The organism is Pseudomonas sp. 8O, from assembly GCF_902506495.1.
GTDB classification, from domain to species: domain Bacteria; phylum Pseudomonadota; class Gammaproteobacteria; order Pseudomonadales; family Pseudomonadaceae; genus Aquipseudomonas; species Aquipseudomonas chaetocerotis.
Genome location: NZ_LR733267.1, coordinates 54,559 through 281,783, shown reverse-complemented (window position 1 = coordinate 281,783; position 227,225 = coordinate 54,559). Strand labels below are relative to the sequence as shown.

The window sequence follows — 227,225 nt, the reverse complement described above, 5'->3', positions numbered from 1 at the left end:
AACTCCAGATTGCCGACGCGACAGCCAGCACGCCAGGCCATGGCGATGCCGTCGCCACAGGCACCATCCGGGTTGCTGGTATAGAGGTAGACCTTGGCCGCGCCGCCGGTGGCGAGAATCACGAAGCGCGCGCTGAAGGTATCCACTTCACCGCGATCACGATCCAGTACGTAAGCGCCCAGGCAGCGCTCGCCAACCAGGCCGAGCTTGCGTTCGGTGATCAGGTCGACGGCGACGCGCTGCTCCAGCAGTTCGATGTTCGGGCGTTGCCGGGCCTGTTCCAGCAGGGTGTTGAAAATTGCAGCGCCAGTTGCGTCGGCAGCGTGGATGATGCGTCGATGGCTGTGGCCGCCCTCGCGGGTCAGGTGGAACTCGAAGCCGCCATCCTCTCGCGCGGTTTCATCGTCCCGGGTGAAGGGGACGCCCTGGTCGATCAGCCACTGGATGGCCTCGCGGCTGTGTTCTACGGTGAAGCGCACGGCGTCTTCGCTGCACAGGCCTGCACCGGCATTGAGGGTGTCGGCGACGTGGGATTCGACCGTGTCGGTATCGTCCAGAACGGCTGCCACGCCGCCTTGCGCCCAGTAGGTCGAGCCATTGGCCAGCTTGCCTTTGCTCAATACTGCGATGCGCAGATGGGAAGGCAGGGTGAGGGCGAGTGTCAGGCCAGCGGCGCCGCTGCCGATGACCAGAACATCGTGCTGCAAGTGTAGGCTCATGTCCGAGTTCCGCGTGAAAGCGAGCCCTAGTATATAGAGAGGGGCATCGGCACAATAGGTGGCTTATGACCGACCACGGTGCTCGGGAACTTTCTTAGTCATTAAGGTTCCATAGAGGGTCGCCCATATAAGGGAGAGCGCTTGCGCGTGCCTGCATCTGAAGTCAGCGGAGGATGTGGAAATGAGCGGCGATAAGATTATTTGCGCGAGCGGAAAGGTTTCGCTCGCGCCATTCCAGGCAGAGGGAAGAAAACTCTGCGGGAAGCTTGCTTGGAGGGGAGAACTTTTGCGTAAGACCCGAGTCTATCTTGGCAAGCTGATTCGCTTACGGGCGCAAACCTCCTCCGAGCGTTACGAGGAGAGTGCATGCTAACCCAGGAAGATGATCAGCAGCTGGTCGAGCGAGTGCAGCGTGGTGACAAGCGTGCCTTCGATCTGTTGGTGTTGAAGTATCAGCACAAGATCCTCGGTCTGATCGTGCGATTCGTGCACGACACCCACGAGGCTCAGGATGTCGCTCAGGAGGCTTTCGTAAAAGCCTACCGAGCGCTTGGAAACTTTCGCGGTGACAGCGCGTTCTATACATGGCTGTACCGCATCGCCATCAACACGGCGAAGAATTATCTGGTGTCCCGCGGTCGGCGGCCGCCGGATAGTGATGTCAGTAGCGATGACGCGGAGTTCTATGACGGCGACCACGGCCTCAAGGACATCGAGTCACCGGAACGGGCATTGCTGCGCGACGAGATCGAAGCCACCGTGCATCGAACCATCGCCCAGTTGCCGGATGATCTGCGCACGGCTTTGACCCTGCGTGAGTTCGAAGGCTTGAGTTACGAGGACATTGCCGGCGTCATGCAGTGTCCGGTAGGTACGGTGCGTTCGCGGATCTTCCGTGCGCGTGAGGCAATTGATAAGTCCCTGCAGCCTCTGTTGCAGGAAACCTAAGGCAGCGGCGACAGCCAAGAGAGGAACACCATGAGTCGTGAAACCCTGCAGGAATCGCTGTCCGCGGTGATGGATAACGAAGCGGACGAACTGGAACTGCGGCGTGTGCTCACAGCCAGCGAGAATGGCGAGCTGCGCGGCACCTGGTCGCGTTACCAGATCGCCCGTGCAGCCATGCATCGTGAGCTGTTGGTGCCGCAACTGGACATTGCATCTGCGGTTTCCGCGGCGCTGGCCGACGAAGCTGCCCCGGCACGCAAGACGCCGATCTGGCGTAGTGTCGGGCGTGTAGCCGTGGCAGCATCGGTGACCGTTGCAGTGCTGGCGGGTGTGCGCTTCTACAATCAGGATGACCTGAGTGGCGCTCAACTGGCCCAGCAGGAAGCTTCTCCGGTACTCTCGGTGCCGCAGGTGCAAGGTCCTGCGCTGCTCGCTGGCTACAACAGCAGCGAGGAAACCGGTGAGCCTGCCGAGGTGGGTACCGCCAGCTGGCATGAGCAGCGCTTGCCGAGCTACTTGCGTCAACATGCGCAAGAAGCTGTGATGGGTACCGGTGAAACCGCTCTGCCTTATGCTCGTGCTGCAAGTCTGGAAAACCGCTAAGCGCTAAGGAGTCACATGCGCGCGATTCCCCTCTATCTTCTCGGTGGTCTGCTGGCGTTGCCGGTTCAGGCCACCGAGGTGCAAGACTTGCTCGGGCGCCTCGCCGCGGCAGAGCGCCAGCAAAGCTTCCAGGGCACGTTCATCTATGAGCGCAATGGGAGTTTTTCCACTCATGCCGTGTGGCATCGGGTAGAGGAGGGGGGCGAAGTTCGCGAGCGCCTTCTGCAGCTCGATGGGCCTGCCCAGGAGGTGCTGAAAGTCGATGGTCAGGCTCAGTGCGTCAGTGGCTCGTTGGCCGACCAGGTCAGTGAGGGTCAGGCCTGGCCTGCTCGGCAGTTGGATGCCGAACAACTGAACAGTTGGTATGACATCCGTGTCGCTGGTCATTCGCGCATCGCCAATCGTCCGGCCGTCGTGCTGGTGTTGGCGCCCAAGGACCAGCATCGTTACGGCTTCGAGTTGCATCTGGATCGTGAGACCGGTCTGCCGTTGAAATCCTTGTTGTTGAACGAGCGCGGCCAGCTTCTGGAGCGTTTCCAGTTCGCTCAGCTGGATACGTCGGTACCTACTGAAAATGCCATGCAGCCGAGTTCGAGCTGCAGGCCGGTTCGTTTCCGCGCTGCCGACAGCATGGCCGAAGGTAGCTGGCGATCCGACTGGTTGCCGCCGGGCTTTACCCTGACCACTGCGCAGGTGCGCCGCGAGCCCACCGCCGATGACTCCGTCACCTACCTGATGTACGGCGATGGGCTGGCGCGATTCTCGGTTTTTCTCGAACCGCTGAAAGGTCGCGCCGTCGAGGACGCGCGCAGTCAGCTGGGCCCGACCGTCGCCGTTTCGCGGCGGATGAGTACCGATGCAGGTGACGTGATGGTGACCGTGGTCGGTGAGATTCCTCTGGGAACTGCCGAACGCATCGCCCTGTCCATGCGCGCCGGAGTGCCTGAACAGGCTAGCCAATGATCGAGGAGCAGGGGCGTGTAGTGGCGCTCGAGCCCGGCGCTGTCTGGGTCGAGACACTGCGCAAGAGCACCTGCTCCAGTTGTTCGGCCAATGCCGCCTGTGGTCAGGGCTTGATGGAACGTCTCGGTGTAGGCCGGCAGCGCGGCTATGTGCGTGCGCTCAGTCAAAAGCAACTGGCGATTGGCGATAGCGTGATCATCGGTGTGCGTGAGGATCTGCTGGTGCGCAGTTCTCTGCTGGTTTATCTGCTTCCACTCCTGGGGCTGTTCGCCGCTGCGCTGCTGGCGGATGGTCTGGGTCTTTCCGAACCTCTGGTGATCCTGGCTGGCCTCAGTGGCTTGTTCGCCAGTTGGCTGATAGTTCGTTGGCGCGCCGCTCGCGTCGCCGAGAACCCCTTATTGCAGCCCGTTGTCCTACGTACGTTGCTGGTCACTGTGCCAGCGGCCGGTTAAGAGTGTCCGAGTTTTACATGGGGAGTCGTAGTTCGATGAGAAAACTCAAGTCCATTGCGCCGTTGTTGGCGGTTGCCTTGCTCTGGGGGCAAAGTCTGCTGGCTCAGGCCAGCCTGCCTGATTTCACCGATTTGGTAGAAGAAGCCTCGCCTGCGGTGGTCAATATCAGTACCCGCCAGAAGATGCCCGAGCGCGCAGTTGCCGGGCAGCCGGGCTTGCCTGATCTGGAAGGTCTGCCGCCGATGTTCCGCGAGTTCTTCGAGCGCAGCATCCCACAGATTCCGCGTAATCCGGGCGGTCGCCAGCGCGAAGCGCAGTCGCTGGGTTCCGGTTTCATCATCTCGCCGGACGGCTACATCATGACCAATAATCATGTTGTTGCCGACGCTGACGAAATCATCGTGCGTCTGTCCGATCGCAGCGAGCTGGAAGCCAAATTGATTGGTGCCGACCCGCGCAGCGACGTCGCGCTGCTCAAGGTCGAGGGCAAGGACCTGCCTGTGGTGCGCCTGGGTAAGGCCGATGACCTGAAGGTTGGCGAGTGGGTGCTGGCTATCGGTTCGCCGTTTGGCTTCGATCACTCGGTGACTGCGGGGATCGTCAGTGCCAAGGGGCGTAACCTGCCGAGCGACAGCTACGTGCCGTTCATTCAGACCGATGTGGCAATCAACCCGGGTAACTCCGGCGGCCCGCTGTTCAACCTGCAGGGTGAGGTGGTGGGTATCAACTCTCAGATATTCACCCGTTCCGGCGGTTTCATGGGGCTGTCCTTTGCCATCCCGATGGAAGTGGCCATGCAGGTGGCCGACCAACTCAAGGCTGATGGCAAGGTGACCCGCGGTTGGCTCGGTGTGGTGATTCAGGAAGTGAACAAGGATCTGGCCGAGTCCTTCGGTCTGGACAAGCCGGCTGGCGCGCTGGTCGCGCAGGTGCTGGAAGATGGTCCGGCGGACAAGGGCGGCCTGCAGGTGGGGGACGTGATCCTCAGCCTCAATGGCAAGCCGATCATCATGTCGGCTGATCTGCCGCACCTGGTCGGCGGCCTGAAGCCGGGTGAGAAAGCCGAGATGGATGTCGTGCGTGATGGCTCGCGCAAGAAGCTCAACGTCACCGTCGGCACGTTGCCGGAGGAGGGCCAGGAACTGGCGTCGTCCGGTTCGGCGCAGGGTGGTGAGCGCAGCAACAACCGCCTGGGCGTCACGGTAGTGGAACTGACCGCCGAGCAGAAGAAAGGCCTCGACCTCAAGGGTGGGGTTGTGGTCAAGGAAGTGCTCAATGGTCCTGCGGCCATGATTGGTCTGCGGCCCGGTGACGTGATCACGCACCTGAACAATCAGGCCACTGACTCCACCAGCGCCTTCGCCCAGGTGGCGCAGGAGCTGCCGAAGAATCGTTCGGTGTCGATGAGGGTGCTTCGTCAGGGGCGTGCCAGCTTCATCACCTTCAAGCTGGCCGAGTAATCCAGGCACGTTGAGGAGGGCGCTTTCGGGCGCCCTTCTTCGTATCTGCACCAGCGCTGTGCAGGCGTGACGCGGTCGCGAGGGATCGGGTACAATCTGCGGCTATTTTCGGCAAGCGTCTTGCCCGTGCCTTCTTTGAGTGTTGATCTGTGAGTGACCTGAGTCATATCCGCAATTTTTCCATCATTGCCCACATTGACCACGGCAAGTCCACCTTGGCTGACCGTTTCATCCAGATGTGCGGTGGTCTCACCGCGCGTGAAATGGAGGCTCAGGTCCTGGACTCCATGGATCTGGAGCGTGAGCGCGGCATCACCATCAAGGCCCACAGCGTCACGCTGCACTACAAGGCGCAGGACGGCAAAACCTATCAGCTGAACTTCATCGATACCCCCGGTCACGTCGACTTCACCTACGAAGTCTCGCGTTCGCTGGCGGCGTGCGAAGGTGCGCTGCTGGTGGTCGATGCCGGGCAGGGCGTCGAGGCGCAGTCCGTTGCCAACTGCTACACCGCTATCGAGCAGGGCCTCGAGGTCATGCCGGTACTGAACAAGATGGACCTGCCGCAGGCCGACCCGGACCGCGTCAAGGACGAGATCGAGAAGATCATCGGCATCGACGCCACCGACGCCGTGGCCTGCAGCGCCAAGAGCGGCATGGGTGTGGACGAGGTGCTCGAGCGCCTGGTGCACACGATTCCGGCTCCGACTGGTGATATCGAAGCACCGCTGCAGGCGCTGATCATCGACTCCTGGTTCGACAACTACCTGGGCGTGGTCTCGCTGGTACGTGTGCGTCATGGCCGGGTGAAGAAGGGCGACAAGATTCTGGTCAAGTCCACCGGCAAGGTGCACTTGGTTGACAGCGTCGGTGTATTCACCCCGAAGCACACCGCCACCGCTGACCTCAAGGCCGGTGAAGTAGGTTTCATCATCGCCAGCATCAAGGACATTCACGGTGCGCCGGTGGGCGACACCCTGACCCTGTCCGCGACCCCCGAGGTCGAAGTGCTGCCGGGCTTCAAGAAAATCCAGCCGCAGGTCTATGCTGGCTTGTTCCCGGTCAGCTCCGAGGATTTCGAGGATTTCCGCGACGCCCTGCAGAAGCTGACGTTGAACGACTCTTCGCTGCAATACATGCCGGAAAGCTCCGATGCGCTGGGTTTTGGCTTCCGTTGCGGCTTCCTCGGCATGCTGCACATGGAGATCATCCAGGAGCGCCTGGAGCGCGAGTACGACCTGGACCTGATTACCACCGCACCAAGCGTGATCTACGAGCTGGAACTCAAGACCGGCGAAACCATCGTCGTCGACAACCCCTCCAAGCTACCGGATGTCTCGGCCGTCACCGATTTCCGCGAGCCGATCGTCAACGCGACCATCCTGGTACCGCAGGAGCACCTGGGTAACGTCATCACCCTGTGCATCGAAAAGCGCGGCGTACAACGCGATATGCAGTTCCTCGGCAGCCAGGTGCAAGTGCGCTATGACATGCCGATGAACGAAGTGGTGTTGGACTTCTTCGACAAGCTCAAGTCCACCAGCCGCGGTTACGCTTCGCTGGACTATCATTTCGATCGCTACCAGTCTGCCAACCTGGTCAAGCTGGACGTACTGATCAATGGCGACAAGGTCGATGCCCTGGCATTGATCGTGCACCGCGACAACGCGGCCTACAAGGGCCGTGCGTTGACTGAGAAGATGAAGGAACTGATTCCACGGCAGATGTTCGATGTGGCGATCCAGGCGGCCATTGGCGGCCAGATCATCGCGCGGACCACTGTCAAGGCGCTCAGAAAGAACGTACTGGCCAAGTGTTACGGTGGCGACGTGAGCCGTAAGAAAAAGCTGCTGGAGAAGCAGAAGGCCGGTAAGAAACGCATGAAGCAGGTCGGCAACGTGGAAATTCCACAAGAAGCCTTCCTTGCCGTGCTCAGGTTGGATAGCTAAGGCTCTATGTCGATCAATTTCCCGCTCCTGTTGGTTATCGCGGTTGCCGTTTGCGGCTTCCTGGCCCTGATCGATCTGATCCTGCTGGCTCCGCGCCGCCGTGCGGCGATTGCGGCGTACCAGGGGCGGGTCGACGACCCCGACGACAGGGTGCTGGAGCGCCTGAACAAGGAGCCCTTGCTCGTCGAGTACGGCAAATCCTTTTTCCCGGTGCTGGCTATCGTGCTGGTGCTGCGCTCGTTTCTGGTCGAGCCGTTCCAGATTCCTTCCGGGTCGATGAAGCCGACCCTGGAAGTGGGCGATTTCATCCTGGTCAACAAGTTCGCCTACGGCATTCGCCTGCCGGTGATCGACGAGAAGATCATCGAGGTGGATAACCCGCAGCGCGGTGACGTGATGGTGTTTCGCTACCCCAGCGATCCGAGCATCAACTACATCAAGCGCGTGGTTGGTCTTCCGGGTGATCGTATCGAGTACACCCAGGGCAAGCGCTTGTTGATCAATGGTGAGCCGGTGGCCGAGAAGCTGATCGGCGAAGAAGCGGGCAGCCTGGGCAGTGCGATGCTCTACCAGGAGCGCCTCGGTCAGGTCGAACACACCATTCGCAAGGAAATGACTCGCATGCGCCGCGAGCCTGGCGGCCAATGGGTGGTGCCTGAAGGGCATTACTTCATGATGGGCGACAACCGTGACAACTCCAACGACAGCCGTTACTGGCGTGATCGTCATATCCCTCAGGAGCTGTGGGGCATGGTCCCGGACGATCATATCGTCGGCAAGGCCTTCGCCATCTGGATGAGCTGGCCGGAGCCCAAGACCAGCAATCTGCCCAATTTCTCTCGGGTTGGCCTGATTCATTGAGCACTGGCGCGCTGTTCAATACAGCGCCACAGGCTATAAATAGTCTAGCCGCCAGGCTTTCCAACAAGATCGTTCATTGGGGATACACATGACTTTCGCGCGCTCGCAGCAGGGGCTTTCCATTCTGGGTTGGCTGATGGTTCTGGCCGTGGTGGCATTCTTCGCCAGCACAGCGTTCAAGATGTTGCCGCACTACATGGACTACATGTCCATGGAGAAGATCATCACTTCGGTGGAAACCGACAAGGCGTCGGATGTGCGCACCGTTGGTGAGTTTTACAACCATGTGAGCAAGGGCATGCAGGTCAACAACATTCGTGACCTGAATCTGCGTGATGTGCTCAAGGTGACGCAGGAGAACAATGAATTCCGCGCCCACCTCAAATATGAAAAACGCGAGCCACTGATCGAGAACCTCGATCTGGTGGTGAATTTCGACAAAGAATTTCGTGTACGGATGCCGTGAGTCCAAACCTGTCCCGCCTCGAGCGCAAGCTCGGCTATAGCTTCAAGGACCAGGACCTGATGGTCCTGGCCCTGACCCATCGCAGTTTCGCCGGCCGCAATAATGAGCGGCTGGAATTTCTCGGTGATGCCATCCTCAATTTCGTAGCCGGTGAGGCGCTGTTCGAGCGCTTCCCGCAGGCCCGCGAAGGCCAGCTATCGCGCCTGCGCGCACGCCTGGTCAAGGGCGAGACGCTGGCCGTGCTGGCCCGCGGTTTCGAGCTGGGCGAATACCTGCGCCTGGGCTCCGGTGAGCTGAAAAGCGGCGGGTTTCGTCGCGAATCGATCCTGGCCGATGCCCTGGAGGCGCTGATTGGCGCCATCTATCTGGACACCGGTATGGATGCAGCACGCGAGCGCGTGCTGGACTGGCTGACCGGCGAGCTGGACGGCCTGACCCTGGTCGACACCAACAAGGATCCGAAAACACGCCTGCAGGAGTTCCTGCAATCGCGTGCCTGCGAGCTGCCTCGTTACGAGGTGGTGGACGTACAGGGCGAGCCGCACTGCCGTACCTTCATGGTCGAGTGCCAGGTTTCCCTGCTCAATGAAAAGACCCTGGGCCAGGGCGGCAGCCGGCGTATCGCCGAGCAGGTCGCTGCGGCTGCGGCGCTGATCGCCCTCGGGGTGGAGAATGGCAATGACTGATACACCTATGACCCGCTGCGGCTACGTCGCCATCGTCGGCCGGCCCAACGTGGGCAAGTCGACGCTGCTCAACCACATCCTCGGGCAGAAGCTGGCGATCACCTCGCGCAAACCGCAGACCACCCGCCACAACATGCTCGGGATCAAGACCGAGGGCGAGATTCAGGCTGTCTACGTCGATACGCCTGGCCTGCACAAGCAAAACGACAAGGCGCTGAACCGCTACATGAACCGCAGCGCCTCCACCGCGCTGAAGGACGTCGATGTGGTGGTGTTCGTGGTCGACCGCATGCGCTGGACCGACGAAGACCAACTGGTGCTGGAGAAGGTGCAGCACGTCAAATGCCCGATCCTGCTGGCGGTGAACAAATCCGACCGCCTGGAAGACAAGAGCGAACTGCTGCCGCACCTGGGCTGGCTGGCCGAGCAATTGCCGCAGGCCGAGATCGTGCCGATCTCCGCGCTGCAGGGGCAGAACCTCGATACCCTGGAGAAGCTGGTGGGCGAGCGCCTGCCGGAGTCCGAGCATTTCTACCCGGAAGACCAGATCACCGACCGCTCCAGCCGTTTCCTGGCTGCCGAGCTGATCCGCGAGAAGATCATGCGCCAGCTCGGTGCCGAGCTGCCGTACCAGATCACCGTGGAGATCGAGGAGTTCAAACAGGAAGGCCGTATCCTGCATATCCACGGCCTGATCCTTGTGGAGCGTGACGGACAGAAGAAGATCATCATCGGCGACAAGGGCGAGCGCATCAAACGCATTGGCCAGGATGCGCGCAAGGACATGGAAACCATGTTCGACTCCAAGGTGATGCTCAACCTCTGGGTCAAGGTCAAAGGTGGTTGGTCCGACGACGAGCGCGCCCTGCGCTCGCTGGGTTACCTGGATTGATCGGGGCGCCATGCGCATCCTTGTCGTTGCTCATGGCGCATTCTGGCGGTTACCCACATGATTCCTGCCGCCTACGTTCTGCATAGCCGTCCGTACAAGGAAAGCAGCGCCCTGGTGGATTTCTTCACCGCTCAGGGGCGCGTGCGTGCCGTACTGCGCGCCGCTCGCGGCAAGATCGGCAGCATTGCCCGGCCTTTTGCGCCGCTGGAGCTGGAACTGCGTGGGCGCGGCGAGCTGAAGACTGTCGGCCGCCTGGAAAGCGCCGGTATTCCGCTGCTGTTGACGGGCGAGGCGCTGTTCTCAGGGCTCTATCTCAACGAACTGCTGATCCGCCTGCTGCCGGCCGAAGATCCGCACCCCGTGATGCTCGAACACTATGGTCTGACCTTGCAGGCACTGGCTGCCGGCAGGGCCCTGGAACCGCTGCTGCGTGCGTTCGAATGGCGCCTGCTGGACGAGCTGGGCTATGGTTTCGCTCTAGATCGTGACCAGCACGACCAACCCATCGATCCCACGGCACTTTACCGCTGGCAGCAGGACATCGGTCTGGTGCCGGTGGTACAACTGCAACCCGGTGTGTTCCAGGGCCGCGAACTGCTGGCCATGGCCGAAGCCGACTGGCAGACGCCAGGTGCGCTGGCCGCCGCCAAGCGTCTGATGCGTCAGGCGCTGGCACCCCATCTTGGCGGCAGGCCACTGGTCAGCCGCGAACTTTTCATGACGCTCAAGGAGTCCAAGCGTGACTGAGGCCAATCGTATTCTGCTCGGCGTGAACATCGACCACGTCGCCACCCTGCGCCAGGCTCGCGGTACACGTTACCCGGACCCGGTCAAGGCTGCGCTGGACGCCGAAGAGGCCGGTGCCGACGGCATCACCGTGCACCTGCGCGAAGACCGCAGGCACATCCAGGATCGTGATGTACGCGTGCTGGCCGACGTGCTGCAGACGCGGATGAACTTCGAAATGGGCGTCACCGATTTCATGCTCGGTTTCGCCGAGCAGATTCGCCCGTCGCACGTGTGTCTGGTGCCGGAGACCCGTCAGGAGCTGACCACCGAAGGTGGTCTGGACGTGGCCGGGCAGGAAGCGCGTATCGCCGCAGCGGTCGAGCGTCTGACCCTGGCGGGCTGCGAGGTGTCGTTGTTCATCGACGCCGAGGAGCGGCAGATCGAAGCGGCCATGCGTGTCGGTGCGCCGGTCATCGAACTGCACACCGGTCGTTACGCCGATGCCCATACGGCGGAAGAAGCTGCGCATGAGCTGTCGCGCATTCGTGATGGCGTCATCTGCGGTCTGAACCACGGGTTGATCGTAAACGCCGGCCACGGCCTGCATTACCACAATGCCGAAGCCGTGGCGGCGATTCCCGGCGTCAACGAACTGAACATCGGCCACGCCATCGTCGCTCATGCCCTGTTCGTCGGCTTCAAGCAGGCAGTCGCCGAGATGAAAGCGCTGATCGTCGCGGCTGCCTACCGCGGCTAGCGTACTTTGTGGGAGGGGCTTCAGCCGCGACTTTCGATGGTCTATCGCCGCTGAAGCGCCTCCCACTTCGTTCGTTCAGTCCTGGCTGAAAGCCTGAACCATCTGCCTGGCGAGCGCCTCGACGGCGTCGTTGCGTTGATGGCCGAGAATCAGCTTGATGTGGTACTCGCCAAGGGCGGGCAAGCCTTGTTCTGCGCCGAGTCGGCGTAGCGGCGGCCTGACCAGGCTGCGGGGGAAAGGCGCGATGGCCAGGTCGGCGGTCATCGCCGCTTCCTGGCCGGCGCACTGCTCGCAGGAGTAGGCGATGCGATAGGCCATACCCTGGCGATCCAGCGCATCGATCGCAGTTCTGCGCCAGGCGCAGCCCGGGTTGGCCAGCGCCAGCGGCAGGGGCGAGCGCTGTATGGCCAGGCCGCCATCGCGTCCGGCCCAGACCAGTTCCTCGGAATAGATCACTTCGCCGCGAGAGTCATCCAGGCCGTCGTTGCCGGCGTTGATCAGGGTCAGATCCAGCTCGCCGGCATCCAGCTTCGCCACCAGATCCACGCTGCGCCCGACGTTGACTTCGACCTCCACACCCGGGTGGCTGCGGGCGAACAGCATGAGTACGCCTGGTAGCACACGGTCGCCGATATCGTTTGGTGTGCCGAAGCGCACGCGGCCGGTCAGTGTGGGGGTGAGAAAGCGCGCCACCGCCTCCTCGTTGAGCTTGAGCAGACGCCTGGCATAGCCCAGTAGCAGCTCGCCTTCGGCGGTCAGGCGAACCTGCCGTGGCTCGCGGATGAACAGGCGCTTGCCGAGGGCTTCCTCCAGGCGCTTGATCTGCAAGCTGACGGCCGCCGTGCTGCGAAATATCTGTGCGGCGGTACGGGTAAAGCTGCCGCTATCGGCGATGGCGACGAAAGTGCGCAGCACGTCGCTTTCCAGAAGCGGTAGAGAGATGGGGGCTGTCGCATTCATGATCGTTAAATATTAATTAATTCAGTGTTTGATATTTGTAGTTTGATTGAACGATAGGCGCGTTTCATCCTGATCGCAACCCCGGCAAGAAGCCGGCCGCGATACGGAGGAAATGCCATGAACAGTTCGAGCAAGCACGACAAGTCGCGCCCAGCCATGCCCGAGTTCTACATGCCGGCCATGTGGCCGCTGGATCTGCAGAACGCCATCGTCGACTGGGTGGGGGCGTGGTTCTGGCGCCGGCGCATGCGTCGCCTGCTGGCGCAGGACATCGAGGGACGGATTCGTCTGGGCAGTGCTCGTGGCGTGGTGGAGCAGGGCGCAGGCGAGCCGCTGCGGCTGATCGCGCAGCGGCGGGCGCGTTGGCTGCGGCCGTAGGGCGGGTGCAACCCGCCAATTGCAGTCAGGCGGGTTTCACCTGCCCTACGAGAACGACTGTCCTCAGGGTTTGCGTGCGATCAGCACGGCGCGGGTCGGCGCCGGCAGGCCTTCGACGGTGCGACTGTGGTCGGCTGGATCGAGAAACTCCGGCAGCGACTGGAAGCGCATCCACTCGGTGGCGCGTTGCTCCTCCACCGAGGTGGTGCTGACGTCGACGCAGCGCACGTCCTCGAAACCGGCGCGGCGCAGCCAGCGCTCCAGCGCCGGTACCGAGGGCAGGAACCAGACGTTGCGCATTTGCGCGTAGCGATCCTCGGGCACCAGTACCTGCTCGGCGTCGCCTTCGACCACCAGGGTTTCCAGCACCAGCTCGCCGCCCTTGACCAGGGTATCCTTGAGGTCGAGCAGGTGATCGATGGGCGAGCGGCGGTGGTACAGCACACCCATGGAGAACACCGTGTCGAAGCCCTGCAGCCTGGCTGGCAGTTCCTCGAAGGCCAGCGGCAGATGCCACACCGGTTGATCCGGCAGGTAGCGCTTCATCGCCAGGAACTGGCAGAGGAACAGCCAGTTGGGGTCGATGCCGACCACGCTGTCGGCACCCGCACCGAGCATGCGCCACATGTAGTAGCCGTTGCCGCAACCAACATCGAGGATGCGTTTGCCGACCAGATCAAGATGCGGGGCAACGCGCCGCCATTTCCAGTCCGAGCGCCACTCGGTGTCGACATGTACGCCGAACAGTTCGAACGGGCCTTTGCGCCAGGGGATCAGCCCCCGCAGGGCGGTATCAAGCTGCGAGCGGCTCGCCTCGTTGCAGGCGCCGCCAAAGGCGAAGCGCTTAGTCAGCTCCACTTCGCTCACTGGCAGGTCTGGAAGTGCCTGTACGGCGCCGTACCAGCGCGCCAGGTCGCCATGACCGATGGCCAGCTTGGCGTCGAGCTGGCCGGGCAGGTCGGCCGCCCATTCCTGCAGCGGGGTGCCGGCCAGTTGCGCCTGCAGGGCATCGAGGTCCAGGTCGCGCATCATGGCAGGGCCACCAGCGAGGCGAAGTTCAGGCACTGGAACCAGGGCAGCACCTTGCTGAAGCCAGCGGCCAGCAGGCGCTCGCGGTGCTGCTGGAGGCTGTCGGGCAGCATCACTTTTTCGATGGCGCTGCGCTTCTGCGCGATTTCCAGCTCGCTGTAGCCGTTGGCGCGCTTGAAAGCCACGTGCAGTTCGGTAAGCAGGTCGTGCTCGGCTGCATCCTCGAAACGCAGCTTTTCCGAAAGGATCAGCGCGCCACCGGGCAGCAGTGCCTGGCGAATGCGTGTGAGCAGCTCCAGGCGCCGCTCCGGCGGGATGAACTGCAGGGTGAAGTTGAGCGTGACCAATGAGGTGGGCTGCAGGTCGAGGGCAAGAATGTCGGCCTCGATCACCTCCACCGGCAGCAGCTCCTGGAACATGGCGTCCTGGGCATGCAGGTATTCGCTGCAACGCGCGACCATGGCCGGGGAGTTGTCCACCGCGATCACCTTGCAGCCATCGACGCGCACGTGGCGGCGCAGCGCCTGGGTCACGGCACCAAGTGAGGCGCCGAGGTCATACAGCGTCGTCTGCGGCTGAGCGAACTGGCCGGCGAGCATGCCGATGTTCTCGACGATGGTCGGGTAGCCGGGCACCGAGCGCTTGATCATGTCGGGAAACACCCGCACCACGTCCTCGTTGAAGACGAAATCGGGCACCTCGGGCAGAGGCTGGGCGAATAGACGATCAGGTTCTTGGCTCACGGCAGTCGCAACGGGTAGCGGAAAAGGCCGGTATTTTAGCCAAGTGTGGCGCAACAGTCAGGCGCTGTTGCTGCGCTGAAAGGCCGAGGCAGTGATGCCCCACTGGCCGAGCCAGTAGGTGAGGATGATGGCGTACGGTGCGGCATCGAAGCTGGCGACGAAGCGGTCGATGCCGATCAGGCTGTCGGACAGCACGAAGAGTGTCGCGCCGCCAGCGGCGAGCCAGGTGGAGCGCGGCTGCAGCTGCGGCTGGCCGATACGAGCCAGGGCACGCCAGAGCATCAGGCTGATTGCCGTGGCATAGCAGGCCACCGGGATCAACAGCTCGCCCAGGCCGCTGCTGGCCAGTATGGCGAACATTGCGCCTCCGGCGATCAGCGCCAGCAGCAGGGCGGGCAGAGCCGGTTGCCGGCTGTCGGAGCAGTAGGCGCGCAGGTAGGCCAGATGGCCGAGCAGGAAGGCGCCGAGGCCGAACACGAACAGATCACCCGGCCAGTCCAGCAGGATGTCGCCGGCCAGGGAGAACACCAGGCCGATGCCGATCCAGCGACGGTAAGTGCCCACCGGCGCCAGGCGCAGCCAGAGCAGCAGGGCAATCACCGGGATGCCCTTGGTCAGCAGGCTGAGCTGCGCATCGCCGGTGATCCGGCCGTAGAGAAATACCGCAGCACCCACCAGACCGAGCAGCAACCAACGCATAGCAAGACTCCCGTCGTTATTGGAATGGCGCGACTATGCCCAGCGACCGAACGGATGCCAATGCGAGGGGTGCCAAATCGAGGGGCGGATCATGCCGCTACTCGACGTCACCGGCAGTATTGGGCAACGTATGCGTTCGTTCAGGAGAAGCGCATGTCGATAACGCCACCTGTCACCGAGCTGCTCGAGCGCCTTTACCGCGAAGAGTCGCGCCGCGTGCTCGCTACTCTGATCCGCCTGCTGGGTGACTTCGACCTGGCCGAGGAGGCGCTGCACGAGGCGTTTCGCAGCGCGGTCGAGCAATGGCCGCAGAGCGGAGTGCCGGACAACCCGCGTGCCTGGCTGGTGTCTGCCGGGCGCTTCAGGGCCATCGACAACCTGCGTCGGCAGCGTCGCTTCCAGCCGTTGGATGAACAGGTCGAGCTGCCAGATGAGAGCGACACCGAGGGGGGCGAGCTGCTCGAAGACGACCGCCTGCGCCTGATCTTCACCTGTTGCCACCCTGCGCTGGCCAGTGACGCCCAGGTGGCACTGACCCTGCGCGAGGTATGCGACCTGACCACCGAGGAGATCGCCCGCGCCTTTCTCTCCAGCCCGTCGACCCTGGCCCAGCGCATCGTGCGGGCCAAGGCGAAGATTCGCGACGCGCGCATCCCTTACGAGGTGCCGGGACGCAGCGAGCTGCCCGAGCGCCTGGAGGCGGTGTTGCGCGTTGTCTATCTGGTGTTCAACGAAGGCTACTTCGCCAGCTCCGGTGATTCGCTGACCCGCAGCCAGCTGTCCGACGAGGCGATTCGCCTGGGCCGTTTGCTCTTGGAATTGCTGCCCGAGCCGGAAGTACAGGGGTTGCTGGCGCTGATGCTGCTGCACGAGTCGCGTCGTCCTGCGCGCAGCGGCGTCGATGGTGAAGTGATCCTGCTGGAGGCTCAGGATCGAGGCCTGTGGAATCGCGAGCTGATCGCCGAAGGCGAGGCCCTGGTGTTGCAGGCGCTGCATTCGCGACGTTTCGGCCCTTACAGCCTTCAGGCGGCGATTGCTGCGGTGCATGCCGAGGCGGCCAGCCTGGAGCAAACCGATTGGGTGCAGATCGTCGGTCTGTATGACGAGTTGCTGCGGCTGCAGCCTTCGCCGGTGATCGAACTCAACCGCGCCGTGGCGCTGGCCATGCGTGACGGTGAGCAGGCAGGGTTGGAGGAAATCGACCGTCTGCTCGCCACCGGCGAGTTGGACGGTTACCACCTGGCCCATGCGGCGCGGGCCGACCTGCTGCGTAGGCTGGGCCGCCGTGAGCAGGCGATTGTTGCCTACCGCCAGGCCCTGGCGCTGGCGCAGCAGGGGCCTGATCGGCAGTTTCTGCAGAAGCGGCTGGAAGAGCTGGGCGGGTAACGCACCTGTTCGTAGCCCGGATGGAATCCGGGGATGGTCGGCACCATGCTCCCGGATTGCATCCGGGCTACTGCGCAGGTTAGGCAGCAGGTGGCGGGCATTGCACCCTCACCCCAACCCCTCTCCCAGGGGGAGAGGGGCTAGCAGCACTTAACCGGCCACCAGTACGCGAATCGCTTCCAGGCGCAGGGCGGCCTTGTCGAACATCGCCAGGCTCTGTTCGCGCTGCTCGCGCAGGGCGTCGATCTCGCTGTCACGCACGCTCGGGTTGACCGCACGCAGGGCGACCAGGCGCGCCAGTTCCTCGTCCAGTTCGGCGATCAGGCGACGCTTGGCTTCGGCTACACGCTCGACGTGACGCGGCGTAACCTTGGCTTCGGCGTCGTTGATCTGCTTGGCCAGAACGTCGCGCTGGGCCTGGACGAACTTGTTGGCGCTGGCGCGCGGCACGCTCTCCAACTGGTCGTTGAGGGTTTCGAAGCCGACCTTGACGGCCAGGTCGTTGCCGTTGGCGTCGAACAGGCAGCGCAGCGCCGCCGGTGGCAGGAAACGCCCCAGTTGCAGCTTGCGCGGGCCAACGACTTCGCTGACGTAGAGCAGCTCCAGCAGCACGGTGCCAGGCTTGAGCGCCTTGTTCTTGATCAGCGCGACGGCGGTGTTGCCCATCGAGCCGGACAGCACCAGATCCATGCCGCCCTGCACCATGGGGTGTTCCCAGGTGAGGAATTGCATGTCTTCGCGGGCCAGGGCCTGCTCGCGGTCGTAGGTGACGGTCACCGCCTCGTCGTCGCCGAGGGGGAAGCTGGCGTCCAGCATCTTCTCGCTGGGGCGCAGGATCAGGGCGTTGTCGGAGTGGTCTTCGCTGTCGATGCCGAAGGCGTTGAACAGCTCTTCCATGTAGATCGGCAGGGTGAACTGATCGTCCTGCTCGAGGATGGCTTCTACCAGCGCTTCGCCTTCACCGGCACCACCGGAGTTCAGTTCCAGCAGACGGTCACGGCCGCTGTGCAGCTCGCCCTCCAGACGGATGCGCTCGGCGGTGGCTTCGTCCACCAGTTGCTGCCACTCGCCGTCATCGCCGTTTTCCAGCAGCGGCAGCAGGCGCGGGCCGAACTGGTGCTGCAGGGCGTTGCCGGTGGGGCAGGTGGCGAGGAAGGCGTTCAGCGCCTGGTGGTACCACTGGAACAGGCGTTCCTGCGGGCTGTTCTCCAGGTAAGGCACATGCAACTGGATGCGGTGCTTCTGGCCGATGCGGTCGAGACGGCCGATGCGCTGCTCGAGCAGGTCCGGGTGGGCCGGCAGGTCGAACAGCACCAGGTGATGGGCGAACTGGAAGTTGCGGCCTTCAGAACCGATCTCCGAGCAGATCAGCACCTGTGCGCCGAATTCTTCGTCGGCGAAGTAGGCGGCGGCGCGGTCGCGCTCGAGGATGCTCATGCCTTCATGGAACACCGTGGCCGGGATGCCGGAACGCACGCGCAAGGCATCTTCCAGGTCCAGCGCGGTCTCGGCGTGGGCGCAGATCACCAGTACCTTGAATTTTTTGAGCATCTTCAGGGTGTCGATCAGCCACTCGACGCGCGGGTCGATGCGCCACCAGCGCTGTTCTTCGTCGACATTGTCCTGCGCCTGGAAGCTGACTTCCGGGTACAGCTCGGCGTGCTCGCCCAGCGGCAGCTCAAGGTATTCGTCGGGGCACGGCAGAGGGTAGGGGTGCAGTTCGCGCTCGGGAAAGCCCTGTACGGCGGCGCGGGTGTTGCGAAACAGCAGGCGGCCGGTGCCGTGGCGATCCAGCAACTCGCGTACCAGGCGCGCGCGTGCTTCGTTGTCGCCGGTATCGATGGCGTCGAGCAGCGCGCGGCCTTCATCGCCGAGGAAGCCGCCGATGGCATCGCGGGCCTGGGCGCTGAGCTTGCCCTGATCGAGCAGTTCCTGCACTGCTTCGGCGACCGGGCGGTACTGGCTGCTTTCGGCGCGGAAGGCTTGCAGATCATGGAAGCGGTTGGGGTCGAGCAGGCGCAGGCGGGCGAAGTGGCTGTCCTGGCCGAGCTGTTCCGGCGTGGCGGTGAGCAGCAGCACGCCTGGGATGACCTCGGCCAGTTGCTCGACCAGCGCGTACTCGGCGCTGGCCTGTTCCGGGTGCCAGACCAGGTGGTGGGCTTCGTCGACCACCAACAGGTCCCAGCCGGCGGCGAACAACGCGTCCTGGGCCTTCTCGTCGTCCTTCAGCCATTCCAGGGCGACCAGCGCCAGTTGGCAATCCTCGAAGGGGTTGCTGGCGTCGCTTTCCATGAAGCGCTCGGCGTCGAACAGGGCGACATCGAGGTTGAAACGACGGCGCATTTCCACCAGCCACTGGTGTTGCAGGTTTTCCGGCACCAGGATCAGCACGCGGCTGGCGCGACCGGAGAGCAGCTGGCGATGAATCACCAGGCCGGCTTCGATGGTCTTGCCCAGGCCCACTTCGTCAGCCAGCAGTACGCGCGGGGCGATGCGGTCAGCCACTTCACGGGCGATATGCAACTGGTGGGCGATCGGTTGCGCGCGTGCACCGCCGAGGCCCCAGAGGGACGACTGCAGCAGGCGGCTGTTGTGTTCGAGGCTGTGGTAGCGCAGCGCGAACCAGGCCAGCGGGTCGATCTGACCGGCGAACAGGCGGTCGCTGGCCAGGCGGAACTGGATGAAATTCGACAGCTGGGTTTCCGGCATGGTCACCGGCTGATGCTGGGCGTTGAGGCCGTGGTAGACCAGCAGGCCGTCGACGTCTTCGACTTCCTGCACGGTGAGCTTCCAGCCCTCGAAATGGGTGATCTCGTCACCCGGGGCGAAGCGCACACGGGTCAACGGGGCATTGCGCGTAGCGTACTGGCGGGTTTCGCCGGTGGCCGGGTAGAGCACGGTGAGCAGGCGGCCGTCCTCGGCGAGGATGGTTCCCAGACCCAATTCCGCTTCGCTGTCACTGATCCAGCGTTGCCCCGGTTGATATTGCGCCATGCCTGTCTGTCTCCCGCGTGAAAAAGCCGGCTATGTTAACGGATGCGGCGCCATGGCCAAAGCGGTCGTGGCACTATTGCCGTGCGGCTTAGTCAAAAGTGTAGCGAGCGCCGGCTAAAGTCGCGGCTCACGGGGCCGACAGCCTGACCAAAGGAGGTGCTGCAACGTGCTACCGCCTATCCCCCATAGCCTGGTGCCGGTCACTGCCTCGCAGGACGTGATCAAGCCCAAGCCCGAGATTCCTCCGGTGACCCCGGTCGAGGCGAGCGCCAAGGAAAGTGCGCTGAGCCTCGACAAGCGGCACCCGCAGGAAACCGAGGAGCTGCTGCGCGAAGAACAGCGCCGCCGCCAGCGGCGTGGCTACACCCCCGAACAGTTGGCCGAGGCCGAGCCGGAAGAGGTGGAGCAGGCGCTAGGCGATTTGCCCAGACAGGGGCTGTGGGTAGATGTGGAAGTCTGAGACACTTCTTCAATTCTCTGGCACGTAGATCACCATGCTGTTCGCCGACCCCTTGCCCGCACTTGCCGATGCCGAGCTGGACTATCTGCCCGGCTGGGTCGACGCCGATCTCGCCGACAGCTGGCTGCACGCGCTGGTCGAGCGAACGCCTTGGCAGCAGCCCGAGTTGTTCATCCACGGTCGCTATCACCGCACGCCACGGCTGACGGCCTGGTACGGCGACCCCGAGGCGCGTTATCGCTATTCAGGGAAGATCCACGAGCCCTTGCCCTGGACGCCGCTGCTGAACGAGATTCGCCAACGGGTCGAGAAAGAAGTCGGGCAGTCGCTCAATGCCGTGCTGCTCAATCATTACCGAGACGGCCAGGACTCCATGGGCTGGCACAGCGATGCCGAGCCGGAGCTGGGGCGTGATCCGCTGATTGCCTCACTCAACCTGGGCGGCAGCCGGCGCTTCGACTTGCGCCGCGTCGGCAGCACGCGCATCGAACACTCACTGACGCTGGAACACGCTTCGCTACTGGTCATGCGCGGGCCGACCCAGCATCATTGGCAACATCAAGTGGCGAAGACGCGCCAAGCCTGCGCGCCACGCCTGAACCTGACCTTTCGCCTGATTCGGTTTCCGCTATGAGCCATGACGACAAGCTGATCGATTTCGCCGCCGAGCGCGACAAGCGTATCCACGACCTCAACGACAAGCGCCTCAACGAAATGCGCCAGGTCTTCGAGCAGGTATTGCCGATTGGCAAGGCGAAAAAGAAGTCCAAGAGCAAACCCAAGAAACGCTGATCCCCTCCTTTAAATCGTTGTGCACGGCTGCCAGGCCGTGCTTCGCGCCTCGTACCTCCTCGATTTCTTGACCTGGGTCAGTATTCCCCCAGGCCCGGGCGCGCCTGCTCGTCAGCCATTGATCCAGGTCAATTTTCCTGCCGCCAGCGCTGATAACGTGAAGCCATCCCAGACAGACAGGCACAACAGGAGGCAGCCATGTTCGTCGATACAGTGGTTCTCGCCGGCATCGGCACCGTACTTCTGATGGTCGCTTTCTTCGGGGGTGTTGGTTACTTCATCTGGAAGGATGCGCACAAGCGCAAGCAGAGCTGATCCTTCCAGTTCAATGGGCACGCAAGGCAATTCGGGCGACTTCGGTCGCCCTTTTTTTATTTGCGCGCCGGTCACCTGAGATCGAGGCACCTTCTGGACATAAATGCTTAGCTAGCTAATAATTGAATTTCGCACGGAAGCGCAACTCAATCGCTACAGCTATGTTCAGAGCTGAGATTTCTTCAGGTAGCCACCGTGCGTGATTCCTTGCTGGCGTTTCTCGCGCCAAGCTCACAAGCCGTTCAATTCGCCATCAAGACCCTGCTCGGCGGTGGTCTGGCGTTGTGGTGCGCGCTGCGTTTCGGTCTGGAGCAACCACAGTGGGCGCTGATGACCGCATTCATCGTCGCCCAGCCGCTATCCGGCATGGTGGTGCAGAAGGGCCTGGCGCGGCTGCTCGGCACGCTGGTTGGTACCTTCATGGCGGTGGTGATGATGGGGCTGTTCGCCCAGGCGCCGTTGTTGTTCGTGCTGGCATTCGCCCTGTGGCTGGCGCTGTGCACGGCGTCCTCGACCATGCTGCGTAGCGCCTGGTCGTACGCTTTCGTGCTGGCCGGCTACACCGTGGCGATCATCGCCTTGCCGGCCATTGGCAAGCCGCATGTGGTGTTCGATGAGGCCATCGCCCGCTGCACGGAAATCTGCCTAGGTATCATCTGCGCCACCTTGAGCAGCGCCTTGCTCTGGCCGCAGCGCGTCGAACGGCAACTGGCGCAGCAGGCGCGCAACGCCTGGCAGGCCGGCGTTGCGGCGTCGCGCCAGGCGCTGGCTGGTGAGGCCGACTCGCGGCAAGGCTTGCTGGAAGTGCTGGCGCGCATCGTCGCCGTGGATGCCCAGCGCGAGCACGCCTGGTTCGAGGGTGCACGCGGTCGCCAGCGTGCCGTGGCGCTGCGGGTGCTGAGTCGTGATTTGCTCGGTATGTTGCGTCTGGCCCGCGGCGTGGCGCGGCAGTGGCGGCAACTGAGCAACGCCGAAGCGCAGGCCGTTGCGCCCTGGCTGCAAGTGGTGGATGAGCGCCTGCAGCAGGAGCAGCCAGAAGGCTTGCTGGAGTTGGTCGAGCAACTGCGCCAGGCGGCGCAAGACGAAGAATTGAGCAGTGGCCAGCAGCTGTGCCTGGAGCGCTTGATGGTGCTGCTGTTGCGTGTCGAGGATGCCAGCCGTGCCTTGCGCGCGGTCGAGGAGGGCAGGGCACCGGCCGATGCGCCGCGCGCCTTGTCCTGGCATTACGACTGGCAGGCCGCGCTGGTCTACGGCTCGCGCAGTGCGTTGACCTTCCTGACCCTGGCGGCGTTCTGGCTGGCCACTGGCTGGACCCACGCCACCGGCGCGCTGCTGCTGGCCTGCGTGGTGTGCAGCCTGTTCGCCCGCCTTGAAGCCGCGCCGCAGATCGGCATGATGTTTCTGCGCGGCATCTTCTACGCACTGCCAGTGGCGTTCTTCGTCGGACAGATTCTGATGCCGCAGATCGACGGCTTCGTGATGCTCTGTATGGTACTGGGCGTGCCGCTGTTCTTCGGTGTGCTGGGCATGGCCAAGCCGGCGACGGCGGCCACCTCTACCTCGTTCTGCCTGCACTTCATCGTGCTCTGCCTGCCGGCGCCGGGTGTCGGCTACAACGTCGAGTTCTTCCTCAACGAAGCGCCCGGCATGCTGATGGGCGTGGGCTGTGCGGTGATGGCCTTCAAACTGGTAGTGCTGCGCAATCCCGTGTGGCATGGCCGTCGCCTGATGCAGGCGATCCTGACGGACCTCGGGCGTCTGACCCGGCGCGACCTGGGCCGCGCCGAAAACTGGTTTGGCGGGCGTATGGCCGACCGTCTGCTGCAGCTGGCGCGGCATTATCCGGCGCGGCCGGATCAGGCGCGCAGTCGCTGGGACGATGGCGTGGCCGGCCTCGATCTGGGCGACGAGCTGCTGCATCTGCGCAAGTGCCTGACCCATGCCGATGCCGGCCTGGCACGGTCGCAGCGGCGCTTCCTGGAACGTCTCGATGACGCGCTGGAGCGTGGCCCCGCGCCCGGCCGTGAAGACGACCTCAACGCAGCGGTGACCGAGCTGCAGGAGGCCCTGCGCGCCTGCACGCCAAGCATCGACAAGCGCCTGGCCGAGGCGGCGCTGTTGCAGCTGAAAAACGGCTGGCGTCAATGGTGTCACGTGAAAGGGGAGGCCCATGGGCTTACATGAATGGTCGCTGGGCGGCGTATTGCTGAGCCCGATGGCGGCCTACGCGGTATTGGCGCTGCTGCTGACCGGCGTGTTGCGCCTGGGGTTGCAGCGCATCGGGCTGTCGCGCTGGATATGGCACGAAGCCCTGTTCGATTGTGCCTTGTATGTCTGCGTTCTGGCGGCTGTGATGGTCGTTCTGGCGCATTGAGGAGATTAAAGTATGCGTTCGACCATCCGAGTCGGCATCACCCTGACCATGGTGGCGGCGGCGATCTTCGCCGGCTCGTGGATCTGGCAGCACTATATGTACTCGCCCTGGACGCGCGACGCCCGGGTGCGCGCCGACGTGGTGACCATCGCCCCGGACGTGTCCGGCTGGGTGGTCGAGCTCAAGGTGCGCGACAACCAGCAGGTCAAGGCGGGCGACCTGCTGATGACCATAGATCGCGACCGCTATCAGGCAGCGGTGGAGAAAGCCAGGGCGGTGGTGGACATTCGCCGCCAGCAATTGAGTCTGCGTGAACACGAGGCTTCGCGCCGCTCCCGCCTGGGCGCCCAGGCGATCAGCGCCGAGCTGCTGGAGAACGCGCAGATCAATGCCGAGATGGCGCGCAGCGAATACCGCGAAGCGCAGGCCGACCTGCGCGTGGCCGAGCTGAATCTGGCACGCAGCGAAGTGCATGCCCCGCGCGATGGGCAGATCACCAACCTGGTGTTGGCGCAGGGCAACTACGTCAATGCCGGGCAGGCGGTGATGGCGCTGGTGGACACCCAATCGTTCTACGTGCAGGCGTATTTCGAGGAAACCAAGCTGCCACGCATACAGGTCGGTGCGCCGGTGGAGGTCTGGCTGATGGGCGGTGATCAGCAGCTTCGTGGCGAGGTGGACAGCATCAGTCGCGGTATCACCGACCGCAACGCCAGCCCGGACGGGCAGTTGCTGGCCGATGTCGAGCCGACCTTCAACTGGGTGCGCCTGGCGCAGCGTATTCCGGTGCGCATCAAGCTGGATCAGGTGCCCGAGGACACGCTGCTGAGCGCCGGCATGACCGCCAGCGTGCGGGTGGAGTAGCGCGCTTTCGCAGTTGTAGGAGCGGCTTCAGCCGCGAACTCATCAAGCGCAATCGCGGCTGAAGCGGATCGCCGCCCGGCCCCTCCCACGTTTCAGTTCGTAGGGTGGACAACGCGAAGCTTGTCCACCGCTTGGACTGACGCAATGGTGGATGAAAACAGCGTCATCCACCCTACGATTAAATGAGCGTGATCAGGCGCGCTCGATCTGTGCTGGCGTGCGGCGCATCAGCACCTTGCCGTGGCGCACCGATACCAGCGCATGGCCCTGGCTGCGCACCATCTCGTAATCATCAGGCGCCGAGAGGATCAGCAGGTTGGCCGGTCGACCCACTTCCAATCCATAACGCTCGCCGAGTGCCAGCGCCCGCGCCGAGTTGTCGGTGATCAGGTCCAGGCTGCGCTTGAGGTCTTCGTAGCCGAGCATATGGCAGATGTGCAGGCCGGCTTCGAGGATGCGCAGGATGTTGCCGTTGCCCAGCGGATACCAGGGGTCGACGATGGAGTCCTGGCCGAAGCAGACGTTCATCCCGGCGCGGTCGATCTCCGCCACGCGCGTCAGACCACGGCGTTTCGGGTAGGTGTCGAAGCGGCCCTGCAGGTGAATGCTCTCGGTGGGGCAGGAGATGAAGCTGATGCCGCTCATCTTCAGCAGGCGGAACAGCTTGGAGCAGTAAGCGTTGTCATAGGAACCCATGGCCGTGGTGTGGCTGGCGGTGACGCGCGCGCCCATGCCACGCACGCGGGCTTCCTCGGCCAGTACCTCGAGAAAGCGCGACTGCGGGTCGTCGGTTTCGTCGCAGTGCACGTCCACCAGGCAGCCGGTGCGTTCGGCCAGATCCATCAGAAACTTGATCGACGATACGCCCTGGTCGCGGGTGTTCTCGAAGTGCGGGATGCCGCCGACCACGTCGGCGCCCAGCTCGATGGCCTGCTCCATCAGCGCACGGCCACCAGCGTAGGACTCGATGCCCTCCTGCGGGAAGGCGACGATCTGCAGGTCGATCAGGTGGTGGGTTTCCTCGCGCACTTCGAGCATGGCCTTGAGCGCGGCCAGGGTCGGGTCGGTGACGTCTACATGGGTACGCACGTGCTGGATGCCGTGGTCGACCAGCATGTCGATGGTCTTGCGCGCGCGGGTCTTGGTGTCCTCGTGGGTGACCAGCGCCTTGCGCTCGGCCCAGCGCTCGATGCCCTCGAACAGCGTACCGCTCATGTTCCAGGCCGGCTCGCCAGCGGTGAGGGTGGCGTCGAGGTGAATGTGCGGTTCGACGAAGGGCGGCACGACGAGATTGCCGGCAGCGTCCAGATCGCCTTCGGCGATGGAGTGCAGCGTATGTTGGACGTCGATAGCGGCGATGCGCTCGCCGTCCAGAGTGATGCGGTGCAGGCCGTCGCGGCCGCGCAGGCGGGCATTGTGGATGATCATCAGGTTTCCTCTCAGGCAGGCGACGACAGGCGCCGGATCAACAGCGCAACGCTGATGTTCAGGCGGTCGTGCGGGTCTTCGAACGAGCAGCCGGTCAGCGCTTCAATGCGCTGTAGACGGTAGCTCAGGGTATTGCGGTGAACGTTCAGGCGCTGTGCGGCCAGGGCCAGGTTGCCGTTCTCGGCGAACCAGGCTTCCAGCGTCGGCATCAGCACGGGTTGGTGGCGTGAATCGTCGCCGACCAGCGGGCCGACCACGCGCTCGACGAAGCGATCGAGCAGGCTGCGGTCGCGAATCGCGCCGAGCAGCTCCAGTACGCCCAGCTCATTGAAACTGCACAGGCCCAGGCGCTCTGGGAAACGCTGCGCCACGGCCAGGGCCTGGCGTGCCTCACCCAGGCACTGGGCGAAACGCGGCGCCTCACAACCGGCGCTGCCCAGGCCGAGAAACAGGCGTAGCGGGCCGAGTTGCGGTCGCAGTTCGTCGAGCAGCGCGGTCATGGCCTGGCGGTTGTTTGCTTCGGCTTGGCTATCGGGGCTGGGCAGCAGGGCGATCCAGTGGCGGCCCTGGCTGACCAGTGGCAGCGCGTCACCGAGTTCGCCGAGGCTCTGTTCCAGGCGCCGTTGCAGCAGTTGCTGGCGGCTCTGCAGCTGGCGCTCGGCGTCTTCGTCGGGCAGGTCGCCGAACAGTTGCTCGCTGCCGTCGAGACGCAGCAGCGCCACCTGACGCGGTACGTGCAGCGCCAGGCCGAGGCTGTCGCCGCGTTGCAGCAATACGTCGAGCGATTGGTAATCGCCGTCGAGCACCTGTTCCAACACGTGCTGGCGCGAGCGGCCGAGCTGCTGCGCCTGTACCAGCGCGGTGCCGATGGCCTGGGTGACCACCACCATCTTCAGCGCGTAGGGTTGCTCGATCAGCGGCAGGCCCAGGCGTTCGGCTTCTTCGATGACGCTGGGTGGAATGGCCTGGATGAACTCGGCGCCGGTGAGGATGACCATCCCGGCGACCACACGCTCATGACCCTCACGCACCAGGCGCAGCAGGTTGGCCTCGTCGCGCGGGTGGTTGATGCCGGTGACGAAGATTAGCTCGCCGCCCATCACCCAGTCGGCGATGCCTTCGTTCTCGGCCACGTAGGGCCAGCGCACGGCATTGTCGCGCCCGGCCTGGCCAGCACGCAGATGCATGCTGCCCAAGCCGGGCAGGGCGAGCACGTCGGCGACGGTCAGGCTCACGCGCCAGCGACCTGCTGGCGGCCGACCAGTGCCTTGTTCGCCTCGAACAGCACGACATAGGCCAGGGCAGCCACGGCGATGCCTACCAGCGGCGCGACCCAGGGCGAGAAGTAGGCGCTCAGCGCACCGATCAGATAGGCGCCCAGGCCGACCCAGTTGAATGCGGGCAGGCGCACATCGGCCAGTTTCGGGTAGCGCGCGCGGTGGCCGTAGAAGAAGTCGGCCATGATCACGCCGCCAATCGGCGGGATGATCGAGCCGAGCAGGATCAGGAAGGGAATCAGCATCTCGTACATGCCGCCGATGGCCAGCAGCGTACCGATGGCCGCGCCGGCCAGGGTGACAGTCTTGCGCTTGCCGGTGCGCAGCAGGTTACAGCCGGCGGCGGCGAAGTTGTAGATGGTGTTGTCCTGGGTGGTCCACAGGTTGAGGAACAGCATGATCACGGCAGCCATGGACAGGCCCTGCAGCACCAGCACCTCGACCACGTCCGGTTGTTGATAGACGATGGCGCCATAGGCACCGGCGACGATCATCAGGCCGTTACCGATAAAGAAGCCGAACAGGCTGGCCAGCACCGCGACGCGGCCGCTCTTGGCGAAACGTGTCCAGTTGGTGGCCTGGGTGGCGCCGCTGACGAAGGTGCCGAACACCAGGGTGATGGCCACGCTCAGGCTCATGCTCTCGGACGGTTCCACCGCGAGCAGGCCGGCGAGGCCGCCGATATCACGGGTGGCGATCCACAGCGAAGCCACCAGCAGCACCAGCATGGCCGGCACGGCAACGCGCGAGAGCAGATCCAGGCCCTTGTAACCGACGAAGGCGGTGAGACAGAAACCGAAGCCGAATAGCACCATCAGTGGGATGGTCAGGCTTTCGGGCAGGCCAAGGATTTTCACCAGGACGATAGCGATGGTCGCCGTGCCCCAGGCGTACCAGCCGATCTGGGTGAAGCCGAGAAGCATGTCGGACAGCTTGCTGCCCACCTCGCCAAAGCAGAAGCGCCCCATCAGCACCGAATTCAGCCCGCTGCGGCAGGCGATCAGGCCCAGCACGGCGGCATACAGGCCGAGCAGCAGGTTACCGATCACCGCAGCCCAGAGCAGGGTGGTGAAGTCGAAGGCCATGCCGATCTTGCCGCCGGCGAACATGGTGGCGGTGAAGAAGGTGAAACCGAACAACAGGATGGCGGTGGAGAACAGCCCCTTGCGCGCGCCGTTGGGCACCTCGCTCAGGGGGTAATCGCTATCGGGGGTGACGTTGCTCATGGACCTGGCTCCGGTATGGATGGTGAAGCCTTGGTGAAAGCAGGGGACGTGCCAGAAATCAGCGCAGCAGGCCGCTTGGCAAGGTGGTCAAAGGATTTTGTGCGAAATGCACAAAGAAACGCACTAATAAAGCGAAGGATCGCTCAAGATTTGTGAGTGTAGAACAAAAGTGGTGCGCGACGCTGCTGTCGCGCACCAGCTTGCAGCGCATCAGTTGACGGTGACCTGCGGCATCGGCGGCATGGTCACGGTCTGCTCGCTGGCCGGGGCGAGCACTTCGGCTTCGCCGTCGACCACTTGCTTGCCGTCCTGGTTGTACACGCGGGTGGCGATGCGCACGCGGTTCTTCGGCAGTTTTTCCAGCACTTCCAGCTTCACGGTCAGGGTGTCGCCGAGCTTCACCGGGCGGGTGAACTTGAGCTGCTGGCCGAGGTAGATGGTGCCCGGGCCGGGCAGGCGGCAGGCGATGGCGGCGCTGATCAGTGCGCCGGTGAACATGCCATGGGCGATGCGCTCCTTGAACATCGTCTCGGCGGCGAAGGCGGCGTCCAGGTGTACCGGGTTGTTATCGCCGGAGACGGCGGCGAACAGCTGCACATCGCGCTCTTCCACGGTTTTCTCGAAGGCCGCTTGCTGGCCGACGCTGAGGGCTTCGTAAGGGATATTGGTGACCTGTGTCATGGGCACTCCTTGATTGGGCTTCGACCCTGGCTCAGCGCCTGCTGCAGCCAGTCGATCAGGTGGGCGGTGACCTCGTCGCGATTGCTCTCGTTGAGCAGCTCGTGACGGGCCTCGGGATAAATCTTCAGTTGCACGTCGCGCACGCCGGCCTCGCGCAGGGCGCCAGCCAGATCACCCAGGCGCTTGCCGTCGCTGACCGGGTCGCGCGAGCCGCCAATGACCAGCAGCGGCAGGTCGGCATCGATCTGCGCCAGGTTGCTGGTCGGGGTGATGCGCTGCAGGCCATCGAGCAGGTCGCACCACAACTGCGTGGTGCAGACGAAGCCGCACAGCGGGTCGGTCACGTATTTGTCCACTTCCGCCGGGTCGCGGCTGAGCCAGTCGAAGGCCGTGCGGTTGGGCTTGAAAGCCTTGTTGAACGAGCCGAAGGAGAGAAAATCGATGACCTTGCTGCGCCCCTTGGGGCCCAGGCGCCAGCGCTCGAAGCCGGCGATCAGCCTGGCGGTCTTGTACAGCGCCACGGGCTGGTAATTGGAGCCGGACAGCACGGCGCCCTGCAGGCTGCAGCTATGGCCCAGCAGATAGGCCATGCCGATGTAGCTGCCCATGCTGTGGCCGAAGAGGAAGATTGGCGTATGCGGGTGCTGCTGGCGAATGTGGTGGTTGAGGGTGGACAGGTCGCCGACCACCTTGCTCCAGCCGTCTTCATCAGCGTAGTGGCCAAGGGTGCCGCGTTCTGCGGTGGCACCATGGCCGCGCTGGTCCAGCGCGTAGAGCGCGAAGCCCGCCGCTACCAGGGCTTCGGCCAGGCGTACGTAGCGCAGGCTGTGCTCGGCCATGCCATGGGCGAGCATGACCGCCGCGCGTGGCGGCTGGTCGCCGTACCAGTGATTGACCTGCAATGGCGTGCCATCGCTGGCGTTGATAACGAAGGCGTCGTGGCGCATGGCGAATCCTTGTGCCGGAAGTTGGCGGCATTGTGCACCTTGGCCGTCCTCACGCAAAGCACAGCCGAATTTCCGGCGAGCCGCAAAGATCGGTTACGAATCACTGCATTTATTGCGAAATTCAGCCCATCAATGACGCCTTCGAGCTATTTGCGGCGCCGCTCTGAACTGCTACTTTCCGGGCAGTCCCGCACCGCGGGCCAGATCACTTCAGGGGAAGAGGACAAGAACAATGCAACCTGATTTCTGGAACGACAAGCGCGCGCCCGGCGTGCCCAACGATATCGACCTGTCCAGCTACAAGTCGGTGATCGAAGTATTCGAGCGCTCATGCAAACGTTTCGCCGACCGTCCGGCCTTCAGCAATCTCGGCGTCACGCTGACCTATGCCGAGCTGGATCGTCTCTCCGCGACCTTCGCCGCTTACCTGCAAAAGCACACCGACCTCAAGCCGGGTGATCGTATCGCGGTGCAGATGCCCAATGTGCTGCAGTATCCGATTGCCGTGTTCGGCGCCATGCGCGCCGGGCTGATCGTGGTCAACACCAACCCGCTGTACACCGCGCGTGAGATGCGCCACCAGTTCAAGGATGCCGGGGTGCGTGCACTGGTGTACCTGAACATGTTCGGCAAGCTGGTGCAGGAAGTGCTGCCCGATACCGAGATCGAGTACCTGATCGAAGCCAGGATGGGCGACATGTTGCCGAGCCTCAAGGGCTGGCTGGTCAACACCGTGGTGAAGAAGGTCAAGAAGATGGTGCCCGACTACCATCTGCCCCAGGCCATTGCCTTCAAGCAGGTGCTCAAGCAGGGCCACGGCCAGACGCTGACGCCGGTCAAGGTCGGTCATGACGACATCGCCGTGCTGCAATACACCGGCGGCACCACCGGCGTGGCCAAGGGCGCCATGCTCACCCACGGCAACCTGGTGGCCAACATGCTGCAGGTGGACGCCTGCCTGGCGCAGCTCGGTGAAGACGGCACGCCGCTGATGAAGCAGGGTCAGGAGATCATGATCGCGCCGCTGCCGCTGTACCATATCTATGCCTTCACCGCGAATTGCATGTGCATGATGGTCAACGGCAACCAGAACGTGCTGATCACCAATCCACGCGACATCCCCGGCTTCATCAAGGAGCTGGGCAAGTGGAAGTTCTCCGCGCTGCTGGGCCTCAACACCCTGTTCGTCGCGCTGATGGATCACCCCGAGTTCAAGAACCTCGACTTCTCCAACCTCAAGGTCACCAACTCCGGCGGTACCGCGCTGGTCAAGGCGACTGCCGAGCGCTGGCAGCAGATGACCGGCTGCACCGTGGTCGAAGGTTACGGCCTGACCGAAACCTCGCCGGTGGCCAGTACCAACCCCTATGGCGACAAGGCGCGTCTGGGTACTGTCGGCATTCCGGTGCCGGGCACAGCGTTCAAGGTGATCGACGACGACGGCAACGAGATGCCGCTGGGTGAGCGCGGCGAGTTGTGCATCAAGGGGCCGCAGGTGATGAAGGGCTACTGGCAGCGTGAGGAAGCGACCGCCGAAGTGCTCGACGCAGAAGGCTGGTTCAAGACCGGCGACATTGCCGTGATCGACGCCGACGGCTTCGTGCGTATCGTCGACCGCAAGAAGGACATGATCATCGTCTCCGGCTTCAACGTGTACCCCAACGAGATCGAGGACGTGGTCATGGCCCACCCGAAAGTCGCCAGTTGCGCGGCCATCGGCGTGCCGGACGACAAGTCGGGTGAGGTGGTCAAGCTGTTCGTGGTGCCGCGTGACGGCGGCGTTACCGTCGAGGAGCTCAAGGCCTACTGCAAGGAAAATTTCACCGGCTACAAGGTGCCCAAGCACATCGTGTTCAAGGACTCACTGCCGATGACCCCGGTCGGCAAGATCCTGCGTCGCGAGCTGCGCGACATCGCCTGACCCAAAGCCCCTCCCCACTGTTGGGGGAGGGGCTTTCCCGCCTCAACTGCCGTCGGGCAGTGCAATTGTTGTGATTTAGTAACTACCCTCGCGTGTTTCATGCCGCCCAGTGCTGCATCACCGGCAGAGACGAGCTAGGCTCTACGCGCTGCAAGATGCGAGCTAGAGGCTTTTCGCGGGTTTACGAAGATAAGGATCGTCTGTGACTGTGCGGTATTTTTCGGTCACTTTTGCGACTCTTGAGCCCATGTTTGGTGCTAGTCGGCCTCTGGCAAAGCTGCTACTCTCGGCGCGCTTCCGGGCCCCTGGGTCAGCGGGAAAGCGAGCTATACACACAACAAACAACCGCCCTCGCGCGGTGAAGATCAGCTGTTGCTTAGGAGTGGGCTTCCATGACCGAAAACTTCTGGAAGGACAAGTATCCCGTTGGGGTTGCTGCCGAAATCAATCCCGATCAGTACCCGAACATCCTCGCGGTACTGAAAGAGTCCTGCCAACGCTTCGCCGACAAGCCTGCTTTCAGCAACCTGGGCAAGACGCTCACCTACGGCGAGATCTACACGCTGTCCGGTGACTTCGCGGCCTACCTGCAGAAACACACCGATCTCAAGCCCGGCGACCGTATCGCCGTGCAACTGCCCAACGTGCTGCAGTACCCCATCGTGGTATTCGGTGCCATGCGCGCCGGCCTGGTGGTGGTCAACACCAACCCGCTGTACACCGCGCGGGAGCTGGAACACCAGTTCAACGACTCTGGCGCCAAGGCGCTGATCTGCCTGGCCAACATGGCCCACCTGGCCGAACAGGTCGTGCCCAAGACGGGCGTGAAGACGGTGATCGTCACCGAAGTCGGCGACATGTTGCCGACCTTCAAGCGTCTGCTGGTCAATGCCGTGATCAAGCACGTGAAGAAGATGGTGCCGGCCTACAACCTGCCCAAGGCCATCAAACTCAACGATGCCCTGGCCAAGGGCCGTGGCCAGAGCTTCAGCGAAGCCAATCCGAACAATGGCGATGTCGCCGTGCTGCAGTACACCGGCGGCACCACTGGCGTGGCCAAGGGCGCGATGCTCACCCATCGCAACCTGGTGGCCAACATGCTGCAGGTCAAGGCGCTGATGGGCGCCAACCTCGATGAAGGCTGCGAGGTGCTGATCGCGCCGCTGCCGCTTTACCACATCTACGCGTTCACCTTTCACTGCATGGCGATGATGCTGATCGGTGGCCACAACATCCTGCTGACCAACCCGCGCGATCTGCCAGCGGTGGTCAAGGACCTGGCCAAGTACCGCTTCACCGGTTTCGTCGGCCTCAACACCCTGTTCGTGGCCCTGTGCAACAACGAGGATTTCCGCAAGCTGGACTTCTCCAGCCTGAAGCTCACCGTTTCCGGCGGCATGGCCCTGCAACTGGCCACCGCGGAGCGTTGGAAGGACGTCACCGGCTGCGCCATCTGCGAAGGCTTCGGTATGACCGAGACCAGCCCGGTGGCCACGGTCAACCCGTTCAGCGCCATCCAGCTCGGCACCATTGGTATTCCGGTGCCCTCGACCCTGTGCAAGATCATCAACGACGATGGCCAGGAACTGGCCATCGGCGAGATCGGCGAGCTGTGCGTGAAGGGCCCGCAGGTGATGAAGGGCTACTGGCTGCGCCAGGACGCCACCGACGAAATCCTCGATGCCGAAGGCTGGTTGAAGACCGGCGACATCGGTCTGATCCAGGAAGATGGCTATCTGCGCATCGTCGACCGCAAGAAGGACATGATTCTGGTGTCCGGCTTCAACGTCTACCCGAACGAACTGGAAGACGTGCTGGCGACCCTGCCCGGTGTGCTGCAGTGCGCCGCCATCGGTATTCCGGACGAAAAATCCGGCGAAGCGATCAAGGTGTTCGTGGTGGTCAAGCCGGGCGAGAGCGTGACCAAAGAGCAGGTGATGGAGCACATGCGCGCCAACCTCACCGGCTACAAGGTGCCCAAGGCCGTCGAGTTCCGCGACGTGCTGCCGACCACCAACGTCGGCAAGATCCTGCGCCGCGAACTGCGCGACGAAGAGCTGAAGAAGCTGGGCAAGAAGTGATTCGAGCCCGCTGATGAAAACGCCACCTTCGGGTGGCGTTTTCGTTTCTGCGCCGTTATGTCAGGCGCTGCTCCAGCCAGTGGCAGAAGCTCTGCGCCAACGGGTCGTGCTCGCTGTCGCGGTGGACCAGCCAGGCCCAGCGCGGGCCACGTACCTGGCGTGAACTCAAGGGCACCAGTTGCTCCTGGCTGCGCAAGTCGCTGGCCAGCAGTTCGCTGACCAGGGCAATGCCCAATCCCTGGCTGGCGGCGTCCAGCAACAGCCCGGGGTCGGAGAAATTCAGTCCCTGATTGCGCTGGCCGATGTCCTCGCCGCCCTGTACCTGCCAGTGGCTCCAGTCCATTTCTCGCTCGCCATGCAGGGTGGTGCGCTCGCTTGCAGGTGCTGCCAGTAGTCGCGGGTGGCAGGCGGGGTAGAGGCGATCTTCCAGCAGGACGCGAAAACTGCACTCGGCCTGGGCACTGAGGTCATCGCGCACGGCGATGTCGATGGTTTGGGTGGTCATGTCCGGTACTTCGTCGCTGGTGAACAGCCACAGATCCACTTCCGGGTGCAGGCGGTGAAACTCGCCCAGGCGCGGCACCAACCAGTGCCTGGCAAAGGCCGGCGTGCTGTTGACCACCAACTGGTTGGGCTTGCGGTACTGCTCCAGGCGCCGTATGCCCACGGCCAGTTGCTGCAGCAGCGATTGCGTGGTGCTGAGCAGGTCGAAGCCGGCGTCGGTCAGTGCCACGCTACGGCCATTGCGGAAAAACAGCGGCTGTTCGAGAAAGCTTTCCAGGCTGCGAATCTGCTGGCTGATCGCCGACTGGGTGAGGTGCAGCTCCTCGGCGGCCTTGTGGAAACTGCCCAGGCGCGCAGCGGCTTCGAAGCCGCGCAGGGCGTTTAGGGGAGGCCAGTGTTTGAGCATGATTGATAAGCCTGTCTAATCAGGTTGACGGAAAATCTATCGTTTGTTACGCCATTTTTAAAGGCCTAGCATGCAAGTCATCACCGCATGGGCGGTTTTCAGTGATCACAAAGACTTAACTGAAAGGCACTTGTATGCAACAGCACGCAGCAACTTCGAATGCTTGGTTCATGCCCGCCGAATGGGTTCCTCACGCCGCCACCTGGATGGTCTGGCCGCACAACCAGGTACTGTGGGAGTCCGGTTGGGGCGTGACCCTGGCCGACGTACAACTCGACCTCGCGCGAGTGGCCAATGCCATCGCGCGTTTCGAGCCGGTGAAGATGGTGGTCGATCCCTCGGCGGTGTATCGCGCCCGTGAACTGTGCGGCGCCAATGTCGAGCTGATCGAACTGGCGGTGGACGACAGTTGGTGCCGCGATTCCGGGCCGAGCTTCATCTGCCATCCGCAGCTGGGGCTGGCGGGTGTCAGCTGGCGCTTCAACGCCTGGGGAGGCAAGTCCGAGCATGGGCTGGACGAGAGCCTGGCGCGCCGCATCCTCAATGGCCTCGGTCTGGATTGCTTTGGCACGCCACTGAGCAACGAAGGTGGCGCCATTCATGTGGACGGCGAGGGCACGCTGATCACCACCGAGTCGGTGCTGCTCAACCCCAACCGTAATCCCGGCATGAGCAAGAAGGAGATGGAGGACATCTTCGCTCGCCTGCTGGGTGTGAAGAAAACCATCTGGCTGCCGGGCGACCCGGACTACGTGACCGGCGATATGACCGACGGCCATGTCGATGGTGTCTGCGCATTCGCACGGCCCGGCGCGCTGCTGGTCGATGCCACGCGCGACCCGAGTTCGGTGTATGCCGAAGTGGTACGCGAGAACCGTCGTGCACTGCAGTTGGCCAGCGATGCCCAGGGGCGTCAGTTCGAGCTACTCGAATTGTTCGAAGCCAGCGAGGCCGTGGACAGCGAAGCAGAGGTGTTCTGCGCCTCGTACACCAATTTCTACATCTGCAACGGCGCCATCATCATGCCGGCCTACGGCATTGCGGCCGACGACGAGGCGGCCGCGACTCTGCGCCTGGCTTTCCCCGGTCGTGAAGTGGTGCCGGTGCGCATCAATCAGCTGGCCCACGGTGGCGGCGGCGTGCACTGCATCACCCAGCAGCAGCCGGCCTGGCCGCAGGGGGCGAAGTGATGAGCAAGCTGGTCGTCGCCACCACCCAGTTCGCCTGCAGCTGGGACCTGCGAGCCAACCTCGATCGTGCCGAGCGCCTGGTGCGCGAAGCGGCGTCCCGCGGCGCGCGGTTGATCCTCCTGCAGGAGCTGTTCGCCACGCCGTACTTCTGCATCGAGCAGGATCACAAGCACTTGGCGCTGGCCGAGGAGTATGCCAGCAGCCCGTTGCTCAAGCGGTTCGCCGCGCTGGCCAGGGAACTGGGTGTGGTGCTGCCACTGTCCTGGTTCGAGCGCGCCGGCAACGCCTACTTCAATTCCCTGGCGGTGGCCGATGCCGATGGCCGTCTGCTGGGCGTCTACCGCAAGACTCATATCCCCAACGCCATCGGCTACCAGGAGAAGGAGTACTTCAGCCCCGGCGATACCGGCTTCCGTGTCTGGGACACCGCCGTGGGGCGCATTGGCGTGGGTATCTGCTGGGATCAATGGTTTCCCGAGACGGCGCGCTGCCTGGCACTGCAGGGCGCCGAAGTGCTGCTCTATCCCACGGCCATCGGTTCCGAGCCGGGTGCAGCGTCACTCGACTCGCGTGATCACTGGCAACTGACCCAACGCGGCCACGCAGCGGCGAATATCGTCCCGGTACTCGCTGCCAACCGCATCGGTCGTGAGGTGGCGACCACCGATCCGGCCTTGCAGATGAGCTTCTATGGCTCGTCGTTCATCACCGATCACAAGGGCAAATTGCTGGCCGAGGCCGACCGCGATGGCAGCGGCGTATGGCTGGCCGAACTCGACCTTGCGGCGATGCGTGAGGAGCGCCTGACCTGGGGTATTTACCGCGACCGCCGCCCGGAAATGTACGGGCCGCTACTGGGGCTCGATGGCCGCCAAACCCATAGCCACTGGAACCCGTGAGGAGTCTGAAGATGAATATCAGAAGCACGTTGCTCATCAGCACTCTGCTGCTCTGCAGCATCCAGGTCCAGGCGGCCGAGAAGGTGTTGCGTCTGTACAACTGGGCCGACTACTTCGCCGAGGACACGATGGCCAACTTCACCAGAGAGACCGGCATCCGGGTGATCTACGACGTCATGGAAGGCAGCGAGACGCTGGAGGCCAAGATGATGGCCGGCAGCAGTGGCTATGACCTGATCTTTCCCGGTGACACCGTGGCCGAGCGGCTGATGCGCGCTGGGGCCTTGCAGAAGCTCGACTCGAGCAAGCTCGAGCACCTGGCCGACATCGAGCCGGGGCTGCTCGCACTGCAAACCCAGTACCCCTATTCGCGGCATGCGACGGTGCCCTACACCTGGGGCAGCATCGGCATCACCTACAACGCCGCGATGATCGAAAAACGCATGGGCGATGCGCCGGTCAACAGCCTGGATCTGCTGTTCAAGCCGGAGAACGCCGCGAAGTTCGCCGACTGCGGCATCTCCATGATCGACTCGCCGGATGAAGTCATGGCCGTGGTGCTCAACTACCTCGGTCGCTCGCCTCGCAGCGCCAAGCCGGACGACCTGAAAGCTGCCACCGAGCTGCTGCTGGCGATCAAACCTTACATCCGCAAATTCCAGTCGCAGCCAGTCACCGATCTGGTCAACGGCAACCTGTGCCTGTCGCTCGGCTACAGCGGCGACGTCACCCAGGCGCAGCGTGCCGCCAGCGGAGCCGGCAGCGCCGCGGACTTTCGCTTCCACGTCCCGCGCGAGGGCACCACGGTGTGGATGGACACCATGGCCATACCCGTGGATGCCCGCCACCCGGAGTACGCCTACGCGTTCATCAATTTCGTCATGCGCCCGGAAAACATGGCGGCGATCAGCAACTTCACCGGCTATCCCACCTCGAGTGCCAAAGCTCGGCCGATGGTCGCGGACGACATGCGCAACAACCCCGACATCTATGTCGACGAGGCCACCTATGCGCGGCTGATCCCCGGCAAGGACATCCCCCAACGCGACATGCGTGCACGGGTGCGTGCCTGGAACCACTTCAAGACCGCGCGCAGCCACTGAGCTGCATCACTCGCAGGAGAATAAAACCATGTCGAGCCGTCGAGATTTCATCAAGCAACTGACCGCCGCCGCCGGGCTGGGCGCCGTCGCTTCCCTGGGCCTTGGCCTGAACGCACCGCGCGTGCGTGCCGCCTTGGCAGGCAGCTGGTACATGCCGGACGAGCACGGCCCGCAGGAGCGCGTGTTCCTGGCCTTCGCCGCCTCCACGGCGATCTGGGAAGACTTCGCCGTGCCGGTCAACGATTGCATCGCCATGCTGGCCAAGACCATCGCCCGCTATCAGCCGGTGACCGTTCTGTGCCGCGCCAATCAGCTGAGTCAGGCCAGAAGTAAATGCGGCACCAGCAACATCGACTTTCTGACGTTGCCGCTGGACGACGTCTGGGTGCGTGACTATGGCGGCTGTTTCGTGGTCGATGGCCAGGGCGGTATCGGCCTGGTTGATTTTCACTTCAATGGCTGGGGCGGTAAGCAGCGCGCCAGCAACGACACCAGGGTGGCCGACACCCTGAGTTACGAGCTGGACGTGAACTACCTGGCCAGCCAACTGGTAGGCGAGGGCGGCGGTATCGAGGTGGATGGCCATGGCACGGCGATCATCACCGAGAGCTGCTGGGTCAATGGCAACCGCAATCCGGGCATGAGCCGGGGGCAGATCGAGGCCGAGCTGAAGGCCAACCTCGGCCTGCGCAAGATCATTTGGCTGCCCGGCATCAAGAACAAGGACATCACCGATGCACACGTCGATTTCTATGCACGCTTCGTCAGGCCGGGCGTGGTCATCGCCAACCTCGACAACGACCCCAAGTCCTATGACTACGCGGTGACGCGCACGCACCTGGAGATTCTCAAGACCGCCACCGATGCCGATGGCCGCCGCCTGACCGTGCACACCCTGCCGCCGCCGCTGAAGGTGCGCAGCAACGTCTACACCCGCAACAACCCGGATTTCGCGCCGGGCTATATCAACTACCTGCCGATCAACGGCGCCGTGATCGTCCCGCAGTTCGGCGACGCCGCTGCCGACAAGTACTGCAAGGATCTGCTGACCCAACTCTATCCGGGGCGCACCGTGGTGCAGGTCAACATCGACCCGATTGCGGCCGGAGGTGGAGGTATCCATTGCGTGACCAAGAACATGCCGCGCGTTTGAATCCTGTTGGTGCGCAATAGCTGCGCATGTTCAGGTTTAATGCCAGTCAGCTAAGCCGTTGCCCTCGATCTTTGTAGGAGCCGGCTTGCCGGCGATCCGCCATAAACAGTATCGCCAGCAAGCTGGCTCCTACAAAAACACCACCTCTACTGCAGGTATGAGGGGTAAAGAATTCATCTGATCAGCATTGACCTCTGGGTGACGTTTTGCGCGGCCGGTTTCAGTCTTTTGTGCCTTGTGCACTACCCCAGGCCGCCAGCAGCACGCCGCCGATGATGCACAGCGCCGCCAGCAGCATACTCAGACTGCCCTGTTCGCCGAGCAGGCCGATGGCGATGGCGGCGCCGGTGATTGCCGCCACCGAGCCAATCTGGCCGAGAAATACCGTGCCAGCCAGATTCTGCAGGACGAAGAACAGCGCATAGACGGTCGCGAACAGCAGCATCAGCTAGGCCAGCAGGCCCACTGCCGCAGGGCCGTAGAGCGTATTCGCGAAGCAGTACGCCGCTCTGGTTTCTAACGCTCGTGGTTGAAATGGATCGGTGGACTGTTCGCTTCGCTCCTGAGTCCGCCCTACATGCTGAGTCCGCCCTACATCCTAGGCAGGTGGAAGGGAGCGAGTATGGAAGCGGCCGCTGCCCGGCTTGAAGCGGGCGGCCATACTCATCAACACCAGGGTAGCAGCGGCCATTGCCAGCCAGCTCAGGCGCAGGTCGTCGGTGTACTGACGTAGTAGGCCGGCCAGGAATGGAGCCGTGGCGGCGATCAGGTAGCCGCCGCCCTGCACGAAGGCCAGCAGGTCGCCGGTCTGGCGCGGATCATCCAGATGATCCTGGGCCACCACCAACGACAGTGGGAACAGCGCGCCGATGCCGATGCCCAGCAACATGCAAATCGGCACCACCAGTTGCAGCGGTGCCATCATCAGGCCGAGCAGCCCGGCCAGCAGCGCCAGCAAGACCACCGCCAGCAACACGCGCCGATCCGGATAGCGTGGCAGCAGGCTCGATGCCAGCAGGCCGGCGACTACTTCGCAGAGCGTCAGCGCCGCCAGCAGCAGGCCGCTGGCCTGCTCGCTCCAACCCAGCGAGGTGTAGTAGGGCGGCAGCCATGCCAGCACCAGGGTGTAGCCGGCGGTGCCGATGCCGAAGAAGCTCATCAACAGCCAGGCCCTCGGCGAGCGCCAGACATCCAGGCATGGCAGCTCGCTCGAGGTTGCGCCTGCCTGCGCAGGTGCCGCGCGGCGCCAGAACGCAGCAGCGAGCAGAGCGGGCAGTGCCCAGCTCGTCAGCGCCCACGACCAGCCTATCGACTGCGCCAACCAGGGCGTCAGCGCTGCACCGAAGGCCGCGCCGCCCATGATCGCGCAGCTGTAGAAACCGATCAGGCGGCCACTGTCGGCGGCGAAGCGCGACTTGATCAAGCCCGGCAGCAGTGCCTGGACGAAGGCGATCCCGGCGCCAGCCAGCAAGGCGGTGGCGATCAAGGTGCTGGAATCCGGCAGCACGCCGCGCAGCAGACAGGCGAGGGCGATCAGCAGCACGCCGAAGAGAATCCCGTTGCGTTCACCCAAGCGTTTGCGCAGCAGGCCGGCGGCCAGAGCACCGAGCCCCATGATCACCACCGGCAGGCTGGTCAGCAGGCTGGCGCCGATATGATTCAGGCCGGTGTCGAGCTGGATACGGTCGAGCAACGGGCCGATGGCAGCCAGCACCGGACGCAGATTCAGGCCGAGCAGGACAATGGCGATGAGCAGCAAGGTCTGGCGCTTCATGCCTGTGCCTCCTTGGCGCCACGCCAGGCCACCAGCAGTACACCGCCGACGATGCACAGCGCCGCCAGCAGCATGCTCAAACTGCCCTGTTCGCCGAGCAGGCCGATGGCGATGGCGGCGCCAGTGATCGCTGCCACCGAGCCGATCTGGCTGAGAAACACCGTGCCGGCCAGGTTCTGCAGGACGAAGAACAGCGCATAGACCGCCGCGAACAGCAGCATCTGCAAGGCCAGTAGGCCGACTGCCGCAGGGCTTTCCAGGCGGGGTGCGAGGTCGACACCGAACAGGCCCAGCGGCACCAGCAGCAGTGCGCCGCCCAGCAGCATGCCGGGGGCCAGGGATAGTGGGCTGGCACCCGCCGGCCAATAGCGGGCGCGGTAGATGTTGCCGAGCGCCAGGAATACCGGCACGCAGAGCGCCGCCAGCACCCACAGCAGGGGGCTGTCGCCGGCGTTGAGCTTGCCCAGGGCCAGCAACAGGCTGCCGGCCAGGCCGATGCAGATGCCCAGCAGACGAATGCGGCTCAACCCTTCCATGCGCAAGGCCAGGGCCAGCAGGTAGGTGATCAGGGGCGGGAAGGCCAGGCACATCGAGGCGAAGCCGGCGCCGACATGGCCAATCGAGCTGAACAGCAAACCGTTCGGCACGGCGATGCTGAGCAGCCCTGAGGCCAGGTAATAACCCAGCAATCCGGGGCCGATGCCGGGGCGCTCGCCGCGTATCCAGGTGAACAGCAACAGCAGCAGGCCGCCGCCCAGCAAGCTCCAGAGCAGGTAGGCCATGGCCGGCCAGCCGACGTTGCCGGCCAGTTTCACCAGGATGCTGGTCAGCCCCATAAGGGCGCCGATGGTCAGCAATAATGACAAGGCGAGAACAGGACGAAAATTGGAGCCGGGCATGCAGCTGCCTCCTGAGGGTGAATGCGTTACGATGCAAACATTCTTTTTGAAAAGTATCTTGATAGCAAGATAAATCGAGGGCGATATGCAAGACCGTGCACAATTGGCTGCCGAACAGTGGCTTCGACAGCGGCCGGATCTGGATGGCTTTTCCATGGCGGTGATCGGCCGCCTGGGTGAGCTCAGCCAGGTGATCACGCGCGATCACCTGCTGCCGTTCTTCACCGCGCACGGCCTCCAGGCCGGTGAGTTCGACCTGCTCGCGACCTTGCGCCGCTCGGGCGAGCCCTATGCGCTGATGCCCACGGCGTTGTACGAGAGCGCGATGATTTCCTCGGGCGGCATGACCAGCCGCATCGACCGTCTGGAAAAGGCCGGGCTCATCGAGCGACGCAAGCATCCCAGCGACCGTCGTGGCGTACTGGTGGCGCTGACCCCGGCCGGCTTCGAGCTGATCGACGGCATCCTGGCGGCCCACGTGGCTAACCTGCAGCGCGTGCTCTCGGGATTGACCGCTGCCGAGCAGCGCACGTTGCATGAATTGAATGGCAAGTTGTTGGCGGGGCTGGCGCAGCAGGGCGCCGAGTGATCGACGTGTTCTATGGCTCCCGCCCTCGTGAGTGCGAGGCCATGACGCCCTGAGTGCTGCCCAGCGGGTGGACGCCGGATGGCATTGCCACGTAGCGCGTGGGAGCGCTCAAGATGTACTCAGCCGCCGCGAGGGTTGAAGCCCTGGAGTTGACGCCTCAACGTTTTGAGCCACGATCTCCTGGCGGTATAGCGAAAAGGCGCACATATGGAATCGGTCTGGATCGCAGCGGGTGTCTTCGTATGTCTCCTGTCGGCATCCCTGTTCATGATGCATGGGTACCCCAAACTCTCGGCTCGTCACCGAGATGAAGAAACCAACACGGTGGTGCGCCTGGTCGCCAATATCTTTGTGGTCATGACCTCACTGGTGTTCGGCCTGATGATCAATTCGGCCAAGAACACCTTCGAAGCGATCGACACCAACATGCACACCTATGCGACCAGCCTGATCATCTTCGATCGAACACTGAAGACCTACGGTGACAAGGCGCAGGACACGCGCGAGCAGTTGGCCGCCTACGTGGAGCACGCCATTGCCAATCCCTATCGCGGCGACGAAGCGCTGCAGCATCGAGTGAGTCCCGCCACTCAATATCTGGATGATATCGGTGCGGTCCTGGCTGCCATCAGCCCCGAAACTCGCTATCAAGAAACCATGCTCAGCGACCTTCGTCAGCAGTACCACTCACTGATAGAACAGCGCTGGCGAATCGTGGAGCAGTCCGAAGGGACGATACCGATGCCACTCATCGGCATGCTCGTCGCGTGGTTGACGTTGATCTACGCCAGCTTTGGCTATCGCGCGCCGAACAACCCAATGGTAATTGGCATGTTCACCTTGTCTGCACTGCTGATTGCCGCCTCCGTATACCTGGTTCTGGACATGGATATTCCCTTCCATGGGCCGATACAGATATCAGACGCACCATTGCGCAGAGCCCTGGCGGAAATGCAGATGTAGCGCGGTTTTTTCCCTGGGCAGCGGTCTTCCGTGAGGGCGGGGCAGAGTGCAACCGTCCAGTGCCAGCCACATGCTCGGCTCACATCCGATGATGTTCCAGCAGGAAATCCACGAACACCCGCACCCGCGCCGGCATCGCCGAGCCGCCCACGAACACCGCATGAATCGGCTCCCGATCACCGGGATTGAAGGTTTGCAGCAGCGGCACCAGATCACCGCGCAGCAGGTCCTCGGTCACGCTGAACTCGCCGATGCGTGCGATGCCGGCGCCGACCCGGGCGAACTGCGCCAGCGCCTCTCCGCTGCTGCATTCGATGTTGCCGCAAACCTTCAGGGAGAACCCCTGGCCGTCGCGGGTAAAAGGCCAGTTGGGTTCGGCGCGGCGGAAGTTGAAGCGCAGGCAGTTGTGTTGCAGCAGGTCTTCCGGCTGCTGCGGCGTGCCGTGGCGTTGCAGGTAGTCGGGGGAGGCCACCACCACCTGGCCGGTTTCGCCGACCTTGCGGGCGGTCAGCGGGCTGTCCGGCAGATGGCCGAAGCGCACGGCTACGTCAGCCTGGCCGCCGAGGATGTCGACCACCTCGTCGCCCAGGCTGAGGTCGACGGTGATGTTCGGGTAGCGCGCACTGAAGGCGGCCACCAGCGGCACGATGGCCAGCCGGCCGTGGCCGAGCGCTGCACTCACACGCAAGCGACCCCGTGGCACGCCCTGGTCGGTGATGGCTTCCTCGACTTCCGCCATGTCGGCGAGGATGCGCCGGGCGCCGCGCAGATACGCTTCGCCCTCGGCAGTGAAGGTGATCGCGCGGGTAGTGCGCAGCAGCAGGCGGGTGCCAAGGCGCTGCTCGGTGCGCGCGATGATCCGGCTGACGGCCGAGGGTGTCAGTCCTAACGCTCTCGCCGCAGCGGACAGGCTGCCTTCCTCCGCCACGGTGGCGAACACCGCCATCTCACCTGACCTGCCGTTGAAGTCCATTTGTGCTCCTTAAGCAAAGGTCTTTGCCAGAAATGCCATCTACCGCCGTCAAGGTTTGGATCCTAGCATTCGCGGCATAGATGAGGAGCCTTTCCATGCGTATCAATCCACCCCTAGTTGCACTCGCCATCGGTGCCTTCGGCATCGGCGTTACCGAGTTCGCCCCCATGGGCATGTTGCCGGGTATCGCCAGCGATCTCGGTGTCTCCATTCCGGCTGCCGGCCTGCTGGTCAGCGCCTACGCGCTGGGCGTACTGCTTGGCGCGCCACTGATGACCCTGACCACCGGCAAGATTCCCCGGCGCTACCTGCTGATCGGGCTGATGGCCATCTTCACCCTGGGCAACCTGATGTCCGCCCTGGCGACCGATTACACCAGCCTGCTGATCGCCCGCGTGGTGACTTCGCTGAACCACGGCGCCTTCTTCGGCGTCGGCTCCATCGTCGCCGCCAGCGTGGTCGCGCCAGACAAACGCGCAGGGGCGGTGGCCGCCATGTTCATGGGCCTGACCCTGGCGACCATCGGCGGCGTGCCGCTGGCGGCCTGGTTCGGTGAGGTGCTCGGTTGGCGCACGGCGTTCTGGGGCATCACTGGCCTGGGTGTAGTGGCCATGCTCGCGCTGTGGTTTGCGCTGCCCAACGTGGCGTTGCCGAAAAGCGACGGCGTGCTGGCGGAAATCCGCGTGCTCGGCCGTGGCCCGGTGCTGGCAGCCCTGGCCCTGACCGTGATCGGCTCCAGCGCGATGTTCACCGTGTTCACCTATATCGCGCCGATCCTCAGCAGCGAGACCCAGGCGTCAACCGCCTTCATCACCGCGATGCTGGTGCTGTACGGCATCGGCCTGACGCTGGGCAACGTATGGGGCGGCAAGGCGGCGGATCGCTCCGTCGACCGCACCCTGATCGTCTCGCTGAGCGCGCTGATCCTGGTCTTGCTGGCCTTCACCGTGCTGATGCGCTGGCCGCTGCCGGCTGCCGTGGCCATCCTGATCTGGGGCATCGCCAGCTTCGCCATCGTGCCGCCGCTGCAGATGCGTGTGATGGAAGCCGCCAAGGAAGCGCCCAACCTGGCCTCGGCAGTGAATATCGGCGCTTTCAACCTGGGCAATGCGATTGGTGCGGCGCTGGGCGGCGCGGTGATCAACGCGGGGTTGGGCTACCCGGCGATCTCCCTGGCCGGTGCTGCGATGGCGGGCTTGGGGCTGCTGATGGTGCTTGGGTTTGCCTGGCGTTCCAAGGTGGCAACTGCTGCGGTGGCGTAAGGATTGGAGCGGTAATGAAAAGGGGGGCGGATTAAATAAATCTGTCTCCTTTTTCTGCGAAGGGCAGGGCGTACCGAATGTTTGTTGATGGCTCCCACGCTCCGGCGTGGGAGCAAGCCTGTGACTCTCTGCGTCACAGCACAGCACGCAACTGCCCGTGGACGCTGGAGCGTCGAGGGCTGCATTCCCACGCAGAGCGTGGGAACGATCAATATGCCCTCGCCTGTGTCGTTACAGCCGCAACTCCGTGCGCAGTGCCTGATGCCCGCCGCCCAGCGGCGAGCACAGGCGCTGGTGGATGCGGCTGAGAAAGCCCGTCTCGAAGGCATGGCGCTGCGCACCTGGTGGATAGAGCTGGCGCTCCAGCAACAGATTGGCCCACAGCCAGCCGCTGTTGGCGTCGTCCAGCCAGGCCTGCGCGGTCTGCACGCCGTGGTCGAAGCTCGTCTGGCAATCGGCGTTCCAGCCGAATTCGGCAGGCGGTTGCCCGTCATGGCCGGGCAGGTGGGTGAAGTGTCGTTGCAGCTCATTCATGCTCGGCCCTCCAGGCTGCATGGGCAATGGCCCGGCGGTAGAGCACGATCAACTCGCTCAGCAGCGCGCTGGTGGCATTCGCCAGCTCCGCTTCCGGCAAGCCCCGCAACAGCATCGCCAGCAAGGCCGCGCGATATTCGGCGGCCGCCTGCAAGGGGTATTCGTTCGCGACGAAGCTGTGTAGCGGATTGCGTGGCGAAGGGAAGTGAATAACGACGGATTCAGACGTGGTCATGCAGCACCTCCAGAACGGAAGTCGACACGACAGCCAGCAGCCCAGGGCGGAGCCCTTGGGTAAAAGGGGGATAGTGCATTTTCCTTATGCTCCTTCGTGCGATTAAGGAGCCGCCAACCAAGCCTTCCTACGGGCGTGGGTGGCGGACCGTGCAAGGGTAGGAATACCGGCCACGAAGGACGCCGGCCAGGCCGAGGCCTGCCTCACACGGCCCGCCATAAATGCACGAGAAAACAACAGGCACAAAAAAAGCGCCTGCTCTCGGCTATGGCGCTACCGCGCCCTTCGTGAAAAATCGGGTTCCTACACCCGGTCACGGGATTGACCGTGACGGGCGGACTGTAGCGCGGGGTGAGGGGAGAGGGCAAGGTGTGGAGTGGCTGCTATCGGCCAAGAGCGGACGGTGATTCAGCTAGCCGCTGCGAGTAGAGCCTAGCCACCGGTTTGGCGGTGAAGCTATGCTCACGGAAGATCGAATAGAGGGTGTTGGAAAGTGTCTGCTGAGTACATTCTTGAACAATTCATTATTGGCCCACGCTTGCAGCTGAGCATCTCCGAGGAGCGCTACAAGGAGCTTGCATATGCACGAAACGTGTTGTCCGAGGCACTGGCTTTCGAGCAACGCTACGAATTATTGATTGGTAATTTTCTGGCCATGGAACTGGCTTTCACCGAAATTTGCCTGCGTACCAAAGTGGAGCCTCAACATCGGTATGTGGATTCAGCAGAAATCCTAGAGGAAGCAAATCGCCATGTCGTGAATATGCTTACGGCTATGCGAGCCTATGCCGACCAGGTAGTGCAGGACTTCAAATGCTTGGGGCTGGTTCCTAGCTTCAGCGAGGTGGCTAAGTCGGAGCTAAATGAGGCATTTGCCCGAAGCTCGGACTATCGATTTATGTGCAGTTTAAGGAACCACGTTCAGCATAAGGCTACTGCTGTTCACGGTTTTATAGCGAACGATGATGGGACGAGAGATGCCAACGGCTGGGTCGAGACAGTCAGTTTTTATGCAAACAAAGTGACTCTTAGGGCAGATAAGGACTTCAAGCTCCGAGTTCTAGATGAGCAACCGGAAAAGATCGATATTCGGCGGCGTGCGCGACGAAGTGTGCAAGCGGTAGGCGAGGTACATATGGCTCTACGCAACTTGTCCAAAGACCAGGTAGCGCGAGCTAGGTCAGCAATTGAGCTGGCAATCCGCGAATACAAGGAAGCTGGTGCAACGTCAGCCATCGGTCTTGGCGCTCGACGCGTCGGGGATACCAGCGCGGATGTCGCCCTATTGCTGGACTGGGATGACGTTCGACTTCGGCTTGTCGATAAGAACAGCAGCCTTCCACGGCTTTGGCCCCGCCGTAGTCATCGTGAACCGAAGATTGAGGAGATTATTGCTCTGCGTGAGGCAATGGAGCATACCCAAGCCCAAGCAGCAGCGCTGGTGTTCGTTACCGAAGATCGCTGGCGAGACTACGAAGATGGTCTGCCGATGCCGGAGGGCCTATTTCATCTTTACAAGCTTCAGGTAGGACGCCATCCGACACACACTCTCCAGCGATCGAATGCTGTCGCCGACTGAAGGAATAGCCACCACCCGATTGTAATCCGTGTCAGTGGCTTACGCGTGCCTTTTCAAGAGCTTATGTATGGGGCAGAAATGCTCGCCGGTCGAGGGGATAACCCGACCGATAGCAGCTGTTGGTGAGAGGAGCTATTGGCCGGCAGCAGCCCGTTGTGACCGGCAACATCTGAGCCATAAATACCTGTGGCGGGGTAGTGGCTACCTCTAAGTGCTTTCGCGGAAGAGCCATAACCGGCCAATTGATCTCCGCCACGTCGTGGACTGTTACTCATCGGCTGGTGCTAAGCTCTTCGAGCTGTGTGTGCAGCCAGTTCACAGCCGTAACGGATGGGGCGGAATGGAAACTAGTAAAAATTTAGGAGTATGGCTGTGGTTTTGACCGATGCATCTCTAGAATTTGCCCGCAATCATATAACAGCTTTTTACGATACTGATTTTTATCCGAAGCCTTTTGAGTTTTATGCATTATGGAATTCTTGGGCCGAGGTTAAAAGCTATCTTCTCGCTGCATCATTGGCTGGAGCGCACACTAGCAATCCGAGAGTTCTTCCCTGGGCTAAGGCACGTGGAGGCTACCGAATTGTTCATCAGCTTGAACCCTTAGACTCACTAATATATACAGCCCTGACTTATCTGGTGGCCGAAAAAATAGAAAGTTCGCGGATGCTACCATCCATTGCATGCTCCTACCGAATTGAAGTTGATGAAAATAGTTATTTCTCGAAGGGGTCTGGCTTTCCTGCGTATAGAGAAAGCTGTGAGAGGCTGGGAGGGGTTTATGAATATGTGCTTTCTACAGATATTAGTGATTTCTATAATCAAATATATCTCCATCGAGTAGGCAACGTAATTGACTCGGTCGGAGCGCCTGCTGGCGCTGGCAGGGAGATCGAGAGTTTCTTGTCTCGACTAAATAACAAAGCATCTCAAGGCATACCGGTAGGGCCTGCAGCCTCAATAATTTTGGCCGAAGCAATTCTTCTTGATGTTGACCAATTCATATCCAATCACCACGTCGAACATGTTCGTTATGTAGACGATATACGTATATTTTCGGATTCGGAGGAGCAGCTTTCAGAGATTCTTGAAAATCTTGTGGTTTATCTCCACGACCAACACAGGCTGGGTCTGGTTTCAGAGAAAACCTCCATTAGATCGTCCGCTCAGTTTTTACAAGAAGAGCTTCAAAATCAGTATCAAATGGATAAGCTTGATATCCTGAATGAAATTGAGGCTGGAAACCAATATGGCACATATGAATCAGAACAGGATAATGAGTACGAAGACCACCAGGAATATGACGAATACGGGCAGTATTGCGAGGGAAACGACGACGAAGACGATGATAGCGAAGATCTAGGAGCATCATTGTTGGATGCCCTTTTAAGGGTTCGGAATTTTGGCTATGTAGATCTCGCTGTCTTGAGAGCCATCATTAGAAGGGCTAAGCATGGACAAGTATCTGAGATAGCGAAACCTATACTAGAGGACATAGAGTTTTACAAGCCCGTGATCAATGACGTTTGCCTGTACTTGGCTTCCTTGCCAGCAGCAGAAATTAAAGAGATTTTGCCGCTACTATCAACCCTGTGCCAAACCAACAGAATAAGCAATCGAAGCATGAGGGTTTGGATGGAGTGGCTTTTCACCCGTGATGCACAGTTTCTATCCGATCAAAACATTCGACGTTATGTCTATCAAGGCACACCTACCAGCGCGGCCGCAGCTGCCTTACTGGAAGGAAACATTGCATGGGCAAAAGAGGCGAAGCAGAAAGTTTTGACTTCAGCATCGTGGGATAGGAGAGCCTACATCCATGCGCTCAATATATTGTCAAAGGATGAAGCTGAAAAATATTTAAAATTTATTAAGCAAAATCCATCCTTAACTCATACGGATAAATGGGTGTGTACTTGGGTCTTGGCCGGATGTCCAACTTAGTCGGCTTATTGGATATTAGAGGCGCTGCTCATCCATGATCCTGGCCGCTCCGATAGGCAGCTTCTGGCCGATAGCTGCCGCCCCTCAAGCTCTTCCGCTGCGGTATAGCCTGCCCGCCTCACACCGTAATCTGCGACAATCCCGCCTTTGCCCTGATTGCCTCGATCCAGATGACTGACCTCGCCACGCTGCAGCACAACCTCGACCACGTCATGATCGCCGAGCGTCATCGCTTGCGTCGGCAGTTGCATGAGCTGCAGAAGCAGCCCGATGAGGCCAAGCTGGCGCAGTGGCTGGCGCGTTTTCAGGCGTCCAGCGACAAGGTGGCTGCGCGGCGTAGCAGCATTCCGGCGATGCGTTACGACGATGCGCTGCCGATTGCTGCCAAGCGCGACGAGATCAAGGCCGCGCTGGAGAAGAGCCAGGTGGTGGTGATTGCCGGTGAGACCGGTTCGGGCAAGACCACGCAGTTGCCGAAGATCTGCCTGGAGATTGGCCGGGGCGTGCATGGCCTGATCGGTCACACGCAGCCGCGCCGCCTGGCGGCGCGCAGTGTGGCGACGAGGGTGGCCGAGGAAATCGGTACGCCGCTGGGCGAGCTGGTCGGCTATCAGGTGCGTTTCGAGGATCAGAGCAAGGACGGCACGCTGATCAAGCTGATGACCGACGGCATCCTGCTCGCCGAAACCCAGCACGACCGCTTTCTGGAAAAGTACGACACCATCATCGTCGACGAGGCGCACGAGCGTTCGCTGAACATCGACTTCCTGCTTGGCTACCTGAAGACCCTGCTGCCGCGCCGCCCCGATCTGAAGCTGATCATCACCTCGGCGACCATCGATCTGGAGCGGTTCAGCAAACACTTCAGCGGGGCCGGCCTCCCGGGAGCGCCGATCATCGAGGTGTCCGGTCGCACCTATCCGGTGGAGACCTGGTACCGCCCGCTGGCGGCCGAGGTGGACGAGGAGGGCGAGCGTCTGCTCGATGACCTGTCCATCGACCAGGGCATTCTCGCTGCGCTGGACGAAATCACCGAGCACGAGCGCAGCGTGGGCCAGCGGCCCGGCGACGTGCTGGTGTTCCTGCCCGGCGAGCGCGAGATTCGCGAAGCGGCGGAGGTGCTGCGCAAGGCCAACCTGCGTTTTACCGAGGTGCTGCCACTGTATGCACGGCTGACGCCGGCCGAGCAGCAGAAGATTTTCGCGCCCATGCCGGGGCGCAAGATCGTGCTGGCCACCAACGTGGCGGAAACTTCGCTGACGGTGCCGGGCATCCGTTACGTGATCGACTCTGGCACCGCGCGCATCAGCCGCTACAGCTACCGCGCCAAGGTGCAGCGCCTGCCCATCGAGCCGGTGTCGCAGGCCAGCGCCAACCAGCGCAAGGGCCGCTGCGGGCGGGTCGAGCCGGGCATCTGCATTCGCCTGTACAGCGAGGAGGATTTTCTCGGTCGGCCGACGTTCACCGACCCGGAGATTCTGCGTACCAACCTGGCGGCGGTGATCCTGCAGATGCTGCACCTGCGCCTGGGCAGCATCGAGGACTTCCCCTTCATCGAGCCGCCAGATGGCAAGGCGATCAGCGACGGCTTCAACCTGTTGCAGGAGCTGTCGGCGGTCAACCGCGAAAGCCAGCTCACACCACTGGGCCGCCAGCTGGCACGCCTGCCCATCGACCCGCGCCTGGGGCGCATGGTGCTCGAAGGTGCCAAGCAGGGCAGCCTGGAGGAGATCCTGATCGTTGCCGCCGCGCTGTCGGTGCAGGACCCGCGCGAGCGACCGATGGATCGCCAGCAGGCCGCCGACCAGGCGCACGCGCAGTGGAAGGATGTGGATTCCGACTTCGCCGCGCTGATCAACCTGTGGCGCGGCTTCGAGGAAAAGCGCCAGGAGCTCGGCAGCAACCCGCTGCGTACCTGGTGCAAGAAGAACTTCCTCAACTATATGCGCCTGCGCGAATGGCGCGATGCGCACCGGCAACTGGTGCTGATCGCCCGTGATCTGCAGTTGAGCGGCAATGCTTCCCGTAGGAGCCCGCTTGCGGGCGATGATGGTCATGCGGATCGCCGGCAAGCCGGCTCCTACAACGAACCCGTCGCGCCGACCAAGGACACCCGCGTCAACGCCATCGCCCGTCAGCAGGCCGAGGCCAGCGAGGCGGCGGTGCGGGCAAAGAACTACGCCGCCGTGCACAAGGCGATTCTCGCCGGCCTGCTCAGCCAGATTGGCCAGAAGACCGAGGAGGGCGACTACCTCGGCGCGCGCCAGCGGCGCTTCTGGATTCACCCCTCCAGCGTGATCGGACGCAAGAAGCCCAACTGGGTGATGGCCGCCGAGCTGGTGGAAACCACCAAGCTGTTCGCGCGCATGGTGGCGAAGATCGAGCCGGACTGGATCGAGCCGCTGGCGGCGCATCTGGTGAAGAAGAACCATCTGGAACCGCACTGGGAAAAGAAGCGCGGCCAGGTCGTGGCGTTCGAGCAGATCACCCTGTACGGCATGATCATCGTCGGTCGGCGCCCGGTGCATTACGGCCCCATCGACCCGCAGGTTTCGCGCGAGATGTTCATTCGCGAGGGCCTGGTGCGGGGCGAGATCAACAGCCGTGTGCGCTGCCTGACCGCCAACCGCCAGTTGCTCGAACGCCTCGATGAGCTGGAGGCCAAGTCGCGCCGCCGCGACATTCTCGCCGACGAGGAAACCCTGTTCGGCTACTACGACGCGCGCATCCCGCAGGACATCTACCAGGCTGCGAGTTTCGAGAGCTGGTACAAGAAGGGCAGCGCTACCGACGCGCAGCTTCTGATCATGCGCGAGGAAGACGCCCTGGCCCGCGATGCCAAGGAAGTCACCGCTGCGCAGTACCCGGACACCTTGCACATCGGTGAGCTGCAACTGCCGCTGTCCTATCACTTCGAGCCCAACCACCCGCGTGACGGCGTGACCCTGCGCGTGCCGGCGCCACTGCTGCCGCAACTGCAGCCCGAGCGCCTCGAATGGCTTGTGCCGGGTCTGCTGGAGGCCAAGTGCATCGCCCTGGTGCGCGGCCTGCCCAAGGCGCTGCGCAAGAACTTCGTGCCGGTGCCGGACTTCGTCGGCGCAGCGCTGGACAAGCTGGTGTTCGGCCAGGGCTCGCTGCCGCAGGCGCTGGGGCATGAGCTACTGCGCATGACCGGCGCACGGGTGTCCGACGAGGCCTGGGCGGAAGCGGCTGAAAGCATCGAAAGCCACCTGAAGATGAACATCGAGGTGGTGGATGCGCGGGGCAAGTTCCTTGGCGAAGGCCGCGACCTGGCCGAGCTGACCGCGCGTTTCGCCGAAGCCAGCCAGGCTGCGCTGGCCATCCCGCAGCAGAGCGATAAGCCGAAAACGGTGGAGGCCAAGGCCTTCGCCGAGGTGGCGGAAAAGGCTCAGCAGAAGATCGCCGGCCTCTCCATGACGGTCTATCCGGCGCTGGTGGAGGAGGCCGGTGTGGTCAAGGAAGGGCGCTTCCCGACCCAGGCCGAAGCCGACTTCCAGCACCGCCGCGCCCTGCAACGCCTGCTGCTGCAGCAACTGGCCGAACAGGCGAAATTCCTGCGTGGCAAGTTGCCGGGGCTGACCGAGCTGGGCCTGCTGTACCGCGACATCGGCCGCGTCGACGCGCTGGTCGAGGACATTCTGCTGGCCAGCCTGGATGCCTGCATTCTCGACGGCGAAGCCACGTTGCCGCGTGATGGCGCGGCCCTGGCGCAACTGGCCGAGCGCAAGCGCGGCGACTGGACGGCGCACGCCGAGCGCATCGCCCGGCTGGTGTTGGAGATTCTCAAGCTCAACCACAGCCTGCAGAAGCGCTTCAAGGGCAAGATCGACCTGGCCCAGGCCATGGCGCTCAACGACATCAAGCAGCAGTTGGCCAATCTGGTCTATGCCGGCTTTGTGCGTGAAACGCCGGGCGAGTGGCTCAAGGAAATCCCGCGTTACCTCAAGGCCATCGAGCAGCGCCTGGACAAGGTGGGCGCGCAGGTGCAGCGCGACCGTGTATGGACGGGCGAGCTGAGCGGCTATTGGGAGCAGTACCAGGCGCGCACCGGCAAGCATGCCCAGGAAGGCAAGCGCGACCCGCAGCTCATGTTGTATCGCTGGATGCTGGAGGAGTACCGCGTGTCGCTGTTCGCCCAGCAACTGGGCACGAAGATGGCGGTTTCGGACAAGCGCCTGAGCAAGCAGTGGACGCTGGTTGAAGGTTGATGATCGGCGCTCGCCCCGGCGTTGGGGCGCGCCATCCACTGATGAATGCGGAAACTGAAGAACGATGAGTGTGAATGATGAAAACGCCGGGCTGGGGCGCCGTGGCTGCCTGGGCCTGTTTGTGGCTGGCGTGATGTTCGTGGTGCTGATTTTTGCCGGCCTCATCTACATCATGACCCGCCCCCAGGATGGCGAGATCGAGGCGGCCGAGCGCGCGGCCATCGACGCCTGCTGGCAAAGCGCGCAGGCCACCGAGCGCAGTTTCACCGAGGAAAGTTGCCGGGAAATGGAGAAGCAGTTCCTGCGCAAGTTCGGCCATCAGCCATGAACCTGCTTAGGCGCTTGAGCTTCAAGCATCTGGTGGTGGGGTTCTGCGTGTTGGCGCTTGGCCTGGTGGTGCTGATCTGGTGGCTCAGCGGCGCGGCCTATCTGCGGCCTTATGCCGAGCAGACGGTGATCTTCGGTCAGGGCGAGTTGCAGCTGCCGGCTGAACTGGCCGGCCCCGGCCCGATCCGGGTGGTGCACTTCTGGGACCCGGACTGCCCCTGCAACGCGGAAACCGACGCGCACCTGCGCTACCTGATCGGCCTGCACCGCAATGCCGATGTCGCGTTCTACAGCGTGCAGAAGCCGGGCAGCACGGGCGAGATTGCGCCGTTCCTGCGTGGGCGGATGACGCCCTTGCCGGGGATCGAGGGCATGGAATCGCTGCCGGCCAGCCCGGCCCTGGCGATCTGGGATCGCGACGGCAAGCTGGCCTATGCCGGCCCTTACAGCGAGGGGCTGGTGTGCAACTCCAGCAACAGCTTCGTCGAGCCGGTGCTCGAAGCACTGACCCAGGGGCGCCATGTGTCCCTGGCCAGCGGCCTGGCAGTGGGGTGTTATTGCGCTTGGAAGTATTGAGGTGGGGTGGTTGTCGGGTTGGGAGCAGGGTAGGGGTGCCTGTGCCTGTGCCTGTGCCTGTGGGAGGGGCTTTAGCCGCGATGCTTGTCGCGGCTGAAGCCCCTCCCACAAAAGCCGTTGTCGGCTGCAATTGCGTAGCCCGGATGCAATCCGGGGCACATCGAATCGTTCCGGGTTGTATGTGGGTTAGGTGAAGCTATCGCGGCTGAAGCCGCTCCTACGAGATAGGTGAATGTCTGTAGGAGCGGCGGGGAGGCTTCCGCTTCAGCCGCGATGCTTGTCGCGGCTAAAGCCCCTCCCACAAAAGCCGTTGTCGGCTGCAATTGCGTAGCCCGGATGCATTCCGGGGTACATCGAATCGTTCCGGGTTGTATGTGGGTTAGGTGAAGCTATCGCGGCTGAAGCCGCTCCTACGAGATAGGTGAATGTCTGTAGGAGCGGCGGGGAGGCTTCCGCTTCAGCCGCGATGCTTGTCGCGGCTAAAGCCCCTCCCACAAAAGCCGTTGTCGGCTGCAATTGCGTAGCCCGGATGCAATCCGGGGCACATCGAATCGTTCCGGGTTGTATGTGGGTTGGGTGAAGCTATCGCGGCTGAAGCCGCTCCTGCAGGTGCATGGCGCCTGCAGACGTTCAGCAGGCCCGTGGGAGGGGCTTCAGCCGCGATGCTTTTGGCCGCTCTCAATTGCCCCGGATTACATCCGGGCTACAACACCAGCCGTCCCCGTCGTCTACCTGGCGCTGCTTTGCGCTCAGCCTTTCGCAGGGCTGACGCTCCTCACCTACGCATTCAAGACCCTCGAAATATCCTAAATGTCAAGATCTGGCGAGCTGCCGGCGAACAGCATCTTTCGTGTCATTGATTCCTGTCAATTCGCTGACAAATAGCTCTAAAACGGGGCTGTGATCATTTGTCGCACCCCTTCGATTCTTTGCCGACTTCTTGCTGCAAAGTGTTTCAAATCTTTGCGTAAATGTTGCGAAATATGTCGCAGAGAGGCCGTCAGTTTGCTCATAAGTAGGCTGCTAATGAATTGTGCGAGGCCTCGATAGCCTGCAACATCGTCGATTCCCACGGTTTTACCGCTTCGCTTGCACGGATGCTCAAGCTCTGAGTTTTCGCTGCCGGCCTTTTGCTCGATGGGCCGCACGGCAACCGAAGCCGACTGTGGGCATCACTCAGTTGAAGGTCGTGACATGAAAGAAGAGAAATACCATCGTTGTGCGCGCTGGTTGCTGATGGCGATTGCCTTCTCAGCGCTCGGTGGATGTGACTGGGCACTGTTCAACTCGAAAGGGCAGATCGGTGTCGAGCAGGGCAACCTCATCCTGATCTCCATTGGTCTCATGCTGATCGTGGTGGTACCCGTGATCGTCATGACTTTCTGGTTTGGCTGGCGCTACCGCGAGTCGAACGAGAAGGCCACCTACATGCCCGACTGGGCACATTCGCACAAGATCGAACTGGTCGTCTGGGGTGTCCCGCTGATCATCGTCGCGGTGCTGGCGGTCATCATCTGGGAAACCTCGCATTCGCTCGACCCCTATCGCCCGATCGAATCGGACAAGCCGGCGCTGAACATCGAAGTCGTCTCACTCGACTGGAAATGGCTGTTCATCTACCCGGATCAGGGCGTGGCCGTGGTCAATGAGCTGGTGATTCCAGAGAAGACCCCGGTGACCTTCCACATCACCTCCGACACGGTGATGAACGCGCTGTCGATCCCGCAACTCGGCGGGATGATCTACGCCATGGGCGGCCAGCGCACCCAGCTCAACCTCATCGCCAACGAGCAGGGCGAGTTCTTCGGTCAGTCCGGCAACTTCAGCGGCGAAGGCTTCTCGGCCATGCGCTTCAGCACTCACTCGGTCAGCGACGACGCGTTCGCGCAGTGGGTCGACAAGGTCAAGCAGTCGCCCGAGGTCATGGACTTCGCCACCTTCAAAGAGGTGGGCGAGCCCGGCGAGATGGTCAACCACCGCTATCCGATCTACCCGGTCCGCTACTTCGGCCAGGTCGAACCGAACCTGTTCAACACGGTGATCGGGCAGTACGTGACCCTGAAAGATTCCCACAGCACGGCCATGCACGAAGCAGCGCAGGTGCAGGAGTGAATATGTTTGGAAAACTGACTCTGGACGCGATTCCGTACCACGAGCCCATCATCATGATCACCCTCGCCATGGTGGCGCTGGGCGGTCTGGGACTGTTCGCGGCGGTGACCTACTTCAAGAAGTGGGGCTACCTGTGGAGCGAGTGGCTCACCTCGGTGGACCACAAGAAAATCGGCGTGATGTACATCCTCGTCGCGCTGGTCATGCTGGTGCGTGGCTTCGCCGACGCCATCATGATGCGCACCCACCTGGCGATGGCCCACGGTGACGGGCAGGGCTACCTGCCGCCGGAACACTACGACCAGATCTTCACCGCGCACGGCATCATCATGCTGATCTTCGTGGCCATGCCACTGGTCACCGGCCTGATGAACATCGTCGTGCCGCTGCAGATCGGCGCACGTGACGTGGCCTTCCCCTACTTGAACTCGCTGAGCTTCTGGCTGTTCGTCGGCGGCGCGCTGCTGATCAACCTGTCGCTGGGCCTGGGCGAGTTCGCCAAGACCGGCTGGGTGGCTTATCCGCCGTTGTCAGGCATCCAGTACAGCCCCGGCGTGGGTATGGACTACTACATCTGGAGCATGCAGCTGTCGGGCTTGGGGACGACGCTGACGGGGGTCAACTTCATCGCCACCATCCTCAAGATGCGTGCCCCGGGCATGAGCCTGATGAAGATGCCGATCTTCACCTGGACCATCCTCGTTACCTGCGTGCTGATCTGCGGTGCCTTCCCTCCGCTGACCGCGACCCTGGCGATGCTGTCGCTGGACCGCTACCTGGATTTCCACTTCTTCACCAATGAACTGGGCGGCAACCCGATGATGTACGCCAACCTGTTCTGGATCTGGGGACACCCGGAGGTGTACATCCTGATCCTGCCGGCGTTCGGCGTGTTTTCCGAAGTGGTGGCGACCTTCTCGCGCAAGACCCTGTTCGGTTATGCCTCGATGGTCTGGGCGACTGCGGCCATCGGCGTGCTGTCGTTCGTGGTGTGGCTGCACCACTTCTTCACCATGGGCTCGGGGGCCAGCGTCAACGCCTTCTTCGGCATCATGACCTCGATCATCGCCATCCCCACCGGGGTGAAGATCTTCACCTGGCTGTTCACCATCTTCCGTGGCCGTCTGCAACTCAACGCCATGACCTGGATGACCCTGGGCTTTCTGGTGACCTTCTCCATCGGCGGCATGACCGGCGTGCTGATGGCGGTACCTGCGGCGGACTTCGTGCTGCACAACAGCCTGTTTTTGATCGCCCACTTCCACAACGTGATCATCGGCGGTGCGGTGTTCGGCTACCTGGCCGGCATCATCTACTGGTTCCCGAAAGCCTTCGGCTTCAAGTTGCTCGACCGCTTCGGCCGTTACTCGTTCTGGTGCTGGCTGATCGGCTTCTACTTCGCCTTCATGCCGCTGTACGTGCTGGGCTTCATGGGCATGACTCGTCGCCTCAACCACTTCGACAACCCGGCCTGGGTGCCGTGGGTGCAGGTGGCCGTGGTCGGCGCTGTGCTGATCGGTATCGGCATCGTCTTTACCGTGGTGCAGTTCGTCACCAGCTACATCAAGCGCAAGGACAACCTCGACGTCACCGGCGACCCCTGGGATGGCCGCACCCTGGAGTGGGCGACGTCCTCGCCGCCACCGTTCTACAACTTCGCGGTCATCCCGACGGCGGACAAGATCGACGCCTTCCATGAGGCGAAGAAGAACGGTGTCGAGCTGATGCCCGCGCCGGAGCACTACGAGCCGATCCACATGCCGAAGAACACCGGTAACGGCCTGATCGTGTCGGCGTTCGTCATCGCCTTTGGCTTCGCCATGATCTGGCACATCTGGTGGCTCGCCATCGTGGGTCTGGTCGGCGCCGTGGTCAGCTTCATCGTGCGTTCCTACGACGAGGACATCGACTACTACGTGCAGCCCGAAGAGATCGCGCGGATCGAGCAGGCGCACCACCAAACCAAAGCCAACGCAGTCGTACAGGCCTGATCATGACCGCTTACGAACCCCACTATCCAAACGACGCTCATGGCCACGGCCATGAGCACCACCACGACAGCAGTGGCATCAAGCTGTTCGGCTTCTGGGTTTACCTGATGACCGACCTGCTGATCTTCGCCACGGTGTTCGCCACCTTCGCGGTACTCAGCAATTCCTTCGCCGGTGGCCCCACCGCCAAGGAAATGCTCAGGCCGGGCCTGCACCTGGTGCTGGTGGAAACCTTCGCCCTGCTGTTCTCCAGTATCACCTACGGCATGGCCATGCTCGCCACCTACCGTGGCGACAAGGGCGCGGTGCTGCGCTGGCTGGGCATCACCTTCCTGTTCGGTGCGGCTTTCATCAGCATCGAGCTGTACGAGTTCCGTCATCTGATCCATGAAGGTGCCGGGCCACAGGTCAGCGCCTACTGGTCGGCGTTCTTCACCCTGGTCGGCACCCACGGCCTGCACGTCAGTGCCGGTTTGCTGTGGATGCTGGTGCTGATGTTCCAGGTCGGCAGCCGTGGCCTGACCGACACCAACAAGACCCGCGTCGGGCTGCTCAGTCTGTTCTGGCACTTCCTCGACGTGGTGTGGATCTGCGTGTTTACCGTCGTCTACCTGATGGGGGTGCTGTAAATGGCTCACCAAGACAATCACGCCGCCCACGCCGTGGGCTTCAAGGATTACCTGAGCGGTTTCATCCTGTCGGTGATCCTTACCGTGATCCCCTTCATGCTGGTCATGCATCCTGACGTGCTGGGTCTGAGCCGTGGCGCGACGCTGATCACCGTGGTGCTCTTCGGCCTGGCGCAGGTGCTCGTCCACCTCGTGTACTTCCTGCACATGAAGACCGATGAGGAGGGGCGCTGGAACGTCGTTTCGATGATCTTCACCGTGCTGATCATCGCGTTCGTGGTCGGCCTGTCGGTCTGGATCATGTGGAGCATGCACTATCACATGATGATCAACTGATGCTGGCGCTCCTGAAGCAGTACCTCAACCTCGCCAAGCCGGGCATCGTCTTCGGCAATCTGATTTCCGTGACGGGCGGTTTCTTCCTGGCTTCGCGTGGCGATGCGAACCTGGCGCTTTACCTTGCGACAGCACTGGGTGTTTCGCTGGTGATCGCCTCAGGCTGCGTGTTCAACAACTACATCGATCGGGACATCGACCAGAAGATGGAGCGCACCCGTAACCGGGTGCTGGCGCAGGGGCTGGTATCGCCTGCGCACGCCATCGTCTATGCCTGCGTGCTCGGGGTGGTGGGGGTGGCCTTGCTGTACGTCGCCACCAACACCCTGGCCGTGATGCTGGTGCTGATGGGCTTTGTGGTCTACGTCGGCCTCTACAGCCTGTGGCTCAAGCGCGGCTCGGTGTACGGCACTCTGGTCGGCAGCCTGTCCGGGGCGGCACCGCCCGTGGTCGGCTACTGCGCAGTGAGCAACGAGTTCGATGCTGGCGCCGCCATCCTGTTGTTGATCTTCAGCCTGTGGCAGATGCCGCATTCCTATGCCATCGCCATCTTCCGTTTCAATGACTACCAGGCCGCGAACATCCCGGTGCTGCCGGTCATCAAGGGGATTTCGGCGGCCAAGCGGCAGATCGTGCTGTACATCGCTGCCTTCGTAGTCGCGACCCTGATGCTGACACTCAGCGGCTACGCCGGCTACAGCTACTTCGTGGTCGCCGCGCTGAGCGGTGCCTACTGGCTATGGATGGGCGTATCGGGCTACAAGGCGGTCGATGATCGGGTGTGGGCGCGCAAGCTGTTCACCTTCTCCATCGTCACCATCACCATGCTCAGCGTGATGATGTCGGTGGATTTCATCTCCTCGCCCGAGCAGGTACTGGTGACCTCCATCAATCACCTGTGCAGCCAGTTCGCCGCCAGCGCGCCGGGCTTCTGCGCGGTGGTCGCCGGCATCTGACCGGTGTTGTGGTAGGGGGCTTGAGCCGCGATTGTCGCCGCGCAAGCCCCTGCCACGGTGTTTCTATCTTAGGGTGGATGTCGCTCTTTAGATCCACTACAGGGTGGATCGATGAAGCGTGATCCACCCTACGGGAGCACCTTCAACTTCGGCCAGGTTGCCAGCCAGTTCTTGTCATGTAGCCGCTGCTGGTAGATCCGCCGTTTCTCGTTCTGAAAGCGTCCGGCCGGGCGCACGATAAGGCCGAACAGATCCTCCAGACCGAGTGGTGCGGCAACCTCGACCCTGTCGTTTTCATCGAGCCTTACGGCCAGCGCCGTCGCGGTTTCCGGCCAATGCCGCATCGCTTCGGTAGCCGAGGCGTAAGGCGCATCGCCATTGCGCAGATGCATGCGCGCCTGATTCTTCACCGACCACTGCAAGTCACCGTTGCCGCCGCGCAGAGTCGCTTCCAGTTCTGCATCGCGTTCCTGAGAGGTATGGGCGCAGTCGAACCAGATCACGTCGATGTCTTCCGGCAGCGGAGATGGCGTGCGTTGGTGCAAGTGATCCCACACCGCGCTGCGCACGAAACCTGCAGCGACCCAGCAGTCGGGCAGGTCGAGCTCGCGCACCTGCTGCAGGATACGCAGGCGCTGTAGGTCGGTGACAATGAGTATCTGTAGTTGAGCGGCGAAATTCATGCGCGCAGCCTAGCAGCGGTGCTCGTTGGCTGCCTGCTCAGTTGACATGGTGCATCTGAGCGGCTCCCAGATAACGCAGTCTGCTGATCGCACTGCACCAATACCGACTCGGATGGTCAGAAGCGCTGAGCGGCTCATGAGCGCCCGTTTGTGTACTCGTTCATGGCAAAGCAGGCCGTATTGATTCATGCTTTGCAGCTGATCCACCTATACATAGGGAACATGTAATGGAAATGAAGATCCTGGCCAGCGGCGTCGGCGCGGCCATCCCCAAGACCAGCATTGGTTTCAATCTGTTCAGTGGCGTCTACATACAACTCAGACGCTCGAGTGCCGAGAAGCCGCAGGTGTTCGGTATCGCTACCGGGCCTGAGATCGGCGGTAACAGCGGCACGCTGATCGCCGGTCATATCGAAACTGCCTGGATGAAAATCGACGTCAGCAAGCATGCCTGGTTGTGCAGTCGTTCATCGCTGGTCGGCAAGTTGGGGGAAATCGAGCTCAAGGGTACGTTGCTGTTCAGTGGCAGCGTGGACGTCGCCTTCACCATTTACGACGCCAACAACGAGGCCCATTTTTCCCTCAGCCGGGTGCAGGTCGAGTCGAACGGCGGACAGTTGGCCGATACCAAGGTACGCGGCGTGATCAAGGACATGATGGGGCAGACCCGGAGCGGGAGCATGCTCTGTGGCTAATCGCGATCCGGGTCGTTTCCCGCGTTTGAAGACCCTGTGCAATCTGCTTCTACTGCTGTTGCAACTGATCACCCTGGCTGCGTACTGGGGCATGGTCAGCGCCAGGCCAAGCTATATGGCGATCAGCCAGGAGCTCTACCCTGGCAGCGAGCGACTGATGAACAGCTGGCTTGCTGACACCTTGGTTTCCATGTCGGCAATGCTGGTGGTCGGGGTCGTCTTCGTGTTGAGTGTTGCCAAGGAGTTTGCCGGCCTTGGCAAGGTCCGGCGGATTCAACTCAACGCACTGACGCTGGTCGTTCTGCTGGCCATGCTGTACTTGGCCGCCTCGCCGCTCTACGTTGCGGCGGGCTGATCAGGCTGCTGCTCCACTCTGTGGGGCAGCTCTCGTCGCTCTACCTCCTGCATCCATACAGTCGCAGTCGCGATTTTCGCCGCGCAAGCGCCTACATCGCTTCAGATGTCGTGCTGGTTGGCTCGTTGCACAAAAGCAATCCCAGTGGTGGCCAGCAGCAGCTTTGCACTAAAGTCCCTGAGCCGGTCGCCGGGACGGATTTTCTCGGCCAGATATTTCGAGGGAGGCGCTTGATGCGTTTACCGCGCATGCGCAACGTGATGGCCTGGACGCTGGTGGTGGTGTTGTTGATCGTGGTGGTCTTGCTCGGCATTCGTATCGCCGGGCTGTCGGCTTTGCCCGAGCTGGAGCCCTGGCATCGCCTGGTGCCACAGGAGCTTGAGGTCGACGAGCTGGATGCGGGCGACTGGCAGGCCTACCTGGCTGCCGAGGCGGCCCTGTTCGAGCACCTGCAGCGTGAACTGATCGAGCCGGTCACGGCCGCCGGCAGCGCCGCATACAGCCGTTATTCCAGCGATAGCCCGGTCTACCCCGGCAATCTGCCGCGCGACTGGAACCGCTCCTTCATCCTGCAGCCGTCAGGCCCGGCGCGTGGCGTGGTGGTGTTGCTGCATGGTCTGACCGACTCGCCCTACAGCCTGCGCCATATCGCCCGGCACCTCAGTGAGCAGGGCCTGCTCGCCGTGGTGCCGCGCATGCCTGGCCACGGCACGGTGCCGGCGGCGCTCACCGCTGCGCACTGGGAGCAATGGCTGGCTGCCACGCGCTTGGCCGTTCGCGAAGCGCGGCGCCAGGTGCCTGATGGGCCGCTGTATCTGCTCGGCTATTCCAATGGCGGGGCGCTGGCGTTGCGCTACAGCCTGGCTGCGCTGGAGGACCAGAGCCTGGCCATGCCACAGCGTCTGGTGCTGATCTCGCCGATGATTGGCGTCACCAGCTACGCCCGTTACGCCGGGCTGGCGGCCCTGCCTGCGTTGCTGCCTGCTTTCGCCAAGTCGGCCTGGATGAATGTGCTGCCGGAGTTCAACCCGTTCAAGTACAACTCCTTTCCGGTGCATGCAGCGCGGCAGACCTATGAGCTGACCAGCGAGGTGCAAGACGCCTTCGATGCTGCCGAGGCCGATGGCCGTCTGTCACGATTGCCGCCGGTGCTGGCCTTCCAGTCGTTGGCCGACAGCACGGTGAGCACGCCGGCCGTGGTGCATGACCTGTTCGAGCGTCTGCCGGCTAACGGCAGCGAGCTGGTGATCTTCGACATCAACCGCTCGCAGGCCATCGGCTCGTTGCTGCGACCGGACATGAGTGGCTTGCTGGAGCAACTGCTGCCGCCGGCCGAGCGTGATTACGACCTGACCGTGGTCGGCGTTGCGCAGAACGGTGGTCGTCAGGTCGAGGCGCGGCGAATTGCTGCTGGCGAGCGTGAGGCGGTGGCGGCGCCATTGAATGTCGAGTACCCGAGCCAGCTGTTCTCGCTGTCGCACGTCGCATTGCCGTTCCCGCCTGACGATCCGCTGTATGGCAGCGAACCGACCGCCGAGGAGTTCTACGGCGTGGCCCTTGGCACGCTGGCACCGCGCGGTGAGCACGGCGTGTTGGTGGTGGGGCTCGATAGTTTGCAGCGTATGACGTCCAACCCCTTCTACGCCTATTTGCGCGAGCGCATCGACGAAGACTTGTAGATGGCTCGGTGTGCACGGCGTCCGACCGTAGGGTGCGCCGTGCGCACCGAGTGGTTTGAGGGGTTACAACCGGAAACGTCCGACCAGGCCATCGAGCTGGGTCGACAGCGCCTGCAAATCGCTGCTGGCCTGGTTGAGCTGATCGGCGATATGGGTGGTGCCGACGGTCAGCTCGTTGATGTCGACGATGTTGCGGTTGATGTCTTCCACCACGCTGGACTGTTCCTCGGTGGCGGTGGCGACCTGGATGTTCTGGTCGCTGATCTGGCCGATATGGCTGTTGATCTGCTCCAGCGCCACCGACGCCTTGCTCGCGTACTCCACCACCAGCGCGCTCTGCCGTTGCCCCTTGGCCATGGCCTCGACGGCCGAGCGTGATTCGTTCTGCAGGCGGTCGATGACTTGCTGGATTTCCTCGGTGGAGGCGCCGGAACGGCTGGCTAGGGTGCGTACCTCGTCGGCCACCACGGCGAAACCACGACCCTGTTCGCCGGCACGCGCCGCTTCGATGGCGGCGTTGAGGGCGAGCAGGTTGGTCTGCTCGGAAATGCTGCGAATGGTGTTGAGCGTGGTGCTGATGGCGTTGGTCTGCGCGGCCAGTGCCTCGATCACCTTGGCGGCCTGTTCCAGTTCGCCGTTGAGGGCGTCGACCTGACGATGCGCCTGACTGACCACCGCGCTGCCGTCGCTGGCATGCTGGGTGGCTTCGCGGGCAACTTCTGCGGCGTTCTCGGCGTTGCGCGCGATCTCGTTGACGGTCGAGCCCAGCTCGTTGATGGCGGTGGCCACCTGTACCGTGCGGTCGCTTTGTGCGGTGCAGTTGCTTTGCGTAAGGCGTGCGCGTTCGGCCACATCGCGCGCCATGCCCGAGAGCTGGCGCGAGTTGTCGGCGAGCTGGCGCATGGCGCCGTGCACCTTGTCGATGAACTGGTTGAAGCTGCGGGCGATCTCGCTCAGTTCGTCCTGGCCGTGCAATTCGATGCGGGTGTCCAGGGCCAGGTTGTCGGCGGCCTGGCCCAGGCTGCTCTGCAACACCGCCACACGGCGACGTAGCTGCACCACGATCAGCCAGGAAATGATGATCGACACCAGCAGGCCGGTGGCGATGATGGCGATCTGGCGGGTCAGGCCATCGTCATAGCTCTGCGCGCTGTGCAGGTTCTGCTGCTCGGCCTGCTTGAGCAGGGCGTCTAGCAGGTCGTTGGCGCCCTGGCGCATCACCCCGTAGGTCTTGGCGTACTGATCGCGATAGATTTGCTGCGCCTTGGCCATGTCGCCGGCATCGAAGGCGGCGAGCATCGGGTTCAGTTCGTTGCTGACCATGGCTTCGAACTGATCGAGCAATTGCTGCGCCTGCGCCTTGCGCTCCGGGTTGACCTGGGCGGCCACGGCCTGACGCATCGCCTCGCGCATGCCGGGCACGTCCTCGTTGCGGGCGTCTTGTACGCGGGATTTCACACCGCGCTCGTCGCGCAGCGGAGTGTCCTGCAGCAGCATCATGTCGAGCCCTACACGCATGCGCGGGATGCGTGAGGCGACCTCGGCCATGGCGCGCATCGGCGCGGCCGTATTGAGATAGAGCACCTCAGTGTCCCGATGCATGCTCGACATGCTGCTCAGGCTGGTCAGCGCCACCAGCAGCAGGGCGATGCAGGGAATCGCCACCGCGATGATCAGGCGGGTTTTCAAAGAGAGGGCGTCGAGACGCATGGGAATACTCCATTTCGAGATAGGGCGCAGGGCGACGCTCAGCCTATCGGGCCGATGTTGCCGCTCTTGTATCGGCAGCGATGGCCAGGTGCATGAGGGCAAAGACGAGCGCTTTGACGAAAAGGAGTAGGCCGGCACAGCTGTCGGCTCAGAAAGGGTGATGGCCGCCAGCAAGGTCGGCCATCAAGGTTCAGGCGTGCAGCAACGCATCCAGTTCGCCGCCACGTTCCAGTGCGGCGAGGTCATCGAAGCCGCCGACGTGGCGTTCGCCGATGAAGATCTGCGGCACGCTGCGGCGGTTGCTGCGCTGTAGCATTTCCGCCAGACGCTGCGGCGAACTGCCCACGTCGATTTCCTCGTAGGTCACGCCCTTGCGCGTCAGCAGGGTCTTGGCATTGACGCAGTAGGGGCAGTGGCCGGTGGTGTAAAGAGTGACGGCTTGCATGGCGCACCTCCTGTCTTGTCAGACGGCTACGGGTGGAAAGTCGACAGCGGTTTCGGCCAGGTTGTTGAGGTAGTTGGTCAGCGTCATCAAGGCGACGTTGGCCACCACCTCGACGATTGCCGCATCGGTCAGCCCAGCGTCGCGCGCGGCTTGCAGCTGTGCATCGCTCAGGCTGCCGCGGCTGTCGATGATCTGCCGGGTCAGGCGCGCCACGGCATCGAACTCGCCATCGCGGGCGCTACGGATATCCGCTGCGCTCAGGCCTGCCTTGTCGGCGAACAGGGTGTGCGCAGCCAGGCAGTATTCGCAACCGTTGACCTGCGAGCTGGCCAGTGCCACCACTTCGCGCGCCTTGGCGTTCAGTGTGCCTTTGCCGAGCGCCTGGGACAGTGCCAGGTAGCCGCTTAGCGCGGCCGGGGCGTGGGCCAGGGTGGCGAATGTGTTGGGGATGAAACCGAGGCCCTTGCGGATGCCTTCCAGTTGCGCCTGGGCGCTGGTAGCGGTTTGTTCGAAGGGCAGTGCGGTGATGCGCGTCATGGTGATTCTCCAGTCTTGGGTGAGGGCCTGTTGTTCAAGCCTGGAGCCATGCTAGTGAGTCGAGCTGGCTTTTCGGATTCAGATCGTCGATGTTATGCGACAGATCGTCCAAAAGTGCGAGATGACCATGGATCGTCTGTCCAACCTGCTGCATCACTTCAATCTGCACGCCAGCACCTTTCACCGGGGTGGGTTCTGCGGCACCAGCAGCCATGGCGAGCAGGAGCCGCATGGCTACATTCACCTGCTACGCGCCGGGCGCATCAACTTTCGCGAGGGCGATGGCCGCGAGCTGCGCCTGGAAGAGCCGAGCCTGATGCTGGTGGCCAGGCCGCGCCTGCACCAGATGAGCGCCAGCGAGGCCGATGGCGCCGAACTGGTCTGCGCCACCCTGGCCTTCGACGGGGGTATCGACAATCCGTTGTCGCGGTCGTTGCCGGGTGCCATCGTCAAACCGCTGCGCGAGTTGCCGAGTCTGAGCGGTTGCCTGGACTGGCTGTTCGCCGAAGCGACAGGGGAGGATTGTGGGCGTGAGCTGGTGCTCAACCGCTTGTTCGAGTTGATGGTGATTCAGCTGCTGCGCCATTTGATGAACAGCCGCGAGCTGGCCTCGGGGATGATGGCGGGTCTGGCCGAGCCACGCCTGGCGCGAGCGCTCAATCAACTGCACGAGAGGCCGCAGCATGGCTGGTCGGTGGCCGAGCTGGCGGCGCTGGCCGGCATGTCGCGCGCCAGTTTCGCTGCGCATTTCCACGACGTGGTCGGTGCTACGCCGGCCGATTACCTGGTGGGCTGGCGTGTAAGCCTGGCGCAGAAGCGTCTACGCGAGGGCCGGCCCATGGCGCTGATCGCCGACGAGGTCGGCTATGAAAGCCCCTCGGCCCTGGCCCGCGCCTTTCGCCGCAAGGTGGGGGCGAGTCCCAGCGAGTGGCTGCGTCAGGTCGCTCAATAGGCGAAATGGGCGATGGCATGCCTGACCTTGTCCAGCGCGTCTTCCAGTTGCGCCAGGGTAACCGAGCCAAGGGCCAGGCGCAGCGCATGAGGCACCTGCTCCGAGGTGCTGAACGGCTCAGCGGTGGAGACTGCCACCTGCTCGTGCAGCAGACGCGCCACGACCTGATCGGCGCGCACCTCGGCCGGTAACGGCAGCCAGAGGAAATAGCCGGCCTCATGGCCGATCGGTTGCAGGCCGGCCAGTACGCGCCGAGCCAGTGCTTGCCGACAGCGGGCGTCGTCGCGCTTCTGCGCTTGCAGGCGGGCCAGTGTGCCGTCTTCGATCCAGGCGCAGACCAGCGCCGTCATGATGCCCGGGGTGTTCCAGGTGCTGGCGCGGATGCTGCGCTCCAGTGCGGCGACCCAGACGGCAGGCGCTGTCAGGTAGCCGACCCGTAGGCCGGTGGCGATGTTCTTCGAGAAGCCGGACACATGCACCGTGCGTTCGGGCGCCAGGGCGGCCAGTGGCGCTGGTGCCGAGCTGGCCAGGAAGGCGTAGGCGGCATCCTCGATGATCAGCAGGTCGTGCTGGCGGGCGATGTCGATCAGGCGCTCGCGCTGTCGCTGGTCGAGTACCCAGCCCAGTGGGTTGTGCAGGGTCGGCATGCTGTAGATCGCCCGTACCCGGCGCGTTCTGCACAGCGCCGCCAGGGCATCGAAATCGGGGCCGCTGGCCTCGCAGGGCAGCGCCAGCAATTCCACGCCGCGCGCGGCGGCGGCCGCCTTGAAACCGGGGTAGGTGAGGGCGTCGACCGCGACCACGTCACCGGGTTTGAGCAGGGTCTGCAGGGTCAGCGCCAGGCCGTGCTGGGCGCCGTTGACGATCAGCACCTGTTGCGCCGTGACCGGGAGTCCCTGATCCGTCAGGTGCCTGGCCAGCAATGCCCGCTCATGGGGGCGCCCGGCATGCGGCTGATAGCGCAGCAGCGCTTCCAGATCACCGGACAATGCCAGCTGGCGCAGGGCCTGGCGCAGCAGGTCGGCCTGCCCCGGCAGCGTGGGGTAGTTGAAGTTGAGGTCGAGCATGCCGCCTTCGGTCGCTGGCTGGTCGATACCGTGACCGGGCGCCAGGCTGGTCTCGCGCACGAAGGTGCCGCGCCCGGTTTCGCCACTCACCAGGCCCATGGCGTGCAGCTCGGTGTAGACCCGTGACGCGGTGACCAGGGCGATGCCGTGCTGTGTGGCCAGTTCGCGGTGTGTGGGCAGGCGTGTGCCAGGCGCGAGCGCGCCACAGCGGATGTCGGCGGCCAACTGATCGACCAGTTGCTTGTAGCGCGCGCGGGGCATGGGTTGTATCCATGACAATTATTTGATTGTCATGATCATTGCCTCGAAGCTGCGTGGCAACCCGTTTCATGACAGGAGCCGCCATGCACATCGCCATTCTGACCTTCGAAGGGTTCAACGAACTCGACTCGCTGATCGCTTACGCCATTCTCAACCGCATACACAGGCCCGACTGGCGCGTCAGCATCGCCAGCCCTGCTGCGCGCGTGACGTCCATGAACGGGCTGGTGATCGATAGCCAGATCGACCTGCAGCAGGCCTGCGCGGCGGATGCGGTGATCGTCGGCAGTGGCATGCGCACCCGCGAGGTGGTGGCGGATAAAGCGCTGATGGCGCAACTGCGCCTCGACCCGGCGCGCCAACTGCTGGCGGCGCAGTGCTCCGGCACGTTGCTACTGGCCAAGCTCGGCTTGCTCGACGGCGTCGCCGCCTGCACCGACCTGACCAGCAAGCCCTGGGTGCAGGAAGCAGGTGTGCGGGTGCTCGATCAGCCGCTGTTCGCCCGTGGCAATGTCGCAACGGCGGGCGGCTGCCTGGCGTCGACCTATCTCGCCGCCTGGGTCATCGCCCGTCTGCTCGGCCTCGACGAGGCGCGCCAGGCGCTGCACTACGTGGCGCCGGTGGGTGAGAAGGCGCAGTACCTGGCGGGGGCGATGGCGGCGATCGGTCCTTATCTTCAGGATCGTACAGAGGCGTGACGGGTTCGTGCATCGTGGCAGGCTGTCGTACCATCGCCGACTGACCCCGCCACGAGCCTTCGCGCATGTTTGAAATCCAGCCCATCGACCCCGCCTACTACCGCCAGCAGACCCGCCGCAGCACTGCGGTGATCGCGCTCATCTTCTTGGCGCTGGCCATGCTCTGCGCCACGCTGAGCACGCAGGCGTTCGGCACGCCCGGTGGTGACAACTTCAAATGGAACCTGATCGGTGTGGTGGTGGGGCTTGGCCTGACCATTGCGCTGGTGCGTCAGCAACTCTGGTCGCGGCCGTTCATGGCGCCGGCCATCTACGGCTGGCGACTCAAGCGCAGCCTGATGCGCGTCACCAACGTCATGCATCACGTCAAGGCAGGCGTGGCACGGGGGGATGAAAGCGCGATGAAGCTGCTGCGCTTCTACCACCTGGGGGTGAGCCAGATGCATCAACTCGATGGCAACTCCAGCGAGCTGAGCCAGATGGTGGGCGAGATCGACAGCCATCGCGAGGCAATGGAGCAGCGGGCGCTGGACATCGAGCAGACGCGGCTCGACATGGCGTGGCTGGAGCGGGTCAAAACGTTTAGCTGAACACGTCCTGTCGATCCTGGGTTGGGGTCACAATGACTTTAAAGCTGTCATTGTGACTCGCTTTCCTTGTTGTCATTAGTACCTTTTTTTTCTTATCTATCTGTTTTTGATAGAGAAAATACATGGCACAGAATCTGACTCTGTCCGGGTGCAATGCCCATTACAGGAGAAATCAGATGAAATCCATTGCCTTGCTTGCCCTTTCCCTCGGCCTTGCGGCCGCCAATGTTCTGCAGGCTGCCGAAGTAGTGGCCGAACGTGAAGAAAACTCGGTGGGTGCCGGTTTCGGAGGTTTGTCCGGCCTGATGCTGGGCGCCGCCGCGGGTGGCCCTGTCGGTGCGTTGGTCGGTGGTGCCGCCGGGCTCTGGACAGGTGCGCAGGTTCAGGCTGCCACTGGCAATAGTGGAACCGCCTATGTGGTGCGCCACGAAGGCGGTCGTGAGCAGTGGGTGCGCTCGCCCAGGGAGCGCTTCGCGCTGGGTCAGCAGGTGGAGATGAATGGCATCCGCCTGCAGGCGCAGTAAGCCGATTTCAGCGCGGCTCGCGCGAGTCGCGGCACTCACTCTCTTTTCGCTTCGAGGAACTTCATGAATACGAATTTTCAGGGTCGTCTGGCTGTCGTCACCGGGGCCAGCTCGGGTATCGGCCTGGCGGTGTGTGATCTGTTGCTGCAGCGCGGCGCGCGCGTGCTGGCTTTCTCACGGCGTCTGGGCGCGCTGGAGGCGCTGCAGGCGTTACATCCCGAACAGCTGCATTGGTGTGCGGGCGACGTCACCGATATCGATGCGCTGCATGGGCTGGCCGAGCGGGCGGGGCGGCTCGGTGCCGTCGACTACCTGGTACCCAACGCCGGGATCGCACGCTTGGCATCGGGCTGCGACATGCAGGCGTTCGAGCAGCAGTGGCGGGTCAACGGCGCCGGTGCAATCAATACCTTTCAGGTGCTCAAGCCTCATCTGGCGCGGCCTGCATCGGTGGTATTCATCAGCACCTTCCTGCGTCAACTCGGCTTCGCCGGGCTTGGCGGTTACATCGCCAGCAAGGCCGCACTCTCGGCGCTGGTGCGCAGCCTGGCGCTGGAGCATGCCGCTGAAGGCTTGCGGCTCAATCTGGTTTCGCCAGGGCCGACGGCGACACCGATCTGGAGCAGCCTGGGCCTGGCCGAGGATGCCTTGGCGGGCGTCGCCAGTGAAGTCGGCAGGCGCCTGGTCGACGGCGAGTTCCTCGAGCCGCAGGCGATTGCCGAGGTGGTGCTGTTTCAGCTGAGCAACGGTGCGCGTGGTGTTCATGGCCAGGATTGGGTGGTGGACAAGGGCTACACCCTGCAATGAACCAAGCCGGGGCGGCAGGGCTGCCGCCCCGATTCTGCGACATATCCACTGACATTTGGTGTGACGCATGTTCGCCGCTTAAAGGTTGTTGAAAGGTTCGCCTCTTAGCCTCCGCACGCGCCTTTCGCGTGCCTTACAAGAACAAAGAGGAGAAAGCGGTTTGTTGACCTTGATTGGCCTGTTGACCATCTGCAGCCTGGTTGTGCTGTTGCTTATCGGGCGCATGTCGCCTGTTCTGCCATTGATTGTGGTGCCGTTGCTGGGCGCTCTGGCCGCAGGCTTTGGCCCGGAGGCGATTTCCGGTTTCTTCACCGATGGCATCGGCCGCGTGACGGCGATTGCCACCATGTTCGTTTTTGCCATCACCTTTTTCGGCGTGCTGCAGGACACAGGTCTGTTCAGGCCCCTGATCAATGGCATGGTGCGCCTGACCCGCGGCAACGTGATCGCGGTGACCGTCGCCACGGCGGTGATCGGCATGCTGGCGCACCTCGACGGCGCTGGTGCCACCACCTTCCTGCTCACCGTTCCCGCCTTGCTGCCGCTGTACAAGCAGTTGCGCATGAGCCCGTACCTGATGCTGCTGCTGTTGGCGATTGGTGCCGGCATCTTCAACATGCTGCCCTGGGCCGGGCCGCTGGGGCGTGCCTCGGCAGTGACCGGTATCGAGGTCACCGAGCTGTGGCGTCCGTTGATCGCGGTGCAGGGTATTGGCGTAGTGCTATTGGTTGCCCTGGCGGCGCTGCTGGGCTGGCGTGAACAGCGGCGTATCGCGGCCGGCACGACCGGGGACGAAGGTGTACTGGTGGAAACCAGCACTGACCTGCATGAGCCGAGCGCCGAGGAGCGCGAGCTGGAACGCCCGCGCCTGCTCTGGGCCAACTCCGCGTTGTTCCTGGTGGTGCTGGTCTCGCTGTTCTCTGGCGTGCTGCCGGCCGGCTATATCTTCATGATCGGCCTGTGCCTGGCGCTGCTGATCAACTACCCCGGCGGCAAGGCGCAGATGCAGCGTATCTCCGCGCACGCTCCGGCTGCGCTGAGCATGGGTATGATCATTCTGGCCGCTGGCTCGATGCTGGGTATCTTCACCGGCACCGGCATGCTCACGTCCATCGCCCAGGACCTGGCGCAGGTACTGCCGGCGCCGCTGGTGGGGCAGATGCACATCGTGCTGGGTCTGTTCGGCCTGCCGATGGAGCTGATGCTGAGCACCGACGCCTACTACTTTGGGCTGCTGCCGGTAACGCTGGAAGTGGTCGGCGCCCAGGGTGTCGAGCCAGCCAGCGTGGTTTATGCGCTGACCATCGGCAACATCATCGGCACCTTCATCAGTCCGTTCTCGCCGGCGCTGTGGCTGGCGCTGGGTCTGGCCGGGCTGGATCTGGGCCGGCACATCCGCTACTCGTTGTGGTGGATGTGGGGCTTCTCGCTGGTGCTGTTCGGTGCGGCCTGGGCGCTCGGGTTGTTCTAGACCGGGGACGTTCAGCAGTGCATCTAACGCCCGGGCTTGCCCGGGCGTTTTGCCGTCAGGACAACGGCCTGTTAGCTGATTTCCACCTGGTAACGGAAGTTCTCCGCCGCCGCGCGTGACAGGCGATATTCCAGCGGCGTGCGGTCGTAGCCCAATGCGGTGCGTTCGATGACCACGCTCGGGCTGGCCTCGGCTACATCCAGGGCGGCAGCAAGCTCGGCATCGGCCGCAGAGACGGTGAGGGTCTCCTGGGCCGAGGCAATGCGCTGGCCGCAGTGCTGCTCGTAGAAGGGGTAGAGCAACTGCGGGAAGTCGTCGGCGGCGATGTCCAGCAAAGCGCCGAAGCGCGACGCCGGCAGCCAGATACGTTCATGGAACAGCGGGCGACCGTCGATCAGGCGCAGGCGTTGGAGGAATATGCAGGGGGCGCCTTCGCTCAGCTTCAGCGCCTGGCTGGCGGCCGCGTCGGCCGGCACCTGGCGGCAGTCGAGGATACGGCTTTGCGGCACCTGAGACTGGCCGCTGGCGTTGACCTGACGGAAGAAGCGGAACAGCGAACCGTCGAAGTTCGGCCGCCGCACGAAGGTGCCGCGACCCTGGGCACGCAGCAGCAGGCCTTCGGCAACCAGGGTTTCCACCGCCTTGCGCACCGTTCCCACGGCCACACCGTACTGTCGGGTCAACTCCGCTTCGGTAGGAATGGCCTCGCCGGGCAGCCATTCGCCAGCGGCGATCTTGCCCAGCATCTCGTCGCGTAACCGCTGATACAGCGGCAGGCGTTCGTCCTGTCCCAGAGCCGTGGTGCTCATAAACCTCAAATCCGAAAGTCGACCGGCCGTCACTTTACCACTGGCCTGCAGATTGACAGCACTTGATCTCTGTAGATACAGTCATCTAATCATATATATGAATATATGTTTTACAAGAAGGAGTCGCTCGTACCGGCGGCTCGTACAAAAAATGACAGAGGTATCGCTTCGTGACGCCCATGCCTTATGCCGCAATCACCGGCATCGACACCCACGCGCACATCTTTCGCCAGGACCTGCCCATGGTTTCCGGCCGCCGCTACAGCCCCAGTTATGACGCTTCCGTGGAGCAGTACCAGGCCCACCTGGACGCTTGCGGGCTGTCCCACGGGGTACTGATCCAGCCCAGCTTTCTCGGCACCGACAACCACTACATGGTCGAGGCGTTGCAGCGTTTCCCGGAGCGTTTGCGTGGCGTCGCGGTGGTCGACGCGCAGGTCAGCGATGCCGAGCTGGACGAATTGGCCGCCGCGGGTGTGGTGGGCATACGCCTGAACCTGATCGGCAAGGTGCTGGAGGACTACACGGGGCCGGCCTGGAACGGCCTGTTCCGCCGCCTGGCGCGACGCGGCTGGCAGGTGGAGATCCAGCGTGGTTTCGACGATCTGGCGCTGATCGTGCCGGCGATTCTCGAATCCGGCGTCACCCTGGTGATCGATCATTTCGGCCTGCCGGCGCCGAGCGTGCAATTGGATGCTGCGCAGCATCACGCCTTCTTCGATCTGCTCGGCCAGGCGCCGGTGTGGATCAAGCTGTCGGCAGCCTATCGCAGCCAGTCCGATCAGGCCCGCGCCCAGGCCATCGAAGCGCGCCTGCGTGAAGCCTGCGGTGGAGTCGGGCGATTCCTCTGGGGCAGTGACTGGCCCAACACCCAGTTCGAGTCGCAGACCCGCTACGATCAGCAGTTCGCGCTGCTCGAGGCCCTGCTGCCCAACCCCGAGGAGCGCCGTCGCGTTCTGGTGGACAACCCCGCAACCCTGTTCGGTTTCGCCTCGGCGTAACCGTCGCTCACATCAGAACAACAAAAGGAATCAAACCATCATGATGAGCCTGCTCGTCGTCGCCGCGATCGTCCTCGCCGTCGCGCTGGGGTACACCACCAAGATCAACATCGGCCTGTTCGCCATTGCCTTCGCCTACCTGCTGGGCTGCTTCGGCATGGGCATGAGCCCGGGCGACATCATCAACATGTGGCCGCTGAAGATCTTCTTCGTGATCTTCTCGGTCTGCCTGTTCTACAGCTTCGCCACCGTCAACGGCACCCTGGAAAAACTCGCCGGGCATCTGCTGTATCGCTGCCGTGGCGTGCCGCACCTGCTGCCCTATGCCATTTTGCTGACCTCGGGGGTGATCGCTGCCATGGGGGCCGGTTACTACACCGTGCTGGCCTTCATGGCACCGCTGACTCTGCTGCTGTGCCAGCGTACCGGCATGAGCCTGATTCTCGGCGGCATGGCGGTGAACTATGGGGCACTGGCCGGAGCCAACTTCGTTTCCAGTCAGAGTGGCATCATCTTCCGTGGCCTGATGACCGGCGCGGGCATGCCCGAGAGCGAAGCCTTCGTCAACGCCCTGGCGATCTTCGCCAGCACGGCGATTATCCCGGTGCTGGTGATTTCCGCCTTCGTCTTCCTCGGTGGTCATGGCCGCAACCTGAAGAATGCGGTGCTCGCCGCCGATCTGCCGGAGGCCTTCAATCGTGAACAGAAGCTGACCCTGCTGCTGACTCTGCTGATGATGGTGTTGGTGCTTGCCGCGCCCCTGGCACTGCTGGCCTTTCCGGACAACGCCACGGTCAGGTTCATCAACAGCAAGGTGGATATCGGCCTGATCGCCAGCGTGTTCTCGGTGATCGCACTGCTGCTCAAGCTGGGTGACGAGCGCAAGGCCATCGCCTCGGTACCCTGGGCCACGCTGATCATGATCTGCGGCGTCGGCATGTTGATTACCGTCGCGATCAAGGCTGGCACCATCGATGCCCTGGCGTCCTGGATCAGCGGCAACATCCCGCCACTGATGATTCCGGTGGCCTTTGGTGTGATCGCGGCGCTGATGTCGATCTTCGCCAGCACGCTCGGTGTGGTGACGCCGGCGCTGTTCCCGATGGTGCTGCCGCTGTCGGCGTCGATGTCGATCGATCCGATGATCATCTTCATCGCCATCGTGGTCGGCGCCCAGGCCACCTCAATCTCGCCGTTCTCCTCCGGCGGCAGCCTGTTGCTGGGCTCCTGCACGGACGACAAGGCGCGCTCGACTCTGTTCTCGCAATTGCTGCTGCGCGCCGCGCCCATCGGTTTCGTCGCAGCGATGCTGTTCAACCTGGCGCTGACCTTCCTGTTCTGATGAAAAAGGTTCTTCGCATAGTCTGGGGAAGGTGTGAGCCAATACTGGATTGGCAAGTTTGTGTGCGTATCGCTTACTGGCTTAGCACTATCCATTACCGAGTCCACTGAGCGTTTGGGTTGCGCCCCTTACGGGCGCCACACCTTGATTCGCTGCGCTCACCCTGCGGGCCAGCCTGCGGCTTTTACTGCGCTTCGCTACGTTTCTTTGCTTGCCCAAGAAAGGTGTGCCAAAGAAGGGCACCCCGACATCCGGGTTTCGCTGCGCGAAACTTGATTCGCTTTGCTCACCCTGCGGGCCAGCCTTTCGGCTGTTACTCCGCTTCGCTACGTTTCCTCGCTCCGGTGCCGCTCCGGGGGCCTGCGTAATCTTTGCGGAATTGGAATTGGCGGCGTCTGGCCTTTGTCTTTGCTCTTCAACTGCGATGGTGTAGACGACGCCCGAGTCCCCTTCAGGAGGCCGAGTGGAATCGCCACGTAAGGGGTTGAGCGACATGGATGTCGCGAGAGCCACGATGGGCCAGGGATGGCCCTTCGTGGCGGGCCCCTGGAGTGGTGATGGAACGAGGGAACCCCGGCGCAGCAGGGCGGGGGCGCCTAGCTCGTATGTAGGGGTGTGTTTCTTTGCTTACTTTCTTTGCACAAGCAAAGAAAGTGAGTCGCCCGTAAGGGGCGAAACCCATCAGGTCAGACGGCGTGCTAATGGATAGTGCCAAGTCATCGCCAGCTAACACTTAGTTGCCAGCCCGGTATCAAGCGTATCCCCCGCGAGAATGCGAAGAACCTGAAAAAAACCGGCATCGAGTGATGCAGGGGCTTTATCCCCGCAAGTCCGTATCGCTATTTCAACCGATAGCGCACCAGCTCATCCTTGCTCAGCAGACGCAAGCGCCCTGGCGCGACCTGATAGATGTCTTCCGCCAGGCTTACGTCGACACCCATGTCGCGAAAGTACCTGGCCGGGCTGAACGACTGGCTGCCATGGACGGCCTGCGCCAGTGCCGAGTCGCCAGCAGGGAAGGGCGGTCGGCGCAGGGCGACATGGCCATTGACGGTGCGCTTGCTGCCGGCAGCGAGCAGGTAGATGCAACTGCCCTGGCACAGGCCGCCGGAAGGCACCAGCGCCTCGAAGCCGGTTTCGCGCAGCAGGCGACCCATGCGGATGGCCTCCGGCGCGCTGCCGCCGATGCTGTCGAGCAGCACGACCTTGCGCGTGTGCTTGCCCGGGTTGGCGCGCAAGCCAGCCAGCAGCTTCTCGTAATCGCCCGGAACGATCTCTTCGGAAATCTTCGCCGCCAGCAGGCCGGCATTGGCCTCGACCTCCACCTGGGCGTGGGCAGTCAGGGCGGTGAACAGAGCTGTGCCGATCAGGGCGAATCGTAAACGCTGGGCAATCATCGGGCGGGTTACGCGATAGTGGCTCGGGACGTAGACGATACCTGCCGGCGCACGCTCTCGCACCTGTCAGATTGCTGCGTTCTCGCGCTGCACCTTCCACGCCCAGGCGAACAGCAGCAGGCCGCCGATGGCCGTGGCCGCGCCGATGTAGCCGGTCACGGTCCAGCCCATGCCGGCGCTGATGGCCAGGCCGCCGAGCCAGGGGCCGAGCGCGTTGGCGACGTTGAACGCGGCGTGATTGGACGCGGCAGCGAGTGTCTGCGCGCCAGTGGCAACGTCCATCAGGTGGGTCTGCAGGGCCGGGCCGAGGGCAATCATGGTGCCCAGGGCGAAGATCGCCGGCAGGAGGGTCCACAGGCTGTGTGCGGCGAACGGAAAGGCCAGCAACACCAGCGTGCTCCAGGCCAGAATCCAGGCCACGGCGCGCAGGCGCAGGCGGTCGAACAGCCAGCCGCCGGCACTGTTGCCGACGATGCAGCCGGCGCCGAACACGCCCATGGCCAGGGGAATCCAGCCGGGCCCGACCTGAGTGACATGAAGCAGGGTCGGCGCCATGTAGCTGAACACGCAGAACATCCCGGCAAAACCGATGGAGCCGATGCCCAGGGCCAGCCAGATCGGTGCGCGGTTGAAAGCACGCAGTTCGCCCGACGGGCTGCTGCGCTGCTCGTGCGGGTCGGCGGGGAGAAAGATCGCCACCATGGCGATGGTGGTGATGGCGATCACCCCGACCAGGGCGAAAGCGTAGCGCCAGCTCATGAACTGGCCGAGCCAGGTGGCCAGCGGGTTGCCGATCAGGATCGCCACGGTCAGGCCGGCCAATACCCGGCTCACCGCCTTGGCGCGCTTGTGCGGCGGCGCCATCGAGGCGGCCACCAGCATGGCGATGCCGAAGTAGGCGCCGTGCGGCAGACCGGCGATGAAGCGGAAGATCAGCAGTGGCTCGTAGCTCGGTGCCAGGGCGCTGGCGAAGTTGCCGAGGGCGAAGCAGCCCATCAGCAGCAGAAGCAGGATGCGCCTCGGCAGGCGTGCACCAAGCAAGGCCAGCACCGGTGCGCCGACCACCACGCCAAGGGCATAGGCGCTGATCACGTGGCCGACCTGCGGCTCGCTGACGCCGAGATCGGCAGCGACGTTGGGCATCAGGCCCATGATGGCGAATTCGCCGGTGCCGATGGCGAAGCCGCCGAGAGCGAGGGCGAGTTGAATGAGAAGGATCGCGCCCGGCGACAGACTCGTCGCGGCGTCGGATGCAGAACTGTTCATGAGTGACCTGGAAGGGGGGAGAAGCAAGCGCGCGATTATAATCTCCCAGCGCCTTGCTTGGGTATTGGCGGCCGCTCTATTTCGGGCCTGGAGACGAGTGGTCGGAGGCGTTGAGGGTCTTCACGTAGTCAACGAAGGCGCGCAGCGGCGCCGGTACGTGACGCCTGCTGTGGTAGTACAGGTAGGGGCCGTCGAAATGCTGCCACCAGTCATGCAGGAAGGGCTGCAGCTGACCGCTGGCGAGGTGCGTCGCGATGTATTCCTCGAAGGTGTAGAGAATGCCGTGGCCGGCGCAGGCCGCTGCGATCAGCAGGTCCTGCGACGAGCTCACCAGCCGGCCTTCGGGAGCGATGCGCAGGGTGCGTCCATCCTGCTCGAACTCCCACACGCCGAGCTTGCCGCTGGCGAACCGGTAGCCGAGCAGGCGATGTTCGCTCAGCTCGCTGGGGTGATGCGGCGTGCCATGGCGCTGCAGGTAGCTGGGCGCAGCGACCGCCATGAAACACTGGCGACGCGGCCCGATGGGGATGGCGATCATGTCCTTGGCCAGGCTTTCCTCGTAGCGAATGCCGGCGTCGTAACCGGCGCCGATCACGTCGATGAAAGTGTTGTCCATGTTCACCTCCAGCGCGATGCCGGGGTAGCGAGCGAGAAAGCCGTCCAGCAGTTGCGGCAGGATGTGCCTTGCGATCACGCCGGGCACATGCAGGCGCAGCGAACCGACCGGGTGTTGCGGATCTTCCTGCAGGTCATTGAGCGCCGCGTTGATCTCGTCCAGCGCGGGGCGCAGACGTTCAAGCAGGCGCGCGCCGATTTCCGTCGGCGTCAGGCCGCGTGTGGTGCGGTTCAGCAGGCGTACGCCCAGCTCCTTTTCCAGGCGGCGTACGCAATCGCTCAGCGACGAGGCCGACATGCCACGGCGTTGCGCCGCGACGCGAAAACCACCGGCCTCGACCACGGCAGCGAACAGGGCGATATCGGACAGGTTGGGTTGGCGCATGGGCGTCGGCTGTGTGATGACGAAGGGGCTGATAATGCGGCGCAGCGGCCGCTTTGCCAATCCTGAGGAGCGTCTGCAGGGATGTAGCCCGGATGAAATCCGGGAATGCATATCAACGGCCCCGGATTGCATCCGGACTACGGTTCGCGTTTGTGAAACATCGGGTAACTGTCCGCCTGGCCGTATGTGCTGTTCGGCTTTGGACGGCTTATCGTACGCGCCGTCTGCCCGCACCCTATGTCCTGTAACTGCGCCTGCTCTGGCGCATCGAGTCAACGGACACGAGGAATCAGTCGATGGACAAGAAGCATGCTGTGGGGCGAGGCCATTCGCGTCGTGATGCCCTGAAACTGTTCGGCATGGTAGGCGGCACCCTGGCCTTGCATGGGGTGTTGGGCGGCGTACCGACAATGGCCTGGGCCAACGTAGCACCGGGTTGGCAGGCGGCGGACATACCGTCGCTGATCGGCAAGCGCATGCTGGTCACCGGCGGCACCAGCGGCATGGGTTTCGAGGACGCCCTGGCCCTGAGCCGGGCCGGTGCGCAGGTGATCATCGCCGCGCGCAATGGACAGCGCGGCGCCGAGAGCATCGAGCGTATTCGTGCCCAGGTGCCGGATGCGCGCGTGCGTTTCGAGCAGTTGGATCTGGCCGACCTGGCTTCGGTGCGCAGCCTGGCCCAGCGCCTGAATGCCGAGGGCGAGGTGCTGGATGTGCTGATCAACAACGCCGCGATCATGGCGCCGCCTCAGCGCGGCGTATCCCGCGATGGCTTCGAGATGCAACTGGCGACCAACTTCCTTGGCCATTTCGCGCTCACTGGCTTGCTCCTGCCGTCGCTGCGCAAGTCGTCGGACCCACGCGTGGTGATGTTGGCGAGCATTGCCGTGAATCGTGGCCGTATCAACTTCGATGACCTGCAGTCCGAGCGCGACTACAACCCTTACGTCGCCTACGCCCAGTCGAAGCTGGCCTGCCTGATGATGGCCTTCGAGCTGCAGCGGCGCAGCCTGGCCAATGACTGGGGTATTCGCAGCGTCGCCGCGCACCCTGGTGTGGCCGTGACCGAACTGGTCGAGCGCGGGCCAGGGCTTGAAAGCGAGTTCGCTCAGCAGTGGGCGAAGGATCGCGATGTCTATCACTCGGCGGCGCAGGGCGCGCTGTCATCGCTGTTCGCGGCGACGGCTGCCGAGGCCGAGGGCGGTCGCTACTACGGGCCGACCGGCGCAGAGGAAAAACGCGGCCCACTGGGCCTGGCCAAGGTGCCGGAGGCTGCGGCGGACGCCGATGATGCGGCCCGCCTGTGGTCGGTAGCCGAGCGTCTGACGGGCGTCAGGTACGGCTGAGTCATGCCGGCGCGCTGTACCGGCGCGCCCTTTCGAGGAGTTTCGCATGTCATCGTCAACGATGGCGCAGCGTGTGGCCGTGGCCATCAACGCGCAGCGCAACGAGCTGTGGCCGGCGCTGGCCGGTTTCACCCTGTTTTTCTGCCTGTTCTCGGGCTACTTCATGCTGCGGCCGATCCGCGAGGCGATGGGCATCGTCTCGGGGGTGGAGAACCTGCAATGGCTGTTCACCGCCACCTTCGTGGTGATGCTGGTCGCGGTGCCGTTGTTCGCCTGGCTGAGTTCGCGGGTGCCGAGGATTCATTTCATCGACTGGGTGTATGGCTTCTTCACCCTGAACCTGGCGTTGTTCGCCCTGTTGTTCTTCAGTGCTGAGGAGAGCGTGTGGCTGGCGCGCAGCTTCTACGTGTGGATTTCGGTCTACAACCTGTTCGTCGTATCGGTGGCCTGGAGCCTGATGGCTGACGTGTTCGACAGCGAACAGGCCAAGCGACTGTTCGCCTTCATCGCCGCCGGTGCCAGCGTCGGCGGCCTGGTCGGCCCGGCGTTGAGTGCCTTGCTGGTGAGCACGCTCGGGCAGAGTGGGTTGATCCTGCTGGCCGCTGTGCTGCTGGCCGTGGCGCTGTCGCTCAAGCAGGTGCTGATGCGCTGGCGCGAGCAGGGTGGTGCGGGGCGTGCCGGTGCCGTGCGGGCCGAAAGCACGCGGCTACCGGTGCCGGGTAACCCGTTCAGTGGCCTGATGCGCGTGCTGTCCTCGCCCTACCTGTTTGGCATCGCCGGTTTCGTCATCCTGCTGGCCACGGCTAGTACCTTTCTCTATTTCGAACAGGCCCGCCTGGTGGCCGAGTTGTTCCCGCAGCGTGCCGATCAGGTGCGGGTGTTCGGGGCCATCGATTTCGTGGTGCAGGCTGGTGCGTTGCTTGCCCAGCTGTTCATCACCGGGCGTATCGCCAGGCGCATGGGGGTGCGGGTGTTGCTGGCCTGCGTGCCGCTGCTGGTGTGCGTCGGCTTCATCGGCCTGGCCTTGATGCCGACCTTCGCCATGCTGGCGGCGCTGATGATCGTGCGCCGTATCGGTGAATACGCCTTCGTGCGGCCAGGGCGGGAAATGCTCTTCGCGCCGCTGGATGCCGAGAGCAAGTACAAGGCGAAGAACTTCATCGACACCGTGGTCTATCGCGCGGGCGATGCCATGAGTGGCTGGCTCAAGAGCCTGCTCGACATGCTGGCTCAGGGCGCCTGGCTGGTGGCGTTGGTGGGCGCTGCCTGTGCGGCGCTGTGGGGATTGCTCGGCTGGTACCTGGGCGGGCAGGCCGATCAGCGCAGTGTCGAGCAGCAGTTGGCGACGACCCGCTAGCTCAGCGCAACGCTGTCGTTGCAGCGATACGGGAGTCGGCTGCCGACTCCCGCACTATCATCAGCCGCGCGCAGGAATGTTCAGGCCGCGCTGAACTGCCGGGCGGGCGAGGAAGGCATCGAGTACGCGGCGCACGTTGGCGAAACGTTCGAACTGCACCAGATCGTCGGCCTTGTAGAAGTCCACCAGGCAGCGTACCCAGGGCAGCACGGCGATATCAGCAATGCTGTACTCGCCCATGATCCAGTCGCGGCCTTGCAGGCGCTGATCGAGAACGCCGAGCAGGCGCGCGGATTCTGCCACGTAGCGGTCGCGCGGGCGTTTGTCCTCATACTCGGCACCCGCGAATTTATGGAAGAAGCCGAGCTGGCCGAACATCGGGCCGAGGCCGCCGATCTGCCACATCAGCCATTGAATCGTCTCGTAGCGGGCAGCGGCGTCCTGTGGCAGCAGCTTGCCGGTCTTCTCCGCCAGATAGATCAGAATCGCCCCGGACTCGAACAGCGGCAGCGGATGGCCATTGGGGCCGTTGGGGTCGAGGATGGCGGGAATCTTGTTGTTCGGCGCCAGCGAGAGAAACTCGGGGCTGAACTGGTCGTTGCTATCGAAGCTGACCAGGTGCGGTTCGTAGGGCAGGCCGATTTCTTCCAACATGATCGAGGCCTTGACCCCGTTGGGCGTGGGCAGCGAGTACAGCTGCAGGCGCTCGGGATGCTGGGCGGGCCATTTACGGGTGATGTGGAAGGGGCTGAGGTCGGTCATGTGGGTTCCATGTCGAATGGGCCGAAGAAGAGGCGATCAGAACACGAGTGGCCAGAGCGAAGGAAATCGATCCAGCTGCTAGTAGTCATCGACTCGAGCAATCCTGCCTGGTTCCCTGCACGCGAGCGAGGCGGTATGGTGGGTTTTTCATCCACCCGGCACGGAACCCATCGGCATGAGCCTGCACGGTACTTACGATTCCCAGAACATCTTCGCCCTGATCATTCGTGGCGACTTGCCCTGCTACAAACTCTACGAGGACGACGATGTACTGGCCTTCCTCGATCTATTCCCGCAATCCAAGGGCCACAGCCTGGTGATCCCCAAGCGCGCCGCCGCGCGTAATATCCTGGAAATCGACGACGCCAGCCTGGCCAAGGTCATGGCCGTGGTGAAGAAGGTCACCCAGGCGGTCGTCGACGAACTGCAACCGGCTGGTGTGCAGGTCGCGCAGTTCAACGGTGCGCCTGCCGGGCAGACGGTGTTCCATATCCACATGCACGTAATCCCGCGCTTCGAGGGCGAGGGGCTGGGTATTCATGCGGCCACCAAGGCCGACCCGGCCGAGCTGGAAGTGCTGCAGGCTCGTCTGGTCAAACGCCTGCAGGGCTGAAGCGCTATTGCCCCGGACGAGTGACTCGGCCGGGGCATCAGGCAACCTGTGGGTTAGCCGTTCTGGTTGCTCAGCCCGCCCCACTCCACGAAACGCACGGCGTGCACTTCGCCCTGGCTGTCGCGGTAGACCAGGACGCTGGGCACTACACCGCTCTTGCGGCTGTTGTCGGTGCGCTGCAGAACCTGGTCGATGTCCAGCTGCATGCCGTACTGGTATTCCTGCACATCCACTTGGGTGCTGGCAGGTGCTTTCTCGCTGGCGAAGGCCATGGGGGCGAAAGCGGCGAGGAGGGTGGCGTTGAGGGCTGCGAATTTCATCCGGGTAGTCTCCGATCAGTTGCGCCGACTCAGGTGGCGCTGGGTTCGGGAGCAATGAAAACACCGCGCCCTTCATTGCAGAAATCGATGCTTGTGCTAGCGAAAATCGCTGCCATCGATATCTTGCCCGCAGGCTCGCCAAGCCCAATACTCAGGCGGCATTCACCTGCCCATGGAGGGCTTCATGCGCTCGATCTTCATCGCTCTACCTCTGTTGCTGTTGGCCGGTTGTTCGTCGTTTCGGGGCGACCCCGAGCATGTAGAACCTGTGCCGGAAGATCGCCTGCTGGCATTTCAGGAGGCGCAGGCGAACAGTGCGCAGATCGTGGTCAATCGCGACTTCGGGATGATGGGAGGGGGCTGCTTCGTGGCCATCGAGGTGGATCGCAAGGTCGCAGCCCGCATCGGCGTCGGCGAAGTCGCGACCTTCCAGGTGCCGCCAGGCACGCGCGTGGTCGGCATCACGCCGGATCGCATGGACGACACCCTGTGCGGCATGGGCCGTCTGCTGCGCGAGGTAGCGGTGCCGGTGAAAAGCGGGGAAACCCAGCACTTGCGCATCGTCAGCCAGAACAAGGGTGGCTTCGATATCCGTCCTGACAAGCCTTGAGCACCTGTCTGGGCGCGGTTCTTTACCCGATCAGTGCACCTTGCCTATTCGCTGTGGATCCTGTGCCCACCAGATGCGCTCGACGCGACCGATCAGGTTGGCTCGCGGCACGCTGCCCCAGAGTCGACTGTCAGCGGAGTTCCGACGGTTGTCACCGAGCATGAATAACTCGCCATCGGCGATGCGCGTTTCCGTCAGGTCGCCGTAGTCCTGGTCCTGAACATCCATTGGTGGTGCCGGGAGCAGGTAAGGCTCGTCCAGCAACTTGCCGTTGATGTAGACGCGATGATCGTGCATCGCCAGACGGTCTCCAGGAAGACCGATGATGCGCTTGACGTAACTGATGTCATTCACCGGGCTTACGAAGACCACCACGTCACCGCGCGCGGGCTCGTTGCCGACATAGGCCCAGGCGCTGCCGAGGATGTGGTCGCCCGCCTGCACGGTGGGAGCCATCGAGTTTGCTGGCACCTGATAGGGCACATAACCCGTGATGCGCGCTCGCGGATCGAGGGTGGCCGTGCCTAGCGGATTAAGCAGGTAGAAGCCGAGCATCAGCAGGGCGAGCGTGATGAGGCCTGTCCAGAAATTCCAGCGCATGGTCGATCCTTGTACCAATGGGTGCGCCACCATAGTGGAGTACGCGACGCGTCTGCAAGCCGCTCAGGATCAAGCGAAGCGGGCGGCATCACGGTTAGAATTGTTTGATCGAACAGGGAGAGCAGCTGTGAACGGATTGCCAATTGCGATAGTCGGTGCGGGTACTGCTGGCCTGGCCAGCGCCATATTCCTTGCCCGTCAGGGCTACGCAGTGCGCCTGTTGGAGCGGGTCGAACGTCTGCAGCCGGTGGGCGCCGGCATCCTGCTGCAGCCTTCCGGCCTGGCCGTTCTGCAGCGTCTTGGTCTGCTGGCCGAATGCACCGCGTTGGGTGCGCCGGTCAGCCGCCTGTATGGCACCAGCTGCCAGGGTCGGGTGATCCTCGATACCCGTTATCACGACTGGCAGCCAGGCAGCTTCGGCCTTGGCATTCATCGCGGCGTGTTGATGACGGCATTGCTCAATGCTGCTCAGCGTGCGGGCGTGCAGGTGGAAACCGGCGTTACGGTGAGCCGCTTCGAGCAGGCGAGCGGCCATGTGCGCTTGCTGCGTGAGAGCGAAGCGGGCGATGAGCAGCCCCTGGGAGACTTCGCCGCACTAATCCTGGCCGATGGCACGCGTTCGACCTTGCGTACGCAGATGCAGGTACGGCAGTGGTCGCGGCCTTATCCCTGGGGCGCCCTGTGGAGCATGTTGCCGACTTTGCCTGCGACCGAGTCTGGCGAGTTGCGCCAGTGGTATCGCGGCTGCCGCGAGATGTTCGGGCTGATGCCGACCGGCTGCACCCACAAAGCCCGTGAGAAGTCGCTGACCAGCCTGTTCTGGAGCCTGCCACTGAACGAGCATGAGAGCTGGCGCAGCAGCGGGCTGGAGGCCTGGAAAACCCGCGTGCGCAGCCTCGCTGGCGAGGCTGCGGAGGCCTATCTGCAGCAGATCGATGATCCCGCGCAACTGACCCTGGCGGCCTATGCGGACGTGCGCATGCAACGCTGGAACGATGGTCGCGCCCTGGCCATCGGTGATTGCGCCCATGCCATGAGCCCGCAACTGGGGCAGGGCGCCAATATGGCGCTGGTCGATGCTGCTGCACTGGCCGATGCGCTCGGCAATGCCGGTGACCAGCACCTGCACGGGCTCGACTGGCAGGCCATCTTCACCCGCTACGGTGATGCCCGTCGTGATCACCTGCGCTACTACCGCCAGGCCAGCCGCCTGCTGACGCCGCTGTTCCAGTCCAACAGCAACACCCTGGCCGTGCTGCGCGATATCGCTCTGATGCTCGCTCGGCACAATCGCTTCGGCCGCCAGCATGCGGTCAGCACCCTGGTTGGTGCACGTGGCGGCTGGCTGTGGTCCGGGGCGCAGAAGCGCGAGTTGCATGCCTGGAAGGGTGAGCGCGAGGCCTGGGAGTAGCCTGCTGGCCGGCCGCTTAGTTGCGCTGCAGTTCGAGCAGCGCCTTCTGACTCAGATCCAGCCACTCCTTGTGTAGCACTCGATAGTGCCGGGCGGAGCGGCGGGCGTGGGTCTGGATCTGTTGCAGCAGTTCGATGGCCTCGCGCTGACGTCCCAGTCGCTGCAGCAGCAGGGCGTAGCGGTAGTTGGCTTCAGGGCTGGCGCTGTAGCTGCCGAGAGCGCGGTATTCCTCTTCGGCCTTGAGGTCGTTGCCCTGGCCTTCCAGAGCGCGGGCGTACAGCAGGTGGCCGTCGCTGGAGCGGAAGTCCGGATTGTTGGCGATCAGTTGATCGAGGCTCGCCTGACAGCCGGCGAAGTCGCCCAGAGCGAAACGTGCTCTGGCCAGGCCGAGGAGGATGTCGGGAGCATCGCTGTGAATACCGCGTAATGCCATCTGATAGTGCTGGGCCGCTTCCTCGGCCTGGCCCATGCGCAGCAGTTCATCGGCCAGGTTGACGCGGGTATCGCGGGTGTCGCGAATATCCAGTTCATCGCGCAGGGCGCGCAGATGGCGCTGCGGGTCGATGCTGTCGTGCAGGCGGTTGAGCGTTTGCCGGCCGCGGCGGCTGCCGAGCAGATCCGGCAGCATGATGCCGAGGAAGTAGATCAGGCAACCAAGCCCGGGCAGGGCGATGATCAGGTACAGCCAGTAGCGTTCCTGGCCACTGCGAACCACGTGAAGGCCGCAGGTGACTTGGCAGGCGATGACCAGCAGGGCGAGCAGAGGCATGGGGCGATCCAGTCCTTTGGAGTGCGAGGGGAGGCTTATCAGAGCATGGATCGGCCCTGTTGTCAGGTGACGCATGCACGGCTGTGGCCTACGTCACGTGCTAGGCTGCGCGGCTGATTCCATGTTCATAAGGATGCGTGCATGCCGTCGTCGCTGGAGATTTTCGCCAACCTCTTCTATCTGATCTCGGTCGTGCTGGCGGCGCGCAACTCGGTGCACACCTGGGCCGTTGGCCTGGTCGGTTGTGTGCTGTTCGGTTGGCTGTTCTTCAGCGTGCAGCTGTATGCCGATGTCACCTTGCAGGCGTTCTTCATCGCCACCAGCCTGCTGGGATGGTGGAGCTGGATGCGCGGGCGCCAGGGCGAGGCGCTGCCGATCAGTCGTTCGCGCGGAGCCGGGCTTGGCCTGGCACTGCTGCTCGCGTTGGCCGTGGCCAGCGCATACGGCGCCTTGCTGCATCATTTCACCGATGCCTACGCGCCCTTCATCGATTCGCTGGTGCTGACGTTGAGCGTGTTGGCGCAATTGCTGCTGATGCGCCGCAAGCTGGAAACCTGGTACGGCTGGCTGCTGGTGAACACCCTCGCGGTGCCGCTGTTCGCGTCGCGCGAGTTGTATCTGACGGCGTTCATCTACCTGCTGTTCTGGTGCAACGCCTGGTACGGCCTGTATCGCTGGCGCCGTGAACTGAACGCGCAGACGGTCTGAGATGAGCAAGCGATTTTCCATTGGGCTGGTGGTCGGCAAGTTCGCACCGCTGCACCTCGGACATGAATGGCTGATTCGCCAGGCGCAACAGCAATGCGAACAGCTGGTGCTGCTCAGCTGGGCCCGCCCGGAGCTTGCCGGTTGCGAGCCTGAACGGCGGGCGAACTGGTTGCAGGTGCGTTTTCCCGAACTGCACAGCTGGGTGGTGACGCCCGAGTGGGTTGCCCGGCAGCGCGCACGAGGCCTGTTGCTGCCGGACCTTCCCCACGAATCCGCAGCCGATGCCGCGCAGCGCCAGTTCGTTGCCGATTTCTGTCTGGTAGTGCTCGGTCACCCGGTCGACGCGGTATTCACCAGCGAGGCCTACGGCGACGGTTTTGCCGCGCACCTGAGCGGATGTTTCGGCTGGCCAGTGCAGCATGTCGAGATCGATCGTGCGCGCATTCAGGTACCGGTTTCGGGTACGCGTTTGCGCGCCGATATTCATGGCTTGCGCCACTATCTGGCGGCGCAGGTCTACGGAGATTTCGTCGAGCGCATCGCCTTGCTCGGTGGCGAGTCCAGCGGCAAGAGCAGCCTCGCCCAGGCGCTGGCCGAAGCCCTGGGTACGCGTCACGCCGCCGAGTACGGCCGTGAGTTGTGGGAAGAGCAGGGCGGTGTACTCGCCTATGACGATCTGCTGCGCATCGGCCGCACCCAGGTCGCCCGTGAGCAGGCGCTGGCCGGGCAATGCCAGCGCTACCTGGTGTGCGACACCACGCCGTTGACCACGCTGTTCTACTGCCGCGAACTGTTCGGTCGTGCCGAGGCCGAGCTGGAACAGTTGGCCGAGCGTCGTTATCAGCACCTGTTTCTGTGCGCCGATGACTTCCCCTTCGTGCAGGACGGCACGCGCCAGGGCGAGGCCTTTCGCCGCCGACAAAATCGGTGGTACGAGCAGGAGCTGGATCGGCGTGGCTGGGCGTTCACCTGTTTGAGCGGTTCGTTGTTGCAGCGAGTTGAGCAGGTGTTGCGACATCTGAGCGGCTAGCCACGCTCGCCGTACGCTATCAACGATAGCGGGAGAGAATGGCCTCGAATTCGCCATCCTCCTTCATCTTTACCAGCGCGCGCAGCAAGGCCTGGGTCGGTACGTCGGGGGCGTCACGGACGATGCAGCCGACCGGAGCGGCTCTGACCTCTGCTAGCGCATGCAGGCGTTTTTCTTGAGGCTGATGGCGGTTGAACCAGTTCAGGCTGAGGTCGTTGCTGATCGCGTAGTGGTAGCGACCGGCCTCGAGTTTCTCCAGCACCAGCGCCTGGGTGCGGGCATCTTCGCGATGGGTTTGGCCATTGGCCAATAGCGGCTCCAGATTGGGGTAGCTGAAGCCCAGGACCGTGCCCAGGCGCTCACCGCGCAGGTGTTCCAGCTTGAAGTCCGATTCGGCGTCACGCGCGACGATCATGTCGCGTTGCACCATAAATGGCAGGCTCCAGATGTACTGGTGGTGGGGTTCGTTGAGCCAGTCAGGGCTGACGTAACAGCGCACGTCGATTTCACCCGTGGTCAGCAGGCGTTGTACGCGCAGACGCGGCAGTACCAGCATCTGCGCACGGCGTCCGACCTTCTGCGCCAGGCGCATCTGCAGGTCGTAGAGGATCCCACCGGTGGCCTGGCCATCGACGATGTCGATCATCGGCATGGCCCAGCTCTCGCTCACCGAGAAACGCAACGGGCGTTGCTCCTGAGCCGAGGCCGTTAGGCACAGCAGAAACAGCAGAGCGGATAGCGAAAATCGCATGCAGGTACCGGTCAGGGAGCGTTGAGCGAAGCCGCGCTGAGCTTGGCCGTGCCGACCACTCAAGCCAGCGCCGGCTCGAAACTGTCGGCGCGCGCCATGCGCCACATGCGCTCGTAGAACTCCCCTGCGATCTGGCCGCTGAGCAACTCGCCCGGCGCGAGGAACACATGCTGCTGCGAGAACAGCTTGATCTCGGTGGCGGACATACGTTGCACCAGGTGCTTGGCATCGATCTGTGCCGGGTGATCGAGGCCGGCGGCGGCGAGCATCTCGGCCAGTGCCTTGAGCGTGTTGCGGTGGAAGTTGAAGACGCGCTGGGCCTTGTCCTCGACCACCAGGGCGCGCTGGCGCAGTGGGTCCTGGGTCGCCACGCCGGTCGGGCACTTGTTGGTGTGGCAGCTTTGGCTCTGGATGCAGCCGATGGCGAACATGAAGCCGCGCGCCGAGTTGGCCCAGTCGGCGCCGATGGCCAGCACGCGGGCAATGTCGAAGGCACTGACGATTTTGCCGCTGGCACCGAGCTTGATCTTGTCGCGCAGGTTGCTGCCGACCAGGGTGTTGTGCACGAACAGCAGCCCTTCGCGCAGCGGCACGCCCAGGTGATCGGTGAACTCCAGCGGCGCCGCGCCGGTGCCGCCTTCCTTGCCGTCGACGACGATGAAGTCGGGCAGGATGCCGGTCTCCAGCATCGCCTTGACGATACCCATGAACTCCCAGGGGTGGCCCAGGCAGAACTTGAAGCCGACCGGCTTGCCGCCGGACAGCTCGCGTAGCTGGGCGATGAACTGCAGCATCTCTGTCGGCGTGGAGAAGGCGCTATGGCGCGAGGGTGAGATGCAGTCCTCACCCATCGGTACACCGCGGGTGCTGGCGATTTCCTCGGTGACCTTGTGCTTGGGCAGGATGCCGCCATGGCCCGGTTTGGCGCCCTGGCTGAGCTTGATCTCGATCATCTTCACCTGCGGGCTGCTGGCCTGGGCGGCGAAACGCTCGGGGTCGAAGCGCCCGTCGGAAGCACGGCAACCGAAGTAGCCACTGCCCAGTTCCCAGACCAGATCGCCGCCGTGCTCGCGGTGGTAGGGGCTGATGCTGCCTTCACCAGTGTCGTGGTAGAACTCGCCGAGTTTCGCCCCTTCGTTGAGCGCGCGAATGGCGTTGGCGCTGAGCGAACCGAAGCTCATCGCCGAGATATTGAACAAGGAGGCCGAGTACGGTTGGCTGCATTGCGGCCCGCCGATCTCCACGCGAAAGCTGCACGGGTCGGTCAGCGGCGCCGGGCGCATGGAGTGGCTGATGAACTCGAAGCCGTTCTGGTACACATCGCTCAGCGTGCCGAAGGGTTTGTCGGCGCCTTCGTTCTTGGCGCGTGAATACACCAGCGAGCGCTGGGCGCGGGAGAAGGGCAGTTGCTCGGCGTCGCCTTCGAGCAGGTACTGGCGAATTTCCGGGCGGATGCCTTCGACCAGATAGCGGATATTGCCCAGGATCGGGTAGTTGCGCCGTACCGCATGGCGCGTCTGTAGCAGATCGCCGATGCCGATCAGGCTGAGTACGGCGCTGAGCAGGGTGAACGGCCACATCCACTCATGGCCAAGGAACGGCAGGCTTGCCAGGGTGAACAGCACGCAGAAGGCGAAAAATGCGTAGCGGCTGAGCAGGGAGAGGTTCATGCAAGCTCCAGATGAGTAGACCGATATAAGACTTTAGACCAAACGGCTATATTGGGTCATGTTCTGTCCACTTAGACACTCTCAAGGGCTGAGGACGAACCCCATCGCCCTGTGGCACACTCAGTGGCCCGGAGCCAACCGTCGCAAGAGCTTGGCCCAAGTCTCCCGATTTTCGGCCTGCGCCATTGTCGCCGGCCAACTGCCTGAGGCCGCCAGCGGCCGAGAAGAGGAATGAGCGTGCATAACGTCGTCATCAGTGGTACCGGCCTGTACACCCCGGCCAACAGCATTTCCAACGACGAGCTGGTGGCAACCTTCAATGCCTATGTGCAGCAGTTCAACGCCGACAACGCCGAGGCCATCGCCCGCGGTGAGGTGGAGGCGCTGAGCGAGTCCAGCAGCGGCTTCATCGAAAAGGCGTCGGGTATCAAGAGCCGCTTCGTCATCGACAAGAAAGGCATTCTCGATCCGCAGCGCATGGTGCCGAGCATTCCCGAGCGCTCCAACGACGACTGGGGCATTCTCTGCGAAATGGCCGTGGGCGCTGCCAAGGAGGCGCTGCAGCGTGCCGGCAAGGCCGTTGCAGACATCGACGGGGTGATAGTCGCCTGCTCGAATTTGCAGCGCGCCTACCCGGCGGTAGCCATCGAAGTGCAGGCCGCGCTGGGCATCCAAGGCTGGGGCTACGACATGAACGTGGCCTGCTCCTCGGCCACCTTCGGCATCCAGGCTGCGACCACTGCCATCCAGACCGGCCAGGCCCGCGCGATCCTCATGGTCAACCCGGAGATCTGCACCGGTCATCTGAACTTCCGCGACCGTGACAGCCACTTCATCTTCGGCGACGCCGCCACTGCAGTGATCATCGAGCGTGCCGACCTGGCGACCTCCAGGCACCAGTTCGATGTGGTCGGCACCAAGCTGCTGACCCAGTTCTCCAACAACATCCGCAACAACTTCGGTTTCCTCAACCGCGCGGCGGAAGAGGGCGTGGGCGCGCGCGACAAACTGTTCGTGCAGGAAGGCCGCAAGGTGTTCAAGGACGTCTGCCCGATGGTCGCCGAGCTGATTGCCGCGCACCTGGCGGAAAACCAGCTCAACGTCAGCGACGTCCAGCGCTTCTGGCTGCATCAGGCCAACCTCAACATGAACCTGCTGATCGCGCGCAAGCTGCTCGGTCGCGATGCCGAGCCGCACGAGGCGCCGGTGATTCTCGACACCTATGCCAACACCAGTTCGGCCGGCTCGGTGATTGCCTTGCACAAGAATCAGGACGATCTGCCTGCTGGTAGCCTGGGTGTTCTAAGCTCCTTCGGTGCCGGTTATTCGATCGGCAGTGTAATTTTGCGCAAGCGCTGAACTCTCTGTAGGAATGCCTGAGGTGCACGGGGCGTTCGGCCTCGTGCATACGTGCTACCTACGGGAGTTCCATGTCCGATACCGATCTGTTGGATCGTCTGCTCGCCGGTGAGCAGAAGGCCTACCGCGAGCTGGTCGCTCGCTATCAGGGGGCGATGCGCGCGGTGGCTTATGCCATCGTCGGCAGCCGCAACGCCGATGAGGTGGTGCAGGATGCCTGGCTCGCCGTGGTGCGCAGCCTCAGCGGCTTTCAGGGGCGCTCCAGCCTCAAGACCTGGCTGCTGACCATCACCGCCAATACCGCCAAGACTCGTCTCAAGCACAACCGTCGCGAGGTGCTGCTCGATGACTTGGCCGCGCCGCACGGCACGGTGGGTGACGAGCGCTTCTCCGATGACGGTCACTGGCTGCTGGCGCCGCATGCCTGGCACCAGGACAGCCCCGAAGCCCTGCTCACCGAGGACGAATTGCGCGAGTGCCTGGAGCACACATTGGCCAGCCTGTCGGAGTTGCAGGCCAGCGTATTGGTGCTGCGCGAGCGACAGGGCCTGGAACTGGAGGCGATCTGTAATCTTCTCGACATCTCGCTCTCCAATGCCCGTGTGCTGCTGCACCGAGCACGCCTGAAAGTCTTCGCCACCCTGGAACATTTCGAGGAGACAGGCCAATGCTGACCTGCAAGGAATTGGTCGCTCATTCCAGCGATTATCTCGACGGCCAAATGACGCTACGCCAGCGCCTGGCCGTGCGCGCCCACTTGGCCATGTGCGGCAACTGCCGGCGTTTCCTCCGGCAGATGAAGCTGACCCAGGCGGTGATCCGACAGATGCCGGATGAGGAGTTACCCGAACTCGACGCCCTGGCCGAGCGCCTGGCGCAGGCGCGCCGTCACAATGATTGAAAAAAAACCGGAGAGATCCGGGTTTTCTTTTTCCTTCTCGCATGTGCTCTTCCTCAAAACATCGCCGCTGAAGCGCCTCCCACGGTGCGGTGGAGGCTTCTGTGCCTGTGGGAGGGGCTTTCGGCTCTGGCATCCTGCTTCGCTCTACCTCCTGCATCCATGCAGGCGTAGCCGCGACTGGTAGCGGGCAAAGCACCCGGATTTCATCCGGGCTACGAAAAATTCCAGCCTCGCTGTAACGCCCGCATTCCTGCCTCGTCCATTGCTGCGAGAGGGCCAATCCGGCCCCGCATTCGAAACCGATGGAGAGATGCCATGAAACAACTCAATACCCTGACTGCCACCCTGGGCGCTGCGCTGCTGACTTCCATGGCGTTCACCGCCCATGCCGCGAGCAATCCGTTCGCCGCTCAGGAGCTGACCAGCGGCTACAGCCTGGTTGCTGCCGAGAAAGCACAGGAAGGCGCCTGTGGCGAAGGCAAATGCGGCGGTGAGATGAAAGGCGACGCAGAGGGCAAGTGCGGCGAGGGCAAGTGTGGTGGCGAGATGAAAGCCGACGCCGAGGGTAAGTGCGGCGAAGGCAAATGCGGCGGCGAGAAAAGCGAGTAAGGGCAAATGGGAGGACGGATCATGCAACTCGCAAACCTCACCGGCGCCGGTCTTGGCCTGCGTCGCGGGTTGCTCGCCGAGCTGACCGGTGATGACGCCAGCGGCGCCGACTTTCTCGAAGTGGCGCCGGAGAACTGGATCGGTGTCGGTGGCCGCCTGGGCAAGCAACTGCGTGCCCTGAGCGAGCGCCGGCCGCTGTTGTGCCATGGTCTGTCCCTCAACCTCGGCGGCTTCGCGCCGCTGAACCTGGAACTGCTGCACGCCATCAAGGGTTTTCTCGACGCGCATGGCGTGCTGGCCTACAGCGAGCATCTGTCGGCCTGTGCCGACGATGGGCAGCTGTATGACCTGATGCCGCTGCCGTTTTCCGAAGAATCGGTACTGCGTATCGCCGAGCGCGTGCGCATCGTTCAGGACGTGCTGGAGCGGCCGCTGATCATCGAGAATGTCTCGGCCTACGCTCGCCTGCCCGGCGAGCTGGACGAGGCAGGCTTCGTCCGCGCGGTGCTGGAACGTGCCGACTGCCAGCTGTTGCTGGACGTCAACAACGTCTACGTCAACAGCCTGAATTTCGGCTTCGATGCCGATGCCTACATCGCCGCGATGCCCAGCGAGCGCATCGCCTATCTGCACGTCGCCGGTCATTACGACCAGGCGGCAGACCTGAAGATCGACACCCACGGTGCGCCGGTGATCGATCCGGTGTGGACGCTGCTCAGCAGCGCTTATGCGCAGCATGGCGTACGCCCGACGCTGCTGGAGCGTGACTTCAACTTCCCGCCACTGGCCGAGCTGTATGCCGAGCTGGCGCATATCCGCAGCCTGCAGCAGGCCGCACAACCGCTGAGCAGGTATGGCACATGAGCGGTATCGAGCAGCAGCGCGACTTCGCTGCACGGATCCGCCAGCCTGAGGCGCAGTCTTTGTTGCCGGGCATCACGGCCGAGCGCATGGCGGTCTACGAAGAGCTGTTCTTCAACAACGTCGCCAGCCTGGTTGGAGGGGCCTTCCCGGTGCTACGCGGCATCCTCGGGGCTGAGCGCTGGCAGCGGCTGCTACGCACCTTTTTCGCCGAGCACCGGGCGAGCACGCCGTACTTTCTGGAGATCAGCCAGGAGTTCATCGCCTGGTTGCAGCAGGGCTATCGCCCAACGCTTGAAGATCCGCCGTTCATGCTGGAGCTGGCACATTACGAGTGGGTCGAACTGGCGCTGGATGTCAGCGACGCGCGGTTGCCCGAGCGAGGCTGGTCGCCACTGGCGTGGCCGCTGGCTTATCACTGGCCGGTGCAGAAGATCGGTGTCGATCATTGCCCCACGCAGCCGCCTGCCGAGCCGACCTGCCTGCTGGTCTGGCGTGATCGACAGGATCAGGTGCGCTTCATGCAACTGGCACCTTTCGCCTACCAGTTGGCGCTGCGCCTACAGGCTGGCGAACCGCCTGTGCAGGCGCAGCTGGAGTTGGCCACGGCTCATGGCCTGGCCGCTGATCGCGCCTATTTCGATAACGCCCGCGCGCTGCTGGATGACTGGCAGGCGCGCGATATCTGGTTTGCGTATTCCGAGGAGTCACCATCATGATCACGCTGCTCAATCGTCTTCAGGACGCGCTGGATGCCTGCCGGCGTCTGGATTTTCTCGGCCCGCTGTTGCTGCGCCTGTATCTGGTGCCGGTGTTCTGGATGGCCGGCACGCGGAAGCTTTCGGATATCGAGGCCACCGCTGCCTGGTTCGGCAACCCGGATTGGGGCCTTGGCCTGCCGTTTCCCGAGCTGCTTGCCTGGGCGGCAGCGCTGACCGAGGCTGGTGGTGCCATCCTGCTGCTGTTCGGCTTGGCCGTTCGCTGGGTGAGCATTCCACTGATCGTCACCATGCTGGTGGCAATCTTCGCCGTGCACTGGCCCTATGGCTGGCAGGCGATTGCCGACCCATCGGCACCCTTTGCCAACGAACGTGTGCTGGCTGCGGCGGAAAAACTCGAGCGGGCGCGCAGCATCCTGCGTGAGCACGGTAATTACGACTGGTTGACCGGCAGCGGCAAGTTCGTGGTGCTGAACAACGGCATCGAGTTCGCCGCCACCTACCTGGTGATGCTGGTGGCACTGTTCTTCAGTGGCGCGGGACGCTGGCTGAGCATCGATTACTGGCTCGCGCGACGTTTCCGAACTCCGCGCTAAGCAGGCCACTGAAAAACTACCTGCGTTGGCAATACTGCGTTAAAAACGACCTCGCGTGCGAGCCCAGTCAAAATGCTCATTTACAGCACGTAAACCCGAGTGCGGGCCCAGTGCTTTTTTCGGTCGTTTTTGCGGGGCCGCCATCGGTATTGTCTTGCCTGCCTCGGCTCGGGCTTCCTGCTTCGCTCTACCTCCTGCATCCATGCAGTCGTCGCCTACGTTTTTCAGCGGCCTGCTAGCCCAGCGGATTGTCCCGGCGCCGGCTCTCGCGAAACTCGCCCGGCGTCTGCCCGGTCCAGCTCTTGAAGCTGCGGTGGAAAGAGCGTGATTCGGTGAAGCCCAGGTAGCAGGCGATGTCCTGGATCGCCAGGTCGCTGCGCAGCAGGTAGTGCTCGGCCAGCTCCTGGCGCAGCTCGTCGAGGATCTGCTGGTAGCTGGTGCCGGCCTGCTGCAGGTGGCGCTGCAGGGTGCGTACGGTCATATTGAACTTCTCTGCCACCCGTTCCTTGCGCGGCAGGCCGTCCTTGAGCAGCAGGCGCAGCGCGTTTTTCACCCGGCGAGGCAGTGGCTCGTCGTCATCCAGCCCGGCCATCAGGGTCAGTGCATGTTCTTCCAGTGTGCGCAGCAGGTTGGCGTCGGCCTGGCGCAACGGCACACCGAGGTAGTCCAGCGGTACCAGCAGGGCATTGCAGGGCTGTTCGAATAGCACCGGACAGCCGAACAGCTGTTGGTACTCGGCCAGGTCGGTGGCGGCTGGTTGCGCGTGCTCGAACCAGACCTCGCGCGGCGAATGTTCGGAGTCGGCGATCCAGCGGGCGTACAGCAGCCAGGAGGCAAGCACGTTCTCCACCATGTGGCGACGCACGTCCGGCGCCTGATGACGGCAACTCCAGATCAGCCGCACGTGATCCTCGGCCGCCTCGATACGGCTGGTGCCCATGTCACCCACCAGCTTCTCGTAGGGCACGATGCGCCCCATGGCTTCGCCCAATGTGGCGCAGTTCATGGCGATGTAGCCGAGCACGCTCCACGAGCCGGGCTGCACGAAACGCGCCGCATGCAGGCCGAACAACCTGTCGCCGGACACCTCCAGCAGATGTGCCAGCAGGCGCTCATGCACCTCGCTGGGCATGCGCTTGCCATTGTCGGTCAAGTCCTGCGCGCCAATGCCGGCCGCGGCCAGGGCAAGGTCGATGTCCAGGCCGAGCTGTTCGGCCTGGCGCAGGTATTTGAGCAGGGCGGGAACCGAGGTATAGCCGAGGTTTTCCATGGATTCTTCTTGTTCTGGTGAAGTGACGTGGATCAGACAAGCCTTGGTGCCTGGCACGGATGCCTTTGCAGTGTCGCGGGGCCGCCCTGGTAGCGCGCACCGGTTGCGCCGGCGCGCGGCGCGCCTTGCGCAATGCCTGTCTTGATTGGCGATATCGCCTGTCACAATCCGACAGTGACGGCCGGCGGCGGCTGGCTAGTATAGGCAGCCATAAGTGCTGATCGGAATGGGGGATGCGATGCGACGCTGGAACGGATGGGGTGACGAGGAGACCGAAGTGGAGCTGCCGGCCCACGGCGAGGCCTTTCTCGCCGAGCTGATCGGGCCGGGCCAGCGTCTGGCCGATGCCAGCCTGCAGGATGTGCTGGCGCGTGTGCCGGCGTCGCGCCTGGCGCCGCATCCGCTGATCTGTGTTGATGCCGAGGTGCGCGTGCGTCACGCCCGTGGCCAGAGCCTGCCGGACTGGCTGGCGATGCGCTCCGGTGACTTTGGCCTGTTTCCCGATGGCGTCGCCTGCCCGGAAAGCACCGAGCAGATCCGCGAGCTGCTGGCCTGGGCGCAGAAGCATGACGTCACCCTGATTCCCTACGGCGGTGGCACCTCGGTGGCTGGGCACATCAACCCGCAGGCCGGCCAGCGACCAGTGCTGACCCTGTCGCTGGAGCGCATGACGCGCCTGCTGGATATCGACGAGGACAGCCTGATCGCTACCTTCGGCCCCGGTGCCAATGGCCCACAGGTGGAAAGCCAGCTGCGCGCACGCGGCTACACCCTGGGGCATTTCCCGCAGTCCTGGGAGCTGTCGACCCTCGGCGGCTGGGTCGCCAGCCGTTCCAGCGGCCAGCAGTCACTGCGCTACGGGCGAATTGAGCAACTGTTCGCTGGCGGCAAGCTGGAAACCTTCGCTGGCACCCTGGACATTCCAACCTTCCCGGCATCGGCAGCCGGGCCCGATCTGCGTGAGCTGGTGATGGGCTCGGAAGGGCGCTTCGGGGTGATCTCCGAGGTGCGTGTGCGCATCAGTCGCTTGGCCGAACAGGAGCGCTTCTATGCGGTGTTCCTGCCCGACTGGCAGCAGGCATTGAGCGCCATTCGCAGCCTGGCTCAGGCGCGGGTGCCGCTGTCCATGCTGCGCTTGTCCAATGCCATCGAAACTCGTACCCAACTGGCGTTGGCCGGTCATCCGCAGCAGATCGCCCTGCTGGAGAAGTACCTGGCCTTGCGCGGTGCCCGCGACGGCAAGTGCATGCTGACCTTCGGCGTCACCGGTAGCCGGGTGCAGAATGCTGCTTCGCTGAAACAGGCGCGGCGCCTGCTGAAAGGCTTCGGCGGCGTGTTCACCGGTACTCTGTTGGGCAAGAAATGGGAGCAGAACCGCTTCCGCTTCCCTTATCTGCGTCATGGTCTGTGGGAACGCGGTTACTTGGTCGACACCCTGGAAACCGCCACCGACTGGTCCAACGTCGACAACCTGCTGAACAAGGTCGAGGCCAGTCTGCGTGACGAGCTGGCCGATGAGGGCGAGCGTGTGCACGTCTTCACCCACCTGTCGCACGTTTATGGCGAAGGTTCGAGCATCTACACCACTTACGTGTTCCGCCCCGGCAGCGACTACGCCGCGGCCATGGCGCGCTGGCAGCGGCTCAAGGCGGCGGCCAGCTGCACCATCGCAGGCAACCGCGGCACCATCAGCCACCAGCATGGCGTCGGCCGCGATCACGCGCCCTATCTGGCAGCGGAGAAGGGCGAGCTGGGCATGGCCACGCTGCGCAGCCTGGCCACGCATTTCGACCCTGACCAGCGCCTGGTGCCTGGCGTGTTGCTGCAGGACTGAGCATGGAACCGTGGAACGCCACCTGGCGCACGCGCGCGCTGCCTGAACTGGCCGTGCGCGACTGGGATCTGCTGGTGGTCGGCGGCGGCATCTGCGGCGCCGGCATCCTGCGTGAGGCGGCGCGGCGTGGTTGGCGCTGTCTGCTGCTGGAGCAGCGCGACTTCGCCTGGGGCACCTCCAGCCGCTCGTCGAAGATGGTGCATGGTGGGCTGCGCTACGTCGCCAAGGGCCAGTTGGGGCTGACCCGCGACTCGGTACGCGAGCGCCAGCGCCTGCTCGGCGAGGCGCCGGGGCTGGTGGAACCTTTGAGTTTCGTCATGCCGCACTATCGCGGCGGCTTCCCTGGGCCCAAGGTCTTCGGCGGCCTGCTCAGCCTGTACGATGCCTTGGCTGGCAAGCGTAACCATCTGTTCTACCCGCTGCAGCAGCTGCGCTACCTGGCGCCAGGCATCCGTGAGGACGGCCTGCTCGGTGGCACGCGCTTCTTCGATGCGGTGACTGACGATGCCCGCCTGGTGCAACGCGTGCTGGGCGAGGCGCGTGCAGAAGGCGGCGAGGCGCTCAATGGCATGCGCGTGGTCGAGCTGCTGCGTGAGGCGGGGCGGGTTATCGGTGTGCTCGCCGAGGACGTAGAAACTGGCAACCGCTATCACCTGCGCAGCCGCGCTGTGGCACAGGCCACCGGTGCCTGGGCCGATCGCCTGCGCCAGCCTGGCAATGGTCGTATCCGCCCGCTGCGCGGCAGCCACCTGCTGCTGCCGGGCTGGCGGTTGCCGGTGGCGCATGCCTTCAGCTTCATGCACGAGAGTGATGGCCGGCCGGCCTTCGTCTTCCCCTGGGAAGGCGCGACGGTGATCGGCACCACCGATCTGGATCATGCGGGCGATCTGGACGCCGAGGCGGCGATCAGCGCCGAGGAGGTCGACTACCTGCTCGCCGCCTGCGCTCAGCAGTTTCCCAATGCGCAGGTGGGGCGTGCCGATGTGCTGTCTACCTGGGCAGGTGTGCGCCCTGTGGTGGGCGATGGCAGCGCAGGGCTGAAACCCTCGGATGAGAAACGTGAACATGCACTGTGGGTCGAGCCGGGTAGCGTGACCCTGGCTGGCGGCAAGCTGACCACCTTTCGCCTGCTGGCGCTGGAGGTGCTGCGCGCCTGCGCGGGTTTTGTCGGCAGACCGGTGGACGATCAGAGCGGCGCCGTGTTCCGCGACTGCCCGCAGGTGGCAATGGCCCATCTGAGCCCGGCGCAGCAGCGCCGTCTGGCGGGTCGCCACGGTCGCCAGCAGGGTGAGGTGCTGCGCCTGATCGACGAGGTTGGCGACGATTGCGTCGCGGGTACCGCCACCCTGTGGGCTGAACTGGCCTGGGCTGCTGAGGGTGAGCTGGTGCTGCATCTGGACGACCTGCTGCTACGACGCACGCGCCTGGGTCTACTGCTGGCCGAAGGCGGCCGCGCCGAGCTGCCACGTATCCGCACGCTGTGCCAGCCGCGTCTGGGCTGGAGCGATGCACGCTGGCAGCAGGAAGAGAGCGATTACCTGGCGCTGTGGCAACGCTGCTACAGCCTGCCCCGGACTTGCCACGAACCGTAGGGTGTCGCGGGGCCGCCTAGGCCATGCGCACCAGCAATCCATTGATAGTTAGGCCCACCGGTTGTAGCCCGGATGCAATCCGGGGGGAACGAAGATGCAGCTCCCGGATTTCATCCGGGCTACGTAACGGGGCCGTAGGGTGCGCCATGCGCACCGAGCATTCCCCGCTATAAAAGCCATGTGCGCAACCACAGGTATAACAAGAAGGACTACACCTTGAGCGAACCAAGCTACCTGCTGAGCATCGATAACGGCACCCAGAGCGTACGCGCGCTGCTGTTCGATACTCAGGGCAACCTGCTGGCCAAGGGCAAGGTGGAGCTCGACCCCTACTTCTCCAGCCAGCCCGGCTGGGCCGAGCAGGACCCGGAATACTACTGGGCCAGCCTCGGCGAGGCCTGCCGTCTGCTGTGGCAGCAGGTGGATATCGACCGCAGCCTGATCCGCGGCGTAGCGGTGACCACCCAGCGCGGCAGCATCATTCACGTCGATGAGCAGGGCGCGCCGCTGCGCCCGGCGATTCTCTGGCTCGACCAGCGACGTGCCGAGGTGGCGGGGCGTATCAAGGGACTGTGGGGCTGGCTGTTCAAGCTGGTGCGCGCCGAGGAGGCGGTCGATCATTTTCGTGGTCAGGCCGAGGTCAACTGGGTCGCCCAGCATCAGCCGGACATCGCCGATCGCGCGCACAAGGTGCTGTTGCTCTCGGGCTTTCTCACCCATCGCCTGTGTGGTCGCTTCGTCGATTCGACCAGCAGTTGCGTGGCCTACCTGCCGTTCGATTACAAGCGCCTGCGCTGGGCCGCGCCCGGTGACTGGAAGTGGCAGGCGCTTTCGGTGCGTCGTGAGCAATTGCCTGATTTGTTCAAGCCGGGTGAGCGCCTGGGCAGCATCACGGCCTCCGCGAGCCGCCATACCGGTATTCCAGAAGGCCTGCCACTGATTGCCGCCGGAGCCGACAAAGCCTGCGAAGTCCTTGGTTCGGGTGTGCTGGAGGCGACTACTGCCTGCCTCTCCTACGGCACCACGGCCACCATCAACACCACGCGTAGTCGCTATCTGGAAACCATCCCGCTGATACCACCGTATCCGGCAGCGCTGCCGGATCACTTCAACACCGAGGTGATGATCTATCGGGGGTTCTGGATGGTCAGTTGGTTCAAGCGCGAGTTCGGCCTGCGCGAGATGCAGCGCGCCGAGACGCTGGGTGTGTCACCCGAGGCGCTGTTCGATGAATTGGTCAACGCCGTGCCGCCGGGTTCCATGGGCCTGATGCTGCAACCTTACTGGACGCCCGGCATCCGCGAGCCGGGACTGGAAGCCAAGGGCTCGATCATAGGTTTTGGTGACGTACACACCCGCGCGCATTTGTACCGGGCGATTCTGGAGGGATTGGCCTACGCCCTGCGCCAGGGCAAAGAACGTATCGAAAAACGCTCCGGCACCCGTATCGAGCGCCTGCGAGTTTCTGGCGGTGGTTCGCAGAGCGATGCGGCAATGCAACTTACAGCCGACATTTTTGGCCTGCCAGCCGAACGGCCGCACCTTTATGAAACCAGTGGCCTGGGCGCGGCGATCAACTGCGCGGTGGGGCTGGGGTTGCACGCCGATTACCCGACCGCCATCGCCGCCATGACCCGCGTCGGCCAGGTTTTTCAGCCTGATCCGGCGGCGCAGCGCACCTACGAGCAGCTTTATGGGCAGGTCTATCAGCGCATGTATCGCCAGCTCAAGCCGCTGTACCAGCGCATTCGCAAGATCACCGGTTATCCGGCTTAGGGCACCAATTCGTAGCCCGGATGAAATCCGGGGCAGCGCATCCAAGCTCTCCCGGATTTCATCCGGGCTACTTCATACGGAAAAAGATCGCCCTCCTGAGTGGAGGGCGATTGGTTGCTTCAGGCGACGTCTACCAGCACGATCTCGCTGTCTTCCTGCGCTTCGATGCGGATCAGCGTTTCATCGTCTACGGCCACGCCATCACGTGCCTTGACGGCTACGCCGTTGACACTGAAAGCACCGGTGGCGCCTACCAGATAAGCCTTGCGGCCCGGCTGCAGGGCGTATTCGGCGCTTTCTCCGGCCTTGACCGTTGCGGCCACCAGGCGCGCGTCGGTACGGATGCGCAGTGCGTCGACATCCTCCTCGTAACCGCTGGCCAGGGTGACGAATGATCCCGAGCGGTCACCTTTGGGGAAAGGCTTGGCACCCCAGGATGGCGGCAGGCCGGCCTGGTTTGGTTGAATCCAGATCTGGAAGATCTTGGTGGTTTCGTCCTCCAGGTTGTACTCGCTGTGGGCGATACCGGTACCGGCGCTCATCACCTGTACATCGCCGGCCTCGGTACGGCCTTTGTTGCCCAGGTTGTCCTCGTGGCTGATCGCACCTTCGCGAACGTAGGTGATGATCTCCATGTCGCGATGCGGGTGCGGCGGGAAGCCCGAGTGAGGTGCGATCTCGTCGTCGTTCCAGACGCGCAGACGGCCCCAGTTCATCCGCTCGGCGTCATAGTATTCGGCGAAGGAAAAATGGTGACGGGCGTTGAGCCAGCCGTGGTGAGCACCACCGAGTTGTTCGAACGGACGTACATCGATCATGGTCAATCCTCCAGTCATGCACGAGTTCAGTCCCGTGCCGCGTTGATGGGCGAATGATCCATTTGGATTGATCGATTTAAAAGCGCAATTTTTACAGCATTGATATCGATTAATTTGATTAATTTTCGTGAGGGCCAGACACTAGGCTTTCGCTGATTCTTTCAAGGAGGACGCGCAATGCGCGAACGCAAGGCCTGGTTGATTCTGCATGGCAAGCAAGCGTTGAACGTGGAGGTGAGGGCGGCGGTGAACGACCTGCGCGAGCGTGGTTGGGATCTGGCCGTACGCCTGACCTGGGAAGGTGGCGACGCCGAGCGGCTGGTCGAGGAAGGATTGGCCGCTGGTTATTCAACGCTGATCGCCGGCGGTGGTGATGGCACCCTGCGTGATGTGGTCGAGGCGCTGGTCAAGGCGCGGAGCGAAGCGAGCCTGGCGCTGCTGCCGCTGGGCACGGCCAATGATTTTGCCCACGCAGCCGGTATTGCGCTGACGCCAGCTGCCGCGCTGGCACTGCTCGAGGTCGAGCCGGTCGCCGTGGACGTAGGCATGGCAGACGAGCGCGTTTTTTTGAACATGGCCACCGGTGGTTTCGGCTCCAACGTTACGGCCAATACGCCTGAAGAGCTCAAGAAAGTCCTGGGTGGCGCCGCCTATCTGCTCACCGGGCTAGGTCGCTTTTCCGAAGTGCGAGCGGCAGCCGGTCGCTTTCATGGGCCGGATTTCCAATGGCAGGGCGAGTTCCTGGCCCTGGGCATCGGTAACGGGCGACAGGCCGGTGGTGGGCACCTGCTTTGTCCGGAGGCGAGCATCAACGATGGCCTGCTTGATGTCTGCATCGTGCCGGCGGCACAGGATGTCGTCGGCACCTTGGGCACGCTGTTGTCCGGGGGCATTCTTGGCTTGCAGAGCGTTGCGGTCAGCGCGCGGCTGCCCTGGCTGGAGGTGGAAGCGCTGGAGGGGTTGGACCTGAATCTCGACGGCGAGCCGATGGAAAGTACAGGCCTGCGTTTTCGTGCCGAACCCGGCGCCCTGCGCCTGCATCTGCCGAAGCATTCGTCGCTGCTCGCTGGTCAGGTACATAGGGCTGAGGCATGATGGCTGCGCGCCAGCAATGCTTCAGTCTGCCGGCAGCCCGCCGATAACCCGAACGGCAGACTAGAATCACCTTATATACCTCGGAGCACATGATGGCCGGCATCCTCGATTCAGTAGATCAACGCACGCAACTGGTCGGCGAGAACCGTCTGGAGATTCTGATGTTCCGCCTGGCTGGCCGGCAGTTGTTCGCCATCAACGTGTTCAAGGTGCAGGAAGTCCTGCAGATGCCCAAACTGACGCTGATGCCACAGCGCCATCGCTTCGTCTGCGGCGTGGTCAACCTGCGTGGTCAGACCCTGCCGGTGATCGATCTGTCCCAGGCTATCGGCATGCGCCCACTGGTGCCGGATGAGCGCAGCACCATCATCGTCACCGAGTACAACCGCTCGGTGCAGGCTTTCCTGGTTGGTAGTGTGGATCGCATTCTCAACCTCAACTGGGAGTCGATTCTGCCGCCCCCGGGTGGCGCCGGACGTCAGCACTACCTGACCGCTATCACCAAGGTCGAGGACCAGATCGTCGAGGTCATCGATGTGGAGAAGGTGCTCGCCGAGATCGTACCGATGAGCACCAAGGTTTCCGCGGAAAAGCTCGCCGACCCGCTGCTGGAGAAGGCGCGCGGGCGCGAAGTGCTGCTGGTGGACGATTCCAGCGTGGCGCTGAGCCAGCTGCGCGATACCCTGACGCAGTTGGGGCTTCGCCTGCACATGGCCAGTGACGGCCTCAAGGCCCTCAACCTGCTCAAGAAGTGGGCCGACACCGGTGAGGTGATGACCGACAAGCTGCTGATGATCTTCACCGATGCCGAGATGCCGGAAATGGACGGCTATCGCCTCACCAGCGAAATTCGCAATGACCCGCGTCTCAAGGATCTCTACGTGGTGCTGCACACGTCGCTGTCGGGCAGCTTCAACGAGGCGATGGTGAAGAAGGTCGGCTGCGACAATTTCCTCTCCAAGTTCCAGCCGGACAAACTGGTGGATGTAATTCGTCAACGTCTCGAGCTGGACGAACCTCGCTAAGTCCTTGATGCCTCGCAGTGCTTGTGAGCATCGCTGTCAGCTCGTATAACGGCATTTTGCCAACTAGGAAGCCGACCCATGCCGAGTCTTTCGGGGCTGTACCGTTATCCGCTCAAGTCCGGCCGCGGCGAAGTGCTGCAGCGCAGCGCGGTCGACGGTCTCGGCCTGCAGGGTGATCGGCGCTGGATGCTGGTCGACGCCGACAACGGCCGCTTCATCACCCAGCGCCTGCTGCCGCAGATGAGCCAGTTGAGCGCCCTGTGCGACGCGCGCGGTGGCCTGACCCTGAGTGCGCCGGGTCGTGACGATCTGTCCGTGGCGCTGCCCGACCCTGAGCAGGATCTGCGTGGCGTCATCGTCTGGCGTGACAGCCTTCGCGTGCCGGATGCCGGTGATGAAGCGGCCGCCTGGCTCAGCGGCTTGCTGGGCAAGCCTTGCCGCCTGGTGCAGGTGCCGGAAGAACGTACCCGCCAGGTCGATACTGCCTATGCGCAGCCGGGGGATCGCGTGGCCTTCGCCGATGGTTTCCCGCTGCTGCTGATTGGCCAGGCCTCGTTGGACGATCTCTCCCAGCGAGTCGGGCAGCCACTGTCGATGCTGCGTTTTCGCCCCAATCTGGTCGTCACCGGCAGCGAACCCTACGCGGAAGACAGCTGGAAGCGCATCCGCATCGGCGAGGTGGAGTTCGAGGTAGCCAAGGGCTGCTCGCGCTGCATCCTCACCACCGTCGACCCGCAGACCGGCGAGCGCAACGCCCAGCGTGAGCCACTGGCCACGCTCAAGACCTATCGGGAACGCGATGGCGACGTGTATTTCGGGCAGAACCTGCTGCCGCGTGGCATCGGTGAGCTGCAGGTAGGAATGCCGGTCGAAGTCCTGGAGTAGGGTGCGCCGTGCGCACCGGGTGATCCGTTAGCTGCCGGAGCATCCGATGGACGCGGCAACTTTTGTCGCGGCGGTGGTCTGAGGCCCATGCGGTATTGGAGTGGAACGCCCTCTGGGCCCTGAGTGGCGTATGGAATAGCATGCCCCGATCAGACACCTGCCTGATCGGGGCCTTTGCTTCACTAATCGTCGAAGAAACGCTCGTTCCATGCCACCAGCGGGTGGGGGGCGCCCAGCTTCTGGCCGTAGATTACCGAGTAGGACAGCACGTTCTGCACGTACTGGCGGGTTTCGTCGAAGGGAATGTTCTCGACCCAGACGTCGTAACTGAGGTGATCGGCGCCACGCAGCCACTGGCGCACGCGACCAGGCCCTGCGTTGTAGGCAGCCGAGGCGAGTACGCGGTTGCCATTGAACTGACCGTATACCTGGCTGAGATAAGCCGCGCCCAGCTGGATGTTGGTGTCCGGGTTGAGTGCCAGTTGCGGCGAAGCCAGGGGGATGCCGAACTTGCGTGCGGTTTCCTTGGCGGTGGCCGGCATCAGCTGCATCAGGCCCATGGCGCCTGCGTGGGAGCGGGCGTCGGCCATGAAGGCACTTTCCTGGCGGGTGATGGCGAACACCCAGCTCGAATGCAGGTCACGGCGTTTGGCTTCGCGTACCAGCTCGTTACGATGGGCCATGGGGAAGCGTACTTCCAGGTCGTCCCAGTACTGGGCCTGGCTGATGGTGCGGATGGCCGGGAAATACCACTCCATTTCGTAGGCCAGGCGCGCCTGGGCCACCAGTTCATCGCGGCTGAACAGGCGGCTGACGTGATACCACTCGCGGCGGCCATCGACGATCTGCCCGCGTTCATGGAATTCCATCGCGCGCTTGATGCCGGCAGTGTTGCGCACTTTCTGCACCACCTTGGGATCGAGGGCCAGTGGCTGGTTGTTCAACGCGTAAGGCGCCTTGACCTGATCCGCCGCCATGAAGCCATAGAAGTCGCGTTCCTTGGCCAGCGCCTGGAACAGCACAGCCGGCTGCTGGCTGTTGGGTTGCGCCAGTTGCAGGCTGCGCGCATTCCAGTAACGCCAGCGGTTGCTGCTGGCCAGATCGGACGGCATGTTCTGGGTCAGCTGATAGGCCTCTTCCCAGCGGCCGTGACGCAGCAGTAGGCGCGCACGCCATTCGCTGACGGTGTTGTCACGCAGTTGCGGGTCGTACTTGGCCATTACCTGCAGGCCGCGCAGGTCGAAGCGTTGCGCCAGGCGCAGGCCGATCTGCCGGGCGATGGCGACCTGTTCGTCGGCGGAGAACTTCATGCGTTGGGCGTAGCCGTCGAGCAGGGCCAGGGCATCTTCCGGGCTCTGCCGAGCCAGGCGACGCAAGCCGAGGCCGACCACGTCGCTCATGGCGTCATCAGCGGGGGCGAAGCGCGCGGTGTTCTTCAGCAGTTGTGGCTTTTGCGCCACTTCGACCATCAGCTTGCCGCGCTCACCGAGCGTTGGCATGCCCTTGATCAGGAAGTTGGCCAGGCCGTAGTTGCCGCTTTCCACCGCCAGCTTGGTGCGCTGCCAGCGGCGTTGCTCGGTGAGCTGGCCATTGGCGGCCCAGCGTTCGAACAGCGGGTCACAGGCGTTGGGCTGGGATTTTCCCACCAGCCAGAGCTTCTCGGCAGTGGCGTTGCCTTCGGCGGTCAGACCGTGGCTGAGCTGGTACTGGCCGTAGAGGCAGTCCAGCTCGGTGAAGTTGAGTTTGGCGTCGTAGTGATCGAGGAAGGGCTTCCAGTCGCCACGCTCGGCCAGCCAGCGCAACCAGCGCAGTTTCATCCAGCTGGCCTGGGGCAGGTCGCCATGTTCGGCGAGAAATTTCTCGATCTCGGCATTGCTGGCCGACTTGAGCCGGTTGGTCAGCTCGTCATAGGCCAGATAAGGCGTCAGTGGGTAATCGCGTAGCGCGCTGGCGTACTGGCGATAAGGGCCACTGTCGCCCTTGGCCAGGGCCCGCTTGGCCTCATCATAGTACTGGCGCTGCTGGGTGAGGCTGGCAGCTTCGACACTGGCGACAGCGGTGGCGGTAATAATCAGACAGGAAACTACAGAGAGAAAGCGACTGCGCATGGCATTTCCAGGAGAAGCAGAGGTATGGGGCAACACGATCCGTGTCGTTGCATAGCTCTAGCTTAGCGCTTCATCGGGGTGCGGTGAATGCTGTCGGGCCAGATGGACACATGTAGCAAAGATGCGCTTTGCCTGCGCCAGATGATGAGCAGGGGCGACATCTGTTGCGTCTGTGGAAACGGCAACAGCCGGCTGGCAACTCGGGTAGAATGCGCCGCCTGTTTCTGGAGATGCCCATGACCCTGCTCAAGTTTGCCGACGTATCCCTCGCCTATGGCGCCATGCCCCTGCTCGACGGAGTGTCCTGGCAGATTGCGCGGGGTGAGCGGGTGTGCATCATCGGCCGCAACGGCACCGGTAAATCGAGCATGCTGCGCTTGGTCAAGGGCGACCAGATGCCCGATGACGGCGAGATCTGGCGCGCCCCGGGGCTGAAGATCGGCGAGCTGCCGCAGGAGCTGCCGCGCGCCGACGAGCGCACGGTGTTCGACGTGGTCGCCGAAGGCCTGGCTGGCGTTGGCGAGCTGTTGGCGCGTTATCACCACCTGGCGCAGAACATCCACGGGGATGACGACCTCGAGCAATTGATGCACGTGCAGCAGGAGCTGGAAGCCAAAGACGGCTGGCGTCTGCAGCAACTGGTCGACAGCACCCTGAGCCGCCTGCAGTTGCCGGCCGACAAGACGCTGGCCGAGCTCTCCGGGGGCTGGCGCCGTCGTGTGCTGTTGGCGCAGGCATTGGTGTCCGAGCCGGATCTGCTGCTGCTCGATGAGCCGACCAACCACCTGGACATCGGCGCCATCGCCTGGCTGGAAGAGGCGCTGAAAGACTTCGGTGGCGCCGTGCTGTTCATTACCCACGACCGCTCCTTCCTGCAGAACCTGGCTACGCGCATCCTCGAACTGGATCGTGGCGGCCTGATCGACTGGAACGGTGACTACGCCAGCTTCCTGGTACACAAAGAGCAGCAACTGGCTGCCGAGGAAACCGCCAATGCGCTGTTCGACAAGCGCCTGGCTCAGGAGGAAGTGTGGATTCGTCAGGGCATCAAGGCCCGTCGCACCCGTAACGAAGGGCGTGTACGTGCGCTCAAGGCAATGCGTGCGGAGCGTAGCGAGCGGCGCGAGCGCCAGGGCAAGGCGAATATCCAGCTCGATACCGCGGACAAGTCCGGCAAACAGGTGATGGTGGCAGAGAACGTCAGTTTCGCTCACGCCGGCGGCCCGTTCCTGGTCAAGGATTTCTCCATGGTCCTGCAGCGCGGCGACCGCATCGGCCTGCTTGGCGCCAACGGTACCGGCAAGACCACCCTGCTCAAGCTTTTGCTCAGCGACCTGCAACCGAGCAGCGGCAAGATCGAGGTCGGCACCAAACTGGAAGTGGCGTATTTCGACCAATTACGTCACCAGCTCGAGCCGGAGAAGACGGTAATCGACAACGTCGCCGAAGGCCGCGATTTCATCACTATCGACGGCCAGAACCGCCATGTACTGAGCTACCTGGGCGACTTCCTGTTCAGCCCGCAACGCGCCCGTACGCCCGTCAAAGCGCTGTCGGGTGGCGAACGGGCACGACTGTTGCTCGCCAAGTTGTTCAGCAAGCCGGCCAACCTGCTGGTGCTCGACGAACCGACCAACGACCTGGACGTAGAAACCCTGGAACTGCTCGAAGAAGTACTGCTCAATTTCCCTGGCACCGTGCTGATGGTCAGCCACGACCGTGCCTTCCTTGACAACGTCGTGACCAGCACCCTGGTTTTCGAGGGGGAAGGCAAGGTGCGCGAGTACGTCGGCGGCTATCAGGATTGGCTGCGCCAGGGCGGTTCGCCGCGCCTGCTCGGAGTGGGTGAAAGCAAGTCCGGCAAGGCCGAACTGGCCACGGCCATCGTCGAAGCGCCGGCCGCGGCCGCAGTGACTCCCGTGCAAGAGAGCGTCGAGCCGGCGAAGAAGAAACTAAGCTACAAGCTACAGCGCGAGCTGGAAGCGATTCCTGGGCAGATCGATGCCCTGGAGCAGGAAATGGCCGCGGTACAGGAGCAGGTATCCGATCCTGCCTTCTACCAGCAGCCGGTGCAGGTCACCACGGAAGTATTGGCGCGTTTCGAGGGCTTGCAGAAGGAAATGGACGAGTTGCTCGAGCGCTGGGCAGAGCTGGAAGGCTGACGAAGGAACGAACGGGCAATGGCCATCGAGTACCGCATTACTCTCGACGACAATCATCAGTTCAGCTATCGGATCGAGCTGAATCGCGAATATGACCCCGTCCAGGTGCAACAGGCGCCCGCCTGGACGCGCCTTGAGCATCAGCAATGCAGCAATTGTCCGCTGAGTCGCGAGCAGTTCAGCCATTGTCCGGCAGCGGTCGATCTGCATCGGGTGATCGAGGATTTTCGTGGCCTGCCAGCTTTCAAGAAGGCCAGCGTCTGGGTGCGCACACCGGAGCGTGAGTACACCAAGCATGTCGGCCTGGAGGAGGGCCTGCGTGCGCTGCTCGGGGTCATCATGGCCACCAGCGCCTGTCCGGTGCTGGCGCGCCTGAAACCCATGGCGCAGCACCATCTGCCCTTTGCCAACAATCAGGAATTCATCCTGCGCGCGGTATCGCTGTACCTGACGCGGCAATATTTCAACATGCGCGAGGGGCGTCTGGCCGATTGGGAGCTGAAAGGGCTGGTGCGCCTGTTCCAGCAACTGAAGCTGGTCAATCAGGCTTTCTGGCAGCGCATTCACGACACCTGTGAAGGCGACTCCAACCTCAAGGCCTTCCTCACCTTCTTCTCGATGTCATCGAGCATGACGGTGTCGCTGGAAACCCAGCTGCAGAAGATTCGCCCGCTGGTCATGAGCGCGGGCGATTCGTTCGAGTAGGGCCGAAGCTAAAAGCTCGCCGCTGAAGCGCTTCCCACGGGCAGAGCCAATGCGGCTACTGTGGGAGGGGCTTCAGCCGCGACGCGATCTCAAGCGCCTTTTTCGCCTTTCTTCAGGCGCACTGCGAGCACATCGCAGGGCGCGCCATGCAGTACGTCATTGGCGGTCGAGCCCAGCAACAGCGCCAGGCCGTGGCGGCCATGGCTGCCGACCACGATCAGGTCGCAACCCTGCTCTTCGGCCAGGCGGTGGATCTCCTGGCGTGGTTGGCCATAAGCCAGATGACGCTGATCCGCGGTCAGCTCGGGATATTTGCCAGTGAAGCTGTCCAGGCGCTCGCGGGCCTGTTCGAACTGCTGTTGTTGCAGCATGGACAGATCCATCGGCACGTCACCACCGAAGGCCATGGCCATCGGTTCGACGATATGCACCAGAGACATCTTGGCGCCACTGGCCTTCGCCAGCTTCTGCGCACGTGTCACGACAGGGTCGCATTCCTCGGTCAGGTCGACGGCGACCAGAATGTGCTGGTAGGGCATGGTGAACTCCTCCTCAAGGGGGCAAATGGCTCTGTCTCAAGTATGGCCCCATTGTGTGGGATAGGGCGACTGGTCGTGAAAGAGGCAAAGAAAAGCCCGGTGCTAGCACCGGGCAAGAGTTGGGCCAGGCAGGCCGGAAACATGGAGCATCAGTGTTGGCTGGTGGCGTACTGGGCGGCAACGGCTTCCAGGCCTTCGATGATGCTGTCGGAATACTTGCTGATCAGGAAAGGTACGGTGTTTTCGTTGTAGTTGCGCAGGGATTTCTCGATGTAACGCCATTTGGTGCCGATGGAGTTCAGGGCCGCATTGATCTCCGGGGTGTTCTGCTGGGCGGCGCTGAGGCTGTCCAGCTTGCTGGCGAATTCGCCGGCAAGCTCGTCAATGGCGCGTTCTTCGCCGCCGCCGAAGAAGCTGGCGCCGACCGAGGCACTGCGTGAAGCATAGTCCAGGGCGATGTTCTGCATCAGCAGGCTCTGCTCACGGCTCTTCTGAGTCAGTTGCGGTACGCTGAAACCGCTTTCCTGCTGAATCTTCTGATACAGCTCCTGACTGATGGCCATGATGCGTTGGTTGTTCTCGGCCAGATCGGCGACGGGTTGCAGGTCGGTGAAACCCTGGGCGCGCATGGCGTCCATCAGTGCCTGGAGCCCGCTGCGATAACTTTGCCAATTGGTTTGCAGCTGCGCGCGTAGCGCCTTGCTCGCATCGCCGGGCATTTCGCCCAGATCGTTCAAGTGAGATTGGCCTTCCTGCAGGGACTCGCCAATCATCCGTGCGTAGCGCTGGTCGCCTTCCATGCCGTTATACATGTAGAAGTCGCCCAGGCTTTTCTGGGTTGCCAGGCGCAGCTGGTGCAGGCGCAGCAGATCGTTGGCTGGCGCGGCGCTGAGCAAGGTAGAGGAGAGCGACGTGAAGACGAAAAGAAGCAGGGCGCTCAGGGGAAATGCAAGCGAACGGCGGCTCGACATTGGCGACTCCGTGTGGCCCATCGTGGGGCTCGATTTGTTTTTGTGTTGCCCTCAGGTGGCGCTGTGCCAGCTGAAAGTGAGACGACTGTACCCGCAGCGGGGCGATTTGGCTAGGCGCCTCGGCGTGTCTATACCAAGCAGGAAAACTCTCGCAATGGTGCGTTATTGACGCTGTTTATCGGAACCGGCTGGAAGCCACGAATGACCAGGCCTGCAGAAATCGTCGGGAAATCGACGAAAAGAGGCCAATTGACAAGTGCAGGCTTTTCCCTGAAGGTGTGCACACCCAAATCAAACGGGCGTATGAATTGAGCGTTTGCCTTGTTAGGCGCGCCATATGCAGCCCGAATATCGCGTCGGTGGGTGTGTCGTACCGATTGGGGCTATGCTCGTGCGGCGCTGCCGCGGGCTGGCCTGCCGGTTGGCTCCGATGTGTACTGTTCAGCTTCCATACCGTGGAGATCAGTTGATGATTTACGAAGGTAAAGCCATCACGGTTAAGGCTCTTGAGAGCGGCATCGTCGAATTGAAGTTCGACCTCAAGGGTGAGTCCGTCAACAAATTCAACCGTCTTACCCTCAACGAGCTGCGCGCCTCCGTCGACGCGATCAAGGCTGACGGTTCGATCAAGGGCGTGATTGTCACCAGTGGCAAGGACGTGTTCATCGTCGGCGCCGATATCACCGAGTTCGTCGACAACTTCAAACTGCCCGACGCAGAGCTGGTGGCTGGCAACCTGGAAGCCAACAAGATCTTCAGTGATTTCGAAGACCTCGCCGTGCCGACCGTCGTCGCCATTAACGGCATCGCCCTGGGTGGCGGTTTCGAGATGTGCCTGGCCGCTGACTATCGCGTAATGAGCGCCAGTGCCAAGATCGGCCTGCCGGAAGTCAAACTGGGCATCTACCCGGGCTTCGGCGGCACCGTGCGCCTGCCGCGCGTGATCGGTACCGATAACGCCGTGGAGTGGATCGCTTCGGGCAAGGAAAACCGTGCCGAAGACGCCCTGAAAGTGGGCGCCGTCGATGCCGTGGTCAGTGCAGACAAGCTGCAGGCCGCCGCTCTCGATCTGGTCAAGCGCGCCATCTCCGGCGAGCTGGACTACAAGGCCAAGCGTCAGCCCAAGCTGGAAAAGCTCAAGCTCAACGCCATCGAGCAGATGATGTGCTTCGAGACCGCCAAGGGCTTCGTTGCTGGCCAGGCCGGCCCGAACTACCCGGCTCCGGTCGAGGCGATCAAGACCATTCAGAAAGCGGCCAACTTCGGTCGTGACAAGGCGCTGGAAGTCGAGGCCACCGGCTTCGTCAAGCTGGCCAAGACCTCGGTTGCCGAGAGCCTGATCGGTCTGTTCCTCAACGATCAGGAACTGAAGAAGAAAGCCAAGCACCACGACGAGATCGCTCGCGACGTGAAACTGGCCGCTGTACTCGGCGCCGGCATCATGGGTGGCGGCATCGCCTATCAGTCGGCCTCCAAGGGTACCCCGATCCTGATGAAGGATATCCGTGAAGAGGGTATCCAGATGGGCTTGAACGAGGCTTCCAAGCTGCTCGGCAAGCGCGTCGAGAAAGGCCGCATGACCCCGGCGAAGATGGCCGAAGCCCTCAACGCCATCCGTCCGACCATGTCCTACGGTGATTTCGGCAACGTCGACATCGTCGTCGAAGCCGTTGTCGAGAACCCCAAGGTCAAGCAGATCGTGCTGGCCGAAGTGGAAGGCGTGGTGCGTGAAGACGCCATCCTGGCCTCCAACACCTCGACCATCTCCATCTCCCTGCTGGCCCAGGCACTCAAGCGTCCTGAAAACTTCGTCGGTATGCACTTCTTCAACCCGGTGCACATGATGCCGCTGGTGGAAGTCATCCGTGGCGAGAAGTCCAGCGAAGTGGCCGTGGCCACCACCGTTGCCTACGCCAAGAAAATGGGTAAGAACCCGATCGTGGTCAACGACTGCCCGGGCTTTTTGGTCAACCGCGTGCTGTTCCCGTACTTCGGCGGCTTCTCCAAGCTGCTGGGCTTCGGCGTCGACTTCGTGCGTATCGACAAGGTGATGGAGAAGTTCGGCTGGCCCATGGGCCCGGCTTACCTCTCTGACGTGGTCGGCATCGACACCGGCCACCACGGCCGTGACGTCATGGCTGAAGGCTTCCCGGACCGTATGGCTGTCGAAGGCAAGACTGCCGTCGACGTGATGTACGACGCCAATCGCCTGGGTCAGAAGAACGGCAAGGGCTTCTATGCCTACGAGACCGACAAGCGCGGCAAGCCGAAGAAGGTCACCGACCCGGCTGCTTACGAGCTGCTCAAGTCCATCGTGGTCGAAGAGCGTGAAGTCACCGACGAGGACATCATCAACTTCATGATGATCCCGTTGTGCATGGAAACCGTTCGTTGCCTGGAAGACGGTATCGTCGACACCGCAGCTGAGGCCGACATGGGCCTGATCTACGGTATCGGCTTCCCTCCCTTCCGTGGCGGTGCGCTGCGCTACATCGATTCCATCGGTGTTGCTGAATTCGTCGCCCTGGCTGACAAGTATGCCGAGCTGGGCGCCCTGTACCACCCGACCGCAAAACTTCGCGAAATGGCCGCCAACGGCCAGAAGTTCTTCGGTTAATCGTGCAGCGAACAGAGCGAGAGTAGAAATATGAGCCTGAATCCTAGAGATGCAGTGATCGTCGACTTCGGTCGTACCCCGATGGGTCGTTCCAAGGGCGGCATGCACCGTAACACCCGCGCCGAGACCATGTCCGCGCACCTGATCAGCAAGCTGCTGGAGCGTAACGCCAAGGTCGACCCGGCTGAAGTCGAGGATGTGATCTGGGGCTGCGTCAACCAGACCCTGGAGCAGGGCTGGAACATCGCACGCATGGCATCGCTGATGACCCAGATCCCGCACACCAGTGCCGGCCAGACCGTCAGCCGCCTGTGCGGTTCGTCCATGAGCGCCCTGCACACTGCCGTGCAGGCGATCCAGACCGGCAACGGCGACGTGTTTGTCGTCGGCGGTGTGGAGCACATGGGCCACGTTGGCATGATGCATGGCGTCGACCCGAACCCGCACCTGTCGCTGTACGCCGCCAAGGCGTCCGGCATGATGGGCCTGACCGCAGAAATGCTGGGCAAGATGCATGGCATCAGCCGTGAGGCGCAGGACGCCTTCGGTGAGCGCTCGCACCGTCTCGCGCACAAGGCCACCGTCGAAGGCAAGTTCAAGGATGAAATCATCCCGATGCAAGGCTACGACGAGAACGGTTTCCTGAAGGTGTACGACTTCGACGAAACCATTCGTCCGGAAACCACCCTCGAGAGCCTGGCTGCCCTGAAACCTGCCTTCAACCCGAAAGGCGGTACCGTGACTGCAGGTACTTCCTCGCAGATCACCGACGGTGCTTCCTGCATGATCGTCATGAGCGCCCAGCGCGCCCAGGATCTGGGCATCCAGCCGATGGCCGTGGTTCGTGCAATGGCCGTTGCCGGTGTCGATCCTGCGATCATGGGTTATGGTCCGGTGCCGTCCACCCAGAAGGCGCTCAAGCGCGCCGGTCTGAGCATGGCTGACATCGATTTCGTCGAGCTCAACGAAGCCTTCGCCGCCCAGGCCCTGCCTGTGCTGAAGGACCTGAAGCTGCTCGACAAGATGGAAGAGAAGGTCAACCTGCACGGCGGCGCGATCGCCCTGGGTCACCCCTTCGGTTGTTCCGGTGCCCGTATCTCCGGTACCCTGCTCAACGTCATGAAACAGAACGGCGGCACCTTGGGTGTCTCCACCATGTGCGTGGGCCTTGGCCAAGGCATCACCACCGTCTTCGAGCGCGTTTAAGCGTCAGCGGACAGAAACCGGGGCCCAGTGCCCCGGTTTTGCTTTTTACGGCTTTTTATATTGGGAACCGCTCATGCAGTTGCAGCCAGGACTCTATCGCCACTACAAAGGTCCGCAGTACCGCGTATTCGGGGTGGCCCGCCATTCCGAGAACGAGGAAGAGGTGGTGGTCTACCAAGCGCTGTATGGCGAGTTTGGTTTGTGGGTAAGGCCGCTGAGCATGTTCTGTGAAGAGATCGAAGTGGACGGCGAGCGCGTTCCACGCTTTGCTTTGATTCAGGCCGAAGTCAGCCCCATCGGCGCTTCGCAAGTCTGACTGCGCAGCCCCTGCGCTTGACCTTCGCTTGGTCACCACTATATATAGCGGGGCCTTAGAGGGCGTCTACAAATTGCTGCTCTCGGCCATGCTGCGTTGAAACCAGCCTCAAAATGCCCATGTACAGCTCGTACACTGCGCTTTTTCGACTGTTTTCGCCTTGCCTGACCTTCGCTTGCTGCTTTGTAAACACCCTCGGCTTCGTGCCTTCTATATTTCGCAATTCAGGAATCTTCTGATCCATGGGCAAATCGCTGGTCATCGTGGAATCCCCGGCCAAGGCCAAGACCATCAACAAGTACCTGGGCAGCCAGTACGTGGTGAAGTCGAGCATCGGCCACATCCGTGACCTGCCTACCAGCGGCTCGGCAAGCGCCACCAAGGAGCCTGCCAAGCGCGGCAAGGCTGCTGCTGGTGAAGCGCCTGCGCTGTCGCCCAAGGAAAAGGCCAAACGCCAGCTGTTCAGCCGTATGGGGGTTGACCCCGAGCACGGCTGGAAGGCCAAGTACGAGATCCTGCCCGGCAAGGAAAAGGTGATCGAAGAACTGCGCCGCCTGGCCAAGGATGCCGACACCATCTATCTCGCAACCGACTTGGATCGCGAAGGGGAAGCCATTGCCTGGCACCTGCGCGAATCCATTGGTGGCGATGACAGCCGCTACAAGCGTGTGGTGTTCAACGAGATCACCAAGAAGGCGATTCAGGAAGCCTTCTCCAAACCGGGCGAGCTGGACATCAACCGCGTCAATGCACAGCAGGCGCGGCGCTTCCTCGACCGAGTGGTGGGCTACATGGTCTCGCCGCTGCTGTGGGCCAAGATCGCACGTGGCCTGTCTGCCGGTCGTGTGCAGTCGGTGGCCGTGAAGCTGGTCGTTGCGCGCGAGAAAGAGATTCGCGCCTTCGTCCCGGAAGAGTACTGGGAAGTGCATGCCGACCTCGGCACCGCGAAGAACGCCAAGGTGCGTTTCGAGGTGGTGCGCGAAAGTGGCGCAGCCTTCAAGCCGGTCAATGAAGCGCAGGCCATGGCCGCGCTGGAGAAGCTCAAGGCTTCCAGCTATAGCGTGGTCAAGCGCGAAGACCGCCCGACCAGCAGCAAGCCGTCGGCACCCTTCATTACCTCCACCCTGCAGCAGGCTGCGAGCAACCGCCTGGGCTTCGGGGTGAAGAAGACCATGATGATGGCTCAGCGTTTGTACGAAGCTGGCTACATCACCTATATGCGTACCGACTCGACCAACCTGTCGAACGACGCCGTGGAGATGGTGCGTGGCTTCATCGGTAGCGAGTACGGCGACAAGTACCTGCCGGGCAAGCCGATCCTGTACTCGAGCAAGGAGGGCGCTCAGGAGGCGCACGAAGCGATTCGTCCGTCCGACGTCAACCTGCGCCCGACCCAGCTGTCTGGCATGGAGCGTGATGCCGAGCGTCTGTATGACCTGATCTGGCGTCAGTTCGTCGCCTGCCAGATGCCGCCGGCCGAGTACTTGTCCACCAGCGTCACAGTTGCTGCTGGCAATTTCGAGCTGCGCGCCAAGGGTCGCATCCTCAAGTTCGACGGTTACACACGCGTGCTGCCGCAGCAGAGCAAACCGGGCGAGGACGACGTCCTGCCGGAAATGAAGGAAGGCGAGGGTCTCAAGCTGATCCAGCTTGACCCCAGCCAGCACTTCACCAAGCCGCCTGCGCGTTATTCCGAAGCGAGCCTGGTCAAGGAGCTGGAAAAGCGAGGCATCGGCCGCCCGTCCACCTACGCGGCGATCATTTCCACCATCCAGGATCGCGGCTACGTCACGGTGCACAACCGTCGCTTCTATGCCGAGAAGATGGGCGACATCGTCACCGAGCGTCTCGACGAAAGCTTCGCCAACCTGATGGATTACAGCTTTACCGCCACCATGGAAGAACATCTCGACGATGTGGCCCAGGGCGAGCGCGAGTGGAAGCACCTGCTCGACGAGTTCTACGGTGATTTCAAGAAGAAGCTCGAAGTGGCCGAGGCGGGTGAGGGCGGCATGCGTGCCAACCAGCCGACGCTGACCGATATTCCCTGCCGCGAGTGCGGCCGGCCGATGATGATCCGCACCGCCTCCACTGGCGTGTTCCTCGGTTGCTCGGGCTATGCGCTGCCACCGAAGGAGCGCTGCAAGGCCACCATCAACCTGGTACCGGGCGATGAGATCGCTGCCGATGATGAGGGCGAGTCCGAGTCCCTGGTTCTGCTCGGCAAGCATCGCTGCCCGATCTGCGCCACGGCCATGGATGCCTATCTGCTGGATGAAACCCGCAAGCTGCACATCTGCGGCAACAATCCCGATTGCAGCGGCTACGAGATCGAGCAGGGCCAATACCGCATCAAAGGCTACGAAGGTCCGAGTCTGGAGTGCGACAAGTGCGGTAGCCAGATGCAGCTCAAGACCGGCCGTTTCGGCAAGTTCTTCGGTTGCACCAATGCCAGCTGCAAGAACACCCGCAAGTTGCTCAAGAACGGTGAAGCGGCGCCGCCGAAGATGGACAAGGTGGATATGCCGGAGCTCAAGTGCGAGAAGGTGGACGACACCTACGTGCTGCGCGACGGCGCATCGGGCCTGTTCCTCGCAGCCAGCCAGTTCCCCAAGAACCGCGAGACGCGTGCGCCGCTGGTGCTTGAGATCGTCCCGCACAAGCACGAGATCGACCCCAAGTACCACTTCCTCTGCGATGCCCCGCAGAAGGACCCGGATGGCCGCCCGGCGGTGATTCGCTACAGCCGCAAGACCAAGGAGCAGTACGTGCAGTCCGAGGTCGATGGCAAGCCGACCGGCTGGCGTGCGTTCTTCGATGGTGGCAAATGGAAGGTCGAGGACAAGCGCTAGCGTTTGGTCACGATCTGCCGCGCGTCGGCCTGGCGTCGTAACAGCGACGCCCTGAGTGCCTGATGAGATGCGCGTCAGGCAGGGCAGACGCGCGTATCATGACCCGATCTGCTGTGGAGGTCGCCGTAATGGCCAAAGAAATCTATACCCGTACCAACCAGAAGATTTTCTTCGCCGGTATTGCCCTGGATAACTGGCGCAAGGCTGAAGCCTCCTCCGCATTCAATGTGCAGGCGTTGGCGCAAGCCGAGCGCGAGGCGGCGCTGTTTCACCTCTATGGCGGGCTGCTCGGGCTGTGTCATGAGATTGCCGGCTATTACCGCATGAGCGACGCGACGCCTTCGCGTGTCGAGGCCTTCGTGCAGCAGGCGGTACTCGAGGATTCGCCCAGCCCAGAACTGGCTGAGTTGGTCGAATTGGCGCAGCAGCGCGAAACCTGGCTGGCCGAGTTGCTGGCTGCCTACGCTGCGCTGTTCCAGCCGCCGCGTGAGGAGCGCAAGGCCAAGGTCGATCCGTCCCTGCCCTTGATCACAGCCATCAGCGTTGGAGAAGAGCCGGCTGAGCTGAGCATTGATGATGTCGATGCCTGGCGTCAGCAGCTCAAGGCTCTGGTGCTGCGCTTTCGCGAAGGCCTCAGCGAGTGCTGATTGGGTTTAACTGGACCAGTGGGCTGGGGATGACCCCGGCTGACTGTTACAATGTCGTGTTTTTGCACAGAGACTGAGCCATGCCTACATCCTTCCTGGAAATCGTCGAACTGCCCGATGGGCGTATTGCCCTGCGTCGCGCAGAGGATGAAGAGGCTCTGGTGACTCTGGACTTCTCTGCTGATGCCAAGGCTTTCCTGCAGGGTCAGCACATCGAGGTGGCCAAGGCCATGCTCAATGTTGGCGTGCAGATGGCCGGTCGAATGGCTGAGGGTGATTTCAGTGGTGAAGAAGAAGGCGCACGTGTTCTCCACTGAGTCGCCACGGTTCGACGAAAACGGGGCTTCAATGGAGCCCCGTTTTCATTTACGCAGATGAAATTGTAGCGAGTTCAACCCAGGCTGATATTCAGGCTCTGCGCGCCACCTGCATTGGCGGCCCGTGCAAGGCGCTGGCGAGTGCTGCTCTCGACAGGATGCAGCCAACTGATCACGGTATGGCTGCGGCCGAGTTTCAGGGCTTCTTCCGCCAGTGCCAGGGCATTCTGCCCCTGCCGTGGATGCAGCAGGAGAATACGCTCACGGTTCAGGCCAGCTTCGCGTAGCCAGCTTTGCGTAAGGCTGGCTGGCGGTGCCACCAGGGTCAGCCAGCGCGCATCCTGGTTCTCGCTCAGCTCGCGCAGAATCGGGGCCAGCAAGTGCAGGCAGTGACCGGCAGCGCCACGCAGGGCCAGTTCGCTGAACGCCTGATCATCCTCGCTACGAGAGATGTCATTGGTCGCTAACCGTTGCTCACTCGACGTTCCGGCAAGAAAGGCGTCGAAAAGGGGAAGTTGTGGGCGCTCGAACGACTGCTGCACGTACATGGTGTCTCCTCAGCGGCGGATTACACCGACGCTCAAACCTTCGATGACCAGATCCTGGTGTTCCAGGTCCACTTCGATCGGGGCAAACTCAGGGTTCTCGGCAATCAGCCAGACCTTGTTGCCCTCGCGCTTGAAGCGTTTGACCGTCACTTCATCGTCGATACGGGCGACGACGATCTGGCCATTGCGGGCTTCCCGGGTGGTGTGCACGGCGAGCAGATCGCCATCGAAGATGCCGATGTCTTTCATGCTCATACCGCGTACGCGCAGCAGGTAATCGGCTTTGGGCTGAAAGAACGCCGGGTTGATCTGGCAGGATTCCTCGACATGTTGCTGTGCAAGGATCGGTGCACCGGCGGCGACACGGCCGATTACCGGGAGGCCCGCATCCTCATTCGCGGCACCTGCCTCGAAACCGGGAATGCGGATGCCGCGTGAAGCGCCTGGAGTCATCTCGATGGCCCCCTTGCGTGCGAGGGCCTTGAGGTGCTCTTCTGCGGCGTTAGGCGATTTGAACCCCAGTTCCTGAGCGATTTCCGCGCGGGTAGGTGGGTAGCCGTTGTCTTCCAGGCAGCGTTTGATGAAGGCGAGGATCTCGGCTTGGCGTGGCGTCAGTTTCAGCATGGCTGGGCTCTGTCTTTTTATACAGTGACTGGGATTATATACAGTAAGCGGGTCTTGGCAACGCCCATTTTGCGAAGGCCTGTCGGCCGGCTTGTTACCCATGCCGAGTAATCTGCGTCTCTGCTTGTTGTAAGCTGTGACCAGCCGGCCAAAAGACGGCTCATGCGGCTTGACAATTCAGTGGGATGAAACGTATGTTTCAAACAAGTGTTTGTCAGGTGATAACTCATGGCTCAGTCGGAAACCGTTGAACGCATTCTCGATGCTGCAGAGCAGCTGTTCGCGGAAAAAGGCTTCGCCGAGACATCGCTGCGTCTTATCACCAGCAAGGCCGGGGTCAACCTGGCTGCCGTTAATTACCACTTCGGTTCGAAGAAGGCGCTGATTCAGGCGGTCTTCTCGCGTTTCCTCGGGCCTTTCTGCGCCAGCCTGGAAAAGGAACTCGATCGCCGTCAGGCCAAGTCCGAAACCCAGGTTTCCCTGGAGGAGCTGCTCGAGTTGCTGGTCGAGCAGGCGCTGGCTGTGAAGCCGCGTAGTGGTAATGACCTGTCCATCTTCATGCGCCTGCTCGGTTTGGCCTTCAGCCAGAGCCAGGGTCACTTGCGCAAGTATCTGGAAGAGGTCTACGGCAAGGTGTTCCGTCGCTACATGCTGCTGGTGCATGAGGCTGCGCCGCGTATTCCACCGCTGGAGCTGTTCTGGCGCGTGCACTTCATGCTCGGTGCGGCGGCGTTCAGTATGTCCGGCATCAAGGCCTTGCGCGCGATGGCCGAGACCGATTTCGGCGTCAACACCTCGATCGAGCAGGTGATGCGCATGATGGTGCCGTTTCTGGCTGCCGGCATGCGTTCGGAAACGGGTATCGCCGATCCGGCGTTGGCCGGCGCGCAACTCAAGCCGCGCAGCAAGACACCCAGCGCCGCGCCCAAGGTTTGACCTGGCGGCAGGTGGGCTTGGCTTCGCCCTTCGGCTAAGCTAGCGGCCCATGTCCGATCTAGATTTACTCCATATCTCCATTGCCGATCAGGCGCTCTACGGCTTCAGTGCCGGGCGGCGGCTGCTGAGCTTGCCTGTCTCCACGGCGCTCGGTGGGGCGGGTGAGCTTAACGGCTCAGGCTGTACGCCGCGCGGGCTGCATCAGGTGCGCGCGAAAATCGGCGCTGGTTTGCCTCTGGCGGCCGTATTGCGCAGTCGTCGCTGGACGGGCGAAGTGTGGTCACCTGAGCTGCACGAGCAGTTTCCTGGCCGCGACTGGATTCTCACCCGTATTCTCTGGCTGAGCGGTCTTGAGTCGGGGCGCAATCGCCTGGGCGAGGTCGACACCTTTCGCCGTTATATCTATCTGCATGGCACGCCGGATAAGGAACCTATGGGGACGCCGTTGTCCCATGGCTGCATTCGTTTGCGTAACGCCGACATGCTGGCGCTTTTCGAGTGCGTACCGCTGCATTGCAAAGTGCGTATCGATGAGGCGCCGTGCCCGCAGTGGGCTGCAGACCAAGACTTCACCTGAGGAAATAGACTCATGCAAGGCTCTTTGATGATGGACATCGCCGGCACCTGGTTGACCGCTGAGGATCGCCAGATTCTGCGCCAGCCCGAAGTGGGTGGTCTGATCATTTTTGCCCGCAACATCGAATCGCCGCGTCAGGTGCGCGAGCTGTGCCAGAGCATCCGTGCGGTGCGCCCGGACCTGCTGCTGGCGGTGGACCAGGAAGGTGGACGGGTGCAGCGTCTGCGCCAGGGCTTTGTGCGCTTGCCGGCGATGCGCGCCATCGCCGACAACGACAATGCCGAGGTGCTGGCCGAGCACTGCGGCTGGTTGATGGCGACCGAGGTGTTGGCGGTTGGCCTGGACCTCAGCTTTGCGCCGGTACTGGATCTCGACCACCAGCGCAGTGCGGTGGTGGGCAGCCGTGCCTTCGAGGGGGATCCGCAACGGGCCACCACGCTGGCAGCCGCTTTCATTCGTGGCATGCATCAGGCGGGGATGGCAGCTACCGGCAAACACTTCCCCGGGCACGGCTGGGCCGAGGCTGACTCTCATGTCGCCATCCCGCTCGACGAGCGTAGTCTCGATGAAATCCGCGCTTGCGACATGCAGCCGTTCAAGCGTCTGGTGCACGAGCTCGATGCAGTGATGCCGGCGCATGTCATCTATTCTCAGGTTGACGAACAACCGGCTGGCTTCTCCCCTCGCTGGTTGCAGGACATCTTGCGTGGCGAGCTGGGCTTCGAGGGTGTGATCTTCAGCGACGACCTGTCGATGGCCGGTGCCCATGTGGTCGGTGATGCCGGCAAGCGTATCGAGGCTGCTCTCGCGGCGGGTTGCGATATGGGCCTGGTGTGCAACGACCGCGCTGCGGCCGAGTTGGCGCTAAGTGCCTTGCAGCGTCTACGAGTGACACCTCCTGCGCGCCTCGAGCGCATGCGTGGCCGTGCTCATGCCACTACCGAATACCGCCAGGCTCCACGCTGGCTTACTGCTGTGGCGGCCCTGAGAGCTGCCCAGTTGCTTGACTGAGGACCTGTCTATGACTGTCTACGCCATTATCGGTGGTACCGGCCTGACCCAGTTGGAGGGCTTGACGATTCACGAAGCGCTGCCGCTGGATACACCTTACGGCGCGCCCTCGGCCGATATTCTGCGGGGCAGTTACGCCGGGCGCGAAGTGCTGTTTCTCGCCCGTCATGGCCAGCCGCACCGGATCGCGCCGCATCAGGTGAACTACCGGGCCAACCTCTGGGCGCTCAAGCAGGCCGGCGCCAAGGCCATTGTTGCGGTCAATGCGGTGGGGGGGATTCATGCTGCCATGGGCGCTGGGCATTTCTGCGTGCCACATCAGATCATCGATTACACCTCCGGGCGTGCGCACACCTTTTACGAAGGCGATCTGGAGCACGTGACCCACGTCGATTTCAGTCAGCCGTACGACAAGCAGTTGCGCGAGGCCTTGGTGGCGGCGCTGCGGGCCGAAAATGCGGCATTCAGCGATCACGGAATCTATGGCTGCACTCAGGGGCCGCGACTGGAAACGGCGGCGGAAATCGCCCGCATGGAGCGCGATGGCTGCGACCTGGTAGGCATGACCGGCATGCCCGAAGCGGTATTGGCGCGCGAATTGGCGCTGCCCTATGCCTGCCTGGCGCTGGTGGTGAATCCGGCGGCGGGGAAATCCAGTACCCTGATCACCATGGCCGAGATCGAGCGAGTGATCGAGCAGGGCATGGGGACGGTCAAGGCGGTTTTGGCACACGTGCTGGCTGGCTGACCGTCTAGTGGTAACGAAAACGGCCAGGCGACTGATGCCGATCAGATAAGGTTCTCAGCGCAGTCTTGCGAGGAGCCCCGCCTTGAGGCGAGGCTTTTCGAGCCCGCGCCGCCCGGGTTCGTGGCGCGGCGCCGCTCCCCTGGTTCATCGATGTTTGATTGAGCGGCTTTGGCCGCTCAATTGCCCTCTGCGTTGTTCGCTCAAAGCGGCCTGATGCGTACCAGTGCGCCCAGGCTGCCATGGTCCAGGTAGGTCAGGCTGTTGTCCTTCAGGCGTTGAGCCACCTTCATGTGCTCGCTGCTTTCGAGCAGGCCGTCGACGCTGAATCGGTTGATCCACAGTTCCAGGTCAAGGTCGGCAAAGCGCTCCTGGGTAAAATTCAGGGTGCCTTCGACCGCGTGGTGGCCAAAGTGCTCTTCACCGCTGCTGACGGCCATTCGACTCGGCGAGCTGCCGATGGTCTGGCTCCAGGCCTTGTGCAACAGAACCTGATAGCCGTTGCCCGGATTGAGCTTGGCTGCTTCGCTATCGAGCGTTGTCGGGCGTTCGTTGTTGGCGATCGGCAGTGCCGTGCCTGCCCAGTCGTCCGGCGCCACCTGGGGCGCGATGACCGGTTCGCCGGCCTGGCGGAAGACCAGCAGTTCGACCTGGTAAAGACGTTCGGCAAAAGCACTCGGTGCCAACAGGCAGAGCAGCAGGGCGATCAGGTGCAGTGGGCGCATGTGTGAGTCCTTCAGGTGGTGGGCGCGAGGCGCTCGAGCAGGGCTTCCAGGGTGTTGAAGCGCTCTTCCGCGCGCTCCATCGGCACCTGGATCTTGAAGACAGTGGCGCCTTCGAATTTGTAGCGCTTGGGCTGGGCCTGGATCAGCTTGATCAGGGTCAGCGGGTCGACGCAGGTTTCCGCGGCGAACTCGATACGTCCACCTTGCGGCCCTGCATCCACCTTGGTGATACCCAGCTTGTCGGCCTGCAATTTAAGCAGGGTCAGGCGCATCAGGTTCTTGGTCGGCTCCGGCAGCAGGCCGAAACGGTCGATCATTTCCACCTGCAACTCCTTCAGACCGTCCTCGTCGCTGGCGTTGGCGATGCGCTTGTAGAGGATCAGGCGGCTGTGTACGTCGGGCAGGTAGTCCTCGGGGATCAGCGCTGGTACGCGCAGGTTGATCTCCGGGCCGCCACCCAGTGGCTGGTCGAGGTTAGGTTGTTCGCCTTTCTGAATGGCCTTGACCGCACGTTCGAGCATTTCCATGTAGAGGGTAAAGCCGACGGCTTGGATCTGGCCGCTTTGACCGTCGCCAAGCAGTTCGCCTGCGCCGCGGATTTCCAGGTCGTGGGTGGCCAGGACGAAGCCGGCGCCCAGGTCCTGGGCATTGGCGATGGCCTCCAGGCGTTTTTCCGCATCCGGGGTCATCTGCTTGCGCGGCGGGGTGAGCAGGTAGGCGTAGGCCTGGTGGTGGCTGCGACCGACACGGCCGCGCAACTGGTGCAGCTGGGCCAGGCCGAACTTGTCGGCGCGGTCGATGATGATGGTGTTGGCACTGGGCACATCGATGCCGGTTTCGATGATGGTGGAGGCCACCAGCACGTTGAAGCGCTTGTGGTAGAAGTCACTCATCACCTGCTCGAGATCGCGTTCGCGCATCTGCCCGTGACCGATGCCGATACGCGCCTCGGGCACCAGTTCGGCCAGATCGGCGGCGCATTTTTCGATGGTCTTTACATCGTTGTGCAGGTAGTACACCTGGCCACCGCGCAGCAGCTCGCGCAGCAGCGCTTCCTTGATGGTCGGCTTGTTGCTCTCCATGACGAAGGTGCGCACCGAGAGGCGGCGTGCCGGCGGCGTGGCGATGATCGACAGGTCGCGCATACCGGCCACGGCCATGTTCAGCGTGCGCGGGATCGGCGTGGCGGTCAGGGTGAGGATGTCCACCTCACTACGCAGTGCCTTGAGCTGTTCTTTCTGGCGTACGCCGAAGCGGTGTTCCTCGTCGATGATGGCCAGGCCGAGGTTGTGGAACTTGACGTCATCCTGCAGCAACTTGTGCGTGCCGATGACGATATCCACCTTGCCTTCGGCCAGTTGCTGCACGGCCTCGTCTACTTCCCTGGCACTCTTGAAGCGGCTCATCACCTCGACCTTCACCGGCCAGTCGGCGAAGCGGTCGCGGAAGCTGTTGTAGTGCTGCTGGGCGAGCAGGGTCGTGGGCACCAGCACGGCGACCTGCTTGCCGCTATGCACGGCGATGAAGGCCGCACGCATGGCCACTTCGGTCTTGCCGAAGCCGACGTCGCCGCAGACCAGGCGATCCATCGGTTTACCGGCGAGCATGTCGGCGCGCACTGCATCGATGGCGGTCTGCTGATCCGGGGTCTCCTCGAAGGGGAAGCCGGCGCTGAAGGTGGCGTAGTCCAGTGCCGGGTCCTGGAAGGCGAAGCCTTCGCGGGCGGCGCGACGGGCGTAGATGTCGAGCAGTTCGGCGGCAACATCGCGCACTTGCTCGGCTGCCTTGCGCTTGGCCTTCTGCCAGACCTCCGAGCCAAGGCGGTGCAGCGGTGCCAGGGCATCGTCGCTGCCGGTGTAGCGAGCGATCAGGTGCAGGCTGGCCACCGGCACATAAAGTTTGGCTTCGTCGGCGTACTGCAGGGCGAGGAATTCGGCGGCCTGGCCGTCGAACTCCATGGTCACCAGGCCCAGGTAACGACCGACACCGTGATCGATATGCACCACCGGTGCGCCTTCGCGCAACTCGGTGAGGTTCTTGATCACATTGTCGCCGCCTTCGCGGCCTTTCTCGCGGCGACGACGCTGCATGACGCGCTGGCCAAACAGCGGGCTCTCGGCGATCAGTGCCAGGTCGTCGAGCAGCAGGCCTTCGTCCAGCGGTGCGATGCAGATGTTGAGACGTTCAGGGCTTGCGACGAAAGCCGGCCAGCCGTCGACTTCCCTGGGCTTGAGCTTGAGACGGGCGAGCAGCTCCAGCAGCACTTCGCGGCGACCGGCCGATTCGGCGCAGAACAGCACGCGGCCCGGATATTCCTCGATAAAGCGCCGCAGCGCCGCCAGCGGCTCGCCAGCCTTGGCCTGAATTGCCAGGTCAGGCAAGGCGCGTGCGTCAAAACGGGTCTGGCCGACGCCGGGTTCGATATCGTCCTGGTTGACCACCACTCGCGGCCAGCTCTTCAGGCGGGCGAAGCAGTCCTCGACCGGCAGGAAAATGTCGGCAGGTGGCAGCAGCGGGCGTTCCGGATCGACCCGGCGATCCTCATAACGGTTGCGCGCATCGGTCCAGAAATGTTCGGCGGCCTTCTCGATGCCGGGTAGAGAGAACACCTGGGTGTCGCCTGGCAGGTAGTCGAACAGGGTGCCCGTCTCTTCGAAGAACAGCGGCAGGTAGTACTCGATGCCGGCTGGGGTGATGCCGGTGGAAAGGTCCTGATAGATCGGGCAGCGACGGAAATCCACGTCGAAGCGCTCGCGGAAACGTCCGCGGAAATCGGTGACAGCTTTCTTTTCCAGCGGAAATTCACGCGCTGGGAGCAGGCGGATCGACTCGACCTTGTCCACCGAGCGTTGGGTCTCGGGGTCGAAGGTGCGCAGGGTTTCGATTTCGTCGTCGAACAGGTCGATGCGGTAGGGTTTGTCACTGCCCATCGGGAACAGATCGATCAATGCGCCGCGCACGGCGAACTCGCCATGCTCATACACCGTATCGACGCAGCGGTAGCCGGCGGCCTCCAGGCGTGTGCGCATCTGCTCGACATCGAGTTTCTGGCCCACATCCAGCACCAGGCTGCCACCTAGCAGAAAACGCTTCGGTGCCAGGCGGTGTAGGGCGGTGGTGATCGGCACTACGAGGATGCCGCGGCTCAGCTGCGGCAGGCGATAGAGTGCTGCGATGCGTTGCGAGATGATGTCCTGGTGCGGCGAGAAGACGTCGTAGGGCAGGGTTTCCCAGTCGGGGAAGTGCAGCACTGGCAGATCTGGGGCGAAGAACGCCAGTTCTTCCTGCAGTCGCTCGGCGCTCTGGCTGCCTTCGGTGAGCACCAGCGTGAAGCGTCCAGCACCGCTGGCCGCTTCGGCGATGGTCAGGGACAGGGCGGCGCCAGGCAGGTTGCCCCACTGTTGTTTGCCGGCGCTGGCCGGTAGAGACGGAAGACGCAGTACGGACACGGGCGGCTCACGGTCGTGACGAAAGGCCGGGAATTGTAGCGGGGCTTGGTGGTCAATGTCAGTCGCGACAGGCGCGCATTGCTCATGCCCGCGCGCGCCGTCATAATGTAGCCCCTTTTTTCAGCCCCTACATGTGGAAGGTACTGCCCGTGACTCAGAAGCCCGACCAGTGTCTCGGTGAATGGATCGATCGTGAAGCCCTCGCGGAAGCGATGATTCCGCTGATTGGTCAGCTCTACCGCAACAACAATGTGGTGACCTCGATCTATGGCCGTGGCCTGATCAACCGTTCGGTCATCGACATCCTCAAGGCTCACCGTTTCGCTCGTCATCGCCTTGCCGATGAGACCGAGCTGTCGGTGCACGACACTTTCCCCATGCTCAAGGCCATGAGCGAGCTCAAGCTGGGTGCCGCCTCGGTGGACCTGGGCAAGATGGTCGCCAAGTTCAAGGCCGAAGGTGCTGGTCGCGGCGTCGAGCAGTTCGTCAAGGACGAGCTGGCCGACGTAGTGGGCAAGCAGAACGGTTCGGCGCGTGAGGGCACTGATGTGGTTCTCTACGGCTTCGGTCGTATCGGCCGTCTGCTGGCGCGCATCCTGATCGAGAAGACCGGTGGTGGCGACGGCCTGCGTCTGCGCGCCATCGTCGTGCGCAAGGGTGCCAGCAACGATCTGGTCAAGCGCGCCAGCCTGCTGCGTCGTGACTCGGTACACGGCAAGTTCAACGGCACCATCACCATCGATGAAGAGAACAGCACCCTGACGGCCAACGGCAACCTGATTCAGGTGATCTATGCCAAGGAGCCGAAGGAAGTCGACTACACCCAGTACGGCATCAAGAACGCGCTGCTGGTGGACAATACCGGTGTGTGGCGCGATGCCGAGGGCCTGGGTCAGCACCTGGCTTGCCCGGGCGTCGATCGCGTTGTCCTCACTGCGCCTGGCAAGGGCGCGCTGAAGAACATCGTGCATGGCATCAACCACAGCGAAATCACCGCTGAGGACAAGATCATCTCTGCCGCTTCCTGCACCACCAACGCCATCGTGCCGGTGCTCAAGGCGGTCAATGATCAGTACGGCATCATCAACGGTCACGTCGAGACCGTTCACTCGTACACCAACGACCAGAACCTGATCGACAACTTCCACAAAGGCAGTCGTCGTGGTCGTAGTGCCGCGCTGAACATGGTCATCACCGAAACTGGCGCCGCAACCGCTGCAGCCAAGGCGCTGCCAGTGCTGAAAGGCAAGCTGACCGGCAACGCCATTCGTGTGCCGACGCCGAACGTGTCGATGGCCATTCTCAATCTGAACCTCGAGAAAGCCACCAGCCGTGAAGAAATCAACGAGTACCTGCGCCAGATGGCCATGCACTCGGATCTGCAGAAGCAGATCGACTTCGTCAGCTCGCAGGAAGTGGTATCGACCGATTTCGTCGGTTCGCGCCATGCTGGCGTGGTCGATGCCGAAGCCACCATCGCCAATGACAACCGTGTCGTGCTCTACGTCTGGTATGACAACGAGTTCGGTTACAGCTGCCAGGTGGTTCGCGTGATGGAAGACATGGCTGGGGTCAACCCGCCGGCCTTTCCGCGCTAAGCGCCGGGGTCGCATGAAAAACGGGAGCTTCGGCTCCCGTTTTTTTATGTGCAGGAAATGACCCGGTGGAAGTTGGCGAGTTGATATGGGTCAGCATCGAACTTGTTGCGCCCTGTTACCGAAAAGCCAAAAAAAGCAAGCGCTTGGGTGGTCAGTGAGGGGGGGCGTCTTTATAATCAAGCGGATTTTTTACCCAGGTTTGGCGCCTTCCTCCACGCCCATATCGCATTGGTGTGGTTGGGTCTATTAGACCTTCGCTAGCGCCGCCTGTCCTATAAAAAGCTTTCTAAATCAGTGGTTAGGCAAACCTATGATCAAACTAAAGCATGGGCTTGATTTGCCCATAACGGGTGCGCCGGCACAGCGTATCGAGGCCGCCAGGCCCGTACGCAGTGTCGCCGTCATCGGCTTCGACTATCACGGGATGAAGCCGACGATGGAAGTGCAGGTCGGTGACCGGGTCAAACTCGGTCAATTGCTGTTTACCGACAAGAAGACACCCGGCGTGCGCTACACCGCCCCCGCTGCAGGCGTGATCAGCGCCATTCACCGTGGCGAGAAGCGTGTTCTGCAGTCCGTGGTCATCGACATCGATGGCGACGACCAGGAAACCTTCGCTCAGTACGCGGCCGACCAGCTTGGAGCGCTCAGTGACGAGCAGGTTCGCGAGAATCTGCAACAGTCCGGCCTGTGGACGGCTCTGCGCACGCGCCCGTTCAGCAAGGTGCCTGCGCTCGACGCAGTGCCAAGCTCGATCTTCGTGACTGCCGTCGATACGCATCCGCTTGCCGCAGATCCTGCAGTGGTCATCGGCGAACATGCCGCTGACTTCGAAAATGGCCTCAAGGTTCTCGGTAACCTGGCAAAGATTTTCCTGTGCAAGGCCGAGGGTGTCAGCCTGCCGGGCGAGAATATTGCCAAGGTGCAAAGCGAAACCTTTGCCGGCCCGCACCCAGCGGGTCTGCCAGGCACCCATATTCACTTCCTCGATCCGGTCAGTACCCGCAAGAGTGTCTGGCAGATCGGTTATCAGGACGTGATCGCGGTGGGCAAACTGTTCACCACCGGTCAGCTGTTCGTCGAGCGCGTGGTTGCATTGGGCGGCCCGGTTGCCGAGCAGCCGCGTCTGCTGCGTACCCGCTTGGGCGCCAGCCTGGAAGAACTTACCGCCGGTGAGCTGAAACCTGGCTTCAATCGCGTGATTTCCGGCTCGGTATTTGGCGGTCGCACTGCTCAGGGCGCGTTCGCGTTCCTGGGGCGCTACCACAATCAGGTGTCTTGCCTGGGCGAGGGTAACGATCGCGAGATGATGCATTACCTGCGTGCCGGCGTTAACAAGCACTCGGTTCTGAACGTTTTCGTCTCCAAGCTGGCCGGCGCCAAGCTGTTCAACTTCACCACCACCACCAACGGCAGCCCGCGCGCCATGGTGCCGGTGGGCAACTACGAAGCAGTGATGCCACTGGATATCCTGCCGACTCAACTGTTGCGCTACCTGATTGTCGGTGACACCGAGATGGCCCAGAAACTGGGTTGCCTGGAGCTCGACGAAGAAGACCTGGCGCTGTGCACCTATGTGTGTGCCGGCAAGTATGAATATGGCCCGATCCTGCGGGATAACCTCACCCGCATCGAGAAGGAGGGTTAACTCATGGGTATTCGTGCATTGCTCGATAAAATCGAGCACAACTTCGAGAAGGGCGGCAAGTACGAGAAGTGGTATGCCTTGTACGAGGCGATCGACACCTTCTTCTATCGTCCTGGCAGCGTGACCAAGACCACGGCTCACGTGCGTGACGGCATCGACCTCAAGCGCATGATGATCACCGTATGGCTGTGCACCTTCCCGGCCATGTTCTTCGGCATGTGGAATACCGGCTACCAGGCCAACCTGATCTTCGCCCAGAGCCCCGAGCTGCTGGCGAGCCAGGAAGGCTGGCGCTTCGCGCTGATCGGCTCGTTGGCCGGTTTCGATGCGAACAGCCTGTGGGATAACTTCATCCAGGGCGCGGCTTATTTCCTGCCGGTATACGCGGTGACTTTCATCGTCGGCGGCTTCTGGGAAGTGCTGTTCGCTTCGATCCGCAAGCATGAAGTCAACGAAGGTTTCTTCGTCACTTCCGTGCTGTTCGCCCTGATTCTGCCGCCGAGCATTCCGCTTTGGCAGGTGGCCCTGGGCATCAGCTTCGGCGTGGTGATCGGCAAGGAAGTGTTCGGTGGTACTGGCAAGAACTTCCTCAACCCGGCACTGACCGGCCGTGCCTTCCTGTTCTTCGCCTATCCGGCGCAGATGTCGGGTGATGCGGTGTGGACTGCCGTCGACGGTTTCGCTGGTGCTACTTCGCTGAGCCTGGCAGCCTCCGGCGGCATCGAGAACGTGATCAATAACGGCATCACCTGGATGGATGCTTTCGTCGGCACCATCCACGGTTCGCTCGGCGAAACCAGCACCCTGGCGATTGCCATCGGCGGCCTGGTCCTGCTGATCACCAAGATCGCCGCTTGGCGCATCGTCGCAGGGGTGATGCTGGGCATGATCGGTCTGAGCATGCTGCTCAACCTGATCGGCTCCACCACCAACCCGATGTTCGCCATGCCGTGGTACTGGCATCTGGTTGTCGGCGGCTTCGCCTTTGGCATGTTCTTCATGGCCACCGACCCGGTGTCGGCCTCGATGACCAATACCGGCAAGTGGATCTTCGGCGCCCTGATCGGCGTGATGGTCGTTCTGATCCGTGTGGTCAATCCGGCCTTCCCCGAGGGCATGATGCTGGCGATCCTGTTCGCCAACCTGTTTGCACCGCTGATCGACCACTTCGTCGTTCAAGCCAATATCAAGCGGAGGCTGGCACGCAATGTCTAGTCAAAAAGAATCCACCGTCCGCACGCTGACGGTGGCGGTGCTGGTGTGTCTGGTGTGCTCGGTGTTCGTCGCCGGCGCCGCCATCGCACTGAAGCCGACTCAGGTTGAAAACCGCCTGCTGGACAAGCAGCGCAGCATCCTGGCCATTGCTGGCCTGGGCGAAGCGGGTATGTCCGGCGCCAAGGTCAAGGAGCTGTTTGACAGCACCATCACCGCCAAGCTGGTGGATCTTGAGAGCGGCACGTTCTCCGATGCTTTCGACCCGATCACCTTCGATCCGCTCAAGGCTGCCAAGGACCCGAAAACCTCCGAGGCTCTGAAAGGCAGCGAGGATATTGCCGGGATCAAGCGCCAGGAGCGTTACACCACCGTTTACATGGTGGAGAAGGATGGCGAAGTCGAAACCCTGATCCTGCCGGTTCGCGGCTATGGTCTGTGGTCGACCCTGCACGGTTTCATCGCCGTCAAGGGCGACCTCAATACCGTGGTCGGCATGGGCTTCTACCAGCACGGCGAGACCCCGGGTCTTGGCGGCGAGGTGGACAACCCGAAATGGAAGGGCCAGTGGCCGGGCAAGACCCTGTTCGACGACAACGACAAGTTGGCCGTACAGGTGGTCAAGGGCGGTGTCGATCCGCAAAGCCCGAACGCTACCCACCAGGTCGATGGCCTGGCGGGCGCCACCCTGACTAGCGTCGGTGTGGACAACCTGCTGAAGTTCTGGCTCGGCCAGAACGGCTTCGGTCCGTTTATCGCTAACCTGCGTGCAGGGGAGGCTTGATCATGTCGCAGCCGACTATTAAAGAAGTCCTGCTCAACCCGATCTTCAACAACAACCCAATCGGCCTGCAGATTCTGGGCATCTGCTCGGCGTTGGCGGTGACCTCGAACCTGCAGACCGCGCTGGTGATGTCCGCCGCGCTGACGCTGGTGACCGGTTTCTCCAACCTGTTCATCTCAATGATCCGCAGTCAGATTCCGGGCTCGATCCGCATGATCGTGCAGATGGTGATCATCGCATCCTTGGTAATCGTGGTGGACCAGGTGCTCAAGGCGTATGCCTTCAGCCTGTCCAAACAGCTGTCGGTGTTCGTTGGTCTGATCATCACCAACTGCATCGTGATGGGTCGTGCCGAGGCCTTCGCCATGCAGAACCCGCCTGTGCTGTCGTTCTTCGATGGTATCGGTAATGGTCTGGGCTACAGCGCCATGCTGATTGCCCTGGGCGTTATTCGTGAGCTGTTTGGCGCCGGCAAGCTGATGGGCTACGAGATTCTGTCGGTGGTCAACGACGGTGGTTGGTACCAGCCCAACGGTATGCTGCTGCTGCCGCCTTCGGCGTTCTTCCTGATCGGTCTGTTCATCTGGGCCATTCGTAGCTGGAAGAAGGATCAAATCGAGGCCAACGCTTACAAGATGGCGCCTCAGGTATCCAGCAAGGAGGCCTATTAATGGAACATTACATCAGCCTGTTCGTCCGTGCGGTGTTCGTCGAGAACATGGCGCTGGCGTTCTTCCTCGGCATGTGTACCTTCATTGCCATCTCCAAGAAGGTGGAAACCGCCATCGGCCTGGGTATCGCCGTGGTCGTGGTGCTGGGTATCACCATGCCGGTGAACAACCTGATCTATACCAACATCCTCAAGGATGGTGCCTTGGCCTGGGCCGGCATGCCTGAGGTGGACCTGTCCTTCCTCGGTCTGCTGACCTTCATCGGCGTGATCGCGGCCATCGTGCAAATCCTGGAAATGACCCTGGATAAGTACGTGCCCTCGCTGTACAACGCCCTCGGCGTGTTCCTGCCGCTGATTACCGTGAACTGCGCCATCATGGGTGGCTCGCTGTTCATGGTCGAGCGTGACTACAACCTGGCCGAGAGCACCGTCTACGGTGTCGGTGCGGGCGTGTCCTGGGCACTGGCCATCGCCGCGCTGGCCGGTATCCGCGAGAAGCTCAAGTACAGCGATGTACCGGCTGGCCTGCAGGGTCTGGGCATCACCTTCATCACCATCGGTCTGATGTCGCTGGGCTTCATGTCCTTCTCCGGCGTGCAGCTGTAAGGAAAGGATGAACAGATGAATTACGAAATTTTCCTCGCCATCGGCATGTTCACCGCCATCGTTCTCGCGCTGGTGCTGATCATCCTCGCCGCGCGCGCCAAGCTGGTGTCCAGCGGTGACGTGAGCATCGAGATCAACGGCGAAAAAACCATCGTGGTACCGGCTGGCGGCAAGCTGTTGCAGACTCTGGCCGACAACAACATCTTCCTGTCCTCCGCCTGCGGCGGCGGCGGCACCTGCGCGCAGTGCAAGTGTGTCGTCGAATCCGGCGGCGGCGAGATGCTGTCCACCGAGGAGTCGCACTTCACAAGGCGCGAGGCCCGTGAGGGTTGGCGTCTTTCCTGCCAGACCCCGGTCAAGCAGGACATGAAGATCGAAGTCCCGGAAGAGGTCTTCGGCGTCAAGAAGTGGGAATGCACTGTCGAGTCCAACCCCAACGTCGCTACCTTCATCAAGGAGCTGACGCTGAAGCTGCCGGAAGGCGAAAACGTCGACTTCCGCGCCGGTGGTTATGTGCAGCTGGAGTGCCCGCCGCACACCGTGTACTACAAGGACTTCGACATCCAGGAGGAGTATCGCGGCGACTGGGACAAGTTCAACCAGTGGAAGTACGTGTCCAAGGTCGAGGAGACCGTGATCCGTGCCTATTCCATGGCCAACTACCCGGAAGAGCGCGGTCTGGTGAAGTTCAACATCCGTATCGCCTCGCCGCCCCCTGGCAAGGACGATCTGCCACCGGGCAAGATGTCTTCCTACGTGTTCAGCCTCAAGCCGGGCGACAAGATCACCGTGTACGGGCCGTTCGGTGAGTTCTTCGCCAAGGACACCGACGCCGAAATGGTCTTCATCGGTGGTGGTGCAGGTATGGCGCCGATGCGCTCGCACATCTTCGACCAGCTCAAGCGCCTGAAGTCCACGCGCAAGATCAGCTTCTGGTACGGTGCGCGCTCCATGCGTGAATCGTTCTACAACGAAGAGTACGATCAGCTGGCCGCCGAGAACCCGAACTTCCAGTGGCACCTGGCGCTGTCCGACCCGCAGCCGGAAGACAACTGGACTGGTCTCAAGGGCTTCATCCACAACGTGCTGTACGAGAACTACCTGAAGGACCATCCGGCTCCGGAAGATTGCGAGTTCTACATGTGCGGCCCACCCATGATGAACGCCGCCGTGATCAAGATGCTGACCGACCTGGGTGTCGAGCCGGAGAACATCCTCCTCGACGACTTCGGCGGCTAAGCATGAGGTCTGCTGTACTCCAGCCCGTTATCGCTGTCGCCCTGGCGGCAGCCCTAACGGGCTGCTTGCATTCTGAACGGATCGAAGAGTTCGGTGGCCCGACCATGGGCAGCACCTATTCGATCAAATACGTCCGCAGTGAAGGTGTCGCGCCGCAAGCCGAACTCAAGGCCGCGACCGAGGCGATCCTCGCCGAGATCGATCTGCAGATGTCCACCTATCGCGATGATTCGCTGATCGAGCAGTTCAACCGGGCGCCAGCGGGTACCTGCCAGACCATGCCCAAAGGCGTGCTGGACCTGGTTCGCGCCGGTGATCGCCTGCACCAGGAGAGTCAGGGCTATTTCGACCTGACGCTGGAGCCCCTGCTCGACCTCTGGGGCTTCGGGCCCAAAGGGCAGGGCGTGGCGGTGCCGGATGCCGAGCGCCTGGCCGAAGTGCGTCAGCGGGTCGGTCAACAGCACCTGAGAATCGAAGGCGAGCAGCTGTGCAAGGACGTTGACGTGGAGGTCGACTTCAACAGCATCGCTGCTGGTTACGCTGTCGATCTGGTCGTGGCGCGTCTGGGCGAGTTGGGTGTCACCAGTTATCTGGTCGAGGCCACCGGCGAGCTCAAGGCTGCAGGCTTCAAGCCCGATGGCAACCACTGGCGTATCGGCCTGGAAGCCCCACGCGACGATCAGCGGGTCGCTCAGCGTATTCTGCAACTCGATGGCTACGGTATCTCCACCTCGGGTGACTACCGCAACTACTTCGAAGAGAACGGCCAGCGCTACTCGCACACGCTCGATCCGCTGAGCGGCAAGCCGGTCAACCACAAGCTGGCGGCGGTGACGGTGGCAGATCCGTCGACCTTGCGCGCCGATGGCTTGTCTACCCTATTGATGGTGCTCGGGCCGGAAGCCGGGATGGCCTTCGCCGAGCGTAACGGTATCGCGGCGTTTTTCGTGACGCGTGAGGGCGAGGGATTCGTCACACAGGGCACGACCGCATTCGAGCAGCTATTCGCTGCAGGAGATGAGCAATGACTTTTCTGGTTGTATTTCTGGCCATGATTCTGGTCGTCGGCATGATGGCCGTTGGTGTGATCATGGGGCGCAAACCCATCGCCGGTTCCTGCGGTGGCATCGCCAACCTGGGTATCGAGAAGGAGTGCTCGATCTGCGGTGGTAGCCGCGAGAAGTGCGAAGAGGTCAATCGCGAGCAGAGTGAAGCGCCGAACACCGACCTGGCTTACGACGCGAGCAAGCGCTGAGCTGGCGGTATGGTTTGACAGCCGGTAGTCGCAATCCGCTGCCGGCCCCGCCGAGGGTGCGCCACAAGCGCTCCGGCCTGATCTGAAGGAGTAAACATGGCGGTCTACAACTACGATGTGGTGGTGCTGGGCTCCGGCCCTGCGGGCGAAGGCGCGGCGATGAATGCGGCCAAGGCCGGGCGCAAGGTGGCCGTGGTCGACAATCGTCCGCTGGTCGGTGGCAACTGTACTCACCTGGGGACCATTCCCTCCAAGGCGCTGCGCCACTCGGTGCGGCAGATCATGCAGTTCAATACCAACCCGATGTTCCGCCAGATTGGCGAGCCGCGCTGGTTCTCCTTTCCCGACGTGCTGAAAAGCGCCGAGAAGGTGATCGCCAAGCAGGTCACCTCCCGGACGGGCTACTACGCCCGTAACCGTATCGATACCTATTTCGGCACTGCCAGCTTTGCCGACGAGCAGACGGTGGAAGTGGTCTGCATCAACGGCGTGGTGGAAAAGCTGGTGGCCAAGCAGATCGTCATCGCGACCGGCTCGCGTCCTTATCGCCCGGCCGATGTCGATTTCCGTCACCCGCGTATCTACGACAGCGACACCATCCTCAGCCTCGGTCATACGCCGCGTCGCCTGATCATCTACGGCGCCGGGGTCATTGGCTGCGAGTACGCCTCGATCTTCAGTGGTCTGGGCGTGCTGGTCGATCTGATCGACAACCGCGATCAACTGCTCAGCTTCCTCGACTCGGAAATCTCCGATGCCCTGAGCTATCACCTGCGCAACAACAACGTGCTGATTCGTCACAATGAAGAGTACGAGCGCATCGAGGGTGTGGAAAACGGCGTGGTCCTGCACCTGAAGTCAGGCAAGAAGATCAAGGCCGACGCACTGCTGTGGTGTAACGGCCGCACCGGCAATACGGATCAACTGGGGCTGGAGAACATCGGCATCGCGGTCAACAGCCGTGGTCAGATCCAGGTCGACGAGCATTACCGCACTGAGGTCAGCAACATCTACGCTGCCGGTGATGTGATTGGCTGGCCGAGCCTGGCCAGCGCTGCTGCCGACCAGGGGCGTTCTGCTGCCGGCAGCATCGTCGACAACGGCAGCTGGCGTTTCGTCGATGACGTACCGACCGGCATTTACACCATTCCGGAGATCAGCTCGATCGGCAAGACCGAGCGGGAACTGACTCAGGCCAAGGTGCCTTACGAAGTGGGCAAGGCCTTCTTCAAGGGCATGGCGCGGGCGCAGATCTCGGTCGAGCCGGTGGGCATGCTGAAGATCCTCTTCCACCGTGAAACACTGGAAGTGCTGGGCGTGCACTGCTTCGGCTATCAGGCCTCGGAGATCGTCCACATCGGCCAGGCGATCATGAATCAGAAGGGTGAAGCCAACAGCATCAAGTACTTTATCAACACCACCTTCAACTACCCGACCATGGCCGAAGCCTATCGGGTTGCTGCGTTCGACGGTCTCAACCGGCTTTTTTGAGCGGCTCCGGCCGGCGGCCTGAGCCGGTCGGGGAGACAGGCTGGGTAGTGGCTTCCGAGTGGCGCTGGCCGAATCGGGAGAGCTTCTAGCGTCTCAGGCGGCAGAATGTTGAAAGCGGCCATGTGGCTAATGCGAGTCTGACAAGCCTCGACCTTGGTACATGCGGGCGTTGCAAGCAGAATCCGATACCTGTTTTCAGGTGTCGGATTTTTTATGCGCGTTTCCTTCCTGCGTGCGCCCTGAGCCTTCTATCGTGCTGCTCAGGAGAGTCTGGGGGGCGACGCTGGCAAGTGAGTTTTCAGGCTTGTCGAGCGCACCACCGTCCGCAGAATCTACATGCTTCGAAGTCGTCAATTGTCGTAATGCCAGGGCGCTTTCGTGACACTGCGCATCTCACTGGCAGCACAGATATGAGCTTGCGGGGGATCTCAACCGGTTGTGCTTGGACTCCAGAATGCCTGTCTTACACCCGGTAATGACGTCAACTTGCGCATCAGAGCATCGAGCTCATCGCCATCGATCGACGTTACGGTGAGAGTGGCTTCGATCTCTACGGCGTCCTCACCGAAGGCGTTGACTTCCAGATCGCGTACAGGGAAGCGACCACTCTCAAGGGAAGCCTCCAGCGCCTTCATGATTACCTGCTGACGTTCCTTGTCGGCGATCACACAGACCGTATTGGTTACTTCTACCGACTCCACATCGAGGGGTTGGCGATTGATCGCATTGACTATTGGGCGTAGCAAGGTGTTGGCCGACAGCACAAACAGGGTCCCCAGCACGGCTTCTACCAGCATACCGGTACCCGCAGCGACACCCACTGCGGCGGAGCCCCACAGTGTCGCAGCTGTGTTGATTCCCCGAATATTGCCTTCCTCGCGCATAATCACGCCGGCTCCTAGGAAACCTACGCCCGAGACCACATAGGCCACCACGTGCAAAGGGCTTGGGCTGCCGCCGTAGATGGCGTGAAAACGCATGGCAATATCGACGAACAGTGCGGCACCGACTGCGACCAGTACGTTGGTTCGCAAGCCGGCCGTGCGCTGACGATATTGACGCTCCAGGCCAATCACAGCACCCAGCAGGAACGCAGTCAGCAGACTCGCCAGGGTATTGAGTGACGCGGTCAGATCCATATGTTGAGCGATATACATGGTACCCCCTTAAATAATGAGGCCCAGCCGAGCCGGGCCCCATGGCACGATTGCGCAGTCAGCCAGCTGCCTGGGTCAGCAGGTCGCCCAGGAAGGCGTAGGCAAAGCCGAAGTAGATGAACACACCCAGCAGGTCCATGATCGAGGTGATGAGCGGCGAGGACAGCGTGGCTGGATCGGTGCCGATGCGTCGAGCGAGGAACGGCAGCAGCGCACCGATGACGCCGCCGAGCACAGTGCATATCAGCATGCTAAAGCCGACTACCATCAGCACATCGAAGCCGACGCCCTTGGCGAAGAACGCCAGGATGACTTCGAGCAACGCGATCACGCCCCCCAGTGCTGCCGCTACGGGTAACTCACGCTTGATGATCAGCCATACATCACGCCATGTGAGTCTGAGTTCTCCGAGGGCCATCGCCCGAATGACCAGGGTGGCCGACTGGCTACCTGTATTACCGCCCATGTCCACGATCGGTGCGATGAACGCAGCCAGTACGATGGCCTGAGTCAGAATTTCCTCCTGCGCTGCCACGAAGGTGCTGGTCAGGATGCCGAAGAACGTCAGGATCACCAGCCAGAACACGCGTACGGTGAACATCTGCTTGAACGGGGAAGCGATCACATCCAGATCAGGGCCGCCCAATACGGCAGTACCGCCAAAACGGGCGAGCTGAGTAGCGTCCTGCTCCTTCTCGATATCCATGGCGTCATCGACCGTGACGATACCGATCATGCGCTCACCACCGTTGATCACCGGTAGTGCCAGCAGATCGTAATGGCGAATCAGTTCTGCAGCCTGCTCACGAGGCCATTGAGCGCGTGCAAAAACTGGACTGCTGCGCATGATTTCGCCGATGGTGGCGTTCGCATCCGCCAGTACCAGATCACGTAGTGATACGGTGCCACTGAGTCGCTGCTCCTGGTCCAGTACATAGATGACATAGATGGTCTCCTTGTCGGGGGCGGTCGCGCGAATATGGTCCAGTGCACTGGCCACTGTCATTTCGGGTGAAACGCGGACGTAATCCGAAGTCGTCACTGATCCGACGGTTCCATCCGGATAGGCAGCCAGCTTGATGATGTCATCGCGCTCGACCTTGGCTAGCGCAGGCAGAAGTTTCTGCTTGGCCCCCTCGCTCAGGCGGTTATAGAGATCGGCTCGGTCATCGGACGGCATGTGCTCAAATAGCTCTACCACGGCATCGCGCGGCATCGCCCGGAGCAGGGTGTCCTGGCGCTTCTCCGGGATGTGAGCGAAGAGTTCTGCGCGGGCGAGTGGGGCCAGGATCAGCAGTAGAGAAACTGTTTCCGCCGTGTTGAGGACATCGAGCGCCTCTACCAGGTCGGAAGAATGAGTGTGTGTTGCAAGGTTGGCAAAGCTCGCAGCATCGAGCGAGTGGGCTAGGGTGCGAACAGAAAACAGCAGGTCTTCGCGATTCATGGGCATGCTCCTTTCGGGCCTTTCAGGCGGCCGCGGGCATGACTGATCTGTCAGACCATGGGCACGCCCCGACAGCCAAAGGCCGATAACGGGGTGAAGTAATTGATGTGCAAACGGCAAGATCGACCAGGGTCAGGGTCCATGACGGCCTCCAGTAGGTTGATGAAGTGACAAGGGGCTCAAACACCCAGGGCACGTTACTGTTCAATGCCAGAATTCCAGGCAACAGCGATCCGTCGCAGGAAAAAACTGGTGCTGAAAAATCGAAACGCAAAGCTCTTCCCAGCCGGTGCAGGCAAGTCCACAGGCGCTGAAAAGCCGCCAATGTTTATGGCAACAGACCGGATTTACATAGGAAGTAGTAAGGCGCGACCGAAGTAAGGTCGTTTGATACCACTACCCGCCAGTTCGGCAAGGCAGTGGCGAGAAGAAGATCCCGCGATTACCTTGCCTGTGGTTCGTCGATGCTGGATCGACTACTGGAACCTTCCACAGCAAGAACTCCAAGATTTAGACGGGCGCAATCGTAGTTCCCCATCCAGCGCTTGGCAATCTACTGATTGAATGCTGTTCAGGTTGCATTAAGTGGCACTTGCATTTCCTGAAGACAAGGCAGGCACGGGACCTATGGTCTTTGAGGTAATGCCCGTGCAGGGGGCCTTGCAGGACAAGAGGCTTTGCTCTCCTGTCCTGCGCGACTAGCCACGTAGCGTCTGCACCGCCAGGCCGGGAAAGTCGGTGATGATGCTGTCGGCGCCGAAGTCAGCCAGGCGGCGCATCAGCGCCGGCTCGTTGACCGTCCATACCGACACGTGCAGCCCTTGCTTCTGCGCCTTGAGCAGGCGCTCCGGGGTGCACAGGGTCCAGTTCAATGCCAGCAGGTGACAGTCGTAGTGCGCCGCCACTTTCAGTGGGTCGAGCCAGGCGTACTCGGCAACCAGACCCAACTGCAGTTGCGGGGTCAGTTCGCGCGCGGCCTTGAGTACCTCCCGCGAGCTGGAGGTGATGGTGATCTGCTCGCGCAGGCCGAAGCGCTCGACGAGTTCGGCAATGGCCAGCACGGTACGCGCGGCGCGTACTTTCGAGGCGCTTTTCACCTCCAGTTGCCAGTGCTCGAACGTGCATTGCTCGAACAATTCCTCCAGACGCGGAATGGGGCATGGACGCACCCAGCCAGGGCCACCCTTGCGCGCGTCGTACTTCGCCAGCTCGGCAGCGTCGTGTTCAACCACCTTGCCGCGCAGGCCGGTGGTGCGCTTGAGCGTCGGGTCGTGGATCACCATCAGTTCGCCGTCGCGCGACAGATGCAGATCCAGCTCGCAGCGGTCGACGCCGTGTTCCAGGCAGCGCTGGAAACTGGCCAGGGTATTTTCCGGGGCTTCGCCTTTGGCGCCGCGATGGCCGTAGATGTGAGTCACTGTTACTCCTTGACGGTGTCGAGGTGGCGCGGTTGGTGATGGCGCACGCTGTTGATCACGTGATCGTATTCGAAATAGACGCTGAATTCGCGGTAGTCCCAGCGCGTGATCGGCGGCTGGCCGATGGGCTTGTGCTCTTCATCGGCCAGGCCGAAACGCTCCAGCACCGAACGCTTGGACTGGCCTTTGTGCGGCAGGTTGCTGGCGTCGAGATCGGCGCCCTGGTTACCCAGGGGAATGGTCAGGGTATCGGCGAACAGAGCAGTAGGGACGAGCAGGGTGAAAAGCAGAGCGAGACGATACATGGCGGTTCCTTGGCGGCTGTCATTCGCGGGCTTGGCGACGCTCCAGAGCCTGCTTCTGCAGGATATGCCGGGCCAGCAACTGGCGCTGTGCGTCGGTCAACGCTTCGAACTCGGTGCCGATCTCGAATTGGCCATCCGCGCGTTGACTGCAGTGCACCACCTGGCCACGCAGCAGGAGGCCGAGGGCCTGGGGCATCAGCACCATCTTGATCGCCAGATGGCTGCCCGGCGCCACGGCCTGGGGGTTATTGAAGCTGATACCGCCTTCGGACAGCGATACCTGGCGTGGCGCGCCGATGTCGCGCAGCAGGCTCTGCGCCACGGCCTGGCCGAGCAGGTCGATGCGCTTGTTGATCACCTTCAGGTAGTTGGCCAGTGTACGGTCGCGTTCAGTGATATGGCGCAGCAGATGCTGGGATTCGAAGTCCATCAGGTGCAGATCGCTGAGCAGGTTGAACAGCGGCGATGGATCGTGAAGCGCGTCGCTGGCATGGGCCTCGGCCCCCGACAGCAGGCTGAATTCCAGTGCGATCGTATCGTCGATACGATAGTATTCGCGGCGATCATCTACATCGTTAGTCGACATGGCGAACCCATGAAAGCGGTGGTGGTCGAAGACCCTGTTGAAAGTCTCGCGAACTGGATGCGTGCCAGGCAAGCGTCGCTGAACAAGCCTCGGTTACGAATGGTAAACGAGCATTGCTCGCTTCGCTCGCCCCTTCGGGGCCACACTGGAGCGCGTTGGCCATAAGCGGCTTTCCAAGTGTCTTTAACGCAGCATGCCCGATACGCAGCAGACTTTGAGTTGCTTCTGAGTGTAAGGCTGCTGACCTGGCCCTGCCACAAGGACGTTTTTCTTTCCCCCGAATCTCTCCGACATGTTCAGACCTCTGTTCGTATTCATCGGTACGCGCTACACGCGGGCCAAGCGCCGCAACCACTTCGTCTCCTTCATTTCCCTGACGTCCATGCTCGGCCTCACCCTCGGGGTGATGGTAATGATCCTGGTGCTGTCGGTGATGAATGGTTTCGACCATGAAATGCGCACTCGCGTGCTGGGGATGATTCCTCATGCCACGGTGGAATCGCCGACCCCGGTCAGCGACTGGCCGGCATTGGCGCGTCAGGTCGAGCGCCACCCGCGTGTCGAGGCACTGGCACCCTTCACCCAGATGCAGGGCTTGCTGACGCACGACGGCAAGGTGCAGAAGGTGCTGATCAATGCCATCGACCCTGAGCAGGAACGCAAGGTGTCGATCATCGACGGCTTCTTCCAGCAGGGCAGTCTCGACAGCCTGAAACCCGGCGATTTCGCCATGGTCATCGGCGACAAGGCAGCGGCCAAGCTGGGCCTGAAACTGGGAGACAAGGTCACCTTCGTCGCGCCCGAGGTCACCGTGACCCCCGCCGGCATGTTCCCACGCCTGAAGCGCTTTACCGTCACCGGCATCTTCCACGTCGGCGCTGGCGAGATCGACGGTGCACTGGCGCTGGCCAACATCAGCGACCTGGCGCGCCTGCAGCGCTGGAAACCGGATCAGGTACAGGGCCTGCGACTGAAGTTCGATGATCTGTTCCAGGCGCCGCGCAGCGCCTGGGAGATCGCTCAGACCCTCGACGGTGATTTCTACGCCCGCGACTGGACCCGCACCCACGGCAACCTGTACCAGGCCATTCGCATGGAGAAGACCATGATCGGCCTGCTCCTGCTGCTGATCGTCGCGGTGGCCGCGTTCAACATCATTTCCACGCTGGTGATGGTGGTGACCGACAAGAAGGGCGACATCGCCATCCTGCGTACCCTCGGCGCCACGCCGCGGCAGATCATGGCCATCTTCATGGTGCAAGGTACGGTGATCGGGGTGGTCGGCACCTTCATCGGCGCCGTGCTGGGGATTCTCGCAGCACTGAACGTCAGCAGCCTGATCGCCGGCATCGAGCGTCTGCTGGGCATCAAGTTTCTCAATGCCGATGTCTACTTCATCGATTACCTGCCTTCGCAACTGCAGAGCGCCGACGTGGTGATGGTCTGTACCGCGGCGTTGCTGCTGAGCTTCTTCGCCACCCTGTATCCAGCCTGGCGCGCTGCGCGTACCCAGCCGGCCGAGGCCCTGCGCTATGAGTGAGTCCATGAACCAGAACTCCATGAAACAGCACAATGCCGTGCTCAGCTGTCGCAACCTGAGCAAGCGTTACGACGAGGGCCCCGAGTCGGTGGTGGTGCTCGATGGTCTGGAGCTTGAGCTGCTGCCCGGCGAGCGCGTGGCCATCGTCGGCAGCTCCGGTTCCGGGAAGAGCACCCTGCTGAACATGCTCGGTGGCCTGGATACGCCCAGCGACGGCAGTGTCTGGCTTGCTGGCGAGCAGCTGTCGGCGCTGAGCGAGACAGCTCGTGGCCTGCTGCGCAACCGTGCGCTGGGCTTCGTCTACCAGTTTCACCACCTGCTGGCCGAGTTCACCGCACTGGAGAACGTCTGCATGCCGCTGTTGATCGGCAAGACGTCGATCAGCGAGGCGCGCGAGCGTGCCACCAGGCTGCTCGAGCGCGTAGGTCTTGTCCATCGCCTCAATCACAAACCGTCTGAACTCTCCGGTGGTGAGCGCCAGCGTGTGGCGATTGCCCGTGCCCTGGTCAACCGCCCGGGGCTGGTGCTGCTCGATGAGCCCACCGGCAACCTCGATCAGCACACTGCCGAAGGCATTCAGGAGCTGATGCGCGAGCTCAGCCGTGACTCCAACACCGCGTTCCTGGTGGTGACCCACGACATGCAGCTGGCACGGCAGATGGATCGCGTGCTCAGCCTGCAGGACGGCAAACTGGTGACCCTCTGATGTTTCGTCCGCTGAGTATCTTCATCGGCGCTCGCTACACACGGGCCAAGCGCCGCAACCATTTCATCTCCTTCATTTCGCTGACTTCGATGATCGGCCTGGCGCTGGGCGTGCTGGCGATGATCGTGGTGTTGTCGGTGATGAACGGCTTCCAGAAGGAAATGAGCTCGCGCATTCTCGGCATGGTGCCGCACGCCATGCTCTACGGCGCCGAGCCGGTCGCCGACTGGCGTGCCCTGGCGGACAAGGCCATTGCCAATCCACAGGTGCAGGCCGCAGCGCCTTATGCCGAGCTGGAGGGCATGCTCTCGCATCGCGGACTGATGCAGCCGATCCAGATCCACGGCATCGACCCGGCGCAGGAGGGTAAGGTGTCGATCCTGCCCGAGCACATCCGTCAGGGCAGCCTGAACAATCTGCAGCCGGGCGAATTCGGCGTGGTGATCGGTGATATCACCGCGCGCCGCTTCGGCCTGCAGGTGGGCGACAAACTGACCTTGATCATCCCCGAGCTGAGCAGCGCGCCCGGTGGCGTTACCCCGCGCATGCAGCGTCTGAACGTTGCTGCGGTGTTCAAGGTTGGCGCTGAACTGGACAGTTCGCTGGCACTGATCAACGTCGCCGATGCCGCTGCCATGCAGCGCCTGCCGGAAGGCACGGTGCCGGGCATTCGCCTGGCGCTGAAAGACCTCTACCAGGCTCCGCAGGTGTCCAAGGCATTGGTCGACGAGCTGGGGACGGGTTATCGCGCCGATGACTGGACTCATACCCAGGGCAGCCTGTTCAGCGCGATGAAAATGGAGAAGACCATGATCGGTCTGCTGCTTTTGCTGATCGTCGCCGTCGCGGCGTTCAACATCATTGCCACCCTGATCATGGTGGTTGCCGACAAGGGCGGCGATATCGCCATCCTGCGTACCCTGGGTGCCACGCCGCGACAGATCATGGCCGTCTTCATGGTGCAGGGCTCGGTCATCGGCCTGGTCGGCACACTGATCGGCACGGTGCTGGGTGTGCTGGCTGCACTCAATGTCAGCGCGCTGGTGGCCTGGCTGGAGTCGTTCGCCGGGCAGCAGGTGATGAGCTCCGATGTGTACTTCATCAGCAGCCTGCCGTCGGACCTGCAGTGGCTGGATGTGGCGCTGATCTGTTCGGCGGCATTGATCCTGAGTTTCCTCGCCACGCTCTACCCCTCATGGCGGGCGGCGCAGGTGCAGCCGGCCGAAGCGCTGCGTTACGAGTAAGAACGAAAAGCCGTCGACTTCGACGGCTTTTTCTTTTCAGTGGCGTTCCAGTCGGCGTTTTTCCTGACGCTTGCGCCAACTGCGCTGGACCCACCAACGCCAGTAGAGCATGGTCAGTACATAGCCTATCGCTGCAAGAATGATCCCAGCGACGAAGGAGCCCAGATACAGTGGTTTCCACAGCACTGCCACCTCAGCCGTGATCCATTCCAGGCTCAGGGTTGTCGGCATGCGCACCGGAGGCGTCTGCATGATCCACGCGCCCAGCTTGTAGGTGCAGTAGAAAACCGGCGGCATGGTGATGGGGTTGGTCAGCCAAACCAGACCGATGGAAATCGGCAGGTTGGCGCGCATCGGGATGGCGACGGCGGCGGCGGCCAGCATCTGCAGGGGCATGGGGATCATCGCCCAGAACAGGCCGATGGCCATACCACGGGCTACCGAATGGCGGTTGAGATGCCAGAGATTGGGGTCATGAATGAGTTTGCCGAGAAAGCGCAGGGACTTGTTACCCTTGATGCTGTCGGGGTTGGGCATGTAGCGCTTGAATAAACGACGCGGCATGAAGAGTCTCTGGGCAGGCAAAAGCGCCGGTATTATGCACGGATTCAGCCTGGCCAGCGTTTCCATATTGTGACTGGAGGTGAGCGCTGGACGCGCGCGCCGTAGCTCGATGAGCAAGGAGAAGCCATGCGAACAGGGATGTTGGCGCTAGCCTTGGGGCTATTGGCGCTGCGCTTTCTGCCCAGCCTGCCGCCGGGCTGGCTGTTGCTGGTGGCGGTCTGCGTCGGTCTGGCGTTGTTGTTTTCACGCCTTTATCCGCTGGGGTTCTTTCTGTTGGGGCTGGCCTGGGCCTGCGGCTCGGCGCAATCGGCACTGGATGACCGCCTCGATCCGCAGCTCGATGGCCGTACCCTGTGGCTGGAAGGCCGAGTGGTCGGTTTGCCGGAGGTGTCCGGTGGTGTGGTGCGCTTCCAGTTCGAGGAAGCGCGCTCACGGCGTGCCGAGTTGCCGAAAAAAATGCGTCTGGCCTGGCATGGCGGGCCGCCGGTGCAGGGCGGCGAGCGCTGGCGGGTGGTGGTCAACCTGAAGCGCCCGCATGGGTTGGTCAATCCGCAGAGTTTCGATCACGAGGCCTGGCTGTTGGCCCAGCGCATTGGCGCGACGGGCACGATCAAGTCTGGCGAGCGGTTATCCCCTGCGACAGGTTTGGGTAGCTGGCGCGACAGCCTGCGTCAGCATCTGCTGGCTGTGCCGGCATTCCAGCGAGAGGGCGCCATTGCCGCTCTGGTCCTGGGTGATGGATCCGGTCTGAGCGCGGGCGACTGGCGCCTGTTGCAGCATACGGGCACGGTGCACCTGATGGTCATCTCCGGCCAGCATATCGCGCTGCTGGCCGGCTTTCTTTACGCACTGGTGGCGCTGTTGGCGAGAGTCGGTGCCTGGCCAAGGCGCTGGCCCTGGCTGCCCTGCGCCTGTGCGCTGGCCTTGAGCGGGGCCCTGGTCTATGGAATGTTGGCGGGGTTCCAGGTACCGGTGCGCAGGGCCTGCGTGATGGTTGCGCTGGTGCTGCTCTGGCGTATGCGCTTTCGTCACCTGGGCGCCTGGTGGCCATTGTTGCTGGCGCTGATCGTAGTGCTGCTGCTCGAGCCATTGGCGTCCTTGCAAGCGGGGTTCTGGCTGTCGTTCTCGGCGGTGGCGATTCTCGTGTTGGTATTCGGTGGCCGGCTTGGCGCCTGGGGTTGGTGGCGTGGGCTGACACGGGCGCAGTGGACCATGGCCATCGGTCTGTTGCCGATGATGCTGATCCTCGGTTTGCCAGTCAGCAGCAGCGGGCCACTGGCCAACCTGGTGGCCGTGCCCTGGGTGGGGCTGGTCGTCGTGCCCCTGGCCTTGCTGGGCACTCTGCTGCTGCCCGTTCCCGTGGTTGGGGAGGGGCTACTGTGGCTGGCCGGTGGGGCGCTGCATCTGTTATTCGAATTGCTCGGTGTCGTCGCGGGTTGGCTACCTGCCTGGCTGCCCAGCAACCTGCCGCTCTGGGCCTGGCTACTGGCAGCCGCAGGTGCCTTGTTGTTCCTACTGCCTGCCGGGGTGCCGCTGCGTCTACCCGGCCTTGCGCTGTTGTTGCCTGCTTTGTTGTTGCCCACTCAGCAACTGGACGATGGCCGTGCCGATGTCTGGGTGCTGGATGTGGGACAGGGGCTGGCGGTGCTGGTACGCACCCGAGACCACAGCCTGCTGTACGACGCCGGGCCACGCTTCGGCGATTTCGATACCGGTGAGCGCATTGTCCTGCCTTCCTTGCGTGCGATGAACCTCAGGCGTCTCGATCTGATGCTGCTCAGTCATGCCGACAATGATCATGTCGGTGGCGCCGCTGCGATCAAGGCCGGGATGCCGGTGGCGCGGGTCATCAGTGGCGAGCCGATGCGGGTGGCCAGGGCGCTTGGCGCTGAGGCTTGTCAGTCGGGGCAAAGCTGGCAATGGAATGACGTGACTTTCAGGCTGTGGCAGTGGCAGCGGGCCAGCTCCGGTAATCAGCGCTCCTGCGTGCTACAGGTGGAGGCCGGTGGCGAGCGCCTGCTGTTGACCGGTGACATCGACATCCTGGCCGAGCGCGCGCTGATGCAGGCCGACTTTCCCCTGGCCTCTCAGTGGCTGCTGGCGCCTCATCACGGCAGTCGCACATCATCCAGCCGAGCCTTCATCGATGCTGTCGCGCCGCAGCATGCGCTGATCACCCGCGGTCGCCACAATGCCTTTGGGCATCCTCACCCGCAGGTACTGGAGCGTTATCGGGCAGCCGGTGTCGAGGTCCATGACACTGCATTGGACGGCGCTCTGCATTTGCGTCTGGGTGAGCATGCTGCGCCGCATGGGTTGCGACGCGAACCACGTTTCTGGCGGGAAAAATGAGAACAGCGACGGTCGGCAGGAAGGGGCTGAGGGTGTTTCGTCACAAGTCGCGTTGCTGCGTCAAATGGCGCCAGGCTAGGCGCAGGACGCAGGTAATGGTTGTCCCCTTGCCAAGTCCTGCAACGACGTATGGCGCCATTTGCCGCGCAACCCGTAGGGACGGGCCTGTTTTGCTGCAGTGCGTCGTTACTCGTCGTTCGTTTGGAATGACCAAACCACACTCCTCGCGCCTAGCCCTGCAGCAAAACAGGTACCGTCGCGGCTGTGACGAAACGCCCACAGCCCCTTTAGACCCTATGCTAGAGTGGCGCCACTTTTTCGAGGGGGATTCTCTACCGTGTGGGAACTGGTCAAAGCTGGCGGCTGGATGATGCTGCCGATCATTCTCTGTTCCATCGCTGCTGCCGGCATCGTCGCCGAGCGCCTGTGGACCCTGCGGCCCGCCCGCGTCACTCCGGCCAACCTGCTGGCTCAGGTCTGGCGCTGGATCAAGGACAAGAAACTCAACAACCAGAAGCTCAAGGAGCTGCGCGAGGACTCGCCGCTGGGGCAGATTCTCGCCGCCGGCCTGGCCAACTCCAAGCATGGTCGCGAGATCATGAAGGAGTGCATCGAGGAGGCCGCCGCCCGCGTCATCCATGACCTGGAACGCTACCTCAATGCCCTCGGCACCATTGCCGGCATCGCGCCGCTGCTCGGTCTGCTCGGTACCGTGCTGGGCATGATCGAGATCTTCAGCTCCTTCATGGGCTCGGGCATGGCCAACGCGCCGATGCTCGCTGGTGGTATCTCCAAGGCGCTGATCACCACGGCGGCTGGCCTGATGGTGGCGATCCCGGCGCTGTTCTTCCATCGCTACCTGCAGCGTCGCGTCGACGAGCTGGTGGTCGGCATGGAGCAGGAAGCGATCAAGCTGGTGGAAATGGTGCAGGGAGATCGCGACGTCGATCTGGGTGAGGGCAAGGCGTGAAATTCCGGCGCAAACCGCGGGAGAACGTCGAGATCAACCTGGCCTCGTTGATCGACGTGGTATTCATCCTGCTGCTGTTCTTTGTGGTCACCACCACCTTCACCCGCGAGACCCAGCTCAAGGTCGACCTGCCCGAGGCGGCCAGTGGCACGCCGCCCGAGCAGACCGAGCTCAAGCAGGTCGAGGTGCTGATTGGCGCCGACGGCGCGTTTTCGGTCAATGGCAAGGCACTGCTGGAGAGCAACCTGAGCAATCTCATGGCGGCTCTGCAGAAGGAATCCGATGGCGACAACAGCCTGCCGCTGATCATCAGTGCCGACGGCAAGACGCCGCACCAGTCGGTGATCACTGCGATGGATGCGGCCGGCAAGCTGGGCTTCTCGCACCTGCGCATCACCACGGTGGAAGCACAGGAAGCCCCCTGAGTGAGCGCTGCCGATCGCTTGCTCCAAGCCTGGTATCGCGGCCACCCGGCGCTGACGCTGCTGCGTCCGCTGGAGTGGCTGTATCGCCGCGTGGTGCAGGGCAAGCGCGCGCGTTTCCTGGCTGGCGAGGGCGATATCTACCGTGCCCCGGTGCCCGTGCTGGTGGTGGGCAACATCACGGTTGGTGGCACCGGCAAGACGCCGCTCATTCTCTTTCTGATCGAGCACTGTCGCGCCCGTGGCCTCAAGGTCGGCGTGGTCAGCCGTGGCTACGGCGCCACGCCACCCAGTCTGCCGTGGCGGGTACGCGCCGAGCAGTCGGCGGCGCAGGCGGGTGACGAACCGCTGCTGATCGTCCAGCGTACGGGTGTGCCCTTGATGATCGACCCGGATCGCAGTGGCGCCGTGCGTGCGCTGTTGGCCGAGGAGCCACTGGATCTGATCCTCTGCGATGATGGCCTGCAGCATTACCGCCTGGCGCGTGATCTGGAACTGGTTTTGATCGACGCCGCGCGTGGCCTGGGCAATCGCCGCTGCCTGCCAGCCGGGCCACTGCGCGAGCCGGCCGAGCGTCTGGATGAGGTGGATGCTGTGCTGTTCAACGGTGCTGAGGCGGATCGCGCCGATGGCTACGCCTTTCGCTTGCAGCCCTCCGCCCTGGTCAATCTGGTCAGCGGTGAGCGCCTCGGCCTCGAGCACTTCCCACCCGGCCAGGCCGTGCATGCGGTAGCCGGTATCGGCAACCCGCAACGTTTCTTCAATACCCTCGAAGCGCTAAACTGGCGCCCGGTTCCGCATCCCTTCGCCGACCATGCCCAGTACGACGCCGCGCAGCTCAGCTTCGAGCCGCCGCTGCCACTGCTGATGACCGAGAAGGATGCGGTGAAATGCCGGGCCTTCGCTGCCGCCGACTGGTGGTACCTGGCCGTCGACGCCGTGCCCACACCGGCTTTCGTCGACTGGCTGGATAAAGAGTTGGCCCGCCTCATACCGGGGTCTTGATGACCCCATCAAGGACTGCGCCATGGACCTCAAACTGCTCGACATCCTCGCCTGCCCGATCTGCAAAGGCCCGCTGCAGCTCTCCGAAGACAAGACCGAACTGATCAGTAAGGGGGCCGGCGTGGCCTACCCGATTCGCGACGGCATTCCGGTGATGCTGGAAAGCGAAGCCCGCACCCTGAACACCGACGAGCGTCTGGACAAGTAAATGAGCGCAGCCTTCACCGTCGTCATCCCTGCCCGTTACGCCTCCACCCGCCTACCCGGCAAGCCGCTGCAGGACATCGCCGGTAAGCCCATGGTGCAGCACGTCTGGGAGCAGGCGAAGAAGAGCTCTGCCAATCGTGTGGTGGTCGCTACCGACGATGCACGCATCGTCGAAGCCTGCCAGGCCTTCGGCGCCGAGGTACTGCTGACCCGCGAGGATCACAATTCCGGCACCGACCGCCTGGCTGAAGTGGCCACCCAGCTTGGCCTGCCTGCCGATGCCATCGTGGTCAACGTGCAGGGCGATGAGCCGCTGATTCCGCCTGTGATCATCGATCAGGTGGCGGCCAACCTGGCGGCCAACCCGCAGGCCGGTATCGCCACCCTGGCTGAGCCCATCGAGGACGTCACCGCGTTGTTCAACCCCAATGTGGTCAAGGTGGTCGCGGACAAAAATGGCCTGGCCCTGACCTTCAGCCGGGCACCGCTGGCCTGGGCGCGCGATGCATTTGCCAGGAGTCGCGACGTGCTGCCGGCCGGCGTGCCATATCGACGCCATATCGGCATCTACGCCTACCGCGCCGGCTTCCTGCATGACTTCGTCGCCTGGGGCCCGTGCTGGCTGGAGGACACCGAGTGCCTGGAGCAACTGCGCGCGTTGTACAACGGCGTACGTATTCATGTCGCTGATGCCCTTGAAGCACCGGCGGCCGGCGTGGACACCGCCGAAGACCTGGAGCGGGTGCGCAACCTGCTGGGGGCCTGATGAAGGTTCTTTTTGTCTGTCTGGGCAACATCTGCCGTTCGCCCACGGCCGAGGGCGTTTTTCGCCACAAGCTGCGCGCGGCTGGTCTGGACCATCGGGTCCAGGTGGACTCCGCCGGAACCGGCGACTGGCATGTCGGCAAGGCGCCGGACAGTCGCACGCGTCAGGTAGCCCTGCGCCGTGGTTATGACCTGTCCGCGCAGCGTGCGCGTCAGGTCGAAGCTGCCGATTTCCAGCGTTTCGACCTGATCCTGGCCATGGACCAGAGCAACCTGCGCAACCTCGAGGCATTGCGCCCTGTCGATGCCCGTGCTGATCTGGATCTGTACTTGCGCCGCTACGAACTGGCGCTGGATGAGGTACCTGATCCTTACTACGGTGGCGAGGATGGCTTCGAACAGGTGCTGGACCTGATCGAACAGGCCAGTGACGCGTTGCTGATCGAGATCAAGGGGCGCCTGTGAGCCTGAATATGCAGAGCGACATGTCGCTCAAAGCCTTCAACAGCTTCGGTGTCGATGTGCATGCACGGCACTTCGCCGAAGCGCACGATGATGACGATGTACGCGAGGCGTTGAGCCTGGCGAGTCAGCATGGCTTGCAGCTGCTGGTGATCGGCGGTGGCAGCAATCTGCTGCTCACCCGTGATGTCGAGGCGTTGGTGCTGCGTATGGCCAGCCGTGGCATTCGCATCCTCGAGGACGACGGCGAGCAGGTGCTGGTGGAGGCCGAAGCCGGCGAGCCCTGGCATCCTTTCGTGCAGTGGAGCCTGGCGCAGGGACTGAACGGCCTGGAAAACCTGAGCCTGATTCCCGGTACCGTCGGCGCTGCGCCGATGCAGAACATCGGTGCCTACGGCGTGGAGATCAAGGATCTGTTCGCTGGCCTGACCGCGCTGGATAGGCAGACCGGCGAGCTGCGTGACTTCGCGCTTGATGAATGCGCCTTCGCTTACCGCGACAGCCTGTTCAAGCGCGAAGCTGGGCGCTGGCTGATCCTGCGCGTGCGCTTTCGTCTGAGCCGTCTGGCTTCGCTGCGTCTGGATTACGGTCCGGTGCGCCAACGTCTCGCTGAGATGGGCGTGGAAGCGCCCACCGCGAGCGACGTCAGCCGGGCAGTCTGCGCCATTCGCAGCGAAAAACTGCCGGATCCCGCCGAGCTGGGTAACGCCGGCAGCTTCTTCAAAAATCCGCTGGTGCCATTCGAATTGGCCGAGCGCATTCGCGACGAGCATGCCGATCTGGTCAGCTATCCGGCTGGCGCTGGTTTGGCCAAGCTGGCCGCGGGTTGGTTGATCGAGCGGGCAGGGTGGAAGGGCGTGCGTGAGGGTGATGCCGGTGTGCATCGTTTGCAGGCGCTGGTGCTGGTCAACTATGGCAACGCCACGGGGGCGCAACTGCTGCACCTGGCTCAGCGTATCCAGGGCGATATCCTGGAGAGGTTTGGGGTAGAGCTGGAAATCGAACCCAACGTGCTTTGAGGTGTGACCCGGATGAAATCCGGGGATTGCCACTCCCGGATTTCATCCGGGCTACGCGTTTGAAGTGACAGGGACACGTGCATGAAAAAAGGGGATGCCTAGGCATCCCCTTTTTGGTTACTGCAGAAGGATCAAGCCTGAGGCTTGATCTCCTCCTTGTCGGCTTGTGTTTCTTCTTCCGGCTGCGCTTGCTCTAAGGTCTCGCTCACGCTCTGCTCGCTGACGATCGAGGTGGCTTCGGCTTCGGCTGCGGCGACCGGCTCGACCGCAGGAGCGGTTTCGACGACGGCAGCTTCGTCCGGAGCGCTTGCTTCAGTGACCGGAGCGGCTTCGACTACCGGGGCAGCTTCTACAACCGGGGCTGCAGCGGCGGCCTGCGCAGCTTCGCGCGCCAGGCGCTCTGCTTCACGCTGACGACGACGCACTTCGCGCGGGTCGTTCGGCGCACGGCCGGTAGCGTTGGCCGGCACTGCGGCAGGGGTTTCGGCGACAGGGGCTTCTACGGCGGGCAGCGGCTCCTGTGCGGCTTCTGCAACTGGCTCAGCTTGAACGAGCGGCTCGGCAACTGGCGCTTCAACGACAGCAGGTGTTTCGACTACGGCCGGTTCTGCCTCAACTGCTTTCTCTGCGACCGGAGCGGTTTCGACCACTTCGCTCACTACAGCCTCGGCTTGCGCCTCGACGGGTTGAGCGGCTGGGGCGGCTTCAACCTGTGCCGCTGGAGCTTCAATGGCCGGAGCCTCGCTGGCCACGGTGTCGCTGCTGTCGACGCTTTCTGCAACCGCTGCGGCGGCAGTCGCTACTGCGACCGGGGTGACTGCCTGAGCTTCGTTACCGGCCGCTTCGCTGTTTTCGGCGCTTTCGATCAGGTTGCCATCGGCATCACGCTGACGTTCGCGACGATTGCTGCGACGACGTTGACCGCGGGAGCGGCGACGCGGGCGCTCGCCATCGTTGCTGTCCTGTTCGTCGTCCTGCATCTGCTCTTCGTTCGGCAGTGCTTCGTCCTGCAGGGCCTCGGTTTGCTCGGCACGCGGCTGACGCTCTTCACGCGGTTGACGCTGACGCTCCTGACGTTCACCACGCGGCGGGCGCTCGGCACGCTCTTCGCGTTGCTCGTTACCAGCATCGGCATCGAGTGGTTCACGCAGTTCACGTACACGCTCTTCACGCGGAGCACGTTCTTCGCGCGGCTTGCGCTCACGGCGATTTTCCTGTCCTTCGCGTGGCTCGCGCGGAGCGCGTTCTTCACGCGGGGCACGCTCTTCGCGAGGTTGGCGCTCTTCGCGCGGTTCACGGGCCGGACGCTCTTCACGTGGGGCGCGCTCTTCGCGAGGTTTGCGCTCTTCATCGCGGCGACCGCCACGGTTGCGGCTCTGTTGACGACCGTTGCGACGCTCTTCGCGTGGCGGACGCTCGTTGCTCTTCTTCTCGACTACTGCAGGCTGGGCTTCTTCTTCCTTGCCGGCGAAGAGGCTGACCAGGGACTTCACCAGGCCTTTGAACAGGCTGGGCTCAGGCGCCTTGGTCGGAGCCAGCGGTGCTTGCGGCTCGGCAGCGACCGGCGCACTGCTGCGCGGTGCAGCCTTGATCGCGGCCTCCTGGCGAACCAGGGTGCGCGTGGCGGCAGCCGGCTGAGCGGCAGTTTCTTCGGTTTCCGCAGTGGCGGCGATTTCGTAGCTGGTCTGACTGCTCAGGGCTTCCGGGCTGTCGTCACGCAGGCGTTGCACTTCGAAGTGCGGCGTTTCCAGGTGATCGTTCGGCAGGATCACGATGCGCGCACGGGTGCGCAGTTCGATCTTGGTGATCGAGTTGCGCTTTTCGTTGAGCAGGAAGGCGGCGACCGGGATTGGTACCTGGGCGCGGACTTCGGCGGTGCGATCCTTCAGTGCTTCTTCTTCGATCAAGCGCAGGATGGCCAGCGACAGGGATTCGACGTCGCGGATGATGCCCTGACCGTTGCAGCGCGGGCAGACGATGCCGCTGGTTTCACCCAGGGACGGACGCAGGCGCTGACGGGACATTTCCAGCAGACCGAAGCGCGAGATACGACCGACCTGAACGCGGGCGCGGTCGGCTTCCAGGGCTTCACGCACCTTCTCTTCGACAGCGCGCTGGTTCTTGGCCGGGGTCATGTCGATGAAGTCGATGACGATCAGACCGCCGATGTCACGCAGGCGCAACTGGCGGGCGATTTCTTCTGCCGCTTCCAGGTTGGTCTGCAGCGCGGTTTCCTCGATGTCGCTGCCTTTGGTAGCGCGCGCCGAGTTGATGTCGATGGATACCAGGGCTTCGGTCGGGTCGATGACGATGGAGCCACCAGACGGCAGCTTCACTTCACGCTGGAAGGCGGTTTCGATCTGGCTTTCGATCTGGAAGCGGTTGAACAGCGGCACGCTGTCTTCGTACAGCTTGATCTTGCTGGCGTACTGCGGCATCACCTGCTGGATGAAGGACAGGGCTTCTTCCTGGGCTTCGACGCTGTCGACCAGGACTTCGCCGATGTCCTGGCGCAGGTAGTCGCGGATGGCGCGGATGATGACGTTGGATTCCTGGTAGATCAGGAACGGGGCAGGGCGGCTGGTGGAGGCTTCCTTGATGGCGCTCCACAGTTGCAGCAGGTAATCGAGGTCCCACTGCATTTCTTCGCTGGAGCGACCCAGGCCGGCGGTGCGAACGATCAGGCCCATGTCGGCCGGAGCGTTGAGGCCATTCAGCGCCTCGCGCAGTTCGTTGCGTTCTTCGCCTTCGATGCGGCGGGAGATGCCGCCGGCGCGCGGGTTGTTCGGCATCAGCACCAGGTAACGACCGGCCAGGCTGATGAAGGTGGTCAGGGCTGCGCCCTTGTTGCCGCGTTCTTCCTTCTCGACCTGGACGATGACTTCCTGGCCTTCCTTGAGCACGTCCTTGATGTTGACGCGGCCGCCTTCAGGGGCTTTGGAGAAGTATTCGCGGGAAATTTCTTTGAGGGGGAGGAAACCGTGACGCTCTGAGCCGAAGTCGACGAAAGCGGCTTCGAGGCTGGGTTCAACGCGTGTGATACGGCCTTTGTAGATGTTGGCCTTTTTCTGTTCGCGGGCACCGGACTCGATGTCCAGATCGTAGAGTTTTTGGCCATCTACCAGGGCAACACGCAACTCTTCAGGCTGAGTCGCGTTAATTAGCATTCTTTTCATGTGGTACCAATGGGTTCCGGGGCTAGCGGAAGCCACGTCAGGCACACACGACTCTCAGGGTCGGTGTCAGGCGCGTCAGAAACGGTCGTAAATCGTTCCACTGTCTAGCGACGGTCAGCCATTATCAGGCCGCGGTCGCGACGGACGTCTCCTGCTTGCTGTTGTGACAGAAAGCACTCAGTCAGGAAGAGGAATCAACTGGCGGTAGCGGACGAGATGAGGCGTCTTTGATCAAGCGATATGCTACGCAGTCCGACAGTTGTACATCTCCACCCTACACTTATCGCTGAAAATCGGGTGCCGCGCGCGGATTCCGCAGCGGTTGTCAGTTACCGCGACCGCCCGGTGGGCGAATCGCGCATCATACTCAAGGCTTTATTTCCGAAGTCTTCGTGGCCTTTAGCGGCCTTTCTAACCTGAAGAATCCGTCGGACGGCCTCACGTCCAAATACGTTTGCGCGGGCAGGGGATGGCAAGTTTGGCATTCATCCGCAAGCCAGGCCGCTTTTGGCGGCGTTCGCGACTATAGCAGCAATGATTAAGTGCTTCAATTCCATAAAAAATTGTTATGATTGCGCGATGACTACTCCTGCCTCTCCAACCTCCGGCGTTCAGCTGATCGAGGTTGCACCGGAACTCGCCGGCCAACGCATCGACAACTTCCTCAGGACACAGCTCAAGGGCGTGCCCAAGACCCTCATTTACCGCATTCTGCGCAAGGGCGAAGTGCGGGTTAACAAGGGGCGGATCAAGCCCGAGTACAAGCTCCAGGCGGGTGACGTGGTGCGCGTGCCGCCGCTGCGTCTGGCCGAGCGCGATGAGCCCGAGCCGCTGGCGCAGGGGCTGCTGCAGCGCCTCGAAGCCGCCATCGTTTATGAGGACAAGGCGCTGATCGTGCTGAACAAGCCGGCCGGTATCGCCGTGCATGGTGGCAGCGGCTTGAATTACGGTGTGATCGAGGCGTTTCGCCAGTTGCGTCCCGATGCCAAGGATCTGGAACTGGTGCACCGCCTCGATCGCGATACCTCCGGCCTGCTGATGATCGCCAAGAAGCGCAGCATGCTGCGCCACCTGCACGAAGCGCTGCGCGGCGATGGCGTAGACAAGCGCTATATGGCGTTGGTGCGTGGTCACTGGGCGACCGCCAAGAAGCAGATCGCCGCGCCGCTGCTGAAAAGCAACCTGCGCTCCGGCGAGCGTATGGTCGAGGTGAATCCCGAAGGCAAGGAGGCGCTCACGGTATTTCGCGTGCTGCGCCGTTTCGGTGAGTTCGCCACGTTGGTCGAAGCCAGGCCGATTACTGGTCGTACCCATCAGATTCGAGTGCACGCCCAATATGCGGGTCATGGTATCGCCGGCGACAGCAAATACGGCGACGACGACTTCTCCCGGGAGATTCGCGAGCTGGGCGGTAAACGCCTGTTCCTGCATGCCTATGAGTTGCACGTGCCGCTGCCCGATGGTGGCGTGCTGAAGCTCGAGGCGCCGGTGGATGAGGTGTGGGCCAAGACCCTGGAGCGTCTGAGTGCCTGATTATCAGCTACTGATTTTCGATTGGGACGGCACGCTGGTGGATTCCATCGGCCGTATCGTCGAGGCCATGCACCGTGCTGCCGATGTGGCGGGCGTGCCGCGCTGCACCGATGTCGCGGTACGCGGCATCATTGGTCTGGAGCTGGGTGTGGCGATTCGCACGCTTTACCCGGAACTCGATGAGCCGCTGCGAATCGAAACCATCCGGCGCGCCTACAGCGAGCAGTATCTGGCGCTGGAAACCGAGCCGTCGCCACTGTTCGAAGGCGTGCGCGAGTCGCTCGAAGTCTTTCGTGATCAGGGTTATCGTCTTGCCGTGGCCACTGGCAAGGGGCGCAAGGGGTTGCATCGAGTGCTGGCTGACAAGGGTTGGCTGGATTACTTCGATATAACCCGTTGCGCTGACGAGACGGCGAGCAAGCCCGATCCGCTGATGCTGCATGAGATTCTTGCGCATTGCCGGGTGCAGCCCGAGCGTGCGCTGATGGTGGGGGATTCGACCTTCGACCTGCTGATGGCGCGCAATGCCGGGATGGATGCCGTGGCGGTAGGTTTCGGTGCGCAGCCGTTGTCGGTGCTGCGCGAGTGCTCGCCGCGTTTGGCGATCAATGAATTCAATGAGCTGCGTGCATGGCTGGAAGGCCGTCATGCGCAGCGTCCTGCAGAGGTGAGTGAGCATGTCGGATGAGTGGAAGTCATCGTCTTCGTCGGGCGAGGATGCCAAGAGTTGGAAGTTGCTGGAAAAGGCACTGCTTTCCAGTGTTCAGGAGCAGCGTCGTTCGCGTCGCTGGGGCATCTTTTTCAAGCTGCTGACCTTTATCTATCTGTTCGGTGCGCTGGCGCTGGTGCTGCCTGCGCTTGATCTGAAAAAAGCCTCGACCACCGAGGCGCATGCCGCGCTGATCGAAATTCGCGGCATGATCGCTGATCGTGAGGAAGCCAGTGCTGACAAGGTGGTGGGCAGCCTGCGCGCCGCCTTCGAGGACACCAATACCAAAGGTGTGATCCTGCGCATCAACAGTCCGGGCGGCAGTCCGGTGCAGTCCGGCTACATCTATGATGAGATCCGCCGTTTGCGCGGCGAGTATCCGCAGACCAAGGTCTATGCGGTGATCAGTGATCTGGGTGCCTCCGGTGCCTACTACATCGCCAGTGCGGCCGATGAGATCTATGCCGACAAGGCCAGTCTGGTTGGCTCCATTGGTGTCACGGCGGCCAGTTTCGGCTTTGTTGAAACCATGCAGAAGCTTGGCGTGGAGCGTCGCGTCTACACCTCCGGTGAGCACAAGGCATTCCTTGATCCGTTCCAGCCGCAGAAGGAAGAGGAAACCCGCTTCTGGAAAGGGGTGTTGGACACGACTCATCGCCAATTCATCGAAAGCGTGAAGCAAGGGCGCGGTGAGCGTCTCAAGGCTGACGAGCATCCTGAGTTGTTCTCGGGATTGGTCTGGTCGGGTGAGCAGGCGCTGCAGTTGGGGTTGGTCGATGCGCTGGGCAGTGCCAGCTATGTCGCGCGTGAGGTGATTGGCCAGAAAGAGATGGTCGACTTCACTCAGCGTGATACGCCATTCGATCGCTTCGCCAAGCGCCTGGGTACCAGTGTGGCGGATCGCATCGCGTTGTGGATGGGCTTTCAGGGGCCGACGCTGCGCTGATGTATGTGGAGAAGGCCCGCGTAGCGGGCCTTCTTCGTTGATGGCTCAAGGAATCTCGACACCTTCGTTCAGTAGCATGTCCGCCAGGCGAATCAGCGGCAGGCCGATCAGGCTGGTGGCGTCTTCGCCTTCGGTGCTGCGAAACAGGCTGATGCCCAGGCCTTCCGATTTGAAGCTGCCGGCGCAGTCGAATGGTTGCTCGCGTTGCAGATAGCGCAAGATTTGCTCGTCGCTAAGTTGGCGGAAGTGCACGGTGAAAGGCACGCAGTCCACCTGGCACCTGCCGCTGCTGGTGTTGAGCAGCGCCAGGCCGGTGAGGAAGGTGACGCTGCTGCCGCTGGCGGCGCGCAGCTGCTGCTGGGCTCTCGGCAGATCGTGGGGTTTGCCGAGTATTTGTCCATCGCCGAGTACGGCGACCTGGTCCGAGCCGATGATCAGATGCTCAGAATGGTTGGCGGCGAGGGCGCGGGCCTTTTCTTCGGCCAGGCGCTTGACCAGGTCGATGGCTGCTTCACCGGGCAGGCGGGTTTCGTCGATGCTCGGCGATTGCCAGGCAAAGGGCAGTTGCAGGCGGTCGAGCAGCTCGCGACGGTAGGGTGAGCTGGAGGCGAGCAGCAGCGCGGGCATGTTCTCTTCCTTTATATAGGCGGGTGGGAAATTCTACTGATTGCCGCTACTTGTGGGCGCCTCTAAAAACGTAGGCGACGACTGTAAGGATGCAGGAGGTAGAGCGAAGCAGGAAGCCCGAGCCGAGGCAGTCAGCGCAATACCGATGGCGGCCCCACAAAAGCAGGCGAAAAACGACCGGGGTCGCGCCCGACTTTACGCGCTGTAAATGAGCACTTGATTCGCTTCGCTCACCCCTTTGGGGCCGCGCTAAAGCGCGTTCAGCCTTCGGCTGTGAGTCTGTTTTTAACGCCGCGATGGCAACGCAGGTGGTTTTTAGAGGTGCCCCTGAAGACAGGCTGAATTTCCTTTGACATGGGCGGGGTGCATCCCTAGAATGCTGCGCCTATGTTGAATGGGCCGATTCCACCTCACGTTGATCCGCGCAAGCTCGCCGACCGCGAAGCTACCCTAGAGGGGCAGCTCGAACTGGCCAGCCTGCCGCGTCTCTGTGACCCGCTTTCCGATACGGTTGGCGCGGTGCAGGCGAAGTTTCATTTCGCCCGTGACGAGCAGAAAACTGTGGTTATCCGCAGTGAGCTCGAGGTTGAGGTCAAAATGGTCTGCCAGCGTTGTCTGGAGCTGGTCGCGCTACCCATCCGCAGCGAATGTGAATACGCAGTGGTTCGGGTTGGAGCGAACACTCAGTCCTTGCCTAAGGGCTACGACGTGCTGGAAGTGGGCGAAGAGCCGCTGGAACTGCTTGGTCTGGTCGAGGAAGAGTTGCTTCTCGCCTTGCCCATCGTTCCTGCTCATGCCCCAGGTGATTGCCAGCAGCCGGACGGTCTCGATGAGCCCGAGCCAGGCGAGGACGAGGTATCGCGGTCCAACCCGTTCAGTGTATTGGCGCAGTTAAAGCGTGACCCAAACGTTTAGGAGTTAATGAATTATGGCTGTTCAGCAGAACAAAAAATCCCGTTCCGCCCGCGACATGCGTCGTTCGCACGACGCCCTCGAGGCCAGCACCCTGTCCGTAGAGAAGAGCACCGGTGAAGTTCACCTGCGCCACCACGTTTCTCCGGAAGGCGTGTACCGCGGTCGTAAAGTGATCGACAAGGGCGCTGACGAGTAATCCTTGTCTGTCTCGATCATCGCGATTGATGCAATGGGTGGGGACTTCGGTCCCCACTGCATTGTTCCGGCCTGCATTTCTGCGTTGGCCGAATTCCCCTCGCTGCACCTGACCGTCGTTGGTCAAGCTCCCCTCATCGAAGAACAGCTCGCTCGCCAGTCCGGCGTGGATCGCTCGCGCCTGCAGGTTCATCACGCCAGCGAAGTGATCGCCATGGACGAACGTCCGGCCCAGGCTCTGCGTGGCAAGCCCGACGCCTCGATGCGCGTGGCGCTGGAGTTGGTGCGGCAGCATAAGGCGCATGCCTGCGTCAGTGCTGGCAATACCGGTGCGTTGATGGCGCTGTCGCGTTATGTGCTCAAGACGCTGCCGGGTATCGACCGGCCAGCGATGGTCAGCCCGATTCCCACTGAGCGCGGTCACTGCTACCTGCTGGATCTGGGTGCCAATGTCGATTGCAGCGCCGAGCATCTCTATCAGTTCGCGATCATGGGTGCCGTGGCGGCAGAGACGCTGGGCGTGTCCCGGCCGCGGGTTGCCTTGCTCAATGTCGGTACCGAAGACATCAAGGGTAATCAGCAGGTCAAGCTGGCGGCCAATATGCTGCAGCAGGCGCATGGACTGAACTTCATCGGCTACATAGAGGGCGACGGCATGTATCGCGGCGAAGCCGATGTCGTGGTGTGCGACGGTTTCGTTGGCAATATCCTGCTCAAATCCAGCGAAGGCCTGGCCAGGATGATCACCGGGCGGGTCGAGACGCTGTTCAGCGAGGGGTTGTTCGCCCAGGCGATTGGTGCCCTGGCGATGCCGCTGCTGCGCCGCCTCAAGGCTGATCTGGCGCCAGCCAGGCACAATGGTGCGAGCTTTCTCGGTCTGCAGGGCATCGTGGTCAAGAGCCACGGTGCTGCAGGCCAGGAAAGCTTTCAGAGCGCCATTCGCTGTGCGCTGCGCGAGGTGCGGGAAAATTTGCCGCAGCGACTGCATGGTCGCCTCGAGGACTTGTTGCTGTAAACTCGTCATGTTTTTCGGGGCGTGACTGGCGGCCTGATGTGACCGCGGCACGCAGCCTGTCATCCAACTGTCAGTTTGCTGCGCCAGGCTCGCCTGGCGTTGGTTTTTCGACTCAAGGGACTTATTCATGTCTGCATCCCTCGCATTCGTCTTCCCCGGCCAAGGCTCGCAAGCCCTGGCCATGCTTGCCGACCACGGCGCCCAGCAGAAGCTGGTGCTCGATACTTTCGGCGAGGCGTCCGAAGCGCTCGGCTACGACCTCTGGGCACTGACCCAGCAAGGTCCGGAAGAGCAACTGAACCAGACCGACAAGACCCAGCCGGCCATCCTCACTGCTTCCATCGCCCTGTGGCGTCTGTGGCAGGCCGATGGCGGTGCCAAGCCGGCTTTCGTTGCCGGTCATAGCCTGGGTGAATACTCCGCGCTGGTCGCCGCAGGCAGCATCGCCTTTGCCGATGCGGTGAAGCTGGTAGAGCGTCGTGGTCAGCTGATGCAACAGGCCGTGCCGGCCGGGCAGGGCGGCATGGCCGCCATCCTCGGTCTGGAAGACGCCGACGTACTGGCCGCCTGTGCCGAAGCCGCGCAGGGCGATGTAGTCAGCGCGGTCAACTTCAACGCCCCTGGCCAGGTGGTTATCGCCGGCAGCGCGGCTGCCGTCGAGCGTGCCATCGAGGCGTGCAAGGCTCGTGGTGCCAAGCGCGCCATGGCGCTGCCGGTCAGTGTGCCGTCGCACTGCGCCCTGATGAAGCCGGCCGCCGAGCGTTTCGCCGAGTCGGTCGAGGCGCTGAACTGGCAGGCGCCGCAGATCCCGCTGGTGCAGAACGTCAGTGCCGCCGTGGTGTCCGATCTGGCCACTCTCAAGGCTGATCTGCTGGCGCAGCTCTACAGCCCGGTACGCTGGGTCGAGTCGATGGTGCGGCTGTCAGAGCAGGGTGTGACCGATCTGGTCGAGTGCGGTCCTGGCAAGGTGCTGGGCGGCCTGAACAAGCGCTGTGTCAAAGGCATCAACACTTACAATCTGGATACCCCCGAAGCTTTCGCCGCCGCTCGCGCTGCGTTGGCTTGAGAAAGGAGAACGAATATGAGTCTGCAAGGTAAGGTCGCGCTGGTCACCGGCGCCAGCCGTGGCATCGGTCAGGCAATCGCCCTGGAACTGGGTCGTCAGGGTGCCATCGTCATCGGCACTGCCACCAGCGCCTCGGGTGCCGAGCGCATCGCTGAAACCCTCAAGGCCAATGGCGTCGAAGGCGCCGGCCTGGTGCTCGACGTAAGCAATGACGAATCGGTTGCCACCACCCTTGAACATATTCAGCAACATCTTGGTCAGCCGCTGATCCTGGTCAACAACGCCGGCATCACCCGCGATAACCTGATGCTGCGGATGAAGGACGACGAATGGCATGATGTCATCAATACCAACCTGAACAGCCTCTACCGTCTGTCCAAGGCTGTGCTGCGTGGCATGACCAAGGCGCGTTTCGGGCGCATCATCAACATCGGCTCCGTGGTCGGTGCGATGGGCAATGCCGGTCAGGTCAACTACGCTGCAGCCAAGGCTGGTCTGGAAGGTTTCAGCCGCGCGCTGGCGCGTGAGGTTGGTTCGCGTGGTATCACGGTCAACTCGGTGGCTCCAGGTTTCATCGACACCGATATGACCCGTGAGCTGCCGGAAGGCCAGCGCGACGCGCTGCTGACGCAGATTCCGCTGGGCCGTTTGGGGCAGGCCGAAGAGATCGCCAAGGTGGTCGGTTTCCTGGCTTCTGATGGCGCAGGATACGTCACTGGGGCTACTATCCCGGTGAATGGCGGTATGTACATGAGCTAAAAAGGGCGCCTCCGAATGTCCGGAGGCTCTCGAATGTGACGCGAGCCATCAGAAAACTGTCATAGTCGCTGTCTAAAATCCGTTATAAAGCTGCAACAGGTTTATAGACAGATCGTTGAAGTGTTCCTGGGGGCTCCCCGGCATTCAGCTTGAAATGCTAAAAACCCTTTCTATACACTTGGCCGCTACCAGCTGCCTGGATTTGTCCAATAGGAGTGAAAACAAGGTATGAGCACCATCGAAGAACGCGTCAAGAAAATCGTTGCTGAGCAACTTGGCGTCAAGGAAGAGGAAGTAACCAACAGCGCTTCCTTCGTTGAAGACCTGGGTGCCGACTCTCTTGACACCGTTGAGCTGGTGATGGCTCTCGAGGAAGAATTCGAGACCGAGATCCCGGACGAGCAAGCTGAGAAAATCACCACCGTTCAAGAAGCTATCGACTACGTGACTGCCCACGCGCAATAAGTCACAGTCAGCTTTCTGATCGAGAAAAGCCGCACTGCCCTAATCAGGCGTGCGGTTTTTCTTTACGTGCAAGGCGCATGTGGCGCCTGAGTAGAACAAGAGGAGATTGCTGTGTCGCGTAGACGCGTCGTGGTTACCGGTATGGGCATGCTGTCGCCGCTGGGTAACGATGTGCCGAGCAGCTGGCAGGGCATTTTGGCCGGGCGCAGTGGCATCGGTCTGATCGAGCACATGGACCTGTCGGCCTACTCCACCCGTTTTGGCGGGTCGCTAAAGGGCTTCAACGTCGAGGAATATCTCTCCGCCAAGGAGGCGCGCAAGCTCGACCTATTCATCCAGTACGGTCTCGCTGCCTGCTTTCAGGCCGTGCGTGATTCCGGCCTGGACATCACTGACGCCAATCGTGAGCGTATCGGTGTGGCCATGGGCTCCGGCATCGGCGGCCTGACCAACATCGAGAACAACTGCAAATCGTTGCACGAGCAGGGGCCGCGGCGCATTTCGCCGTTCTTCGTGCCGGGCTCGATCATCAACATGATTTCCGGTTTCCTGTCGATCCACCTGGGTCTGCAGGGGCCTAACTACGCCATCGCCACGGCGTGTACCACCGGTACTCACTGCATCGGCATGGCTGCACGCAACATCGCCTATGGCGAAGCTGACGTGATGGTCGCCGGTGGCGCCGAGATGGCGGCCTGCGGCCTGGGCATGGGCGGCTTCGGTGCGGCGCGCGCGCTGTCGACGCGCAACGACGAGCCGACCAAGGCCAGCCGTCCGTGGGACAAGGGCCGTGATGGCTTCGTCCTGTCCGACGGCTCCGGTGCCCTGGTGCTGGAAGAGCTGGAACACGCCAAGGCACGTGGCGCCACCATCTACGCTGAGCTGATCGGCTTTGGTATGAGCGGCGACGCCTTCCACATGACCTCGCCACCCGAAGATGGCGCGGGTGCGGCGCGCTGCATGGCGGCTGCCTTGCGTGATGCCGGTATCAATGCCGATCAGGTGCAGTACATCAACGCCCATGGCACCTCGACCATGGCGGGCGATCTCGCCGAGGCGGCTGCGGTGAAGAGCGTGTTCGGCGATCATGCCTACAAGCTGTCGGTCAGCTCGACCAAGTCGATGACCGGTCACCTGCTCGGTGCAGCGGGTGCGGTGGAGGCGATCTTCAGCATCCTGGCGATCCGTGATCAGGTGGCACCGCCCACCATCAACCTGGATGAGCCCGACGAAGGTTGCGACCTGGACTTCGTGCCGCACCAGGCCAAGGCCATGCCGATCGAAATCGCTCTGTCGAACTCCTTCGGCTTCGGCGGCACCAACGGCTCGCTGCTGTTCCGTCGGTTCAACGGCTGATGCTGAGCTGGGTCAACGGCGCGCCCGGCGAGCAGTTGTCGGTTCGCGACCGTGGCCTGGCTTACGGCGATGGTCTGTTCGAGACCATCGCCGTTCGTGGCGGACGCATCCCGCTACTGGCGCGGCATATGACGCGCCTGGCCGATGGCTGCCAGCGCCTGTCCATTCCCCACGATCCGGTACTGATGGCAAGCGAGTTACAGGCGTTCGCCGAGCAGTTGGGCGAAGGCGTGGCCAAGTTGATCGTCACCCGTGGCGAAGGTCAGCGCGGCTACGCGCCGCCGCAACCTTGCCAGCCGCTGCGCATCCTGCAGGCGGCGCCGTTGCCGCAGTACCCCGCTGTCCATGCCGAGCAGGGCGTTCGTCTCTTTCCTTGTGTGACGCGTCTGGCCGAGCAGCCCTTGCTGGCTGGACTCAAGCACCTCAACCGCCTGGAACAGGTACTGGCGCGCGCCGAATGGCAGGACGCCGAGCATGCCGAAGGCCTGATGCGCGATAGCAGTGGCCGGGTCATCGAGGGCGTGTACAGCAACCTGTTCCTGGTCATCGACGGCGGGCTGGTGACGGCCGATCTGTCGCGCTGTGGCGTGGCCGGCGTGATGCGTGCGGAGATCCTGCAGCAGGCGCAGTTGCTCGGGCAGTCTGTCGAGTTACGCGATGTTTCCTTCGACGAACTGCTGGATGCCGATGAAGTCTTTCTCTGCAACAGCCTTTACGGCATCTGGCCTGTACGGGCGTTGCAAGAGCGACACTGGTCGGTCGGGCCGCTCACCCGTAAACTGCAGGCCATCGTCTGCGACCTACTGAGTAAATAACTGGTGCTACGCAAGATCTTGGTGCTGCTTGAGTGCGGCGTGCTACTGGCTGCGCTGCTAGTCGTGGGTGCTGCCTGGCAGCAGCAGAGAGCGCTGGAGCAGCCTCTGCATCTGACTGAGGAAAGACTCCTGGAGGTGCCCTCCGGTGCCACGCCGAGCGGTCTGCTCAATCGCCTGGAGGCGGAGGGCGTGATCGACAACGCCTTCTGGCTGCGTCTGTACTGGCGCTTCAACCTGCGCGCTCCGGCCATGCACAGCGGCGAATACCGCCTGCTGCCGCAGCAAACTGCGCGAGACATGCTCGGCCTGTGGCAGCGCGGTGAGGTGGTGCAGTACAGCCTGACCCTGGTCGAGGGCTGGAACTTCCGCCAGGTGCGCGCCGCCCTGGGCCGTGAGGAGCGCCTGGAACAGCGTCTGGCCGATCTCACCGATGCCCAGTTGATGGAGCGCCTGGGCCTGGCTGGGCAGAACCCGGAAGGGCGTTTCTTCCCCGATACCTATCGCTACGTAAGCGGCATGAGCGACGAGGACCTGCTCAAGCAGGCCAACGTTCGTCTTGAGAGCGTATTGGCCGAGGAGTGGCAGAAACGCGCCGAAGGTTTGCCTTATCGTGAGCCCTACGATGCGCTGATCATGGCCTCGATGATCGAGAAGGAAACCGGTGTACCCGAAGAGCGTGGCGAGATCGCTGGCGTGTTCGTCCGTCGTCTGCGTATCGGCATGCGCCTGCAGACCGACCCCACTGTCATCTACGGCATGGGCGAACGCTACAACGGCCGCATCACACGCGCCGACCTGCGTACGTCAACGCCTTACAACACCTACACCATCGACGGCATGCCGCCGACGCCGATCGCCATGGTCGGTCGTGAGGCGATTCACGCGGCGCTCAATCCGCTCGATGGCACCACCCTGTATTTTGTCGCGCGAGGCGACGGCAGCCACGTGTTCTCCAACACCCTGGCCGAGCACAACCGCGCGGTGCGCGAATACCAGCTCAAACGTCGCGCCGACTACCGCTCCAGCCCCGCGCCACGCGCGGCGGCCGAAACCGAATAAGGGCAATCCGTGACCGGTCTGTTTATTACCCTGGAAGGCCCGGAAGGCGCCGGCAAAAGCACCAATCGCGAGTATCTGGCAGAGCGCCTGCGCGAGCAGGGCATCGATGTGCTGCTGACCCGCGAGCCCGGCGGTACGCCGCTGGCCGAGCGTATCCGTGAATTGCTGCTCGATCCGAGCGAGGAGCCGATGGCTGCCGATGCCGAGTTGCTGCTGGTATTCGCTGCCCGTGCCCAGCACCTGCAGCAGGTCATTCGTCCGGCTCTGGCCAGGGGCAGCGTCGTGCTGTGCGACCGTTTCACCGATGCCACCTACGCCTACCAGGGCGGTGGTCGCGGTCTTTCCATCGAGCGCATCGCGCAGCTGGAGCAGTTCGTTCAGGGCGAGTTGCGCCCGGATCTGACCTTGATCTTCGATCTGCCCATCGAGATCGGCCTGGCTCGCGCAGCGGCTCGTGGTCGTCTGGATCGTTTCGAGCAGGAAGGCCGTGGCTTCTTCGAGGCCGTGCGCCAGGCCTATCTGCAGCGCGCCGAGCAGGCGCCGCAACGCTATCGCGTGCTGGACGCCGGGCAGACCCTGGCCCAGGTGCAGGCCGATATCGATGCCTTGCTGCCGAGCCTGCTGGAGGCTTGCCGTGGCTGATGTCTATCCCTGGCAACAATCGCTCTGGCAGCAACTGGCCGGGCGCAGCCAGCATGCCCATGCTTACCTGCTGCATGGCCCGGCCGGCATCGGCAAGCGTGCGCTGGCCGAGCGCCTGATGGCGCGACTGCTGTGCCAGAGGCCGAATGGGTTGGATGCCTGTGGCAACTGCAAATCCTGTCACCTGTTGGCTGCTGGTACTCATCCGGATAACTACGTGCTGGAGCCCGAAGAAGCGGACAAGCCGATCAAGGTCGATCAGGTCCGTGAGCTGGTCGACTTCGTGGTTCAGACCGCTCAGCTCGGTGGGCGCAAGGTGGTGCTGCTGGAGCCGGCCGAGGCAATGAACCTCAATGCCGCCAACGCGCTGCTCAAGAGCCTGGAAGAGCCCTCCGGCAATACCGTGCTGCTGCTCATCAGTCACCAGCCCAGTCGTCTGCTGCCAACCATCAAGAGTCGCTGCGTACAGCAGGGCTGTCCATTGCCGAGCGAGGCGATGAGCCTGGCCTGGCTGGCCCAGGCACTGCCTGAGCTGGGTGACGATGAGCGCACTGATTTGCTGACCCTGGCAGCGGGTTCGCCACTGGAGGCTGCGCGCTTGCAGGCACAGGGCGTGCGCGAGCAGCGTGCCCTGGCCGTGGAAGGTGTGAAGAAACTGCTCAAGCAGCAGGTCTCCCCGAGCCAACTGGCGGAAAGCTGGAATTCACTGCCGCTGAATCTGCTGTTCGACTGGTTTTGCGACTGGGCGCAACTGATGTTGCGCTACCAACTGACCAGGGACGAGGCAGGCCTGGGCCAGGCCGATATGCGCAAGGTGGTGCAGTACCTGGCGGACAAGAGCGCGCAGGCCAAGGTGTTGGCGATTCAGGAATGGCTGCTCGCGCAAAGGCAGAAGGTGATGGGCAAAGCCAATCTCAATCGTGTGCTGCTATTGGAAGCCCTGCTGGTGCAGTGGGCCGCCTTGCCAGGGCAGGATCGCGGCTGACCAGCGCGAGAGCCGGATTCGGCAGGGCGTCACATTCTGCTGGTTGCCTGCCACCCGGTTGTTTGCGCATGGGCATGAACAAGCCCTAGAATCAGCCATTAAGCAATAAACGCCAGGAATGCGCTGATGAGCCTGCCACCCAATCTGGGTCCCCGTAACGGAATCTTGTCCCTGACCATCAAGGACAAGTCCGTGCTCTACGCGGCCTACATGCCTTTCATCAAGAATGGCGGTCTCTTCATACCTACCAACAAGAGCTACAAGCTCGGTGACGAAGTGTTCATGCTGCTCAACCTGATGGACGAGCCGGAGAAGATTCCGGTGGCCGGCAAGGTAGTGTGGATCACCCCTAAAGGCGCTCAGGGCAACCGTGCCGCCGGTGTCGGCGTGCAATTCAACGACGGCGATAACACCGCTCGCAACAAGATCGAAACCTATCTCGCTGGCGCGCTGAAGTCCGACCGTCCGACTCACACCATGTAACCCGCCGGCCGCGAGCAGACTACCCTCGCGGCCGAAGCATCCCCTCAGAGCGTCCAGACACCTGCCGCTTTCGATTACAATTCGGGTTTTCCCTTTGCCCGAGTTTTCCCGCTGTGCTGATCGACTCCCATTGCCACCTTGATCGTCTCGACCTCGCTGCCCATGGTGGCTCGCTGGATGCTGCCCTGGATGCGGCTCGCGCCGCTGGCGTCGGGCATTTTCTGTGCATCGGTGTCAGCGCCGACAACGCTGCCACGGTCAAGAGCCTGGCCGAGCGTTATGACGACGTCGATTGCTCGGTGGGCGTGCATCCACTGGATCTGGAACCAGGCGCAGAACCTGCACTGGACTGGCTGCTCGGTGAGCTGGCTCACCCGAAGGTGGTGGCCATCGGTGAAACCGGCCTGGATTATCACTACGAGCCGGAATCCGCGGCGCTGCAGCAGGCCTCCTTCCGTCTGCATCTGGAGGCGGCGCGCATCACTGGCAAGCCGGTAATCGTGCATACCCGCGAAGCCCGCGCCGACACCCTGGCGCTGTTGCGCGAAGCGGCGCTGCCGCAGGCTGGCGTGCTGCACTGCTTCACTGAAGACTGGGAGATGGCCAAGGCCGCGCTGGACATCGGTTTCTATATTTCCCTGTCCGGCATCGTCACCTTCCGCAATGCCGAGGCGCTGCGCGATGTGGCGCGCCAGGTGCCGGTCGACCGCCTGCTGGTGGAAACCGACTCGCCTTACCTGGCGCCCGTGCCGCATCGTGGCAAGCCCAATCTGCCGCAATACGTGCGTGAAGTGGCCGAGTACCTGGCGGTGCTGCGTGGCGTCAGCTACGAGACCTTGGCCGAGCAGACCTCGAGCAACTTCAAGCGGCTGTTTCCGCTGGCTGGCGTGGCCTGAAACCATGATGTAGCCCGGATGCAATCCGAGGCTGTCGGTAGATATTCCCCGGATTGCATCCGGGCTACGGTCCGCGCTTCTGAGCCCGTAGGGTGCGCCGCGCGCACCAAGCGATGTAAGACATTGAATCGATGGTGGGTTACGCCGCACCCAGATCTGTGAAATCAACAACCGTGACAGGTGGCTAACTATGGCGTAGCCCGGATGCAATCCGGGGCTGTCGGTAGATACCTCCCGGATTGCACCCGGGCCACGCTTCGCGTTTCTGGCATCAGGCCAGGCAAAAAAAAACCCGGATTCTGGGGGATGAATCCGGGTTAAGACCATTAGGAGTAAATCAAGGTACGCGGTCCACGGTACCTTGGCTGGCGGGGCACTTGGGGGGAGATGCCGCACACCAGTAAATTTCAGTATTGGTCATGATCAGCGAGCGTCCAGGCCAAAGCCTGAGTTTTTTAAACGGATTTGGAATACCGCGGCCGCTGCTGAGTCCGCCGAATCTGTTCACGGCATTGCGAGCTAGAGTCCTGCAAGGCAAAAAAAAGCGAGGGCGGGGAGTTTACGCGTTGTAAATGAGTCGCCCGAGCTTGTTTTTAACGCGGCAGGACCGACGCGCAGCAGGCCGTGCGCAGATTCTCACCCTTTTGCCAGCTGGGTTAGCAGACCCAGAGTCTCCTCGATCACCTGCTCGCTGGTGTAGAAATGCGGCGACAGGCGTACTCCAGGCCCGCGCTGCACGCAGATCACCTGGTCCTCGCGCAGGCGTTGGTAAAGCGCCGGGTTGTCCCAGCCTGCCAGGCTGAAGTTGAGGATGCCGGCGCGGCGCGCCGGGTCGAGCGGGCTATGGATTACCGCGCCGGGTAGTGCGCGAATACCCTCATCCAGGCGCTGCACACGATCTTCCAGGAGTGTACCGACCCGCTCCATGCCCACCTCTTCGAGTAACGACAAACTCGCCTCCAGGGCGAAGGCGCCGAGCATGTTCGGGCTGCCGCATTCGAAGCGCCGCGCACTGCGGGCCGGTTGCCAGTCCGTGCGGGTGTAATCGCCGGCATGCTCCAGCATGTGCCAGCCGTACTCATGCAGCCTCAGTTGATCGCGCACTGCGCTGCGGCAATAGAACACCCCAAGGCCTTCCGGGCCGAGCATCCATTTGTGGCCATCGGCCATGGCGAAGTCGCAGTCGTAGGCCTGGACATCGAAGGGCAGGGCGCCCAGTTGCTGGATGGCATCGATGCAGAACAGCACGCCACGCTGGCGGCAGCCCTGGCCGAGGCGCGGCAGATCCAGGCGCAGGCCGCTGGCGAACTGCACGGCGCTGACCGACAACAGGCGTGTTCGCGGGGTGAAGGCGGCGAGCAGGGCTGCCTCCGGGTCATCGCCCTTGAGGCTGACCTCGATCACTTCCACGCCCTGGGCCGCCAGTGCCAGCCAGACGATACGGTTTGAGGGGAATTCCTCGTCACTGATGATCACCTGGTCGCCGGCTCGCCAGTCCAGGCCGAAGGCCACGAAGGACAGTGCCTCGGACGTGTTCTTGACCAGTGCGATATCACCGGTGCTTGGTGCGTTCATCAGACGCACAAGGCGTTCGCGCAGGCTACGCTCCAGCTTCAGCCAGTCGGGATAGTCACGCGCACCGCTGGTCACGTTCGCTTCCGAGAACCGCCGCACCGCTTCAGCACTGCGTTTTGGCCAGGGGGCGACCGCCGCATGATTCAGATAGCGCAGTCCATTTTCCAGGGGGAACTCATCATGAAACACGTACATGGTCGGATGATCCGTGCAATTTGGCCGCATTTGGGCATAATAGGCGGCTTCGATTTTTGACCCCGTAGTCCCTTTATGCAGAAAGAACCCCGTAAGGTCCGCGAATTCCGTCGCCGCGAGCAAGAAATTCTCGATACCGCGCTGAAACTCTTCCTCGAACAAGGAGAAGACAGCGTGACCGTCGAGATGATCGCTGATGCGGTCGGTATCGGCAAAGGCACTATCTACAAGCACTTCAAGTCCAAGGCGGAGATCTACCTGCGCCTGATGCTCGATTACGAGCGCGATCTCAATGAGCTGCTGCACTCGGCCGACGTGGATCGTGACAAGGAAGCGCTGTCGCGTGCCTACTTCGAATTTCGCATGCGCGATCCGCAGCGCTATCGCCTGTTCGACCGCCTGGAAGAGAAGGTGGTCAAGGGCAATCAAGTGCCGGAAATGGTCGAGCAGTTGCACAAGATCCGTGCTTCCAACTTCGAGCGTCTGACCCAGCTGATCAAGGGGCGCATCGCCGAGGGCAAGCTGGAAGACGTGCCGCCGTACTTCCACTACTGCGCCGCCTGGGCCCTGGTGCATGGCGCCGTGGCCCTGTACCACTCGCCGTTCTGGAGCAATGTGCTCGAGGACCAGGAAGGCTTCTTCCAGTTCCTCATGGACATCGGCGTGCGCATGGGCAACAAGCGCAAGCGCGACGCCTGATGCTTGGTATGTCGGCCACGGGACTGTGCCGTGGCCGACATAGCGATATACTCCGGTTCTTAACGAACTGGAGCTCTCAATGATCGTCGACCGCCAGGGCAGACACTTTCGCAACCTTCGCGTCAGTCTGACCGCCGCCTGCAACTACGCCTGCACCTACTGTGTGCCGAACGGCAAGCGTCTGGTCGCCGCTCAGGACGAACTCTCCGCTGACGCCATGGCACGTGGTGTGGCTTATCTGATCGAAGCAGCCGGCATCGAGCGCCTGCGTATCACCGGTGGTGAGCCGCTGGTCAGCACGCGCCTGGAGCCTTTCCTGCGACAGGTCAGCCAGCTCGGTCTCGACGACATCAGCCTGACCACCAACGGCCAGTTGCTCGAGCGCAAGTTGCCGCTGTTGGTCGAATGCGGCATCCGCCGCCTGAATGTTTCCCTCGATACCCTCGACGCCGACGCTTTCCGCAGCATCGCCCGTGGCGGCGACCTGGCCACCGTGCTGGCCGGGATGGAAGCGGCACGCGAAGCCGGGATGAAGATCAAGGTCAACATGGTGCCGTTGCGTGGGCAGAATCTCGACCAGGTGCTGCCGCTGCTCGAGTACTGCCTGGAGCGTGGCTTCGAACTGCGCTTCATCGAACTGATGCGCATGGGCCACCTGGCGCGCGACCCCAACGCCTTCAACCAGCAGTTCATCGGTCTGCCGGAGCTGCTGGAGCTGATCGGCAGTCGTCACCAGTACGTTCAGGCCAGCGCTCCGCTGGACGCTACCGCGATGCGCTACGCCATTCCCGGCGCCGGCCATTTCGGCGTGATCGCCAACGAAAGCGTGCCGTTCTGCCGTACCTGCTCGCGCCTGCGCCTGTCGTCTACCGGTTGGTTGCACGGCTGCCTGTCGTCGAGCAATCGCCACTTCGTTGGTGACCTGCTGGACAAACCTCGTCACCAGGCCTTGCCGGCGCTGCAGCGTCTGCTGGTCAAGGCGCTGGGTGACAAGCAGGACCTGGCCTTCTCCGGTGGCGTGACGGTGATGAAGATCATCGGCGGCTGACGCTTCGGTTCGCTGTTCTGGTGCGCGATTCTTCAAGGCTCGGTACTTGCCTGAGCCGCTCTCTGAAGAGCAGGCGCAAGCCGGATGTGATGCAGCCTTCTCACCACGGTGTTAACAAGTGCGTCTAGCCAGGTGTAAAGGCCTCGCGTTCGCGTGTGAGCTACAGGGCCTGCTCGTACCAACTGCGACTCTTGTTGACCATGCGCACCAGCCAGAGCATCACCGGCACCTCGATCAGCACGCCCACTACGGTAGCCAGCGCCGCGCCGGAGTCGAAGCCGTAGAGCACGATGGCCACCGCCACGGCCAGCTCGAAGAAGTTGGATGCGCCAATCATGGTCGAGGGGCCGGCCACGTCATGGCGCACCTTGAGGGAGCGGTTGAGCCAGTAGCCGAGTGCGGCGATAAACAGTGTCTGCAGCAGGATCGGCATGGCCAGAATGCCGATCACCAGCGGTTGTTCGACGATGGCCTGGCCCTGAAAGGAGAACAGCAACACCAGGGTGGCCAGCAGGGCGAGGATCGAGAAGGGGGAGATTTTTTCCAGCACCGCTTCGAAGGCGGGTTTGCCGCGTTTGAGCAGGTGGGCGCGCACGGCCTGGGCGATAGCCAGGGGAATGACGATGTACATCACCACCGACAGCAGCAGGGTGTCCCACGGCACCGGGATCGACGACACGCCGAGCAGCAGGGCGACGATGGGTGCGAAGGCGAACACCATCACCAGATCGTTGAGCGCCACCTGGCTGATGGTGAAATTGGCGTTGCCTTTACACAGGTTGCTCCAGATGAACACCATCGCCGTACAAGGCGCGGCGCCGAGCAGGATCAGCCCGGCCATGTAGCTGTCGAGTTGGTCGGCCGGCAGCCAGTCGGCGAACAGGATCTTGATGAACAGCCAGCCAATCAGGGCCATGGAGAAGGGTTTGACCACCCAGTTGACGAACAGGGTGACGCCGATGCCGGCTTTCTGTCCGCGCACCTCATGCAGCGAACCGAAGTCGATCTTCATCAGCATGGGGATGATCATCACCCATATCAGCAGGCCGACCGGGATGTTCACCTGGGCAATCTCCATGGCGCCGATTGCCTGGGCGGCCTGCGGAGCGACCAGGCCGAGTACCGTACCGGCCGCGATACAGAGGAATACCCACAGGGTCAGGTAACGTTCGAAGAAACCCAGAGGCGCGCCCGCGGATTGCTTCAGGGCGGTGTCGCATGCATTTGTCATCTTGGTGCCTGTCCTCGTCAGGGTGAATGGCTCAAACATATTCGCTTTACTGAATATTCGCAAAATAATATATTTGCTCATGTGCATCCTTGATGGAAATCAACATGAGCCAGAAAAAGCGTGTCTTGTTCCTCTGCGTGGCCAATTCGTCGCGCTCGCAGATGGCCGAAGCGCTGCTGCGTCACACCGACTCCGAACACTTCGAGGCTTTCAGTGCGGGCAGCGCACCCACTGAGATAGACCCGCGTACCCGCGATGTGCTCGAGCATCTGGGTGTCTCGACCGCAGGGCTGTTCAGCAAGTCCGTGGAGCAGGTAGCGGGCGAGCCGTTCGACTATGTGATCACCCTGTGTGACAAGTCTGCGCTGGAGTGCCTGGCGCTGCCTGGTACGGGCGAATACATCGCCTGGAATTTCGAGGACCCGGCGACCAGCTCGCAGAAGGACGCCTATCGCAAGACCCTGCACGAGATCCACGAACGGATAAAGATGTTCGTCTTGATCAAGAGCAAGCCTGCCAGTGTTGCCAGCGATGGCATGACGCCCACCGAACTGTTCAAGTGCCTGGCCGACGAGACGCGGGCGCGTATCGCCATGCTCGTCACCCTGGAGCAGGAGCTGTGCGTCTGTGAACTGACCTCGGCGCTGGAAGAGGCCCAGCCGAAGATTTCCCGGCACCTGGCGCTACTGCGCAGCTGCGGTTTGCTTGAGGATCGCCGCAATGGCCAATGGGTTTACTACCGCCTGCATCCGCAGTTGCCCGAGTGGGTCAGGGATGTGCTCAAGCGCACCCTGGACAGCAATGCCGAGTGGCTGCGCCCGGATGTGCAGCGCCTGTGGCAGATGCGTGACCGCCCTGGCCGCAAGCCAGCCTGTGACTGAGCGGCGAGCCTCGTGAAGACCCTGTTTTGACCCATTTCTGGAGCGATACCGTGCAAGACGATCTGCCCAATGCCGACCTGCAACTGCTCGATCTGCTGACTGTGGACAAGCTCACCGTCGAATCGGCCTCGACCCACGCGCCGCGTATCCTGCTGCTGTACGGTTCTACTCGCGAGAAGTCCTTCAGCCGTCTGATGACCGAGGAGGCCGCGCGCCTGTTGCAGCACTTCGGCGCCGAGACGCGCATCTTCGACCCGCGCGGTCTGCCGCTGCCGGACGATGCGCCGGAAAATCACCCCAAGGTGCAGGAGCTGCGCGAGCTGATGCAGTGGTCGGAAGGGCAGGTGTGGTGCTCCCCTGAGCGCCACGGTTCTATGACCGCCGTGTTCAAGGCGCAGATCGACTGGGTGCCGCTGGCCATGGGCGCGGTCCGTCCGACCCAGGGCAAGACCCTGGCGGTGATGCAGGTCTGTGGCGGCTCGCAGTCGTTCAATGTGGTCAACCAGTTGCGCGTGCTGGGACGCTGGATGCGCATGTTCACCATCCCCAACCAGTCCTCGGTGCCCAAGGCATTCATGGAGTTCGACGCTGAGGGCCGGATGAAGCCGTCCTCGTTCTACGACCGCCTGGTGGACGTGATGGAGGAGCTCTTCAAGTTCACCCTTTTGCTGCGCGATCGCTCCGACTACCTGGTCGATCGCTATTCCGAGCGCAAGGAGTCGGCCGAAGAACTGTCCAAACGCGTCAATCAGCGTGCCATCTGAGCGAAGGAACAGCCCGCCATGACTCATCCATACGATGTATTGCACGTGCCCGGCCTGGCTGGCGCGCTGATCTTCACGCCGTGCCCAGGCATCCGCGAAACCACGCTAGAAGACGCGCTGCTGGCGCTCAAGCAGGCCGGTGCAGCGGGCGTGATCACGCTGATGCCCCACAACGAGCTTTCCGCCAACGGCGCCGAGCAGATCGGCCAGCAGTGCCAGGCTCTGGCGCTGGCCTGGTATCACCTGCCGGTGGCCGACGAACAGGTACCGCTGGAAGCCTTCGGCGAAGGCTGGCGGATGTCCCGCCAGGCGATCATCGAGCACCTGCGTGGCGGCCGCGCGCTGGCCATCCACTGCAAGGGCGGCTCCGGGCGCACCGGCCTGATCGCCGCCCGCATCCTCATCGAAGCGGGCATTGCGCGCGATGAGGCCATCGCCTTGGTGCAGGCACTGCGGCCCAAGGCCATCCAGCATCCCGCGCACTTCAACTGGATCAACCAGTTCGACGCGACCCACTGACAGAGGCATCGACATGACCATCAAAGTAGGCATCAACGGTTTTGGCCGCATCGGCCGTCTGGCCCTGCGTGCTGCCTGGAACTGGCCCGAACTGGAGTTCGTGCAGATCAACGATCCGGCAGGTGACGCTGCCACCCACGCGCACCTGCTCAACTTCGACTCGGTGCATGGCCGCTGGCAGCATGAGGCGGGCAGCGATGGCGATTGCGTGGTGATCGATGGCAAGCGCATCGCGGTGACTGCCAACAAGGCCATCGCCGATACCGACTGGAGTGGCTGCGATCTGGTGCTCGAGGCCAGCGGCAAGATGAAGACGGTCGCTGTGCTGCAGGGTTATCTGGACCAGGGCGTGGAGCGCGTGGTGGTCTGCGCGCCGGTCAAGGAGCAGGGCGCGCTGAACGTGGTGATGGGCGTCAACCAGCACCTGTTCGACCCTGCGCAGCACCGCATCGTCACCGCCGCCTCCTGCACCACCAATTGTCTGGCACCGGTGGTCAAGGTGATCCACGAGGCGCTGGGCATTCGTCACGGCTCGATCACCACCATTCACGACCTGACCAACACCCAGAGCATCCTCGACCAACCGCACAAGGATCTGCGCCGCGCCCGCGCCTCGGGTATGAGCCTGATTCCGACTACCACCGGTTCTGCCACGGCGATTGCCGAGATCTTCCCCGAGCTTCGTGGCAAGTTGAACGGCCATGCCGTGCGCGTGCCGCTGGCCAACGCCTCGCTGACCGACTGCGTGTTCGAGGTCGAGCGCGCCACCACGGCAGAGGAGGTCAACGCGCTGCTCAAGGCGGCTGCTGATGGCCCGCTGAAGAACATCCTGGGTTACGAGGAGCGCCCGCTGGTGTCCATCGACTACCGCACCGATCCGCGCTCGTCCATCGTCGATGCGCTGTCGACCATGGTGGTGGCCGGCACTCAGGTGAAGATCTACGCCTGGTACGACAACGAGTGGGGCTATGCCAACCGCGCAGTGGAGCTGGCGCGCCTGGTCGGCCAGGCCGGCTGACACGTAGGGTGCGCCGTGCGCACCAGCCAGCGCACCGCATGGGAAGGACAGGCTTACGGGACGTCCTTCCTGCTGCCTGGGACGAATCATCGGTTTGCCCGCATGCCCGTTAGGGAGCGCCATGGTGCGCGCGGCGCACCCTACGCTTGAGGCCAGTTCTTCGGCCGCGCCGTATATCACGCCCGATCAGGAAATCACGCCATGCACGCCCTTGCTCGACTCTCTCCGGAGATCCGCCAGTACCTCTTGGTCACCGGCAACTACTGGGCCTTTACCCTCACCGACGGCGCGTTGCGCATGCTGGTGGTACTGCATTTTCACAGCCTGGGCTACACGCCGCTGCAGATCGCCGCGCTGTTCCTGTTCTACGAGATCTTCGGTGTAGTCACCAATCTGGTGGGCGGCTACCTGGGCGCGCGCCTGGGTCTCAACCGCACCATGAACATCGGCCTTGGCCTGCAGGTGCTGGCGCTGTTGATGCTCACCGTGCCGGCTGCCTGGTTGACCGTGCCCTGGGTCATGGGCGCCCAGGCGCTGTCCGGCATCGCCAAGGATCTGAACAAGATGAGCGCCAAGAGCTCGATCAAACTCCTGGTGCCGGACAGTCAGCAGGGCACGCTGTACAAGTGGGTGGCGATCCTCACCGGCTCGAAGAACGCGCTCAAGGGCGTCGGCTTTTTCCTGGGTGGCGCGCTGCTCGCCGTGCTCGGTTTCACCGGCGCGGTGCTGGCCATGGCCGCCGCGCTGGCGCTGATCTGGCTGGCCAGTCTGGTGATGCTGAAGAAAGATCTGGGCAAGGCCAAGGCCAAGCCGAAATTCCGCGACATGCTGTCCAAGAGCCGGGCGATCAATATTCTTTCGGCTGCCCGGCTGTTCCTGTTCGGTGCGCGCGACGTCTGGTTCGTGGTGGCGCTGCCGGTGTACCTGAGCACGGTGTTCGGCTGGGATTTCTGGCTGGTGGGCGGTTTTCTCGCCACTTGGGTGATCGGCTATGGCATCGTGCAGTCCTTGGCCCCACGCATTACCGGTAAGCAAAGTGGCCATGTGCCGGACGGTCGCGCCGCCTTCGTATGGGCCGCGCTGTTGGCCGGTCTGCCGGCGCTGATCGCCTTGGGGCTGGGCACTGGCTGGTCGGCGCAGGGGGTCTTGCTGGGTGGGTTGATGCTGTTCGGCGTGCTGTTCGCGGTGAATTCCTCGTTGCACAGCTACCTGATCGTCAGCTACGCCAAGGAAGACGGCGTATCGCTGGACGTAGGCTTCTACTACATGTCCAACGCACTGGGGCGGCTGATCGGCACCTTGCTCTCGGGCTGGGTCTTCCAGGCCTATGGGCTGGAAGCCTGCCTGTGGGTTTCCAGCGTCTTCGTGCTGGCCGCCGCGCTGATTTCCATCGCCTTGCCGAGACACCGCGAGGTCGCTCGGCAGGCCTGACCCAGCCGTTCGCAGCGGAAGCTTTCAGGCCTGCGCTTTAGGTGCGGCAAGGTGGGCTTGAACAATGCTGGCGCAGAATCTGCATCTATCCCTTATCCGCCGGTTTTCCGTCACCGGCACGAGGAGGATGGATTCATGCGTAACCTGCTTCTACTGGTGACGCTGCTGGGGCTGACCGGCTGCATGAAGGTCAGCGATCTGGCCAGCGGCGCCGAGTACCACCTGCGCGATGCCGGGTTTCTCGATCACGGCCGCACCGAGCGCATGGCCTCGCGGCGCCTGCAGCAGGACTCCTTCATCTATATCGCCCAGGGCCACTTCGTGCCGCCGGGCCACGGTTACCCGCGCCCCAACGTGGTGGCCGAAGAAGCCTTCAAGGGCTTCGTCGAATACTTCCCGCTGGTGCGCCGCGCACGTCAGCCGGCAGGCCTGGATGAAGCCATGGCCGAGGCGCGCAGCGCTGGCGCGCACTATCTGCTGTACGCCCGCTTCGCCTACAGCGACGACCGTATCGGCACCGAGGAAGAGTGGGAGGATCAGGAAGCGCTTGATCGTCTCGGCACTGATCGGGCATCGATCCAGCTGATGCTGATCGAAACCAATACCCGCTTTCTGGTGGACACTGCGCGGATTCGCAGCCGTGGCGGATTCCTGACGTTCTACGACGCCCAGCCGCAGGACCTGATCGGCCCGCCGCTGCATGACTATGCGCGCAGCCTGCTTGGCGTAGCGCGCTGAGTCGGGTTCACGAAAAACACTCAGGCGCTCATGAGAGCACCCAGGAAACTGAGACAGCGTCGAGAGATTTTCCCCCTGGGTGCTTACGCTGTGGGAAACGCAGGTATCATGCTCAGGGTTAATGTCAGGGAAGACTGATAAGCGCCAAGGAAGGGTTGACTGTTGCTGCCTTGTTTTCCCCCCTTAGTCCAAATTCCCGCCTGACCGGTTTACGGTCAATGAGTCGTACCTGGCATTCGGTTTGTGTTCCTTATCCACACCGAGATTGATGCCATGTCGCGACTGTTCATTGCCCTGTCCCTCAGCCTGTGTCTCACGCAGGCTGCTTATGCTGCCGATCTTGAAGCACTGTTCAATGAGCAGCGTTACAGCGAGTTTCTGCCAAAGGCCGAGAGCGCTGCGGCGAAAGGCGATACGCTAGCCTTGTTCTTGCTTGGCAAGGCTTATCACCTTGGGCAGGGCGTGGACGAGAGCGAAGCGCTCGCCAGAAGCTATTACGAGAAGGCTCGCGCAAGCGGTTCGGCTCGAGCCAGCCACAATCTTGGCTCTATGCTGATGAGTGAAAAACGGCCCAACGATGCGATTCCCTTGTTTGAGGAGGCCTTGCAGCGCGGCCTGCTGATGCCGACGCTGATCAACCTTGGCCGGGCCTACAGTCCTTCCGATCTCGACTATCAGATCCAACTGCATGGTGGGATTGTCAGAGCGGAGCAGTCGGGTGACTACTTTGCCCAGGCTTATGAACAGGAACCAGACATCGCGTGGCTGACGGAGGCCTCGCGCAATTATCTGCAGGCTTATCTGGCGCTGCGTAACAACTACTTCAGCACCTCGACAGAAGACGACCGCACCCGGCTGCGAGCCAAGGCAGTGGAGTGGCTGGACAAAGGCAAGGCTCGCGATAACGAGCAGTCATGGACCAACTACGGAGTGATGTTGCTGGAAGAGGGGGATTTCAACGGTGCCCGTCAGGCTTTGCAACAAGGCGCTGATCGCAAGGTCGCTGCAGCTCACTATCATTTGGCACGTATGGCCGCCAACGGCTCGGGGCTGCCCGCTTTTGACCGGCAGGCAGCGGCGTATCACTACGAGCAAGCGGCCTTGTTGGGCCTGAAGGCGGCCGCCCGGCCAGCCATCGATCATCTAGTGGAGTTGCTTCGCACCGAGACTGACCTGGCCACTCTCGAGGATGGCGTCAGCCGGTTGGCCTTGTTACAGGGCCCCGAGGGTGATGGCTACCGGACTCGCTCACTAACTTCCCGCCTGGAGTGGGGGCGCTTTCTGCAGCGTCAGCGCGAGCAGGCCAAGGCCTTGCCAGAAAAACCTTTGTACCTACAAGCCTGTGGCCTGGATCTGAACCAGCTATATGGCAGTACTTACAATCTTGGTATCAATACGTCATGGCGATTGCAGGTTCACCGCTCGCTGGAGCGGCCTGAGCATCTTTCCATCGAAGGACGTGTCGACAAAAACGGGTGCGCCACATTCTCTGAACCCTTGCCGAAACCTATTCGAGCAAGTCTGAATGACGGTGCTGTGCTGGCACTTGCCTTCCCGAACTTCACTTTGCCGTTGGCCATCAAGGAAACCGATGAAAGCCTGCAACTGGACATGCAGGCCATAGAGTTGCCGATTCCCCAGTGACCGGCGTGCAGGGCAGTGACCACGATTGACTGATTTTCGTGCGTTGGTCTTGGGTCAGCCCGTCGGCTATGGGCGCTGTGACGCAATCCTGGGACGGGGCTGCTGCACATGGATCACCTGTCAGCTGGTGTATCCTCGTTCGTCTGACCCGGCGTGCCGGGTAACGGACGAGGAGAGAGCATGAGCGATCCAGGCAAAGCCGGCGACCTGCTGGCGCAGATCCCCAAGGGCGAAGGCAAGGGCCTGCCCCCCGTGCACCTGTGGAACCCCGATTTCTGTGGCGATATCGATATGCGTATCGCCCGCGATGGCACCTGGTATTACCAGGGCACGCCCATCGGCCGCAAACCCATGGTGCGACTGTTTTCCACCATCATTCGCCGTGACGGTGACGACTATTTTCTGATCACCCCGGTGGAGAAGGTCGGTATCCAGGTCGAGGACGCCCCCTTCGTTGCCGTGACCCTGCAGGTGGAAGGTGAGGGCGAGGCGCAGGTGCTGCACTTCACCACCAATGTCGAGGACGAAGTCGTGGCTGGCGTCGAGCACCCGATCCGTGTGGAGATCGATCCTGCGACACTCGAACCCTCGCCCTACATTCTGGTGCGGCGTAACCTCGAAGCGCTGATTCACCGCAACGTGTTCTATCAGTTGGTGGAGCTGGCGGTGGAGCGCGAAATATACGGAGAGCCCTGGTTGGGCGTGTGGAGTGCCGGGGAGTTCTATCCCATCGGGCCGTCCCCGGTCTGAGTGGGCAGTTCAGGAGAAGCCCCGGTGCGCGCAGCGCACCCAACGGGTTTGACAGGAGACGCAAATGGATGAGCATCGCATCGAAACCGAACGCCTGACGCTGCGCCCGCCGCAGCCGCAGGATGCCGACGAGATACAGCGCCTGGCCGGCGATTTTCGCATCGCCGATGTCACTCGCAGCATTCCCCATCCCTATCCGCCCGCGCTGGCGCAGCAGTGGATCGAACGCTGCGCGCAGGATTGGGCCAGCGGTGCGGCGGCCAACTTCATCATCACCGAGTCCGGCAGCGGTAAGCTGGTCGGCAGCATGGCGCTCATGGATATTGGCCGGGGTGAGGCCGAGGTGGGCTACTGGATCGGCGTGCCCTATTGGAGCCGTGGCTACGCCAGCGAAGCCTGCAATGCCCTGGTGGATTTCGCCTTCCAGCAACTGCGTCTGCGTCGCCTGCACGCCAGCCACCTGGCGCGCAATCCGCAATCCGGCCGTGTGCTGTTCAAGGCCGGTTTCCGCCATCTGGGCCTGGGCCACAGCCAGTGCGGTTGTCAGGGCAAGCTGGAACCGGTCGAACTCTATGAGCGGGTTTCCGGCGAGTGATCCGCGCTTTATTCATCTGCAGTCGCAATCGTTTGCGCAGCCCCACAGCCGAACGGGTATTCGCGCAGTGGCCAGGAGTCGAGACCGACTCAGCCGGCCTTGCCCCTGACGCTGAGGTTCGCGTTTCGGTAGAGCAGCTCGACTGGGCGACGCTGATGTTCGTAATGGAGAAGAGCCAGCGCAGCAAGCTGACGCGCCAGTACCGGCACGCACTGGCGGGCAAGCGAGTGATCTGTCTGGATATTCCCGATGACTACGCCTACATGCAGCCGGAGTTGGTCAGCCTGTTGCAGCGCAAGGTGCCTGCTCTGCAGCGTTGAAACGCTCCGGCTCAACGCACCCGATCACGACTCTGTACCGCCAGGTCCAGCGCCTTCTGCATATCCAGCCGCGCGGAGCGGCCCACGTCCTTGTCGCTCATCTTGTAGTTGCGCTCAGATGGCAGGATCGGCGCAGTCAGGTCTTCGGCGTCCATCGGCTCGAAGTCGTAGTCGCCACCGATGGTCATGGCGCTGCGGCGTAGCAGCATGCGCACCTGTTCCGGTTGCAGGCGCGGATTGATCGACAGCATGGCGGCGACCACGCCGGTGACCAGTGGCGTGGCGTAGGAGGTGCCGCAATGCACCTCGCCGGTGGCATCGCTCTCGCGTGTCGAGGCGCGAGCACAGGCCGCGGCGGTGATGTCGACGCGCATGTCGACGTTCGACGAGTCGCGCTTGACGACGTAGCCCGGGTCGTTGATCTCGGCGTCTTTTTCCGTGCTGCGCTGATGCCCGCCGACCACCAGCAGTTGCTCGGTGATGAAGGAGGAGGGCAGGCGGTACTCGTCTCTGCCGGAATAGGACGAACCGTTGCCGGCGGAGTTGATCACCAACACGTCCGGGTGCTCCTCGCGCAACCAGAGAAAGAACTCCTCCAGCAGCTCTTCGTAGCCGCTCATGGCGATGCCGGAGCGCACCAGCGAATCGATCTCGTCGCCTTCGACATTGCGTGTGCCGACGCGGTGGATGCCCCAGCTCCAGTTGAGTACGCGTACGCCATCTTCCACCAGGTTCACCGAGGCGGCGATGTTGGCGGTGATGCCGGCGTCCGAGTTGCGCTCGACGATGACTTCGAAACCCTGGCTGGCCTTGTCCAGCCCGCGCAGGAAACCGGTGTTGCCGCCCTTGTCCCAGTGCGCGGCGAGGATGCCGGCCACGGTGCTGCCATGGTTGTCCGGCTCGTCGGCGTCCCTCGCATAGACGCAGGTACGCGGCTTGCTGTCGGGGCAGGCGCCGAGGTAATCGGCGAAGTCGGGCGCATCGAAATCGACATTGCGTTCGATCACGCCGACGCGGATCGGCTCGACTTCAATGGGTGTATCGCCCGCCGGGATACGCCGCTGGTAATAGTTCACCGCATCCATGAAGCGGTTCGCCGCCCACTCCTCGGAGTTCTTTTCCGGTTTGTGTATCGGCTGACGCGCGGCTTCGCGCTCCTCGCCGCGCTCCGGCGCGCTTTCTTCCACCACCACTGCATCGACGCTGGTTTCGTTGCCGATGCGCAGCACCAGCGCGTCGCGCTCGGTCAGGTTCTTCACCGGCAGGCGCAGTTGGTAGACGTTCAGCGGTGGGATAGCGCCGACCACCTTGGCGTCGTATTTCTTGGCCAGACGCCTGGCCTCGTCGAGGCCGTCGTGGCTTTCCTCGATCAGCAGGCTGACCAGATCGACATAGGTGATCAGGCCATCCATGTTCTTCGCTACTTCATCCGGGCCGGCGGCGAGCACATGGCTGCGATACAGCGACAGCCACACCGGATTGCTGGTGCGCGCGCCGTCCTCCAGCCACAGCGGCGCGCTGCGCTGTTCGTCGCTGTTCAGCTGCAGGCGCAGGCCATCGCCACTGCGTTTGACCGCCGAGGCGGGCAGGGTGTCGTCGCCGAGCCGCAATGTGGGCAGCGTAGCGCCCAGGCCGCGCACCTGCAGGCACCAGTCCTGCCGCTCGTTGGCGAGTAGATCGCCGCAGCGTTGCAGGCTCTGGATGCGCAACGGCTCCTGAGCCTCAGCAAGGGGGTTAAGCAGGGCCACGACGAAAGCCGAGAGAAGGGCGCGGTTGGGCAGCATGGGGCAGGGTTTCCGTGACGATTGTCCTGCTTTTCCGACTGCCGTTGCCGTGCTTCGTTCAGCCTGGGGCGACCACGGGGTGCGTGATGACGGCGTAGATTGGACACATCGCTAGCGCTAAAAAGTTATAGCATTACGTTTAATTGAAAGCCCATTCGAAGCCCTCCATGTCCTCCAGTCGCCTGCTCTCGATCGACGCCTTGCGCGGTTTGGTCATCCTCTTCATGTTGCTCGATCACGTTCGCGAAACCTTCTACCTGCATCAGCAGGTCGGCGATCCGATGGACGTGACCGCCACCGACCCTGCGCTGTTCTTCAGCCGCACCCTGGCGCATCTGTGCGCGCCGGTATTCATCCTGCTCACTGGGCTTTCGGCATTTCTCTATGGCGAGAAGCAGATGAGCCGCGCGGCGACCAGCGCCTTCCTGTTCAAGCGCGGGTTGTTTCTCGTGGTGTTGGAATTCACCCTGGTCAACTTTGCCTGGACCTTCCAGTTTCCCCCCACGGTCATCTATCTGCAGGTGATATGGGCCATCGGCCTGAGCATGCTGGCGCTCGCCGTGCTGCTGTGGCTGCCGCGTGCGTGGCTGGCGACGCTGGGCCTGATGCTGGTGGCGGGGCACAACCTGCTCGATGGGCTGCATTTCGGTCCGGGGTCGGCGATGCACATTCCCTGGGCAGTGCTGCATGACCGTGGCTGGATCGAGTTTTCCGACGCGCTGCGCCTGCGTACCTCCTATCCGGTGTTGCCGTGGATCGGCGTGATTGCCCTGGGGTATGTGATCGGCCCGTGGTTGCGCAGCTCGAGCGCGCCCAAGCAACGTCTGCAAGCACTGCGCAGGGCTGGTTTTGGTGCGCTCGCGCTGTTCGTGTTGCTGCGCCTGGTCAATGGCTATGGTGAGAAACCCTGGGCGGTTGGGGAGACCTGGGGGCAGACGCTAATGAGCTTGCTCAACATCACCAAGTACCCGCCATCGTTGCTGTTCCTGGCGTTGACGCTGGGCGTCGGCCTGTTGCTGCTGGCGTACTTCGAGCGCCGCAACGATGGACGCATGGTGCGTACCCTGGCTGTGTTCGGCAGCGCGCCGATGTTCTTCTATCTGCTCCATCTTTACGTGCTGAAGCTGCTCTATATCGCCGCCTTCGCCATCTGGGGCGCGAACCAGGGGCATTACTTCGGCTTTGATTCGATGGCCTGGGTCTGGGCCGCGACGCTGCTGCTGGCGGTGCTGTTGTTTGCACCCACGCAATGGTTTGCCCGACTCAAGGCGCGGCGTCGTGATATTCGCTGGTTGAAATACCTCTGAGAGCGGCTGTCGTAGGGTGCGCCGTGCGCACCGGATGTTTTCGAGGTGCGGCGGTGCGCATGGCTCCCCCTACGCTCGGTGCGATGCCGTGGGTGGCAGGCGCCCGCGTGCGGGCGCCTGCAGGCCAGGGTGCAGCGCTTCTTCAGCGTGGTTGCGGCTTACAGCTTCATGTTCACCGACAGATAGGCCGAGCGGCCCGGAGCGGGGGAGAACATCGGTTGTTCGTCGCCAGCGGCCCAGAAGAAGTTGTCGAACCATACGTACTCGTAATCGCGGTCGGTCAGGTTTTTCATTTGCAGATCGAGGCTGGTAGTGGCCGATACCTGATAGCGCACGTTGGCATCGAGCACCGCGAAGCCGCCGTACTTGCCCTGTTCGTTGAGCGTGTCGATGTAGTAATCGCCTTGCGCGCGAGCTTGCAGGCCGAAGCGCCAGGCGCCGTTTAATTGATAGTCGACGCCAGCGTTGCTGATATAGCGTGGCGTTGAAATCACCTCGGTGCCTGCCAGCGAGCGACCGCCGTCGGTAAAGGCGCTGACCACCTTGGCCTCCTGAATGGCGTGCGAGCCCCACACCGTCCACTGTTCGTTCAATTGAGCGGTGAGTTGCATGTCGATACCGCGACGTCGGGTTTCACCCAGGCCGACCGTGGTGCCGGTCGCGGGCATGTTGGAAACCTCATCGGTGGCTTCCTGTTGCCACACGGCGATGCGCGCTTCCGAGCCGGCAAACGGCTTGAACTTCACGCCCACTTCCTTGCCGGTGTTGATCGACGGTTTGTACGAAGCCTGGCCGGCGGTCATGTAGGCCGGTGCGGTGGACCCGGTGAGGATCTGGAAGGTGCGCCCCCAGTTGGCGTAGACGTTGATGTCCGGGGTGATGCTGTACACCACGCTGAGCTTGGGCTGTTCGATCCAGCCGTAGTCCTGCAGCTCGGCCTTATCGCCGTTCATTAGCTCGGTATTACCGGAGAACTTGTCGACGCGGTACGCCGGGATGATCTTGAGCTGCTCGATGGGCTGGATGATCGCTTGGGCATAGGCGCCGGTGTTGTACAGCGTGTAGCTGTCGTCGTTTTGCGTGCGTGCCGGCGGTGCGTCGAAATCGGTGGTGATGCCGAAGTTGTAGCGGTAGCGGCGGTACTCGTTGTTCTGCTGTTCGTAGTTGATGCCGCCGTCGAGGGTCAGCATCTCGTGCGCGCGCCAGGTCAGGTTGCTCAGTACACCGGTCTGGCGTTCCTCCCACTGGCGGCGCTGACGCGGGGCGTTGCCGACCGGGTAGCGGGTGAAGGTGACGGTACGGTCATCGTCGTAGCTGTTGTAGTACAGCTTGTTGCTCAGGCTCAGGTCGTCGCTGAGCTGGAAGTCGGCATGCGCGCTGAGGTGCTTCATGTCGCGGTCGTCGCTGTCGTTGGCGTTCTTCTCCGGCGATTGCGAGCGGCTCGCGGCCAGCTCCTGCGCGGTGAGAAAGCCCGGCTCCTCGGCCTGATGGTGATAGAGGCGGGCGACCACGCCGAGTTTCATGGTCTGCTCGTCATCGGTGACGAACCACTTGCCGCCCAGGGAGTATTTGTTGGAGTTGCTGTTGTCGCGGAAACCGTCGGAGTCTTGCTTGGCCATGAAGTAGTTCTGCGCGAAGTTGCCTTCCTCGTGGCCGACGGCCAGTTGGAATTCGCGGGTGTTGAAGCTGCCGTAGGTCAGGCGGCCATCGGTGTAGTTGCCGCCCTGGCGGGTGACGAAATTGATGTTGCCACCAATGTTGTGCAGGCCGTAGCGCGGGTCGTTGGTGCCACGCACCACCTCGATGTAGTCCAGGTCCAGCGGGAAGACCATGTCGATGAAGCGCTGGTTGCCGCTGTTGACGTTGCTTGGTACGCCGTCGATCAGCGTCTTGATGCCATTGATGTAACCCTCGCCGTTGAAGGCGCGGAAGGTCACTTTGCCGGACTCTGCGCCCATGCGCGTCTCGGTCAGCTGGATGCCGGGCATCTGGCCCACCAGCTCCCAGCTGTTCATCACGTTCTTATCCTCGATCTTGTCGCTGCCCATGATGTCGACCGACGTCAGGATGCTGTCGGTGCGCAGCGTGCCGCTGGCCTCCGGGGTGACGTAGACCGAGCCGAGCGAGACGGTGGAGTTGCCGGAGGAGGCGGCGTGAATCTGAGGCGTGACCAGGGCGGTCAAGACGGCGAGGGAGGCCGAGGTGGCTTTCATGGGTATTCCTAGCGTTGCGTTTTCTAAGTGAGGGGAGGGGGCGCGCTGGCTGGCGCCTCCCCAGGCGGCGGGTTGTCCGTTCGGCCGGGGGGGCGTATCGACGAATTGCATAATATATAGACGTTATATCATAACAATATTAATGCGCTCGACCAGTTCTGAATCAAGCTGCGAGGGACGCAGAAGGCTCTGGCCAGAGCCTTCTGTGGCTGAACAATCGGCGCAAAGGCCGATGAGCAGTGGCCTGTCCTGCACGAACGATTAGACGCCAGCCCGCCAATGGCGTATCAATATCAAGCGCTTTCTGCGCTTTTCTCCAGGCAGAATCACTATGCAGCCCCTGTATTCAGTCAATGCGCCGAGCAGCGCCAATGATGAGCAACTCGACGGGGTCGTGCGCCTGGTTAGCCGGTATTTCGACTCGGTCGCCGTGCTGGTTTCCGGCGCCGGCTCTGCGCGCCATATCTGGGCCAGCCCTGGCCTGAGCGATGCGCGGCTGGCGAAGATCATCGGCATCGGCGAAACCACGCCCACCACGCTCGTCTGGCCATTGCTGGTGCAGGCAGGTACCCGGCTCGGCACGCTGTACCTGCAGTTCGACCGGCCACATACACTCGACGCAAAACAGCGCGAAGCCCTGCTGGATTTCGCCGCCCTGGCCCTCGATCTACTCGCACGCGAGGCCGACGAAGCCCGGCAGCGTCATGAGATCGCCGCCCTGCGCGATAGTGAACGACGCATGGCGCTGGCCATCGCCGGTAGTGGTACCGGCATTTGGGATCGCGACATCAGCAGCGGCGAGATTTACTACTCCAGCAGCTGGAAGGCGCTGCTCGGTTACGCCGACCACGAAATCGGCAATCGCATCGAGGAGAGCTACACCCGCGTACATCCCGCCGACCTCGACTACGTGCGCGAGACCATCCAGGCGCATCTGGATCAGCGGACCGATGCCTATGAAGTGGAGCACCGCTTGCGTTGCCGTGACGGTCAGTACAAATGGGTGTGCAGCCGCGGCAAGGTGGTCGAGCGCGACAAGCACGGCAAACCGCTGCGAATGATCGGCACCACCACCGACATCACCGCCATGCGCCGCCTGTCCGAGCAGGTACAGCAGACCGCCACCCTGATGACCGACCTGACCAATGAAATCCCCGGCATGGTCTTCCAGGTCCGCCGGCAGAGCGATGGCAAGTACGCCGTTACCTACGCCAGCGCCGGCGCGCAAGCCATCTGTGGCCTCAGCGCCATGCAACTGATGCAGGACGCTGAGGCGCTGACGGCCATCGTTCACCCGGATGATCGTGTGGCTTTCATCGATTCCTTCCAGCTATCGGCCGAGCAACTCACACCTTGGCATCTGGAGTTCCGCGTGCAGGTGCCGGGGCGTGAATTCGCCTGGTGCCAGGGTGAAGCCTGTCCGCGTCGCGAAGAAGACGGCAGTGTTATCTGGCATGGCTTCATGACCGACGTGACCGAACGCAAGCAGATCGAGGCCGAGCTGCAGGCCTTCGCCACTACCGACTTCCTCACCCAGCTTGCCAACCGCAGGCACTTCATGTGTCAGCTCGAGGCAGAGCTGGCGCGCCTGCAACGCAGCCCTGAACAGAGTGCAGCGATCCTGATGTTCGACCTGGACTACTTCAAGACCATCAACGACCGCTGGGGCCACGATGTCGGCGATCAGGCCTTGCGCCATTTCGCGGTCATCCTCAACAGCCAGCTGCGCAAGACCGACACTGCCGGGCGCCTGGGTGGCGAAGAGTTTGCCGTGGTGCTCAGCGACGCGAATCTGGACAAGGCCATGCACTTCGCCACGCGCATCCAGAGCGAACTGGCCAGGGCGTCGATCCTGCATGCCGGGGAACCGATCTTCCTCGCTGTCAGCGTCGGCATCTCATCGCTCAACGCCAGCGATGCCAGCGTCGAGGCTGCCCTGTCGCGCAGCGATATCGCCCTGTACTGCGCCAAGCGCGGTGGGCGTAATCGCATCGAGCATCATTGACGGGAGGCTGGCTCAGGCCGTCTGCAGCGCCTGGCTGATCGCCTCGTTGAACGCAGGAATATCGTCGGGGTTGCGCGAGGTGATCAGCGTCCAGTTCTACCCAGGGCAAACTTGCACCTCGGCGTCTAACCAGCTCGCGCCTGCGTTGGCCAGATCCAGCCTTACGCTGGCATACGATGTCAGCACCTTGCCCGGCACCACGCCAGCATTGATCAGCAGCCAGGGGGCAGATCGCAGCGCCTGGTGCCGGCGTCACGAAACTCCTGTACCAGGCGCTGCGCGTCTTCATCCTGACGCAGGTTGCCGGGTCAGGGATCACCAGCAGATCGTAGTCAGCCGCGCTCATTCCCTTGAGCTGAGTATCGGACTGCACGCTGACGTCCTTCTTGCTGTCCTTCAGCCAGGTATCGGCCTAGCCGCCCTTGACGCTGGCGCACTGATCCTTCATCGCCTGCATCGGCTTGAGCAACTCGTCGCGCTCGATGCCTGTGTTGGCGGTGATGAACAGCACCTTCTTGCCCTGTAGATTCGAACTCATGACCGATACCGCGCGGGCGCAGTGAATGTTCGCGTTGGTGAACGCGGCATGTATCAGGGTGGAGAGGCGCAGGGCATAGAAGTCCGAACAGATTGGCAGGTCGAGCATTCAGTTACTGGTTTTTTTCGGCGGTATTGGTTGGCAGCGGATAGATCACTTCATGCGTGTTCAAATCGCGAATTTCGGAATGGATGGTAATGGTCGAGACCTCACGTCCCGGCGGCCCACTGATATCTTCGCGAGTAGAAAAGTCCACCACGTAGCGCTGCCCCGCGCGGAACTCGATGTCCTGCGCACCGAAGCCGCACTTCGCTCCGCCCGTACCCAGTGCATTCATGGATACCCAGCACCAGCTCAGAGAGTGTTTGCCTGGCGTCAGCCGTAGAGCCTGCTTGCCGGACACATCGAGGATTGAGCGGCGCCCGGCGTCCGGCAGTTGCTGACCATCCACATGCGTGGCCAGCAGTAGACGATGAAAAGGCACACCCAGCGCGCGATATCGCGTGGTTGCAAAGTACACAACAGGTGAGTCGGGTGTGTTGTTGGACAGGTCATAAGGCGTCATCGACTCCGGCGCCCAATCACCCTGGTAATCCTTGTACTGATAGTTGGAGCAGGCCGTCATCAGACCCGCGACCAGCAGGATGCCAGGCAGTTTGAGACGGGATATAAATGAGCAATGGCGCATCGTCATTCGTGCTTCCTTGCTGAATTGGGCTGCGGAGGATAACGGGTCGAAAGCAGGTCCGTAAATTATCGGTATGACCACTCCGGCAGACTCGCTGACAGTTCGTGGAAGCAGTGCAGTTCAAAGAAGACCTGTCCTTTACCCCCTCAGGAAAACCTCAAGTGCTTCGTAATTCATCGGTTTGGCAAAGTAATACCCCTGCAACACATCGCACCTGCTGCCCTTTAAAAAAGCCGCCTGAGATTCGCTTTCAACACCTTCAGCGACCACTGTCAGGCTGAGGTGGTGTGCCATGGAGATAATGCCCTGAATGATTGCGGCATCGTGGCAATCCGTGTCGAGCTCCTGGATAAACGAGCGGTCGATCTTGATCTTGTCTATCGGCAAGCGTTTGAGATAGCTGAGACTGGAAAATCCGGTGCCGAAATCATCGAGCGCAATGCGCACGCCCAAAGCCTTGAGCCGGTGCAATGTGTCGATCGCTTGTTCAGCGTTATGCAGCAACAGCGATTCGGTGATCTCCAGTTCCAACTGCTCACCACAGAGTCCGTGCTTCTCCAGGATATTTTGGACAAATTGAACGAAATGACCGCGCTGGAAATGCATTGGCGAAATGTTCACAGCCATCGAGATGCCAGTGATGCCTTGTTCGCCTAGCTGGCGCAGTTGAGCGCAAGCCGTATCGAGTACCCAAAGGCTCAGCGGGATGATCTGGCCGCTGTCCTCTGCCACTGGCACAAACACCGCGGGTGAGATAAATCCTCTCTGCGGATGCTCCCAGCGCAATAGCGCTTCGATCCCGGACACTTGCCCCGTACGCGTTTCTATCTGCGGCTGATAATGCAACTCGAGCGATTCAGTATCGATAGCCTTCTGTAGGTCGTTGCGTAGTCTCGCGTGTTCACAAACGCGCTCATTAAGATCGCTGGTGTACCACTGAAAATTATTGCGCCCTTGCTGCTTGGCTTTGTACATGGCCATGTCAGCCTGCTGAATGAGCTGCATCGGTGGCTCGGTATAACCATCGCTCAAGGTAATGCCGACACTTGCGCTCACGTGCAGTTCAATGCCCCGGATGCGGTAGGGCCTGGCTATGCCAGCCATCAGTCGTTCGGCCACCGATACAACATCGTCATCACGCAGCAGGTTTGGAAGCAGAACGATAAATTCGTCGCCGCCCATGCGCACGATGGTATCGCCGGGGCGAATGTGCTGGGCCATACGCTGCGCCACCTCAATCAGCACTTGATCGCCGAAACAGTGCCCAAGCGAATCGTTGATGGATTTGAATCCATCCAGATCGATGCACATTACCGCCATGCGACGCTTGTGCCGACGACTGATGTGACAATCCTCAATAAGCCGATCTTCAAGAGTTACACGGTTAAGCAAACCCGTCAGACGATCGTGGCAGGCGTTGAAGCTCAACTCGCGCTCGTAGTGCTTCTGCTCGCTGATATCCCTGACCACTGCGAATACCCCGACGATCTCGCCATTGACTCTGATCGGCAGGTTGGAAATGTCCATGGTCAACAACATGTCGCTCGCGTCGCGAAGCCGTGCTTCGAAACGTTGGGGCTCTCCGGTGCAGGCTGCAGAGAAATGTCGACCTACCTGTTTCTGCTCCTCCTCGATCACCAGATTGGCAAAGTGATGACCGATCAATTCGCCAGTGGTGCTTGGCTTGAGCCTCAAACTTGCGGGATTCGCATTCTGGATTCTGCCGGCCAGATCGAGGGCGAATACCGGATTGGGGTTGTACGTGAACAGTGAACGAAAACGTTGTTCGCTTTCCTCCAGGCTTCGGCCGTCACACTCACGGCGGATCGCAATGGCAGCCAGTTGGGCCGCGCAACCCAGTCGTTGAATCTGCGCCTCGTCCGGCTTATGGGTGCGGTTCTGGTACAAGGCAAACGTACCTAACACGCGTCCTTGATGGGAGAGCAAGGGCATCGACCAGCACGAGTGCAGGTTATGCCCCAGGGCCAGACTACGGAAACGCTCCCAGCTTGGGTCAAGCGCGATGTCTTCGGTGACCACCAGCTCACGCCGGAATGCAGCGGTACCGCAGGTTCCCTCCTGCGGGCCAATGGCCATTCCATGAATCGCCTGGCTGTATTCAATCGGCAGACCGGGCGCCGCACCGTTAAGCAAACGTTTGCCTTCGGCATCAGCAAGCAGAATTGAACTGAAAATTTCGGGGGACTGTGTGTCCAACATCTGACAAATGGCGCAGAGTATTTCGTCCAGATGACGGTCGGTTGCGATCATGTCGAGGATGTCACGCTGCGACTCGGAAAGTGTCTTGCTGTTAAAGCTCTTGAAACAAGTATTCATGCGGGATCTTGAAGACTCTCGATATCATCCGATCTTCAGAGAGCCTGAAATAGTGAGCGATCAAGCACTTTCGACTAGCGCATCGGGGGCCCCTTTATAAGGGCACTGAACCAGCCAGAAAAGGCTCAGATTGGCCACGGAAAACCATATCAGATGCGTCCTCTTTGGCTGGCTTCGCTGCACTCGGTCTCGGTGCGCGTCAAAAGTAGTTAAGTAGCCAAACCACCCAACATTACTCGCTGGCGAGACGCTCACAAATCATCGGCGCTGCGGCATACAGGCAGGAGTAATGAGAAAGCCCCTCCATCCGCTCGACGCGCGCGTTGCTTGGGAGGCGCTCAGCCAGATACGCCGACATAGCGAAAGGCGACCAGTTATCCGCCGTGCCATGCCACAGGCAGATATTCACCTCGCTGGCGAAGACGTTGTCTGACCAAGGCTGGAGATACTGCTGGATATCCCGCGTATAGCCGGTCGTTCCTTGGGCAAAGCATTGCTGCAGTACCTGGCAGATAAGCGCTTTGAACTCTGGTGATTTCACCAGTTCCCGATCCTGCCCCTGAGCGCAGGCGAATAGCATGCGAAACAGCATCTGCGGTGCTCGTTTGGCAAGCAGCGCCTGCCACTTCAGCAGCCACTGGAACAAACCTGGGCTACGCTTGGCCATCGAGAACACGGCCTTGCCAGCCATATCATCGAGGAAGTCCCCTCCATCGAGCGGGGCGGCTGCGCAAACCAGATGCAGGCTGCGAACCCTGCCGGGCATAACGGCGCTGACTTCCAATGCGGCATGGGTGCCGAGAGAAAAGCCGATGAAGTCGAGCCGAGCACCTTGCACTGTCTCGCTGATTGCCTGTGCGATATGCCGGAAGTAGTCGGCACCGGTGATGGATTGGCCGATGGCGAAGCGATCGAAACAGAGAACGCGCAGGCCATGTTTTCGGGCTGGCGCGTCAAATATGGAGCTCTCATGCGGCGAGCCCGGCACCCCGTGGAAGTAAACGACCGGTTTGCCTGCGGGGTTTCCGTATTCGATGAAGTCCATCTCTAATTCCGAGCAAAGTGATGTCTAGGTCTTTTATCACCGCCTTACTGAATCTGCGCCAGGGCGAACTGCCGCATTGCCTTCCGAGTTTCAGGGCGCGCGTGAGCCGCGCCCCCACACCGGCAATCTGACCTGCTTCTTCGCCCCGAACAGATTCCAGCTGGCCATGAACAGCGCCGCCACCAGCAGGCCGATCACGAGGCCGTTGAGCCCCGGCAGAGACAAGCCGGCGAGGGTGAAAATCAGGATCAGTTAGTCGGGCCTGTGGGTGTCCTTGTCGGCCCCGAAGGAAAAGGGAGTCATCTACTTTCAGGCAGACGATGGCGTTTCCCTGCGCAGGCTCCAGTCGACAGTCGTCTTCCCCCCTCTGTGGCGGCATACTGCGCGTTATCCGGCTCCCCACGAAACAAGGACGTTGTATGCCTTCAATGCGAAATCTCCCTGTTCTATTAGTCCTGCTTACCACCCTCTGCTTACCCGCGCGGCATGTCAGTGCTACTGAAGCCACCGCCGCTTCGGTGGAATTCCCTGTCTGGAGTCACTCCTTTGTCGGCACTCTGGGCAGCAAGCAGGTAGAGGTTTCCTTGAGCCGCATTGCCGATAACCTGTCGGGTACCTACTGCTATCAACCGTGCAGTAATCAGACGCGCATCCAGCTCGTGCTGGAGGGGCAGATGCAAGGCGCCGGGGCGGAGCTGATCGAGCGAGACCGCACGAATCAAGCGGCAACTACGGGCATCTGGCAGATCGAGTCGCTGAAAGACGGGATCACCGGCACCTGGCTTTCGCCTGACGGCAAGCGCAGGCTCCCACTGGGATTGCGCAGGGATGAGGCTGAGGACGATTTGCAGGTGCGCTTTCCCTATGAGATACGGCTGCTGGCGGATGGGCTACCTGAGCCGGAGGGCGATGGTTGTCCGACGCCCCCGCTGGTTTCGGCCATCCGTCTGTACAAGGACGGTGTGCTGCAGCAGACCCTGGAAACCGAGTCCCAGGGGACCTGCAGTATTTTCACGCCTGTGTTGTTCGATGCGAACTTCGATGGCTGGCCCGATCTGAGCATCGCCCAGTTTCTGCCCGCGGGCCCTAACATCCCTCATCAGACCTGGCTCTATGACCCGGCGGCGGGGCGCTTCGTCGATGCACCTGCAACGTTGCAGGGCATTACGTCGCCTGATTTCGACCCGGAGCACCAGATCGTCTATTCCTTCTGGCGCGCCAGTTGTTGTGAGCATGGTGTATCGATCTACCGCTGGAAGGGCGCCGAGCTGAATGAGGTCGATACCCAGAGCAGTTATCTCCTGCCAGTGATGGACGGCGATACGCGGCGCCTTTGCTATATCACCCCTGGTTACCGTGAAGGTTTCATCGAGTATTCGGGCCGGGTCGAGCAGTCCGCAGATGGCCGCTTGCGTTTACATCAGATCGACCCGAAAACCTGCGAAATCGACGACTGGGCTTTTCTGAATCGCACGTATATCGACATCTGGAAACCCACCAAGCCTGGGGAGAAACCGGTTCTCCTGCGTTCAGAAAACATTGTCTGGAAATCTACCGAGACCTCGGCCGGCCAGCGTTATTGTCCCGAAGTACCTTACTTCGACAGTGGCCGTATTCAGCGTACGGTGCTCAGCGATGATCCCGACTTGTGTCGAGCGGATGATCCGACGCAGGAGTGACGGGTGAGGTCGGTGGCAGGCGATCAGGGCAGGTATCGGTATTGTTCCACTCAGTAGCCCTCACTCCGGCAACCTGACCTTCTTCTTCGCCCCGAACAGATTCCAGCTGGCCACGAACAGCGCCGCCACCAGCGGGCCGATCACGAAGCCGTTGAGGCCCAGCAGAGCCAGGCCACCGAGGGTGGAAATGAGGATCAGGTAGTCGGGCATACGGGTGTCCTTGCCAACCAGGATGGGGCGCAGGATGTTGTCCACCAGGCCGATCACCAGCACACCGAAGGCGGTGAGGATGATGCCTTGCATCAGGCTGCCGCTGAGCATCAGGTAAATGGCCACAGGCGCCCAGATGATGCCTGCGCCGGCTGCCGGCAGCAGTGACAGAAAGGCCATCAGCACCCCCCACAGCAACGGGCTGTAGATGCCCAGTGCCCAAAAGATGAAGCCACCGAGTGCGCCCTGAACGGCAGCGACCAACACGTTGCCCTTTACCGTGGCGCGTACCACGCGGGTGAACTTGATCTGCAGGCGGCGCTTGGTGGTGTCGGCCAGCGGGATGGCGGTGCGGATTCTATGCACCAGGTCCTTGCCGTCGCGCAGCAGGAAGAACAGCAGGTACAGCATCACGAAGAAGCCGATGAAGAACTCGAAGGTGCCCTGGCCGATGGCGAACACCTTGGTGGCCAGGTATTGGCTGCCGGCCATGGCACCCTTGGATATCTGTTCGCGCAGGCCGTCGAGGTTGGAGATGCCGACGCGGGCGAGCTGTTCCTGTATCGATGGCGGCAGCATGCGTATGCCGCTGGTGACGTAGGCGCCTGCATCCAGCTCGCCTGACTCCAGTTTCTGATACAGGGCGGTGCCTTCGGCCACCACGGCCGAGGTGATGAAGATCACCGGCAGAATCGCCACCAGCAGGCAGATGATCAGCGTCAGCAACGCGGCCAGATTGCCTCGGCCGCCCATGCGACGGATCAGGCGCTCCTGCATGGGCGAAAACACCACGGCCAGGACCATGGCCCAGAACACCGCGCCATAGAACGGTAGCAGTATCCAGAAGAAGGCGATGGTCACCAGGACGAGCAGCAGGATGAAGGCTTTCTGTTCGAAGGTCGGGTTCTGCATATCGGGTTCGCTGGGAGAGGACATGCCAGTTAGTCCCCCGATGTTCTGGCAAAGTGCCCACAAAGTTGGAGCGGGCTTGAACCGCGCGGCAGGGGGTTGACAGCTCTGGGATACTGGAAGGCGTGAGGACGACCATTCAACGGAGGCATTGCCATGCGGGACGAGGAAATCAAGGCGCTGTTCGATCAGCAGGCGGCGGGCTACGACAGGCAATGGGCAGGAATGGCGCCGATTCGTGAGGCGCTGTATCTGCTGCTCGATGCGTTGTTCGTCGATCTGCCGGCCGACGCGCGAATACTGTGCGTCGGCGCCGGCACGGGGGCGGAAATTGCGCACCTGGCCGAGCGCTTTCCAGGCTGGCGTTTCACCGCGCTCGACCCGTCCGGGGCGATGCTCGAGGTCTGTCGCCAGCGCGCGCAGCACGGCGGCTTTCTGCAGCGTTGCGACTTTCACCAGGGTTATCTGGATACGCTGGCGCCTGGGGCGGTCTACGACGGCGCCACCTGCTTCCTGGTGTCGCAGTTTTTGCTCGAACCTGCCGCGCGCACCGGGCTCTTCGGCCAGATCGCGCAGCGCCTCAAGCCGGGCGGGCTGCTGGCCAGTGTCGACCTGGCGGCGGATACCCAGTCGCCGGCCTACGAGGTATTGCTGCCTGGCTGGATGACGCTGATGGCATCGGCCGGGGTCGATGCGCAGACGCTGGAGCGTGCGCGTGCAGCCTACGCTCGCGATGTGGCGGTGCTGCCGGCGCAGCAGGTGGCTGGCATCATCCAGGCTGCCGGTTTCAAGGCACCGGTGCAGTTCTTCCAGGCGGGGCTGATGCACGGTTGGATAAGCCGGCTCGAAGCCGATGGTTGAGTGGCTCTACTCGTGGCGCGTGCTGCGGTCGCGGTCGCGCGCGTAGTGACGGTCGAAGGGCAAGGGCGGTAGCCAGGTTTCGCGGCGGATGGTCCAGAGTTCGTAGGTAGGAGTGAACTGGTTCGGCTCATCCAGCGAGCCGACGTTCACTTCGATCTCATCCGCCGAGCGTGCGAACACCGGTGAGCCGCAGTGCGGGCAGAAGTGGCGGCCGGCGTACTGGCCGGTTTCGCCCTCTACCTTAACCGCGTCCTGCGGGAATATCGCCGAGGTATGAAAGAGGGCGCCGTGGTGCTTGCGGCAGTCCATGCAGTGGCAGACGCCGACCCGATAAGGCTGGCCGCTGGTTTCGAAACGCATCTGGCCGCAGAGGCAGCCGCCGGTGAGGTGAGACATGGCGATGTTCTCCAGTTTCGTGTTCGGGGACTGAGAACATAGCAGGGGAGTGCATGTGCCTGGCGTGCGATCAGGTAAGCGACTGCGGTAGCTGTGGCGGACTGCACGTGTCATCCGGATGTTGTCAGCGATTTCGTCCGTCGCGCTGCTAGGCTTGCCTGGTGTGGCATATACCCACTTTCTCAGCACAGGGATTCGTGATGAAGCTCTTTCATTGTCTTCTCGCTTTGGTCATCGCTTGGCTACCGGGGTGCAGCCGTAGTGTCAGCGAACGGGTGATTTATGAGGGAGGCAACTGGTGGTCGATTCGGCAAGTGCATGACCCGCATCCTGCCGGCGGTGTGAGAGTCGAGTATCGCGTCTATCATCGGGGCAAGCTGGTCAATTTTGCGCCGCCGTTTGTTGGGCGGGAAACCAGTTCCGTGCTGTCGGTCGCGCACTTCAATCCGGGCGTGTTTCTTTACCCGGACCTGATCGTGCTGGTGAGCGATCGATTCACTGATGAGCGTGGCTATGACAATGCGCGGTTGCGCGCCTTTCGCTTGATTAATCATTCCGACCGGGTAGAAATCGTGCCTGTCGCCATACCGTGATGTCCATCGCAGGCTGCTGGCCTTGGCATGTATCATTTGCCACTGTCGCCTGTTTTCAGGCTAAGCGCCGCTTTGTTCCGATGGCCCGGCTTGCGACAGTGTGGTGGTGTGTTGGCCCGGTAAAACGCTGTTTTCCGTATTCAGGGCCGCCCAAGATCGGCAGGCCCGTCTATTGCGAGTGATGACACCATGATCGAGGTAACCGAAGTTTCCATTGCCGAGCTACGCGCGGCGCTGGAGTCCGGCCGCACCACGGCGGTCGAGCTGGTCAAGGCCTACCTGGCGCGTATCGACGCCTATGACGGCCCGAATACGGCCACCAGGCTCAACGCGGTGGTGGTGCGCAACCCCGATGCGCTGAAGGAAGCCCAAGCGTCCGACGCGCGACGCGCCCGTGGCGAAACCCTCGGCCCGCTGGATGGCATTCCCTATACCGCCAAGGACAGCTACCTGGTCAAGGGGCTGACGGCGGCCTCCGGCAGCCCGGCGTTCAAGGACCTGGTGGCGCAGCGAGATGCCTTCACCGTCGAGCGCCTGCGTGCGGCAGGCGCCATCTGCCTGGGCAAGACCAACATGCCGCCGATGGCCAATGGCGGCATGCAGCGCGGTGTTTATGGCCGCGCGGAAAGCCCATACAACGCCGATTACCTGACTGCACCGTTCGCTTCGGGCTCGTCCAATGGTGCCGGCACGGCGACTGCCGCCAGCTTTTCCGCCTTCGGTCTGGCCGAGGAAACCTGGTCCAGCGGACGTGGCCCGGCCTCGAATAACGGCCTGTGCGCCTATACGCCGTCGCGCGGGGTGATCTCGGTGCGTGGCAACTGGCCGCTGACGCCGACCATGGATGTGGTGGTGCCCTATGCCCGCACCATGGCCGACCTGCTGCAGGTGCTCGACGTGGTGGTGGCTGATGACCCGGACAACCGGGGCGATTTGTGGCGTTTGCAGCCCTGGGTGCCGATCCCGAAAGCCTCCGAGGTGCGTCCCGAGTCCTACCTGGCGCTGGCGGCCAGGGCCGATGCGCTGAAGGGCAAGCGCCTTGGTGTGCCGAAGATGTTCATCAACAAGGACGAAGAGGCCGGTACCAGCGAGAACCCTGGCATCGGCGGGCCGACGGGCCAGCGCATTCACACCCGGCCGACGGTGATCGACCTGTGGGAAGCGGCGCGTCAGGCGCTGGAGGCAGCAGGCGCCGAGGTGGTGGAGGTGGACTTCCCGCTGGTGTCCAACTGCGAGGGCGACCGCCCCGGTGCGCCGACCGTGTTCAACCGTGGCATCGTCACGCCCGAGTTCCTGCACGACGAGCTTTGGGAGCTGAGCGGCTGGGCCTTCGACGACTTTCTGCGCGCCAATGGTGACCCGAAACTCAACCGTCTGGTCGATGTGGATGGCCCGCAGATCTTTCCGCATGATCCTGGCACGCTGCCGAACCGTGAGGGCGACCTGGCGGCGGGCATGGACGAGTACGTCAACATGGCCAAGCGCGGCATCAAGCCTTGGGATCAGATTGCCACGCTGCCCGACGGCCTGCGCGGTCTGGAGCACACGCGCAAGATCGATCTGGAAGACTGGATGGATCAATTGGGCCTGGATGCGGTGTTGTTCCCCACCGTGGCCGACGTCGGCCCGGCCGATGCCGACGTGAATCCGGCGTCCGCCGATATTGCCTGGAGCAACGGTGTGTGGGTGGCCAACGGCAACCTGGCGATCCGTCACCTGGGTGTGCCCACCGTCACCGTGCCGATGGGCGTGATGGTCGATATCGGTATGCCGGTGGGGCTGACCTTTGCCGGCCGTGCCTACGACGACTCGGCGCTGCTGCAACTGGCGGCAGCCTATGAGGCCACGGGCAGCAAGCGTCAGGTGCCGCCGCGTACGCCGGCGTTGTGACGTGAACCTGCCGCCCTTTAGGAGGGGCTTCAGCCGCGACTGCTGTAAAGCTTGTCGCCGCTAAAGCGCCTCCCACGGTTTGTGGCGCTCCACAATTCAATAGGTAGGGCGGGTGCAACCCGCCATCGCCATTGCGGCGGATTGCACCCGCCCTACGGGATGACGCTCTATCGTTACTGGCGCAAATCCACCGCTGGTGTGCCCTGGCCGTCGAACAGCTGGCTTGGGGTACTGGGCAGGATGCTGGGGCGGCCGTTGTCCGGGCCGCTGTTGCCGATGATGCGAATGTCGCTGTACTTCTTGCCCGACAGCGCAGCCAGGCCGGCGCCGTCGCGGACGATGGTCGGCCGCAAGAAGACCATCAGGTTGCGCTTGATGTGGGATTCGCGGGTGGAGCGGAACAGCCCGCCGATAAAGGGAATGTCGCCCAGCAGCGGCACCTTGGAGATGGCCTGGGTAACGTCGTCCTGAATCAGGCCGCCAAGCACGATCACCTGGCCGTCGTCGGCGAGGATGGTGCTCTTGATCGAGCGCTTGTTGGTCACCAGATCGACCGCCTGGGCGTTGAGCCCGGTGCTGGGGGCGATGGAGGAGATTTCCTGCTCGATCTCCAGGCGCAGGGTGGCGCCTTCGTTGATGTGCGGGGTGACCTTGAGGGTCACGCCGATGTCCTGGCGTTCGATGGTGGTGAAGGGGTTACCGGCACCCGAGGCGTCGGTGGTGTAGGTGCCGGTCTGGAAGGGCACGTTCTGTCCGACGAGGATTTCCGCCTTCTGGTTGTCCAGGGTCAGCAGGCTCGGCGTGGACAGCAGATTGCTCTTGCTGTTGGCCGAGAGTGCGGTGATCAGTGCGCCGAAACGATCACTGCCGATGCCGATGATGGCGCCGTCGGGCAGGGTGAGGTCTTCCGGTATTTCATCACTTTGCAGGATCTGCAGCACGCTGCCCACCGACAGGCCGGTGCCGGAGAAGTTGACCCCGCCCAGGCCGCCCCTGTCGCCACGAGCATCCACGGCCCACTGCACGCCGAGGGCGTCGGTGATGTCGCCGGAGACCTCGACGATGGCCGCTTCGACCATTACCTGGGCACGTGGTACGTCGAGCTGGCGCACGATGTCTTCGAGGGTGGCGACCAGATCGGGTTCGGCCAGCAGCACCAGAGCGTTGAGGCTCTCGTCGGCGCGGATGAGGATGTTCGACTGCCTGCCGGTGGTTTCGCTGTTTTCCTGATTCTTCAGACCTTCGGAGATTTCTCCGAGGGTTTCGGCCAGGGACTTGGCATCGTTGTGGCGCAGGCGGATCACCCGGGTATTGGCCGAGCGGCTGGTGGGGCTGTCCAGCGAGCGTGCGAGGTCAGCCAGTTTGGCGCGGGCGTCCGGTGGGCCAAGTAGAATCAGGCGGTTGGTGCGGGCGTCGGCCACCACCTGGGTGGCGCTGGTGCCCTTGGCCTGGCCTCGGGCAATGGCGGTATTGAGCACTTCGGCGGCGTCCATCACCCAGGCGTGCTGCAGGGTGACCACGCTGAAGTCCTGCGCGCCGCTGCGGTCAAGCTGGCGCATCAGGTCTTCGATGCGTTCGATGTTGGCGCTGCGGTCGCTGATGATCAGCGCGTTGGACGAGGTGACGGCAGCCAGGTGGCCATATTGCGGCACCAGTGGACGAATCAGCGGGATCAGCTCGGCCACTGGAGCGTGCTGCACCTGGATCAGGCGGGTTTCCAGGCGGTCCGGCGCCGGGCGGCTGGCATCGGCTTCGGCCTTGGCCTCGGCATTGGGCACGATGCGCGCCTGGTCGCCCTGGGTCAGCACGCTGAAACCGTGGGTGGCCATCACCGAGAGAAACAGTTGATAGACCTCGGACAGCCCCAGCGGCGTGCTGGAGATCACGTTGACCTGGCCTTTCACGCGCGGGTCGACAACGAAGGTCTGCCCGGTGATGGCGGCGACCTGATCGATGAACTCGCGGATGTCGGCGCCCTTGAGGTTGATGGTCCAGCGTTCTTCCTGCTGATTGGCGCTGGCCGGTACCTGCTCGATTTGCGCGAGCGAAGGCAAGGGGACAGCAGCCAGGCCGGCGGCTAGGATGGCGAGGGTCAGTCTGCTTCGGAGAACATGCATCGGTTCAGTCGCTTTCCATGAGCTGATCGGCGGGCGTTTCCTCTGGCAGGGTGCCAGAGGCTTCCATCTGTTCGCGCAGGTCTTGCATGCGCTGACGCAGTTGTTCGAGGTTGTTCTGGTCGAGTTGATCGAGCTGTTCGACGGGGTCGTTGATCGTTTCTTCCGCTGGTGTATAGACGCTGTACTGGCCACTCTGCTGACGAGGGAAGGCCAGGCTTTCGCGGCGGCCATTGCGCAGCAGTTCGACGTGATCGGCATAGACGGCATCCAGGCGCACACCACTGTCCACATCCATGCCGACGGTGTAACGCTGGGCGCTCTGGCCCTGGCGCTGGAGCACGGCGGTGGAGCGTTGCGGGTCACTGTGGACGAAGCTGCCGAGCAAGGTCAGTTGCAGGTTGGTGGCCGGTGGCGGGCCGCTGTCGGCCTGGCGTGGGCTGCCGAACAACTGAGCGATTGGCGCCTGTGCGCGCTGTTGCAGATCGGGTGCAGCCTGACTGAGCGGTTGCTGCACGGGGCCGCGCACCAGACGCAGCAATTCTGCGCTTTGCCAGGCCAGACTCACGCTCAAGGCGATCAGCACGAGCATACCGATCAGGCTCGGGGCATTGTCCTTGATCCGCTGGGAAAGGGCCGAGATGGGCAAAAGCATCACTCCGAAAACGACAGTCCAATTCTTCTTATGTGCTGGGCGTCGCGCGCTGATCATAGCAGCCTGCGCGAGGTTGGCATCCCCTAAATAGGGTGGGTGTACAGTTACAGACGATGTGTTAAAGATAGTCGAATGTATGCACAAAAAGACCGTTCCAGAGGTAGCCATTGGGTCGAACAGTCAGATTTGGCTGTGCTGCCCGAATAAGGTTCTGTTCTAAGGTCACACATGAACACTTCGTTGCTGGAAATTCCGCTGCGCCGTCTGCCCTTCAGCTTTGCCAAGCGTCACGGTGTGGTGTTCGTCATGCAGGACGAACGCACCAGCCTGGCTCATCGCGCCGATTGTGACCCGGTGGCGCTGGCCGAGGCGCAGCGCTTCGCCGGGCGCCGCCTGCCGCTGCAGGTGCTGAGTGCCCCTGAGTTCGCCCAGGTACTGGGTGCAGCCTATCAACACGATTCCGCTTCCATGCAGCTGGCCGAGGACATCGGCGGCAGTTTCGATCTGGCCTCGCTGGCCGATCAGGTGCCGGAAACCGAAGATCTGCTGGAGCAGGAGGACGATGCGCCGATCATCCGCCTGATCAACGCCATCCTGGGTGAAGCGATCAAGGAAAACGCCTCCGACATTCACCTGGAGACCTTCGAGAAACGCCTGGTGGTGCGTTTTCGCGTCGACGGCATCCTCCGTGAGGTGCTCGAACCCAAGCGCGAGCTGGCGGCGTTGCTGGTCTCGCGGGTGAAGGTCATGGCGCGGCTGGACATCGCCGAGAAGCGCGTGCCGCAGGACGGGCGCATTTCGCTCAAGGTCGGTGGGCGTGAGGTGGACATTCGCGTGTCCACATTGCCCTCGGCCAATGGTGAGCGGGTGGTGCTGCGTCTGCTCGACAAACAGGCCGGTCGCCTGTCTTTGCAGCACCTGGGCATGCGCGCCGAGGATCGCAAACTCATGGAGGAGACGGTGCGCAAGCCGCACGGCATCCTGCTGGTTACCGGCCCCACCGGCTCGGGCAAGACCACCACGCTGTACGCCAGCCTGGTCAGCCTCAACGACCATACGCGCAACATCCTCACCGTCGAGGACCCCATCGAATATCACCTCGAAGGCATCGGCCAGACTCAGGTCAACACCAAGGTGGACATGACCTTCGCCCGGGGGCTGCGCGCCATCCTGCGTCAGGACCCGGACGTGGTGATGGTCGGCGAGATCCGCGACAAGGAAACCGCCGAGATCGCCGTGCAGGCTTCGCTGACCGGCCACCTGGTGCTCTCCACGTTGCACACCAACAGCGCCATCGGCGCCATCACCCGCCTGGTGGACATGGGCGTGGAGCCCTTCTTGCTGTCGTCATCCTTGCTGGGCGTGCTGGCCCAGCGCCTGGTGCGGGTGCTGTGCCCTGCGTGCAAGGAACCCTATGTGGCCGATGCGGCCGAATGCGCGCTGCTCGGCGTGCCGGCCAGTTCGCCGCCGACCCTGTACCACGCTCGCGGCTGCGCCCACTGTCATCAGCAGGGTTACCGTGGGCGTACCGGGATCTACGAACTGGTGATATTCGATGAAGCCATACGCACGCTGGTGCACAGTCGCGCTTCCGAGCAGGACTTGACCCGCCACGCCCGCACCCTGGGCCCGAGCATCCGTGACGATGGCCGGCGCAAAGTGCTGGAAGGGGTGACCACGGTCGAGGAAGTGCTGCGCGTGACGCGAGAGGAATGATGGCGAGTGGGATGTTGGCATTGGCTCCTGTAGGAGCGGCGGGGCGGCGCAGATCGCGGCTAAGGCCGCTCCTACGGGAACAACCGGAGCGATTTGCCGATGGCTGCCTTTGAATATATCGCCCTCGATGGGCGCGGCCGCCAGCAGAAGGGCGTGCTGGAAGCCGACAGCGCGCGCCAGGTGCGCCAACTGCTGCGCGAGCGCCAGCTGGCGCCGCTGGAGGTCAAAGCCACGCGCAGCCGCGAGCAGGACAGCGGGCAGGCGCGTCTGGGTTTTGTACGTGGCCTGTCGGCGCGCGACCTGGCGCTGGTCACTCGCCAGTTGGCGACGCTGATCCAGGCGGCGCTGCCCATCGAAGAAGCGCTGCGTGCCGCTGCTGCGCAATCCACCCGTTCGCGTATCCAGAGCATGCTCCTGGCGGTGCGCGCCCGCGTGCTGGAGGGCCACAGCCTGGCCGGCAGTCTGAAGGAATTTCCGGCCGCGTTTCCCGAGCTATACCGCGCCACGGTGGCGGCGGGAGAACATGCCGGGCACCTCGGCCCGGTGCTGGAGCAATTGGCCGACTACACCGAACAGCGTCAGCAGTCGCGACAGAGAGTGCAGTTGGCGTTGCTCTACCCGGTGATCCTGATGTGCGCCTCCTTGCTGATCGTCGGCTTTCTGCTCGGCTACGTGGTACCGGACGTGGTCAAGGTGTTCGTCGATTCCGGGCAGACCCTGCCAGCGCTGACGCGCGGGCTGATCGCCCTGAGCGACTGGGTCAAGGCCTGGGGGCTGGTTGCCCTGGTGGCGCTGATACTGGCGGTCGTCGCCTTGCGCGCAGCCTTGCGTGACGAGGCGTTCAGGCTGCGCTGGCATCGGTTTCTGCTGCGCATACCGCTGGTCGGTCAGCTGGGCCGCGCCACCGATTGCGCGCGTTTTGCCTCGACCCTGGCGATCCTCACCCGCAGCGGTGTGCCGCTGGTGGAGGCGCTGGCGATTGCCGGCGAGGTGATCGGCAACCGGGTGATCCGTGGCGAGGTGCTGGTGGCGGCGCAGAAGGTGCGCGAAGGTGGCAGCCTGACCCGCTCGCTGGAGGCCACCGGACAGTTCCCGCCGATGATGCTGCACATGATCGCCAGCGGTGAGCGCTCCGGTGAGCTGGATCAGATGTTGGCGCGTACGGCGAAGAACCAGGAGAACGACCTCGGCGCTCAGATCGCTCTGCTGGTCGGATTGTTCGAGCCGTTCATGCTGGTCTTCATGGGGGCAGTGGTGCTGGTGATCGTTCTGGCCATCCTGCTGCCGATTCTTTCTTTGAACCAGATGGTGGGGTAGCAAGGTGAATAGCAGACAAGCAGGTTTCACCCTGATTGAAATCATGGTGGTGGTGGTGATTCTGGGCATTCTGGCGGCGCTGGTGGTGCCGCAGGTGATGAGCCGGCCTGATCAGGCCAAGGTCACCGCCGCGCAGAACGATATCCGCGCTATCGGCGCGTCACTCGACATGTACAAGCTCGACAACCACAACTACCCCAGCACCCAGCAGGGCCTGGAGGCGCTGGTGAACAAGCCGAGCGGTAACCCACAAGCGAAGAACTGGAGCAAGGATGGCTACCTCAAGCGCCTGCCCATCGACCCCTGGGGCAACCCGTATCAGTACCTGGCCCCCGGTACCAAGGGTGCCTTCGATCTCTACTCGCTCGGCGCCGACGGCAAGCAGGGTGGCAGCGATCTGAACGCCGATATCGGCAACTGGGATCTCTGACTCGACCATGCCGCTGTTCGCCTGTGGGAGCGAGCGTTGCGAGCGAAGCGTTCGAAATCGCCCATGTTCGCGAGCAGAGCTCGCTCCTACGTTGAAGGCGCAGCGCGGTTTTACCCTGATCGAGCTGCTGGTGGTGCTGGTCATTCTCGGCAGCCTGATCGGTCTGGCGGTACTCAGCACCGGCATCGCCGGGCCGGCGCGCGAGCTGCGCAGCGAGGCCGAGCGCCTCGGTGGGCTGATCGGCGTGCTGGTCGACGAGGCGGTGCTGGACAATCGCGAATACGGCCTGAGTTTCACCCGTGAAGGCTATCGGGTGCTGCGCTACGACCCGCAGCGCGGCGAATGGCAGGCGCTGGATCGCCAGGCTCATCGCCTGCCGGAGTGGGCCGAAGTGACGCTTGAGGTGGAGGGCGAAGTGGAAGGTGAGACCTTGACTCTCGGGGGCGAGGCCAGTGCTGATGCACCGCAGTTGCTGATCCTTTCCAGTGGCGAGCTGACTCCGTTTCGCCTGCGTATCTCCGAACGCCGTCGTGACGGCCTGCGCCTGCAACTGTCCAGCGATGGCTTCGGTCTGCCGCGTGTCGAGGAACTGGGCACGGGGCGCGCGCGATGAGGCCAGTACGCGGCTTTACCCTGCTCGAGGTGCTGGTGGCCCTGGCCATCTTCGCCCTGATTGCCGCCAGCGTGCTGACTGCCAGCGCACGCAGCGTGCGCACGGCCAGTCAGCTTGAGAACAAGACCCTGGCCATGTGGGTGGCGGACAACCAGCTGACCGAGCTGCAACTGGCCGACACGCCACCGGCTGATGGCCGCGACCAGGGCCAGGTGGAGTTCGCCGGTCGTCGCTGGTCGTGGCAAAGCGAAATCCAGGCCACCAGTGAGCCGGCCATGCGCCGCGTGACGTTGTGGGTCGCCGCCGAGGAGCGGGGCGCCAGGGGCGATCTGCGTGAGCGGGCGCAGGTCACACTCAGCGGTTTCCTGGGGGCGCCATGATGCGTAGGAGCGAGCTCTGCTCGCGAATCCGTGGCGACGCCATTTCGCTCGCGACGCTCGCTCCAGCCCGTAGGATGGGCCGGGCGGCGCTCCGCTTCAGCCCACCAACAGCGGCCAGCCTTGGTGGGCTAAAGCCCACCCTACCAACTGGTGACCCTCAGCGGTTTTCTGGGGGCTCCATGATGTGTGGGAGCGCTCAGCGCGGCTTCACCCTGCTGGAGCTGCTGATCGCCATTGCCATCTTCGCCCTGCTGGGCCTGGCTACCTACCGCATGCTCGACAGCGTGCTCAGCGCCGATGCCGTCACTCGTGAGCACGAACGTCAGTTGCGCGAGTTGACCCGCGCCCTGTCAGCCTTCGAGCGCGACCTGCGCCAGGTCACGGTACGGCCGATTCGCGATGCTTTCGGTGATTCCCAGCCAGCGCTGCACGGCGATCTGGCTGATGCCACGGCGCTGGAGCTGAGTCGCGTCGGTTGGCGCAACCCGCTCGGCCAACCGCGTGCCGAGGTACAGCGGGTGCGTTGGCAGCTCAGTGGCGAGCAGTGGCAGCGGCGTTACTGGCGCGTGCTGGATCGCGCGCAGGACAGCACGCCACAGATCCAGCAGGCGCTCGATGGCGTCGAGTCGTTGAGCCTGCGCTATCTGGACAAGGACGGCCAGTGGCAGCCTGACTGGCCGCCAGCCAATGCTTCTGGCGACGGTTTGCTCACCGAGCTGCCGCGTGCTGTGGAGCTACGCCTGCAGCATCGCCGCTATGGCGAGCTGCGCCGTCTGCTGCGTCTGCCTGATCTGCCGGCGCAGAGCTCTACCGGCGTGCCGCCAGAGGATTCTAACGAGGTGCCGCAGTCATGAAGCGGCAGAATGGGGTGGCGTTGATCACTGTGCTGCTGGTGGTCGCCGTGGTCACGGTGGTGTGTGCGGGGCTGATCGCCCGTCAGCAGCTGTCGATCCGCAGCAGCGCCAACCAGTTGCACGTGACCCAGGCCTGGCACTACGCCCTGGGGGGCGAGACGCTGGCCAAGGCGGTGCTGGAGCGCGACCTGCGCCGGGGTGATCCACGTCAGCCGGTTGATCACCTGCTGGAACCTTGGGCCAGGCCGCTGACGTTCCCGCTGGATGAAGGCGGCGAGCTGTGGGTGCGCATCTCCGATCCTGGTGGCCGCTTCAACCTCAACAGCCTGGTGCGCCAGGGGCGGCCCAACGAGCTGGCGGTGCTGCGCCTGCGCCGCCTTTTGTTGCGTCTGGGCATCGACAAACCCTATGCCGAGCGCTTGCTGGATTGGCTCGATAGCGACAGTGAACTGCGGGGCGGCAATGGCGCCGAGGACGGCCAGTATCTGCTGGCGACACCGCCTTATCGCACTGCCAATCGCGAGATCACCGACGTGTCCGAACTGCGCCTGCTGCTGGAGATGGAGGAGGCCGACTATCGCCGGCTGCAACCCTTCGTCAGCGCGCTGCCGAGCGAGGCGCTGCTCAACGTCAACACCGCCAGCGCGATGGTGCTATCCAGCCTGTCCGATGGACTGACGCCGGATGCGGCCCTGGCACTGATCGCCGGGCGTGGTGACGAGGGGTATCTCAGCCCGGCTGCTTTCGCTGCTCAGCCTGCGCTCGCCGGGTTGGGTGAACAGGTGGTACAGGGGCTGGCGGTCGGTAGCCAGTATTTCGAGGTGTTCAGCGAAGTGAGTCTGGGTGAACGCCGGGTGGTATTGCGTAGCCTGCTGCAGCGCAGCAATGATGGCCAGGTCAGTGTCCTGGCGCGTGATCTGGGGCAGGGCGGTATGCCGCCACGGCCCATCGAGGAACAACAAGAATGAACCCGACATGGATTTTTCTGCCGCCTGAGGCGTGCCACGCGCTCTCAGCGGATCTACCCGTGCAGCGCGTCACGGCAGACAGCAGTCGCTCTCTTGGTCTGGCCGAGGCCCTGGCCGATTTGCCGGCACAGTGGGAGCTGGTGCTGCCGGTGGAGGTGGTCACCGCCTGCGCCGTGCAACTGCCTACGCAGAAGGCGCGCTGGATGCGCCAGGCGCTGCCGTTCGCGGTGGAGGAGTTGCTGGCCGAAGATGTCGAGCTGATGCACCTGGCGCTGGGTGAGCAATTGGCCGATGGCCGTCACCGCGTCTATGCGCTGCGCGCCAGTTGGCTGCGCGAGTGCCTGGCCCTGTGCGCGGCGCAACCGCCGCAGGCGATTCGCGTCGATGCCGATCTGCTGCCACGCCAGGGCAGTCAGCTGCTCTGGTTGCAGTCGCGCTGGTTGCTCGGTGGCGAGGCGCCCTGGCGCCTGGCTTTGCAGAGCGAGGACTGGCCAGCGCTGGCAGGCCGTTGCCCATCGCCATGCATCGCCAGTGCGCCAGATGGGCAGGTGCTGCCCGAGCCGGTGGATGAGGTGCATCTGCTGGAGGACGCGCATCAATGGCTGGTGCGTCAGGGCAACGGTGTCGATCTGGCTCAGGGGGAGTTCGCCCTGCGCCAGAGTGGCGACAGTTGGCGGCGTTGGCGCCCGCTGGCCGGGGTACTGGCGCTGTGCTTCGTGCTGCAGTGGGGCTTCACGCTCGCGCAGGGTTGGTACCTGCAGCGCGAAGCCGATGCTTACGCCGCGTCCAACGAGGCGCTGTACCGCGAGTTGTTTCCTCAGGACAGCAAGCTGATCAACCTGCGTGCGCAGTTCGATCAGCATCTGACGCAGTCCTCGGGTGGTGACAGCCCGGTGCTGGGGCTGCTGGCCGAGGTGGCGGCGGCGCTGCAGGCCGAGGGTACAGCGCTGGTGCAGGTCAATCAGCTCGATTACAGCGCGACCCGTGGCGATCTGTCGTTGCAATTACAGGCGCCGGGCTTTGCCGAGCTGGAGCGTTTGCGTGAGCGTCTGGAGGAATCCGGCCTGTCGGTGCAGATGGGCTCGGCCAGCCGTGAAGCCGAGGGCGTCAGTGCTCGCGTGGTGATAGGAGGGTGATGGGCATGTCGAGGACGGGATTGAGCGAAAGTCTGCAACTGCACTGGCAGCGCTCGCCGCTGGCACAACGCTGGCAAACGCTGCCGGCACGCGATCGCCTGGCACTTGTGGCGCTGAGCGTTTTCCTGCTGTTGGTGCTGTTATATCTGGCGTTGTGGCAACCGGTGCAGCGTCATGCTCAGGCCGCGCGTAGCGCATTCGAAGAGCAGCGGGCCCTGTACGCCTATATGCAGAGCCGTGCGCCACAGGTGCAGGGGCGCGACTTGCAGCCACGCGCCAGCCTCGACCCGGCGCGCCTGCAGGGGGTGGTCACGACGAGTGCGGCTGAGCAGGGGCTGGTGATCGAGCGTCTGGATACCGAAGGCTTGGGCGTGGTGCAGGTCAACCTGCAGCCGGTGGCATTCGCCCAGTTGCTGCGCTGGATTCAGGTGCTGGAGGGGCAGGGCGTGCGCGTCGAGGAAGCCGGGCTGGACCGCGCCGAGGAAAACCGCGTGAGCGCACGCCTGAGCCTGCGCGTCGATGGGTAGGGTGCGCCATGCGCACCGGCTTCTTGTGGGTTTCGCTATCAGGCTCGGTTCTCTCGGTGCGCACGGCGCACCCTACGGTTTGAGTGGCGCCGCGGTAACAGTGCGCACTCAATTGGGCGGTTAGGGAACGTGAGCGTGCCGATACGGTGCAAATTTCAGCGCGAGTTGGAACGCGTTAGAGGCGTTGATGCCCATGAAATGGACATTCGTTGATTCCTGGCCTGAGTATTGCTGTAAGTATCCGTTTGCCCTTTTCGCTTGATCACTCCTTTGCCTGGCTGTCAATATCTGTCGCCGGCGCTTCCTGTGCTTCTGTAATTAGTTGTCGCATTGAGGAAATATCGCCTCATTGCCTGCCGCTAGAATGCCGCACACCCAGCCAAGGCCCCTGTGTCGCTCGTCCACCACGACAGCGCAGCACCGCCTTCTACAATCCTTAAAAGGCCCGGGCCCCTCACTGCCTCGATGTCATACCCAATTCGAAGGAGCAAAGAATGAAGAAGATCGCACTGCTCGGCGCCCTGGCGCTGTCCCTGATGTCGCCCCTGGCCATGGCCGAGAAGCCGCTGCGCATCGGCATCGAGGCGGCTTACCCGCCCTTCGCATTCAAGACTCCCGATGGCCAGATTGCCGGCTTCGACTACGACATCGGCAACGCCCTGTGCGAAGAGATGAAAGTCGAGTGCAAGTGGATCGAGCAGGAGTTCGATGGCCTGATCCCGGCACTGAAAGTGCGCAAGTTCGACGCTGTACTGTCTTCCATGTCGATCACCGAAGATCGCAAGAAGTCCGTGGACTTCACCGGCAAGTACTACGCCACGCCTGCCAAGCTGGCGATGAAGGCCGGTACCGAGATCAAGGACCCGCTGGTCGACCTGAAAGGCAAGAAGGTTGGCGTGCAGCGTTCGTCCGTGTACGACCGCTACGCCACCGACATCTTCGCCCCGGCTGGAGCCGAAGTCGTGCGCTACAGCTCGCAGAACGAAGTGTTCCTGGACATGCAGTCCGGCCGTCTGGATGCCACCCTGGCCGACTCGGTGAACATCGATGACGGCTTCCTCAAGACCGACTCTGGCAAGGGCTTCGCGTTCGCCGGCCCGGACTTCACTGACGTGAAGTACTTCGGCGAAGGCCAGGGCATTGCCGTGCGTAAAGGTGACAAGGCGCTGGCCGACAAGATCAGTGCTGCCATCCTGGCCATCCGCGCCAACGGTAAGTACAAGGCAGTGCAGGACAAGTACTTCGACTTCGACGTTTACGGCGAGTAAACGTCCCAGGCAGATGAAGTGGCACTAACCTTCTGAGGTTGTGCCACTTTTTTCTTGGTTCTGCGGAGTCGGTGAATACCCATGCTGGTATTCACCCAGCGGCCCGTCGCGTGAGCGACATGAATTTTCTCTGTGCTAGGCGGCGCCTGGGGTGCCTGAGAGGTATTAGCGCATGCTTCAAGGCTACGGCTCGACCATTCTCGATGGTGCCTGGCTCACTCTGCTTCTGGCGCTGACGTCGATGGCAGTAGCGATCTTCCTCGGGCTGCTGGGTGCGGCCTTTCGTCTGTCGCCGATCCGCTGGCTGGCGGCGTTGGGCGATACCTACGCCACGGTGATTCGCGGCATTCCCGACCTGGTGCTGATCCTGCTGATCTTCTACGGCGGCCAGGACATGGTGAACCGTATCGCGCCGATGCTCGGCTATGACGACTACATCGACATCAACCCATTCGTCGCTGGCGTGTTCACCATGGGCTTCATCTTCGGCGCCTATCTGTCGGAAACCTTCCGTGGCGCCTTCATGGCGATCCCCAAGGGGCAGGCGGAAGCCGGTGCAGCCTATGGCATGAGCGGGATGCAGGTGTTCTTCCGCATTCTCGTGCCGCAGATGATCCGTTTCGCCATTCCCGGTTTCACCAACAACTGGCTGGTGCTGACCAAGGCCACCGCACTGATTTCCGTGGTCGGCCTGCAGGACATGATGTTCAAGGCCAAGAGTGCGGCCGACGCGACGCGTGAGCCATTTACCTTCTACCTGGCGGTAGCGGGGCTGTACCTGGTACTGACCAGTGTTTCGCTGTTGGCGCTGCGCTTTCTCGAGAAGCGCTACTCGGTGGGTGCCAAGGTGGCTGACCTATGATCTTCGACTATCAAATGATCTGGGAGAGCCTGCCGCTGTACTGGGGTGGCGTGCTGGTCACCCTGAAAATCCTGCTGATCTCCCTGGCGTTCGGCCTCAGCCTGGCGCTGCCACTGGCGCTGATGCGGGTGTCTAAATCGCCTTGGGTCAACTTCCCGGCCTGGCTCTATACCTACGTGATTCGCGGCACGCCGATGCTGGTACAGCTGTTCCTGATCTATTACGGCCTGGCCCAGTTCGAGTTCATCCGTGACAGCTTCATGTGGCCGTATTTCTCCAGCGCCACCTTCTGCGCTTGCCTGGCGTTTGCCATCAACACCAGCGCCTACACGGCGGAAATCCTTGCCGGTAGCCTCAAGGCCACGCCGCCCGGCGAGATCGAGGCGGCCAAGGCGATGGGTATGTCGCGCAGCAAGCTCTACCGGCGCATCCTGCTGCCGTCGGCGTTGCGCCGTGCGCTGCCGCAGTACAGCAACGAAGTGATCATGATGCTGCACACCACCTCGCTGGCGTCGATCGTGACCCTGATCGACATCACCGGTGCCGCGCGCACGGTCAGCGCGCAGTACTACATGCCGTTCGAAGCCTTCATCACCGCCGGCCTGCTCTACCTGGCGCTGACCTTCATCCTGGTGCGCCTGTTCAAGCTGGCCGAGCGCCGCTGGCTTGCCTACATGGCGCCGCGCAAGGCCTGATGCCTTGACGATTCAAGAGAACCCGAACATGTACAAACTCGAAGTTCAGGACCTGCACAAACGCTACGGCAGCCATGAGGTGATCAAGGGCGTGTCGATGGCGGCCAAGGCGGGCGACGTGATCAGCATCATCGGCTCCAGCGGCTCGGGCAAAAGCACCTTTCTGCGCTGCCTGAATCTGCTCGAGCAGCCGCATGCCGGCAAGATCCTGCTCAACAATGAAGAGCTGAGGCTGGTATCGGCCAAGGACGGTTCGCTGCGCGCCGCCGATGCCAAGCAGCTGCAGCGCATGCGCTCGCGCCTGGCCATGGTGTTCCAGCACTTCAACCTGTGGTCGCACATGAGCGCCCTGGAGAACGTGATGGAAGCGCCGGTGCACGTACTCGGCATGAGCAAGGCCGAAGCCCGCGACAAGGCGGAACATTACCTGGCCAAGGTCGGCGTTGCGCACCGCAAGGACGCCTACCCCGCGCATATGAGTGGTGGTGAGCAACAGCGCGTGGCAATAGCCCGTGCTCTGGCCATGGAGCCGGAGGTGATGCTGTTCGATGAGCCCACTTCGGCGCTCGACCCCGAACTGGTCGGCGAAGTGCTCAAGGTGATGCAGGACCTGGCCACCGAAGGTCGCACCATGGTGGTGGTGACCCACGAAATGGGTTTTGCCCGCGAGGTGTCGAATCAACTGGTGTTCCTGCACAAGGGGCTGGTCGAGGAGCGCGGTTGCCCGAAGGAAGTGCTGGCCAATCCGCAATCCGAGCGACTGCAGCAGTTCCTTTCCGGCAGTCTCAAATAATAAGAAGCTAGACTGCGTCTCAAAGCCTGTTCAAAGTCTTGCGAGCTAGAGGCATGCAAGGCAAAAACAGGCGAGGAAGCGGAGTGTACTTTTGTACATGAGCATTCCGAGCCTGTTTTTAACGCAGCAGGCCCGACGCGCAGCAAACTGTGAACAGGCTTTCATGACCCCCCATCGAATTGGCTTTTTATACTGGCCCGGCACCAAGGCCCTGACCCTGTCCCTGGCGGAGGAGGCCCTGCGTGTCGCCCAGCGCGTGCATCCGGAAGTGGTGTACGAGTTGGTGTTCCTCCAGGCCGAGCCGCTGGCGGCCGGTGACTGGCGTCTGCCGGGCGAGCCCTGGGCCGGGCATCTGGAGGGGCTGGACAAGCTGTTCCTGTTGGCCGATGCGCCGCCGGCGCAGGTTTCTGCCGGTCTGGCGGCTGCGCTCAAGCAGCAGGTGCGCAGTGGTTGTGTGATTGGCGGGCTGTCTGCCGGGGTCTATCCGCTGGCTCAGCTCGGTTTGCTCGATGGTTATCGCGCAGCAGTGCACTGGCGCTGGCAGGACGATTTCTCCGAGCGCTTCCCCAAGGTCATCGCCACCAGTCATCTGTTCGACTGGGATCGTGATCGGCTGACCGCCTGTGGCGGCCTTGCGGTGCTCGATCTGCTGCTGGCAGTGCTGGCGCGCGATCACGGCGCCGAACTGGCCGGTGCAGTGAGCGAGGAACTGGTGGTCGAGCGCATTCGCGAGGGCGGTGAGCGTCAGCGCATTCCGCTGCAGAATCGTCTGGGCTCCAGCCATCCGAAGCTGACCCAGGCCGTGCTGCTTATGGAAGCCAACATCGAAGAGCCGTTGACCACCGACGAGATCGCACAGCATGTGTGCGTGTCGCGTCGTCAGCTGGAGCGCATCTTCAAGCAGTACCTCAATCGCGTGCCCAGCCAGTATTACCTGGAGCTGCGCCTGAACAAGGCGCGCCAACTGCTGATGCAGACCAGCAAGTCGATCATCCAGATCGGCCTGTCCTGCGGCTTCTCTTCGGGGCCGCACTTCTCCAGTGCCTACCGCAACTTCTTCGGCGCCACGCCGCGTGACGATCGCAACCAGCGTCGCAGCAACAGCCCCTTCGAGCTGACGTCGACGCCGGTCGAGCGTGGTTGATCGGGGCGGTCGCGGCTAAAGCCCCTCCCACGGTATGCGCTGGCGGTAGCCCGGATGAAATCCGGGGCGATCTGTTGTCGGCCCCGGATTGCATCCGAGCTACGCAAGCAGGACTTTCGATACCGACCGGTCAGCCTGCGGAGAATTTTTCCAGCGGCGTGCTACAGGCGGCGATCTGCGATTAAACTGCGCCTTTCCGACGCTTTCTGTCGCTTGGACGAAAACCCGCGGAAAACCTGGGGTGGCGCTGTAAGAAGTTGTCGCATGGCGACAATGCCGGCCCCGATTCAGTCCCTACAATCCTTGCATTCCCTGTCGTTTCGGGTGCTTCGTCGCCTGTCTGCGGCCGGTATTTCTCATCAGGAGAGCTTTGATGTCCGTTCAGCACGATGCGGTGCAACGCGCCGATTTCGACCAGTTCATGGTCCCCAACTACGCCCCTGCTGCCTTCGTCCCTGTGCGCGGCCTGGGTTCGCGAGTCTGGGACCAGAACGGTCGAGAGCTGATCGACTTCGCCGGCGGCATCGCCGTCAACGTGCTGGGCCACTGCCATCCGGCACTGGTCGCGGCGCTGACCGAGCAGGCCAATACCCTGTGGCACATCTCCAACGTCTTCACCAACGAGCCTACCCTGCGCCTGGGCAAGAAACTGGTCGAAGCGACCTTCGCCGAGCGCGTGTTCTTCTGCAACTCCGGCGCCGAGGCCAACGAGGCAGCGTTCAAGCTGGCCCGTCGCGTCGCCCATGACCGTTTCGGCCCGGAAAAGCACGAGATCATCGCCGCCACCAACAGCTTTCATGGCCGCACGCTGTTCACCGTCAGCGTCGGAGGTCAGCCGAAGTACTCCGACGGCTTCGGCCCGAAGATCCAGGGCATCACCCATGTTCCGTACAACGATCTGGACGCGCTGAAAGCCGCCATTTCCGACAAGACCTGCGCAGTGGTGCTGGAGCCCGTGCAGGGCGAGGGCGGCGTGCTGCCAGCGGACAAGGCTTATCTGGAAGGCGCCCGCGAGCTGTGCAACGCGCACAACGCGCTGCTGGTGTTCGATGAGGTGCAGAGCGGTATGGGCCGTACCGGCGAACTGTTCGCCTACATGAATTACGGCGTGGTACCGGACATTCTCTCCAGCGCCAAGAGCCTGGGCGGTGGTTTCCCCATCGCGGCGATGCTCACCACCACCGATCTGGCCAAGCATTTCTCGCCTGGCACCCATGGCACCACCTACGGCGGCAACCCGCTGGCCTGTGCAGTCGGTGAGGCGGTGCTGGATATCGTCAACACCCGCCAGACCTTGGACGGTGTGAAGGCCAAGAGCGAGCAGTTCAAGACGCGCCTGCTGGCTTTGGGCAAGCAGTACGGTCTGTTCGAGCAGGTACGTGGCATGGGCCTGCTGCTCGGCTGTGTACTCAATGAGGCGTGGATGGGCAAGGCCAAGCAGGTGCTCGATGCCGCCACTGCCGAAGGCCTGATGATTCTGCAGGCAGGCCCGGACGTGGTGCGTTTCGCTCCGAGCCTGGTGGTCGAAGAGGCCGATATCGACGAAGGCCTGGCGCGTTTCGAGCGTGCGCTGAGCAAACTGACGGCCGCCTGAGTTTTTGCCGACTTGCCGTGGGAGTGGCTTTGGCCGCGACAATCGCCGCTGCGACTGCATGGATGCAGGAGGTAGAGCGAAGCGGGATGCCCGAGCCGAAAGCGCCTCCCACGGCTGTTTGCCCGACCCGGGCTACGAATACCCTGTTTAGAAGGAGTGACCCATGCTGGTGATGCGCCCTGCGCAAATGGCGGACCTGGCCGAAGTGCAGCGACTGGCTGCTGACAGCCCGGTAGGTGTCACTTCATTGCCGGACGATGCAGATCGGCTGGGCGACAAGATCGCCGCCTCGGATGCGTCGTTCGCCGCCGAAGTCAGTTTCAATGGCGAGGAGAGCTACTTCTTCGTCCTCGAGGACACCGAGAGCGGCCGCCTGGTCGGTTGCTCCGGCATCGTCGCCTCGGCGGGCTATTCCGAGCCCTTCTACAGCTTTCGCAACGAAACCTTCGTGCACAACTCGCGTGAGCTGAAGATCCACAACAAGATCCACGTGCTGTCGCTGTGTCACGACCTGACCGGCAACAGCCTGCTTACCAGCTTCTACGTCGAGCGCCCGCTGGTCAGCAGTGTGTTCGCCGAGCTCAATTCGCGCGGCCGCCTGCTGTTCATGGCGGGCCACCCGGAGCGCTTCGCTGATGCCGTGGTGGTGGAAATCGTCGGTCACAGCGACGAGAACGGTGATTCGCCGTTCTGGGACGCGCTGGGGCGCAACTTCTTCGACATGACCTACGCCGAGGCCGAGCGCCTGTGTGGGCTCAAGAGCCGCACCTTCCTCGCCGAGCTGATGCCGCATTACCCCATCTACGTGCCGCTGCTCTCCGACGAGGCGCAGGAGGCCATGGGCCAGGTGCATCCTCGCGCGCAGATCACCTTCGACATCCTCATGCGCGAAGGCTTCGAGACCGATCACTACATCGACATCTTCGACGGTGGCCCGACCCTGCATGCACGCACCTCGGGCATCCGCAGCATCGCGCAGAGTCGCCTGGTGCCGGTGAAGATCGGTGAGGCCGATGTGGGCGGGCGCCAGTACCTGGTGAGCAACGGCCAGTTGCAGGATTTCCGCGCCATCGTCGCCGATCTCGACTGGGTGCCGGGTAAGCCTGTGGTGCTCAGCGCACAGGCGGCCGAGGCCCTGGGTGTCGGCGAAGGCGCCAGCGTCAGGTTGGTAGCGGTTTAACAGGCTCTCTCCGGCTGGAGTGGGCGCCCTTCAAGGGCAGAGGAGAGTGCCGGCGGCGCTCTTGAGGAATCTGGAGGCTTTATGATTGTTCGTCCCGTGCGCAGTGCCGACTTGCCGGCCCTGATCGACCTGGCTCGCAGCACCGGCGCGGGCCTGACCACGCTGCCGGCCAACGAGGAGCGCCTGGCGCACCGGGTCGGCTGGGCGGAGAAGGCGTTTCGTGGCGAGGCCGAACGTGCCGATGCCGACTACCTGTTCGTGCTCGAAGACGATGCCGGCAAGGTCGTGGGCATTTCTGCGGTGGCCGGCGCCGTCGGTCTGCGTGAGCCCTGGTACAACTACCGTGTGGGCCTGACCGTCAGCGCTTCGCAGGAGTTGAACATCCATCGCCAGGTGCCGACGCTGTTCATGGCCAACGACCTGACCGGCAACTCCGAACTGTGCTCGCTGTTCCTGCATGCCGATTACCGCACTGGCCTCAACGGACGTTTGCTGTCGAAGGCGCGCTTTCTGTTCATCGCCGAGTTTCGCGAGCTGTTCGGCGACAAGGTGATCGCCGAGATGCGCGGCATGTCCGACGAGCGTGGGCGCTCGCCATTCTGGGAGAGCCTCGGCCGGCATTTCTTCAAGATGGAGTTCTCTCAGGCGGACTACCTCACCGGCGTCGGCAACAAGGCCTTCATTGCCGAGCTGATGCCGAAGTTTCCGCTCTATACCTGCTTTCTTTCCGAGGATGCGCGCGCTGTGATCGGCCGTGTGCACCCGGACACCGAGCCAGCGCTGGCCATGCTCAAGGCCGAGGGCTTCAGCTATCAGGGTTATGTCGACATCTTCGATGCTGGCCCGGCCATCGAGGCGGAAACCGCGAAGATTCGCGCCGTGCAGGGCAGCCAGAACCTGGTACTGGCCATCGGTACGCCGGGTGATGACGCCAAACCGTTCCTGGTACACAACCGTAAGCGCCAGGACTGCCGAATCACCGCTGCGCCTGCGCGCCTGGCGGCCGGCACTCTGGTGGTCGATCCGCTGACCGCCAAGCGTCTGCGCCTTTCCGCTGGTGATCAGGTACGCGCCGTGGCGCTGGCGGCGCACGGCTGAGTTATGGGTTTGCGCGGCGGCCCAAGCAGGCCGCTGGAAAATGCTGGGAGTGGTAAAACAAAATGAACACTCATTACATCGCAGGTCAGTGGCAGCCCGGTCAGGGCGAGTCGCTGCAATCGCTCGACCCGGTCAGCCAGGCCGTGCTCTGGCAGGGTCGGGGCGCCACCGCTGCGCAGGTCGATGCAGCCGTTGCCTCTGCGCGTGGCGCTTTCTCGTTGTGGGCCGCGCATTCGCTGGATGGCCGCATCGCCGTGCTGGAGCGCTTCGCCGCCTGCTTGAAATCGCGTGCCGACGAAGTGGCCCGGGCAATTGGCGAGGAGACCGGCAAACCATTGTGGGAAGCTGCCACCGAAGTGAACAGCATGGTGGGCAAGGTCGCCATTTCCATTCAGAGCTATCGCGAGCGCACAGGTGAGAAGAGCGGCCCGCTGGGCGACGCCACTGCGGTGTTGCGCCACAAACCGCATGGGGTGGTCGCGGTGTTCGGTCCCTACAACTTTCCCGGCCACTTGCCTAACGGCCATATCGTGCCGGCGCTGTTGGCTGGTAACTGCGTGCTGTTCAAGCCCAGCGAGCTGACGCCGAAGGTAGCCGAGTTGACCGTGCAATGCTGGATTGAGGCCGGGCTGCCCGAGGGCGTGCTCAACCTGCTGCAGGGCGGCCGCGAAACCGGTGTCGCCCTGGCCGGCCATCCTGGTATCGACGGGCTGTTCTTCACCGGCTCCAGCCGCACCGGCAACCTGCTGCATGCCCAATTCGCCGGGCGCCCGGACAAGATCCTGGCGCTGGAGATGGGCGGCAACAACCCGCTGATCGTCGATCAGGTCGCGGACGTCGATGCCGCCGTGTACACCATCGTCCAGTCCG

General features: G+C 62.6%; 217 protein-coding genes and 2 pseudogenes (2 of these 219 only partly in view). 156 read left to right on the top strand and 63 right to left on the bottom strand.

Annotated features, from left to right (window positions below; translation table 11 throughout):
* Positions 1-719, bottom strand: partial view of an L-aspartate oxidase gene (nadB, locus tag GV002_RS22500; protein WP_160020494.1) — the beginning only. The gene continues 913 nt to the left of window position 1, outside the view; only the first 719 of its 1,632 coding nucleotides appear in the window; its start codon is at positions 717-719; the stop codon falls past the left edge of the window.
* A 366-nt stretch (positions 720-1,085) separates the two neighbouring features.
* On the opposite strand from nadB, the gene rpoE reads away from it, so the two are divergent.
* The 12 genes from rpoE to pdxJ all read left to right on the top strand — a co-directional run bounded on the left by rpoE (position 1,086) and on the right by pdxJ (position 11,485).
* Complete coding sequence (gene rpoE / locus GV002_RS22495; RefSeq protein ID WP_017677768.1) at positions 1,086-1,667, top strand: RNA polymerase sigma factor RpoE; 582 nt, start codon at positions 1,086-1,088, stop codon at positions 1,665-1,667.
* A 30-nt stretch (positions 1,668-1,697) separates the two neighbouring features.
* Complete coding sequence (locus GV002_RS22490) at positions 1,698-2,270, top strand: sigma-E factor negative regulatory protein (protein WP_160020493.1); 573 nt, start codon at positions 1,698-1,700, stop codon at positions 2,268-2,270.
* 15 nt (positions 2,271-2,285) lie between these two features.
* Positions 2,286-3,233 (top strand): MucB/RseB C-terminal domain-containing protein, encoded by a 948-nt coding sequence (locus GV002_RS22485; RefSeq protein ID WP_160020492.1) that lies wholly within the window; start codon positions 2,286-2,288, stop codon positions 3,231-3,233.
* Complete coding sequence (locus tag GV002_RS22480; protein WP_160020491.1) at positions 3,230-3,685, top strand: SoxR reducing system RseC family protein; 456 nt, start codon at positions 3,230-3,232, stop codon at positions 3,683-3,685. Before GV002_RS22485 ends, GV002_RS22480 begins: the two co-directional genes overlap by 4 nt.
* Before the next feature lie 35 nt (positions 3,686-3,720).
* Complete coding sequence (locus tag GV002_RS22475) at positions 3,721-5,145, top strand: DegQ family serine endoprotease (RefSeq protein WP_160020490.1); 1,425 nt, start codon at positions 3,721-3,723, stop codon at positions 5,143-5,145.
* Positions 5,146-5,294: 149 nt separating this feature from the next.
* Positions 5,295-7,094: a translation elongation factor 4 gene (lepA, locus tag GV002_RS22470; protein WP_160020489.1), complete on the top strand. Its 1,800-nt coding sequence runs from the start codon at positions 5,295-5,297 to the stop codon at positions 7,092-7,094.
* 6 nt (positions 7,095-7,100) lie between these two features.
* Positions 7,101-7,955 (top strand): signal peptidase I, encoded by an 855-nt coding sequence (gene lepB, locus GV002_RS22465; RefSeq protein ID WP_072422616.1) that lies wholly within the window; start codon positions 7,101-7,103, stop codon positions 7,953-7,955.
* A gap of 88 nt (positions 7,956-8,043) precedes the next feature.
* Positions 8,044-8,421, top strand: coding sequence for a DUF4845 domain-containing protein (locus GV002_RS22460; RefSeq protein WP_093049217.1), 378 nt, complete (start codon positions 8,044-8,046; stop codon positions 8,419-8,421).
* Entirely contained in the window at positions 8,418-9,107 is a 690-nt protein-coding gene (gene rnc, locus GV002_RS22455) for a ribonuclease III (RefSeq protein WP_160020488.1), read from the top strand. The genes GV002_RS22460 and rnc overlap by 4 nt, the downstream gene beginning before the upstream one ends.
* Entirely contained in the window at positions 9,100-9,999 is a 900-nt protein-coding gene (gene era / locus GV002_RS22450) for a GTPase Era (protein ID WP_160020487.1), read from the top strand. Before rnc ends, era begins: the two co-directional genes overlap by 8 nt.
* 57 nt (positions 10,000-10,056) lie before the next feature.
* Positions 10,057-10,746: a DNA repair protein RecO gene (recO, locus tag GV002_RS22445; protein ID WP_160020486.1), complete on the top strand. Its 690-nt coding sequence runs from the start codon at positions 10,057-10,059 to the stop codon at positions 10,744-10,746.
* A complete protein-coding gene (gene pdxJ / locus GV002_RS22440; RefSeq protein ID WP_160020485.1) occupies positions 10,739-11,485 on the top strand; it encodes a pyridoxine 5'-phosphate synthase in 747 nt (248 codons plus the stop codon). The genes recO and pdxJ overlap by 8 nt, the downstream gene beginning before the upstream one ends.
* Positions 11,486-11,560: 75 nt before the next feature.
* On the opposite strand, the gene GV002_RS22435 is transcribed toward pdxJ, so the two are convergent.
* Positions 11,561-12,445 (bottom strand): LysR substrate-binding domain-containing protein, encoded by an 885-nt coding sequence (locus tag GV002_RS22435; RefSeq protein ID WP_160020484.1) that lies wholly within the window; start codon positions 12,443-12,445, stop codon positions 11,561-11,563.
* A gap of 117 nt (positions 12,446-12,562) precedes the next feature.
* On the opposite strand from GV002_RS22435, the gene GV002_RS22430 reads away from it, so the two are divergent.
* Complete coding sequence (locus GV002_RS22430; RefSeq protein ID WP_160020483.1) at positions 12,563-12,823, top strand: hypothetical protein; 261 nt, start codon at positions 12,563-12,565, stop codon at positions 12,821-12,823.
* Positions 12,824-12,886: 63 nt separating this feature from the next.
* Here GV002_RS22430 and cmoB read toward each other — a convergent pair whose 3' ends face one another.
* From cmoB to GV002_RS22415, 3 genes are read right to left on the bottom strand one after another with little or no spacing between them, the layout of a single operon-like run.
* A complete protein-coding gene (gene cmoB / locus GV002_RS22425) occupies positions 12,887-13,855 on the bottom strand; it encodes a tRNA 5-methoxyuridine(34)/uridine 5-oxyacetic acid(34) synthase CmoB (RefSeq protein WP_160020482.1) in 969 nt (322 codons plus the stop codon).
* Positions 13,852-14,595 (bottom strand): carboxy-S-adenosyl-L-methionine synthase CmoA, encoded by a 744-nt coding sequence (gene cmoA / locus GV002_RS22420; RefSeq protein WP_160020481.1) that lies wholly within the window; start codon positions 14,593-14,595, stop codon positions 13,852-13,854. Before cmoA ends, cmoB begins: the two co-directional genes overlap by 4 nt.
* A gap of 57 nt (positions 14,596-14,652) precedes the next feature.
* Positions 14,653-15,294 (bottom strand): lysoplasmalogenase, encoded by a 642-nt coding sequence (locus GV002_RS22415; protein ID WP_160020480.1) that lies wholly within the window; start codon positions 15,292-15,294, stop codon positions 14,653-14,655.
* A gap of 153 nt (positions 15,295-15,447) precedes the next feature.
* On the opposite strand from GV002_RS22415, the gene GV002_RS22410 reads away from it, so the two are divergent.
* A complete protein-coding gene (locus GV002_RS22410) occupies positions 15,448-16,680 on the top strand; it encodes an RNA polymerase sigma factor (protein WP_160020479.1) in 1,233 nt (410 codons plus the stop codon).
* A 150-nt stretch (positions 16,681-16,830) separates the two neighbouring features.
* On the opposite strand, the gene rapA is transcribed toward GV002_RS22410, so the two are convergent.
* Positions 16,831-19,674 (bottom strand): RNA polymerase-associated protein RapA, encoded by a 2,844-nt coding sequence (gene rapA, locus GV002_RS22405; RefSeq protein WP_160020478.1) that lies wholly within the window; start codon positions 19,672-19,674, stop codon positions 16,831-16,833.
* Between the two features lie 166 nt (positions 19,675-19,840).
* Between rapA and GV002_RS22400 the strand changes: the two genes are divergently transcribed.
* From GV002_RS22400 to GV002_RS22380, 7 genes are all read left to right on the top strand, one after another.
* Positions 19,841-20,134, top strand: a complete 294-nt coding sequence (locus GV002_RS22400) for an aspartate-semialdehyde dehydrogenase (protein WP_160020477.1) — start codon at positions 19,841-19,843, stop codon at positions 20,132-20,134.
* Positions 20,135-20,168: 34 nt separating this feature from the next.
* Entirely contained in the window at positions 20,169-20,768 is a 600-nt protein-coding gene (locus tag GV002_RS22395) for an alpha-ketoglutarate-dependent dioxygenase AlkB family protein (RefSeq protein ID WP_160020476.1), read from the top strand.
* Positions 20,765-20,926 carry a hypothetical protein gene (locus GV002_RS24185; protein ID WP_093049229.1) on the top strand — a complete coding sequence of 54 codons (162 nt, stop codon included), beginning with the start codon at positions 20,765-20,767 and terminating at the stop codon, positions 20,924-20,926. The genes GV002_RS22395 and GV002_RS24185 overlap by 4 nt, the downstream gene beginning before the upstream one ends.
* Before the next feature lie 198 nt (positions 20,927-21,124).
* Positions 21,125-21,241, top strand: coding sequence for a cytochrome c oxidase subunit CcoM (ccoM, locus tag GV002_RS24480; RefSeq protein ID WP_280522799.1), 117 nt, complete (start codon positions 21,125-21,127; stop codon positions 21,239-21,241).
* 195 nt (positions 21,242-21,436) lie between these two features.
* A complete protein-coding gene (locus tag GV002_RS22390) occupies positions 21,437-23,425 on the top strand; it encodes an FUSC family protein (protein WP_160020475.1) in 1,989 nt (662 codons plus the stop codon).
* Positions 23,412-23,615: a DUF1656 domain-containing protein gene (locus GV002_RS22385; RefSeq protein WP_160020474.1), complete on the top strand. Its 204-nt coding sequence runs from the start codon at positions 23,412-23,414 to the stop codon at positions 23,613-23,615. Before GV002_RS22390 ends, GV002_RS22385 begins: the two co-directional genes overlap by 14 nt.
* A gap of 12 nt (positions 23,616-23,627) precedes the next feature.
* A complete protein-coding gene (locus GV002_RS22380; RefSeq protein WP_160020473.1) occupies positions 23,628-24,479 on the top strand; it encodes an HlyD family secretion protein in 852 nt (283 codons plus the stop codon).
* 192 nt (positions 24,480-24,671) lie between these two features.
* Here the strand turns inward: GV002_RS22380 and codA are convergent, their stop codons facing one another.
* The 5 genes from codA to GV002_RS22355 form a co-directional block, all read right to left on the bottom strand.
* Complete coding sequence (codA, locus tag GV002_RS22375; RefSeq protein ID WP_160020472.1) at positions 24,672-25,907, bottom strand: cytosine deaminase; 1,236 nt, start codon at positions 25,905-25,907, stop codon at positions 24,672-24,674.
* A gap of 11 nt (positions 25,908-25,918) precedes the next feature.
* Positions 25,919-27,142 carry a PucR family transcriptional regulator gene (locus tag GV002_RS22370; protein WP_160020471.1) on the bottom strand — a complete coding sequence of 408 codons (1,224 nt, stop codon included), beginning with the start codon at positions 27,140-27,142 and terminating at the stop codon, positions 25,919-25,921.
* The gene (gene codB, locus GV002_RS22365; RefSeq protein WP_160020470.1) at positions 27,139-28,410 is read right to left on the bottom strand and encodes a cytosine permease; all 1,272 of its coding nucleotides are present in this window, start codon (positions 28,408-28,410) and stop codon (positions 27,139-27,141) included. Before codB ends, GV002_RS22370 begins: the two co-directional genes overlap by 4 nt.
* 210 nt (positions 28,411-28,620) lie before the next feature.
* Entirely contained in the window at positions 28,621-29,091 is a 471-nt protein-coding gene (locus GV002_RS22360) for a MaoC family dehydratase (RefSeq protein ID WP_021488478.1), read from the bottom strand.
* Positions 29,088-30,038, bottom strand: a complete 951-nt coding sequence (locus GV002_RS22355) for an alpha/beta hydrolase (protein ID WP_160020469.1) — start codon at positions 30,036-30,038, stop codon at positions 29,088-29,090. The genes GV002_RS22360 and GV002_RS22355 overlap by 4 nt, the downstream gene beginning before the upstream one ends.
* Positions 30,039-30,270: 232 nt before the next feature.
* Here GV002_RS22355 and fadD2 point away from each other — a divergent pair, with 232 nt between their 5' ends.
* Positions 30,271-31,959, top strand: a complete 1,689-nt coding sequence (gene fadD2 / locus GV002_RS22350) for a long-chain-fatty-acid--CoA ligase FadD2 (RefSeq protein WP_160020468.1) — start codon at positions 30,271-30,273, stop codon at positions 31,957-31,959.
* A gap of 392 nt (positions 31,960-32,351) precedes the next feature.
* The gene (gene fadD1 / locus GV002_RS22345) at positions 32,352-34,040 is read left to right on the top strand and encodes a long-chain-fatty-acid--CoA ligase FadD1 (RefSeq protein WP_160020467.1); all 1,689 of its coding nucleotides are present in this window, start codon (positions 32,352-32,354) and stop codon (positions 34,038-34,040) included.
* 55 nt (positions 34,041-34,095) lie between these two features.
* Here fadD1 and GV002_RS22340 read toward each other — a convergent pair whose 3' ends face one another.
* Positions 34,096-34,950 (bottom strand): LysR substrate-binding domain-containing protein, encoded by an 855-nt coding sequence (locus GV002_RS22340; RefSeq protein ID WP_160020466.1) that lies wholly within the window; start codon positions 34,948-34,950, stop codon positions 34,096-34,098.
* A gap of 134 nt (positions 34,951-35,084) precedes the next feature.
* Between GV002_RS22340 and GV002_RS22335 the strand changes: the two genes are divergently transcribed.
* The 4 genes from GV002_RS22335 to GV002_RS22320 are packed head-to-tail and all read left to right on the top strand — an operon-like array spanning position 35,085 to position 39,295.
* Positions 35,085-36,140, top strand: a complete 1,056-nt coding sequence (locus tag GV002_RS22335) for an agmatine deiminase family protein (RefSeq protein WP_160020465.1) — start codon at positions 35,085-35,087, stop codon at positions 36,138-36,140.
* Positions 36,140-37,039: an N-carbamoylputrescine amidase gene (gene aguB / locus GV002_RS22330; protein ID WP_160020464.1), complete on the top strand. Its 900-nt coding sequence runs from the start codon at positions 36,140-36,142 to the stop codon at positions 37,037-37,039. Before GV002_RS22335 ends, aguB begins: the two co-directional genes overlap by 1 nt.
* An 11-nt stretch (positions 37,040-37,050) precedes the next feature.
* Positions 37,051-38,142: an extracellular solute-binding protein gene (locus GV002_RS22325; RefSeq protein WP_160020463.1), complete on the top strand. Its 1,092-nt coding sequence runs from the start codon at positions 37,051-37,053 to the stop codon at positions 38,140-38,142.
* A gap of 28 nt (positions 38,143-38,170) precedes the next feature.
* Positions 38,171-39,295: an agmatine deiminase family protein gene (locus tag GV002_RS22320; RefSeq protein WP_160020462.1), complete on the top strand. Its 1,125-nt coding sequence runs from the start codon at positions 38,171-38,173 to the stop codon at positions 39,293-39,295.
* 220 nt (positions 39,296-39,515) lie between these two features.
* Here GV002_RS22320 and GV002_RS22315 read toward each other — a convergent pair whose 3' ends face one another.
* From GV002_RS22315 to GV002_RS22305, 3 genes are all read right to left on the bottom strand, one after another.
* On the bottom strand, positions 39,516-39,740 hold the full coding sequence (locus GV002_RS22315; RefSeq protein WP_256667170.1) for a hypothetical protein: 225 nt from the start codon (positions 39,738-39,740) through the stop codon (positions 39,516-39,518).
* A 153-nt stretch (positions 39,741-39,893) separates the two neighbouring features.
* Complete coding sequence (locus GV002_RS22310) at positions 39,894-41,069, bottom strand: cyanate transporter (RefSeq protein WP_160020461.1); 1,176 nt, start codon at positions 41,067-41,069, stop codon at positions 39,894-39,896.
* The gene (locus GV002_RS22305; protein WP_160020460.1) at positions 41,066-41,968 is read right to left on the bottom strand and encodes a DMT family transporter; all 903 of its coding nucleotides are present in this window, start codon (positions 41,966-41,968) and stop codon (positions 41,066-41,068) included. The genes GV002_RS22310 and GV002_RS22305 overlap by 4 nt, the downstream gene beginning before the upstream one ends.
* Positions 41,969-42,053: 85 nt before the next feature.
* Here GV002_RS22305 and GV002_RS22300 point away from each other — a divergent pair, with 85 nt between their 5' ends.
* Both GV002_RS22300 and GV002_RS22295 read left to right on the top strand, forming a co-directional pair.
* Positions 42,054-42,557 (top strand): MarR family winged helix-turn-helix transcriptional regulator, encoded by a 504-nt coding sequence (locus tag GV002_RS22300; RefSeq protein ID WP_160020459.1) that lies wholly within the window; start codon positions 42,054-42,056, stop codon positions 42,555-42,557.
* A gap of 207 nt (positions 42,558-42,764) precedes the next feature.
* Entirely contained in the window at positions 42,765-43,520 is a 756-nt protein-coding gene (locus GV002_RS22295; RefSeq protein ID WP_160020458.1) for a DUF4239 domain-containing protein, read from the top strand.
* A 79-nt stretch (positions 43,521-43,599) separates the two neighbouring features.
* On the opposite strand, the gene GV002_RS22290 is transcribed toward GV002_RS22295, so the two are convergent.
* A complete protein-coding gene (locus GV002_RS22290; protein WP_160020457.1) occupies positions 43,600-44,493 on the bottom strand; it encodes a LysR family transcriptional regulator in 894 nt (297 codons plus the stop codon).
* 95 nt (positions 44,494-44,588) lie between these two features.
* On the opposite strand from GV002_RS22290, the gene GV002_RS22285 reads away from it, so the two are divergent.
* Positions 44,589-45,755 (top strand): MFS transporter, encoded by a 1,167-nt coding sequence (locus GV002_RS22285; RefSeq protein WP_160020456.1) that lies wholly within the window; start codon positions 44,589-44,591, stop codon positions 45,753-45,755.
* A gap of 231 nt (positions 45,756-45,986) precedes the next feature.
* Here GV002_RS22285 and GV002_RS22280 read toward each other — a convergent pair whose 3' ends face one another.
* Positions 45,987-46,289 (bottom strand): LasR-specific antiactivator QslA, encoded by a 303-nt coding sequence (locus tag GV002_RS22280; RefSeq protein ID WP_160020455.1) that lies wholly within the window; start codon positions 46,287-46,289, stop codon positions 45,987-45,989.
* The gene (locus GV002_RS22275; protein WP_160020454.1) at positions 46,282-46,524 is read right to left on the bottom strand and encodes a hypothetical protein; all 243 of its coding nucleotides are present in this window, start codon (positions 46,522-46,524) and stop codon (positions 46,282-46,284) included. The genes GV002_RS22280 and GV002_RS22275 overlap by 8 nt, the downstream gene beginning before the upstream one ends.
* A gap of 493 nt (positions 46,525-47,017) precedes the next feature.
* On the opposite strand from GV002_RS22275, the gene GV002_RS22270 reads away from it, so the two are divergent.
* From GV002_RS22270 to cyoE, 10 genes are all read left to right on the top strand, one after another.
* The gene (locus tag GV002_RS22270) at positions 47,018-48,103 is read left to right on the top strand and encodes a hypothetical protein (protein ID WP_023100462.1); all 1,086 of its coding nucleotides are present in this window, start codon (positions 47,018-47,020) and stop codon (positions 48,101-48,103) included.
* A gap of 372 nt (positions 48,104-48,475) precedes the next feature.
* Complete coding sequence (locus tag GV002_RS22265) at positions 48,476-50,047, top strand: RNA-directed DNA polymerase (protein ID WP_160020448.1); 1,572 nt, start codon at positions 48,476-48,478, stop codon at positions 50,045-50,047.
* A gap of 170 nt (positions 50,048-50,217) precedes the next feature.
* The gene (hrpA, locus tag GV002_RS22260) at positions 50,218-54,276 is read left to right on the top strand and encodes an ATP-dependent RNA helicase HrpA (RefSeq protein WP_160020447.1); all 4,059 of its coding nucleotides are present in this window, start codon (positions 50,218-50,220) and stop codon (positions 54,274-54,276) included.
* A gap of 64 nt (positions 54,277-54,340) precedes the next feature.
* Entirely contained in the window at positions 54,341-54,604 is a 264-nt protein-coding gene (locus tag GV002_RS22255) for a hypothetical protein (protein ID WP_160020445.1), read from the top strand.
* A complete protein-coding gene (locus GV002_RS22250) occupies positions 54,601-55,179 on the top strand; it encodes a DUF6436 domain-containing protein (protein ID WP_160020444.1) in 579 nt (192 codons plus the stop codon). The genes GV002_RS22255 and GV002_RS22250 overlap by 4 nt, the downstream gene beginning before the upstream one ends.
* A 1,194-nt stretch (positions 55,180-56,373) precedes the next feature.
* Positions 56,374-57,291 carry a ubiquinol oxidase subunit II gene (cyoA, locus tag GV002_RS22245; protein ID WP_160020443.1) on the top strand — a complete coding sequence of 306 codons (918 nt, stop codon included), beginning with the start codon at positions 56,374-56,376 and terminating at the stop codon, positions 57,289-57,291.
* Positions 57,292-57,293: 2 nt separating this feature from the next.
* A complete protein-coding gene (gene cyoB / locus GV002_RS22240) occupies positions 57,294-59,282 on the top strand; it encodes a cytochrome o ubiquinol oxidase subunit I (protein ID WP_160020442.1) in 1,989 nt (662 codons plus the stop codon).
* Positions 59,282-59,911, top strand: coding sequence for a cytochrome o ubiquinol oxidase subunit III (gene cyoC / locus GV002_RS22235; RefSeq protein ID WP_372241851.1), 630 nt, complete (start codon positions 59,282-59,284; stop codon positions 59,909-59,911). Before cyoB ends, cyoC begins: the two co-directional genes overlap by 1 nt.
* A complete protein-coding gene (gene cyoD, locus GV002_RS22230) occupies positions 59,912-60,247 on the top strand; it encodes a cytochrome o ubiquinol oxidase subunit IV (protein ID WP_160020439.1) in 336 nt (111 codons plus the stop codon).
* A complete protein-coding gene (gene cyoE, locus GV002_RS22225) occupies positions 60,247-61,203 on the top strand; it encodes a heme o synthase (protein ID WP_160020438.1) in 957 nt (318 codons plus the stop codon). The genes cyoD and cyoE overlap by 1 nt, the downstream gene beginning before the upstream one ends.
* A 128-nt stretch (positions 61,204-61,331) precedes the next feature.
* Here the strand turns inward: cyoE and GV002_RS22220 are convergent, their stop codons facing one another.
* Positions 61,332-61,886: a nucleotidyltransferase family protein gene (locus GV002_RS22220; protein ID WP_160020437.1), complete on the bottom strand. Its 555-nt coding sequence runs from the start codon at positions 61,884-61,886 to the stop codon at positions 61,332-61,334.
* Positions 61,887-62,113: 227 nt separating this feature from the next.
* Between GV002_RS22220 and GV002_RS22215 the strand changes: the two genes are divergently transcribed.
* The 3 genes from GV002_RS22215 (at position 62,114) to GV002_RS22205 (ending at position 64,615) form a co-directional block, all read left to right on the top strand.
* Positions 62,114-62,581, top strand: coding sequence for a hypothetical protein (locus GV002_RS22215; protein WP_160020436.1), 468 nt, complete (start codon positions 62,114-62,116; stop codon positions 62,579-62,581).
* Positions 62,574-62,936 (top strand): hypothetical protein, encoded by a 363-nt coding sequence (locus tag GV002_RS22210; RefSeq protein WP_160020435.1) that lies wholly within the window; start codon positions 62,574-62,576, stop codon positions 62,934-62,936. Before GV002_RS22215 ends, GV002_RS22210 begins: the two co-directional genes overlap by 8 nt.
* 233 nt (positions 62,937-63,169) lie before the next feature.
* Positions 63,170-64,615 (top strand): alpha/beta hydrolase, encoded by a 1,446-nt coding sequence (locus GV002_RS22205; RefSeq protein ID WP_160020434.1) that lies wholly within the window; start codon positions 63,170-63,172, stop codon positions 64,613-64,615.
* Between the two features lie 63 nt (positions 64,616-64,678).
* Here GV002_RS22205 and GV002_RS24710 read toward each other — a convergent pair whose 3' ends face one another.
* The 4 genes and pseudogenes from GV002_RS24710 to GV002_RS22190 all read right to left on the bottom strand — a co-directional run bounded on the left by GV002_RS24710 (position 64,679) and on the right by GV002_RS22190 (position 67,307).
* Positions 64,679-65,479 (bottom strand): methyl-accepting chemotaxis protein, encoded by an 801-nt coding sequence (locus GV002_RS24710; protein ID WP_371254548.1) that lies wholly within the window; start codon positions 65,477-65,479, stop codon positions 64,679-64,681.
* A gap of 57 nt (positions 65,480-65,536) precedes the next feature.
* Positions 65,537-66,325 (bottom strand): annotated as a pseudogene (locus GV002_RS24705) (MCP four helix bundle domain-containing protein); the annotation flags it as partial.
* A 190-nt stretch (positions 66,326-66,515) separates the two neighbouring features.
* Entirely contained in the window at positions 66,516-66,770 is a 255-nt protein-coding gene (gene grxC / locus GV002_RS22195) for a glutaredoxin 3 (protein ID WP_160020432.1), read from the bottom strand.
* 18 nt (positions 66,771-66,788) lie between these two features.
* A complete protein-coding gene (locus GV002_RS22190) occupies positions 66,789-67,307 on the bottom strand; it encodes a carboxymuconolactone decarboxylase family protein (protein ID WP_160020431.1) in 519 nt (172 codons plus the stop codon).
* A 121-nt stretch (positions 67,308-67,428) separates the two neighbouring features.
* Here GV002_RS22190 and GV002_RS22185 point away from each other — a divergent pair, with 121 nt between their 5' ends.
* Complete coding sequence (locus GV002_RS22185; protein ID WP_160020430.1) at positions 67,429-68,259, top strand: AraC family transcriptional regulator; 831 nt, start codon at positions 67,429-67,431, stop codon at positions 68,257-68,259.
* Here GV002_RS22185 and GV002_RS22180 read toward each other — a convergent pair.
* Positions 68,253-69,587, bottom strand: coding sequence for a PLP-dependent aminotransferase family protein (locus tag GV002_RS22180; RefSeq protein ID WP_160020429.1), 1,335 nt, complete (start codon positions 69,585-69,587; stop codon positions 68,253-68,255). The genes GV002_RS22185 and GV002_RS22180 overlap by 7 nt on opposite strands.
* Before the next feature lie 83 nt (positions 69,588-69,670).
* Between GV002_RS22180 and GV002_RS22175 the strand changes: the two genes are divergently transcribed.
* From GV002_RS22175 to GV002_RS22155, 5 genes are all read left to right on the top strand, one after another.
* The gene (locus GV002_RS22175) at positions 69,671-70,285 is read left to right on the top strand and encodes a DJ-1/PfpI family protein (protein WP_160020428.1); all 615 of its coding nucleotides are present in this window, start codon (positions 69,671-69,673) and stop codon (positions 70,283-70,285) included.
* Between the two features lie 65 nt (positions 70,286-70,350).
* Positions 70,351-70,875 carry a DUF3087 domain-containing protein gene (locus GV002_RS22170; protein ID WP_160020427.1) on the top strand — a complete coding sequence of 175 codons (525 nt, stop codon included), beginning with the start codon at positions 70,351-70,353 and terminating at the stop codon, positions 70,873-70,875.
* Between the two features lie 176 nt (positions 70,876-71,051).
* Positions 71,052-71,399, top strand: coding sequence for a hypothetical protein (locus tag GV002_RS22165; protein WP_160020426.1), 348 nt, complete (start codon positions 71,052-71,054; stop codon positions 71,397-71,399).
* 63 nt (positions 71,400-71,462) lie between these two features.
* On the top strand, positions 71,463-72,206 hold the full coding sequence (locus GV002_RS22160) for an SDR family NAD(P)-dependent oxidoreductase (protein ID WP_160020425.1): 744 nt from the start codon (positions 71,463-71,465) through the stop codon (positions 72,204-72,206).
* Between the two features lie 160 nt (positions 72,207-72,366).
* Complete coding sequence (locus GV002_RS22155; protein WP_160020424.1) at positions 72,367-73,677, top strand: CitMHS family transporter; 1,311 nt, start codon at positions 72,367-72,369, stop codon at positions 73,675-73,677.
* Positions 73,678-73,748: 71 nt separating this feature from the next.
* Here GV002_RS22155 and GV002_RS22150 read toward each other — a convergent pair whose 3' ends face one another.
* Positions 73,749-74,486 carry a GntR family transcriptional regulator gene (locus tag GV002_RS22150; RefSeq protein ID WP_160020423.1) on the bottom strand — a complete coding sequence of 246 codons (738 nt, stop codon included), beginning with the start codon at positions 74,484-74,486 and terminating at the stop codon, positions 73,749-73,751.
* 179 nt (positions 74,487-74,665) lie between these two features.
* Here GV002_RS22150 and GV002_RS22145 point away from each other — a divergent pair, with 179 nt between their 5' ends.
* Together GV002_RS22145 and GV002_RS22140 are read left to right on the top strand one after the other, a co-directional pair.
* Positions 74,666-75,487, top strand: a complete 822-nt coding sequence (locus tag GV002_RS22145) for an amidohydrolase family protein (RefSeq protein ID WP_178094792.1) — start codon at positions 74,666-74,668, stop codon at positions 75,485-75,487.
* A gap of 40 nt (positions 75,488-75,527) precedes the next feature.
* Positions 75,528-76,829, top strand: coding sequence for an SLC13 family permease (locus GV002_RS22140; RefSeq protein WP_160020421.1), 1,302 nt, complete (start codon positions 75,528-75,530; stop codon positions 76,827-76,829).
* 839 nt (positions 76,830-77,668) lie between these two features.
* Here the strand turns inward: GV002_RS22140 and GV002_RS22135 are convergent.
* The 3 genes from GV002_RS22135 to GV002_RS22125 form a co-directional block, all read right to left on the bottom strand.
* Positions 77,669-78,226, bottom strand: coding sequence for a hypothetical protein (locus GV002_RS22135; protein ID WP_160020775.1), 558 nt, complete (start codon positions 78,224-78,226; stop codon positions 77,669-77,671).
* A gap of 66 nt (positions 78,227-78,292) precedes the next feature.
* Positions 78,293-79,492: an MFS transporter gene (locus GV002_RS22130; protein WP_160020420.1), complete on the bottom strand. Its 1,200-nt coding sequence runs from the start codon at positions 79,490-79,492 to the stop codon at positions 78,293-78,295.
* A 76-nt stretch (positions 79,493-79,568) separates the two neighbouring features.
* Positions 79,569-80,492 carry a LysR family transcriptional regulator gene (locus GV002_RS22125; RefSeq protein WP_160020419.1) on the bottom strand — a complete coding sequence of 308 codons (924 nt, stop codon included), beginning with the start codon at positions 80,490-80,492 and terminating at the stop codon, positions 79,569-79,571.
* Positions 80,493-80,788: 296 nt separating this feature from the next.
* On the opposite strand from GV002_RS22125, the gene GV002_RS22120 reads away from it, so the two are divergent.
* Entirely contained in the window at positions 80,789-81,838 is a 1,050-nt protein-coding gene (locus tag GV002_RS22120) for an SDR family oxidoreductase (RefSeq protein ID WP_160020418.1), read from the top strand.
* A 46-nt stretch (positions 81,839-81,884) separates the two neighbouring features.
* On the top strand, positions 81,885-83,195 hold the full coding sequence (locus tag GV002_RS22115) for an NTP/NDP exchange transporter (protein WP_160020417.1): 1,311 nt from the start codon (positions 81,885-81,887) through the stop codon (positions 83,193-83,195).
* A 60-nt stretch (positions 83,196-83,255) separates the two neighbouring features.
* Here GV002_RS22115 and GV002_RS22110 read toward each other — a convergent pair whose 3' ends face one another.
* Positions 83,256-83,957: a glutathione S-transferase N-terminal domain-containing protein gene (locus GV002_RS22110; protein WP_160020416.1), complete on the bottom strand. Its 702-nt coding sequence runs from the start codon at positions 83,955-83,957 to the stop codon at positions 83,256-83,258.
* Positions 83,958-84,132: 175 nt separating this feature from the next.
* On the opposite strand from GV002_RS22110, the gene GV002_RS22105 reads away from it, so the two are divergent.
* Positions 84,133-84,570, top strand: coding sequence for an HIT family protein (locus GV002_RS22105; protein ID WP_160020415.1), 438 nt, complete (start codon positions 84,133-84,135; stop codon positions 84,568-84,570).
* Between the two features lie 53 nt (positions 84,571-84,623).
* Here the strand turns inward: GV002_RS22105 and GV002_RS22100 are convergent, their stop codons facing one another.
* On the bottom strand, positions 84,624-84,890 hold the full coding sequence (locus GV002_RS22100; protein ID WP_160020414.1) for a DUF2790 domain-containing protein: 267 nt from the start codon (positions 84,888-84,890) through the stop codon (positions 84,624-84,626).
* A gap of 184 nt (positions 84,891-85,074) precedes the next feature.
* Between GV002_RS22100 and GV002_RS22095 the strand changes: the two genes are divergently transcribed.
* Positions 85,075-85,500 (top strand): 3-isopropylmalate dehydratase, encoded by a 426-nt coding sequence (locus tag GV002_RS22095; protein WP_160020413.1) that lies wholly within the window; start codon positions 85,075-85,077, stop codon positions 85,498-85,500.
* Between the two features lie 30 nt (positions 85,501-85,530).
* On the opposite strand, the gene lepB (GV002_RS22090) is transcribed toward GV002_RS22095, so the two are convergent.
* Positions 85,531-86,100, bottom strand: coding sequence for a signal peptidase I (lepB, locus tag GV002_RS22090; RefSeq protein WP_160020412.1), 570 nt, complete (start codon positions 86,098-86,100; stop codon positions 85,531-85,533).
* A gap of 127 nt (positions 86,101-86,227) precedes the next feature.
* Between lepB (GV002_RS22090) and GV002_RS22085 the strand changes: the two genes are divergently transcribed.
* Positions 86,228-87,511, top strand: coding sequence for an FAD-dependent oxidoreductase (locus tag GV002_RS22085; protein ID WP_160020411.1), 1,284 nt, complete (start codon positions 86,228-86,230; stop codon positions 87,509-87,511).
* Positions 87,512-87,527: 16 nt separating this feature from the next.
* On the opposite strand, the gene GV002_RS22080 is transcribed toward GV002_RS22085, so the two are convergent.
* On the bottom strand, positions 87,528-88,280 hold the full coding sequence (locus tag GV002_RS22080) for a tetratricopeptide repeat protein (protein ID WP_160020410.1): 753 nt from the start codon (positions 88,278-88,280) through the stop codon (positions 87,528-87,530).
* Between the two features lie 141 nt (positions 88,281-88,421).
* Here GV002_RS22080 and pnuC point away from each other — a divergent pair, with 141 nt between their 5' ends.
* Together pnuC and GV002_RS22070 are read left to right on the top strand one after the other, a co-directional pair.
* Entirely contained in the window at positions 88,422-88,988 is a 567-nt protein-coding gene (pnuC, locus tag GV002_RS22075; protein ID WP_160020409.1) for a nicotinamide riboside transporter PnuC, read from the top strand.
* 1 nt (position 88,989) lies between these two features.
* Positions 88,990-90,018 carry an AAA family ATPase gene (locus GV002_RS22070; RefSeq protein WP_160020408.1) on the top strand — a complete coding sequence of 343 codons (1,029 nt, stop codon included), beginning with the start codon at positions 88,990-88,992 and terminating at the stop codon, positions 90,016-90,018.
* A gap of 19 nt (positions 90,019-90,037) precedes the next feature.
* Here GV002_RS22070 and GV002_RS22065 read toward each other — a convergent pair whose 3' ends face one another.
* Complete coding sequence (locus tag GV002_RS22065; RefSeq protein ID WP_306109753.1) at positions 90,038-90,769, bottom strand: substrate-binding periplasmic protein; 732 nt, start codon at positions 90,767-90,769, stop codon at positions 90,038-90,040.
* A gap of 59 nt (positions 90,770-90,828) precedes the next feature.
* Positions 90,829-92,439, bottom strand: coding sequence for an FMN-binding glutamate synthase family protein (locus GV002_RS22060; RefSeq protein ID WP_160020406.1), 1,611 nt, complete (start codon positions 92,437-92,439; stop codon positions 90,829-90,831).
* 237 nt (positions 92,440-92,676) lie between these two features.
* On the opposite strand from GV002_RS22060, the gene GV002_RS22055 reads away from it, so the two are divergent.
* The 7 genes from GV002_RS22055 (at position 92,677) to GV002_RS22025 (ending at position 97,484) form a co-directional block, all read left to right on the top strand.
* Entirely contained in the window at positions 92,677-93,798 is a 1,122-nt protein-coding gene (locus GV002_RS22055; protein ID WP_160020405.1) for a beta-ketoacyl-ACP synthase III, read from the top strand.
* A 71-nt stretch (positions 93,799-93,869) separates the two neighbouring features.
* The gene (locus GV002_RS22050) at positions 93,870-94,472 is read left to right on the top strand and encodes an RNA polymerase sigma factor (protein WP_160020404.1); all 603 of its coding nucleotides are present in this window, start codon (positions 93,870-93,872) and stop codon (positions 94,470-94,472) included.
* Complete coding sequence (locus GV002_RS22045; protein WP_160020403.1) at positions 94,466-94,699, top strand: anti-sigma factor family protein; 234 nt, start codon at positions 94,466-94,468, stop codon at positions 94,697-94,699. The genes GV002_RS22050 and GV002_RS22045 overlap by 7 nt, the downstream gene beginning before the upstream one ends.
* Before the next feature lie 315 nt (positions 94,700-95,014).
* Positions 95,015-95,308 carry a hypothetical protein gene (locus tag GV002_RS22040; RefSeq protein WP_160020402.1) on the top strand — a complete coding sequence of 98 codons (294 nt, stop codon included), beginning with the start codon at positions 95,015-95,017 and terminating at the stop codon, positions 95,306-95,308.
* Between the two features lie 21 nt (positions 95,309-95,329).
* Positions 95,330-96,172, top strand: coding sequence for a DUF692 domain-containing protein (locus GV002_RS22035; protein WP_160020401.1), 843 nt, complete (start codon positions 95,330-95,332; stop codon positions 96,170-96,172).
* Entirely contained in the window at positions 96,169-96,888 is a 720-nt protein-coding gene (locus GV002_RS22030) for a DNA-binding domain-containing protein (RefSeq protein WP_160020400.1), read from the top strand. The genes GV002_RS22035 and GV002_RS22030 overlap by 4 nt, the downstream gene beginning before the upstream one ends.
* On the top strand, positions 96,885-97,484 hold the full coding sequence (locus tag GV002_RS22025) for a DoxX family protein (RefSeq protein ID WP_160020399.1): 600 nt from the start codon (positions 96,885-96,887) through the stop codon (positions 97,482-97,484). Before GV002_RS22030 ends, GV002_RS22025 begins: the two co-directional genes overlap by 4 nt.
* Before the next feature lie 235 nt (positions 97,485-97,719).
* On the opposite strand, the gene GV002_RS22020 is transcribed toward GV002_RS22025, so the two are convergent.
* Positions 97,720-98,754, bottom strand: a complete 1,035-nt coding sequence (locus GV002_RS22020; protein ID WP_160020398.1) for an AraC family transcriptional regulator — start codon at positions 98,752-98,754, stop codon at positions 97,720-97,722.
* A gap of 238 nt (positions 98,755-98,992) precedes the next feature.
* Between GV002_RS22020 and GV002_RS22015 the strand changes: the two genes are divergently transcribed.
* From GV002_RS22015 to GV002_RS22005, 3 genes are all read left to right on the top strand, one after another.
* Positions 98,993-100,588 carry an FAD-binding oxidoreductase gene (locus GV002_RS22015; RefSeq protein ID WP_160020397.1) on the top strand — a complete coding sequence of 532 codons (1,596 nt, stop codon included), beginning with the start codon at positions 98,993-98,995 and terminating at the stop codon, positions 100,586-100,588.
* Positions 100,589-100,590: 2 nt separating this feature from the next.
* Positions 100,591-102,180 (top strand): glycerol-3-phosphate dehydrogenase/oxidase, encoded by a 1,590-nt coding sequence (locus GV002_RS22010; RefSeq protein ID WP_160020396.1) that lies wholly within the window; start codon positions 100,591-100,593, stop codon positions 102,178-102,180.
* Between the two features lie 216 nt (positions 102,181-102,396).
* Positions 102,397-103,956: an FGGY-family carbohydrate kinase gene (locus GV002_RS22005; protein WP_160020395.1), complete on the top strand. Its 1,560-nt coding sequence runs from the start codon at positions 102,397-102,399 to the stop codon at positions 103,954-103,956.
* 119 nt (positions 103,957-104,075) lie between these two features.
* Here GV002_RS22005 and GV002_RS22000 read toward each other — a convergent pair whose 3' ends face one another.
* Positions 104,076-104,774 carry a pirin family protein gene (locus GV002_RS22000; RefSeq protein WP_160020394.1) on the bottom strand — a complete coding sequence of 233 codons (699 nt, stop codon included), beginning with the start codon at positions 104,772-104,774 and terminating at the stop codon, positions 104,076-104,078.
* A gap of 177 nt (positions 104,775-104,951) precedes the next feature.
* Between GV002_RS22000 and yegS the strand changes: the two genes are divergently transcribed.
* From yegS to GV002_RS21985, 3 genes are all read left to right on the top strand, one after another.
* Positions 104,952-105,869: a lipid kinase YegS gene (gene yegS, locus GV002_RS21995; RefSeq protein ID WP_160020393.1), complete on the top strand. Its 918-nt coding sequence runs from the start codon at positions 104,952-104,954 to the stop codon at positions 105,867-105,869.
* 92 nt (positions 105,870-105,961) lie between these two features.
* Positions 105,962-106,894 (top strand): chemotaxis protein CheV, encoded by a 933-nt coding sequence (locus tag GV002_RS21990; RefSeq protein ID WP_017677658.1) that lies wholly within the window; start codon positions 105,962-105,964, stop codon positions 106,892-106,894.
* Between the two features lie 78 nt (positions 106,895-106,972).
* Positions 106,973-107,779, top strand: coding sequence for an MOSC domain-containing protein (locus GV002_RS21985; RefSeq protein ID WP_160020392.1), 807 nt, complete (start codon positions 106,973-106,975; stop codon positions 107,777-107,779).
* 182 nt (positions 107,780-107,961) lie between these two features.
* On the opposite strand, the gene GV002_RS21980 is transcribed toward GV002_RS21985, so the two are convergent.
* The gene (locus tag GV002_RS21980; protein WP_160020391.1) at positions 107,962-109,887 is read right to left on the bottom strand and encodes a transglycosylase SLT domain-containing protein; all 1,926 of its coding nucleotides are present in this window, start codon (positions 109,885-109,887) and stop codon (positions 107,962-107,964) included.
* Positions 109,888-110,123: 236 nt separating this feature from the next.
* Between GV002_RS21980 and GV002_RS21975 the strand changes: the two genes are divergently transcribed.
* On the top strand, positions 110,124-112,049 hold the full coding sequence (locus GV002_RS21975) for an ATP-binding cassette domain-containing protein (RefSeq protein ID WP_160020390.1): 1,926 nt from the start codon (positions 110,124-110,126) through the stop codon (positions 112,047-112,049).
* Positions 112,050-112,067: 18 nt separating this feature from the next.
* Positions 112,068-112,754, top strand: a complete 687-nt coding sequence (locus GV002_RS21970; RefSeq protein ID WP_160020389.1) for a DUF6901 family protein — start codon at positions 112,068-112,070, stop codon at positions 112,752-112,754.
* A gap of 89 nt (positions 112,755-112,843) precedes the next feature.
* Here the strand turns inward: GV002_RS21970 and GV002_RS21965 are convergent, their stop codons facing one another.
* A complete protein-coding gene (locus GV002_RS21965) occupies positions 112,844-113,293 on the bottom strand; it encodes a universal stress protein (RefSeq protein ID WP_017677654.1) in 450 nt (149 codons plus the stop codon).
* 149 nt (positions 113,294-113,442) lie between these two features.
* Positions 113,443-114,264, bottom strand: a complete 822-nt coding sequence (locus tag GV002_RS21960; RefSeq protein WP_160020388.1) for a hypothetical protein — start codon at positions 114,262-114,264, stop codon at positions 113,443-113,445.
* A 469-nt stretch (positions 114,265-114,733) separates the two neighbouring features.
* Here GV002_RS21960 and fadB point away from each other — a divergent pair, with 469 nt between their 5' ends.
* The 6 genes from fadB to GV002_RS21930 all read left to right on the top strand — a co-directional run bounded on the left by fadB (position 114,734) and on the right by GV002_RS21930 (position 122,219).
* Complete coding sequence (gene fadB, locus GV002_RS21955) at positions 114,734-116,881, top strand: fatty acid oxidation complex subunit alpha FadB (RefSeq protein ID WP_160020387.1); 2,148 nt, start codon at positions 114,734-114,736, stop codon at positions 116,879-116,881.
* Positions 116,882-116,911: 30 nt separating this feature from the next.
* Positions 116,912-118,087, top strand: a complete 1,176-nt coding sequence (gene fadA, locus GV002_RS21950) for an acetyl-CoA C-acyltransferase FadA (RefSeq protein WP_160020386.1) — start codon at positions 116,912-116,914, stop codon at positions 118,085-118,087.
* A 73-nt stretch (positions 118,088-118,160) separates the two neighbouring features.
* The gene (locus tag GV002_RS21945) at positions 118,161-118,403 is read left to right on the top strand and encodes a DUF1653 domain-containing protein (RefSeq protein ID WP_074855894.1); all 243 of its coding nucleotides are present in this window, start codon (positions 118,161-118,163) and stop codon (positions 118,401-118,403) included.
* Positions 118,404-118,645: 242 nt separating this feature from the next.
* On the top strand, positions 118,646-121,255 hold the full coding sequence (topA, locus tag GV002_RS21940; RefSeq protein ID WP_160020385.1) for a type I DNA topoisomerase: 2,610 nt from the start codon (positions 118,646-118,648) through the stop codon (positions 121,253-121,255).
* 128 nt (positions 121,256-121,383) lie between these two features.
* A complete protein-coding gene (locus GV002_RS21935) occupies positions 121,384-121,902 on the top strand; it encodes a DUF6586 family protein (protein ID WP_160020384.1) in 519 nt (172 codons plus the stop codon).
* An 80-nt stretch (positions 121,903-121,982) separates the two neighbouring features.
* Complete coding sequence (locus GV002_RS21930) at positions 121,983-122,219, top strand: hypothetical protein (RefSeq protein WP_074855901.1); 237 nt, start codon at positions 121,983-121,985, stop codon at positions 122,217-122,219.
* 74 nt (positions 122,220-122,293) lie between these two features.
* Here the strand turns inward: GV002_RS21930 and sulA are convergent, their stop codons facing one another.
* Together sulA and lexA are read right to left on the bottom strand one after the other, a co-directional pair.
* On the bottom strand, positions 122,294-122,767 hold the full coding sequence (gene sulA, locus GV002_RS21925) for an SOS-induced cell division inhibitor SulA (RefSeq protein ID WP_160020383.1): 474 nt from the start codon (positions 122,765-122,767) through the stop codon (positions 122,294-122,296).
* A 9-nt stretch (positions 122,768-122,776) separates the two neighbouring features.
* Positions 122,777-123,391: a transcriptional repressor LexA gene (lexA, locus tag GV002_RS21920; protein WP_021488554.1), complete on the bottom strand. Its 615-nt coding sequence runs from the start codon at positions 123,389-123,391 to the stop codon at positions 122,777-122,779.
* Positions 123,392-123,619: 228 nt separating this feature from the next.
* Between lexA and GV002_RS21915 the strand changes: the two genes are divergently transcribed.
* From GV002_RS21915 to GV002_RS21900, 4 genes are read left to right on the top strand one after another with little or no spacing between them, the layout of a single operon-like run.
* Positions 123,620-124,327: a TetR/AcrR family transcriptional regulator gene (locus GV002_RS21915; protein ID WP_074855905.1), complete on the top strand. Its 708-nt coding sequence runs from the start codon at positions 123,620-123,622 to the stop codon at positions 124,325-124,327.
* Positions 124,328-124,376: 49 nt separating this feature from the next.
* The gene (locus tag GV002_RS21910; RefSeq protein WP_160020382.1) at positions 124,377-124,904 is read left to right on the top strand and encodes a L,D-transpeptidase; all 528 of its coding nucleotides are present in this window, start codon (positions 124,377-124,379) and stop codon (positions 124,902-124,904) included.
* A 12-nt stretch (positions 124,905-124,916) separates the two neighbouring features.
* Positions 124,917-125,915 carry a beta-N-acetylhexosaminidase gene (gene nagZ, locus GV002_RS21905; RefSeq protein ID WP_160020381.1) on the top strand — a complete coding sequence of 333 codons (999 nt, stop codon included), beginning with the start codon at positions 124,917-124,919 and terminating at the stop codon, positions 125,913-125,915.
* Between the two features lie 10 nt (positions 125,916-125,925).
* Complete coding sequence (locus tag GV002_RS21900; RefSeq protein WP_160020380.1) at positions 125,926-126,663, top strand: S-methyl-5'-thioinosine phosphorylase; 738 nt, start codon at positions 125,926-125,928, stop codon at positions 126,661-126,663.
* A 200-nt stretch (positions 126,664-126,863) separates the two neighbouring features.
* On the opposite strand, the gene GV002_RS21895 is transcribed toward GV002_RS21900, so the two are convergent.
* A complete protein-coding gene (locus tag GV002_RS21895) occupies positions 126,864-127,385 on the bottom strand; it encodes a peptidoglycan binding protein CsiV (protein ID WP_160020379.1) in 522 nt (173 codons plus the stop codon).
* Between the two features lie 11 nt (positions 127,386-127,396).
* A complete protein-coding gene (gene mfd, locus GV002_RS21890; RefSeq protein ID WP_160020378.1) occupies positions 127,397-130,834 on the bottom strand; it encodes a transcription-repair coupling factor in 3,438 nt (1,145 codons plus the stop codon).
* Between the two features lie 131 nt (positions 130,835-130,965).
* Here mfd and GV002_RS21885 point away from each other — a divergent pair, with 131 nt between their 5' ends.
* From GV002_RS21885 to sthA, 10 genes are all read left to right on the top strand, one after another.
* The gene (locus tag GV002_RS21885; RefSeq protein ID WP_160020377.1) at positions 130,966-132,432 is read left to right on the top strand and encodes a glyceraldehyde-3-phosphate dehydrogenase; all 1,467 of its coding nucleotides are present in this window, start codon (positions 130,966-130,968) and stop codon (positions 132,430-132,432) included.
* Positions 132,433-132,742: 310 nt separating this feature from the next.
* A complete protein-coding gene (locus GV002_RS21880) occupies positions 132,743-134,080 on the top strand; it encodes a Na(+)-translocating NADH-quinone reductase subunit A (RefSeq protein WP_160020376.1) in 1,338 nt (445 codons plus the stop codon).
* 3 nt (positions 134,081-134,083) lie between these two features.
* Entirely contained in the window at positions 134,084-135,295 is a 1,212-nt protein-coding gene (locus GV002_RS21875) for an NADH:ubiquinone reductase (Na(+)-transporting) subunit B (protein ID WP_160020375.1), read from the top strand.
* Positions 135,288-136,076, top strand: coding sequence for a Na(+)-translocating NADH-quinone reductase subunit C (locus GV002_RS21870; protein WP_160020374.1), 789 nt, complete (start codon positions 135,288-135,290; stop codon positions 136,074-136,076). The genes GV002_RS21875 and GV002_RS21870 overlap by 8 nt, the downstream gene beginning before the upstream one ends.
* Positions 136,073-136,747 (top strand): NADH:ubiquinone reductase (Na(+)-transporting) subunit D, encoded by a 675-nt coding sequence (locus tag GV002_RS21865; RefSeq protein ID WP_178094790.1) that lies wholly within the window; start codon positions 136,073-136,075, stop codon positions 136,745-136,747. Before GV002_RS21870 ends, GV002_RS21865 begins: the two co-directional genes overlap by 4 nt.
* A complete protein-coding gene (gene nqrE / locus GV002_RS21860) occupies positions 136,747-137,355 on the top strand; it encodes an NADH:ubiquinone reductase (Na(+)-transporting) subunit E (RefSeq protein ID WP_160020372.1) in 609 nt (202 codons plus the stop codon). The genes GV002_RS21865 and nqrE overlap by 1 nt, the downstream gene beginning before the upstream one ends.
* Before the next feature lie 15 nt (positions 137,356-137,370).
* The gene (gene nqrF / locus GV002_RS21855) at positions 137,371-138,594 is read left to right on the top strand and encodes an NADH:ubiquinone reductase (Na(+)-transporting) subunit F (protein WP_160020371.1); all 1,224 of its coding nucleotides are present in this window, start codon (positions 137,371-137,373) and stop codon (positions 138,592-138,594) included.
* A 104-nt stretch (positions 138,595-138,698) separates the two neighbouring features.
* Positions 138,699-139,622, top strand: a complete 924-nt coding sequence (locus GV002_RS21850; RefSeq protein ID WP_160020774.1) for an FAD:protein FMN transferase — start codon at positions 138,699-138,701, stop codon at positions 139,620-139,622.
* A complete protein-coding gene (gene nqrM / locus GV002_RS21845) occupies positions 139,619-139,849 on the top strand; it encodes a (Na+)-NQR maturation NqrM (protein ID WP_160020370.1) in 231 nt (76 codons plus the stop codon). The genes GV002_RS21850 and nqrM overlap by 4 nt, the downstream gene beginning before the upstream one ends.
* Positions 139,850-139,945: 96 nt before the next feature.
* On the top strand, positions 139,946-141,340 hold the full coding sequence (gene sthA / locus GV002_RS21840; protein ID WP_072425943.1) for a Si-specific NAD(P)(+) transhydrogenase: 1,395 nt from the start codon (positions 139,946-139,948) through the stop codon (positions 141,338-141,340).
* Positions 141,341-141,768: 428 nt separating this feature from the next.
* Here sthA and GV002_RS21835 read toward each other — a convergent pair whose 3' ends face one another.
* The 5 genes from GV002_RS21835 to GV002_RS21815 all read right to left on the bottom strand — a co-directional run bounded on the left by GV002_RS21835 (position 141,769) and on the right by GV002_RS21815 (position 146,250).
* The gene (locus GV002_RS21835; protein ID WP_160020369.1) at positions 141,769-142,497 is read right to left on the bottom strand and encodes an MgtC/SapB family protein; all 729 of its coding nucleotides are present in this window, start codon (positions 142,495-142,497) and stop codon (positions 141,769-141,771) included.
* A gap of 58 nt (positions 142,498-142,555) precedes the next feature.
* Positions 142,556-143,941 carry a magnesium transporter gene (gene mgtE / locus GV002_RS21830; RefSeq protein WP_160020368.1) on the bottom strand — a complete coding sequence of 462 codons (1,386 nt, stop codon included), beginning with the start codon at positions 143,939-143,941 and terminating at the stop codon, positions 142,556-142,558.
* Between the two features lie 698 nt (positions 143,942-144,639).
* Positions 144,640-145,359, bottom strand: coding sequence for a glycerophosphodiester phosphodiesterase (locus tag GV002_RS21825; RefSeq protein WP_160020367.1), 720 nt, complete (start codon positions 145,357-145,359; stop codon positions 144,640-144,642).
* 2 nt (positions 145,360-145,361) lie between these two features.
* Complete coding sequence (locus GV002_RS21820; RefSeq protein WP_160020366.1) at positions 145,362-145,664, bottom strand: phosphodiesterase; 303 nt, start codon at positions 145,662-145,664, stop codon at positions 145,362-145,364.
* 19 nt (positions 145,665-145,683) lie between these two features.
* Entirely contained in the window at positions 145,684-146,250 is a 567-nt protein-coding gene (locus GV002_RS21815; RefSeq protein ID WP_160020365.1) for a PilZ domain-containing protein, read from the bottom strand.
* Between the two features lie 292 nt (positions 146,251-146,542).
* Between GV002_RS21815 and GV002_RS21810 the strand changes: the two genes are divergently transcribed.
* The 3 genes from GV002_RS21810 to GV002_RS21800 are packed head-to-tail and all read left to right on the top strand — an operon-like array spanning position 146,543 to position 149,740.
* On the top strand, positions 146,543-147,790 hold the full coding sequence (locus GV002_RS21810; protein ID WP_160020364.1) for a lipoprotein-releasing ABC transporter permease subunit: 1,248 nt from the start codon (positions 146,543-146,545) through the stop codon (positions 147,788-147,790).
* A 19-nt stretch (positions 147,791-147,809) separates the two neighbouring features.
* On the top strand, positions 147,810-148,496 hold the full coding sequence (gene lolD, locus GV002_RS21805) for a lipoprotein-releasing ABC transporter ATP-binding protein LolD (protein WP_372241850.1): 687 nt from the start codon (positions 147,810-147,812) through the stop codon (positions 148,494-148,496).
* Positions 148,496-149,740, top strand: a complete 1,245-nt coding sequence (locus GV002_RS21800; protein ID WP_160020362.1) for a lipoprotein-releasing ABC transporter permease subunit — start codon at positions 148,496-148,498, stop codon at positions 149,738-149,740. The genes lolD and GV002_RS21800 overlap by 1 nt, the downstream gene beginning before the upstream one ends.
* A 36-nt stretch (positions 149,741-149,776) precedes the next feature.
* On the opposite strand, the gene GV002_RS21795 is transcribed toward GV002_RS21800, so the two are convergent.
* A complete protein-coding gene (locus GV002_RS21795) occupies positions 149,777-150,304 on the bottom strand; it encodes a DUF2062 domain-containing protein (protein ID WP_160020361.1) in 528 nt (175 codons plus the stop codon).
* A gap of 126 nt (positions 150,305-150,430) precedes the next feature.
* Here GV002_RS21795 and GV002_RS21790 point away from each other — a divergent pair, with 126 nt between their 5' ends.
* The 8 genes from GV002_RS21790 to murB all read left to right on the top strand — a co-directional run bounded on the left by GV002_RS21790 (position 150,431) and on the right by murB (position 157,506).
* Positions 150,431-152,656, top strand: a complete 2,226-nt coding sequence (locus tag GV002_RS21790) for a DNA internalization-related competence protein ComEC/Rec2 (RefSeq protein ID WP_256667168.1) — start codon at positions 150,431-150,433, stop codon at positions 152,654-152,656.
* A gap of 337 nt (positions 152,657-152,993) precedes the next feature.
* On the top strand, positions 152,994-153,626 hold the full coding sequence (locus GV002_RS21785) for a MotA/TolQ/ExbB proton channel family protein (RefSeq protein ID WP_013714801.1): 633 nt from the start codon (positions 152,994-152,996) through the stop codon (positions 153,624-153,626).
* Entirely contained in the window at positions 153,623-154,051 is a 429-nt protein-coding gene (locus GV002_RS21780; RefSeq protein ID WP_160020360.1) for an ExbD/TolR family protein, read from the top strand. Before GV002_RS21785 ends, GV002_RS21780 begins: the two co-directional genes overlap by 4 nt.
* A complete protein-coding gene (lpxK, locus tag GV002_RS21775) occupies positions 154,052-155,053 on the top strand; it encodes a tetraacyldisaccharide 4'-kinase (protein WP_160020359.1) in 1,002 nt (333 codons plus the stop codon).
* A gap of 22 nt (positions 155,054-155,075) precedes the next feature.
* Complete coding sequence (locus tag GV002_RS21770) at positions 155,076-155,261, top strand: Trm112 family protein (RefSeq protein WP_013714804.1); 186 nt, start codon at positions 155,076-155,078, stop codon at positions 155,259-155,261.
* Positions 155,262-156,026 (top strand): 3-deoxy-manno-octulosonate cytidylyltransferase, encoded by a 765-nt coding sequence (gene kdsB, locus GV002_RS21765; protein WP_160020358.1) that lies wholly within the window; start codon positions 155,262-155,264, stop codon positions 156,024-156,026.
* Positions 156,026-156,490, top strand: coding sequence for a low molecular weight protein-tyrosine-phosphatase (locus tag GV002_RS21760; protein ID WP_160020357.1), 465 nt, complete (start codon positions 156,026-156,028; stop codon positions 156,488-156,490). Before kdsB ends, GV002_RS21760 begins: the two co-directional genes overlap by 1 nt.
* Entirely contained in the window at positions 156,487-157,506 is a 1,020-nt protein-coding gene (murB, locus tag GV002_RS21755) for a UDP-N-acetylmuramate dehydrogenase (protein WP_160020356.1), read from the top strand. Before GV002_RS21760 ends, murB begins: the two co-directional genes overlap by 4 nt.
* A gap of 131 nt (positions 157,507-157,637) precedes the next feature.
* On the opposite strand, the gene rne is transcribed toward murB, so the two are convergent.
* Positions 157,638-160,682: a ribonuclease E gene (gene rne, locus GV002_RS21750; RefSeq protein ID WP_160020355.1), complete on the bottom strand. Its 3,045-nt coding sequence runs from the start codon at positions 160,680-160,682 to the stop codon at positions 157,638-157,640.
* Between the two features lie 579 nt (positions 160,683-161,261).
* Between rne and rluC the strand changes: the two genes are divergently transcribed.
* Genes rluC through sppA form a run of 3 tightly spaced genes read left to right on the top strand, consistent with a single transcriptional unit; the run spans position 161,262 to position 163,870 of the window.
* Complete coding sequence (gene rluC / locus GV002_RS21745; protein ID WP_160020354.1) at positions 161,262-162,215, top strand: 23S rRNA pseudouridine(955/2504/2580) synthase RluC; 954 nt, start codon at positions 161,262-161,264, stop codon at positions 162,213-162,215.
* Complete coding sequence (locus GV002_RS21740; RefSeq protein ID WP_160020353.1) at positions 162,208-162,903, top strand: HAD-IA family hydrolase; 696 nt, start codon at positions 162,208-162,210, stop codon at positions 162,901-162,903. The genes rluC and GV002_RS21740 overlap by 8 nt, the downstream gene beginning before the upstream one ends.
* The gene (gene sppA / locus GV002_RS21735) at positions 162,893-163,870 is read left to right on the top strand and encodes a signal peptide peptidase SppA (RefSeq protein ID WP_160020352.1); all 978 of its coding nucleotides are present in this window, start codon (positions 162,893-162,895) and stop codon (positions 163,868-163,870) included. Before GV002_RS21740 ends, sppA begins: the two co-directional genes overlap by 11 nt.
* A 45-nt stretch (positions 163,871-163,915) precedes the next feature.
* Here sppA and GV002_RS21730 read toward each other — a convergent pair whose 3' ends face one another.
* Positions 163,916-164,497, bottom strand: a complete 582-nt coding sequence (locus GV002_RS21730) for a Maf family protein (protein ID WP_160020351.1) — start codon at positions 164,495-164,497, stop codon at positions 163,916-163,918.
* A 387-nt stretch (positions 164,498-164,884) separates the two neighbouring features.
* On the opposite strand from GV002_RS21730, the gene GV002_RS21725 reads away from it, so the two are divergent.
* From GV002_RS21725 to GV002_RS21665, 13 genes are all read left to right on the top strand, one after another.
* Complete coding sequence (locus tag GV002_RS21725; protein WP_017677609.1) at positions 164,885-165,412, top strand: YceD family protein; 528 nt, start codon at positions 164,885-164,887, stop codon at positions 165,410-165,412.
* Positions 165,413-165,425: 13 nt separating this feature from the next.
* Entirely contained in the window at positions 165,426-165,608 is a 183-nt protein-coding gene (gene rpmF, locus GV002_RS21720; RefSeq protein ID WP_003245185.1) for a 50S ribosomal protein L32, read from the top strand.
* A 3-nt stretch (positions 165,609-165,611) separates the two neighbouring features.
* Positions 165,612-166,622, top strand: a complete 1,011-nt coding sequence (plsX, locus tag GV002_RS21715; protein WP_160020350.1) for a phosphate acyltransferase PlsX — start codon at positions 165,612-165,614, stop codon at positions 166,620-166,622.
* Between the two features lie 127 nt (positions 166,623-166,749).
* The gene (gene fabD / locus GV002_RS21710; protein WP_160020349.1) at positions 166,750-167,688 is read left to right on the top strand and encodes an ACP S-malonyltransferase; all 939 of its coding nucleotides are present in this window, start codon (positions 166,750-166,752) and stop codon (positions 167,686-167,688) included.
* Positions 167,689-167,703: 15 nt separating this feature from the next.
* Entirely contained in the window at positions 167,704-168,447 is a 744-nt protein-coding gene (gene fabG, locus GV002_RS21705; RefSeq protein WP_003245179.1) for a 3-oxoacyl-ACP reductase FabG, read from the top strand.
* Positions 168,448-168,675: 228 nt separating this feature from the next.
* The gene (gene acpP, locus GV002_RS21700; RefSeq protein WP_003245177.1) at positions 168,676-168,912 is read left to right on the top strand and encodes an acyl carrier protein; all 237 of its coding nucleotides are present in this window, start codon (positions 168,676-168,678) and stop codon (positions 168,910-168,912) included.
* 111 nt (positions 168,913-169,023) lie between these two features.
* The gene (fabF, locus tag GV002_RS21695) at positions 169,024-170,268 is read left to right on the top strand and encodes a beta-ketoacyl-ACP synthase II (RefSeq protein ID WP_160020348.1); all 1,245 of its coding nucleotides are present in this window, start codon (positions 169,024-169,026) and stop codon (positions 170,266-170,268) included.
* Positions 170,268-171,083, top strand: a complete 816-nt coding sequence (pabC, locus tag GV002_RS21690) for an aminodeoxychorismate lyase (RefSeq protein ID WP_160020347.1) — start codon at positions 170,268-170,270, stop codon at positions 171,081-171,083. Before fabF ends, pabC begins: the two co-directional genes overlap by 1 nt.
* Before the next feature lie 3 nt (positions 171,084-171,086).
* On the top strand, positions 171,087-172,142 hold the full coding sequence (mltG, locus tag GV002_RS21685) for an endolytic transglycosylase MltG (protein ID WP_160020346.1): 1,056 nt from the start codon (positions 171,087-171,089) through the stop codon (positions 172,140-172,142).
* Between the two features lie 9 nt (positions 172,143-172,151).
* Entirely contained in the window at positions 172,152-172,784 is a 633-nt protein-coding gene (gene tmk / locus GV002_RS21680) for a dTMP kinase (protein WP_160020345.1), read from the top strand.
* Complete coding sequence (locus GV002_RS21675) at positions 172,777-173,769, top strand: DNA polymerase III subunit delta' (RefSeq protein WP_160020344.1); 993 nt, start codon at positions 172,777-172,779, stop codon at positions 173,767-173,769. The genes tmk and GV002_RS21675 overlap by 8 nt, the downstream gene beginning before the upstream one ends.
* A gap of 126 nt (positions 173,770-173,895) precedes the next feature.
* Positions 173,896-174,252 carry a PilZ domain-containing protein gene (locus tag GV002_RS21670; protein WP_003245164.1) on the top strand — a complete coding sequence of 119 codons (357 nt, stop codon included), beginning with the start codon at positions 173,896-173,898 and terminating at the stop codon, positions 174,250-174,252.
* Between the two features lie 113 nt (positions 174,253-174,365).
* Positions 174,366-175,148 carry a TatD family hydrolase gene (locus GV002_RS21665; protein WP_160020343.1) on the top strand — a complete coding sequence of 261 codons (783 nt, stop codon included), beginning with the start codon at positions 174,366-174,368 and terminating at the stop codon, positions 175,146-175,148.
* Between the two features lie 636 nt (positions 175,149-175,784).
* Here the strand turns inward: GV002_RS21665 and GV002_RS21660 are convergent.
* Entirely contained in the window at positions 175,785-176,918 is a 1,134-nt protein-coding gene (locus tag GV002_RS21660) for an aminotransferase class V-fold PLP-dependent enzyme (RefSeq protein ID WP_160020342.1), read from the bottom strand.
* A 75-nt stretch (positions 176,919-176,993) separates the two neighbouring features.
* Between GV002_RS21660 and GV002_RS21655 the strand changes: the two genes are divergently transcribed.
* Positions 176,994-177,617, top strand: a complete 624-nt coding sequence (locus GV002_RS21655) for a TetR/AcrR family transcriptional regulator (protein WP_003461933.1) — start codon at positions 176,994-176,996, stop codon at positions 177,615-177,617.
* 79 nt (positions 177,618-177,696) lie between these two features.
* On the top strand, positions 177,697-178,665 hold the full coding sequence (locus GV002_RS21650) for a GTP 3',8-cyclase MoaA (RefSeq protein WP_160020341.1): 969 nt from the start codon (positions 177,697-177,699) through the stop codon (positions 178,663-178,665).
* Positions 178,666-178,825: 160 nt separating this feature from the next.
* Here GV002_RS21650 and arsB read toward each other — a convergent pair whose 3' ends face one another.
* Positions 178,826-179,896 (bottom strand): ACR3 family arsenite efflux transporter, encoded by a 1,071-nt coding sequence (gene arsB, locus GV002_RS21645; RefSeq protein WP_160020340.1) that lies wholly within the window; start codon positions 179,894-179,896, stop codon positions 178,826-178,828.
* 104 nt (positions 179,897-180,000) lie between these two features.
* Between arsB and GV002_RS21640 the strand changes: the two genes are divergently transcribed.
* From GV002_RS21640 to GV002_RS21595, 10 genes are all read left to right on the top strand, one after another.
* Entirely contained in the window at positions 180,001-180,777 is a 777-nt protein-coding gene (locus tag GV002_RS21640; RefSeq protein ID WP_160020339.1) for a metalloregulator ArsR/SmtB family transcription factor, read from the top strand.
* 50 nt (positions 180,778-180,827) lie between these two features.
* Complete coding sequence (gene arsH, locus GV002_RS21635; RefSeq protein WP_160020338.1) at positions 180,828-181,541, top strand: arsenical resistance protein ArsH; 714 nt, start codon at positions 180,828-180,830, stop codon at positions 181,539-181,541.
* Between the two features lie 18 nt (positions 181,542-181,559).
* A complete protein-coding gene (locus GV002_RS21630) occupies positions 181,560-182,060 on the top strand; it encodes a cyclin-dependent kinase inhibitor 3 family protein (protein ID WP_160020337.1) in 501 nt (166 codons plus the stop codon).
* 13 nt (positions 182,061-182,073) lie between these two features.
* The gene (locus GV002_RS21625) at positions 182,074-183,078 is read left to right on the top strand and encodes an ArsJ-associated glyceraldehyde-3-phosphate dehydrogenase (RefSeq protein ID WP_160020336.1); all 1,005 of its coding nucleotides are present in this window, start codon (positions 182,074-182,076) and stop codon (positions 183,076-183,078) included.
* 201 nt (positions 183,079-183,279) lie between these two features.
* Positions 183,280-184,509 (top strand): organoarsenical effux MFS transporter ArsJ, encoded by a 1,230-nt coding sequence (gene arsJ, locus GV002_RS21620; protein WP_160020335.1) that lies wholly within the window; start codon positions 183,280-183,282, stop codon positions 184,507-184,509.
* A gap of 135 nt (positions 184,510-184,644) precedes the next feature.
* The gene (locus tag GV002_RS21615; RefSeq protein WP_160020334.1) at positions 184,645-185,247 is read left to right on the top strand and encodes a DUF4823 domain-containing protein; all 603 of its coding nucleotides are present in this window, start codon (positions 184,645-184,647) and stop codon (positions 185,245-185,247) included.
* 273 nt (positions 185,248-185,520) lie between these two features.
* Positions 185,521-186,891, top strand: coding sequence for a tetratricopeptide repeat protein (locus tag GV002_RS21610; RefSeq protein WP_160020333.1), 1,371 nt, complete (start codon positions 185,521-185,523; stop codon positions 186,889-186,891).
* 180 nt (positions 186,892-187,071) lie between these two features.
* The gene (locus GV002_RS21605; RefSeq protein ID WP_160020332.1) at positions 187,072-187,641 is read left to right on the top strand and encodes a DUF1285 domain-containing protein; all 570 of its coding nucleotides are present in this window, start codon (positions 187,072-187,074) and stop codon (positions 187,639-187,641) included.
* 64 nt (positions 187,642-187,705) lie between these two features.
* On the top strand, positions 187,706-188,236 hold the full coding sequence (locus GV002_RS21600) for a GNAT family N-acetyltransferase (protein ID WP_160020331.1): 531 nt from the start codon (positions 187,706-187,708) through the stop codon (positions 188,234-188,236).
* Complete coding sequence (locus GV002_RS21595; protein ID WP_160020330.1) at positions 188,233-188,556, top strand: low molecular weight protein tyrosine phosphatase family protein; 324 nt, start codon at positions 188,233-188,235, stop codon at positions 188,554-188,556. Before GV002_RS21600 ends, GV002_RS21595 begins: the two co-directional genes overlap by 4 nt.
* An 11-nt stretch (positions 188,557-188,567) precedes the next feature.
* Here the strand turns inward: GV002_RS21595 and GV002_RS21590 are convergent, their stop codons facing one another.
* The gene (locus GV002_RS21590; protein ID WP_160020329.1) at positions 188,568-190,340 is read right to left on the bottom strand and encodes a S8/S53 family peptidase; all 1,773 of its coding nucleotides are present in this window, start codon (positions 190,338-190,340) and stop codon (positions 188,568-188,570) included.
* Between the two features lie 167 nt (positions 190,341-190,507).
* On the opposite strand from GV002_RS21590, the gene GV002_RS21585 reads away from it, so the two are divergent.
* Positions 190,508-191,647 (top strand): DUF1624 domain-containing protein, encoded by a 1,140-nt coding sequence (locus GV002_RS21585; protein ID WP_160020328.1) that lies wholly within the window; start codon positions 190,508-190,510, stop codon positions 191,645-191,647.
* Between the two features lie 158 nt (positions 191,648-191,805).
* On the opposite strand, the gene GV002_RS21580 is transcribed toward GV002_RS21585, so the two are convergent.
* Entirely contained in the window at positions 191,806-193,860 is a 2,055-nt protein-coding gene (locus GV002_RS21580) for a TonB-dependent receptor (protein ID WP_160020327.1), read from the bottom strand.
* A gap of 331 nt (positions 193,861-194,191) precedes the next feature.
* On the opposite strand from GV002_RS21580, the gene GV002_RS21575 reads away from it, so the two are divergent.
* Positions 194,192-195,865, top strand: a complete 1,674-nt coding sequence (locus tag GV002_RS21575) for a sensor domain-containing diguanylate cyclase (RefSeq protein ID WP_160020326.1) — start codon at positions 194,192-194,194, stop codon at positions 195,863-195,865.
* A gap of 12 nt (positions 195,866-195,877) precedes the next feature.
* On the opposite strand, the pseudogene GV002_RS21570 reads toward GV002_RS21575, so the two are convergent.
* The 4 genes and pseudogenes from GV002_RS21570 to GV002_RS21555 form a co-directional block, all read right to left on the bottom strand.
* Positions 195,878-196,403, bottom strand: a pseudogene (locus GV002_RS21570) (DJ-1/PfpI family protein).
* Between the two features lie 112 nt (positions 196,404-196,515).
* A complete protein-coding gene (locus GV002_RS21565) occupies positions 196,516-197,097 on the bottom strand; it encodes a hypothetical protein (protein ID WP_256667167.1) in 582 nt (193 codons plus the stop codon).
* 132 nt (positions 197,098-197,229) lie between these two features.
* Positions 197,230-199,428, bottom strand: a complete 2,199-nt coding sequence (locus GV002_RS21560; RefSeq protein ID WP_160020325.1) for a putative bifunctional diguanylate cyclase/phosphodiesterase — start codon at positions 199,426-199,428, stop codon at positions 197,230-197,232.
* Between the two features lie 232 nt (positions 199,429-199,660).
* Positions 199,661-200,473, bottom strand: a complete 813-nt coding sequence (locus GV002_RS21555; RefSeq protein WP_160020324.1) for an alpha/beta fold hydrolase — start codon at positions 200,471-200,473, stop codon at positions 199,661-199,663.
* A gap of 584 nt (positions 200,474-201,057) precedes the next feature.
* Here GV002_RS21555 and GV002_RS21550 point away from each other — a divergent pair.
* The gene (locus GV002_RS21550) at positions 201,058-202,152 is read left to right on the top strand and encodes an XAC2610-related protein (protein WP_178094788.1); all 1,095 of its coding nucleotides are present in this window, start codon (positions 201,058-201,060) and stop codon (positions 202,150-202,152) included.
* A 60-nt stretch (positions 202,153-202,212) separates the two neighbouring features.
* On the opposite strand, the gene GV002_RS21545 is transcribed toward GV002_RS21550, so the two are convergent.
* The gene (locus GV002_RS21545) at positions 202,213-203,274 is read right to left on the bottom strand and encodes an AI-2E family transporter (protein ID WP_160020771.1); all 1,062 of its coding nucleotides are present in this window, start codon (positions 203,272-203,274) and stop codon (positions 202,213-202,215) included.
* Positions 203,275-203,427: 153 nt separating this feature from the next.
* On the opposite strand from GV002_RS21545, the gene GV002_RS21540 reads away from it, so the two are divergent.
* Entirely contained in the window at positions 203,428-204,132 is a 705-nt protein-coding gene (locus tag GV002_RS21540) for a class I SAM-dependent methyltransferase (protein ID WP_160020323.1), read from the top strand.
* 6 nt (positions 204,133-204,138) lie between these two features.
* Here the strand turns inward: GV002_RS21540 and GV002_RS21535 are convergent, their stop codons facing one another.
* On the bottom strand, positions 204,139-204,528 hold the full coding sequence (locus tag GV002_RS21535) for a GFA family protein (protein WP_160020322.1): 390 nt from the start codon (positions 204,526-204,528) through the stop codon (positions 204,139-204,141).
* Positions 204,529-204,728: 200 nt separating this feature from the next.
* On the opposite strand from GV002_RS21535, the gene GV002_RS21530 reads away from it, so the two are divergent.
* Positions 204,729-205,121 carry a hypothetical protein gene (locus GV002_RS21530; protein ID WP_160020321.1) on the top strand — a complete coding sequence of 131 codons (393 nt, stop codon included), beginning with the start codon at positions 204,729-204,731 and terminating at the stop codon, positions 205,119-205,121.
* Between the two features lie 189 nt (positions 205,122-205,310).
* Positions 205,311-207,011 (top strand): amidase, encoded by a 1,701-nt coding sequence (locus GV002_RS21525; protein WP_160020320.1) that lies wholly within the window; start codon positions 205,311-205,313, stop codon positions 207,009-207,011.
* 173 nt (positions 207,012-207,184) lie between these two features.
* Here GV002_RS21525 and gspD read toward each other — a convergent pair whose 3' ends face one another.
* Both gspD and GV002_RS21515 read right to left on the bottom strand, forming a co-directional pair.
* Complete coding sequence (gspD, locus tag GV002_RS21520) at positions 207,185-209,128, bottom strand: type II secretion system secretin GspD (RefSeq protein WP_160020319.1); 1,944 nt, start codon at positions 209,126-209,128, stop codon at positions 207,185-207,187.
* 4 nt (positions 209,129-209,132) lie between these two features.
* A complete protein-coding gene (locus GV002_RS21515) occupies positions 209,133-209,780 on the bottom strand; it encodes a type II secretion system protein N (protein ID WP_256667166.1) in 648 nt (215 codons plus the stop codon).
* A 228-nt stretch (positions 209,781-210,008) separates the two neighbouring features.
* Between GV002_RS21515 and gspE the strand changes: the two genes are divergently transcribed.
* The 18 genes from gspE to astD all read left to right on the top strand — a co-directional run.
* Positions 210,009-211,496 (top strand): type II secretion system ATPase GspE, encoded by a 1,488-nt coding sequence (gene gspE / locus GV002_RS21510; RefSeq protein WP_160020317.1) that lies wholly within the window; start codon positions 210,009-210,011, stop codon positions 211,494-211,496.
* A 99-nt stretch (positions 211,497-211,595) separates the two neighbouring features.
* On the top strand, positions 211,596-212,813 hold the full coding sequence (xcpS, locus tag GV002_RS21505) for a GspF family T2SS innner membrane protein variant XcpS (protein ID WP_160020316.1): 1,218 nt from the start codon (positions 211,596-211,598) through the stop codon (positions 212,811-212,813).
* A gap of 4 nt (positions 212,814-212,817) precedes the next feature.
* Positions 212,818-213,243 (top strand): type II secretion system major pseudopilin GspG, encoded by a 426-nt coding sequence (gspG, locus tag GV002_RS21500; RefSeq protein ID WP_160020315.1) that lies wholly within the window; start codon positions 212,818-212,820, stop codon positions 213,241-213,243.
* Between the two features lie 91 nt (positions 213,244-213,334).
* On the top strand, positions 213,335-213,856 hold the full coding sequence (gene gspH, locus GV002_RS21495; RefSeq protein WP_160020314.1) for a type II secretion system minor pseudopilin GspH: 522 nt from the start codon (positions 213,335-213,337) through the stop codon (positions 213,854-213,856).
* Entirely contained in the window at positions 213,853-214,236 is a 384-nt protein-coding gene (gene gspI, locus GV002_RS21490; protein WP_160020313.1) for a type II secretion system minor pseudopilin GspI, read from the top strand. Before gspH ends, gspI begins: the two co-directional genes overlap by 4 nt.
* Positions 214,237-214,415: 179 nt before the next feature.
* Positions 214,416-215,090 (top strand): type II secretion system minor pseudopilin GspJ, encoded by a 675-nt coding sequence (gene gspJ, locus GV002_RS21485; RefSeq protein ID WP_160020312.1) that lies wholly within the window; start codon positions 214,416-214,418, stop codon positions 215,088-215,090.
* Entirely contained in the window at positions 215,087-216,058 is a 972-nt protein-coding gene (gspK, locus tag GV002_RS21480; RefSeq protein ID WP_160020311.1) for a type II secretion system minor pseudopilin GspK, read from the top strand. Before gspJ ends, gspK begins: the two co-directional genes overlap by 4 nt.
* Positions 216,055-217,194, top strand: coding sequence for a type II secretion system protein GspL (gene gspL / locus GV002_RS21475; RefSeq protein WP_160020310.1), 1,140 nt, complete (start codon positions 216,055-216,057; stop codon positions 217,192-217,194). The genes gspK and gspL overlap by 4 nt, the downstream gene beginning before the upstream one ends.
* On the top strand, positions 217,194-217,721 hold the full coding sequence (locus GV002_RS21470; protein WP_372241848.1) for a type II secretion system protein M: 528 nt from the start codon (positions 217,194-217,196) through the stop codon (positions 217,719-217,721). The genes gspL and GV002_RS21470 overlap by 1 nt, the downstream gene beginning before the upstream one ends.
* A gap of 494 nt (positions 217,722-218,215) precedes the next feature.
* The gene (locus GV002_RS21465; RefSeq protein ID WP_160020308.1) at positions 218,216-218,989 is read left to right on the top strand and encodes an ABC transporter substrate-binding protein; all 774 of its coding nucleotides are present in this window, start codon (positions 218,216-218,218) and stop codon (positions 218,987-218,989) included.
* A gap of 172 nt (positions 218,990-219,161) precedes the next feature.
* A complete protein-coding gene (locus tag GV002_RS21460; RefSeq protein WP_160020307.1) occupies positions 219,162-219,851 on the top strand; it encodes an ABC transporter permease in 690 nt (229 codons plus the stop codon).
* A complete protein-coding gene (locus GV002_RS21455) occupies positions 219,848-220,546 on the top strand; it encodes an ABC transporter permease (RefSeq protein ID WP_160020306.1) in 699 nt (232 codons plus the stop codon). Before GV002_RS21460 ends, GV002_RS21455 begins: the two co-directional genes overlap by 4 nt.
* A gap of 28 nt (positions 220,547-220,574) precedes the next feature.
* Positions 220,575-221,339 (top strand): ABC transporter ATP-binding protein, encoded by a 765-nt coding sequence (locus GV002_RS21450; RefSeq protein WP_160020305.1) that lies wholly within the window; start codon positions 220,575-220,577, stop codon positions 221,337-221,339.
* Positions 221,340-221,502: 163 nt separating this feature from the next.
* Positions 221,503-222,483 (top strand): transcriptional regulator ArgR, encoded by a 981-nt coding sequence (argR, locus tag GV002_RS21445; protein WP_160020304.1) that lies wholly within the window; start codon positions 221,503-221,505, stop codon positions 222,481-222,483.
* Between the two features lie 373 nt (positions 222,484-222,856).
* Positions 222,857-224,077 (top strand): aspartate aminotransferase family protein, encoded by a 1,221-nt coding sequence (locus GV002_RS21440; RefSeq protein WP_160020303.1) that lies wholly within the window; start codon positions 222,857-222,859, stop codon positions 224,075-224,077.
* Between the two features lie 163 nt (positions 224,078-224,240).
* Positions 224,241-225,257: an arginine/ornithine succinyltransferase subunit alpha gene (gene aruF, locus GV002_RS21435; protein WP_160020302.1), complete on the top strand. Its 1,017-nt coding sequence runs from the start codon at positions 224,241-224,243 to the stop codon at positions 225,255-225,257.
* Between the two features lie 81 nt (positions 225,258-225,338).
* A complete protein-coding gene (gene astA, locus GV002_RS21430) occupies positions 225,339-226,355 on the top strand; it encodes an arginine N-succinyltransferase (RefSeq protein WP_160020301.1) in 1,017 nt (338 codons plus the stop codon).
* Positions 226,356-226,417: 62 nt separating this feature from the next.
* Positions 226,418-227,225, top strand: partial view of a succinylglutamate-semialdehyde dehydrogenase gene (gene astD / locus GV002_RS21425; RefSeq protein WP_160020300.1) — the 5' portion only. 656 nt of this gene lie beyond the right edge of the window; 808 of the gene's 1,464 nt are visible here — the first part of the coding sequence; the start codon lies at positions 226,418-226,420; its stop codon lies beyond the right edge, outside the window.

Bases quoted from the DNA above. Each gene is read 5' to 3' on its own strand.
- GV002_RS22305 (WP_160020460.1), bottom strand. From the start codon at position 41,968: ATGCCCGGCTCCAATTTTCGTCCTGTTCTCGCCTTGTCATTATTGCTG.
- yegS (WP_160020393.1), top strand. From the start codon at position 104,952: ATGCGCGAACGCAAGGCCTGGTTGATTCTGCATGGCAAGCAAGCGTTG.
- pnuC (WP_160020409.1), top strand. From the start codon at position 88,422: ATGCCGTCGTCGCTGGAGATTTTCGCCAACCTCTTCTATCTGATCTCG.
- arsB (WP_160020340.1), bottom strand. From the start codon at position 179,896: ATGACAAATGCATGCGACACCGCCCTGAAGCAATCCGCGGGCGCGCCT.
- GV002_RS21625 (WP_160020336.1), top strand. From the start codon at position 182,074: ATGACCATCAAAGTAGGCATCAACGGTTTTGGCCGCATCGGCCGTCTG.
- GV002_RS21985 (WP_160020392.1), top strand. From the start codon at position 106,973: ATGCCGAGTCTTTCGGGGCTGTACCGTTATCCGCTCAAGTCCGGCCGC.
- GV002_RS22415 (WP_160020480.1), bottom strand. From the start codon at position 15,294: ATGCGTTGGTTGCTGCTCGGTCTGGTGGGTGCTGCGGTATTTCTCTAC.
- GV002_RS22145 (WP_178094792.1), top strand. From the start codon at position 74,666: ATGCCTTATGCCGCAATCACCGGCATCGACACCCACGCGCACATCTTT.
- GV002_RS21980 (WP_160020391.1), bottom strand. From the start codon at position 109,887: ATGCGCAGTCGCTTTCTCTCTGTAGTTTCCTGTCTGATTATTACCGCC.
- GV002_RS21450 (WP_160020305.1), top strand. From the start codon at position 220,575: ATGTACAAACTCGAAGTTCAGGACCTGCACAAACGCTACGGCAGCCAT.
- GV002_RS21470 (WP_372241848.1), top strand. From the start codon at position 217,194: ATGGGCATGTCGAGGACGGGATTGAGCGAAAGTCTGCAACTGCACTGG.
- GV002_RS21590 (WP_160020329.1), bottom strand. From the start codon at position 190,340: ATGCTGCCCAACCGCGCCCTTCTCTCGGCTTTCGTCGTGGCCCTGCTT.
- GV002_RS22255 (WP_160020445.1), top strand. From the start codon at position 54,341: ATGAGTGTGAATGATGAAAACGCCGGGCTGGGGCGCCGTGGCTGCCTG.
- GV002_RS22025 (WP_160020399.1), top strand. From the start codon at position 96,885: ATGATCACGCTGCTCAATCGTCTTCAGGACGCGCTGGATGCCTGCCGG.
- GV002_RS22165 (WP_160020426.1), top strand. From the start codon at position 71,052: ATGAAATCCATTGCCTTGCTTGCCCTTTCCCTCGGCCTTGCGGCCGCC.
- GV002_RS22040 (WP_160020402.1), top strand. From the start codon at position 95,015: ATGAAACAACTCAATACCCTGACTGCCACCCTGGGCGCTGCGCTGCTG.
- sthA (WP_072425943.1), top strand. From the start codon at position 139,946: ATGGCGGTCTACAACTACGATGTGGTGGTGCTGGGCTCCGGCCCTGCG.
- hrpA (WP_160020447.1), top strand. From the start codon at position 50,218: ATGACTGACCTCGCCACGCTGCAGCACAACCTCGACCACGTCATGATC.
- nqrE (WP_160020372.1), top strand. From the start codon at position 136,747: ATGGAACATTACATCAGCCTGTTCGTCCGTGCGGTGTTCGTCGAGAAC.
- GV002_RS21630 (WP_160020337.1), top strand. From the start codon at position 181,560: ATGACTCATCCATACGATGTATTGCACGTGCCCGGCCTGGCTGGCGCG.
- arsJ (WP_160020335.1), top strand. From the start codon at position 183,280: ATGCACGCCCTTGCTCGACTCTCTCCGGAGATCCGCCAGTACCTCTTG.
- GV002_RS21575 (WP_160020326.1), top strand. From the start codon at position 194,192: ATGCAGCCCCTGTATTCAGTCAATGCGCCGAGCAGCGCCAATGATGAG.
- GV002_RS24185 (WP_093049229.1), top strand. From the start codon at position 20,765: ATGAGCCATGACGACAAGCTGATCGATTTCGCCGCCGAGCGCGACAAG.
- rpoE (WP_017677768.1), top strand. From the start codon at position 1,086: ATGCTAACCCAGGAAGATGATCAGCAGCTGGTCGAGCGAGTGCAGCGT.
- GV002_RS22205 (WP_160020434.1), top strand. From the start codon at position 63,170: ATGCGTTTACCGCGCATGCGCAACGTGATGGCCTGGACGCTGGTGGTG.
- GV002_RS22280 (WP_160020455.1), bottom strand. From the start codon at position 46,289: ATGAATGAGCTGCAACGACACTTCACCCACCTGCCCGGCCATGACGGG.
- GV002_RS21580 (WP_160020327.1), bottom strand. From the start codon at position 193,860: ATGAAAGCCACCTCGGCCTCCCTCGCCGTCTTGACCGCCCTGGTCACG.
- rne (WP_160020355.1), bottom strand. From the start codon at position 160,682: ATGAAAAGAATGCTAATTAACGCGACTCAGCCTGAAGAGTTGCGTGTT.
- GV002_RS22065 (WP_306109753.1), bottom strand. From the start codon at position 90,769: ATGCGATTTTCGCTATCCGCTCTGCTGTTTCTGCTGTGCCTAACGGCC.
- GV002_RS22125 (WP_160020419.1), bottom strand. From the start codon at position 80,492: ATGCGCCAACCCAACCTGTCCGATATCGCCCTGTTCGCTGCCGTGGTC.
- GV002_RS22385 (WP_160020474.1), top strand. From the start codon at position 23,412: ATGGGCTTACATGAATGGTCGCTGGGCGGCGTATTGCTGAGCCCGATG.
- gspL (WP_160020310.1), top strand. From the start codon at position 216,055: ATGAACCCGACATGGATTTTTCTGCCGCCTGAGGCGTGCCACGCGCTC.
- fadA (WP_160020386.1), top strand. From the start codon at position 116,912: ATGAGCCTGAATCCTAGAGATGCAGTGATCGTCGACTTCGGTCGTACC.
- xcpS (WP_160020316.1), top strand. From the start codon at position 211,596: ATGGCTGCCTTTGAATATATCGCCCTCGATGGGCGCGGCCGCCAGCAG.
- GV002_RS22300 (WP_160020459.1), top strand. From the start codon at position 42,054: ATGCAAGACCGTGCACAATTGGCTGCCGAACAGTGGCTTCGACAGCGG.
- gspI (WP_160020313.1), top strand. From the start codon at position 213,853: ATGAGGCCAGTACGCGGCTTTACCCTGCTCGAGGTGCTGGTGGCCCTG.
- lepB (WP_072422616.1), top strand. From the start codon at position 7,101: ATGTCGATCAATTTCCCGCTCCTGTTGGTTATCGCGGTTGCCGTTTGC.
- GV002_RS22180 (WP_160020429.1), bottom strand. From the start codon at position 69,587: ATGCCCCGCGCGCGCTACAAGCAACTGGTCGATCAGTTGGCCGCCGAC.
- GV002_RS22030 (WP_160020400.1), top strand. From the start codon at position 96,169: ATGAGCGGTATCGAGCAGCAGCGCGACTTCGCTGCACGGATCCGCCAG.
- GV002_RS21455 (WP_160020306.1), top strand. From the start codon at position 219,848: ATGATCTTCGACTATCAAATGATCTGGGAGAGCCTGCCGCTGTACTGG.
- GV002_RS21615 (WP_160020334.1), top strand. From the start codon at position 184,645: ATGCGTAACCTGCTTCTACTGGTGACGCTGCTGGGGCTGACCGGCTGC.
- GV002_RS22250 (WP_160020444.1), top strand. From the start codon at position 54,601: ATGAACCTGCTTAGGCGCTTGAGCTTCAAGCATCTGGTGGTGGGGTTC.
- GV002_RS22010 (WP_160020396.1), top strand. From the start codon at position 100,591: ATGGAACCGTGGAACGCCACCTGGCGCACGCGCGCGCTGCCTGAACTG.
- GV002_RS22410 (WP_160020479.1), top strand. From the start codon at position 15,448: ATGTCGATAACGCCACCTGTCACCGAGCTGCTCGAGCGCCTTTACCGC.
- GV002_RS21560 (WP_160020325.1), bottom strand. From the start codon at position 199,428: ATGAATACTTGTTTCAAGAGCTTTAACAGCAAGACACTTTCCGAGTCG.
- GV002_RS21935 (WP_160020384.1), top strand. From the start codon at position 121,384: ATGGCCAAAGAAATCTATACCCGTACCAACCAGAAGATTTTCTTCGCC.
- recO (WP_160020486.1), top strand. From the start codon at position 10,057: ATGATTCCTGCCGCCTACGTTCTGCATAGCCGTCCGTACAAGGAAAGC.
- GV002_RS22185 (WP_160020430.1), top strand. From the start codon at position 67,429: ATGACCATGGATCGTCTGTCCAACCTGCTGCATCACTTCAATCTGCAC.
- GV002_RS21910 (WP_160020382.1), top strand. From the start codon at position 124,377: ATGTCCGATCTAGATTTACTCCATATCTCCATTGCCGATCAGGCGCTC.
- GV002_RS22310 (WP_160020461.1), bottom strand. From the start codon at position 41,069: ATGAAGCGCCAGACCTTGCTGCTCATCGCCATTGTCCTGCTCGGCCTG.
- GV002_RS21440 (WP_160020303.1), top strand. From the start codon at position 222,857: ATGTCCGTTCAGCACGATGCGGTGCAACGCGCCGATTTCGACCAGTTC.
- GV002_RS22105 (WP_160020415.1), top strand. From the start codon at position 84,133: ATGAGCCTGCACGGTACTTACGATTCCCAGAACATCTTCGCCCTGATC.
- GV002_RS21725 (WP_017677609.1), top strand. From the start codon at position 164,885: ATGTTGAATGGGCCGATTCCACCTCACGTTGATCCGCGCAAGCTCGCC.
- grxC (WP_160020432.1), bottom strand. From the start codon at position 66,770: ATGCAAGCCGTCACTCTTTACACCACCGGCCACTGCCCCTACTGCGTC.
- GV002_RS21530 (WP_160020321.1), top strand. From the start codon at position 204,729: ATGAAGCTCTTTCATTGTCTTCTCGCTTTGGTCATCGCTTGGCTACCG.
- fadD1 (WP_160020467.1), top strand. From the start codon at position 32,352: ATGACCGAAAACTTCTGGAAGGACAAGTATCCCGTTGGGGTTGCTGCC.
- GV002_RS22060 (WP_160020406.1), bottom strand. From the start codon at position 92,439: ATGAACCTCTCCCTGCTCAGCCGCTACGCATTTTTCGCCTTCTGCGTG.
- GV002_RS22135 (WP_160020775.1), bottom strand. From the start codon at position 78,226: ATGATTGCCCAGCGTTTACGATTCGCCCTGATCGGCACAGCTCTGTTC.
- lepB (WP_160020412.1), bottom strand. From the start codon at position 86,100: ATGCGCTGGAATTTCTGGACAGGCCTCATCACGCTCGCCCTGCTGATG.
- mgtE (WP_160020368.1), bottom strand. From the start codon at position 143,941: ATGAATCGCGAAGACCTGCTGTTTTCTGTTCGCACCCTAGCCCACTCG.
- sulA (WP_160020383.1), bottom strand. From the start codon at position 122,767: ATGTACGTGCAGCAGTCGTTCGAGCGCCCACAACTTCCCCTTTTCGAC.
- GV002_RS22380 (WP_160020473.1), top strand. From the start codon at position 23,628: ATGCGTTCGACCATCCGAGTCGGCATCACCCTGACCATGGTGGCGGCG.
- GV002_RS22130 (WP_160020420.1), bottom strand. From the start codon at position 79,492: ATGAACAGTTCTGCATCCGACGCCGCGACGAGTCTGTCGCCGGGCGCG.
- GV002_RS21515 (WP_256667166.1), bottom strand. From the start codon at position 209,780: ATGCTTTTGCCCATCTCGGCCCTTTCCCAGCGGATCAAGGACAATGCC.
- GV002_RS21565 (WP_256667167.1), bottom strand. From the start codon at position 197,097: ATGACGATGCGCCATTGCTCATTTATATCCCGTCTCAAACTGCCTGGC.
- GV002_RS21820 (WP_160020366.1), bottom strand. From the start codon at position 145,664: ATGTATCGTCTCGCTCTGCTTTTCACCCTGCTCGTCCCTACTGCTCTG.
- GV002_RS21885 (WP_160020377.1), top strand. From the start codon at position 130,966: ATGTGGAAGGTACTGCCCGTGACTCAGAAGCCCGACCAGTGTCTCGGT.
- topA (WP_160020385.1), top strand. From the start codon at position 118,646: ATGGGCAAATCGCTGGTCATCGTGGAATCCCCGGCCAAGGCCAAGACC.
- GV002_RS22320 (WP_160020462.1), top strand. From the start codon at position 38,171: ATGTCGAGCCGTCGAGATTTCATCAAGCAACTGACCGCCGCCGCCGGG.
- GV002_RS22035 (WP_160020401.1), top strand. From the start codon at position 95,330: ATGCAACTCGCAAACCTCACCGGCGCCGGTCTTGGCCTGCGTCGCGGG.
- GV002_RS21815 (WP_160020365.1), bottom strand. From the start codon at position 146,250: ATGTCGACTAACGATGTAGATGATCGCCGCGAATACTATCGTATCGAC.
- GV002_RS22080 (WP_160020410.1), bottom strand. From the start codon at position 88,280: ATGCCTCTGCTCGCCCTGCTGGTCATCGCCTGCCAAGTCACCTGCGGC.
- GV002_RS21810 (WP_160020364.1), top strand. From the start codon at position 146,543: ATGTTCAGACCTCTGTTCGTATTCATCGGTACGCGCTACACGCGGGCC.
- astA (WP_160020301.1), top strand. From the start codon at position 225,339: ATGATTGTTCGTCCCGTGCGCAGTGCCGACTTGCCGGCCCTGATCGAC.
- GV002_RS21650 (WP_160020341.1), top strand. From the start codon at position 177,697: ATGATCGTCGACCGCCAGGGCAGACACTTTCGCAACCTTCGCGTCAGT.
- GV002_RS21945 (WP_074855894.1), top strand. From the start codon at position 118,161: ATGCAGTTGCAGCCAGGACTCTATCGCCACTACAAAGGTCCGCAGTAC.
- GV002_RS21990 (WP_017677658.1), top strand. From the start codon at position 105,962: ATGGCCGGCATCCTCGATTCAGTAGATCAACGCACGCAACTGGTCGGC.
- aruF (WP_160020302.1), top strand. From the start codon at position 224,241: ATGCTGGTGATGCGCCCTGCGCAAATGGCGGACCTGGCCGAAGTGCAG.
- GV002_RS21800 (WP_160020362.1), top strand. From the start codon at position 148,496: ATGTTTCGTCCGCTGAGTATCTTCATCGGCGCTCGCTACACACGGGCC.
- GV002_RS22460 (WP_093049217.1), top strand. From the start codon at position 8,044: ATGACTTTCGCGCGCTCGCAGCAGGGGCTTTCCATTCTGGGTTGGCTG.
- GV002_RS22220 (WP_160020437.1), bottom strand. From the start codon at position 61,886: ATGAATTTCGCCGCTCAACTACAGATACTCATTGTCACCGACCTACAG.
- cyoA (WP_160020443.1), top strand. From the start codon at position 56,374: ATGAAAGAAGAGAAATACCATCGTTGTGCGCGCTGGTTGCTGATGGCG.
- gspK (WP_160020311.1), top strand. From the start codon at position 215,087: ATGAAGCGGCAGAATGGGGTGGCGTTGATCACTGTGCTGCTGGTGGTC.
- nqrM (WP_160020370.1), top strand. From the start codon at position 139,619: ATGACTTTTCTGGTTGTATTTCTGGCCATGATTCTGGTCGTCGGCATG.
- gspD (WP_160020319.1), bottom strand. From the start codon at position 209,128: ATGCATGTTCTCCGAAGCAGACTGACCCTCGCCATCCTAGCCGCCGGC.
- rapA (WP_160020478.1), bottom strand. From the start codon at position 19,674: ATGGCGCAATATCAACCGGGGCAACGCTGGATCAGTGACAGCGAAGCG.
- GV002_RS21730 (WP_160020351.1), bottom strand. From the start codon at position 164,497: ATGCCCGCGCTGCTGCTCGCCTCCAGCTCACCCTACCGTCGCGAGCTG.
- ccoM (WP_280522799.1), top strand. From the start codon at position 21,125: ATGTTCGTCGATACAGTGGTTCTCGCCGGCATCGGCACCGTACTTCTG.
- GV002_RS22100 (WP_160020414.1), bottom strand. From the start codon at position 84,890: ATGAAATTCGCAGCCCTCAACGCCACCCTCCTCGCCGCTTTCGCCCCC.
- GV002_RS22215 (WP_160020436.1), top strand. From the start codon at position 62,114: ATGGAAATGAAGATCCTGGCCAGCGGCGTCGGCGCGGCCATCCCCAAG.
- GV002_RS22295 (WP_160020458.1), top strand. From the start codon at position 42,765: ATGGAATCGGTCTGGATCGCAGCGGGTGTCTTCGTATGTCTCCTGTCG.
- GV002_RS22115 (WP_160020417.1), top strand. From the start codon at position 81,885: ATGTCATCGTCAACGATGGCGCAGCGTGTGGCCGTGGCCATCAACGCG.
- fabD (WP_160020349.1), top strand. From the start codon at position 166,750: ATGTCTGCATCCCTCGCATTCGTCTTCCCCGGCCAAGGCTCGCAAGCC.
- GV002_RS22050 (WP_160020404.1), top strand. From the start codon at position 93,870: ATGTCCGATACCGATCTGTTGGATCGTCTGCTCGCCGGTGAGCAGAAG.
- GV002_RS21605 (WP_160020332.1), top strand. From the start codon at position 187,072: ATGAGCGATCCAGGCAAAGCCGGCGACCTGCTGGCGCAGATCCCCAAG.
- pabC (WP_160020347.1), top strand. From the start codon at position 170,268: ATGCTGAGCTGGGTCAACGGCGCGCCCGGCGAGCAGTTGTCGGTTCGC.
- GV002_RS21915 (WP_074855905.1), top strand. From the start codon at position 123,620: ATGGCTCAGTCGGAAACCGTTGAACGCATTCTCGATGCTGCAGAGCAG.
- GV002_RS21525 (WP_160020320.1), top strand. From the start codon at position 205,311: ATGATCGAGGTAACCGAAGTTTCCATTGCCGAGCTACGCGCGGCGCTG.
- GV002_RS21545 (WP_160020771.1), bottom strand. From the start codon at position 203,274: ATGCAGAACCCGACCTTCGAACAGAAAGCCTTCATCCTGCTGCTCGTC.
- GV002_RS21640 (WP_160020339.1), top strand. From the start codon at position 180,001: ATGAGCCAGAAAAAGCGTGTCTTGTTCCTCTGCGTGGCCAATTCGTCG.
- GV002_RS22095 (WP_160020413.1), top strand. From the start codon at position 85,075: ATGCGCTCGATCTTCATCGCTCTACCTCTGTTGCTGTTGGCCGGTTGT.
- kdsB (WP_160020358.1), top strand. From the start codon at position 155,262: ATGAGCGCAGCCTTCACCGTCGTCATCCCTGCCCGTTACGCCTCCACC.
- GV002_RS22000 (WP_160020394.1), bottom strand. From the start codon at position 104,774: ATGATCGATGTACGTCCGTTCGAACAACTCGGTGGTGCTCACCACGGC.
- GV002_RS21610 (WP_160020333.1), top strand. From the start codon at position 185,521: ATGTCGCGACTGTTCATTGCCCTGTCCCTCAGCCTGTGTCTCACGCAG.
- cmoB (WP_160020482.1), bottom strand. From the start codon at position 13,855: ATGATGCGCGACCTGGACCTCGATGCCCTGCAGGCGCAACTGGCCGGC.
- GV002_RS22275 (WP_160020454.1), bottom strand. From the start codon at position 46,524: ATGACCACGTCTGAATCCGTCGTTATTCACTTCCCTTCGCCACGCAAT.
- gspE (WP_160020317.1), top strand. From the start codon at position 210,009: ATGAACACTTCGTTGCTGGAAATTCCGCTGCGCCGTCTGCCCTTCAGC.
- GV002_RS22285 (WP_160020456.1), top strand. From the start codon at position 44,589: ATGCGTATCAATCCACCCCTAGTTGCACTCGCCATCGGTGCCTTCGGC.
- GV002_RS21670 (WP_003245164.1), top strand. From the start codon at position 173,896: ATGAGCCTGCCACCCAATCTGGGTCCCCGTAACGGAATCTTGTCCCTG.
- GV002_RS21875 (WP_160020375.1), top strand. From the start codon at position 134,084: ATGGGTATTCGTGCATTGCTCGATAAAATCGAGCACAACTTCGAGAAG.
- GV002_RS22435 (WP_160020484.1), bottom strand. From the start codon at position 12,445: ATGAATGCGACAGCCCCCATCTCTCTACCGCTTCTGGAAAGCGACGTG.
- lolD (WP_372241850.1), top strand. From the start codon at position 147,810: ATGAAACAGCACAATGCCGTGCTCAGCTGTCGCAACCTGAGCAAGCGT.
- codB (WP_160020470.1), bottom strand. From the start codon at position 28,410: ATGAGCAACGTCACCCCCGATAGCGATTACCCCCTGAGCGAGGTGCCC.
- GV002_RS22045 (WP_160020403.1), top strand. From the start codon at position 94,466: ATGCTGACCTGCAAGGAATTGGTCGCTCATTCCAGCGATTATCTCGAC.
- GV002_RS21850 (WP_160020774.1), top strand. From the start codon at position 138,699: ATGGGCAGCACCTATTCGATCAAATACGTCCGCAGTGAAGGTGTCGCG.
- GV002_RS21465 (WP_160020308.1), top strand. From the start codon at position 218,216: ATGAAGAAGATCGCACTGCTCGGCGCCCTGGCGCTGTCCCTGATGTCG.
- GV002_RS22175 (WP_160020428.1), top strand. From the start codon at position 69,671: ATGCACATCGCCATTCTGACCTTCGAAGGGTTCAACGAACTCGACTCG.
- GV002_RS22110 (WP_160020416.1), bottom strand. From the start codon at position 83,957: ATGACCGACCTCAGCCCCTTCCACATCACCCGTAAATGGCCCGCCCAG.
- fadD2 (WP_160020468.1), top strand. From the start codon at position 30,271: ATGCAACCTGATTTCTGGAACGACAAGCGCGCGCCCGGCGTGCCCAAC.
- GV002_RS22150 (WP_160020423.1), bottom strand. From the start codon at position 74,486: ATGAGCACCACGGCTCTGGGACAGGACGAACGCCTGCCGCTGTATCAG.
- GV002_RS22475 (WP_160020490.1), top strand. From the start codon at position 3,721: ATGAGAAAACTCAAGTCCATTGCGCCGTTGTTGGCGGTTGCCTTGCTC.
- GV002_RS21585 (WP_160020328.1), top strand. From the start codon at position 190,508: ATGTCCTCCAGTCGCCTGCTCTCGATCGACGCCTTGCGCGGTTTGGTC.
- GV002_RS21760 (WP_160020357.1), top strand. From the start codon at position 156,026: ATGAAGGTTCTTTTTGTCTGTCTGGGCAACATCTGCCGTTCGCCCACG.
- GV002_RS22160 (WP_160020425.1), top strand. From the start codon at position 71,463: ATGAATACGAATTTTCAGGGTCGTCTGGCTGTCGTCACCGGGGCCAGC.
- GV002_RS22485 (WP_160020492.1), top strand. From the start codon at position 2,286: ATGCGCGCGATTCCCCTCTATCTTCTCGGTGGTCTGCTGGCGTTGCCG.
- GV002_RS22020 (WP_160020398.1), bottom strand. From the start codon at position 98,754: ATGGAAAACCTCGGCTATACCTCGGTTCCCGCCCTGCTCAAATACCTG.
- codA (WP_160020472.1), bottom strand. From the start codon at position 25,907: ATGATCATCCACAATGCCCGCCTGCGCGGCCGCGACGGCCTGCACCGC.
- argR (WP_160020304.1), top strand. From the start codon at position 221,503: ATGACCCCCCATCGAATTGGCTTTTTATACTGGCCCGGCACCAAGGCC.
- GV002_RS22395 (WP_160020476.1), top strand. From the start codon at position 20,169: ATGCTGTTCGCCGACCCCTTGCCCGCACTTGCCGATGCCGAGCTGGAC.
- cyoB (WP_160020442.1), top strand. From the start codon at position 57,294: ATGTTTGGAAAACTGACTCTGGACGCGATTCCGTACCACGAGCCCATC.
- fadB (WP_160020387.1), top strand. From the start codon at position 114,734: ATGATTTACGAAGGTAAAGCCATCACGGTTAAGGCTCTTGAGAGCGGC.
- GV002_RS22190 (WP_160020431.1), bottom strand. From the start codon at position 67,307: ATGACGCGCATCACCGCACTGCCCTTCGAACAAACCGCTACCAGCGCC.
- GV002_RS22340 (WP_160020466.1), bottom strand. From the start codon at position 34,950: ATGCTCAAACACTGGCCTCCCCTAAACGCCCTGCGCGGCTTCGAAGCC.
- era (WP_160020487.1), top strand. From the start codon at position 9,100: ATGACTGATACACCTATGACCCGCTGCGGCTACGTCGCCATCGTCGGC.
- GV002_RS21930 (WP_074855901.1), top strand. From the start codon at position 121,983: ATGCCTACATCCTTCCTGGAAATCGTCGAACTGCCCGATGGGCGTATT.
- GV002_RS22430 (WP_160020483.1), top strand. From the start codon at position 12,563: ATGAACAGTTCGAGCAAGCACGACAAGTCGCGCCCAGCCATGCCCGAG.
- GV002_RS21960 (WP_160020388.1), bottom strand. From the start codon at position 114,264: ATGTCGAGCCGCCGTTCGCTTGCATTTCCCCTGAGCGCCCTGCTTCTT.
- cyoD (WP_160020439.1), top strand. From the start codon at position 59,912: ATGGCTCACCAAGACAATCACGCCGCCCACGCCGTGGGCTTCAAGGAT.
- cyoE (WP_160020438.1), top strand. From the start codon at position 60,247: ATGCTGGCGCTCCTGAAGCAGTACCTCAACCTCGCCAAGCCGGGCATC.
- GV002_RS22355 (WP_160020469.1), bottom strand. From the start codon at position 30,038: ATGCGCCACGACGCCTTCGTTATCAACGCCAGCGATGGCACGCCATTG.
- GV002_RS21660 (WP_160020342.1), bottom strand. From the start codon at position 176,918: ATGTACGTGTTTCATGATGAGTTCCCCCTGGAAAATGGACTGCGCTAT.
- GV002_RS22325 (WP_160020463.1), top strand. From the start codon at position 37,051: ATGAATATCAGAAGCACGTTGCTCATCAGCACTCTGCTGCTCTGCAGC.
- fabG (WP_003245179.1), top strand. From the start codon at position 167,704: ATGAGTCTGCAAGGTAAGGTCGCGCTGGTCACCGGCGCCAGCCGTGGC.
- GV002_RS21795 (WP_160020361.1), bottom strand. From the start codon at position 150,304: ATGCCGCGTCGTTTATTCAAGCGCTACATGCCCAACCCCGACAGCATC.
- GV002_RS21835 (WP_160020369.1), bottom strand. From the start codon at position 142,497: ATGTATATCGCTCAACATATGGATCTGACCGCGTCACTCAATACCCTG.
- GV002_RS22490 (WP_160020493.1), top strand. From the start codon at position 1,698: ATGAGTCGTGAAACCCTGCAGGAATCGCTGTCCGCGGTGATGGATAAC.
- GV002_RS21655 (WP_003461933.1), top strand. From the start codon at position 176,994: ATGCAGAAAGAACCCCGTAAGGTCCGCGAATTCCGTCGCCGCGAGCAA.
- gspJ (WP_160020312.1), top strand. From the start codon at position 214,416: ATGATGTGTGGGAGCGCTCAGCGCGGCTTCACCCTGCTGGAGCTGCTG.
- GV002_RS24710 (WP_371254548.1), bottom strand. From the start codon at position 65,479: ATGGCGCGCGATGTGGCCGAACGCGCACGCCTTACGCAAAGCAACTGC.
- GV002_RS21790 (WP_256667168.1), top strand. From the start codon at position 150,431: ATGCGAACAGGGATGTTGGCGCTAGCCTTGGGGCTATTGGCGCTGCGC.
- GV002_RS22140 (WP_160020421.1), top strand. From the start codon at position 75,528: ATGATGAGCCTGCTCGTCGTCGCCGCGATCGTCCTCGCCGTCGCGCTG.
- GV002_RS22070 (WP_160020408.1), top strand. From the start codon at position 88,990: ATGAGCAAGCGATTTTCCATTGGGCTGGTGGTCGGCAAGTTCGCACCG.
- aguB (WP_160020464.1), top strand. From the start codon at position 36,140: ATGAGCAAGCTGGTCGTCGCCACCACCCAGTTCGCCTGCAGCTGGGAC.
- GV002_RS21895 (WP_160020379.1), bottom strand. From the start codon at position 127,385: ATGCGCCCACTGCACCTGATCGCCCTGCTGCTCTGCCTGTTGGCACCG.
- rluC (WP_160020354.1), top strand. From the start codon at position 161,262: ATGACTACTCCTGCCTCTCCAACCTCCGGCGTTCAGCTGATCGAGGTT.
- GV002_RS22315 (WP_256667170.1), bottom strand. From the start codon at position 39,740: ATGCTGCTGTTCGCGACCGTCTATGCGCTGTTCTTCGTCCTGCAGAAT.
- GV002_RS22170 (WP_160020427.1), top strand. From the start codon at position 70,351: ATGTTTGAAATCCAGCCCATCGACCCCGCCTACTACCGCCAGCAGACC.
- GV002_RS22360 (WP_021488478.1), bottom strand. From the start codon at position 29,091: ATGACACAGGTCACCAATATCCCTTACGAAGCCCTCAGCGTCGGCCAG.
- GV002_RS21970 (WP_160020389.1), top strand. From the start codon at position 112,068: ATGGCCATCGAGTACCGCATTACTCTCGACGACAATCATCAGTTCAGC.
- GV002_RS22120 (WP_160020418.1), top strand. From the start codon at position 80,789: ATGGACAAGAAGCATGCTGTGGGGCGAGGCCATTCGCGTCGTGATGCC.
- GV002_RS21965 (WP_017677654.1), bottom strand. From the start codon at position 113,293: ATGCCCTACCAGCACATTCTGGTCGCCGTCGACCTGACCGAGGAATGC.
- GV002_RS22015 (WP_160020397.1), top strand. From the start codon at position 98,993: ATGCGACGCTGGAACGGATGGGGTGACGAGGAGACCGAAGTGGAGCTG.
- GV002_RS21555 (WP_160020324.1), bottom strand. From the start codon at position 200,473: ATGGACTTCATCGAATACGGAAACCCCGCAGGCAAACCGGTCGTTTAC.
- GV002_RS21770 (WP_013714804.1), top strand. From the start codon at position 155,076: ATGGACCTCAAACTGCTCGACATCCTCGCCTGCCCGATCTGCAAAGGC.
- GV002_RS21975 (WP_160020390.1), top strand. From the start codon at position 110,124: ATGACCCTGCTCAAGTTTGCCGACGTATCCCTCGCCTATGGCGCCATG.
- rpmF (WP_003245185.1), top strand. From the start codon at position 165,426: ATGGCTGTTCAGCAGAACAAAAAATCCCGTTCCGCCCGCGACATGCGT.
- GV002_RS21460 (WP_160020307.1), top strand. From the start codon at position 219,162: ATGCTTCAAGGCTACGGCTCGACCATTCTCGATGGTGCCTGGCTCACT.
- sppA (WP_160020352.1), top strand. From the start codon at position 162,893: ATGTCGGATGAGTGGAAGTCATCGTCTTCGTCGGGCGAGGATGCCAAG.
- GV002_RS21540 (WP_160020323.1), top strand. From the start codon at position 203,428: ATGCGGGACGAGGAAATCAAGGCGCTGTTCGATCAGCAGGCGGCGGGC.
- GV002_RS22335 (WP_160020465.1), top strand. From the start codon at position 35,085: ATGCAACAGCACGCAGCAACTTCGAATGCTTGGTTCATGCCCGCCGAA.
- GV002_RS22290 (WP_160020457.1), bottom strand. From the start codon at position 44,493: ATGGACTTCAACGGCAGGTCAGGTGAGATGGCGGTGTTCGCCACCGTG.
- nqrF (WP_160020371.1), top strand. From the start codon at position 137,371: ATGAATTACGAAATTTTCCTCGCCATCGGCATGTTCACCGCCATCGTT.
- GV002_RS21870 (WP_160020374.1), top strand. From the start codon at position 135,288: ATGTCTAGTCAAAAAGAATCCACCGTCCGCACGCTGACGGTGGCGGTG.
- GV002_RS21900 (WP_160020380.1), top strand. From the start codon at position 125,926: ATGACTGTCTACGCCATTATCGGTGGTACCGGCCTGACCCAGTTGGAG.
- GV002_RS21535 (WP_160020322.1), bottom strand. From the start codon at position 204,528: ATGTCTCACCTCACCGGCGGCTGCCTCTGCGGCCAGATGCGTTTCGAA.
- nagZ (WP_160020381.1), top strand. From the start codon at position 124,917: ATGCAAGGCTCTTTGATGATGGACATCGCCGGCACCTGGTTGACCGCT.
- GV002_RS21880 (WP_160020376.1), top strand. From the start codon at position 132,743: ATGATCAAACTAAAGCATGGGCTTGATTTGCCCATAACGGGTGCGCCG.
- acpP (WP_003245177.1), top strand. From the start codon at position 168,676: ATGAGCACCATCGAAGAACGCGTCAAGAAAATCGTTGCTGAGCAACTT.
- lexA (WP_021488554.1), bottom strand. From the start codon at position 123,391: ATGCTGAAACTGACGCCACGCCAAGCCGAGATCCTCGCCTTCATCAAA.
- GV002_RS22480 (WP_160020491.1), top strand. From the start codon at position 3,230: ATGATCGAGGAGCAGGGGCGTGTAGTGGCGCTCGAGCCCGGCGCTGTC.
- GV002_RS21600 (WP_160020331.1), top strand. From the start codon at position 187,706: ATGGATGAGCATCGCATCGAAACCGAACGCCTGACGCTGCGCCCGCCG.